This is a genomic window from Devosia oryzisoli, from assembly GCF_014837245.1.
In the GTDB taxonomy this organism is placed as follows: domain Bacteria; phylum Pseudomonadota; class Alphaproteobacteria; order Rhizobiales; family Devosiaceae; genus Devosia; species Devosia oryzisoli.
The window spans coordinates 399030-622124 of the sequence record NZ_JACYFU010000002.1 but is presented as its reverse complement, the minus strand read 5'-3'; the positions used below and the strand labels follow the sequence as shown (position 1 = coordinate 622124).

The 223095-nt window shown below is 64.3% G+C and carries 229 protein-coding genes, 3 tRNA genes, 1 other RNA gene, 3 pseudogenes and 2 riboswitches (2 of these 238 running past the window's edge); of the genes and pseudogenes, 130 read left to right on the top strand and 106 right to left on the bottom strand.

All coding sequences use genetic code 11. The features are described from left to right. Positions 1–918: the 5' portion of a 2'-deoxycytidine 5'-triphosphate deaminase gene (locus tag IC608_RS09700; RefSeq protein WP_191774889.1), read on the bottom strand. The gene continues 189 nt to the left of window position 1, outside the view; 918 of the gene's 1107 nt are visible here — the first part of the coding sequence; it begins with the start codon at positions 916–918; its stop codon lies beyond the left edge, outside the window. Positions 919–1100: 182 nt separating this feature from the next. Beyond that, a riboswitch (SAM riboswitch) is annotated at positions 1101–1176 on the top strand. A gap of 38 nt (positions 1177–1214) precedes the next feature. On the opposite strand from IC608_RS09700, the gene metZ reads away from it, so the two are divergent. Both metZ and IC608_RS09690 read left to right on the top strand, forming a co-directional pair. Continuing rightward, positions 1215–2423, top strand: a complete 1209-nt coding sequence (gene metZ, locus IC608_RS09695) for an O-succinylhomoserine sulfhydrylase (RefSeq protein ID WP_191774887.1) — start codon at positions 1215–1217, stop codon at positions 2421–2423. Positions 2424–2425: 2 nt separating this feature from the next. After that, complete coding sequence (locus IC608_RS09690) at positions 2426–3256, top strand: transporter substrate-binding domain-containing protein (RefSeq protein ID WP_191774885.1); 831 nt, start codon at positions 2426–2428, stop codon at positions 3254–3256. A gap of 9 nt (positions 3257–3265) precedes the next feature. On the opposite strand, the gene IC608_RS09685 is transcribed toward IC608_RS09690, so the two are convergent. Then, on the bottom strand, positions 3266–3679 hold the full coding sequence (locus IC608_RS09685; protein ID WP_191774883.1) for a tellurite resistance TerB family protein: 414 nt from the start codon (positions 3677–3679) through the stop codon (positions 3266–3268). A gap of 145 nt (positions 3680–3824) precedes the next feature. Here IC608_RS09685 and IC608_RS09680 point away from each other — a divergent pair, with 145 nt between their 5' ends. Further along, the gene (locus tag IC608_RS09680; protein WP_191774881.1) at positions 3825–5468 is read left to right on the top strand and encodes a lysine--tRNA ligase; all 1644 of its coding nucleotides are present in this window, start codon (positions 3825–3827) and stop codon (positions 5466–5468) included. A 58-nt stretch (positions 5469–5526) separates the two neighbouring features. On the opposite strand, the gene IC608_RS09675 is transcribed toward IC608_RS09680, so the two are convergent. Beyond that, the gene (locus tag IC608_RS09675) at positions 5527–6177 is read right to left on the bottom strand and encodes a S24 family peptidase (protein WP_191774879.1); all 651 of its coding nucleotides are present in this window, start codon (positions 6175–6177) and stop codon (positions 5527–5529) included. 123 nt (positions 6178–6300) lie between these two features. Between IC608_RS09675 and IC608_RS09670 the strand changes: the two genes are divergently transcribed. Together IC608_RS09670 and IC608_RS09665 are read left to right on the top strand one after the other, a co-directional pair. Continuing rightward, complete coding sequence (locus IC608_RS09670; protein ID WP_191774877.1) at positions 6301–6657, top strand: DUF952 domain-containing protein; 357 nt, start codon at positions 6301–6303, stop codon at positions 6655–6657. Next, complete coding sequence (locus tag IC608_RS09665; RefSeq protein WP_191774875.1) at positions 6654–7766, top strand: quinone-dependent dihydroorotate dehydrogenase; 1113 nt, start codon at positions 6654–6656, stop codon at positions 7764–7766. Before IC608_RS09670 ends, IC608_RS09665 begins: the two co-directional genes overlap by 4 nt. A 4-nt stretch (positions 7767–7770) precedes the next feature. Here IC608_RS09665 and IC608_RS09660 read toward each other — a convergent pair whose 3' ends face one another. From IC608_RS09660 to IC608_RS09650, 3 genes are all read right to left on the bottom strand, one after another. Beyond that, a complete protein-coding gene (locus tag IC608_RS09660) occupies positions 7771–9117 on the bottom strand; it encodes an MATE family efflux transporter (RefSeq protein ID WP_191774873.1) in 1347 nt (448 codons plus the stop codon). A gap of 64 nt (positions 9118–9181) precedes the next feature. Beyond that, a complete protein-coding gene (locus IC608_RS09655) occupies positions 9182–9853 on the bottom strand; it encodes a nucleoside/nucleotide kinase family protein (RefSeq protein ID WP_191774871.1) in 672 nt (223 codons plus the stop codon). Positions 9854–9856: 3 nt separating this feature from the next. Further along, positions 9857–10144 carry a DUF6460 domain-containing protein gene (locus IC608_RS09650; RefSeq protein WP_191774869.1) on the bottom strand — a complete coding sequence of 96 codons (288 nt, stop codon included), beginning with the start codon at positions 10142–10144 and terminating at the stop codon, positions 9857–9859. Between the two features lie 217 nt (positions 10145–10361). Here IC608_RS09650 and IC608_RS09645 point away from each other — a divergent pair, with 217 nt between their 5' ends. Then, entirely contained in the window at positions 10362–12866 is a 2505-nt protein-coding gene (locus IC608_RS09645; RefSeq protein WP_191774868.1) for a ligase-associated DNA damage response DEXH box helicase, read from the top strand. Positions 12867–12931: 65 nt separating this feature from the next. After that, positions 12932–13639 (top strand): ligase-associated DNA damage response endonuclease PdeM, encoded by a 708-nt coding sequence (gene pdeM / locus IC608_RS09640; RefSeq protein WP_191774867.1) that lies wholly within the window; start codon positions 12932–12934, stop codon positions 13637–13639. Positions 13640–13642: 3 nt separating this feature from the next. On the opposite strand, the gene IC608_RS09635 is transcribed toward pdeM, so the two are convergent. The 3 genes from IC608_RS09635 to IC608_RS09625 form a co-directional block, all read right to left on the bottom strand. After that, the gene (locus IC608_RS09635; RefSeq protein WP_191774866.1) at positions 13643–14404 is read right to left on the bottom strand and encodes a TIGR02186 family protein; all 762 of its coding nucleotides are present in this window, start codon (positions 14402–14404) and stop codon (positions 13643–13645) included. Next, a complete protein-coding gene (locus IC608_RS09630) occupies positions 14401–15327 on the bottom strand; it encodes a sulfite exporter TauE/SafE family protein (RefSeq protein ID WP_191774865.1) in 927 nt (308 codons plus the stop codon). Before IC608_RS09630 ends, IC608_RS09635 begins: the two co-directional genes overlap by 4 nt. A 147-nt stretch (positions 15328–15474) precedes the next feature. Next, entirely contained in the window at positions 15475–19146 is a 3672-nt protein-coding gene (locus IC608_RS09625; RefSeq protein WP_191774864.1) for a peptidoglycan-binding protein, read from the bottom strand. Positions 19147–19313: 167 nt separating this feature from the next. Between IC608_RS09625 and IC608_RS09620 the strand changes: the two genes are divergently transcribed. Further along, positions 19314–19979: a response regulator gene (locus tag IC608_RS09620; RefSeq protein ID WP_191774863.1), complete on the top strand. Its 666-nt coding sequence runs from the start codon at positions 19314–19316 to the stop codon at positions 19977–19979. Positions 19980–20019: 40 nt separating this feature from the next. Then, on the top strand, positions 20020–20418 hold the full coding sequence (locus IC608_RS09615; protein ID WP_191774861.1) for a VOC family protein: 399 nt from the start codon (positions 20020–20022) through the stop codon (positions 20416–20418). A gap of 61 nt (positions 20419–20479) precedes the next feature. Here IC608_RS09615 and IC608_RS09610 read toward each other — a convergent pair whose 3' ends face one another. Genes IC608_RS09610 through IC608_RS09600 form a run of 3 tightly spaced genes read right to left on the bottom strand, consistent with a single transcriptional unit; the run spans position 20480 to position 24202 of the window. Next, a complete protein-coding gene (locus tag IC608_RS09610; protein ID WP_191774859.1) occupies positions 20480–22009 on the bottom strand; it encodes a coiled-coil domain-containing protein in 1530 nt (509 codons plus the stop codon). Positions 22010–22013: 4 nt separating this feature from the next. Then, a complete protein-coding gene (locus IC608_RS09605) occupies positions 22014–22952 on the bottom strand; it encodes a DUF6384 family protein (protein ID WP_191774857.1) in 939 nt (312 codons plus the stop codon). 29 nt (positions 22953–22981) lie between these two features. Further along, a complete protein-coding gene (locus tag IC608_RS09600) occupies positions 22982–24202 on the bottom strand; it encodes a cell surface protein (protein WP_191774855.1) in 1221 nt (406 codons plus the stop codon). A 199-nt stretch (positions 24203–24401) separates the two neighbouring features. Between IC608_RS09600 and IC608_RS09595 the strand changes: the two genes are divergently transcribed. The 13 genes and pseudogenes from IC608_RS09595 to IC608_RS09540 all read left to right on the top strand — a co-directional run bounded on the left by IC608_RS09595 (position 24402) and on the right by IC608_RS09540 (position 37853). Beyond that, positions 24402–24899: an SRPBCC domain-containing protein gene (locus tag IC608_RS09595; protein ID WP_191774853.1), complete on the top strand. Its 498-nt coding sequence runs from the start codon at positions 24402–24404 to the stop codon at positions 24897–24899. Between the two features lie 96 nt (positions 24900–24995). Further along, a complete protein-coding gene (locus IC608_RS18315; RefSeq protein WP_282567965.1) occupies positions 24996–25118 on the top strand; it encodes a hypothetical protein in 123 nt (40 codons plus the stop codon). A 178-nt stretch (positions 25119–25296) separates the two neighbouring features. After that, positions 25297–26298, top strand: coding sequence for a BMP family lipoprotein (locus IC608_RS09590; protein WP_191774851.1), 1002 nt, complete (start codon positions 25297–25299; stop codon positions 26296–26298). 24 nt (positions 26299–26322) lie between these two features. Beyond that, positions 26323–27891: pseudogene (locus IC608_RS09585) on the top strand (ABC transporter ATP-binding protein); the annotation flags it as partial. Positions 27892–27983: 92 nt separating this feature from the next. After that, positions 27984–29078: an ABC transporter permease gene (locus IC608_RS09580; RefSeq protein WP_191774847.1), complete on the top strand. Its 1095-nt coding sequence runs from the start codon at positions 27984–27986 to the stop codon at positions 29076–29078. Continuing rightward, on the top strand, positions 29078–30049 hold the full coding sequence (locus IC608_RS09575; protein WP_191774845.1) for an ABC transporter permease: 972 nt from the start codon (positions 29078–29080) through the stop codon (positions 30047–30049). Before IC608_RS09580 ends, IC608_RS09575 begins: the two co-directional genes overlap by 1 nt. 29 nt (positions 30050–30078) lie before the next feature. After that, positions 30079–30486: a cytidine deaminase gene (locus tag IC608_RS09570; protein WP_191774843.1), complete on the top strand. Its 408-nt coding sequence runs from the start codon at positions 30079–30081 to the stop codon at positions 30484–30486. A 54-nt stretch (positions 30487–30540) separates the two neighbouring features. Then, a complete protein-coding gene (deoC, locus tag IC608_RS09565) occupies positions 30541–31530 on the top strand; it encodes a deoxyribose-phosphate aldolase (protein WP_191774841.1) in 990 nt (329 codons plus the stop codon). A 129-nt stretch (positions 31531–31659) separates the two neighbouring features. Beyond that, positions 31660–34038 (top strand): aldehyde dehydrogenase family protein, encoded by a 2379-nt coding sequence (locus IC608_RS09560; RefSeq protein WP_191775434.1) that lies wholly within the window; start codon positions 31660–31662, stop codon positions 34036–34038. A gap of 148 nt (positions 34039–34186) precedes the next feature. Then, the gene (gene deoA, locus IC608_RS09555) at positions 34187–35506 is read left to right on the top strand and encodes a thymidine phosphorylase (RefSeq protein ID WP_191774839.1); all 1320 of its coding nucleotides are present in this window, start codon (positions 34187–34189) and stop codon (positions 35504–35506) included. 129 nt (positions 35507–35635) lie between these two features. Then, complete coding sequence (locus tag IC608_RS09550; RefSeq protein WP_191774837.1) at positions 35636–36853, top strand: phosphopentomutase; 1218 nt, start codon at positions 35636–35638, stop codon at positions 36851–36853. 12 nt (positions 36854–36865) lie between these two features. Further along, positions 36866–37495 carry a uracil phosphoribosyltransferase gene (gene upp, locus IC608_RS09545; RefSeq protein ID WP_191774835.1) on the top strand — a complete coding sequence of 210 codons (630 nt, stop codon included), beginning with the start codon at positions 36866–36868 and terminating at the stop codon, positions 37493–37495. A gap of 121 nt (positions 37496–37616) precedes the next feature. Next, positions 37617–37853, top strand: a complete 237-nt coding sequence (locus IC608_RS09540; protein WP_191774833.1) for a hypothetical protein — start codon at positions 37617–37619, stop codon at positions 37851–37853. A gap of 6 nt (positions 37854–37859) precedes the next feature. Here the strand turns inward: IC608_RS09540 and IC608_RS09535 are convergent, their stop codons facing one another. The 4 genes from IC608_RS09535 to IC608_RS09520 all read right to left on the bottom strand — a co-directional run bounded on the left by IC608_RS09535 (position 37860) and on the right by IC608_RS09520 (position 40250). Further along, on the bottom strand, positions 37860–38480 hold the full coding sequence (locus IC608_RS09535; RefSeq protein ID WP_191774831.1) for an HAD family hydrolase: 621 nt from the start codon (positions 38478–38480) through the stop codon (positions 37860–37862). Between the two features lie 71 nt (positions 38481–38551). Next, entirely contained in the window at positions 38552–39115 is a 564-nt protein-coding gene (locus IC608_RS09530; RefSeq protein ID WP_191774829.1) for a TadE/TadG family type IV pilus assembly protein, read from the bottom strand. A gap of 8 nt (positions 39116–39123) precedes the next feature. After that, complete coding sequence (locus tag IC608_RS09525) at positions 39124–39645, bottom strand: TadE/TadG family type IV pilus assembly protein (RefSeq protein ID WP_191774827.1); 522 nt, start codon at positions 39643–39645, stop codon at positions 39124–39126. A 149-nt stretch (positions 39646–39794) separates the two neighbouring features. After that, on the bottom strand, positions 39795–40250 hold the full coding sequence (locus IC608_RS09520) for a pilus assembly protein N-terminal domain-containing protein (protein WP_191774825.1): 456 nt from the start codon (positions 40248–40250) through the stop codon (positions 39795–39797). Between the two features lie 381 nt (positions 40251–40631). Between IC608_RS09520 and IC608_RS09515 the strand changes: the two genes are divergently transcribed. From IC608_RS09515 to IC608_RS09480, 8 genes are all read left to right on the top strand, one after another. Next, a complete protein-coding gene (locus IC608_RS09515) occupies positions 40632–40823 on the top strand; it encodes a Flp family type IVb pilin (protein ID WP_191774823.1) in 192 nt (63 codons plus the stop codon). A gap of 116 nt (positions 40824–40939) precedes the next feature. Beyond that, positions 40940–41440, top strand: coding sequence for an A24 family peptidase (locus tag IC608_RS09510; protein ID WP_191774822.1), 501 nt, complete (start codon positions 40940–40942; stop codon positions 41438–41440). 195 nt (positions 41441–41635) lie between these two features. Then, a complete protein-coding gene (gene cpaB, locus IC608_RS09505) occupies positions 41636–42559 on the top strand; it encodes a Flp pilus assembly protein CpaB (protein ID WP_191774821.1) in 924 nt (307 codons plus the stop codon). 15 nt (positions 42560–42574) lie between these two features. Then, positions 42575–43978 carry a type II and III secretion system protein family protein gene (locus tag IC608_RS09500; RefSeq protein WP_191774820.1) on the top strand — a complete coding sequence of 468 codons (1404 nt, stop codon included), beginning with the start codon at positions 42575–42577 and terminating at the stop codon, positions 43976–43978. A 24-nt stretch (positions 43979–44002) separates the two neighbouring features. Next, entirely contained in the window at positions 44003–45277 is a 1275-nt protein-coding gene (locus IC608_RS09495) for a CpaE/TadZ family protein (protein ID WP_191774819.1), read from the top strand. Positions 45278–45313: 36 nt separating this feature from the next. Then, complete coding sequence (locus IC608_RS09490; RefSeq protein ID WP_191774818.1) at positions 45314–46816, top strand: TadA family conjugal transfer-associated ATPase; 1503 nt, start codon at positions 45314–45316, stop codon at positions 46814–46816. 3 nt (positions 46817–46819) lie between these two features. Beyond that, positions 46820–47797 (top strand): type II secretion system F family protein, encoded by a 978-nt coding sequence (locus IC608_RS09485; RefSeq protein ID WP_191774817.1) that lies wholly within the window; start codon positions 46820–46822, stop codon positions 47795–47797. A gap of 22 nt (positions 47798–47819) precedes the next feature. Next, positions 47820–48830, top strand: coding sequence for a type II secretion system F family protein (locus IC608_RS09480; protein ID WP_191774816.1), 1011 nt, complete (start codon positions 47820–47822; stop codon positions 48828–48830). Positions 48831–48841: 11 nt separating this feature from the next. Here IC608_RS09480 and IC608_RS09475 read toward each other — a convergent pair whose 3' ends face one another. Continuing rightward, complete coding sequence (locus tag IC608_RS09475; RefSeq protein WP_210316284.1) at positions 48842–49687, bottom strand: DUF1206 domain-containing protein; 846 nt, start codon at positions 49685–49687, stop codon at positions 48842–48844. 750 nt (positions 49688–50437) lie between these two features. Between IC608_RS09475 and IC608_RS09470 the strand changes: the two genes are divergently transcribed. From IC608_RS09470 to IC608_RS09455, 4 genes are all read left to right on the top strand, one after another. Beyond that, complete coding sequence (locus tag IC608_RS09470) at positions 50438–50680, top strand: PepSY domain-containing protein (protein WP_191774815.1); 243 nt, start codon at positions 50438–50440, stop codon at positions 50678–50680. Beyond that, the gene (locus IC608_RS09465) at positions 50680–51342 is read left to right on the top strand and encodes a response regulator transcription factor (protein ID WP_191774813.1); all 663 of its coding nucleotides are present in this window, start codon (positions 50680–50682) and stop codon (positions 51340–51342) included. The genes IC608_RS09470 and IC608_RS09465 overlap by 1 nt, the downstream gene beginning before the upstream one ends. Then, on the top strand, positions 51339–52676 hold the full coding sequence (locus IC608_RS09460) for a sensor histidine kinase (RefSeq protein WP_191774811.1): 1338 nt from the start codon (positions 51339–51341) through the stop codon (positions 52674–52676). The genes IC608_RS09465 and IC608_RS09460 overlap by 4 nt, the downstream gene beginning before the upstream one ends. A gap of 474 nt (positions 52677–53150) precedes the next feature. After that, positions 53151–54308 carry a FecR domain-containing protein gene (locus tag IC608_RS09455; RefSeq protein WP_210316283.1) on the top strand — a complete coding sequence of 386 codons (1158 nt, stop codon included), beginning with the start codon at positions 53151–53153 and terminating at the stop codon, positions 54306–54308. A 55-nt stretch (positions 54309–54363) separates the two neighbouring features. Here IC608_RS09455 and IC608_RS09450 read toward each other — a convergent pair whose 3' ends face one another. The 3 genes from IC608_RS09450 to IC608_RS09440 all read right to left on the bottom strand — a co-directional run bounded on the left by IC608_RS09450 (position 54364) and on the right by IC608_RS09440 (position 59626). After that, the gene (locus IC608_RS09450) at positions 54364–56670 is read right to left on the bottom strand and encodes a putative bifunctional diguanylate cyclase/phosphodiesterase (protein ID WP_191774807.1); all 2307 of its coding nucleotides are present in this window, start codon (positions 56668–56670) and stop codon (positions 54364–54366) included. A gap of 108 nt (positions 56671–56778) precedes the next feature. After that, positions 56779–57273, bottom strand: a complete 495-nt coding sequence (locus tag IC608_RS09445; protein WP_191774805.1) for a DUF305 domain-containing protein — start codon at positions 57271–57273, stop codon at positions 56779–56781. Positions 57274–57412: 139 nt separating this feature from the next. Then, entirely contained in the window at positions 57413–59626 is a 2214-nt protein-coding gene (locus IC608_RS09440; RefSeq protein ID WP_191774803.1) for a heavy metal translocating P-type ATPase, read from the bottom strand. 70 nt (positions 59627–59696) lie between these two features. Between IC608_RS09440 and IC608_RS09435 the strand changes: the two genes are divergently transcribed. Together IC608_RS09435 and IC608_RS09430 are read left to right on the top strand one after the other, a co-directional pair. Further along, the gene (locus IC608_RS09435) at positions 59697–60125 is read left to right on the top strand and encodes a MerR family transcriptional regulator (protein ID WP_191774801.1); all 429 of its coding nucleotides are present in this window, start codon (positions 59697–59699) and stop codon (positions 60123–60125) included. 418 nt (positions 60126–60543) lie between these two features. Then, positions 60544–61875 carry an Nramp family divalent metal transporter gene (locus tag IC608_RS09430; RefSeq protein WP_191774799.1) on the top strand — a complete coding sequence of 444 codons (1332 nt, stop codon included), beginning with the start codon at positions 60544–60546 and terminating at the stop codon, positions 61873–61875. 4 nt (positions 61876–61879) lie between these two features. On the opposite strand, the gene IC608_RS09425 is transcribed toward IC608_RS09430, so the two are convergent. Beyond that, positions 61880–62647 carry a tetratricopeptide repeat protein gene (locus IC608_RS09425; protein ID WP_191774797.1) on the bottom strand — a complete coding sequence of 256 codons (768 nt, stop codon included), beginning with the start codon at positions 62645–62647 and terminating at the stop codon, positions 61880–61882. 144 nt (positions 62648–62791) lie between these two features. Here IC608_RS09425 and IC608_RS09420 point away from each other — a divergent pair, with 144 nt between their 5' ends. Next, the gene (locus IC608_RS09420; RefSeq protein ID WP_191774795.1) at positions 62792–64138 is read left to right on the top strand and encodes a leucyl aminopeptidase family protein; all 1347 of its coding nucleotides are present in this window, start codon (positions 62792–62794) and stop codon (positions 64136–64138) included. A gap of 34 nt (positions 64139–64172) precedes the next feature. Here the strand turns inward: IC608_RS09420 and IC608_RS09415 are convergent, their stop codons facing one another. After that, positions 64173–65111, bottom strand: coding sequence for a 2-hydroxyacid dehydrogenase (locus IC608_RS09415; RefSeq protein ID WP_191774794.1), 939 nt, complete (start codon positions 65109–65111; stop codon positions 64173–64175). Positions 65112–65179: 68 nt separating this feature from the next. Beyond that, positions 65180–66034: a c-type cytochrome gene (locus IC608_RS09410; protein WP_191774792.1), complete on the bottom strand. Its 855-nt coding sequence runs from the start codon at positions 66032–66034 to the stop codon at positions 65180–65182. 444 nt (positions 66035–66478) lie between these two features. Between IC608_RS09410 and IC608_RS09405 the strand changes: the two genes are divergently transcribed. Then, positions 66479–67300, top strand: a complete 822-nt coding sequence (locus tag IC608_RS09405; protein ID WP_191774790.1) for a prephenate dehydratase — start codon at positions 66479–66481, stop codon at positions 67298–67300. A gap of 54 nt (positions 67301–67354) precedes the next feature. Here the strand turns inward: IC608_RS09405 and IC608_RS09400 are convergent, their stop codons facing one another. Further along, positions 67355–68002, bottom strand: coding sequence for a hypothetical protein (locus tag IC608_RS09400; protein ID WP_191774788.1), 648 nt, complete (start codon positions 68000–68002; stop codon positions 67355–67357). A 51-nt stretch (positions 68003–68053) separates the two neighbouring features. Then, positions 68054–68317: a hypothetical protein gene (locus tag IC608_RS09395; RefSeq protein WP_191774787.1), complete on the bottom strand. Its 264-nt coding sequence runs from the start codon at positions 68315–68317 to the stop codon at positions 68054–68056. Positions 68318–68537: 220 nt separating this feature from the next. On the opposite strand from IC608_RS09395, the gene dapD reads away from it, so the two are divergent. From dapD to IC608_RS09370, 5 genes are read left to right on the top strand one after another with little or no spacing between them, the layout of a single operon-like run. Then, the gene (gene dapD, locus IC608_RS09390; protein WP_191774786.1) at positions 68538–69380 is read left to right on the top strand and encodes a 2,3,4,5-tetrahydropyridine-2,6-dicarboxylate N-succinyltransferase; all 843 of its coding nucleotides are present in this window, start codon (positions 68538–68540) and stop codon (positions 69378–69380) included. Positions 69381–69385: 5 nt separating this feature from the next. After that, complete coding sequence (locus IC608_RS09385) at positions 69386–69877, top strand: DUF805 domain-containing protein (RefSeq protein WP_191774785.1); 492 nt, start codon at positions 69386–69388, stop codon at positions 69875–69877. Positions 69878–69889: 12 nt separating this feature from the next. After that, positions 69890–71044, top strand: a complete 1155-nt coding sequence (gene dapE / locus IC608_RS09380) for a succinyl-diaminopimelate desuccinylase (protein WP_191774784.1) — start codon at positions 69890–69892, stop codon at positions 71042–71044. Next, complete coding sequence (locus IC608_RS09375; RefSeq protein WP_191774783.1) at positions 71041–71586, top strand: hypothetical protein; 546 nt, start codon at positions 71041–71043, stop codon at positions 71584–71586. The genes dapE and IC608_RS09375 overlap by 4 nt, the downstream gene beginning before the upstream one ends. 14 nt (positions 71587–71600) lie before the next feature. Further along, positions 71601–72164: a hypothetical protein gene (locus IC608_RS09370; protein WP_191774782.1), complete on the top strand. Its 564-nt coding sequence runs from the start codon at positions 71601–71603 to the stop codon at positions 72162–72164. Here IC608_RS09370 and truA read toward each other — a convergent pair. From truA to def, 3 genes are all read right to left on the bottom strand, one after another. After that, complete coding sequence (gene truA, locus IC608_RS09365) at positions 72161–72898, bottom strand: tRNA pseudouridine(38-40) synthase TruA (protein WP_191774781.1); 738 nt, start codon at positions 72896–72898, stop codon at positions 72161–72163. The two genes, IC608_RS09370 and truA, sit on opposite strands and share 4 nt — an antisense overlap. Continuing rightward, complete coding sequence (gene fmt, locus IC608_RS09360; protein WP_191774780.1) at positions 72898–73821, bottom strand: methionyl-tRNA formyltransferase; 924 nt, start codon at positions 73819–73821, stop codon at positions 72898–72900. Before fmt ends, truA begins: the two co-directional genes overlap by 1 nt. Positions 73822–73959: 138 nt before the next feature. Further along, positions 73960–74475: a peptide deformylase gene (gene def / locus IC608_RS09355; RefSeq protein ID WP_191774778.1), complete on the bottom strand. Its 516-nt coding sequence runs from the start codon at positions 74473–74475 to the stop codon at positions 73960–73962. A 119-nt stretch (positions 74476–74594) separates the two neighbouring features. Here def and IC608_RS09350 point away from each other — a divergent pair, with 119 nt between their 5' ends. Further along, positions 74595–76010, top strand: coding sequence for a DNA recombination protein RmuC (locus IC608_RS09350; RefSeq protein WP_191774776.1), 1416 nt, complete (start codon positions 74595–74597; stop codon positions 76008–76010). Positions 76011–76012: 2 nt separating this feature from the next. Here IC608_RS09350 and IC608_RS09345 read toward each other — a convergent pair whose 3' ends face one another. After that, positions 76013–76225 carry an HVA1 family protein gene (locus tag IC608_RS09345; protein ID WP_191774774.1) on the bottom strand — a complete coding sequence of 71 codons (213 nt, stop codon included), beginning with the start codon at positions 76223–76225 and terminating at the stop codon, positions 76013–76015. 131 nt (positions 76226–76356) lie between these two features. Between IC608_RS09345 and IC608_RS09340 the strand changes: the two genes are divergently transcribed. After that, a complete protein-coding gene (locus IC608_RS09340) occupies positions 76357–76836 on the top strand; it encodes a hypothetical protein (protein WP_191774772.1) in 480 nt (159 codons plus the stop codon). Here the strand turns inward: IC608_RS09340 and recR are convergent. The 6 genes from recR to IC608_RS09310 form a co-directional block, all read right to left on the bottom strand. Next, positions 76833–77429, bottom strand: coding sequence for a recombination mediator RecR (recR, locus tag IC608_RS09335; RefSeq protein ID WP_191774770.1), 597 nt, complete (start codon positions 77427–77429; stop codon positions 76833–76835). The genes IC608_RS09340 and recR overlap by 4 nt on opposite strands. A gap of 109 nt (positions 77430–77538) precedes the next feature. After that, positions 77539–77862 carry a YbaB/EbfC family nucleoid-associated protein gene (locus IC608_RS09330; protein ID WP_191774769.1) on the bottom strand — a complete coding sequence of 108 codons (324 nt, stop codon included), beginning with the start codon at positions 77860–77862 and terminating at the stop codon, positions 77539–77541. After that, on the bottom strand, positions 77859–79604 hold the full coding sequence (locus IC608_RS09325) for a DNA polymerase III subunit gamma/tau (protein WP_191774767.1): 1746 nt from the start codon (positions 79602–79604) through the stop codon (positions 77859–77861). Before IC608_RS09325 ends, IC608_RS09330 begins: the two co-directional genes overlap by 4 nt. Before the next feature lie 128 nt (positions 79605–79732). Next, positions 79733–79830, bottom strand: an RNA gene (ffs, locus tag IC608_RS09320) — signal recognition particle sRNA small type. Positions 79831–79895: 65 nt separating this feature from the next. Next, positions 79896–80720, bottom strand: a complete 825-nt coding sequence (locus tag IC608_RS09315) for a metallophosphoesterase family protein (RefSeq protein ID WP_191774765.1) — start codon at positions 80718–80720, stop codon at positions 79896–79898. Beyond that, positions 80717–81643 (bottom strand): diacylglycerol/lipid kinase family protein, encoded by a 927-nt coding sequence (locus IC608_RS09310; protein WP_191774763.1) that lies wholly within the window; start codon positions 81641–81643, stop codon positions 80717–80719. Before IC608_RS09310 ends, IC608_RS09315 begins: the two co-directional genes overlap by 4 nt. An 80-nt stretch (positions 81644–81723) precedes the next feature. On the opposite strand from IC608_RS09310, the gene IC608_RS09305 reads away from it, so the two are divergent. Further along, a complete protein-coding gene (locus tag IC608_RS09305; RefSeq protein WP_191774761.1) occupies positions 81724–82452 on the top strand; it encodes a phosphatase PAP2 family protein in 729 nt (242 codons plus the stop codon). Positions 82453–82554: 102 nt separating this feature from the next. After that, positions 82555–83418, top strand: a complete 864-nt coding sequence (locus tag IC608_RS09300) for an LOG family protein (protein ID WP_191774759.1) — start codon at positions 82555–82557, stop codon at positions 83416–83418. 152 nt (positions 83419–83570) lie between these two features. Here IC608_RS09300 and IC608_RS09295 read toward each other — a convergent pair whose 3' ends face one another. Both IC608_RS09295 and IC608_RS09290 read right to left on the bottom strand, forming a co-directional pair. Then, entirely contained in the window at positions 83571–84497 is a 927-nt protein-coding gene (locus IC608_RS09295) for a pirin family protein (RefSeq protein WP_191774758.1), read from the bottom strand. An 81-nt stretch (positions 84498–84578) separates the two neighbouring features. Continuing rightward, positions 84579–86195: a hybrid sensor histidine kinase/response regulator gene (locus IC608_RS09290; RefSeq protein WP_191774756.1), complete on the bottom strand. Its 1617-nt coding sequence runs from the start codon at positions 86193–86195 to the stop codon at positions 84579–84581. A gap of 170 nt (positions 86196–86365) precedes the next feature. On the opposite strand from IC608_RS09290, the gene mscL reads away from it, so the two are divergent. Both mscL and IC608_RS18310 read left to right on the top strand, forming a co-directional pair. After that, positions 86366–86800, top strand: a complete 435-nt coding sequence (mscL, locus tag IC608_RS09285) for a large conductance mechanosensitive channel protein MscL (RefSeq protein ID WP_345890886.1) — start codon at positions 86366–86368, stop codon at positions 86798–86800. A 307-nt stretch (positions 86801–87107) separates the two neighbouring features. Further along, complete coding sequence (locus tag IC608_RS18310) at positions 87108–87737, top strand: response regulator transcription factor (RefSeq protein WP_282567963.1); 630 nt, start codon at positions 87108–87110, stop codon at positions 87735–87737. 141 nt (positions 87738–87878) lie between these two features. On the opposite strand, the gene hemA is transcribed toward IC608_RS18310, so the two are convergent. Continuing rightward, entirely contained in the window at positions 87879–89159 is a 1281-nt protein-coding gene (gene hemA, locus IC608_RS09275) for a 5-aminolevulinate synthase (RefSeq protein ID WP_191774752.1), read from the bottom strand. 286 nt (positions 89160–89445) lie between these two features. On the opposite strand from hemA, the gene IC608_RS09270 reads away from it, so the two are divergent. Then, positions 89446–90213: an SDR family NAD(P)-dependent oxidoreductase gene (locus IC608_RS09270; protein ID WP_191774750.1), complete on the top strand. Its 768-nt coding sequence runs from the start codon at positions 89446–89448 to the stop codon at positions 90211–90213. A 103-nt stretch (positions 90214–90316) separates the two neighbouring features. Beyond that, positions 90317–90982, top strand: a complete 666-nt coding sequence (locus tag IC608_RS09265; protein WP_191774748.1) for a YiaD family glycine zipper/OmpA-like lipoprotein — start codon at positions 90317–90319, stop codon at positions 90980–90982. A gap of 47 nt (positions 90983–91029) precedes the next feature. Here IC608_RS09265 and IC608_RS09260 read toward each other — a convergent pair whose 3' ends face one another. Together IC608_RS09260 and IC608_RS09255 are read right to left on the bottom strand one after the other, a co-directional pair. Next, positions 91030–91335 (bottom strand): hypothetical protein, encoded by a 306-nt coding sequence (locus tag IC608_RS09260; RefSeq protein WP_191774746.1) that lies wholly within the window; start codon positions 91333–91335, stop codon positions 91030–91032. After that, entirely contained in the window at positions 91335–91592 is a 258-nt protein-coding gene (locus IC608_RS09255; protein ID WP_191774744.1) for a hypothetical protein, read from the bottom strand. The genes IC608_RS09260 and IC608_RS09255 overlap by 1 nt, the downstream gene beginning before the upstream one ends. 173 nt (positions 91593–91765) lie before the next feature. Here IC608_RS09255 and IC608_RS09250 point away from each other — a divergent pair, with 173 nt between their 5' ends. From IC608_RS09250 to IC608_RS09240, 3 genes are all read left to right on the top strand, one after another. Further along, positions 91766–92155, top strand: a complete 390-nt coding sequence (locus IC608_RS09250; protein WP_191774742.1) for a PRC-barrel domain-containing protein — start codon at positions 91766–91768, stop codon at positions 92153–92155. 127 nt (positions 92156–92282) lie between these two features. Then, the gene (locus IC608_RS09245) at positions 92283–93194 is read left to right on the top strand and encodes an ROK family protein (protein WP_191774740.1); all 912 of its coding nucleotides are present in this window, start codon (positions 92283–92285) and stop codon (positions 93192–93194) included. After that, positions 93191–93919, top strand: a complete 729-nt coding sequence (locus tag IC608_RS09240) for a copper homeostasis protein CutC (RefSeq protein WP_191774738.1) — start codon at positions 93191–93193, stop codon at positions 93917–93919. Before IC608_RS09245 ends, IC608_RS09240 begins: the two co-directional genes overlap by 4 nt. Here the strand turns inward: IC608_RS09240 and IC608_RS09235 are convergent. From IC608_RS09235 to coxB, 3 genes are read right to left on the bottom strand one after another with little or no spacing between them, the layout of a single operon-like run. Beyond that, on the bottom strand, positions 93916–94227 hold the full coding sequence (locus tag IC608_RS09235) for a hypothetical protein (protein ID WP_191774737.1): 312 nt from the start codon (positions 94225–94227) through the stop codon (positions 93916–93918). The two genes, IC608_RS09240 and IC608_RS09235, sit on opposite strands and share 4 nt — an antisense overlap. After that, positions 94224–96731, bottom strand: coding sequence for a cytochrome c oxidase subunit I (ctaD, locus tag IC608_RS09230; protein ID WP_191774734.1), 2508 nt, complete (start codon positions 96729–96731; stop codon positions 94224–94226). Before ctaD ends, IC608_RS09235 begins: the two co-directional genes overlap by 4 nt. Continuing rightward, positions 96728–97375 carry a cytochrome c oxidase subunit II gene (gene coxB / locus IC608_RS09225; RefSeq protein ID WP_248306273.1) on the bottom strand — a complete coding sequence of 216 codons (648 nt, stop codon included), beginning with the start codon at positions 97373–97375 and terminating at the stop codon, positions 96728–96730. Before coxB ends, ctaD begins: the two co-directional genes overlap by 4 nt. A 126-nt stretch (positions 97376–97501) precedes the next feature. On the opposite strand from coxB, the gene IC608_RS09220 reads away from it, so the two are divergent. Beyond that, the gene (locus IC608_RS09220) at positions 97502–97969 is read left to right on the top strand and encodes a DUF2231 domain-containing protein (protein WP_191774732.1); all 468 of its coding nucleotides are present in this window, start codon (positions 97502–97504) and stop codon (positions 97967–97969) included. On the opposite strand, the gene IC608_RS09215 is transcribed toward IC608_RS09220, so the two are convergent. The 3 genes from IC608_RS09215 to IC608_RS09205 all read right to left on the bottom strand — a co-directional run bounded on the left by IC608_RS09215 (position 97950) and on the right by IC608_RS09205 (position 99532). After that, positions 97950–98450 carry a CopD family protein gene (locus tag IC608_RS09215; protein ID WP_191774730.1) on the bottom strand — a complete coding sequence of 167 codons (501 nt, stop codon included), beginning with the start codon at positions 98448–98450 and terminating at the stop codon, positions 97950–97952. The two genes, IC608_RS09220 and IC608_RS09215, sit on opposite strands and share 20 nt — an antisense overlap. After that, positions 98447–99196 (bottom strand): cytochrome c oxidase assembly protein, encoded by a 750-nt coding sequence (locus IC608_RS09210; protein WP_191774729.1) that lies wholly within the window; start codon positions 99194–99196, stop codon positions 98447–98449. Before IC608_RS09210 ends, IC608_RS09215 begins: the two co-directional genes overlap by 4 nt. A gap of 261 nt (positions 99197–99457) precedes the next feature. Beyond that, a tRNA-Thr gene (locus IC608_RS09205) sits at positions 99458–99532 on the bottom strand. 404 nt (positions 99533–99936) lie between these two features. On the opposite strand from IC608_RS09205, the gene murA reads away from it, so the two are divergent. From murA to IC608_RS09160, 10 genes and pseudogenes are all read left to right on the top strand, one after another. Next, positions 99937–101229, top strand: a complete 1293-nt coding sequence (gene murA / locus IC608_RS09200; RefSeq protein ID WP_191774728.1) for a UDP-N-acetylglucosamine 1-carboxyvinyltransferase — start codon at positions 99937–99939, stop codon at positions 101227–101229. Positions 101230–101487: 258 nt separating this feature from the next. Further along, complete coding sequence (locus tag IC608_RS09195; protein WP_191774727.1) at positions 101488–101919, top strand: DUF2948 family protein; 432 nt, start codon at positions 101488–101490, stop codon at positions 101917–101919. 4 nt (positions 101920–101923) lie between these two features. Next, positions 101924–103216, top strand: coding sequence for a histidinol dehydrogenase (gene hisD / locus IC608_RS09190; protein ID WP_191774726.1), 1293 nt, complete (start codon positions 101924–101926; stop codon positions 103214–103216). A 3-nt stretch (positions 103217–103219) separates the two neighbouring features. Beyond that, positions 103220–103693 (top strand): annotated as a pseudogene (locus tag IC608_RS18085) (UPF0262 family protein); the annotation flags it as partial. Between the two features lie 57 nt (positions 103694–103750). Further along, positions 103751–104179: an arsenate reductase ArsC gene (locus IC608_RS18080; RefSeq protein ID WP_345890885.1), complete on the top strand. Its 429-nt coding sequence runs from the start codon at positions 103751–103753 to the stop codon at positions 104177–104179. Positions 104180–104254: 75 nt separating this feature from the next. Further along, the gene (gene infA, locus IC608_RS09180) at positions 104255–104473 is read left to right on the top strand and encodes a translation initiation factor IF-1 (protein ID WP_046103343.1); all 219 of its coding nucleotides are present in this window, start codon (positions 104255–104257) and stop codon (positions 104471–104473) included. 4 nt (positions 104474–104477) lie between these two features. After that, positions 104478–105119: a Maf family nucleotide pyrophosphatase gene (locus IC608_RS09175; RefSeq protein ID WP_191774723.1), complete on the top strand. Its 642-nt coding sequence runs from the start codon at positions 104478–104480 to the stop codon at positions 105117–105119. Continuing rightward, the gene (gene yacG / locus IC608_RS09170) at positions 105119–105295 is read left to right on the top strand and encodes a DNA gyrase inhibitor YacG (RefSeq protein WP_191774721.1); all 177 of its coding nucleotides are present in this window, start codon (positions 105119–105121) and stop codon (positions 105293–105295) included. The genes IC608_RS09175 and yacG overlap by 1 nt, the downstream gene beginning before the upstream one ends. 109 nt (positions 105296–105404) lie before the next feature. Beyond that, positions 105405–105480 (top strand) — tRNA-Phe (locus IC608_RS09165). Between the two features lie 189 nt (positions 105481–105669). Further along, complete coding sequence (locus tag IC608_RS09160) at positions 105670–106443, top strand: DUF4145 domain-containing protein (RefSeq protein ID WP_210316282.1); 774 nt, start codon at positions 105670–105672, stop codon at positions 106441–106443. On the opposite strand, the gene IC608_RS09155 is transcribed toward IC608_RS09160, so the two are convergent. The 11 genes from IC608_RS09155 to IC608_RS09105 all read right to left on the bottom strand — a co-directional run bounded on the left by IC608_RS09155 (position 106440) and on the right by IC608_RS09105 (position 111428). After that, positions 106440–106826 (bottom strand): hypothetical protein, encoded by a 387-nt coding sequence (locus IC608_RS09155; RefSeq protein ID WP_191774719.1) that lies wholly within the window; start codon positions 106824–106826, stop codon positions 106440–106442. The genes IC608_RS09160 and IC608_RS09155 overlap by 4 nt on opposite strands. Then, positions 106826–107113 carry a hypothetical protein gene (locus IC608_RS09150; protein ID WP_191774717.1) on the bottom strand — a complete coding sequence of 96 codons (288 nt, stop codon included), beginning with the start codon at positions 107111–107113 and terminating at the stop codon, positions 106826–106828. Before IC608_RS09150 ends, IC608_RS09155 begins: the two co-directional genes overlap by 1 nt. 130 nt (positions 107114–107243) lie before the next feature. Continuing rightward, positions 107244–107498 (bottom strand): hypothetical protein, encoded by a 255-nt coding sequence (locus IC608_RS09145; RefSeq protein ID WP_191774715.1) that lies wholly within the window; start codon positions 107496–107498, stop codon positions 107244–107246. Beyond that, entirely contained in the window at positions 107495–108214 is a 720-nt protein-coding gene (locus IC608_RS09140) for an HK97 family phage prohead protease (RefSeq protein WP_191774713.1), read from the bottom strand. The genes IC608_RS09145 and IC608_RS09140 overlap by 4 nt, the downstream gene beginning before the upstream one ends. A gap of 4 nt (positions 108215–108218) precedes the next feature. Next, on the bottom strand, positions 108219–109271 hold the full coding sequence (locus IC608_RS09135; RefSeq protein ID WP_191774711.1) for a hypothetical protein: 1053 nt from the start codon (positions 109269–109271) through the stop codon (positions 108219–108221). Between the two features lie 66 nt (positions 109272–109337). Then, positions 109338–109544: a hypothetical protein gene (locus IC608_RS09130; protein WP_191774708.1), complete on the bottom strand. Its 207-nt coding sequence runs from the start codon at positions 109542–109544 to the stop codon at positions 109338–109340. Positions 109545–109722: 178 nt separating this feature from the next. Beyond that, the gene (locus IC608_RS09125; RefSeq protein WP_191774706.1) at positions 109723–109986 is read right to left on the bottom strand and encodes a hypothetical protein; all 264 of its coding nucleotides are present in this window, start codon (positions 109984–109986) and stop codon (positions 109723–109725) included. Next, positions 109983–110414, bottom strand: a complete 432-nt coding sequence (locus IC608_RS09120; RefSeq protein WP_191774705.1) for a DUF6074 family protein — start codon at positions 110412–110414, stop codon at positions 109983–109985. Before IC608_RS09120 ends, IC608_RS09125 begins: the two co-directional genes overlap by 4 nt. Continuing rightward, complete coding sequence (locus tag IC608_RS09115) at positions 110411–110968, bottom strand: helix-turn-helix domain-containing protein (protein ID WP_191774702.1); 558 nt, start codon at positions 110966–110968, stop codon at positions 110411–110413. The genes IC608_RS09120 and IC608_RS09115 overlap by 4 nt, the downstream gene beginning before the upstream one ends. 3 nt (positions 110969–110971) lie before the next feature. Continuing rightward, complete coding sequence (locus IC608_RS09110) at positions 110972–111235, bottom strand: hypothetical protein (protein WP_191774700.1); 264 nt, start codon at positions 111233–111235, stop codon at positions 110972–110974. After that, positions 111225–111428, bottom strand: coding sequence for a DNA-binding protein (locus tag IC608_RS09105; protein WP_191774699.1), 204 nt, complete (start codon positions 111426–111428; stop codon positions 111225–111227). The genes IC608_RS09110 and IC608_RS09105 overlap by 11 nt, the downstream gene beginning before the upstream one ends. On the opposite strand from IC608_RS09105, the gene IC608_RS09100 reads away from it, so the two are divergent. After that, positions 111427–111711, top strand: a complete 285-nt coding sequence (locus tag IC608_RS09100; RefSeq protein WP_191774697.1) for a hypothetical protein — start codon at positions 111427–111429, stop codon at positions 111709–111711. The genes IC608_RS09105 and IC608_RS09100 overlap by 2 nt on opposite strands. A gap of 138 nt (positions 111712–111849) precedes the next feature. On the opposite strand, the gene IC608_RS18570 is transcribed toward IC608_RS09100, so the two are convergent. Beyond that, a complete protein-coding gene (locus IC608_RS18570; protein ID WP_428054910.1) occupies positions 111850–112095 on the bottom strand; it encodes an Arc family DNA-binding protein in 246 nt (81 codons plus the stop codon). A gap of 63 nt (positions 112096–112158) precedes the next feature. Here IC608_RS18570 and IC608_RS09090 point away from each other — a divergent pair, with 63 nt between their 5' ends. From IC608_RS09090 to IC608_RS09070, 5 genes are all read left to right on the top strand, one after another. Next, positions 112159–112623, top strand: coding sequence for an Arc family DNA-binding protein (locus IC608_RS09090; RefSeq protein WP_210316280.1), 465 nt, complete (start codon positions 112159–112161; stop codon positions 112621–112623). Positions 112624–112685: 62 nt separating this feature from the next. Further along, positions 112686–113012 (top strand): Rap1a/Tai family immunity protein, encoded by a 327-nt coding sequence (locus IC608_RS18565; RefSeq protein ID WP_191774695.1) that lies wholly within the window; start codon positions 112686–112688, stop codon positions 113010–113012. Positions 113013–113053: 41 nt separating this feature from the next. Continuing rightward, positions 113054–113500, top strand: a complete 447-nt coding sequence (locus tag IC608_RS09080; protein ID WP_191774693.1) for a hypothetical protein — start codon at positions 113054–113056, stop codon at positions 113498–113500. After that, positions 113500–114732, top strand: a complete 1233-nt coding sequence (locus tag IC608_RS09075; protein ID WP_191774691.1) for a tyrosine-type recombinase/integrase — start codon at positions 113500–113502, stop codon at positions 114730–114732. Before IC608_RS09080 ends, IC608_RS09075 begins: the two co-directional genes overlap by 1 nt. After that, positions 114729–115646, top strand: a complete 918-nt coding sequence (locus IC608_RS09070; protein ID WP_345890873.1) for a DUF4238 domain-containing protein — start codon at positions 114729–114731, stop codon at positions 115644–115646. Before IC608_RS09075 ends, IC608_RS09070 begins: the two co-directional genes overlap by 4 nt. A gap of 159 nt (positions 115647–115805) precedes the next feature. Here the strand turns inward: IC608_RS09070 and IC608_RS09065 are convergent, their stop codons facing one another. Beyond that, entirely contained in the window at positions 115806–116498 is a 693-nt protein-coding gene (locus IC608_RS09065) for an HdeA/HdeB family chaperone (RefSeq protein WP_191774687.1), read from the bottom strand. A gap of 246 nt (positions 116499–116744) precedes the next feature. Further along, the gene (locus IC608_RS09060; RefSeq protein ID WP_191774685.1) at positions 116745–116915 is read right to left on the bottom strand and encodes a hypothetical protein; all 171 of its coding nucleotides are present in this window, start codon (positions 116913–116915) and stop codon (positions 116745–116747) included. A 181-nt stretch (positions 116916–117096) separates the two neighbouring features. Here IC608_RS09060 and IC608_RS09055 point away from each other — a divergent pair, with 181 nt between their 5' ends. Genes IC608_RS09055 through IC608_RS09045 form a run of 3 tightly spaced genes read left to right on the top strand, consistent with a single transcriptional unit; the run spans position 117097 to position 120077 of the window. Continuing rightward, the gene (locus tag IC608_RS09055) at positions 117097–118035 is read left to right on the top strand and encodes a Bug family tripartite tricarboxylate transporter substrate binding protein (RefSeq protein ID WP_191774683.1); all 939 of its coding nucleotides are present in this window, start codon (positions 117097–117099) and stop codon (positions 118033–118035) included. After that, entirely contained in the window at positions 118032–118514 is a 483-nt protein-coding gene (locus IC608_RS09050) for a tripartite tricarboxylate transporter TctB family protein (protein ID WP_191774681.1), read from the top strand. The genes IC608_RS09055 and IC608_RS09050 overlap by 4 nt, the downstream gene beginning before the upstream one ends. Positions 118515–118529: 15 nt before the next feature. Next, entirely contained in the window at positions 118530–120077 is a 1548-nt protein-coding gene (locus IC608_RS09045; RefSeq protein WP_191774679.1) for a tripartite tricarboxylate transporter permease, read from the top strand. A gap of 157 nt (positions 120078–120234) precedes the next feature. Here IC608_RS09045 and IC608_RS09040 read toward each other — a convergent pair whose 3' ends face one another. The 4 genes from IC608_RS09040 to IC608_RS09025 all read right to left on the bottom strand — a co-directional run bounded on the left by IC608_RS09040 (position 120235) and on the right by IC608_RS09025 (position 123957). Then, positions 120235–120405 (bottom strand): hypothetical protein, encoded by a 171-nt coding sequence (locus IC608_RS09040; RefSeq protein WP_191774677.1) that lies wholly within the window; start codon positions 120403–120405, stop codon positions 120235–120237. A 163-nt stretch (positions 120406–120568) separates the two neighbouring features. After that, on the bottom strand, positions 120569–123031 hold the full coding sequence (locus IC608_RS09035; RefSeq protein ID WP_191774675.1) for a sensor histidine kinase: 2463 nt from the start codon (positions 123029–123031) through the stop codon (positions 120569–120571). Positions 123032–123046: 15 nt separating this feature from the next. Continuing rightward, the gene (locus IC608_RS09030) at positions 123047–123718 is read right to left on the bottom strand and encodes a response regulator transcription factor (protein WP_191774673.1); all 672 of its coding nucleotides are present in this window, start codon (positions 123716–123718) and stop codon (positions 123047–123049) included. A gap of 71 nt (positions 123719–123789) precedes the next feature. Continuing rightward, complete coding sequence (locus tag IC608_RS09025) at positions 123790–123957, bottom strand: hypothetical protein (RefSeq protein WP_191774671.1); 168 nt, start codon at positions 123955–123957, stop codon at positions 123790–123792. 215 nt (positions 123958–124172) lie between these two features. Between IC608_RS09025 and uxaC the strand changes: the two genes are divergently transcribed. The 3 genes from uxaC (at position 124173) to IC608_RS09010 (ending at position 127157) form a co-directional block, all read left to right on the top strand. Next, the gene (gene uxaC / locus IC608_RS09020) at positions 124173–125591 is read left to right on the top strand and encodes a glucuronate isomerase (RefSeq protein ID WP_191774668.1); all 1419 of its coding nucleotides are present in this window, start codon (positions 124173–124175) and stop codon (positions 125589–125591) included. Positions 125592–125785: 194 nt separating this feature from the next. Beyond that, complete coding sequence (locus tag IC608_RS09015; RefSeq protein ID WP_191774666.1) at positions 125786–126634, top strand: aminoglycoside phosphotransferase family protein; 849 nt, start codon at positions 125786–125788, stop codon at positions 126632–126634. Next, the gene (locus IC608_RS09010; RefSeq protein WP_191774664.1) at positions 126621–127157 is read left to right on the top strand and encodes a CAP domain-containing protein; all 537 of its coding nucleotides are present in this window, start codon (positions 126621–126623) and stop codon (positions 127155–127157) included. Before IC608_RS09015 ends, IC608_RS09010 begins: the two co-directional genes overlap by 14 nt. Before the next feature lie 42 nt (positions 127158–127199). On the opposite strand, the gene IC608_RS09005 is transcribed toward IC608_RS09010, so the two are convergent. The 4 genes from IC608_RS09005 to IC608_RS08990 are packed head-to-tail and all read right to left on the bottom strand — an operon-like array spanning position 127200 to position 129749. Next, on the bottom strand, positions 127200–127937 hold the full coding sequence (locus tag IC608_RS09005; RefSeq protein WP_191774663.1) for a TlyA family rRNA (cytidine-2'-O)-methyltransferase: 738 nt from the start codon (positions 127935–127937) through the stop codon (positions 127200–127202). Next, entirely contained in the window at positions 127934–128533 is a 600-nt protein-coding gene (locus IC608_RS09000) for an SCO family protein (protein ID WP_191774661.1), read from the bottom strand. The genes IC608_RS09005 and IC608_RS09000 overlap by 4 nt, the downstream gene beginning before the upstream one ends. Before the next feature lie 8 nt (positions 128534–128541). Then, a complete protein-coding gene (locus tag IC608_RS08995) occupies positions 128542–128793 on the bottom strand; it encodes an exodeoxyribonuclease VII small subunit (protein ID WP_191774660.1) in 252 nt (83 codons plus the stop codon). 29 nt (positions 128794–128822) lie between these two features. Beyond that, positions 128823–129749, bottom strand: a complete 927-nt coding sequence (locus IC608_RS08990; RefSeq protein WP_191774658.1) for an arginase family protein — start codon at positions 129747–129749, stop codon at positions 128823–128825. A gap of 62 nt (positions 129750–129811) precedes the next feature. On the opposite strand from IC608_RS08990, the gene IC608_RS08985 reads away from it, so the two are divergent. Then, positions 129812–130750 carry an L-threonylcarbamoyladenylate synthase gene (locus IC608_RS08985; RefSeq protein ID WP_191774656.1) on the top strand — a complete coding sequence of 313 codons (939 nt, stop codon included), beginning with the start codon at positions 129812–129814 and terminating at the stop codon, positions 130748–130750. A gap of 13 nt (positions 130751–130763) precedes the next feature. Here IC608_RS08985 and IC608_RS08980 read toward each other — a convergent pair whose 3' ends face one another. After that, complete coding sequence (locus IC608_RS08980) at positions 130764–131720, bottom strand: DnaJ C-terminal domain-containing protein (protein WP_191774654.1); 957 nt, start codon at positions 131718–131720, stop codon at positions 130764–130766. A gap of 113 nt (positions 131721–131833) precedes the next feature. Between IC608_RS08980 and pdxH the strand changes: the two genes are divergently transcribed. Together pdxH and IC608_RS18450 are read left to right on the top strand one after the other, a co-directional pair. After that, positions 131834–132463, top strand: coding sequence for a pyridoxamine 5'-phosphate oxidase (gene pdxH, locus IC608_RS08975; protein ID WP_191774652.1), 630 nt, complete (start codon positions 131834–131836; stop codon positions 132461–132463). A gap of 77 nt (positions 132464–132540) precedes the next feature. Beyond that, complete coding sequence (locus tag IC608_RS18450) at positions 132541–133377, top strand: DUF1499 domain-containing protein (protein ID WP_191774650.1); 837 nt, start codon at positions 132541–132543, stop codon at positions 133375–133377. Positions 133378–133409: 32 nt separating this feature from the next. On the opposite strand, the gene glpK is transcribed toward IC608_RS18450, so the two are convergent. Beyond that, on the bottom strand, positions 133410–134900 hold the full coding sequence (gene glpK / locus IC608_RS08965; protein WP_191774648.1) for a glycerol kinase GlpK: 1491 nt from the start codon (positions 134898–134900) through the stop codon (positions 133410–133412). Between the two features lie 49 nt (positions 134901–134949). Further along, a complete protein-coding gene (glpD, locus tag IC608_RS08960; RefSeq protein WP_191774646.1) occupies positions 134950–136434 on the bottom strand; it encodes a glycerol-3-phosphate dehydrogenase in 1485 nt (494 codons plus the stop codon). A gap of 154 nt (positions 136435–136588) precedes the next feature. Here glpD and IC608_RS08955 point away from each other — a divergent pair, with 154 nt between their 5' ends. Both IC608_RS08955 and IC608_RS08950 read left to right on the top strand, forming a co-directional pair. Next, complete coding sequence (locus tag IC608_RS08955; RefSeq protein ID WP_191774644.1) at positions 136589–137524, top strand: AEC family transporter; 936 nt, start codon at positions 136589–136591, stop codon at positions 137522–137524. A 219-nt stretch (positions 137525–137743) separates the two neighbouring features. Then, positions 137744–138673, top strand: coding sequence for a 2-hydroxyacid dehydrogenase (locus tag IC608_RS08950; protein ID WP_191774642.1), 930 nt, complete (start codon positions 137744–137746; stop codon positions 138671–138673). Positions 138674–138732: 59 nt separating this feature from the next. Here IC608_RS08950 and IC608_RS08945 read toward each other — a convergent pair whose 3' ends face one another. Beyond that, a complete protein-coding gene (locus IC608_RS08945; protein WP_191774640.1) occupies positions 138733–139071 on the bottom strand; it encodes a cupin domain-containing protein in 339 nt (112 codons plus the stop codon). Positions 139072–139202: 131 nt separating this feature from the next. Here IC608_RS08945 and IC608_RS08940 point away from each other — a divergent pair, with 131 nt between their 5' ends. Continuing rightward, entirely contained in the window at positions 139203–140837 is a 1635-nt protein-coding gene (locus IC608_RS08940) for an alpha-glucosidase (RefSeq protein ID WP_191774638.1), read from the top strand. A gap of 25 nt (positions 140838–140862) precedes the next feature. Here IC608_RS08940 and IC608_RS08935 read toward each other — a convergent pair whose 3' ends face one another. Genes IC608_RS08935 through IC608_RS08925 form a run of 3 tightly spaced genes read right to left on the bottom strand, consistent with a single transcriptional unit; the run spans position 140863 to position 143492 of the window. Then, positions 140863–141168, bottom strand: a complete 306-nt coding sequence (locus IC608_RS08935) for a hypothetical protein (RefSeq protein ID WP_191774636.1) — start codon at positions 141166–141168, stop codon at positions 140863–140865. A 12-nt stretch (positions 141169–141180) separates the two neighbouring features. After that, positions 141181–142272, bottom strand: coding sequence for an AbrB family transcriptional regulator (locus IC608_RS08930; RefSeq protein ID WP_191774634.1), 1092 nt, complete (start codon positions 142270–142272; stop codon positions 141181–141183). 50 nt (positions 142273–142322) lie between these two features. Beyond that, positions 142323–143492 (bottom strand): M20 aminoacylase family protein, encoded by a 1170-nt coding sequence (locus tag IC608_RS08925; RefSeq protein ID WP_191774632.1) that lies wholly within the window; start codon positions 143490–143492, stop codon positions 142323–142325. A 200-nt stretch (positions 143493–143692) separates the two neighbouring features. On the opposite strand from IC608_RS08925, the gene IC608_RS08920 reads away from it, so the two are divergent. The 7 genes from IC608_RS08920 (at position 143693) to IC608_RS08890 (ending at position 150250) form a co-directional block, all read left to right on the top strand. Then, the gene (locus IC608_RS08920) at positions 143693–144451 is read left to right on the top strand and encodes an electron transfer flavoprotein subunit beta/FixA family protein (protein WP_191774631.1); all 759 of its coding nucleotides are present in this window, start codon (positions 143693–143695) and stop codon (positions 144449–144451) included. Next, the gene (locus IC608_RS08915; RefSeq protein ID WP_191774630.1) at positions 144451–145374 is read left to right on the top strand and encodes an electron transfer flavoprotein subunit alpha/FixB family protein; all 924 of its coding nucleotides are present in this window, start codon (positions 144451–144453) and stop codon (positions 145372–145374) included. Before IC608_RS08920 ends, IC608_RS08915 begins: the two co-directional genes overlap by 1 nt. 76 nt (positions 145375–145450) lie before the next feature. After that, the gene (locus IC608_RS08910) at positions 145451–146638 is read left to right on the top strand and encodes an amino acid aminotransferase (RefSeq protein WP_191774629.1); all 1188 of its coding nucleotides are present in this window, start codon (positions 145451–145453) and stop codon (positions 146636–146638) included. 79 nt (positions 146639–146717) lie between these two features. Further along, the gene (fsa, locus tag IC608_RS08905) at positions 146718–147371 is read left to right on the top strand and encodes a fructose-6-phosphate aldolase (RefSeq protein ID WP_191774628.1); all 654 of its coding nucleotides are present in this window, start codon (positions 146718–146720) and stop codon (positions 147369–147371) included. 114 nt (positions 147372–147485) lie between these two features. After that, positions 147486–148580 (top strand): Mrp/NBP35 family ATP-binding protein, encoded by a 1095-nt coding sequence (locus tag IC608_RS08900; RefSeq protein ID WP_191774626.1) that lies wholly within the window; start codon positions 147486–147488, stop codon positions 148578–148580. 71 nt (positions 148581–148651) lie between these two features. Further along, positions 148652–149971: a GH1 family beta-glucosidase gene (locus tag IC608_RS08895; protein WP_191774624.1), complete on the top strand. Its 1320-nt coding sequence runs from the start codon at positions 148652–148654 to the stop codon at positions 149969–149971. Between the two features lie 54 nt (positions 149972–150025). Next, complete coding sequence (locus tag IC608_RS08890; RefSeq protein ID WP_191774622.1) at positions 150026–150250, top strand: DUF3072 domain-containing protein; 225 nt, start codon at positions 150026–150028, stop codon at positions 150248–150250. Here IC608_RS08890 and IC608_RS08885 read toward each other — a convergent pair. From IC608_RS08885 to IC608_RS08865, 5 genes are all read right to left on the bottom strand, one after another. Beyond that, positions 150247–151797, bottom strand: coding sequence for a dipeptide ABC transporter ATP-binding protein (locus tag IC608_RS08885; protein ID WP_191774620.1), 1551 nt, complete (start codon positions 151795–151797; stop codon positions 150247–150249). The two genes, IC608_RS08890 and IC608_RS08885, sit on opposite strands and share 4 nt — an antisense overlap. Beyond that, on the bottom strand, positions 151784–152629 hold the full coding sequence (locus IC608_RS08880) for an ABC transporter permease (protein WP_191774618.1): 846 nt from the start codon (positions 152627–152629) through the stop codon (positions 151784–151786). The genes IC608_RS08885 and IC608_RS08880 overlap by 14 nt, the downstream gene beginning before the upstream one ends. Next, positions 152626–153579, bottom strand: coding sequence for an ABC transporter permease (locus IC608_RS08875; protein WP_191774616.1), 954 nt, complete (start codon positions 153577–153579; stop codon positions 152626–152628). The genes IC608_RS08880 and IC608_RS08875 overlap by 4 nt, the downstream gene beginning before the upstream one ends. 152 nt (positions 153580–153731) lie before the next feature. Continuing rightward, positions 153732–155210 carry an ABC transporter substrate-binding protein gene (locus IC608_RS08870; RefSeq protein WP_191774614.1) on the bottom strand — a complete coding sequence of 493 codons (1479 nt, stop codon included), beginning with the start codon at positions 155208–155210 and terminating at the stop codon, positions 153732–153734. 93 nt (positions 155211–155303) lie between these two features. Continuing rightward, positions 155304–157886: a sensor histidine kinase gene (locus IC608_RS08865; RefSeq protein ID WP_191774612.1), complete on the bottom strand. Its 2583-nt coding sequence runs from the start codon at positions 157884–157886 to the stop codon at positions 155304–155306. 306 nt (positions 157887–158192) lie between these two features. Here IC608_RS08865 and IC608_RS08860 point away from each other — a divergent pair. Further along, positions 158193–158269 (top strand) — tRNA-His (locus IC608_RS08860). A 17-nt stretch (positions 158270–158286) separates the two neighbouring features. Here IC608_RS08860 and IC608_RS08855 read toward each other — a convergent pair. Beyond that, positions 158287–160113: a vWA domain-containing protein gene (locus IC608_RS08855; RefSeq protein WP_191774610.1), complete on the bottom strand. Its 1827-nt coding sequence runs from the start codon at positions 160111–160113 to the stop codon at positions 158287–158289. A gap of 60 nt (positions 160114–160173) precedes the next feature. After that, positions 160174–160797 carry a L,D-transpeptidase gene (locus tag IC608_RS08850; protein ID WP_191774608.1) on the bottom strand — a complete coding sequence of 208 codons (624 nt, stop codon included), beginning with the start codon at positions 160795–160797 and terminating at the stop codon, positions 160174–160176. 459 nt (positions 160798–161256) lie between these two features. On the opposite strand from IC608_RS08850, the gene IC608_RS08845 reads away from it, so the two are divergent. The 5 genes from IC608_RS08845 (at position 161257) to IC608_RS08825 (ending at position 165222) form a co-directional block, all read left to right on the top strand. After that, complete coding sequence (locus IC608_RS08845; RefSeq protein ID WP_191774606.1) at positions 161257–161514, top strand: hypothetical protein; 258 nt, start codon at positions 161257–161259, stop codon at positions 161512–161514. Positions 161515–161617: 103 nt separating this feature from the next. After that, positions 161618–163114 carry a histidine--tRNA ligase gene (hisS, locus tag IC608_RS08840; RefSeq protein WP_191774604.1) on the top strand — a complete coding sequence of 499 codons (1497 nt, stop codon included), beginning with the start codon at positions 161618–161620 and terminating at the stop codon, positions 163112–163114. A 184-nt stretch (positions 163115–163298) separates the two neighbouring features. Continuing rightward, on the top strand, positions 163299–164363 hold the full coding sequence (locus tag IC608_RS08835) for an ATP phosphoribosyltransferase regulatory subunit (protein ID WP_191774602.1): 1065 nt from the start codon (positions 163299–163301) through the stop codon (positions 164361–164363). After that, complete coding sequence (gene hisG, locus IC608_RS08830; RefSeq protein WP_191774600.1) at positions 164360–165070, top strand: ATP phosphoribosyltransferase; 711 nt, start codon at positions 164360–164362, stop codon at positions 165068–165070. The genes IC608_RS08835 and hisG overlap by 4 nt, the downstream gene beginning before the upstream one ends. Continuing rightward, positions 165067–165222, top strand: coding sequence for a hypothetical protein (locus IC608_RS08825; RefSeq protein ID WP_210316279.1), 156 nt, complete (start codon positions 165067–165069; stop codon positions 165220–165222). Before hisG ends, IC608_RS08825 begins: the two co-directional genes overlap by 4 nt. Here the strand turns inward: IC608_RS08825 and IC608_RS08820 are convergent. Further along, a complete protein-coding gene (locus IC608_RS08820; RefSeq protein WP_191774596.1) occupies positions 165219–165608 on the bottom strand; it encodes a GtrA family protein in 390 nt (129 codons plus the stop codon). The two genes, IC608_RS08825 and IC608_RS08820, sit on opposite strands and share 4 nt — an antisense overlap. After that, entirely contained in the window at positions 165605–166558 is a 954-nt protein-coding gene (locus IC608_RS08815) for a glycosyltransferase (protein ID WP_345890872.1), read from the bottom strand. Before IC608_RS08815 ends, IC608_RS08820 begins: the two co-directional genes overlap by 4 nt. A 67-nt stretch (positions 166559–166625) precedes the next feature. Between IC608_RS08815 and IC608_RS08810 the strand changes: the two genes are divergently transcribed. Beyond that, on the top strand, positions 166626–167375 hold the full coding sequence (locus tag IC608_RS08810; protein ID WP_191774593.1) for a TSUP family transporter: 750 nt from the start codon (positions 166626–166628) through the stop codon (positions 167373–167375). On the opposite strand, the gene IC608_RS08805 is transcribed toward IC608_RS08810, so the two are convergent. The 3 genes from IC608_RS08805 to IC608_RS08795 all read right to left on the bottom strand — a co-directional run bounded on the left by IC608_RS08805 (position 167372) and on the right by IC608_RS08795 (position 169736). Further along, a complete protein-coding gene (locus IC608_RS08805; RefSeq protein WP_191774591.1) occupies positions 167372–167608 on the bottom strand; it encodes a BrnA antitoxin family protein in 237 nt (78 codons plus the stop codon). The genes IC608_RS08810 and IC608_RS08805 overlap by 4 nt on opposite strands. Positions 167609–167743: 135 nt before the next feature. Further along, positions 167744–169384, bottom strand: coding sequence for a chaperonin GroEL (gene groL, locus IC608_RS08800; protein ID WP_191774589.1), 1641 nt, complete (start codon positions 169382–169384; stop codon positions 167744–167746). Between the two features lie 61 nt (positions 169385–169445). Beyond that, positions 169446–169736, bottom strand: a complete 291-nt coding sequence (locus tag IC608_RS08795; RefSeq protein WP_191774587.1) for a co-chaperone GroES — start codon at positions 169734–169736, stop codon at positions 169446–169448. Positions 169737–169915: 179 nt separating this feature from the next. Between IC608_RS08795 and IC608_RS08790 the strand changes: the two genes are divergently transcribed. Genes IC608_RS08790 through IC608_RS08780 form a run of 3 tightly spaced genes read left to right on the top strand, consistent with a single transcriptional unit; the run spans position 169916 to position 171520 of the window. After that, positions 169916–170275 (top strand): DUF427 domain-containing protein, encoded by a 360-nt coding sequence (locus IC608_RS08790; protein ID WP_191774586.1) that lies wholly within the window; start codon positions 169916–169918, stop codon positions 170273–170275. A gap of 58 nt (positions 170276–170333) precedes the next feature. Continuing rightward, positions 170334–170525, top strand: a complete 192-nt coding sequence (locus IC608_RS08785) for a hypothetical protein (RefSeq protein ID WP_191774584.1) — start codon at positions 170334–170336, stop codon at positions 170523–170525. A 26-nt stretch (positions 170526–170551) separates the two neighbouring features. Next, the gene (locus IC608_RS08780) at positions 170552–171520 is read left to right on the top strand and encodes a DMT family transporter (RefSeq protein ID WP_345890871.1); all 969 of its coding nucleotides are present in this window, start codon (positions 170552–170554) and stop codon (positions 171518–171520) included. Here IC608_RS08780 and IC608_RS08775 read toward each other — a convergent pair. Together IC608_RS08775 and IC608_RS08770 are read right to left on the bottom strand one after the other, a co-directional pair. Then, positions 171517–172053, bottom strand: coding sequence for a dihydrofolate reductase family protein (locus IC608_RS08775; RefSeq protein ID WP_191774582.1), 537 nt, complete (start codon positions 172051–172053; stop codon positions 171517–171519). The genes IC608_RS08780 and IC608_RS08775 overlap by 4 nt on opposite strands. Before the next feature lie 66 nt (positions 172054–172119). Then, on the bottom strand, positions 172120–173550 hold the full coding sequence (locus tag IC608_RS08770; protein ID WP_191774580.1) for a sigma-54-dependent transcriptional regulator: 1431 nt from the start codon (positions 173548–173550) through the stop codon (positions 172120–172122). A 133-nt stretch (positions 173551–173683) separates the two neighbouring features. On the opposite strand from IC608_RS08770, the gene IC608_RS08765 reads away from it, so the two are divergent. The 10 genes from IC608_RS08765 to IC608_RS08720 all read left to right on the top strand — a co-directional run bounded on the left by IC608_RS08765 (position 173684) and on the right by IC608_RS08720 (position 185624). Beyond that, complete coding sequence (locus tag IC608_RS08765; RefSeq protein WP_191774579.1) at positions 173684–174892, top strand: ROK family transcriptional regulator; 1209 nt, start codon at positions 173684–173686, stop codon at positions 174890–174892. Between the two features lie 112 nt (positions 174893–175004). Then, positions 175005–176267, top strand: coding sequence for an EAL domain-containing protein (locus IC608_RS18445; protein ID WP_191774577.1), 1263 nt, complete (start codon positions 175005–175007; stop codon positions 176265–176267). An 89-nt stretch (positions 176268–176356) separates the two neighbouring features. Then, on the top strand, positions 176357–177223 hold the full coding sequence (locus tag IC608_RS08755) for a TIGR01459 family HAD-type hydrolase (RefSeq protein WP_191774575.1): 867 nt from the start codon (positions 176357–176359) through the stop codon (positions 177221–177223). Between the two features lie 34 nt (positions 177224–177257). Beyond that, a complete protein-coding gene (locus IC608_RS08750; RefSeq protein ID WP_210316278.1) occupies positions 177258–178229 on the top strand; it encodes a bifunctional riboflavin kinase/FAD synthetase in 972 nt (323 codons plus the stop codon). A gap of 108 nt (positions 178230–178337) precedes the next feature. Next, a complete protein-coding gene (ileS, locus tag IC608_RS08745; RefSeq protein WP_191774572.1) occupies positions 178338–181367 on the top strand; it encodes an isoleucine--tRNA ligase in 3030 nt (1009 codons plus the stop codon). A gap of 62 nt (positions 181368–181429) precedes the next feature. Next, a complete protein-coding gene (lspA, locus tag IC608_RS08740) occupies positions 181430–181999 on the top strand; it encodes a signal peptidase II (protein ID WP_345890870.1) in 570 nt (189 codons plus the stop codon). A gap of 90 nt (positions 182000–182089) precedes the next feature. Continuing rightward, positions 182090–182773: a hypothetical protein gene (locus IC608_RS08735; protein WP_191774570.1), complete on the top strand. Its 684-nt coding sequence runs from the start codon at positions 182090–182092 to the stop codon at positions 182771–182773. A gap of 120 nt (positions 182774–182893) precedes the next feature. Continuing rightward, positions 182894–184615: a pseudouridine synthase gene (locus IC608_RS08730; protein ID WP_191774568.1), complete on the top strand. Its 1722-nt coding sequence runs from the start codon at positions 182894–182896 to the stop codon at positions 184613–184615. A gap of 5 nt (positions 184616–184620) precedes the next feature. Then, complete coding sequence (gene rsmD / locus IC608_RS08725) at positions 184621–185175, top strand: 16S rRNA (guanine(966)-N(2))-methyltransferase RsmD (protein ID WP_191774566.1); 555 nt, start codon at positions 184621–184623, stop codon at positions 185173–185175. A 71-nt stretch (positions 185176–185246) separates the two neighbouring features. Continuing rightward, the gene (locus tag IC608_RS08720; RefSeq protein ID WP_191774565.1) at positions 185247–185624 is read left to right on the top strand and encodes a GFA family protein; all 378 of its coding nucleotides are present in this window, start codon (positions 185247–185249) and stop codon (positions 185622–185624) included. Positions 185625–185635: 11 nt separating this feature from the next. On the opposite strand, the gene IC608_RS08715 is transcribed toward IC608_RS08720, so the two are convergent. The 3 genes and pseudogenes from IC608_RS08715 to IC608_RS08705 form a co-directional block, all read right to left on the bottom strand. Then, positions 185636–186046, bottom strand: a complete 411-nt coding sequence (locus IC608_RS08715; RefSeq protein ID WP_191774562.1) for a Fur family transcriptional regulator — start codon at positions 186044–186046, stop codon at positions 185636–185638. After that, complete coding sequence (locus IC608_RS08710; RefSeq protein WP_191774560.1) at positions 186036–186854, bottom strand: metal ABC transporter permease; 819 nt, start codon at positions 186852–186854, stop codon at positions 186036–186038. The genes IC608_RS08715 and IC608_RS08710 overlap by 11 nt, the downstream gene beginning before the upstream one ends. Before the next feature lie 35 nt (positions 186855–186889). Next, positions 186890–187660: pseudogene (locus IC608_RS08705) on the bottom strand (ATP-binding cassette domain-containing protein); the annotation flags it as partial. 137 nt (positions 187661–187797) lie between these two features. Here IC608_RS08705 and IC608_RS08700 point away from each other — a divergent pair. Further along, entirely contained in the window at positions 187798–188706 is a 909-nt protein-coding gene (locus IC608_RS08700) for a zinc ABC transporter substrate-binding protein (protein WP_191774552.1), read from the top strand. Between the two features lie 21 nt (positions 188707–188727). On the opposite strand, the gene IC608_RS08695 is transcribed toward IC608_RS08700, so the two are convergent. Together IC608_RS08695 and IC608_RS08690 are read right to left on the bottom strand one after the other, a co-directional pair. After that, complete coding sequence (locus IC608_RS08695) at positions 188728–189084, bottom strand: DMT family protein (protein WP_191774550.1); 357 nt, start codon at positions 189082–189084, stop codon at positions 188728–188730. Between the two features lie 82 nt (positions 189085–189166). Next, a complete protein-coding gene (locus tag IC608_RS08690) occupies positions 189167–189421 on the bottom strand; it encodes a DUF2164 domain-containing protein (protein ID WP_191774549.1) in 255 nt (84 codons plus the stop codon). A gap of 101 nt (positions 189422–189522) precedes the next feature. On the opposite strand from IC608_RS08690, the gene IC608_RS08685 reads away from it, so the two are divergent. The 5 genes from IC608_RS08685 to cobO all read left to right on the top strand — a co-directional run bounded on the left by IC608_RS08685 (position 189523) and on the right by cobO (position 196939). Then, a complete protein-coding gene (locus IC608_RS08685; protein WP_191774548.1) occupies positions 189523–190179 on the top strand; it encodes a hypothetical protein in 657 nt (218 codons plus the stop codon). Between the two features lie 18 nt (positions 190180–190197). Then, positions 190198–190415: riboswitch (cobalamin riboswitch) on the top strand. Between the two features lie 136 nt (positions 190416–190551). Next, entirely contained in the window at positions 190552–191223 is a 672-nt protein-coding gene (locus IC608_RS08680; RefSeq protein ID WP_191774546.1) for an energy-coupling factor ABC transporter permease, read from the top strand. A gap of 73 nt (positions 191224–191296) precedes the next feature. Then, complete coding sequence (gene cobW, locus IC608_RS08675; RefSeq protein ID WP_191774544.1) at positions 191297–192343, top strand: cobalamin biosynthesis protein CobW; 1047 nt, start codon at positions 191297–191299, stop codon at positions 192341–192343. A 184-nt stretch (positions 192344–192527) separates the two neighbouring features. Next, a complete protein-coding gene (gene cobN, locus IC608_RS08670; RefSeq protein ID WP_191774542.1) occupies positions 192528–196298 on the top strand; it encodes a cobaltochelatase subunit CobN in 3771 nt (1256 codons plus the stop codon). 32 nt (positions 196299–196330) lie between these two features. Further along, positions 196331–196939, top strand: coding sequence for a cob(I)yrinic acid a,c-diamide adenosyltransferase (gene cobO / locus IC608_RS08665; RefSeq protein ID WP_191775420.1), 609 nt, complete (start codon positions 196331–196333; stop codon positions 196937–196939). Positions 196940–196951: 12 nt separating this feature from the next. Here the strand turns inward: cobO and IC608_RS08660 are convergent, their stop codons facing one another. Further along, positions 196952–197422, bottom strand: a complete 471-nt coding sequence (locus IC608_RS08660; RefSeq protein WP_191774540.1) for a hypothetical protein — start codon at positions 197420–197422, stop codon at positions 196952–196954. 43 nt (positions 197423–197465) lie between these two features. After that, positions 197466–198359: a cation diffusion facilitator family transporter gene (locus tag IC608_RS08655; protein WP_191774538.1), complete on the bottom strand. Its 894-nt coding sequence runs from the start codon at positions 198357–198359 to the stop codon at positions 197466–197468. A 279-nt stretch (positions 198360–198638) separates the two neighbouring features. Here IC608_RS08655 and IC608_RS08650 point away from each other — a divergent pair, with 279 nt between their 5' ends. After that, positions 198639–199103 (top strand): cobalamin biosynthesis protein, encoded by a 465-nt coding sequence (locus IC608_RS08650; RefSeq protein ID WP_191774537.1) that lies wholly within the window; start codon positions 198639–198641, stop codon positions 199101–199103. On the opposite strand, the gene IC608_RS08645 is transcribed toward IC608_RS08650, so the two are convergent. Continuing rightward, on the bottom strand, positions 199043–199792 hold the full coding sequence (locus IC608_RS08645) for a cobalt-precorrin-6A reductase (RefSeq protein ID WP_191774524.1): 750 nt from the start codon (positions 199790–199792) through the stop codon (positions 199043–199045). The two genes, IC608_RS08650 and IC608_RS08645, sit on opposite strands and share 61 nt — an antisense overlap. Positions 199793–199838: 46 nt before the next feature. Between IC608_RS08645 and cobA the strand changes: the two genes are divergently transcribed. The 4 genes from cobA (at position 199839) to cbiB (ending at position 204443) form a co-directional block, all read left to right on the top strand. Continuing rightward, positions 199839–200651, top strand: coding sequence for a uroporphyrinogen-III C-methyltransferase (gene cobA, locus IC608_RS08640; protein ID WP_191774522.1), 813 nt, complete (start codon positions 199839–199841; stop codon positions 200649–200651). Next, positions 200644–201939, top strand: a complete 1296-nt coding sequence (locus IC608_RS08635) for a cobyrinic acid a,c-diamide synthase CobB (protein WP_248306271.1) — start codon at positions 200644–200646, stop codon at positions 201937–201939. Before cobA ends, IC608_RS08635 begins: the two co-directional genes overlap by 8 nt. Positions 201940–202017: 78 nt before the next feature. Beyond that, a complete protein-coding gene (locus IC608_RS08630) occupies positions 202018–203481 on the top strand; it encodes a cobyric acid synthase (protein ID WP_345890869.1) in 1464 nt (487 codons plus the stop codon). Then, positions 203478–204443, top strand: a complete 966-nt coding sequence (cbiB, locus tag IC608_RS08625; protein WP_191774520.1) for an adenosylcobinamide-phosphate synthase CbiB — start codon at positions 203478–203480, stop codon at positions 204441–204443. The genes IC608_RS08630 and cbiB overlap by 4 nt, the downstream gene beginning before the upstream one ends. An 8-nt stretch (positions 204444–204451) precedes the next feature. Here cbiB and cobU read toward each other — a convergent pair whose 3' ends face one another. Beyond that, positions 204452–204982: a bifunctional adenosylcobinamide kinase/adenosylcobinamide-phosphate guanylyltransferase gene (gene cobU / locus IC608_RS08620; protein WP_191774519.1), complete on the bottom strand. Its 531-nt coding sequence runs from the start codon at positions 204980–204982 to the stop codon at positions 204452–204454. A 282-nt stretch (positions 204983–205264) separates the two neighbouring features. Between cobU and IC608_RS08615 the strand changes: the two genes are divergently transcribed. The 4 genes from IC608_RS08615 (at position 205265) to edd (ending at position 210334) form a co-directional block, all read left to right on the top strand. After that, positions 205265–206203, top strand: a complete 939-nt coding sequence (locus IC608_RS08615) for a BadF/BadG/BcrA/BcrD ATPase family protein (RefSeq protein ID WP_191774518.1) — start codon at positions 205265–205267, stop codon at positions 206201–206203. 14 nt (positions 206204–206217) lie between these two features. Next, positions 206218–207702 (top strand): glucose-6-phosphate dehydrogenase, encoded by a 1485-nt coding sequence (gene zwf, locus IC608_RS08610; protein WP_191774517.1) that lies wholly within the window; start codon positions 206218–206220, stop codon positions 207700–207702. Continuing rightward, the gene (gene pgl, locus IC608_RS08605; RefSeq protein ID WP_191774515.1) at positions 207699–208394 is read left to right on the top strand and encodes a 6-phosphogluconolactonase; all 696 of its coding nucleotides are present in this window, start codon (positions 207699–207701) and stop codon (positions 208392–208394) included. Before zwf ends, pgl begins: the two co-directional genes overlap by 4 nt. Before the next feature lie 125 nt (positions 208395–208519). Continuing rightward, on the top strand, positions 208520–210334 hold the full coding sequence (gene edd / locus IC608_RS08600; RefSeq protein ID WP_191774512.1) for a phosphogluconate dehydratase: 1815 nt from the start codon (positions 208520–208522) through the stop codon (positions 210332–210334). Positions 210335–210803: 469 nt separating this feature from the next. Here the strand turns inward: edd and IC608_RS08595 are convergent, their stop codons facing one another. Beyond that, a complete protein-coding gene (locus IC608_RS08595) occupies positions 210804–211970 on the bottom strand; it encodes a citrate synthase (RefSeq protein WP_191774511.1) in 1167 nt (388 codons plus the stop codon). A gap of 85 nt (positions 211971–212055) precedes the next feature. Here IC608_RS08595 and IC608_RS08590 point away from each other — a divergent pair, with 85 nt between their 5' ends. Then, positions 212056–213129 (top strand): citrate synthase, encoded by a 1074-nt coding sequence (locus tag IC608_RS08590; protein ID WP_191774510.1) that lies wholly within the window; start codon positions 212056–212058, stop codon positions 213127–213129. Between the two features lie 72 nt (positions 213130–213201). On the opposite strand, the gene IC608_RS08585 is transcribed toward IC608_RS08590, so the two are convergent. Both IC608_RS08585 and mutL read right to left on the bottom strand, forming a co-directional pair. Continuing rightward, positions 213202–213702, bottom strand: a complete 501-nt coding sequence (locus tag IC608_RS08585; protein WP_191774508.1) for a metallophosphoesterase family protein — start codon at positions 213700–213702, stop codon at positions 213202–213204. A gap of 29 nt (positions 213703–213731) precedes the next feature. Continuing rightward, positions 213732–215558: a DNA mismatch repair endonuclease MutL gene (gene mutL, locus IC608_RS08580; protein WP_191774506.1), complete on the bottom strand. Its 1827-nt coding sequence runs from the start codon at positions 215556–215558 to the stop codon at positions 213732–213734. Positions 215559–215645: 87 nt separating this feature from the next. Here mutL and IC608_RS08575 point away from each other — a divergent pair, with 87 nt between their 5' ends. Continuing rightward, a complete protein-coding gene (locus IC608_RS08575; RefSeq protein ID WP_191774505.1) occupies positions 215646–216098 on the top strand; it encodes a nucleoside deaminase in 453 nt (150 codons plus the stop codon). Here the strand turns inward: IC608_RS08575 and IC608_RS08570 are convergent. Further along, positions 216095–217075, bottom strand: coding sequence for a patatin-like phospholipase family protein (locus IC608_RS08570; RefSeq protein ID WP_191774504.1), 981 nt, complete (start codon positions 217073–217075; stop codon positions 216095–216097). The genes IC608_RS08575 and IC608_RS08570 overlap by 4 nt on opposite strands. A 40-nt stretch (positions 217076–217115) precedes the next feature. Next, positions 217116–218390 carry a phosphoribosylamine--glycine ligase gene (gene purD, locus IC608_RS08565; protein WP_191774502.1) on the bottom strand — a complete coding sequence of 425 codons (1275 nt, stop codon included), beginning with the start codon at positions 218388–218390 and terminating at the stop codon, positions 217116–217118. Positions 218391–218528: 138 nt separating this feature from the next. Between purD and IC608_RS08560 the strand changes: the two genes are divergently transcribed. Together IC608_RS08560 and IC608_RS08555 are read left to right on the top strand one after the other, a co-directional pair. Then, positions 218529–219056 (top strand): RNA polymerase sigma factor, encoded by a 528-nt coding sequence (locus IC608_RS08560; protein ID WP_191774500.1) that lies wholly within the window; start codon positions 218529–218531, stop codon positions 219054–219056. Between the two features lie 44 nt (positions 219057–219100). Further along, positions 219101–219640, top strand: a complete 540-nt coding sequence (locus IC608_RS08555; RefSeq protein ID WP_191774498.1) for a hypothetical protein — start codon at positions 219101–219103, stop codon at positions 219638–219640. Between the two features lie 40 nt (positions 219641–219680). On the opposite strand, the gene IC608_RS08550 is transcribed toward IC608_RS08555, so the two are convergent. Further along, positions 219681–221051 (bottom strand): glutamate--cysteine ligase, encoded by a 1371-nt coding sequence (locus tag IC608_RS08550; RefSeq protein WP_191774496.1) that lies wholly within the window; start codon positions 221049–221051, stop codon positions 219681–219683. 80 nt (positions 221052–221131) lie between these two features. Continuing rightward, positions 221132–221881 (bottom strand): 16S rRNA (uracil(1498)-N(3))-methyltransferase, encoded by a 750-nt coding sequence (locus IC608_RS08545; protein WP_191774494.1) that lies wholly within the window; start codon positions 221879–221881, stop codon positions 221132–221134. A 145-nt stretch (positions 221882–222026) separates the two neighbouring features. Here IC608_RS08545 and ubiA point away from each other — a divergent pair, with 145 nt between their 5' ends. Continuing rightward, a complete protein-coding gene (gene ubiA, locus IC608_RS08540; protein ID WP_191774492.1) occupies positions 222027–222953 on the top strand; it encodes a 4-hydroxybenzoate octaprenyltransferase in 927 nt (308 codons plus the stop codon). Positions 222954–223063: 110 nt separating this feature from the next. On the opposite strand, the gene IC608_RS08535 is transcribed toward ubiA, so the two are convergent. After that, on the bottom strand, positions 223064–223095 hold the final stretch of the coding sequence (locus IC608_RS08535) for a DUF6101 family protein (RefSeq protein ID WP_191774490.1). 484 nt of this gene lie beyond the right edge of the window; only the last 32 of its 516 coding nucleotides appear in the window; its start codon lies beyond the right edge, outside the window — the gene reads right to left on this strand; it ends in the stop codon at positions 223064–223066.

The following is a 223095-nucleotide window of genomic DNA, read 5'->3' as shown; positions in this document are numbered from 1 at the left end:
GCCCGTACCGCCGGCTGCCGAGTGGCCGAAGCCGGGGTCGAAGAACCCGGCATAATGCACGCGGAACTCGCCCACCAGCGGATCGAACGGCACCATCTCGGCCGCATGGGTGGGCGGCACGTGCACCGCCTCGAGGCTAACAAGGATATAGAACTCGTCCGGATCGAGAATAAGCTCGCCGCCGCCGCGATTGTGCAGCGGCTCCCAGAAGTCGAGCACATCGAGTGCGCCCTTCTTGTCCACGTCCACCACGGCCGTATGGCGCTTGGAGCGGAAACCGATGAGGCCGTTGCGCCCCTCGCCCAAGAGATCGATGGAGAGGGCGACGCCGTCGCCCACCGGTTGCTCGCCCCCGATCACCAGCGTGTCCGAGGCATGCAACGCCTTGTGCTGCTCCATGGAAAGGCGCGTGTCGCCATGGCGGAAGCGCATCTGGGAGAGGCGCGAGCCGGTCCGCACCAGAATGGGAAAGGTGCGGGGGCTGATTTCGAGGTAGAGGGGGCCGCTGTAGCCGGCCGGTAGCTGGTCGAAGCCGCGGGCCCGATCGCCGATGACGCGAGTAAAGACGTCGAGCCGGCCGGTCGAGCTTTTTGGGTTGGCCGAGGCGCTGACTTCGGCGGGAAGCGCCAGGCTTTCTTCCAGTGGCACGAGGTAGACGCAGCCGCGCTCCAGCACCGCGCCTTTGGTGAGGTCGATCTCGTGCAGCTTGAGCGCCTCGATCCGCTCCGCCACCGAATGGGACGGGCCGGGCAGAAAACTCGACCGCACGCGAAACGCCGTCTTGCCGAGCCTGAGGTCCAGACTGGCCGGCTGCACCTGGTCGTGGTCAAACGGCCGCCCCGTCAGGATCGCGCCGGACTGGTGCAGCGTGTCGATCAACCGCGCCGGAAAGACGCCTCTTGGCCAGCTCTCGGTCATTGCGTCCCCGTGTGAAGCGACCACGATATCGCCACCCGTCATTGCCCGGCTTGTCCGGGCAATCCATCGTCTCTTGTGCCAAGTCTGGATTGCCCGGACAAGCCGGGCAATGACGATTGGGGCCAGCCGATTGCGGTCATCCCCAACAACCTCCTTGATCGGAGAGGCATATTGCCTTTAGATCGCCAACCAGTGGTGATTTGGCCGGTCGCTTGCAGCCACTTAAAAAAAGTTGCTAAAGACCGTTTGGAACCGGCCGCCCCTTGCGAGCCGGTTTTTTGTTTGAAGGCGCAGCGATGTCCAGAGACGACAACCCCCTCCGCGACCCCAAGAACCTGTCTGCGGCGACGCAATTGGTGCATGGGGGGGGCAAGCGCACGGAGTTTCTCGAGACCAGCGAAGCGATCTTCCTCAACTCGGGCTATTCCTACCCAAGCTCCGAACATGCCGAACTGCTGTTCCAGAACAAGATTCCGGGCGGGCACAACTATTCGCGGTTTGCCAACCCGACCGTCGACATGTTCCAGGACCGCATGGCGCTGCTCGAAGGCGCAGAGGCCGGTCGAGCCTTCGCTTCGGGCATGGCGGCAGTCACCAATGCGGTGATGAGCCAGGTGCGGGCAGGCGACCACATCGTGGCAGCCCAAGCGCTGTTTGGTGGTTGCCGGTTTGTGGTGGAGGACTACGCGCCGCGCTTCGGTGTCGCCTCGACGCTGGTCGATGGACGCGACCCTGAAAACTTCGCCCGGGCCATGCTGCCCAACACCAAGGTGGTCTTCATCGAGACCCCCACCAATCCGACGCTGGAACTGGTCGACATCAAGGCCGTCGCCGAGATCGCCCATGCGCATGGGGCCAAGCTCATCGTCGACAATGTCTTTTCTACCGCGCTCTACCAAAAGCCGCTCGAACTGGGCGCCGACATCGTCACCTATTCGGCGACCAAGCATATCGACGGGCAGGGCCGGGTGCTCGGCGGCATTGTGCTCGGGTCGAAGGCGATCATCGAGGGCGATGTACATACCTTCCTGCGCCAGACTGGGGCGACCCTGAGCGCCTTCAACGCCTGGGTGCTGCTCAAGGGTCTCGAGACCTACGCCCTGCGGGTCGAGCGCATGACCGATAGCGCCGAAAAGATCGCAGCGGCGCTGTCCAGCCACCCCAAGATCGAGCGCGTGATTTATCCGCATGAGGCCAGCCACCCGCAATACGATCTGGCGAAGCGACAGATGACGCGCGGCTCCACCCTGCTGGCTCTGGACGTCAAGGGCGGGCAGGAGGGGGCCTTCGCCCTCTCGGATAACCTCGCGATCATCCTGATTTCCAATAATCTGGGCGATGCCAAGTCGCTCATCACGCATCCGCGCACCACGACGCATGCGCGCTTGACCGAAGAGGTGCGGCTTGCGACGGGTGTCACGCCGGGGCTGCTGCGCCTTTCGGTGGGGCTGGAAGACCCCGGCGATCTCATCGCCGATCTGATGTATGGGCTGGATCAGGTTTGAGCATGGTGCGCATCCGCCCCTTTGGCCGTGCTGCTCTCGCGCTGGTTGCCGCAGCGTTCCTCACCGTCCCCGCCTTCGCCCAGACGCTGCCCTATCATGCCGATCCGGACGCGCGCGAACTTCTCCCCAGCCCCAACCCGGTGCCGGCCATCCGCTTTCTGACGACGGCCGATTTTCCGCCCTTCAACTACCGTGACAGCGCCGGCAACCTCATCGGCTTCAACATCGACCTCGCCAAGGCAATCTGCACCGATGTCAATGTCGCCTGCACAATCCAGGCCTGGCCCTGGGACCAGGCGGCCAATGCGTTGGCCGACAGCCAGGGCGACGCGCTGATTGCGGGGCTCGCCATGACCGAGGAAACCGGAGAACGCTTCGACTTCTCCCAGACCTATCTTGCGCTGCCGGGCCGCTTCGTGGCGCGCGCGGACGACATCGCCGGCTTTCGCGTCAGTGCCCTCGCCGACGAGACCATCGCCGTGCGGACCGGAAGCGCGCACGAGGGCTTCATCAAGCGGTATTTTCCACGCGCCACGGTGAGCGGGTTCGACACCGAACTGGCAGCGCTCGATGCCGTCAAAGACGGGACGGCCGACGTCTATTTCGGCGATGCGATGCGCGCGGCATTCTGGCTCAACGATAACCTCGCCTGCTGCGGCTTTGCCGGCGACCCCTATTTCCGCCCCCACCTGTTCGGTCAGGGCCTGTCGATCGCGGTCGCCGCGGGCAAGGACAATGTCCGTCACGCCATTGACCGCGCCCTGGTGCGGCTCAAGGAAGACGGGACGCTGGACGAACTCTATCTGCGTTGGTTCCCCGTGGGGTTCTACTGACGCTGCGGTTCACTGCGGCAGGCGGCGGTGACGGGCGCGCGCGGCCACCTCGATGGCGGCCGTGGTGAGACGATCGAGATCGAGCTTGTCGCGCAACATCTCGAGATAGCGCAACTCTTCCTGCTCGAGATGCAGGTCCACTGCGGTAACTTCAACCGCGAGCGCATAGGCCGTGTCCTGCAGCTTCTTGGGCAGCACCGCGATGGCGTCTTCGATGAGAAAATCCAGCCCGTCGCCGCCGTTGAGCTTGTCGGCGCAGTCATTGACGACATCGGGCAGCCGCTCGATGTCGAAGCCCTCGAAGACGGGGAGGCGGCCGATCAGCGCCTTGATGCGGGTGAACTCGCGTTCCGTCATGTTGGTGTCGGAAGAGGCCGCAACGATCATCAACTGGATCAGGGCATCCTGGGTTTGGCTGGTCATGGCGCGGTCCGCTTTGCTCGTGGGTGATCAATAGCTAGGCCGCGTCGCGCCGGCGCGCAACCACCTGCGACGTTGACGACGGGGCCGCAAGAGTGCGACACACCGATGCTCTTCCTTCTCCTCCCCCCGAAAGGCCATCAGACCCGTGTCGCCCGCCGCTTTGCCCCCTTTGGACCCTGCCTTTTTCGAGCCCGCGCAGACCGCGCGCGCCTGGCCGTTCGAGGAAGCGCGCAAACTGATCAAGCGGCTGGACAAGTCGGGCAAGGGGGAGGCCTTGTTCGAGACTGGTTATGGTCCCTCCGGCCTGCCCCACATCGGCACGTTCGGCGAGGTGGCGCGCACCACCATGGTTCGCACGGCCTTTCGCCTGCTGACGCGCGACCAGGTGCCGACGCGGCTGCTGTGCTTTTCCGATGACATGGATGGCATGCGCAAGATTCCGGACACCGTCCCCTCCAAGGAGGCGATGGAGCCGCATCTGCAAAAGCCGCTGACCGCGGTGCCGGACCCCTGGACCAACGAGTATCCGAGCTTCGGCGAGCACAATAACGCCATGCTGCGGCGCTTCCTCGACACTTTCGGGTTCGACTACGAGTTTGCCAGCGCCACCCACTACTACAAGTCCGGCAAGTTCGACGACGTGCTGCTGCGCGCCGCCGAACGCTATGATGACATCATGGCGGTGATGCTGCCGACGCTGGGAGCCGAGCGGCAGGCGACCTATTCGCCCTTCCTGCCGATTTCGCCCATTTCCGGCCGCGTGCTCTACGTGCCGATGAAGGAAGTCAATGCCAAGGATGGCACGGTCACCTTCGAGGACGAGGACGGCCGCGACACCACCGTGCCGGTGACCGGCGGCAATGTGAAGCTGCAGTGGAAGCCCGATTTCGGCATGCGCTGGGCGGCGCTCGGCGTGGACTTCGAGATGTTCGGCAAGGACCACCAGACCAACCAGCACATCTACGACAAGATCTGCGCGATCCTTGGCGGCACGCCGCCCGAGCATTACGTCTATGAACTGTTCCTCGACGCCGAGGGGCAGAAGATTTCGAAGTCCAAGGGCAATGGCCTGACCATCGACGAGTGGCTGACCTACGCGCCGACCGAGAGCCTCGGGCTCTACATGTTCCAGAAGCCGCGCGTCGCCAAGCGCCTCCATTTCGACGTCATCCCGCGGGCCGTAGACGAATATGCGGCCCATGTCGCGTCCTATGAGAAGCAGGACGCGGCAGCGCGCCTGGAGAACCCGGCCTTTCACGTGCATTACGGCAACGTCCCCAAGATCGACATGCCGGTCACCTTTGCGCTGCTGCTCAATTTGGCGACTGCATCCAATCCGGAAACACCGGACGTCATGTGGGGGTACATTTCGGCCTATGCGCCCGGCGTTTCTGCCAAGACGCATCCGCATCTCGATGCGCTGGTCGGCTATGCGATGCGGTACTTCCGCGACTTCGTGAAGAAGTCCTATCGCGCACCGGACGATGTCGAGCGCGCAGCGCTCGAGGCGCTCTCGGACGCTTTTGCGGCGCTTCCGGCCGATGCCAACAACGAGACGATCCAGAACGCCGCGCTGGACGTGGCGCGCCACATCGAGCGCTACCAGGATCACAGCAAGAAGAGCCCGACCGGTGGCCCCGGCGTCTCGGGGGATTTCTTCCAGATGCTGTACCAGGTGCTGATCGGGCAGGAGAGGGGGCCGCGGTTCGGGTCCTTTGCGGCCCTTTACGGGATCGAGAACACGCGGGCGCTGATCGCCAGGGCACTGGCCGGACAACTGGCCGCCTGACGAGCGGCCGGGGCGCGGCGACCTCGCTGCCACTGGTTCGCTTAGCAGCGGGCCGTACTTACTGGCTGGCCCAGATGATGCGGGCCATCCACTCCACGTCCTCGATCTCGAGGGTTCTGGGCTCGTAGGCGGGATTGATCGAGTGCAACTCGATCTGCTTGGCGCTCTGGCGCGCCAGAATCTTGGCCATCACCTCGCCATCGCGCGTCTTGACCACCACCCGGTCTCCCCGCCGAACCTGTTCGGTCGGCGAAACGACGATGCGATCGCCTTCGCGATAGAGCGGCTCCATGCTGTCGCCGGTCACCTCGAGGGCATAGATGCCGCCATCGCTGGCGGTGGGCAGGGTGATCTCATCCCAGCCCTGTCCGACCGGAAAGCCAGCGCTATCGAAAAAGCCACCCGCCCCGGCCTGCGCGAGACCAAGCAGGGGGACTGTGCGCGCCGGAGGTTCGGCGAAGCCGGAATGGGTCTGAAAATAGCCGCCCGTTCCCTGAAGGAAGCTATCAAAGCTCTCTCCGGTCGCTTCGAGGATTTTTGCGATGCTCTCGGTAGAGGGCCAGCGCTCGCGGCCGTCCTTGCTGACGCGCTTGGACAGATTGAAGGCCGTCGCGTCAAGCCCGGCCAATCGCGCCAGCGCGGAGACGGATACGCCCTGTCGCCGGGCGAGCGCGTCGATACCGTCCCAGATGGTGCGATGTGAGAGCATGGCGCGCCCGAAAGGAAATTATTCTTGTTGGCGGAAAACAATCCTAAAATAGGCGGCGGCGCATCCCTTGTAAAGCCTCGGCGGAGGCTTTAGGGCCATGCTCGTCGTCAGCGAGACCAAGCCATGTCCGAACCTGCACTCATCTACAAGATCACTACGGCGGCCGCCTATGCCCCGGCACGAGCCGCCGGCGCTTTTGCCGGCATGCCGATCGATCTTGCGGACGGATACATGCACTTTTCGACGGCCGATCAGCTGCGCGACACGCTGCGCCTCCACTTCAAGGGGCAGTCCGGCCTGCTGATCCTGGCGGTCCGGGCAGGCGATCTCGGGGACGGATTGGTCTGGGAGCCCTCCCGTGGGGGCCAGTTGTTCCCTCACCTCTATGGCGGGCCGCTGCCGCTTTCGGCAGTCGAATGGGAAGCAGGCGTGGATGTCGGCCCGAACGGCGACTGTGACCTGCCGGAGGATGTGCGATGATCTTTTCCGCCCTTTCGCCGCTGCTGCGCAACCCGGGGCTCGCGGGCCTGACGCGGGACACCCTCTTGCGCATGGACCCGGAAACTGCGCATGGCGCCACCATCACCGCCCTGCGGCTCGGTCTTGCGCCGCAGCAGGAGCATCCCGACCCGCCCGAACTGGCGACGACGCTCTGCGGCCTGACGCTGGCCAACCCGATCGGCATGGCCGCTGGCTTCGACAAGAACGGCGAGGTTCCGCGCGCGCTGGCGCTGATGGGGTTCGGCATGGTCGAGATCGGCACCGTGACCCCGCGCCCGCAGGCGGGCAACCCCAAGCCGCGGCTGTTCCGGCTGCCCGGGGCGGACGGCGTGATCAACAGGATGGGCTTCAACAATGAAGGTCACGAGGCGGTCTTTGCGCGCCTCAAGGGGCTGCGTGTCCCGGCCGCTCTGGGGGTCAATATCGGCGCCAACAAGGAGAGCGAAGATTTCGTTGCTGACTATGTGGCGGGCGTCAGGCGCTTCGCCGATCTGGCCGACTACCTGAGCGTCAACATTTCTTCCCCCAATACACCCGGGCTGCGCAATCTTCAGGCTGACGAGGCGCTTCGGCGGCTGCTCGGCGAGGTGCTCGCGGCTCGCGCCAAGGCGAAGACACGGGTGCCGGTGCTGCTCAAGATCGCCCCTGATCTCGACGAGGCCGCGATGGACGCGATCGCGCAGGTCGTTCTCGCGACCGACCTCGATGGATTGATCGTGTCCAACAGCACGATTTCGCGCGAGGCCGTCGCCGGATTGGAACATGCAGATGAGATGGGCGGGCTCTCCGGCAAGCCGCTCTTTGCGCTCTCCACGCGGCGCCTCGCCCAGATGCGACAGCGGGTGGGCAGCCTGCCCATCATCGGGGTGGGGGGAATTCACTCGCCGCACACCGCGCTGGCCAAGATCGAAGCCGGGGCCGACGCCATCCAGCTCTATTCGGCGCTGGTGTTTGGCGGGCTGGACCTGCTCGACAGGCTGAAGCGCGGACTGATCGCCGGATTGCGGGCCTCTGGCAAGGCCAGGATTGCCGATCTTGTCGGCACGCGCACGGATGATTGGGCCGCCGGGCGAGGCGAGGTTTCGTGAGCCATCAGGCGGGGGCGAAGAGCGTCGCCTTGTTGCGCTCGAGCGCCCACCAGTAAATGCCGCCGCGGGCCAGGAACCAGCAATGCATGGCCGCCCAGAGGCCCCAATTGCCCCAGATGGGCGGCAGAAGGAGCGCGGCGGCCAGAAAGACGCCAAGCGAAAGGACCATGCCATTGCGCATTACCACGTTCTGCGTGGTGCCGATCAGAATGCCGTCGAACACGAAGGCCGGCATGAAGGTGAGGGCGCAAAGCGACGCGATCGGCAGGTAATCCAGGGCATAGGCGCGCACTTCGACGCTGGTGCTCATTGCGCCGATGAGCCAGGGACCGGCCAAGAGCCAGACGAGGCCCAGTCCGAGCGAAATCACCAGCCCCCACAGCATGGACAGGCCGTAGGTGCGCTCGAGAGCCGGCCGCCAATTGGCGCCGACGGCGCGGCCGCTCAATTGTTCGGCGGCCTGGGCGATGCCGTCGAGAAAGAAGCCGATGACCATGAGCAGGTTGAGCAGCACCGCGTTGGCGGCGAGCGGCACCTCGCCCATGCGCGAGCCCAGCGCGGCGAAGCCGGCATAGGCGCCCATCAGGGCCAGGGAGCGGATCATCAGGTCCCGGCTGAGGCCGAACATCCGGGCGATGGCCGTCCCGTCGCGCAGTTCGCCCGGTGCAATGGCCCGAAGGAGCGCGCCGGCGCCGCCGAAATGGCGCACGAGAATGACAATCCCGGCAAGGGCGGCCACAACCTGCCCCAAAAGGGTCCCGGCCGCGGCGCCGGCAACGCCCCAACCGAGGCCATAGACGAAGGCCACGCTGCTGACGATGTTGATGCCGTGCAGCAGCAATTGCAGCAGCATTCCCGTGCGTGCTGCCGCTCGCCCGTAGAACCACCCAAGAAGGCAGTAGTTGATCATGGAGAAGGGCGCCGACCAGATGCGCACAAAGAAGTAGCCGGCCAAGGCTTCCGCAACGCCGCCCTGAGGCGCCAGCAGAGCCTCCGAAACCCAGAGGATCGGCAGGGCGAGGATGATCATCCCGATGCCGATGATCAGGCCCAGGATGAGCGCGCGGCTCACATGCAGCAGCCCGTCGCGCGGGTCACGGGCACCGACCGACTGTGCGACCAGTCCGGCCGTGCCGATGCGCAGGAAATACGCCAGGGAAAAAAGGACGTCGAACACCAGCGCGCCGAGCACGAGGCCACCCAGCAGCGCTGCGTCACCCAGCCGCCCAACCACCGTGATATCCACCAGACCCACCATGGGCTCGGTGATGAAGGCAATCGAGGCGGGCAGGGCGATGGCCCAGACGTCCTTGTGACGAACTTCGAAGGGGTGTTGCGGACGGGCGCTCATGGGAGACTCGGAGAAAAAGAGGGTGCTCTTCTAGACCGGTTCACCCGCAGGCGATACTGCCTCCCTAGTGCTCCGTCACGAGGTCGATCACCACATCGGCGCGGTCCTTGGACGCGTCCACCAGGTCATAGTTCGGCAAGTCAGTGCGCTCGATATGGGCGCGATTCCGCTCCTCGGTGAACAGGCCCTCTTCGCCGTGCCGCTTCATCAGCCGGGCACGCACGGTCTCGCGCGGAACATGAATGAAGACCGAGTAGTCCAGCTCCGGCTTGACGCCCGCCCATGGGCCTTCGGTCAGGAGGAGATAGTTGCCCTCCACCACCAGCACCCGCACCTCTTCACCGACCGTGAAGGCATCGTCCACCGTGTCCTCGATCTTGCGGCTATAGCCCGGCCCGTTCACGCTCGTGCGGGCCCTCTTGAGGTGATGGAGGAAGCTGACAAAAGCCGCTCCCTCGAAGGTGTGGGGGGCGCCCTTGTAGTCGGTCTGCCCCATGGCCTCGAGCTTGGCGTGCTTCATGTGGAAGCCGTCCATCGGCACGAGCGCAGCGCTGCCGGGGTGGACAGCATTGATCATCGCCACCAATTCCGTCGCCAGGGTGGATTTCCCGGAGCCCGGCCCGCCCGCCAGCCCAATGGCAATCCGCTGGCCGTGTGCCGCGCTTTCCATCTCGAGGATATGCGGCACCAGCCGGGCAAGCGCCTCCTGCGGCGTCAGCCTGAGTGTCTCCGGCATGGCTCAGCGCGCCCGGGTCAGGCGCAGAAGGAGCCAGATCGGCACGACGACGGCGGCGCCCGTGGCGATGTAGATGCCCATCTGCCGCAGCATCCCCGACCCGTCACGCAGGAAATCGCGCACCGTGTCGAGCGCGCCGCGCACGAGATCGGCGGCGTCGAAGCCGAAGACCGTCATCACGAAGCCGACGAAGAGGGACATCAGCGCCAGCTTGACGAGGACCGCAACCGGGCTGCCGCCAATGAACCTCACGAGAGGGGAACGTGGTTCGGTGCGGTAGTCTTCTGTCATCGGTTCACTCCGTTTGGCAGGGTCGAGCCCATCATATAGGGTTCGCGATGATTTGCAGTAGGTTCGCGGTGTCAACTTTGGCGGCATTCCCCTCACCCGTCTCGACCCCCGGTCGATCCACACTTTCCCCGAGAGGGAGAGGAATGAGGGAAACCAAGTGCCGAAGGCACGGCCTTGTTCTTCGCCCACTCCGGGAGAAGTCGGCCCGCAGGGCCGGATGAGGGGAATCTTGGCCGAGGGCGGACGTCTCCCCACCATCATCACGGAGTGGTTCGCCGCACGCGGTTGGGCGCCGCGGCAGCACCAGCTCGACGTACTGCGCTCCTACGAGGCGGGGGCAAACCAGTTGCTGATTGCGCCGACCGGCGCGGGCAAGACACTGGCCGGCTTCCTGCCCACGCTGAGCGACCTCGTCGACGGCAAGTTTGAGGGGCTGCACACGCTCTACATCTCGCCGCTCAAGGCGCTGGCGGTGGACGTGCAGCGCAATCTCTCTGCGCCGATCGCCGAAATGCGGCTGCCCATCCGGGTTGAAGCGCGCACCGGCGACACTTCAGCGGCAAAACGGGCTCGCCAACGCACGCGGCCGCCGCAGGTCCTGCTGACGACCCCTGAACAGCTGGCCCTGCTGATCTCGCATCCCAAGGCCGAGCTGATGTTCGGCGCGCTGCAGCGCGTGGTGCTGGATGAATTGCATGCCCTGGTCACCTCCAAAAGGGGCGAGCTGCTTTCGCTCGGGCTGGCGAGACTGGCCGCGCTCTCACCCCGGCTGCAGATCACAGCGCTTTCGGCCACGGTGGCGCGCCCTGATCTGCTGCGCGACTGGATTGCCCAGCCCCTGCCGGACCGGGAGACCGAGCTTTTGCACATGAAGGGGGGCGCGCCGCCGGAACTGGCCATCCTGGAAACCGAAGAGCGCCTTCCCTGGGCCGGTCATTCGGCAGCTTATGCCCGGGCCGAGCTCTATGACATCATCAAGCGGCACAAGACGACCCTGCTCTTCGTCAATACCCGCTCGCAGGCGGAGATGCTGTTCCAGGGGCTCTGGGACATGAACGACGACATGCTGCCGATCGCCCTCCATCACGGGTCGCTCTCGGTGGAGCAGCGCCGCAAGGTGGAGGCGGCGATGGCGGACGGGCGTCTTAAAGCGGTGGTTTGCACCTCGACGCTCGACCTCGGCATCGACTGGGGCGATGTGGACCTCGTGGTGCAGGTCGGCGCACCCAAGGGCTCGTCGCGCATGTTGCAGCGTATCGGCCGCGCCAACCATCGGCTCGACGAGCCCTCCCGCGCGCTGCTGGTGCCCTCCAACCGCTTCGAGGTGCTCGAATGCGAGGCGGCGGTGGAGGCCGTGTCGGAAGGGCATCAGGACAGCGAGAACCCCCATGTCGGCGGCTATGACGTGCTCGCCCAGCACATTCTGGGCATGGCCTGCGCCGAGCCGTTCCTTGCCGATGACCTTTTTGCCGAGATCAGCCACGCCTGGCCCTATCGCGACCTACCGCGCCCGCAGTTCGATCGCATCCTCGATTTTGTCGCGACGGGGGGCTATGCCCTGCGCGCCTATGAGCGCTACGCGCGCCTGCGCCAGACCGACGATGGCCGCTGGCGCATCGCCAACCCGCAGGTCGCCCAGCAGTACCGGCTCAACATCGGCACCATCATCGAAGAGCCGATGCTGCGCGTGCGGCTGGTGCGCAGCCGGAGCGAGAAGAAGGGCCGGACCACCGGACCTATCGGTGCCGGCGGGCGGGTTCTGGGGGAGATGGAAGAGTCTTTCTTCGGGACCCTGACCCTGGGCGACACCTTCATTTTTGGCGGCGAGGTCGTGGCCTTCGAAGGCATCAAGGACAACGAGGCCTTCGTCTCGCGCGCCTATGCCAAGGACCCGAAAATCCCCTCCTACATGGGCGGCAAGTTTCCCCTTTCCACATACCTCGCCGAACGGGTGCGGCGGATCATGGATAGCCCGGGGGAGTGGAACAAGATGCCAGACCAGGTGAGCGACTGGCTTCGCCTGCAGCAGCAGGTTTCGGTCGTGCCGCGGCGCGACAGCCTGCTGGTGGAGACCTTTCCACGAGGCACGCAGCATTTCATGGTCTGCTATCCCTTCGAGGGGCGGCTGGCGCACCAGACGCTGGGGATGCTGCTGACCCGGCGCCTCGAGCGCATGCGGGCGCGTCCACTCGGCTTTGTCGCCTCCGAGTATTCCCTCGGCATCTGGGGGCTGGGCGATCTTTCCGCGCTGATCCGCACCGGCCGGCTATCGCTGGACGAGCTGTTTGCCGAGGATATGCTGGGGGACGATCTGGAAGACTGGCTGGACGAGTCGGCGCTGATGAAGCGCACCTTCCGCAACTGCGCCATCATTGCCGGGCTCATCGAGCGCCGCCATCCCGGCAAGGAAAAGACGGGGCGGCAGATCACCATGAGCTCGGACATCATCTATGACGTGCTCTACCAGCACGAGCCGGACCACATCCTGATCCAGGCCACCAGGCACGATGCGGCGCGCGGACTGCTCGACATCGAGCGGCTGGGGCAGATGCTGGCGCGCATCCGCTCGCACATCGTCCATAGGCCGCTCACGCAGATTTCACCGCTCGCCGTGCCGGTCATGCTCGATATCGGGCGCGAACCCATTTTCGGAGAGGGCCGCGAATCGGCTATGGCAGATGCTGCAGACGAACTCATTCGCGAGGCCATGGCCGGGAGGTAGCTTCCGGGGCCGGGCACTGGCGATGCCGGAGCAGGGGGCTTTCCGGGGCGGCGATGAACATCCATATGAGCAGCGCCGCCACCCCGACCTCATCCACGGAAACCGTCGTGCTGCGTTTTGCCGGACACAATTTCGAACCTCTGCCGTCCGGCGGTCTCTATTGGCACGCCCAGAAGACCCTGCTGGTCGCCGACCTTCACTTCGAGAAGATGGCCAGCTTCGCCCGCCGTGGGCAGATGCTGCCGCCCTACGATACCGGCATGACCCTCTCCCGCATCGAGGCTGATCTGCGGCGGACCGGCGCGCGGCGCATCATCTCTCTTGGCGACAGCTTCCATCGCGCAGACGCGAGCAGCCTTCTCTCCAGCGCCGACCGGATGCGGTTCGACGCCATCACGGACAGCGTCGAGTGCCTTTGGCTCTCCGGAAACCACGACCCTGCACCACATGCCATTGGTGGCACCTGTCTTCCCGAAATGGAGCTTGCAGGGTTGCTTCTGTCGCACGAGCCGAGGAGGGGGAGAACCGGGCTTGTCGCCGGGCATCTCCATCCCGCTGCGCGCATCGCGATGCCCGGCCGTTCCGCACGCAAGCCGTGCTTTGTGCATGACAACCGGCTGATGATCCTGCCCGCCTATGGCAGTTCGACCGGCGCGCTCAATATCCTCAGCGCTGCCTTTGCCGGGCTGTTTCACTGGCCGGCCCTCGAAGTGACGATGCTGGGGCGCGACAGGACCTATCCTGTTTCCGCCCGGCGGCTCGTCGCCGGCTGAGTCTCAGCGGCGGAACAGCACCCCACCCAGCCATCCCGTGGCAAGGGCCAGGACGACACAGGCAAAGCCGTAGGCCAGCGGGTACTGCGTCGCCGACTGGGCCAAGAAACGCTCGAAGCCGATTTTGCGAACCGCGAACCCTTCCGATTTGCGCGCGATGATCTCGCCATTCTTGAAGACATAGGTCTGGGCGATGTAGGGCCCAGGAGGCGCGTTGGACGGCAGGGTGAGCTGAGCCGAATAGAAGGTGTCGGAGAGAAAGTTGACGCCGTTCTCCTGTACGCCGAAAAGCCTTTCCTCACTCATCAGCCGGATGAGTTCGCGGCCGAAGACCATGGTCTGCCACCACCCGGATGTGTTGGGTGATAGGGCATATGCCTCGGGCAGGATCTTGTTGGTGGTAAGGGTCGTGACATCCGTAATGTCGCGCAGCCGCGCACTCGCCAGCACGTGCAAGTAGCTGGGAAACCCCTTGAAGGTGACCTGATCGGTATTGAGCCACATGCCCAGGATGCGCGTCTTTTCACGGGCCACCCGATCCTGCGTCGGCCCGACAATGGCGATCACGACCTGGAACGGTCCCTGGACGTAGCGCTGGTCCGAGCCGGCATCAGGCGCGATCGAGCCATAGAATGTCATGCGCTCCCCATCGAAACTGGAGGTGATTTCGATGGTGTCGTTGGAGAGCGAGGAGATCAGCCGCTCGGCCCGGGCCGGTGTGGCGGCGAGCAACAGGACGACAAGGAAAGCGAGCCAGCGCCTCATCTGGCGCCCCCGATGACCGTCATGCTGAATGGGTCGTCCGGCGTCAGCACCAGGCCGAGGCCGAAGCGGATCGCTACCGCCAGCACCAGCAGGGCCAGCAGCCCGCGCAATTGCTCGCCGCGCAAGTGCTTGCCGGCAGCCGCGCCGAACTGGGCACCCGCCGTACCGCCGACCATCAGGGAGAAGGCCAGGAGGATATCGACGCTCTGGCTCTGGATCGCGTGGAGGATGGTGGTTGCGGCCATCATCGCCACCACCTGCGCCAGCGAGGTACCGATGACCATGTTGCCCGGCACACGCAGCAGGTAGACCAGCGCCGGCACCATGATGAAGCCACCGCCGATGCCGAGGAGCGAGCCGACGAAGCCGATGAAGAGGCCGATGGCAAGGACCGGCAACACGCTGATGTAAAGCCGGCTCTTCTTGAACCGGACGCGCATGGGCAGGCCGTGCATCCAGGTATGCTGATTGGGCAGGCGCTCGCGCACCACGATGCCCTGCCGGTGCTTGAGCAGCGCCCGCACGGACTCCTGCAGCATCAGAATGCCGACCGAGCCGAGCAGCACCAGAAAGCCGATGGAGATGACGAAATCGAGCTGGCCGGCGTCACGCAGCAGGTCGAACGCCGCAACGCCCCCGAAGGCGCCCAGTATGCCCGAGATGACGAGATACATCGCCAGATGCAGGTCGACGCCGCCACGTCGGTAGTGGCTCAACGCGCCCGAGGTGGATGCTGCCACCACCTGGCCCGTCACCGACGCCACGGCCACTGAAGTCGGAACTCCGGAAAAGATCAGGAGGGGTGTGAGGAGGAACCCGCCGCCCACGCCGAACAGACCGGACAAAAAGCCGACCGCCCCTCCGATCCCGACGAGAAAGAAGAGGTTCACGGAAAGCTCGGCGATCGGCAGATAAATCTGCAAGATCCTCAGGTCCCGTTCAAAGATCACTGCCAGCCATTCTAGCGAATGGTCCGTCAACAAGAGGTCAAAGCTGCGAGCGCTGCATGCAGAAAAAGCAGCGGCCCGGACTTATTGTCCGGGCCGCATGGTGTCAAACCGGCATCAGCCTCACACAGGCTGGCTACCAAGCACGGCCAGAAGCCGGGGATTGATCTCGCCGCTCTCGCTCATGCCGGCGCCGCGCTCGAAGGCCTTGACGGCTTCAACGGTCTTGGGACCGACAAGACCATCACTGTCGCCGGCATCGAAGCCGAGCTTGTTGAGCGCCATCTGGACCCTCGCGACGACGTCCCTGTTCTCGATCGCCTTACCGGGATCGAAATCGGCCGACCAGGTGCCGATGGGCGCAAAGTTGGCGGCTAGGTCGATCTGCTGTGGCTTCCAGCCCGCGACTTCGTCGTTGATGCGATTGACGGCATCGGCCGTCAGCGACTTGGCGATGTCGTCCTTGGCCTGCGCCGCGTCCTTGTCGCCGGTCAGGGCGGCGATGGAGAACCACCTGTAGGAGGTTTCGAAATCCTGCTCGACGCCGAGGCCACGGGCATAAAGCATGCCCAGGTTGAACTGGCTGTCGAGCATGCCCCTGTCGGCAGCCTTCTCAAACCATTCTGCAGCGGTTTCGAACTGCTGCTCGCCCAACTGGCCACCGGCGTAGAGCGCGGCAAGGTTGTGCATGGCCATGCGGTTGCCGCCTTCGGCAGCGCGCTCGTACCACATCCGGGCCTTCTCCAGGTCCTTTTCGACGCCCGTACCCGCTTCGAAAAGGTTGCCCAGCCGGTATTGGGCAGGAACAAAGCCCATCTCTGCGGCACGCTCGTACCACGTCGCGGCAAGCTTGAGGTCCTGCTCGACGGCCTGGCCTTCGGTGTAGATGGCACCGATCTCGAACTGTGCCCGGGCATCGCCGTTCGCGGCCGCCTGGCGGAGGGCTTCAGGGCCCACCTTTTCCGGCGGTAGCTCGAAATGGCGCGGCGCCGGCTCCTGAGCGGCAACAGTGCCCGAAATCGAGCCTGTGCTCTCGGGAGCCTTGGCGTCTTCGGGCAGGGCAGGAACACGGAAATCGCTGCTGCGCAGCCCGTCGGCCATCAGGGCCGGCGGCATCGGCGTCAGGGTAGCCGTGTTCGTCGCGTTCATCACGCTCATGGCGCTCGGATTGATCGACTGCGTCGACGTCGGATCGACCGCGTCTGACAGCCTCTCGGTCTTGGGCTCGGTCGCGGGCGCGTCCATAATCGGTGTCGGAACTGCTGCCGCCTGGCGTTCGGTTGCGGCCGGTGCAGCCGCTTCCGGCGTCGCTGCAGGCGTCGGCACCTCATCGGCCGGAATCACGGCCTTGGACGTGGCGACAGGGCGTTGAGGCGGCGTGTTGGCGCGCTGCAGCACCAGGTTGAGCGCGAGCACGGAGACAGCGGCCAGCGTCGCAGCCAGCAGCAGCGGCCGGCGGTTGCGCGTCAGGAAGCCGGGGCGGTCCGCCATTGCCTCGGCCTTCTCGGCTTTTGCGCTGGCGCGAGCAGCCTCCCGCTCCTGTTTGGCGGCGGCACGTTTGTCCGCCTTGCTCTGCTTTGCGGGCTTCTCCTCTTCCCGGCTTTCCGGCGCCGGCCACTCCTCGCGGGCGTCGTCGGTCACCTGAGCTTCGGCGGGTGATGAGTCTGCCTCATCGGCCGGCTTGCCGTGGCGAACGCGCGACAGGGCCCGGGCCACCATGGTCCCGGAGGCCGCCTGCACTTCGTCCTGGCGGGCCCGCTGGGCGCGCCGCGCGGCGGCCACGAAGGTGCTGGTGTTGGCCTGCGCCTTGGGCGCCTCGACGGGCGGCTTGGCCGGCGCGGGGCTGGCAAAGGGATCGCTGTCCTGCGCGAAGCTGGACTGCGGGCGGGGTGGCCGCTCGATCTGCGAAGTGTCGATGGTAGGCTGCGCGAGGGGCCGGCTGGGCTCGGCGACACTCGCTGCGCGGGCGCTCAGCGCCGGAGCAGGCGCGGCATCGCGAAAGCCGCGATCGATCAGCGGCGCTTCCTCGGCCGGACTTGCGGGCATCGCGTCCTTCTTGTCGTCCAGCAGGCCTGCCAGAATGCTATCGAGACGGGCGCTGTTGTCACGCGCCGGCGTTGCGGCTTCCGGCGGGTGCTTGGCCTGTGGTGCGGGTGCGGGTGCTGCCGGGGCAGGGCGAGCCGCTTCCACCGACGCCGTCGGCAGCGTGGGGGCAGGCGCACCGCGGCGGTCCTGGCTGGTCGCCAGGCGGGCCTCAAGGCGCCGCAGGCGGTCGGCGGTATCCTTGCCCGCGGTGTTGAGGATGGCGGTCATGCGCTTTTCCAGCGCATCGATGCTGTCGGGGCCGATTTCAGCGGAGGTTACCGAGGCTGTCTTGGCGACAGCTGCGGAGGTCTTGTCCGCCACGAGATCGGCCAAAGTTTCGTAGTCGTATTCGGGCTGCTTGTCGCTGGACTTGATGAGGTCGCTGAGACGCTCCTCCATCGCCTTGAGGCTGTCCGGGTCGATGCCAGGCGCCTGTGCCGGCGCGTTGCGCTGCATGGCGTCGGTGGTGCGTTCGGCCACCATGGTCGCAACGGAGTCGAAATCGGGCTGTGCGCTGTTATAGAGCTTGGACAGCCCTTCGAGTTGCACGCTTGCCGCGTCCATGCGGGACATCAGGTCGTGCAACTGCGTTTCCACCACGCTGGTGTCCACCGGCACGATCTTGTCGCTGAGCGCCTCGATGCGGTCTTCGATCTGCGCGAAGCGCGGCTCCATCGAAACCAGAACGGCTTCGCGCAACGAGACCATGTCCTGGCGCAGGGCGGCGACGTCCTGATTGGTGGTGTCCGCGCTCTCCAGCGTCTCGGCGAGCGCTTCGATCCGCCGCACCAGGGCAGCCGGAGCACTTTGATCGGAAGTTATGGCCTGCGTGAACGAGGCCATTTCGCTGGTCAGCTTCTCGAAGTCGTTCGACGACATCGCGAAGTTGCGCTCGATGGCGTCGATGCGGTCGTACACATTGCGCACGCTTTCTTCGATGGACCGCACGACCGGCGTCAGCGCTGCAGCGGGCTCTGGCCGGGTGGCCCGCCGCTCTTCGCGCACGATTTCCCGCTCCATCTGCTCGGCCTGCAATTCGGCAAGCTTGCCGACCGTGGCCGACACGTCGTCGAGCCGCTGATTGATGGCTCCAAGATCCACCTTCGGGGCGTTCTCGATCATATCCCCAAGCGCGGCGATCTGCGCTTCGAGGCGCTTGACCTGCCCAGTCTCGCCGACGGCGCCGGCAAGCAGTTCCACCACCTGGGTCAACTGCTCGACCTGCTCGGCGACGTCCTTGACCTGCGCCTCGTTGTCGCGCTCGTTCCTCAAATGCCCTTCGAGTTGTTCGAGCCGCAGGCTCATGCCGCTGACCAGAGCGTTCAAATCCCTAAAATCGGGCATGTCGCTGGCGCGGCGCCCCATGACGGAAACGGGCGCCGGACCCTGCCGGCGGCGGATTTCGGCAATGGCCGCCGTCAGTTCGTCTTCTTCGTGCATGTCCTGAGCGTCGCGCTCCGAAAATCGGTCGACCGCCTGCTTTACGGAGCGCAGCGCTTCGCGCCGCCGCAGGGCGGGCTCAGGCGCCTCGACCTGATCACGAAGGTTGCGCACCCGCTGGCTAAGCGCGTAATTACCCGGATCAGGAGCAGCCGGTCCCGTATACCGGCTTTCGACCTTGTCGAGCAATGCGACGAGCTCGCCGCGCAGGGCCTGCCAGTCGCCGGTCGCAGGATCGGAGGTGTCCAGGGTGGAAAAAGCGCGGGCCATGGGGAGTCCCTGTTGCAGAGGCTGAGCTTCGGCGCAAAACGACGCAAAAGACGTGCCGGTTACTTTTGGGAAAACATGGTAAACAAGGGGTTAACGGGTGATTAACTTTGTGCCCGCTGGGAAAGATTTGAGAATCGGCAGAAATTACAGGAAGGAGCCGTCTCATCATGACGCGTAGGCGCATCATCATCGTGGACGACCATCCCCTGTTCCGCGCTGCACTTCGGCAGACGCTTGCGGGCGGCGATACGACCGTACTTGTTGAAGAAGCTGGCAATCTTGAGGGGCTTGCCGCCGCTCTTGATGCCGATCGAGATTGTGACCTGGTGCTGCTCGACCTCAATATGCCTGGGGTGCGCGGCTTTTCGGGTCTACTACTACTACGGGCGCAATATCCGGATATTCCCGTAATGATTATCTCGGCAGTAGAAGACGCGACCGTAGTACGCCGCGCTTTTGAGCTCGGGGCGGCCGGTTACCTGCATAAATCGGAAGGTCCCACCGAAATTCGCCGGGCTATCGAAACCGTCCTTTCCGGTGACGTCTTCGTGCCCGAAGGCATGGTGCTTGGCGGGGAAGACGAGCAGACAGCCTTGATGAAGCGGCTCTCGACGCTGACGCCGCAGCAGGTGCGCGTACTGATGATGCTGAGCGACGGGCTGATGAACAAGCAGATCGCCTACGAGCTTTCCATTTCCGAGGCCACGGTCAAGGCACACGTCTCGGCGATCCTGCAAAAGCTGGACGTCGACAGCCGTACCCAGGCGGTGATCGCTGCGGCTCGCATCGAGGACGGCCAATTCGAAGCGCTATTCTCCACGGGCGCTGAGTGAGGCCGCCCGAAGTCCTGTCCTTGTTTCGGGGGAACTGCTGATGAAGCCGGAAATCTCCATCATCACCATTGGCGTCGACGACCTCGAGCGGGCGTTCGCCTTCTACCGTGCCCTGTTCGACATCGGGGACGACCAGATCGGCCCGGGTGAAGATCATGTCGCCTTCTTCTTTGAAAACGGCATGTCGTTCGTCCTCTACCCGCGAGGCCAGATCGCCCATACCGCAGGCAAGAGTGAAGCCGTTGCCGGCACGCCCGGATTCGTCCTCAGCCACAGGGCGCCGGACGAGGCGTCAGTTGACGAGATCCTGGAGCGCGCGGTGGTCGCCGGCGGCGCGGTGATCACGGAAGGCACACAGTCCGAGTGGGGCTACTCGGCCTACTTCGAGGACAGCGAAGGCAATGTCTGGGAAGTGATGGCCACGCCGCCGATCAACTGAGTCCGGCCTTTCGCGCAGCGAAGGCCCGGCGGGCGGCCTCTACACGGCATAGACCGGCAGGTCAGAAGCCGCCGCCGGTCTTGAAGCCGCCAGAGGTTCGTGTGCCGCTCGATCCGGAGCGGGGGCGGGAAAACCCACCTCCGCCGCTGCCGCCGCCCCAGCCACCGCCGAACCCTCCGGGTCGAGGCGCGCGGGACGGACGGGAGCCGCCGCCTCCGAAACTGTTATCTGGCCAGTCCGACCCGCCTTTGCCCCAGGGGCTGGCATTGCGGCGCGTGCCTTTGTATCCGGCACCCCATTCGCTGCCGGGCGCCCAGTTCTGGCTCCGCTGCCACTGCTCCCAATAGCTGGCAGCCGTAATACCGCCGCGCAGGAAATCGTTGAGCAGGTCGCCCACCAGCCGGTCTTCCCCGAAGCTGGAGCGTGGGTCATCGAAGCGCTGCTTCTTGAACTCCCACTGGATGTCTTCGAGCTCCCGGCGGCGCGATGCGAGGGTCTTGAGCCGGTCACGCTGCTCCCGGCTCTCCTCGTCCTCCTCGCGCATGCGGGTGCGATTTTCGTCGATCTGGGCGACGATCGTATCGTCCTGGCCGGTGCGGGTCATGCGGGCGTCGGCGAGGAGCGACTGCATGTCTTCGCGCCCAAGCGTTGCGGCGAGGGCAGCGGTGGCATCCTCGAACGCCGGGTCGTGCCCTTCGGCCAGGGCCTGTAGAGATTTCGCTGCGCTGTCTCGCCTGTCCTCAACGGCGAGGATCTGGCGGTCCAGGTCTTCGATCTCGGTGGCAATGCTGGCCAGTGCCTCCCTGAGGGGCGCCCCACCGGCAGCATCGATATGGCTGCGCTCGAGCGCCGCCAGCTCGGCCTCGGCCGCCTGTACCCGCGCCTCCTGCTGCTCGGCATGCTCCCGCAGCCGCAGCGGAATTTCGTTGAGCATGGCAAAATTCGGCCGTGCCTTGTCGAACCGCACGAGGCGGGCGACGAGCCCATCGAGATAGCGGATGAGGTTGTTGGCGCGATAGGCGCTGGTGCCGTATCCACTCTCCCACAGGTACATGAACAGCGGATCCTGCCGATAGGGCCTGCCCTTTTCCTCACGATCCTGCTCGGCCTGTTCGGTCTTGTGCAGTGCTTCTTCAGCAACGGCATCCAGGTTTTCGGTGTCCCGGCGCTTGGCAGCAAAGACTGGATCTGCGGCAAGCGCGCCGGCCTGTTGGGAGGCCAGCGCTGCCAAGGCCGCCTGCTGCTCGGCCTGCCGCGCAAGCGCGCCATGGCGCTGTTCGACGAGCGCCGACCGTTCTGCGTCCAGCGCCTTGATGGTCTTTTCGGCGGCCGCCACGTCGCGCGCGTGGGTCTTGAGGACCTCCCGGGCGCGGCTTTCGGCAGCCGAGATCTGGCCATCAAGCTCCGCCTGGACGGAGGGATCAAGACGCAGTTGCGCCAGCTGCCGGAACAGCTCGGCCTCCGTCTCCTTCATCTTGCTCAAGCGCTCTGCCGCGCGGGCGAGGCGGCGGGAGATCTCATCTTCCTCGCGCCTTATGTCCCGCATCGCCTCTTCGAGGCTTTCGAGAGCCTGGGGGCCACGTATGCTCATGCCATCACCACCGGGTCACGGCGCCGCCGAGCACCGGCATCAGATATTCCACGTCCAGGAAGCCATCGGACTTGCGGCCCACCTCATTGGCCTGAATGATCCCGTCGTCGCGCTTGTCGGCAGCCACCGCGTTGTAGACGCTTTGCGGGACGCGCAGCCCCCACATCGACACGGTCTCGGTCTCACCGGTCTCTTCGTTCAGAATGGGAAGGTTGAGCCGGTTGCCGTCGGCGCCGATGGCTTCAACCACGATATAGTAGTTGGTCGCATCGGTGTTGATCTCGGGGAAGGTCCAGAAGCCGGACTGTACGCCGGAGCGATTGACCACCCGCAGGACGTATTCCTGCCGAAGCTGGTCGCGCAGGGCCGTGAGCTTTTCCACCGCGTCCTCGGCGCCGGCGCGGTTGCCTTCCTCGGCAAAAGCCTTGCCGCGGCTCCGCAAGGCCTCTGCTTCCGCCACGGCCTGCTGTACCTTGGTTTCGTCGTAGATGGTCTGGTAGAGCATGTCCATCTGGGCCGGCAGGCCCTGGGAGAGCTCGAGCCGCGCCTGCTCGGCCTGTCCTGCCTGCAGCGGCCGCCAGACCCCGAAATAGCCGACGAGCGCGACCAGAAGTACAACTGCGAGCGCCAGAACCGGGCGGCCCCAGCGCTTGCGGCTGACATAGAGGCGGGCGAGCGTCGTGCCGAAGCCGGCTGGCGGGGGATCGTAGGTGAAGCGGCTTTCGGCGAGTGCGTTGACGCCCTCGCGCAGGATGGCGTCGCTGACTTCGATGCCCTGCTGGGCGTAGATGGCCCGCAGCTTTTCGATGAGTTGCGCCTCGCGGGCCGCACCGTCGAGCTCGCGTGCGACAAGGTCCTGCCGATGGCGCAAGGTGTCCACGACATCCATGGCGAGCATCACATCGTCCAGCCTGGCGGACGGTTTGGTCGCGGCCTCACTCATGCTGCGCGTTCACTTCCGGGGCCCGGACCTCAGGACTTGCTCTCGAGAAGCAGGGCATTGCCTTCCGCGGCGAGCGTCGCCAGGCGCCGCTTGCCATCTTCCACGGCGTCGCGGATTTCGGCGGAGTTTTTGGTGGAAGCCACCCGCATCTCGTTGATGATGGTGCGGCTCTTTTCCTGGAAGTTGACGACGCTATCGACAAGCTTCTTGACCGCGTCAGCGCGGATCGTCGGCCCATAGCCGGCGCGGACCGCTTCCTCCTGCACCCGATCCCCGATTTCCGAGAGCGTTTCCAGACTCTTGGACATGCCTTCCTTCATGGCGTTGAGCGTTTCGGTGGACTCGTGCAGGCCGAACATGCCGGTGAATGACGCGGACAGCGCCGTCAGGACCGTCTCGTTGGTGGAGAAGAAGGAAATCGCCTGCTGGTAGACGCGCTCCTTGGCGTTTGTGGTCTGCATCAGGCGCGCCATGACCACCTCTGAGGTGTTGTAGGAGATCGTCAGGTTGTCCGAGAGATCCTTGGCGATCTGGTAGCGCTTTTCCTCGTTCTGCATGTCGCGCAGGCGTTCGTCTCGCGCCATCTCGAGGCGGGCGCGATCGGCCGGCACCGTTCCGGCGTAGGCGGCCAGTTCGTCGGCCGCCGACTGCAGGATCGACTTCTTCTCGGCCAGGCGTTGCTCTGCGGTTCCAAGCACCTCGAGGGCCATCACCTCCGCCTGCTTGAGGGCGCCGCGGAAATCGCGATAGGCCTCGAGGATGGTCTGCTCGCGGTCGATCTGGTCCTTGGTGTCGCGGCTGACGGCAAGGTAGGTGTCGCGAATCTTGTTGAAGCGTGTGGCAATGTCGCCGCGGCTGACCTTCATCCAGACGTTCGAGGCCCGCTCCAGGAGGTCGACGCGGTTGTCCTGCAACTGGTCGACCATGCCCTTGGCATCGTCGCGGATCGAATCGAATCCCTTCGTGATGTCCTCGTAGCGCTCGCCGATCCGCATCGCGGCCACCTGCTCGCGCACCACCTCATTGAAGGCGCTGGCCTGGCTGAGCGTGCGGCCGATCAGGATAACGCGCGTTTCGTCGAGCTCCGTGATCTGGCTCAAAAGGCCGGTGATCGGCTGCTCGCCCTGCGTTTCAGGCCACAGCCCCAACTGGCGGATCGCGTTAACCGCCTTATCCAGATATTGCAGCGGCTGGCCCGTGGGGACCGATGCCGTGGCGGTGGAAGGCGTAGCGGTGGGTTGGTCGGTCATCTGAAACTCCAGCTGGTCGATCGGCAGTCGGCGCGCGGCCTTCTCCCCTAGATTGCCCCTCATCCGCCCCCTGACAATTGCATCGTTTCGCAACGACAACTATTTAGTCGGCAATGGTGCGAAAAAGCCGCATTCGGTAGCTCTTGCGTATCCTTGTGTCGTTCGCGCCCCAGCGAGCCTGCTCAGGAAGGAAATGCCCGTGCAGTTTGGAGGTCGGTACCATATCGCAGCGCCGCGTCCGGCCGTGTGGGCGGCGCTCAACGACCCCGAAAAGCTCAAGGCGGCCATTCCCGGCTGCTCATACATTGCCTGGTCGGGACTGAACACGCTGGACCTCGAAATCAAGGTCAATCTCGGCGTCGTTCATCCCACCTTCAAGGGAGGGCTGGAACTCTCAGATATGAAGCCTGCCGAGCGATATACGCTCTCGGGACGCGGCAAGGGCGGGTTGATGGGTCTGGCCGAGGGGGCAGCCGATATCACCCTTGCCGATGCTGGCGATGAAACGCTCCTCAGCTTCCTGGCCCGTGGGGGAGCGTCGGGGCAAGTGATGAAGCTGGGCAGGGCCCTGATCGGCAATTCTGCACAGCGGATCATCGACGGGTTTTTCGAGCGGTTCGGCGCGGCCATCGGCGCCGAGGTAACGCCGCTCGGCCCGCCGGAGGAACTCGGCCAGCCTGTGGAAACCAACGGTTAACCCTGATCTTGCGGCGCAGACGCAGCGCCACAATCTGGCACCGAGCGGACCGGTAAAGACGAGGCCTTTGATTGGCCTTTGTTGAAAATTTGACCGATGTCCCTGCGCACCCGAGACACGCTTGCTCTTTTTGCCATCGCGGCCGCCGCGACCTTCTGGACCCTCGGGTTGGCTCCTGATCTCCACGCGCTCTTTGGCTGGGTCGCCGGGCGGCTCTAGGCAACGAAATCACCCACGACGCGGGTCGTTCTGCGCCGCGAAGATTTTGACCATTCGGATAAATTTCATGTCCCCCCTCTTGCGGCGGGCACCATTGCACGATTTTATCCCGAGCTAGCGCATGGAAGCTGACCTTCGGCCAGCCCGGGGCTCCGTGCGAGACAGGGAGACTCAATCAATGAAATTTTCGATCCTTACCAAGGCCATTGCCGGGGGCGTTGCCCTGAGTGCGCTTCTCGCCGGTGCGGCCCTGGCTGATCCTGCCATCATCTATGACGGTGGCGGCAAGTTCGACGCCTCCTTCAACGAGGCCGCCTATAACGGCGCCGAAATGTACAAGAAGGAAACCGGTGCGGGCTATGGCGAGCTGGAAATCTCCAGCGACGCGCAGCGCGAGCAGTTCCTGCGCCAGTTCGCCGAGCGCGGCTACTCGCCCATCATCACCCCGGGCTACAACTTCGTCACGGCTCTGGAATCCGTGGCCCCGGAATTCCCTGATACGCACTTCGTGATTCTCGATGCCGTCGTCGATCTGCCGAACGTGCGCTCGGTGCTGTTCAAGGAGCACGAAGGCTCCTACCTCGCCGGCATCATGGCGGCCATGAAGTCCGAAAGCGGCAAGATCGGCGTCGTTCCGGCGTTCAACCTTGACCTGCTCGAGGCCTTCGCCTGCGGCTACAAGCAGGGCGCCAAGTCGGTGAACGGCGACATCGAAGTCCTCGAGACCTATATCGGCTCCGGCTTTGACGCCTTCAACGACAAGCCCAAGGCTGTCGAAGTGGCCAAGTCGCAGCTCGATCAGGGCGTGGACGTGGTTTACCAGGTGGCCGGTGGCGCCGGTGCCGGCGTGCTCCAGGCCGCCGCCGACGCGGGCAAGTTCTCCATCGGCGTCGATTCCAACCAGAACCACCTCTATCCTGGCTCCGTCCTGACCTCGATGGTCAAGCGCGTCGACGTGGCGACGTACAACGCCATGATGGACGAAAAGAACGGCAACTGGTCCGGTGGCACCATCGTGCTGGGCCTGGCTGAAGACGGCGTGGGCGTAGCGTTCGATGAAAACAACGCATCCATCGTCACCGACGACATGAAGGCGGCTGTGGAGAAGGCCCGGCAGGACATCATCTCGGGCGCCGTGGAAGTCCATGACTACCGCACCGACCAATCCTGCCCTGCCTAATCGCGCCCAAGAGCTGATCGCCTGATGGCAAGCACAACATCCTCGCAGCGGCTGGAAACAGCCGCTGCTCAGGCCCCGGCGATCGAGCTGCGCGGCATCAACAAGCACTTTGGCGCCGTCCACGCCAACAAGGATATCGACCTCGTCGTCAAGCGCGGCACGGTGCACGGCATCGTGGGCGAAAACGGCGCCGGTAAATCGACGCTGATGTCGATCCTCTACGGCTTCTACTCCGCCGATTCCGGTGAAATCCTCGTGGACGGCCAGCGCCATGACATCACCGACTCCCGCCATGCCCTGGCCCTCGGCATCGGCATGGTGCACCAGCACTTCATGCTGGTCGAAAACTTCTCCGTCCTCGAGAACGTCGTTTTGGGCGCCGAGGATTCGCCGCTGCTCGGCAAGACCCTGAGCAAGGCGCGCGAACAGATGAAGGCGCTCGCCAGGGACTACGGGCTCGAGGTCAACCCCGATGCGCTGATCGAAGACCTGTCGGTCGGGCAGCAGCAGCGCGTGGAAATCCTCAAGGCGCTCTATCGCGGCGCCGAGATCCTCATTCTGGACGAGCCCACCGGCGTTCTGACGCCGGCCGAGGCCGATCACCTCTTCCGCATCCTCAAGACCCTGCGGGACGAGGGCAAGACCATCATTCTCATCACCCACAAGCTGCGCGAGATCATGGCGATCACCGATGAAGTGTCGGTCATGCGCCAGGGGGCCATGGTCGCCACCATGACCACTTCGGAAACGTCGCCGGCCGAACTCGCCGAAGCGATGGTGGGACGGCGGGTGCTGCTGCAGGTGGAAAAAGGTTCGGCCAAGCCGGCCGAGGTGCGCCTCGAGGTCAAGAACCTGGTCGTGGCGGACGATTTTGGCATTCCGCGCGTCAAGAGCGTGAGCTTTTCCGTTCGTGCCGGCGAAATCGTGGGCATTGCCGGCGTTTCGGGCAATGGGCAGAGCGAACTGCTCGAGGCCATTACCGGGATGCGTAACATCCGCGAGGGCGCCATCTTCCTTAACGGCAAGCCGCTTGCGCTGACCGGTGACGACGCAGCCGCCGATGCCCGCGCCGCCGGCATCGCCCACGTCCCGGAAGATCGCCACCGCATGGGCCTCGTGACCGGCTTCCAGGAATGGGAAAACGCCATCCTGGGCTACCAGGACAAATACGGCAGCGGCCCGGCGCTCGATATCGGCGGCGCCAAGGCCGCCGCGCGCGAGCACATCGGCAAGTTCGACATCCGCCCGCCCGACACTGAGCTCAAGACAGCCAACTTTTCGGGCGGCAACCAGCAGAAGATCGTTCTGGCCCGCGAGATGGAGCGGGACCCTGACGTGCTGGTCATCGGCCAGCCCACGCGCGGCGTCGACATCGGGGCGATCGAGTTCATCCACAACGAGATCATCCGCATGCGCGACGCCGGCAAGGCCGTGCTGCTGGTGTCGGTGGAACTGGACGAAGTGCGCTCCCTCTCGGACCGGATCATCGTCATGTTCGATGGGCACATCGTGGGTGAAGCAGACCCGGCCACGGCCGACGAGGGCGAACTGGGCCTGCTCATGGCCGGCGTCACGCACGACGGCAAGGCGGCCACCGTGGGCACGACGCCCGACGTGAAAACGGTCACCGAGCGGCGTCTGATGGAAATGAATCCACAGCAGATTTCCGACAAGGATGCCGAGCCATGAGCGCGCGCGCACCGCTTCCTCGCTGGGTCGACATTGCCCTGCTGCCGGTCCTGAACGTTGTCCTGGCCTTCCTCATCGGCGGGCTGATCGTGCTCGCCGTCGGGCAGAACCCGCTGCAGGCCGTGGGCGTCATGGTCTACGGCGCCTTCGGCTACGGCACCGGCGTGGGCTACACGCTCTATTACACCACCGACTTCATCTTTGCCGGCCTTGCCGTGTCGCTCGCCTATCACGCGGGGATGTTCAACATTGGTGGCGAGGGGCAGGCCTATCTCGGCGGCCTCGGCGTCATCCTTATTGCCTTGGCCCTCAACGGCCTCCATTGGACGGTGATGTTCCCGCTGATGATCGTCTTCGGCGCGCTGTTCGGGGCTTTCTGGGCGTTCATTCCGGGCTATCTGCAGGCCAAGCGCGGCAGCCACATCGTCATCACCACCATCCTCTTCAACTTCATCGCCACCTCGGTGATGAGCTATATCATCACTCGCATCCTCAAGCCCGAGGGCGTCAATTCCGACGAAAGCGCGCCCATCGAGGCCATTTCGCGCATCCCGCGGCTGGGCGAATTCTTCTCCTTCTTCGGGCGCTCGCCGGCCAATCTCTCGATCCTGGTCGCCATCGTGGCGCTGGTGTTCTGCTACTGGCTGATCTGGCATTCCAAATTCGGCTACGCCATGCGCGCCCTGGGCCACAACCCTGTGGCGGCCAGGTATGCCGGCATCTCCGGCACCAGAATGATCATCATCACCATGGCCATCTGCGGGGCTCTGGCCGGCATGGTCGCCGTCAACAATGTCGGCGGCGTGCAGGGCCGGCTGATCCTCAACTTCGTCAACGGCGCCGGCTTCGTCGGCATCGCGGTGGCCTTCATGGGCCGCGGCCACCCGATCGGGGTCGCGCTCTCGGCACTGCTGTTTGGCGCACTCTACCAGGGTGGGCAGGAACTGGCCTTCTCCATGCCCGGCATCACCAAGGAGATGATCGTGACCATCCAGGCGATGGTGATCCTCTTCACTGGTGCCATGGGCGACATGTTGCGCATTCCGCTGATGCGCCTGTTCGACCGGCGTGCCACGGCGGGGACCCCGTGATGCAGTATTACACCGACCTCATCCTCATCCTCGACTCCACCGTGCGCCTCGCTGTGCCGCTGCTGCTGGCGTGCCTGGCCGGGCTCTATTCGGAACGCGCTGGCATCGTCGATATCGGCCTTGAGGGCAAGCTGCTGGGCTCCGCGTTTGGCGCCGCCACAGTCGCGGCCGTCACCGGCTCGGCCTGGCTCGGTCTGCTCGCCGGCATTGGCGTCGCGCTCTGTTTCTCGGCGGTCCATGGCCTCGCCTCGATCAACCTCAAGGGTAACCAGACCATTTCCGGCGTCGCGCTCAACTTCCTGGCTGCCGGCCTCACCACCTTCCTGGGGCAGGCCTGGTTCCAGCGCGGTGGCATGACGCCGCAACTGGGCAACGACCAGCGCTTCACCCCGATCACGCTGCCTTTTGCCAATGAACTGGCCGACGTGCCGATCATCGGCGGGCTATATTCCGAGCTGATTTCGGGCCACAACATCCTGACCTACTTCGCCTTCATCGCGGTGCCACTCACGGCCTTCGTCCTGTTCAGCACGCGCTTCGGCCTCAGGCTGCGGGCCGTCGGCGAAAATCCCAAGGCGCTCGACACCGCCGGCATGTCGGTGACGCGGCTGCGCTACCAGGCGCTCATCATCACCGCGATCCTCGTGGGCATCGGCGGCACCTATCTGTCGGTCGCGCAATCGTCCGGGTTCAACAACAACATGTCCGCCGGGCGCGGCTACATTGCACTGGCCGCGCTGATCTTTGCCAAGTGGCGGCCGTGGCCCGCCCTTCTGGTGTGCCTACTGTTCGGCTTCCTCGATGCCTTGCAGTTCCGCCTCCAGGGCATAGACTTCCCGGTGATCGGCCAGGTACCGGTGCAGGCCATCCAGGTTCTGCCCTACCTGTTGACCATCATCCTGCTGGCCGGCTTCATCGGTCGGGCCGTCGCCCCCAAGGCCGCCGGCATACCCTATACCAAGGAGCGCTAGGCCCTTTTCGGCCAGCCAAGGACGACGCGATGCAGACCGAAACCGACAAGGCCTTGTTCGAGGCCGCCGAAGCCGTTCGCAAGAGGGCCTATGCGCCCTATTCGAAATTCCAGGTCGGCGCCGCCATTCTCGCCGATGACGGCAAGATCTATGCTGGCTGCAACGTCGAAAACGCCGCCTATCCCGTGGGCAATTGCGCCGAACCTAGCGCCATTGCCGCCATGCTCGCCGGTGGGGGCACGCGCATCCGGCGCATCTATGTGACCGGACCCGGAACGCTGCCGGTGACGCCCTGTGGCGGCTGCCGCCAGCGCATCCGCGAATTTGCCGATCTCGATGTCGAAGTCATCTCGCATGGGGTCGGCGGGGAGCCGCTGGTGCAGACGCTGGGCCAGTTGCTGCCGCACAGTTTCGGACCGGAATACCTGCCGTCGTAATTCGGGCTGCATTGCCCGCTAGGGGACGCCAAGCCGCGTCCCGGAGGAGGATCGATGAGTCTCAAGATCGTCGACAGCAAGACCACCGAACACGCGCACCGGCGCAATCCGGGCTTCCCGCTCGACCTTGATTGGGTTGGCCGCGTGCGCATGAACCGCTCGGCGCTCGAACGCCGCGCCGGCACCATCGGCGCGCGCCGTACCGTCAAGAAGGACTATCAGCTGGCCTGGCTGCTCAAGGCCATCACCCTGATCGACTTGACGACGTTGAACGCCGACGACACCGCCGGTCGTGTCGAACGCCTCTGCTCCAAGGCGCGCCATCCGTTGCGTCGCGACATCATCGAAAAGCTTGGTGTCGAAAACCTGCGCATCCTGCCCGGCGCCGTCTGCGTCTACCACACCTTCGTCAAGACCGCTGTCGCCGCACTTGAGGGCTCGGGTATCCCCGTTGCCGCCGTCTCCACGGCCTTCCCCCATGGCCTCGCGCCCGTCGAAACCAAGCTCAAGGAGATCGAGGCTTCGGTGAAGGATGGCGCCAAGGAAATCGACATCGTTATCGAACGCGGCATGGTGCTGCGCGGCGACTGGCAGGCGCTCTATGACCAGGTGAAGGCTTTCCGCAAGGCCTGCGGCGACGCGCATATCAAGACCATCCTGGGCACCGGGGAACTGGCGACGCAGACTAACATCGCCAAGGCCTCGCTCGTCTGCATGCTGGCCGGCGCCGACTTCATCAAGACCTCGACCGGCAAGGAAAAGGTCAACGCCAACCTCGTCACGTCCCTCACCATGATCCGCATGATCCGCTGGTTTGCCGAAGAGACCGGCATCGAGATCGGCTACAAGCCCGCCGGCGGCATCGCCACGGCAGGCGACGCGCTCAAATACATGGCGCTGATCAAGGAAGAGCTGGGCACCCACTGGCTGCAGCCGCACCTCTTCCGCTTCGGCGCGTCGAGCCTGCTGACCGACATCGAGCGCCAGCTCGAACACGGGCTGACGGGCCACTATGCCGCCGATTATCGCCAGCCGATGGTGTGAGGACCGCCGTCATCACCCGAACGGTCATCCCCGCGAAAGCGGGGACCCTCGTTTGGGGTTGGCGCAGCAAACAGAGGTTCCCGCTTTCGCGGGAATGACCCAGTGGGTGAACACACCCCGGAGGACCAGATGAACAAGATCGCGCAAATCTTCGACAGCCTCGATTATGGCCCGGCCCCGGAAGCCGCCGACCAGGCCAATGCCTGGCTCAACAGCCATGACCGTGTCTTTGGCCACTTCATCGACGGCGCCTGGACCGCGCCGGGGAAGACCTTTGCCTCGACCAATCCGGCCAGCAGCGAAAAACTGGCCGAGGTCACCGATGGCACCACCGAGGACGTCGATACGGCCGTCCGGGCCGCCCGTGCGGCGTTCCCAGGCTGGAGCGCGCTTTCGGGCTACGAGCGCGGCAAATTCCTCTATGCCATTGCGCGGATGATCCAGAAGCACAGCCGGCTCCTTGCCGTGCTCGAAACCATGGACAACGGCAAGCCAATCCGCGAGAGCCGCGACGCCGACATTCCGCTTGTGGCGCGCCACTTCTACCATCACGCCGGCTGGGCAACGCATCTGTCGAGCCAGTTCCCCGGCATGGTGCCCTATGGCGTCTGCGGCCAGATCATTCCGTGGAATTTCCCGCTGCTGATGCTGGCCTGGAAGATTGCGCCTGCGCTTGCCGCCGGCAATACCGTGGTCCTCAAACCCGCCGAGTTCACCTCGCTCACCGCGCTGCTCTTTGCTGAAATCTGCGAGCGCGTCGGGCTGCCCAAGGGCGTCGTCAACATCGTCACCGGCGAGGGCGAGACCGGGGCCGCCATCGTCAATCATCCGGACGTGGACAAGATCGCCTTCACGGGCTCGACCGAGGTGGGCAAGATCATCCGTGCCGCAACGGCTGGTTCGGGCAAGGGGCTCAGCCTCGAGCTTGGCGGAAAGTCGCCCTATATCGTCTTCGAAGATGCCGATCTCGACAGTGCCGTCGAAGGCCTCGTCGAAGCCATCTGGTTCAACCAGGGCCAGGTCTGCTGCGCCGGCTCGCGCCTTCTCGTCCAGGAAAGCATCGAGGAGCGGTTCATCGCCAAGGTGAAAACCCGAATGGCAAAACTGCGCGTGGGCGATCCGCTCGACAAATCCGTCGATATCGGCGCGCTCGTGGCGCCGGTGCAGGTCGAGCGCATTCGCGACCTCATGCAGCGCGGCATCGCCGAGGGCGCCGAGGTCTATGAACCCGATGGCCAGGTGCCCGCCACCGGGTGCTTCCTCAAGCCGGCGCTGGTCACCAACGTGTCGCCCGCGAACACACTCGTCGCCGAGGAAATCTTCGGCCCCGTCCTCGTCGCCATGAGCTTCCGCACGCCCGAAGAGGCGGTGGCACTGGCCAACAACACCCGCTATGGCCTCGCCGCCACCGTCTGGAGCGAGAACATCAACCTCGCCCTCGATATCGCGCCCAAGCTAAAGGCCGGTGTGGTGTGGATCAACGGCACCAACAATTTCGACGCCGCGGTCGGCTTCGGCGGCTACAAGGAAAGCGGCTTCGGCCGCGAAGGTGGCCGCGAAGGCATGGCGTCTTATCTGAAGCCCAGCTGGGAAAAGGACCTGCAGCCTGCCCCGGTGAGACCTCATGGTGAGCCTGTCGAACCACGAGGTCGGGCAAACCCGCTCGACGCCGGCCATCTCGACCAGACCGCCAAGATGTATATCGGCGGCAAGCAGGCCCGCCCCGACAGCGCCTATAACCGCCCCGTTGTCTCGCCCGACGGCACATCCGTTGGCGAAGTCGGTGAAGGCAACCGCAAGGACATCCGCAACGCCGTCGAAGCGGCCCGCGCCGCTTCGGGCTGGGGCACCACGGCTGCCCATACGCGGGCGCAGATCCTCTACTACCTTGCCGAGAACCTCGATTATCGTCGCACCGAATTTGCCGCGCGGATCAAGGCGCAGGCCGGCGAAGACGGCGATCGTGAGGTGGCCCTGTCGGTCGAGCGGCTCTTCGCCTTTGCCGGCTGGGCCGATAAATATGATGGCGCGGTGCACAACCCGCCCTTGCGCGCCGTAGCAGCCGCGATGATAGAGCCCTTGGGTGTCATCGGTATCGTCGCGCCACCCTCGCAGCCGCTTCTGGGATCGATCGCGCTCATCGCCCCGGCCCTGGCCATGGGCAATACCGTGGTTGTCGTGCCCTCGGACCGCTCGCCGCTCTCGATGACCGACTTCTACCAGGTGCTCGAAACCTCCGACGTGCCTTCCGGCGTCGTCAACATCGTTACCGGCGACAGCGTCACGCTGGCCAAGACCCTGGCCGAACACGACGGCGTGGACGGCATGTGGTTCGTTGGCCCGGCCGATGCCTCCGCCATGGTGGAGAAAGCCTCGGTGGGCAATCTCAAGCAGACCTGGACTAGCCGTGGCCTCGACTACGACCTCGCCGACCCGCGCTTTGGTGGCGACTATTTCCTCGGCAAGGCGACGCAGGTGAAAAACGTGTGGATCCCCTACGGGGCTTGAGAAACCGCCCTCGTGGTTCGAGGCTCGCGAAACCGCTCGCACCTCACCATGAGGGCTCCGAGAACTCGGCGCTTTCGTAAGCCCTCATGGTGAGGCGGGAGCGCAGCGACCCTCGAACCACGAGGGCGAGGCACGCGAGCACGTCAAAATGGTCTTCCTCCCGCAAGAAGTCATCCTCAAGAAACGCAATGGCGAGATCCTCGCCAAGGATGACATTGCCCACTTCATCGGCGGCTTTGCGAACGGCACGGTGTCCCAGGCGCAGGCCGCCGCCTTCGCCATGGCGGTCTATTTCCAGGACATGACCATGGACGAGCGGGTGGCGCTCACCCTCGCCATGCGCGATAGTGGCACCGTGCTCGATTGGTCCGATCTCGACGGGCCGGTGGCCGACAAGCATTCGACCGGCGGCGTCGGCGACAATGTGAGCCTGATGCTGGCGCCGATCCTGGCAGCGCTGGGCATCTATGTGCCGATGATTTCCGGCCGCGGCCTCGGGCACACCGGTGGTACGCTGGACAAGTTCGATGCCATTCCCGGCTACACCACCAGCCCCGACAATGCGCTGTTTCGCAAGGTCGTGCGTGAGGCTGGCTGCGCCATCATCGGCCAGACCGCCGATCTCGCCCCCGCCGACAAGATGCTCTACGCGATCCGCGATGTCACTGGCACGGTGGAATCCGTTCCGCTCATCACGGCCTCGATCCTATCCAAGAAGTTGGCTGCCGGGCTCGACGCCCTGATCCTCGACGTCAAGACCGGCTCGGGGGCCTTCATGCCGACGCTGGAAAAGTCGCGCGACCTGGCAAAGAGCCTCGTCGAGGTTGCCAACGGCGCAGGCCTCAGGACCGGCGCGCTCATCACCGACATGAACGAGCCGCTGGCCAGCGCGGCCGGAAACGGCCTCGAAGTCCGTAACGCCGTCGCGTTCCTCACCTGCGCCCACCAGGACCAGCGGTTGAGGCAAGTGACGCTGGGGCTGTGCGCCGAGCTCGTCATGATGACCGGCAAGGCAGCCACGCTGGACGAGGCCGATGCGGCCGTCGCGGGCGCGCTCGACTCCGGTCGTGCCGCCGAGCATTTCGCGCGGATGGTCACCGGCTTGGGTGGTCCCGCCGATTTCCTCGAACGCATGGACCAGCACCTGGCGCCTGCGCCCATCGTGCGCGACGTCTTCGCGACGGGGCAGGGGACGGTGTCGGCCATCGATACCCGTGGTGTCGGCATGACCGTTGTGGCGCTGGGCGGCGGCAGGGCCACCCCCACTGACCGCATCGACCACCGCGTTGGTTTCGACCGCCTCGCTGGCCTCGGCACCCCCGTCGATGCCACTACGCCCATCGCCCGCATCCATGCCGCCGACGAGGCCAGCGCGGCTGATGCCGAAGCCAGGTTGCGGGCCGCCTATAGTCTGGGAAAAGAAGTGCCGAACAATCCGTTGATCGCCGATCGGATTGCATCGCAATGACCCCGATCCTTTCGCCGCGTCATCACCCGGCTTGTCCGGGTGATCTATGCGATGGTGTTCAGTGCGCGGATGGATGGTTGCCCGGACCAGCCGGGCAATGACGATGAACAAAAAGATCAAGGAAAGCCCATGCCCCGTGCCATCATCTGCCTGCTCGATAGCGTCGGCATCGGCGGCGCGCCTGATGCCGATCACTATGGTGACCAGGGCGCCAACACGCTCGGCCACATCGCCGAGTGGGCCGCCTCGGGCAAGGCCGACCGCGAAGGCCTGCGCAGCGGACCGCTGATTGTGCCCAATCTCGACGCGATGGGCCTGGGGGCGGCAGTAAAACTGTCGACTGGCACGTTGCCGCCCGGCCTTTCCGACACTCCCAAGGGCGGATGCTTCGGCGTTGGACGTGAGGTTTCTCGGGGCAAGGACACTCCATCCGGCCACTGGGAGATTGCCGGCGTCCCGGTGCCCTTCGACTGGGGCTATTTTCCGCAATCCGAACCCGCCTTTCCTCCCGACCTGGTCGCGGCGCTGGTGAACCGCGCCGGTCTGCCCGGCATTCTTGGCAACAAGCACGCTTCGGGCACTGACATCATCGCCGCGCTCGGGGAGGAGCATATCCGCACCGGCAAGCCGATCTGCTACACTTCGATCGACAGCGTCTTCCAGATCGCGGCGCATGAAACCCATTTTGGCCTGGATCGGCTCTACGAGGTCTGCCGCATCGCCTTCGAGTTGACGGAGCCGTTGCGCATCGGCCGGGTCATCGCCCGCCCGTTCGTAGGCGAAGACCGCAACAGCTTCAGGCGCACCGGCAACCGGCGCGATTTTGCCATCGCGCCGCCCGAGCCGACGCTGCTCGACCGCAATGCCGCCGCCGGCCATCAGGTGTACGCCATCGGCAAGATTTCCGACATCTACGCCGGCTCCGGCGTCACCCACAAGATCAAGGGCACCGGCATCCCGCAGCTTTTCGACAAGACGCTCGATGCTCTGGAGATGGCCGCCGACCGTGCTTTCATCATGACCAATTTCGTCGATTTCGACAGCGAATACGGCCACCGCCGCGACGTTCCGGGCTATGCCGCGGCGCTGGAACTCTTCGACCGCCGTCTGCCCGAACTCATCGCCCGCCTGCGACACGACGATCTCCTGGTCATCACCGCCGACCATGGCAACGACCCGACGTGGCCGGGCACCGATCACACCCGCGAACAGGTGCCGATCCTTATCTTTTCCCCAGCCCTGCCGATGGGGGAGATTGGCATCCGCCCAACCTTCGCCGATATTGGCGAAACCATTGCCGCCTGGCTCGGCCTCGCGCCGGGCCGCCACGGTCAGTCCTTCCTGTAACGAGGTGGTCCCATGAGCAGCGTCACCGTCATCGATCACCCTCTGATCCAGCACAAGCTGACGATCATGCGCAACAAGGAGACTTCGATCGCCGGGTTCCGGCGTCTCCTGCGCGAGATCGCCCATCTCATGTGCTACGAGGTGACGCGGGATCTCGAGCTGGAGATGATCTCCATCGAGACGCCGATGGCGCAGATGCAGTCTCCGTCCATCAAGGGCAAGAAGCTGGTGTTCGCCTCGATCCTCCGCGCCGGCAATGGCCTGCTCGATGGCATGCTCGATCTCGTCCCCGCCGCGCGCGTCGCCCATATCGGCATCTATCGCGATCACGAGACGCTCGAGCCGGTGGAGTATTATTTCAAGGCGCCGTCCAATCTCGAGGACCGCCTGATCATCGTCGTCGACCCGATGCTGGCCACGGCGAATTCCGCCACCGCCGCCATCGACAAGCTCAAGGACCGCGGCGCCAACAATATCCGCTTCCTGTGCCTTCTCGCCGCGCCTGAAGGCATCAGCCGCTTCGAGGCCGCCCACCCCGACGTGCCCGTCTTCACCGCCTCGATCGATAGCCATCTCAACGAGAAGGGCTACATCATCCCCGGCCTTGGCGATGCGGGCGACCGGATGTACGGCACGAAATAGGATGGGTCAGAGAGGCCCCCAAGCGAGCTTTTCTGGCAGCACGGTCATAATGGGCATCGCATGAGGATGCGCATGAACCAACGCGGGGCTTATCGGTTTCTCCTTCCAAAGGAGACCCGCCATGACCTTCACACCACCCACTCAACGCTCCCCCAAGGGCGATCATAACCGCCGCCTCTCCCTGGGCATGGAGCCGGACGCCTTTTCTGCGGCAGCAGGCATCACCACCGCCCAGTTGCGCGAGTATGAGCGCACCGCGCCGGATCATGACTTTGATCTGGAGGTGGCGCGCCGGGTGGGGGAAGCCTTGGACCGCCTTGAAGCCAATCCCCCGCCGACCCAGGTCGTCGAGAACTGATCTGGCTTATTTTGCCTTCAGCGGCAGGCCGAGGTCGATCAGGTCCTGGCGCAGATGCACCGGGTCCTTGAAAAGGATTCCATTCATCCCGTACTTGCGAACCGCCACGATATTGGGCTCGCTGTCGTCGATAAATACGCAGGATTGCGGGGCCAGCGCGTAGCGCTCGCAGAACACGCGATAGATGCGCGGATCGGGCTTTACGAGACCCTCGAGGCCCGAGACGATCACGCCGTCGAACTTTTCGAGGAATGGCCATTCGCCCAGCCGCGTCATCCACTTCTCCCAGGAGAAGTTGGTGATGGCGAAGGTGGGAATGTCCTGTTCGACCAGCTCGTTATGTATGTCGATCGTGCCCTGGATGAACGGGCCGAAGGTCTCGGTCCAGCGCTCGTCAAACGCCTGGATTTCGCGCCAGTACTTGGGAAAGCGGGTCACCAGCTTGGCCACGCCTTCTGAATAGATCTCGCCCGCGTCGAATTCCAGGTTCCAGTCCGGCGTACAGATGTTCTGATGGAACCAGAGCGCTTCTTCCTCGGTCTCGAACAGCTTGCGGAACAGGTACATGGGGTTCCAGTCGACGAAAACGCCGCCCAGGTCGAATACGGGGATGATGGTGTCGTCCATTGCTCACATGTGCCGGTTCGAAGGTTGCGCGGCTTGTGACACGGCAAGCCCGACCTCGCAAGCGGTCGGCATCAGTCAAGGTCGATCGTGCCTTCGAAACGCGGCATGAAGAAGCCGGCGCGGCTTAGGGTTACGGCCTGGTCGAAGACGATGCCGTAGAGCGGCTTGTAGCTGTAGCTGGCTTCTGCCGCGATCACCATCTTGCCCTTGGCCACTGCGATCATGGGGGCGGGGAGGGGATAGGTCTGCCCTGGCGTATACTCGGTCGTCGTTGAGTAGGTGCCGTTCTGATACTGGCTCGTCCATTCCACCGACGTCGAGCCGTCCGGCGCCACGTTGACTGCTGTCACGACCTGCTTCACGCCGCTGGAGGAAAATGGCGTCATGATGCCGCTGGCCGCCTGGAAATAGTCCTTGAGCTGGTTCGTCGTCAGTACCTTGTCTGCCCGCGCCACCAGGTCCCCTACGGCGCCCGAGACAGACTGGATCTTGCGGTCCATGGTGATGAGGGAACTGGCTTCCATGGTGCCGACATAGACCAGCAGCATGATCGGCACGATCAGGGCGAACTCGACGGCGGCCGTGCCGGCCCTATCCCTAAGAGCCGAACCAAGGCCCGCGATTAGCTTGCGCACGCAGAGCCTCATGTGAAGGGTTCGTTCTGAAACACCGTCGCCGCACCGAGCAGACGCGTGCCGTTTGGCAGGTTGGCCATTCCGAAAGGCCCGATCTGCAGGAAGACGGGGTATTTGTAATAGACTTTGACCACCACGATGCTTTTGCCCACGCCGGGGGAGAAGCTTTGTGCTTCCGACCAGTCGCACGCGCTGGTTTCGCAGGTTGCCTCATCGATCGGAACGGTGATGGTGGCGGACTGGAAGTTGCTGATTTCGCTGACCTTGATGAACAAGCCAGAGCAATCGGGGAAAAGCCCGAACAGGCGCGAGCATACATCGGCCCGGAAGGCATCGATGGTGACGCCAGCGGCCTGGACCTGCCCCGTCCGGATGGTGCGTCCAGCGTCGTTGACAGCACTTTCCAGAACCTGCCCGGAGAGGAAGACAAGCGAGGTTTGGAGAATTGCGCCGATGATGGAGAAGAAGGGGAGTGCCAGCAGACCAAACTCGACCGCGGTCACGCCGCGCGTATTGCGCAGCAGCTCCACGAATTGCTTTCGGACGGGTCCCAGATGCAGTCTCACGGCCATCGCCTCGTTTCCGGGCCCAAGCCTATCGGGGAGGCCACTAACCGGGCGTTAGTGGTGCGGCAGGATCATGCGCTATCGCGAGGGAGGGTAAACAACCCCTTAAAGCATCAATTGGCCAGCGACTGCACCAGCTGTGACGAGGCAACCGCGTTGCCCGAGAAACTGTTATCATCGCCCATCATCACGACCGGCTGACAGGTGGGAGCGCAGGCCAGGGTGGTCCGGCTCTGGCCCTGATAGACCGTCATTGTCCCTGCCTGCATCTGCACGACTTCCAGCATGGTGTCGGCGATAGGTTCGCCGGCGCTGTTGAGCACGATGAGGTTGGTCTGGCCATAGCTCTTGCCGGTCAGGATCAGCGTCGTCGGGTCCTGTATGGTAACGTCGGCAATGCCGGGGTTGCCAACGATGACGGTTGCGGCTGGCGCACTGATGCGCAGCACGCGCGCCATGTTGACATTGACGTTGATGGGCGCCCCGCCGGCCTCCTGCGCCTTCACGGAGATCGAGGCAACCGGATTGGCCAGGGCAAGAGCGAGCACTGCGAGGGCAAGGCGGGACATGGCGGCATCCGAATCTGTACTGGTACGCTGCTCCTACATTCCCTCGGAAATGGTAAATTGTTGGCAAACGCGAAGACTGCTGCGTTCCGCTATGATGGTCTGACTTTTTCGACGCCCCCTGATCAGGTGAAGTAATCAAGCTGGAATTTGCTCATACTTTATTGTTGTGCGCTCGGCGCTCGGAGCGCCTGCTACGTCAGTAGAATTGTATCGGAAAAGTTAACTATCTGATTTCCATGCTCAAATTGCCGCAGCGGCCGGTCGCGGCAGGGTTTTGGATTAACTCTATCTCAACAAGTCGTGCGTAGCGTTTGTCCATGTTCAAGGTGTGACGTGTCCGACGTGCCGTCACTTTGAGGACGTGTAAAAAGGAGCCTGGGAATGAAGATTTTCGCACGTTTCGCGCAGGACGAGTCGGGCGCGACCGCAATCGAGTACGGCCTCATCGCCGCCCTCATCTCCGTTGGTATCATTCTGGCCGCAACCGCACTCGGTGGCAGCCTGGGTAACCTCTTCAACGGTATTTCTGGCAAGCTGGACACCACGGTTGGCGGCGCTGCACTGACCCCGTAACGGCAAAGTTGCTGAAGCAAGATCGGGAGAGGAAGGACACCCTTCCTCTCCCTTTTTTTGTTTCTTAACCGAGCGTCGCTATTATTGGGAGAGTTTGCTGCCCAGGAGGCTGCGTCATGTCCACCGTAGCCCTGTTTTTCTTTCCCTTCGCCATGGCCTTCGCCGCGTCATCTGACCTGCTGACCATGCGCATTTCCAACAAGCTGGTGCTGCTGCTTGCGGCCGGCTTCTTTCTGGTGGCGCTGGTGGTTGACCTTCCGACCCAGCAACTGGCGATGCATGTTCTCTGCGCCCTCGTGGTACTCGTCGTAGCCTTTTCCTTCTTTGCACTGGGCTGGATCGGCGGCGGCGATGCCAAGTTGGCGGCAGCGACCACTCTTTGGCTCGGCTTTGGTCTCACCTTGCCCTATCTGGTCTACACGGCACTGCTCGGTGGTGCCTTGACCATCGCCATTCTGCTACTGCGGCGCGTGCCGTTGACGCCCCTCATCGCCCGCTTCCGCTGGCTCGAGCGGCTGCATGACCGCAAGCAGGGCATTCCCTACGGCGTAGCGATGGCCGCCGCCGGTCTGCTCACCTACAGCAACTCCGCGATCTTCCAGCACCTGGCTGCCTGAGGTCGCCAAGGGTCTCACTGCGCGTTCCGAGAGCGGAGCCGAGGCGCCGCGGACGCGTCACAAATGCAAAATGCAAGTATTCATCACTCGTTAACGGAACCCGCAAAGTTCTGGTTAACTAAACTTTGACCCTTTGTCGCCATATTCCATGAGGTGGAATTGGGTCGACAAGACCCGCGGTATCCGGAGTGGGTCATGAGACCGGCGCGAATCATCCTTCTTATCGTAGCCCTCGTGGCGGGCGGTCTCGCTGCGTTTCTCGTGACGCGCGGCGGCAAGGCGCCGGCACCCCGGCAGGTGGTCACTGAGGTCGTGCCGGAGCAGAAGGAACAGATCCTCGTGGCCAAAGCGGCCATCGGCGTCGGCGAACGGCTGGCAGCAGACAAGCTCGAATGGCAGGACTGGCCCAAGGGCGCGCTGCGCCCCGAATACGTCACCAGCTCGGCCATGCCCGACGCGCCTGCCGAACTGACCGATGCCGTGGCGCGCTTCGAATTCTTTCCCGGTGAGCCGATCCGTGAGGCCAAGCTCGTCCGCTCGGACCAGGGATATCTCTCTGCAGTGCTCGCGCCCGGCATGCGTGGCGTGTCTGTTGGGGTTACCGCGGAATCCAGCGCCGGCGGCTTCGTCGTGCCGAATGATCACGTGGATGTTCTGCTCACCACCTCCACCGAAATGGGACAGCAGTCCGAAGTCATCTTGTCCAATGTGCGTATTCTAGCCATCGGCAAGCGTCTCGGCGAGTTGGGCGCGACTGGCGCCGCGGAAGGCGCCGACGGCTCGACCCCCACGCCCACAACCTTCGATAGCTCGACCATCGCAACGCTCGAACTTGGCCCGGCACAGGCGGAGACGCTCGTGAATGCCGCCACGCGGGGTCAGTTGAGCCTTACCTTGCGGTCGGTCGCCGACTTCAATCAACCGCAGACTGCTGGCGCGCCGGGAGCTTCGAGCCAGTCCGTCAGGGTCATCCGGTTTGGCAAGGAGCAGAGCGTGATGACCGGATCCACGACCTCCGGCTCCGTCGTGAACCAGCAGGCGGCCATCGACGCTGTCCCCACCGTCCAGCCGACGCCCGTCGCGACCGACGGCCAATTGCCCCCAGTGGTTCCCCAGTAGGGGATGGAGCAGATGATGAGCAGAGCCATGAGCTTCCCGTTTTCCCGCCTGCGTCGACCGCTCCTCGCCACGGCGCTGGCTGCGGTACTCGCGGGCGCGCCGGCCGCAGCGCAGGCGGCCGACATGCAGATGTCGGTAGCCAGTTCTGCCTATGGCGGAACGCGCAGCACCGAGCTTAACATCAACAAGTCGATGATCCTCGATCTGCCGGCGGGCGTCTCCGAGGTCGTGGTGTCCCAGCCAGCCATAGCGGCCGCCATCATGCGCACCCGCACCCGGGCCATCATCCAGGGCATCAGCAGCGGCAACACCAACATCATTTTCCTCGACGATGCGGGCCGCACGATCCAGGTGCTCGACCTGCGCGTGACATCCGCGCCCTCCCAGGTCGGCAACGCCCTCGAGTCGGCGCTGGCTCGTGTCATTCCCGGTTCGAATATTCGCGTCGAGTCCGTGACGTTGTCCGGCGAGACCAATCGTGTGGTCCTTACCGGTTCCGTCCTTTCCTCCGAAGACAGGGACCGGGCCGTCGCGGTGGCAACTCAGTTTGCCGGCTCGCCGGAAAACGTGGCCAGCATCATCGATGTCGTCGGCGCCCAGCAGGTCATGCTGCAGGTCACGGTGTCCGAGGTGAAGCGCGATGTGGCCAAGCAGTTCGGCATCAATCTTGGCGCGTCGTTCAGCGTCGGCACCACCACGCTGGGCTTCAACAATCAGCCCATGAACAACACCTTCACCCCGAGCGGTGTCGATGCCAGCTTCAATATCGGCAGTGTGGGTATCACCGCGGCGATCCGGGCGCTTGAAGCCCGCGGGGCGCTGCGCGTGCTGGCCCAGCCCACGCTGACGGCGATCTCCGGAGAAGAAGCCAATTTCCTCGCCGGTGGGGAACTGCCCTACAGCACCTACGACACCACCAAGAATACCCAGACCGTCATCTTCAAGCCCTATGGCGTGGAGTTGAAGTTCACGCCGGTGGTCAAGTCGAACGGCGTCATTTCGCTCAAGGTGGATACCTCGGTCTCCGAACCGCAGGCCGATTTCTCCATTACCAAGCGCCAGGCGGCGACGTCGGTCGAATTGGCCTCGGGCACGACGCTGGCCGTGGGCGGCCTGCTGCAGGAGACCTCGCGCCAGCAGATCAACCAGTTGCCGGTGCTGGGGAATATCCCGATCCTGGGGGCGCTGTTCCGCTCGCGCGATTACCAGAACGAGCAGACCGAGCTCGTGATCCTCGTCACGCCCTACCTCGTCAATCCCAGCCCGGCCAACACCATCGCCGTGCCCACGGACAACTCCACGATGGCGAGCGATGCCGAAACGATTTTCCTTGGCGCCATGGAGCGCAAGTATGGCGTGGCCAAGAGCGGCAACATGCGGGGCGGCTACAGCGGCTCTGTCGGTTTTGTGCTCGACTGACCGGTCCGGCAAGGAGTTTGTAGCATGAGTTTTCTGACGCCCGACCAGCCTGCCCGGACCGAAGAACCCGCAGCCGAGATTGCCTCGGGAGCGCGTCTGGTACCCCGCATCACCATCCAGGCGTTCTGCGAACACTCGCAGACGGCGCAGATGGTGGAAAGCGTGATGCACGACCGGCGCATGTCCAAGGTGGCGCTCACCACGCATAATGGCGGCATCGACGGCGCGGTGGAAACCTACAAGTCCAACCCGACGCCGAACCTCATTATCGTCGAAACCAGCCTGCCGCCCGAACAGGTCCCGCAGGCCTTGGGCCGGCTCGCCGAGGTGTGCGACGCAGCCACGCGGGTGGTGGTGCTGGGCCACGTCAACGACGTGCTGCTCTATCGCGAGCTCATCCGTTCGGGGATTTCCGAGTACATCGTGCTGCCCGCCACGGCCCAGACCCTGGTCAACGCCATCACCGAACTTTTCGCCAGCGAAAGCGCAGCGCCGATCGGGCGCACGATCGGCTTCGTTTCGGCCAAGGGTGGGGCAGGGGGCTCAACCGTCGCCCACAATGTCGCCTGGTCCATCGCGACGGTGTTGCGGCAGGATTGCCTCATCGTCGACCTCGACCTGCCCTTCGGCACCGTCGGCCTCAACTTCAACCAGGATCCGCCGCACGGCCTGGCGGACGCGCTGCTGGCCAACCAGAAGGTCGACCAGACCATGCTGGATCGCCTGATGAGCAAGGCGGCAAACCACATAAACCTGCTCACCGCACCCGCCGCGCTCGACCGCACCTGGGATTTCGAGGAGGGCGACTTCGAGCAGGTCATCGAGATCTGCCAGAAGAGCGTTCCAGTTGTAGTCCTCGACATCCCCCATGCCTGGAACGCCTGGACGCGGCGCACGCTGGCGGCGGTGGACGAGGTGGTGATCGTGGCCGAGCCTGACCTGGCCAATCTGCGCAATGCCAAGAACCTGGCGGACACTATCAAGGCCATGCGCCCCACCGAGCGCGGGCCCTCGCTGGTGCTCAACCGGGTCGGCGTGCCACGCCGGCCGGAAATCACCCCAGGCGAGTTCGCGACTTCGGTGGAATGTCAGCTGGTTGGCCAGATCGCATTCGACGCCGCGCTGTTCGGCACGGCGGCCAACAACGGGCAGATGATTGCCGAGGTGGCGGCCAACAACAAGGTCAACGACATCTACAAGGCCGTCGGCATGCATGTCACCGGACGCACGGCAGCGCACAGCGGCGGCAAGTCGGCAAGCCTGCTCAAGCTTCCGGCCCTGTTCAAGAAGAGGGCGTGAGGCCCTGGCGGCACGCAACGACTAAGGACGAAGAGCATGTTCGGCAAGCGAACCACTTTCGGAGGCAACACGCCCGGCCTGGCAGAGCCGCCAAGGCCGATCGCCAGCCCGCGAGCCGAACCGGTCGCCGCCCCCGCGCCCGCCAGCCAGCGCCGCACCAGCGATGCCGACGCCATGGCATCGCGCACGCGAACGACCGACGAGGTTCTTGACGTCCGCGCACCGGCCGACGCCCAGCGGGCGCGCGAATATTTCCAGACCAAGTCCGCCATCTTCAATGCGTTGATCGACAGCATCGATCTGTCGCAACTGGCCACCATGGACACCGTGGCCGCGCGCGAGGAGATCCGCGACATCGTCGCGGAGATTATCGCTCTCAAATCCATCGTCATGTCGATTTCGGAGCAGGAAGACCTGCTCGAGGACATCTGCAACGACGTGCTGGGATACGGGCCGCTCGAACCCCTCCTGGCGCGCGACGACATCGCCGATATCATGGTGAACGGCTCGCAGAAATGCTACATCGAAGTGGGCGGCAAGGTGCGGCTGACCAATGTGCGGTTCCGCGACGATGCGCACCTGATGAACGTCTGTCAGCGCATTGTGTCGCAGGTCGGCCGCCGCGTCGACGAAGGCTCCCCGATTTGCGACGCGCGCCTGCCCGATGGCTCCCGTGTGAACGTCATCGCACCGCCGCTCGCCATCGATGGTGCGGCCCTCACCATCCGTAAGTTCAAGAAGGACAAGCTGACCCTTCAGCAGCTGGTCAAATACAACTCCATCTCGCCCGAGGGCGCCGAAGTCCTGCGTATCCTTGGTCGCGTGCGCGCCAATGTGCTGATCTCGGGGGGCACCGGCTCGGGCAAGACGACCCTGCTCAACTGCCTCACCGCCTTCATCGAAAAGGACGAGCGCGTCATCACCTGCGAGGACTCCGCCGAACTCCAGCTCCAGCAGCCGCATGTGGTGCGTCTTGAAACGCGTCCGCCCAACCTCGAGGGCGAAGGCGAGATCACCATGCGCGATCTCATCAAGAACTGCCTGCGTATGCGCCCCGAACGCATTATCGTCGGCGAAGTGCGCGGACCGGAAAGCTTCGACCTGCTCCAGGCGATGAATACCGGCCACGACGGCTCGATGGGCACGCTGCACGCCAACTCGCCGCGCGAGGCGCTTTCCCGTCTCGAATCGATGATCACCATGGGCGGCTACTCGCTTCCCAGCCGCACGATCCGGGAAATGATCGTGTCCTCGATCGATGTGATCGTGCAGGCCGCGCGCCTGCGCGACGGCTCACGCCGGATTACGCACATCACCGAAGTCCTTGGCATGGAAGGCGATGTCATCGTGACGCAGGACATCTTCGTCTACGACATCCTGGGCGAGGACGCGAACGGCACCCTGATCGGCCGCCACCGCTCGACCGGCATCACCAAGCCGCAGTTCAACGAGCGCGCCCGCTACTTCAACGAGGAAGCCAACCTTGTTGAAGCGCTGGAAAAGGCGAACACCGAGCATCACGAAACCCTGGGGCTCTGATCCATGCTGACCACCGTTCTCCTCGTCGTGCTGGCCATGGTCACGGTGGGTGCAGCCGGCTTCGCCCTCGTTCCCTCGGCCATGGGCAGTTCACGCGCTCAGAAGCGGATGAAGGCATTCCAGGGCGACATTCGGGCCAATCGGCAAGAAGCCGACGCAAGCCGCACGCGCGATCAGCGCCGCAAGACGGTGCAGCAGGCGCTCAAGGCCCAGACCGACGAGCTCAACGCCAAAAAGCGGGTCACGCTGCCCGCCCTGCTGTTTCAGGCCGGCATGACGCTCACGCCGGCTGCCTACATCCGCAACAGCCTGATCCTGGGCGCGATACTGTTCGTCATTCTGCTCGTGACGCAGGTGCCGTTCTATTTTGCAGCCGTGATCGCCGCTGCCGGAGCCTATGTCCTGCCGCGCCTCTACGTCGGGCGCAGGCGTAAAAAGTATCAGGACCGGTTCCTCGACGAACTCCCGAACGCGGTGGAAGCCATCGTACGCGGCGTCAAAACCGGTCTGCCGCTCAACGACAGCATGCGCGTCGTGGCCAAGGACACCAAGGAACCGGTCAAATCCGAATTCGCCCGTGTCCTCGACCAGCAGAGCTTCGGGTTCTCCATGACGGAGGCCGTGCAGGTCCTGCTCGATCGCGTGCCGCTGCCCGAAGTCAATTTCTTCGTGGTGGTGATTTCGGTCCAGCAGCAATCGGGCGGTAACCTCAGTGAAGCGCTGGGAAACCTGGCCCGCGTGCTGCGCAACCGCAAGAAGATGAAACAGAAGGTGAAGGCGATGTCGTCCGAGGCCAAGGCGTCGGCCGGCATCATCGGATCGCTACCCATCGTTGTCTCGATCCTCGTATCGCTCGTCTCGCCGACCTACCTGCAACCCCTGATCGCGACGCCCATCGGCAATGTCTGCCTCGGCGTGGGGATCGTCATGATGCTCACCGGCATCTTCGTCATGAACCGCATGGTTCAGTTCGAAATCTAGTTTTCACGCCTGGGGGCCGCTCGTGCAAATCATCGACCTACTGACCCAACGTGATTTCCTGATCGCCGTGTTGGCCGCGGTGTCCGCCGCGGCGGCTGTCTTCACCTTCGGCACGTCGCTGATCGGCCGGCGCGACACCAAGGAGCGCATCCGGCGGGTCGCCCTGGAGCGCGATCGCATGCGGGCAGAGGAAATGGCGCGTCTGCGCGGCGGCAAGGCTGTTGATAGTCGTGCCAACATCCGCGGTGGCCGCGAAACTAAGAGTTACATGAAAGGGGTGGTCGAAAAATTCGATCTCAAGAAGGCCTTTCAGGACGACAGTACCGTCGACAAGCTGGCTACCGCCGGCTACCGCGGTCAGGGCCATCTGACGGCTTTCCTGTTCCAGCGCTTTGCGACCCCTATCGGCATCTTTCTTGTTGCTGCCGTCTATCTCCTGCTCCTCGCCCCGGGCGGCCGGCCTGCCTATCTCAATTTCACCTATGCCATCGGCGCCGGCCTCCTGGGAGCCTATTTGCCCCTGCTAATGCTCAAGAACGCGACGCAGAAACGGCAGGCTTCCATTCGCCGCTCCTGGCCCGATTGCCTTGACCTACTGCTGCTCTGCGTGGAAGCGGGCATGTCGATGGAGCACGCCTTCAAGCGGGTGGCGCGCGAAATCGGCTCCCAGAGCGCCGAACTGGCCGAGGAACTGACCCTGACCACTGCGGAACTGAGTTTCCTGGAAGACCGTACGCGGGCTTATGAAAACCTTGGTCGCCGTACCGGGCTCGACAATGTCAGGGCCGTCATGACAGCGCTGATCCAGGCCGATCGCTACGGCACGTCCGTGGGTCAGGCGCTGCGCGTGATGGCCGAGGAAGGGCGCGAGGCGCGCATGATGGAGGCCGAGAAGAAGGCCGCTTCGCTGCCGCCCAAGCTTACCGTGCCCCTGATCCTGTTCTTTCTGCCCGTGCTCTTCATCGTGATCCTGTCGCCAGCAATGATCAAGGTTTTCTCCGGTGGCGTTGCATCCACCATGTCGGGTGGTTGAGCGGCAGGGAGTCAGTGCCCGGCGAGGCTCCCCATCTTGTTTGCTGCCTGCTTGACGTCGCCGCTGTCGGGTGCGTCGACTTTGCGATACCGTCCCTCAATGCCGCTATAGACGCCAAAGGCAATGAGGCCGATGGCGGCAAGCCCGTAGAGGAATAGCCCGAACGGGAGTTGGCGGACCCAGGCGAGGCCGTCGGAGAGCCCACCGGCCTGCTCGGGGTTCACCGTCAGCGCTGCATAGATGAAGAAACCGCCAGAAATCGCCAGCAGGATACCGCGCGCGCTGAGGCCGAAAACGCAGATGGCGTTCAGTGCCGCTTCACCGTCCTGCGGCAGCTTTACCCGCTTGCGATACTGACCGGAAAATCCGCGCCAAACCTGAGCTCCGCCGCCTATGATCAGGCCGACGCCAACAGCCCCAACCAGCACTTGCCCGAACGGCTGCTGCATCAGCCAGGCACTGATGCTCTCCTCCCCGCCGGAACCCGATCCGGAGCCGCTCGAGGCCGAAATGGCGAGTGAACAGGCGGCAAAGGCGAGGGACAGGTTGGCAAGGCCGCTGATGAGGCTGCCGGCGCGCACCAAATAGCCCTTTGCGTCATTGTCGAGATGGTCGGCGTTGAGAAAGGCCTGGGCGAAGCGCCACAGCACATGCCCGACAAGCCCGATCGCGACGATGCCCAGGAGAATTTGCCCGAACGGTTGCCCGAGTAACGATGACAGCGCGTCCTTGGGGCTGTCCTGGCTGCTGGAGCCGCCCGACGCTGCCGCGGTCAAGGCAAGAGCACCCAATATGGCATAAACGGCGCCACGAGCAGTATAGCCCCAGCGCGCAAGCAGTTCGAACTTGTTGGACATCGCAATCCCTCAGACCATTGGCAAAGGCAACGTCTCTCCGCTGCCTCCGTTCCCCCGGTCTCTCCGGCATCCTTGCGGCGGTACAGTCCAAAAAAATTGCGGAGCCCAATCCGCAGCCGGTGCGGGGGGCGATGCCCGGCCAATCGGATTGAGCTCCGTAAAAGCTGACGCTGATCCAGCATGGGAAGGACGTCAACAATGCCACCTTAGCAGAGCGGTGCTGAGGGACCTGTGAGCCTGCGTGTAAGTGTTTTGTCAGCTTCCGATGCGTATAATTTGATCATGTTCAAGCGGTTCACAGTTCTGGTTTGCGTTCTCCCCTTGCTGGTCGCGCCCGCAGCCGCACAGGCGATTGGCGCTGGCAATGGCAACGGTTCTGCGGCGTCTGAGAACGCCGACCAGAACAATGGCAACGGTGGGAACGGGAACCACGGAGGCCAGGACAACGGGAACGGCAATCAAACTAGCCAGGGGAACGGGAACCAAGGGAACGGCAACCAGGGGAGCGGCAACGGGAACGCTGGGAGCAGTGGTGATGGCGACGGAGCGGGTACGGGTGCCAGCAACTCCGGCAATGGCCAGGGAAATGGCAATGCCAACGGGGGTAATGGCAATGGGGCCAATGGAGCAGCCGAGACTGTGTCCCCCGGTCGCGGGACGAGGTCGACGCCCGCGCCGGGCTCAGGCACAGGTGCTGTGGGCGGCCCCGTTCCCGCCGGTGGCTCCCGCGTGAGCCCCGGAGCAGGAGCCGTGCCGCGCCCCCGCGCCCTGACGCAGGATCAGGCCCTTGCTGCTGTGCAATCGGGCCACGCCACGCCGCTGGCAGAACTGGCCAACCAGATCGAGACCAGCAATAACGGCAGGGTGATTGATGCCGAACTCCTCAGCGTCAGGGGAATGCTGGTCTATGCCCTCAAGGTGCTGTCTGCCTCGGGCAAACTCGGCACACAGTACTACTATGCTCGCTCCGGCAGCTATATCGGGAGCGAGTGATGCGGGTCCTTATCGGTGAAGACGACGACCAGATTGCCCAGATGCTGGCGACAACGCTGGAAAAGGCAGGCTTCGGTGTCGAGCGAGAGAGCGATGGCGAAACCATCTGGTTTCGCGGGGATACCGAGAATTTCGATGCCGTGATCCTCGACCTTGGCCTGCCGCAGATGGACGGCCTCACCGTGCTTCGGCGTTGGCGCAAGGCGGGCCGACTGGTTCCCGTTCTCATCCTGACGGCCCGGGGCCAGTGGGAAGAGCGCGTCGAAGGTATCGAGGCCGGTGCAGACGACTATGTCGTCAAGCCGTTCCATGTCATGGAAATCCTGGCGCGGGTGCGCGCGCTTGTCCGTCGCGCCAGCGGCCTCGCCTCTTCCAAGGTCGAATTCGGCCCCTACCAGCTCGACATGCGGACCATGCAGGTCACGCGCGATGGTGTACCCGTGGATCTGACACCGCAGGAATTCCGGCTGGTCGCCTACCTGCTGCACAATCGGGGCAAGGTGGTCTCCCAGCTCGAAATCACCGAGCACATCTACAAGCAGGATTACGAGCGCGATTCCAACGCGGTTGAGGTTTTGGTCGCGCGGGTGCGCAAACGGTTGGGGGCGAACGTCATCAAGACGCGGCGTGGCTTCGGCTACATGCTGGGCGAAGGCCTTTGACCCTGCCTTCGCTGAAGCTGCGGCTGATGGGGCTTGCGGCGATCTGGGTCATCGTCTCGTTGCTGGCCGCCGCCTTCATCCTGCACTTCCTGTTCGTGGCCAATCTGGAGCGCACCGCGCACGAGGACATGGACGCGGCCATGACGCGCTTGGTCGCGCTGATCGACGCGCAATCGCCGGGGTCAAACCTCACGGCACCCCTGCCTGATCCGCGATACGACACGCCGCTGGGTGGCCGCTACTGGCAAATCACGACGCCGGACGGCGCGATCTTGGGGCGTTCTCGTTCGCTCTGGGACATGACTATTCCGGTCACGGGTGCCACGGAGCGCGAGATCAATCACTTCGCGGCCCCGCCCGAATGGCACATCATCTACATTATGCGGTCGATCGATATCGGCGGCCGCACCATCGCGGTCATGGTGGGCGAGGATCATCAGCCCATCCACGCGGCAGCCAATAAGTTCGCCTGGGACATCGGCTGGCTCTTCAGCCTTCTGGCACTGCTGATCCTGCTGGCCGCCTGGCTGCAACTGCGCCTGGGTCTGGCTCCGTTGGCGCGGTTACGCGAAGGTGTCGACGCGGTGCGCAAGGGGCAGAAGCCGCGGCTGATCGGGGAGATGCCGCGCGAAGTTCTGCCGCTCATCGACGAGGTGAATGCGCTTCTCGAGGAACGGGCAGCCAACACCGAAAAAGCCCGGCGCCGGGCGTCCGATCTGGCCCATGGTCTCAAGACGCCCCTAGCTGCCTTGCACGGCATCGCCTTGCGGGTGCGGGACAAGGGAAATGCGGCCGATGCCGACCTGATCGACGATCTGGCCTTCGAAATGTCCAAGCGGGTCGACTACCAGATGCGCGTCGCCGCGCTGCAGGTCAGAAACGCTGAGCACCGGGAGAGTACGTCACTCAATAGCGCCGTGATCCGCACCATCACCGTGCTAAAGAAAACGGGCCGGGGCGAGGGTCTTCATTGGATGGCAGACCTGCCGCAGGACTTTGAGGTGGATATCCACCGGCAGGACCTGATGGAACTGGTTGGCGTGCTGCTGGAGAACGCCACCAAATGGGCGGCTAGCCAGGTCATCGTGCGCAGCCACGGTACGGAAGAAGCTGTGCAACTGGAGATCGGTGACGACGGGGTTGGTATCGAAGAGGACAAACTGGCGGCGCTCGGGCGGCGCGGCGTACGGTTGGACGAGACCGCCCCCGGAACGGGACTGGGTCTTTCGATTGCCGCCGAAATCCTCGACATCAACGGCGGTACGATCGACTACGGACGATCCGAGGCGGGCGGCCTGCGCGTGACGGTTACGCTGCCGTTGACGAACCGCTAGTTGCCTCGAAAGCGTTGGCAGAAGACCGTGTAGTGTCCTGATCCGTGGCCGGAAACAACAGCGCCAGAGCGGCGGCGCTGCCAGCAAGTAGACAAATGCTGAAAATGACGAGGCTGAGCATAGCGTTTCTCCGTTCTTGGAGAAGGCAACGCGAACATGTCGCATTTGTTCAGTTAAAAAACGATATTCTACACATTACAAAAAGATTACACCGAGTATAATTCTTTATACATGAACCCGTGGGTTGCCGCCGATCCGGATAGTGCTCGGCTGCTGAGGAATAGAGGGCGCTGTTACAAGAATAACATCTGATAACGTCAGCATCGCCTGCAGAGTAATTTGTCCACCTTCTGTTAAGACTGCCAAGACGATTAACGACAGCACTTGCACACGTGATCAGTGGCAGAAAGGTTTGCGTAAGGTTTTGGATGTCCCTTGGAATGCGGGCGCGGATTTTGCTCGAGGGGATCCATAATGAAGTTTTTCGCTGCAACCACTCTGGCCGTCGGTCTTCTTGCATCAACGAGTCTTCACGCCGTCGCTGACGATTGGACGGCCATCAGCTTGCGCGGCATTGTCATGCAGTTCAACGGCGAGGAGTGGGTCAAGCTGGAGCGCGGTGCGGTCGTCTCCGACGCGCGGCACATCCGTACTCTGGCGAGCGGCAGGGTCGTGTTCCAGCGCGGGGAAGAACGCATTTCCGTCGCCGGCGATACCGATATCACCATCGAGGATGCTGCCGGTCATCGCAAGATGACGACCGTCAACCAGATGTTCGGCACCGTGACGATCGAGGCCGAGCGCCGCAATGTCCAGCATTTCTCGGTGCAGACGCCCGTTCTGGCGGCGGTCGTGAAAGGGACGCAGTTCACCGTGACCTACCGCGACGGCGTTGGCAAAGTGGCCGTCGACCGGGGGGTGGTGCAAGTCAATGACGACGTGCACGACGTCATCGCCGATGTCCGCCCCGGGCAATCAGGCAGCGTTTCTCAGTCTGAGGCGCTGAACGTTCGTGGCCCTGATGCGGCCCAGACGGTCTATGTCATAGACGGCGTGGCGGTGAACGCTGCGCACCGCGCGGTTCAGCTTGAGAAGGTGGAAGCCGAGCGCGAGGCTGCGGCCCAGACAGGATCGGGTCGCGGACACGGCAACTCGGGCGATAAAGGGCGCGGCGCTGAGGGGCGTGAACCCGGCAAGGGCGGCCCGGCCGGTCATGGGCCAGGTGACGATAAGGGCCATGGCCGCGGTCACGATCGACCCGGCGATGATGATCGCGGACCCGGTGGCAAGGGGCACGGCAACGAAAATGCTGGTCCCGGCAACAACAGCGGTGGTGGCAAGGACCACGGCGGCGGTGACAAGAGCGGTGGCGGCAGCGGTGACAAGGGGCGCGGCGACGATGATAACGGCCACGGCGGTAGCGGTGACAAAGGCGGCGGCGGCGGTGGTGACAAAGGCGGCGGCGGCGACAAGGGCGGCGGTGGCGGTGACAACGGCCACGGCGGCGGCGGTGATAAGGGTGGCGGCGGTGACAACGGCCACGGCGGCGGCGGTGATAAGGGTGGCGGCGGTGACAGCGACCACGGTGGTGGCGGCAAGGGCGAGGGCGGCGGCAAAGGTCGCGACAAGTAGGCCGTCTTAAGCTTGCAGAACATGAGGCGGGAACTGGGTTCCCGCCTTTTTTGCCTCAGAGATGTCCGACCGCTGGTACGGCCTCTCGCGTCATCAACGCGATGAACGCGTCGGGCGGGATCGGCCGGCTGAAGTAGTATCCCTGGCCGGTGTGGCAGCCGAGTTGCGCCAGCAACTCGGCTGTTGCTTCGTCTTCGACACCTTCTGCCACAATGTGCTTGTCGAGGCGCAGGGCCAGTTCGACGATGGCTGCGAGCAGGGCCGCCGATTGCTGTCCACTGTCCCGTCCGCGCACGAACTGCTGGTCGATCTTCAGCGTATCGAACGGCAGCTCCTGGAAATAGCTCAGTGAGGAATAGCCGGTACCGAAATCGTCGACGGCCAGCGCGATGCCGAGCTGACTGAGTGCTGTGAGCGTAGCGTTGACCGCAAGCGCGTTGGCCATGCGCGCGCCTTCCGTGATCTCCAGTTCGAGCCGGTGAGGCGGCAGGTCCGCATCGGCCAGGGCAGCCTTCGCCTCGGCCTCCATGTTCATGCGGTCGAACTGGATCGGCGAGACATTGACCGACACTTTGAGCGGCAACGGCCAGCCTGCTGCATCGCGGCAAGCCTGCCGCAAAACCCACGCCCCCAGGTCAACGATGAGGCCGGTTTCCTCAGCGAGGGGGATGAATTCGGCTGGCGAGATCATGCCCAGTTCCGGATGTTGCCACCGGACCAGCGCCTCGGCTCCCGTCAGACGGCGGCTGCGCAGATCCACCTGAGGTTGGTACGCCAGATGCAAATCCTGATTGTGAAGGGCGTCGCGCAAGTCACGCTCAAGGCGCCGCCGCCGCTCAAGCGCTTCCTGGTCGGCCACGATATAGCCCCGAACCCTGGCCCTCTCGGACCGTGCCCGCAACAATGCGGTCTCGGCTTGAACCAGAAGCGCCGAACGTACGAACGGGCCAGCGGCGTAGCCGGCGACGACATCGATGTACACGCTGTGGCCGGGCACGTGATAAACGCCACTCATGCTGTCGCTCAACATTTCCGCCCACAAGCGCAGCCCGCTTGCATCGCCCTTGTCAGGGCGTGCCGCCGCGAAGCTTTGTTCACCCACCAGCGCTGGCCCATTGCCGTTGAGCGAGGACAGCTTGTGCGCGAACTGCGTCAGCACCGCATCGGCGACGTCATGGCCCAGCGTCGCGCGCAACTCGTCCATGTGCAGCAACTGCAACACGACCAGTTCTTCGCTTGGCCCGGACGCGGCTGCGGAAACGAAGCCGTGCCGGGACAGCAGACCCGTTTGCGCATCGTGCGTGGCAAGAAATCCGAGGCGCTGCATGGCTTGGCGACGCCCCAGAAGCTGCGCGTAGCCATCGTCTGCGACCACCAGCGCGAAGAGCCCCACCAGCCCCAGATGCATGGCGGCAGTATCGACGAGCACGCCCCAGCGGCCATAGGCGTAGACAGCCAGCAATTCTCCCAGCAGCGCAGTCGCCAGCAGCACCGCTCCCGCCACCCGGATCGGCGGGCGCCCCAACGCCAGGATCACCAAGGCTAGCGCCGCCACCAATCCGAGCCCGGGAAGCCCTGAGAAGTCTCTAATGATCCGCCCTGTCCGCACCGTTTCGGCGGCCAGCGCCTGCACCAGCGGCCCCGAGATGATGCCGTAGCGCGGAACGTGGAAGAAATCCCGCAGCTCGATCGCGCTGGCCCCCACGATCACCTTCTTGCCGGCGAGCAGTTCCGGCGCCACATGGCCATCGAGCACGTCCGTGAAGCTGAAACGGGGGATGCCGGAGAGATCAAGGCTGTAGTCGATGGTCACCAGGTCCGGGAGCGTCGTGGTCGGCTGGCCCAGGCGAGCTGCCAGAGCTTCCATGGGTCCGCTGCCATCGCTGGCGGATTTGGGGACCCAGCGGGCGTGTCCCGCATTGCCATCAATCAGCACGTTGACCAGTACCGGATCGGCCCATTGGGTGAACTGGGGCAGGGGACGCGAGACCATGAGCCCGTCCGCGCCCGTATCCTGCACAAAGGCGGCCAGCACCGCAAAACCGCCCGCGCGCTCCAGGGCGGCGGCAAACGCGGCATCTTCCGCAGGCGTGCTGGAACTGGAAAAGTCGATGTCGAAAGCAACCTCGTCCGCTCCGGCGTCCATCAGCCGGTCCAGAACGCGTCCATAAAGGCTGCGGGGCCAGGGCCACGTGCCGACTTCAGCCAAGCTCTTGCTGTCGACTGCCACGAAAACGGTGTCGCCACTCACCGGCCGGCTGGTCATGCTCAAGCGCCAGTCCTGCAGCCCGTCGTCCAGCGACGCCAGCAGCCCCGTTCGCCCTAAGAGCAGGACGAGCCCCAACAGCAGAGCGACGCTCAACCATCTCGTGAGTTGACGCAAGGCACGTTCCCCTTTTGGGGCACTGTGCCACGGCCTCCGCTTCCGCAAGGTTAAGGCAGGCGGCAAATGTGGAGTTTGCTGTCTGTTCTACTCCGTCGGAACGCCAGGCGGGAGATCTGGCGCATTGGACGGGGGTGGATTGGCCTCGAGATCGGCGATCAAGGATTTCATCTCGCCGATCTCCCGCACCTGCGCCTCTATTATCCCGTCCGCCAGTTCGCGAACCCTTGGGTCCCGGATATGGGCCCGGGCGCTGGTCATGATGGCGATGGAGTGGTGCGGGATCATGGCCTTCATGTAGTCCACGTCACTCACCGTCTGCTGGCTGCGCACCAGCCACAAGGCCCCGGCGAAAACGACCACGGCACCGATCAGGATCGCCGCGTTCAGGGCCTTGTTCTTGTACATGCCCAACATGAAGAGGAGCATGATGACGGCCATTGCCGCGCCCATCACCAGCGCCATCCATGCTCGGGTCTGGCTCCAGAAGATGTGATCAAGAGCGTAGGTGTTGAGGTACATCAGCCCGAACATCACCACCGTTGAAGTGGCGATCATTGCGGCGAAGCGACCGTAGTGCATGACGTTCTCCCGTGACCCTGATGGATGGGGAACGCAGGGCAGTCTCAAAGTTTCCAAATTTACTCGTGTGACGCCAAAATTGTCTGCCGCCATAAAGGCTTACCACGGGGCAAAGTTGGTCTGGCGTAGCCTGAGGGCGCTAAGCCTCGCCGGTCGTTCCCCGCCACCCAAGGAGCCGCATTGCGTTAGCCGTCACCAATACGGTCGCCCCGGTGTCGGCCAGGATGGCGGGCCAGAGGCCGGTGATTCCGATGACCGTGGTAACAAGGAAAGCGGCCTTCAGCCCCAGAGCAATCGTGATGTTCTGGCTGATATTGGCCATGGTCGCGCGCGACAGGCGAACGAGGTTGGCCACGTCGAGGACTCGTCCGTGCAGCACGGCGGCGTCGGCTGTCTCGAGCGCCACGTCTGTGCCGCCGCCCATGGCAATTCCCACGTGCGCGGCTGCGAGCGCCGGGGCGTCGTTAATGCCGTCGCCCACCTTGGCGACGATGCGCCCCTCGTTCTTGAGGTTTCCCACGATGCGCTGTTTGTCCTGTGGCAACAAATCGGCGTGGACCGTGATGCCCAGGTCTACCCCAATGGCAGCGGCGGTGCGGCTGTTATCCCCGGTCAGCATCACCGTGTCGGCACCAAGTGCGCGCAGCGCTCCAAGCCCTGCCTTGGCATCGCTTCGGGGCTCATCACGCATGGCGAGGAGACCGACAGCCTTGCCATTGCGTACCAGCACGGAGACGGTCTTGCCTGCATCGTTCAGCGTGTCGATTTGAGCCAGCAGCGTCTGGTCGATACCCGCCTCTTCTGCCGCGGCCCTGGCTGAACCCAGAAAGAGAGATTGACCATCCACGATGCCGACGACGCCCTTGCCGCCGATGGCGCCAGCATTGTTCGCTCCGGCGAGAGTGATCGCCTTCTCTTCGGCTTTGGCGAGAATGGCGGTCGCCAGCGGGTGGCTCGATCCGACTTCCAGGGCAGCGGCCAGCGCCAGCACCTCATCTTCGTCGATTCCCACACCGATGACGTCCGTCACCTGCGGCCGTCCCACGGTTAGAGTCCCCGTCTTGTCTAGGGCCACCATGTCCACTTTGCCCAATTGCTCGAGGACGGCGCCGCCCTTCATGAGCAGACCGCGCCGGGCGCCGGCAGAGAGCGCCGCGGCGATGGCCGCCGGTGTTGAAATGACGAGCGCACAAGGGCAGCCGATCAGCAATACGGCGAGCCCCTTGTAGATCCACTCGCTCCAGCTCTGGCCGAGCAACAGGGGCGGCACGATGGCCAGCAGCGCCGCTACCACCATCACGCCGGGCGTATAGACGCGCGAAAAGCGGTCGATGAAGCGTTCCGTCGGTGCCTTGCTCTCCTGGGCCTCCTCTACCAGAGCGACGATGCGCGCAATGGTGTTATCGGCCGCCGCAGCGGTGACCCGGACACGCAGCGCGCCCTCGCCGTTGATCGTGCCGGCAAAGACCGAGTCTTCGGCAGTCTTGCGCTTGGGAACGGATTCTCCGCTCACCGGTGCTTCGTCGACAGCGCTTTCACCCGAAAGTACGGTGCCGTCCGCCGGCACACGGTCTCCAGGCCGCACGAGGATAACATCGCCGATGGCAAGCGCCTCCGCCGATACCTCGGATACCGTTCCCTGGGTCTCCCGCAGCGCTGTTCGCGGCACGAGATCGGCCAGCGCTTTGATGCTGGACCGGGCGCGACCCGTTGCCACGCCCTCCAGCAGTTCCCCGATGAGGAACAGCAGCACTACGACCGCGGCCTCTTCGGCGGCATTGATGAACACGGCACCGATGGCAGCGACCGTCATCAGGGTTTCGATGGAAAAGGGACTACCGTTGATGGCACCCATGAACGCCCGCCGCGCCACAGGGACCAGACCAACTGCCATGGCCGCAATGAACACCCATTGCTCGATGGAAGGCACCATCTTGCCCAGGACAACCGCCACGAGGACAGCTGCGCCGCAAATCAGCGTCAGCCGGGCTTTGGCCGTTTGCCACCACGGCCCCTCTTCCAGCTCATGATCATGTCCGTGCATGCCGCTGAGCGCGTGGTTTTCCTTGTGAGCCTCCTCTGCGCCTCTGGGCTCCTCCCGCGCCACGGTGTGCAGCTTGGTTTCGCCTCGGCCCGGCATCAGCGTGGCCCTATATCCAAGGCTGCTGACTTTCTCGGCTATGCGCTCAAGGTCGGCGGACCGATGCGTCACGGTCATCGCGCCGCCGACGACCGTGACGGATACATCCTCCACGTCGCTCATCCGCCTTACCGCCGTATCGACCTTTCGGGCGCAGCCGGCGCAGTCCATGCCTTCGACGCGAAAGCGGGCCGTTTCGATTTTAGCGGACATGACCTGGCGCTCCTTGAAATGTGGTCGACGAAGAGCCTACTTTCTCTAGCGACTAGAGGAGCAAGCCCAAATGCATCACGGAGTGGCGATTGGCAGAGTGTCGGAGATGAGTGGGGTCAAGGTGCCCACCATCCGCTACTATGAGCAGATCGGGCTGCTGCCCCCTGCGCCCAGAACTGAGGGCGGACGACGGACCTATGGTAGCGGCGACCTCGAAAGGATCACCTTCATCCGCCACTCTCGTGAACTCGGTTTTGAGATCGACGAGATCAAGACGCTGCTCGATCTCCAGGACACGCCGAACCGCTCCTGCGCCGAGGCCGACAGCATTGCCCGCTCACATCTTGCAGAAGTGAAAAAGAAGATCTCCAGCCTGACCGCGCTGCAAAACGAACTCGAACGGATGGTAGAGGGCTGCGCGCACGGGCGGGTGGAAACCTGCCGGGTCATTGAAAGTCTCGCCGACCACGGCCAGTGCCGCTATCACGGCGAACTCTGAACCAGCGGCCTCTTCGGTCGAACGAAAAGGCCTGGGCGATCGAGTGGCAGGGCACGGAGACGGCATGGCCACTGCCAGGAAAAACCGGGCCCCTTCTCATCGATCCGCTGCCGGCGGAGGTCCCCGCTGCCGGGGGGCAAATCCGTCAGCTTATTGCGATCAACACGATACCCGGCCGGTCCTGCAATGCTGAAATCCGTCTGGTCAACCCCGGTCTTGCGCGCATTGCCCTACAGCCCTGATGGCCGCGGCTTGCGGCATCGCGATCCGGATCGAGTAAGGGAGCAACGCGCCTGGTCGGTCCCACTCGCGGCGTTGGCGACAGCGCCGGATCAAGAGCGCTAATTTTTCTGTTGCAACCACACGCGCTTCCCTGCATTTTGCGAATGAGTTGCAAGAGCAGGTACAGCAGACCATTATGGGCGTTCAGGGGTGGCGGCAGAGCAGCGAGCAGATTTCCCTCACCGAAGTCTTTCGCAGCGTGGAGGTGCGCGGGCACAAGAATGCCTTTCGCCGGGCCCTGGCGTTCCTGGGGCCGGGCTATATGGTTGCCGTTGGGTACATGGACCCGGGCAACTGGGCCACGTCGCTCGCTGGGGGAGCGAGCTTCGGCTACACGCTGCTGTTCGTTGCCCTGCTCTCCAATCTGATGGCCATCGTCCTCCAGCACCTCTCCATCCGGCTTGCAGTGGGATCCGGCCGAGACCTCGCACAGGCCTGTCGTGATGCCTTCCCGCGTCCGGTAGGGCTGGTGCTCTGGGCGCTGGCCGAGATCGCGATCATCGCCACCGATATTGCCGAGGTGATCGGCACCGCCATCGGCCTCAACCTCATCTTCGGCATTCCGCTCGAGATCGGCGTCCTGATCACGGGTCTCGACGTGGCGCTGATCCTCTATCTGCAACGCCTTGGCTTTCGCTATCTGGAAGCCTTTGTGGTGGGGCTATTGGCCGTAATCGCCCTCTGCTTCGCTGCCCAACTTGTTCTCGCCGATCCGAATTGGGGAGACGTGGTCCGCGGCTTTGCACCGACCACCGACATCGTCACCAATCCGGACATGCTCTATCTTGCCCTGGGTATTTTGGGCGCGACAGTGATGCCGCACAATCTCTACCTGCACTCCGGGATCATGCAGACACGGAATTTCGGCGATACCTTGCCGGAGCGGCGCGAGGCCATGCGCTTTGCCACGATCGATTCGACCGTTGCCCTCTGCTTTGCGCTGTTGATCAACGCCTCTATCCTCATCCTGGCGGGCGCCGCGTTTTACACGACTGGCAACAGCCAGGTTGCTGAACTGGGCGAAGCCCATAGCCTGCTCGCGCCGCTTTTGGGCGCGGCGATTGCGCCGACGCTTTTCGGGGTGGCCCTAATCGCTTGTGGGCTCAACTCAACCATCACGGCGACCCTGGCCGGCCAAATCGTGATGGAAGGGTTCCTCCACATTCGCCTGCGACCCTGGATACGGCGTTTGCTCACCAGAGGGATAGCCATCATTCCGGCAGGGCTGGTGACCATATGGTTCGGTGCGCAGGGGACCGGGCAATTGCTGATCCTGACCCAGGTCATTCTCAGCCTGCAACTGTCCTTCGCCGTCTTCCCACTGGTGACGTTCACGGCGGACCGGCACAAGATGGGTCAGCTCGTTGCGCCGCGCTGGCTGGCCGGTCTCTCGGTGCTCATCGCCGTCGTCATTGCGCTGCTCAACATCAAGCTGCTCTATGACGTGGCGCTCGGCGGGCTGACATAAGAGGTCAGCCTTGGATGCGGTCCCACCGGTTCTGCTGCGTGAGGAGCGCACGGACGTAGGCCATATTGGCTTCGACCTCCTCGGGCGGCAGCTCGGCGGCGTAAAGAGCGCGCGCCTCGTCGAACCGGCCTTGCAAGCCCACGATGAGGGCGAGGTTCTGCCGTGTCTTGCTGCCTGCTCCGCGCATTTGCACCGCCCGCCGCAAATGTTGCTCGGCGGCAGGCAGTTCGTCAGTCATGGCGTAGCTGAGGCCGATATTGGTTTCGATGGACGCTTCACCCGGCGCCATCACCTGGGCCTGCGCGTAGGCGTTACGGGCCTCGGCGTTTCGTCCCATCTGGTCCAGCGTCGCGCCTTTGACCAGAAGTGCATTCCAATCCGGGGCATCGGGGCGAATGACGTTGTCGAGCACACCCAGCGACTGCTCGAACCGGCCCGAAGCCGTCAATGCCTTGGCATAGGCGATGGAAATGTCGATGTCGCCCGGATAGGCGGCCATCGCCTGCTCCAGCGCAGCACTGGCCTGTTGGGGCTGGCCTGCGGCACGCAGCGCGGCCGCATATTGGATCGCCACGGCCCGGTCTTTGGGGTTTGCCTTGTAGCGAGCAGTCAGCTGACCCAGAACCTGCTGCGTCTGGGCCGCCGGCATGCCCGAAAAATCCGTCGCACCCATCTGCCCGCGGTTTGAGGCGCAGGCGCTCAGAGCAAGGGCGGCAGCACCGGCCAACAACACGGCGCGCAGCGCCCTGATCGTGGTTTTGGAATGCAGCACGGCACGTCTCCGCTGAGCAGGGGCTCAATGCCACGAGAAGTAAATCATTAACCCTAACAGCCCGTTAAGCGCGGCGGCGGAGGCGTTGCGGCGCACCCGGGCAGGGCGTAGAAGACGTGGCAAGAATCTCCGGAGTGTTCCTTGATGACCTCGACCCTTGGCGTCACCCTTGTTTCCGAAAGCGGCCTGGCCGGCCTCGAATTGAGCCCGGCGCAGCGCAAATGGGTCGAGACATCCAGCTTCACCGGGCAGCGGGGGCGGCTCCTTGCACTGCCCGGAGAGGGCGGCAGCATAAGCGGCTACCTCTTCGGCATAGGCGCGCCGGCCGACCGGCCTCCGCTGGTGGCCGGGCTTGCTGCGGCCGCCTTGCCGGAAGGTCACTACAGTCTCTCGGGTGAACTCGGTGATCCGACCCTTGCCGCTATCGCCTTCCGCCTTGGCGCCTACCGCTTTGGCAAATACAAGAAGACCCAGCCGGGCCCTACTTGCGAAGTGCCGACCGGCGCCGATGCGGACGAGGTCGAGCGGCAGGTGGAGGCGGCCGTCCTTGCGCGCGACCTCATCAACACTCCGGCCAACGATCTTGGGCCCGATGCTCTGGAAACGGCGATCAAGACCTTCGCCGAAGCGCGCAACATGAGCTTTGCCGTCACGCGCGGCGAGGATCTGCTGCGCGACAACTTCCCCATGATCCATGCCGTCGGGCGCGCCAGTGCGCAGGCGCCGCGCCTGGTCGATCTCCGCTGGGGCGACGCCGCTGCGCCCAAGGTCACACTGGTGGGCAAAGGCGTGATCTTCGACACCGGGGGCCTCGACATCAAGACCGCCGCGGGCATGCTGCTGATGAAGAAGGACATGGGCGGCGCGGCCAATATCCTTGGCCTGGCTCACACCATCGTCTCGGCGAAACTGCCGGTTCGCCTCCGGGTGCTCATCCCCATCGTCGAGAACGCCATCTCGGCCACTGCCTTCCGTCCGGGCGACGTCCTTCCTTCGCGCAAGGGTCTCACGGTGGAAATCGGCAACACTGACGCGGAGGGACGCCTGATCCTGGCTGACGCGCTGGCCCTGGCCGATGAGGAGCGTCCGGACCTGATCATCGACATGGCGACCCTCACGGGCGCGGCACGGGTTGCCCTTGGCCCCGATCTCCCGGCCGCCTACAGCTCGGACGACGCCATCGGCCGCGAACTGGTGGCAGGGGCAGGGGGCGTGGAAGACCCGCTCTGGCTCATGCCGCTGTGGGCGCCCTACGAGGGCCTGTTGTCTTCCCGCATCGCCGACATCAACAACGCAGCGTCCGGCGGCCACGCGGGCTCGATAACGGCCGCCTTGTTCTTGAGAAAATTCGTGGCCAACGCCAAGGCGTGGGTCCATCTCGATATCATGGCCTGGGCGCCCGATGCCCGGCCGGGGCGCCCCGTTGGCGCGACAGACCAGGGTATCCGCGCCTGCTACGCCCTCATCCGCAAGCGCTACGGCACGAACTGACAGGGTGGGGCGGCCCAGTCTGCGGCCGCATCCGCTAATATCCGCGCGTCCGATCCACGACGTTGATCAACGGCTCGCCCTGTTCGTGCGCCTTGAGGATCGCAGAAAAATACCGCACACCGCTCGCTTCGCTGGAGATGGCGGCGATGTGGGGCGTGATGTAGCAGTTCTCGATGTCCCAGAGCGGGCTATCGGCGGGAAGAGGCTCTATCTCGAAGACATCGAGGCTGGCGGCGCCCAAGGTGCCGTCGCCCAGCGCCCGCACGATGTCGGCCTCTTTCTGATGGCCGCCCCGCGCTGCATTGACGATCACCGGGCCACCGGCAAGGCCACCACGCCGCAGCTTGCCGAACGTCTCGTAGTTGAGGATGCCCGTTGTCTCCGGCGTCAGCGGCAGGAGATTGACCAGGATATCGGTGCCGGAAAGGAAGGCGTCCAACTGGTCAGCGCCAATGAAATTTTCGACGCCCTCGACGCTCTTTGGCGTGCGGCTCCAGCTGCGCAGTGAAAACCCCAGGGGTCTCAGGCGTGCCGCCGCATCCTGCCCCAGCACTCCCATCCCCATGATGCCGACAGTGGTCTCCTGGGCCGCTGGCGGATAGACCTGAGCCCAGCGCCGGGCCTTCTGGTCAGCCTGGAAGCGGGAAAACTGCCTGTGGTGCATGGTGACATGAGCCACCACATAGTCGCTCATGCGCTGGCTGAGATCATCGTCCACGAAGCGCACCACAGGGACCTGGGGGAGCTTGGGGTGCTTGAGCAGCGCGTCCACCCCTGCGCCGAGCGAGAACACGGCCTTCAGGTTGTCGAGCCCGTCGAACGCGTTCGGCTTCGGCTTCCACACGAAGATGTAGCGAACGGCCTTCGGATCGTAGTCGTCGGTCTGACGCACCACCGGATATGGGGCAAGGGCCGTGGAGAACGCCTTGGCCCAACTCGCTTCATCGACATCGGACAGGTGCAGAAGAAACATTGTTACCCCCAAAAAGGAAAGAGCCGCACCCGGAGGCGCGGCCCTTGGCAAACTGTAGCGGGCCAGCCTTATTGCGGCGGCGTGGTCGAGGTAGTCGACGGCGTCACAGCACCGGCGTCACCGCCCGCGGCGGGAGTGCCGACGACGGGCGTTTCACTCTGTGTGGTTGTCGGGGTTTCGACAGTGGTGGTCGCCTCGGGGGCAACAGCACTGTCGGCGGGCGCGACGGCCGCCGGGCTAGTGCCGGCATCCACGGCATCTGCAGGCGCCGGCGCTTCCGGGGCCGCGTCATTGGCGGGGGCGGCCGCAGCATCATCTGCCGGTGCGGCTTCGCCGTCAGCCGGTGCAGCCTCGCCTTCAGCGGGCGCAGCCGCGTCAGGCTCGGGGAAGGGCTTTGGGTCGGCCGACAGGGTCTGCAGGTAGGCCAGGATGTCAGCGCGTTCCTCGGGGCTCTTAACGCCGGCAAAGGTCATCTTGGTGCCCGGGGCATAGTCCTTGGGGCTGGTCAGGAAGGCGTTGAGGTTCTCGTAGGTCCACACGTCGCCATTGGCGTTGTGCTCCTTGAGCGCGTCGGAATAGGCGAAGTCCGGCACCGAGCCTTCGGGGCGCATGACGACGTCGTAAAGATGCGGGCCGGTCTTGTTGGGCTCGCCCTCGCCGAAGTTGTGGCAGGACTGGCACTTGCGCACGGCCGAGGCACCGCGATCGGCGCTGGCGGCAGCGAGCAGCGTTCCCAAGGCAACTTCCGGAGCTGCTTCAACCGGCGCGCCGGCTTCGGCGACTTCGGGCTCGGGCAGGGCGTATCCGGGGCCCCGGTCCTCGATCGGGTGGTAGATGGCTTCGGCCAGAAAGCCGACACCCATCACGAACAACAGGGTGCCGAGGACGGCGCCTAGAATTTTGTTTAGCTCGAACGAATCCATGTGAAACTCTCTGCCGGTCCATCCCCAGTGGACGAATTCCAGGCCGGCCGCAATCTCGATTTGCCCTGCACAATAGGTAAATCGGCCTCAACCGGCCAGCCCGACGCGGGCGGAAGATAGTCGCTAGCCCCTTGGAGGGCAACAGGGCAATCCACCGGTGCGACACTTCGAGCCGTCCCGCAGGGGAAATCGCTCCGGTGGAGCGATTTGAGGCGAGAAGGCCATGAGAGCTATGCTTGAGTGGCACGGCCGCCCCGCAGGGGAAATCGCTCCGGTGGAGCGATTTTAGGCGAGAAGGCCATGAGAGCTATGCTCGAATGGCAGGAGTGTCCCGTAGGGTGGCAGCTCTGATGGCTCACTGAACGGCGCCGCGAGACCTCTGTCACATTGACACCGCCCCCCACCCGCGCCAAAACCGCGCCACCCTCACCGTGGACCAGACCCATGACCAAGAAGATTGCCTTCCAGGGCGAACCCGGCGCGTTCAGCCATGCAGCGGCCGCCAACGTGTTCCCGGGCGAGGAGGTCATGGGCTGCGTCACCTTCGAGGAAACGTTGGCCGCAGTTCAGTCCAGCCGCGCCGATTTCGCAGTCGTTCCGGTGGAAAACTCTCTTTATGGACGGATCACCGACATCCACCATCTGCTGCCCGAAAGCGGTCTCTTCATTGTTGGGGAAACGTATCTGCGCGTCGAGATGACGCTGCTCGGTGTTCCGGGGGCCAAGCTCGAGAACATCGAGGCGGTCCAATCCCTTTCGGTGGCTCTCGGCCAGTGCCGCAAGTTCATTTCGCAGCACGGTTTCCGCACCATCAACGCAGTCGATACGGCCGGATCGGCTCGCGAGATTGCCCAGAAGGGTGATCCTAATGTCGCCGCGATTGCGTCGCGCTTTGCCGGCGAAATCTATGGGCTGGACGTGCTGGCAGAGAACATCGAGGACGCCGACCACAACACCACCCGTTTCCTCGTCCTCTCGCCCACTGAGAAGCGGGCCGCAAACACGGGCAAGGTGAAAACCACCTTCATCTTCCGCGTGCGCAACGTGCCGGCGGCCCTTTACAAGGCCATGGGAGGGTTTGCGACCAATGGCGTCAACATGACCAAGTTGGAAAGCTACATGGTCGGCGGCGCTTTCACCGCCACTCAGTTCTACGCCGATATCGAGGGGCATCCCGACGACCAGAGCGTCCAGAACGCCTTCGAGGAACTCGGCTTCTTCACCGACCGGTTCCGTATTCTGGGCGTCTATCCCGCCGCCGACTAGGCCTCCCTGCGCAAGGTGCGAGGCCTGGGTCTGCCAGTCCGCCGGCACGCTCCATTAATGAGCAGCCAGCCGATCGGCGGCAGGAGCGGCTTTGGAGCGGATACTGGCTCGCGCTCTGGGGCCAAATCCGAGGGCGCTCAGGCCCCGCTGCTGTAGCGGGGTCAAGGCCGGCCAGACCAAGGCTCGGGCAGCAAGGCCCAGCGCGCCGAACTCCTGCTTGTGCGCACGGCTGCGGGTCTGGATCTCGAAAATACGTGGGTCGATCCGTTCTGGAAGCGTCGCCAGCAGGAAAAACATGGACGCCGCGTGGAGCGGGGACAGTTGCAGGTTCCGGTCGAAATGCAGCGCTGCCTCAAGCACGGCTGGATCATCCGACCTATCGATGCACCTGCGGATGACGTCGAGGCAGGTGCGCAGTTTCTGCCGCTCGGTGCAATCGTGCAAGGTGGCGCGAATAGTCATCTGATCGACCGCAACGCCGTTCAACACCCCACCGAGATCGTATCGGCCAGCGCATCTCTGGCAAATCCAGCGGCGCTCATCGGCGCGCTGGACCTCGTAACTGATCCGCTGCTGGTTCTTCCTGCAGAACTGGCAGGTGGTGCCGAAGGTAACGTCATCTTTCAGCTCCCAGCTGAAAGACCAGTCCTGCGGCCGGCCGATGGCTTCGTCCAATACGTAGCGGGTGCGCGAGGCGGGCATGGCTGTCTCCGGGTTCGGAAGCGGGGCGGCAATGATCGCCGCCCCAAGACCCTAGTCGACGCGCTTTTGATGGATGAGATCGCCCACGTTCTCGAACTCTTCCGGATAGGCCTCCACGATGTCCTTCGGATTGCCCGACGCGTAGCCATTGTCCCGGTCGCGCAGGTGCTGGAGCATGGCACCGGCATTGGTGAAACTCGTCCCATCCACCAGTTCGTAATGCTTGCCGCCACCCTTGTTGGTGCCGGGATCGGCGACGGCGGCGGACGTTGCCAAAAGCGCGGCCACCACGGCTACGGTTGCTGCTTTGATCATGAGAGCTCTCCTTGCGTTGAAGCTTCGATATCCAACCCGTACCATGCTTCGCCTGACAGCCCGGTGACATGACTGGACAGCTTCGCTCGTCAGCGCCAATTCGGCGAAGGTTCTGGGATGGCCGCCGTGATCCAAGGCGCTGCCACGCCGTCGCGCCACGCGCCCGTTGACACTGGGCTTGCCCCCGTTATGGTCCCGGCTACGTAAGAGAGGACCCTCCATGTCGCACGCCCAGCTCGCCCAGATCATCGACGCCGCCTTCGAAAACCGCGCCGAGGTCAATTTGGGGACCAAAGGGGAAGTGCGGGACGCGGTGAACGAGGCGCTCGATCTGCTCGACAGCGGAAAGGCGCGGGTGGCCGAAAAGGTCGATGGCGCCTGGCAGGTCAACCAGTGGCTCAAGCGCGCCGTGCTGCTGTCCTTCCGCCTCAACGACAACCAGCCCATAACCGGCGGGCCGCAGGGCTCCACCTGGTGGGACAAGGTGCCCACCAAGTTCGAAGGCTGGAGCGAGAATCACTGGCGCGACGCCGGCTTCCGCGCCGTGCCGGGCGCCATCGTGCGCAAGTCGGCCCATATCGCCAAAAACGTCATCCTCATGCCCAGCTTCGTCAATCTCGGCGCCTTCGTCGATGAAGGCACCATGGTCGATACCTGGGTCACGGTCGGCTCCTGCGCCCAGATCGGCAAGAATGTGCACCTCTCGGGTGGCGTCGGCATCGGTGGCGTGCTCGAGCCGCTGCAGGCCGGCCCCACCATCATCGAGGACAACTGCTTCATTGGCGCCCGCTCCGAGATCGTCGAGGGCGTCGTGGTCGGGGAAGGCTCCGTCATCTCCATGGGCGTCTTCATCGGCTCCTCCACAAAGGTGGTGAACCGCCATACCGGCGAAGTGCACATCGGCAAGGTGCCGCCCTATTCCGTCGTCGTCTCCGGCTCGCTCCCCGGCAAGCCGCTGCCCGACGGCACGCCGGGCCCGAACCTCTATTGCGCCGTCATCGTCAAGACCGTCGACGCCCAGACCCGCTCCAAGACTGGCATCAACGACCTCCTGCGCGATTGAGCGGAATGGCCAGCCTCCGGTTCCTGTTGCTCAGCTTTGCCGGTCGCATCGGCCGCGGCCGCTTCTGGCTCGGGGTGCTGCTGCTATTCCTGGCGACCGCAATCCTGTCCGCCCTCGCCCTCTGGCTCGGCTTCGGCATGACGGAGAGTCGTGACGGCTACTCTGTTATCAACGGCATCCGCACCGACTTCACCGGCTTCCGCGCCGCGCCTTCGCCGGTCGTCTCGTTCCTGATTTCGCTGCTGCTGGTCGGTCCCTGGCTCGCCATCGCCGTCAAGCGGCGGCACGATCGGGGGAGCGCCGGCTACGACGTCATGGCCTTCACCGCGCTCAATCTTCTCAGCCAGCTTTTTGCCCTCGTCGGCATCGGCGGCGGTATCATCAACGCGCTGGGCCTGGTCGTCTCCATCTGGGCGCTGGTGCTGCTGGTGCAACTGGGGTTCCTGGCTGGCACCCGCGGCGACAATGCCTATGGCCCCGATCCTCTGGCGCGCTGAACGGGACCATCCATGAGCCTCGACCCCAAAAACCTGCTGAGCCGCCTCATCGCCTGCCCTTCGGTCACGCCCGACGAGGCTGGGGCGCTCGATCTGCTCGCGACCGAACTTGAAGCCGTCGGCTTCGCCGTCACCCGCCTCCGCTTCGATGGCGATGGCTCCTACCCGGTCGACAATCTCTTCGCCACGCGAGGGCAGGGGGGGCGCCGCCTGCTGTTCGCCGGCCACACCGACGTCGTGCCGCCCGGCGATGTTGCCACCTGGACCACCGATCCGTTCACCCCGCGCGAAGCCGATGGCCGCGTTTTCGGTCGTGGCGCCGCTGACATGAAATCGGGCATCGCCGCCTTCGTCGCCGCCTGCGCCGCCATCCCGGCCGACGCCGGCACCATCCAACTCGCCATCACCAATGACGAGGAAGCCGACGCCATCAACGGCACGGAAAAGCTCGTGCGCTGGATGGCAGAGAAGGGCCACGGCTTCGATTTCGCCATCGTGGGCGAGCCAAGTTCCGCCGAAACTCTGGGCGACAGCATTAAGATCGGCCGCCGGGGCTCGTTCTCGGGCAAGGTCACCGTCACCGGCTCGCAGGGCCACGTCGCCTATCCCCACAAGGCCAACAACCCGTTGCCGGTGCTCGCCGCCATCGCCACCGCCCTCAGCAGCCGTCCGCTCGACGGCGGCAACGCCCACTTCCCCGCTAGCAATCTCGAGCTGACCAGCATCGACGTCGGCAATCCCGTGTCCAACGTCATCCCCGCCAGCGGCACCCTGCGCTTCAACATCCGCTACAATGACGGTTGGACGCCGCAGACGCTCGCCGCCCGGATCGAGGAGCGCATCGCCTCGGTCGACGCCCGCGGCACAATGGTGGCCTTCGATATCTCCGGCCGCCCCTCGCGCGCCTTCCTCTCGCCGCTCAGCGCCGATATCGAAACGCTGGGCGACGCCATCGAAGCGGTCACCGGCCGGCGCCCCAAGCATTCCACGGCCGGCGGCACCTCCGACGCCCGCTTCATCGCCGCCTATGGCCCCGTCGTCGAATTCGGCCTTGTCGGGACCACCATGCACAAGGCCGACGAATCGATCGCCCTCAGCGACCTGGAGGGCCTCACCGCCATCTACCGCACCTTCATTGAGCGCTATTTCGCCGGAGCGAACTCGTGAAATCCTTGAACCTGCTGCGCGAGGCGGTGGCGGGCTGGGTCGGCATCGTCCGGGGCGACCCCACCTGGGCCGACCATTTCCACCGCACCCCGGCCGGCCTCTCCTCGGCCATCGCGCTTTTTGCGGTGCTGGCGTTCCTTGCCATTGCCCTGGCCTCGCTCGGCGTCGGCGTGCCCGCGCTCTGGGGCTTTGTCGCCGCCATGCTGGTGCAGGCGCTCTCGCTCGTCGCCCTCTTCGCCGCCACTTACGGTACCCGGCTGGCCGTTCCGTCCGGCCGCCCGGTGCTCGATACGCTGGTGCCGGGCGTCTATGCCCTGATCTTCTATCTCGTGGCCGGCATCGCCCTCTCAATGTTCGGCGGACCGCTGCTGATCCTCCTCTGGCTGGGCCTTGTTATCCTGCTGTTCCGGCTCGGCCGCGCCGCCGCCGGCTGGCCGATCGGGGTTGCCGCGGCGTTTGCGGTTTTGACGCTGGTGCTTCTTGTGGGTATGCCTTTGATTCTCTACATGCTTACCGGCCCCGTGGCCGCGCCCGCCCCCTGAGACGAGACCGACCCTTGGCACAGCCGCAACAACCCTTCTTCGAAGAGCTCTCCAGCGCTGTCCGCGGCTGCTGGGCGCTGGTCGTCGGCCGGCGTGAGGCCTCGGCCTATTTCGATTTTTCCCAGCGCGGCCTCATCGGCAGTTTCATCGCGGTGCTGATCGCGATGCTGCTGGCGGGCTTCGGGCCCCTGCTGCTGGGCCTGCCCGTGCCGCAGGGCGCCGCCACGCAATCGATCCTGATCAACCTGGTCCTCTTTGCCGCCCAAGCTGGCATGGCCTATATCGTCTTGCGGCAGATGGGCCGGCAGGATGGCCTCGTGCCCTACCTCGTGGCGTCCAACTGGGTGACGCTGGTGTCGGCCGTCCTGCTGCTGATCTCGACCTTCTTCGGCCCGCTGGGCCTGTTCGTGCTGGCTGCCGTGGCGATCTTCGCGCTCCTGACCTTCGTCAATATCGGGCGCTTCATCGTCACCCTGTCGCCGCTGCAGATTGCGCTTCTGTTCGTGTCTCAGGCCGTCGGGGTTTTCCTGGCGCTGGCGGTGGTGGCCATCATGCTTCCGCCCCCACCGATGCCCTAATAGTCGACGCCGGTGAGGTAGAGCCCGCTGGCGGGTGCCATCGCCCCGCAGCGCCGCCGGTCAGCCGCATCGAGCGCGGCGCGGAAATCGGCCGGGCTCCACTTGCCTTCGCCCACGAGCTTGAGCGAGCCGACCATCGAGCGCACCTGATGATGCAGAAAACTGCGGGCGCTCGCAACGATCGAGATCACCTCGTTATCCCCGCTCACCTCGAACCGGTCCAAGGTGCGCAGGGGCGATTTGGCCTGGCACTCCGAGGAGCGGAACGTGGTGAAGTCGTGCAATCCCAGGATCGTCTGCGCCGCCATGTGCATGCGCGCCGCATCGAGCGGCTTGGGCACATGCCACACCTGGTTGCGCTCGAGCGCGGCCGGCGCCCGCCGGTTGAGAATGCGGTATTCGTAATGCCGCGCCGTCGCCGAAAACCGCGCCTCGAAATCCTGCCCCACCGCCTGGCATTCGACCACGACCACCGGATAGGACCGAAGGTGATAGTTGAGCGCCTCGCGCACCCGGAACGGATCCCAATCCTTGCCGAGGTCGAAATGCGCCACCTGGCCCAGCGCATGCACCCCAGCATCCGTCCGGCCGGCCGCCTGCGTCGTCACCGTCTCCCCGGAAAACCGCGCAATCGCCTCTTCCAGCGCCTGCTGAACGCTCATCCGCTCGCTCTGCCGCTGCCAGCCGCAGAACGGGGTTCCGTCATATTCGATGATGAGCTTGAAGCGTGCCATCAGGCAATCTGGTCGGGAAGCGGGCCTGCGCCCCGCAGGAACGTCGCGGCATCCATGACGCCCTTGCCCTCGCGCTGCACCTGCGTCAGCCGCACCGCGCCATCCGCACAGGCAATCGTCAGCCCCCCGGCGAGCAGCATGCCCGGGGCGGCCGACCCTTCGGCCAGCGTCGAGCGCAGCGCCTTGATCCGCACGCGCTTGCCGCCCAGCTCAAGCTCGAACCACGCCCCCGGAAAGGGCGAGAGCCCCCGTATGCGGTTGTGAACGTCCTGCGAGCTTTGAGAAAAATCGAGCCGGGCTTCGGCCTTCTCGATCTTGCTGGCATAGGTCGCGCCATCCTCCGGCTGCGGCGTGAATTCGAGGCTTCCCCGCTCCAGCGCCGCCAGCGCCCGGCCCATCAGGTCGGCGCCCAGCCGCATCATCTGGTCGTGCAGTTCGCCCGCCGTCATGTCCGGTCCGATAGGGATGATTTCGGTCGGTCCCATGGCCCCGGTATCGAGCCCTTCGTCCATCCGCATCACCACGAGCCCGGTTTGCCGGTCGCCGGCCATCACCGCCCGCTGGATCGGGGCGGCGCCGCGCCAGCGTGGCAACAGCGAACCATGGAGGTTAAGGCACCCCTGCTCGGGGGCATCGAGTATGGGCAGCGGCAGGATCAGGCCATACGCCACCACTACGCCGACCTCGGCACCCAGCGCGGCAAATTGCTGCTGCTCGGCTTCGCCCTTGAGCGAGCGCGGCGTGAATACGGGAATCCCGAAACGCTCCGCCGCCCCGTGCACCGGGCTCTTGCGCTCGCCCTGGCCCCGGCCGGCCGGCTTTGGCGCACGCGTATAGACCGCCACCACCTCGTGCCCGGCCGACACGATCTCGGTCAGCGTCGGCACGGAAAATTCCGGCGTCCCCATGAAAACAACGCGCATATCGCACCCTTGCTACGCTTCGATGCCCCCGCCATCGTCATTGCCCGGCTTGTCCGGGCAATCCACTCTGGGCATCGCATGGATCACCGGGACAAGCCCGGTGATGACGGAGGAGCGGATGGACCGGAACTCGCCGCGTTATCCCGCAGCGCGCTTGGCCGCCTTGTCGAACTTCTTGATCACGCGGTCGCGCTTCAAGCGGCTGAGATAGTCGATGTAGAGCACCCCATCGAGATGGTCGAGTTCGTGCTGGATGCAGACGGCCAGCTTGCCCTCGGCCTTCTTGGTCACTTCCTTGCCGTCGAGGTCGGTATACTTTACCGTCACCTCGTTCGGCCGCTCCACCTCGTAGTAGAGTTCGGGAATGGACAGGCACCCTTCCTCGGTCACCTGCATCTGCTCGCCGAAATGGATGATCTCGGGATTGATCATGACCAGCGGGTCGGGCGTCTCGCCTTCTCCGGCGAGATCCATCACCACGATGCGCTTCATCACCCCGATCTGCGTGGCAGCCAAGCCGATGCCCGGCGCATCGTACATGGTGTCCAGCAGATCCTTGGCCAGCGCCTTGATCTCCGCGTCAACCTCGATGATGGGGTCGGCGACGGCGCGCAGGCGGGCATCGGGAATAATCAGGATCGGGCGTACGGCCATGGGGGAAAGTCCGGCAGGAAAGGATTGTCCACTCGATATGGTATTTAACCGCGCCCGGTCAACCACAGGGCGTTTCCCGGAACATTCTGTGAACAGCCGAATCGGTCTAGAAGGGACACATGGACACTGTGCTCTTCACCATCGGAAACACCCCGATCACCCTGCCGTTGGCCCTTGCCGGCGCCTGTCTGGCGATGGTGCTGCTGCTCTCGATCGTGCTGATTGTCGTCACCCGGTCCGGGGCGTCGCGCGCTGCCGGGGCGGCGCAGGCCGCTGCCGACCAGTTGCGCGCCAACTTTCTCGAGCAGATCGCCGGGCGCGACCAGCGCATCCGCGAACTCGACGCGTCCCTTGCCGCCGAACGCGAACGGGGCGCGACGCAACTGTCCGGGGAGCGCGAACGGAGCGCCGAACTGCAGGCCGAACTGGCCGCCATGCGCACGCGGCTCGACGAGCAGGCGCGGCAGAACGAAATCAACCTCAAGCGCTTCCTCGAGGCGCGCCAGCAGATGACCGACGAGTTCAAGGCGATAGCCGGCGATGTCCTGCGCAGCCATAGCGAAACCTTCTCCAAGCAGAACCGCGAGCAGGTCGACGTGCTGCTCAAGCCGCTGCAGGAAAAGATCGGCGAGTTTCATCGCAATCTTCTCGAAGATCGCTCTGCCATGGGCGAACGCATCCGCGCGCTGGCCGAAAGCAATCTGCAGATCACCACCGAGGCGCAGAACCTCACCCGCGCGCTCAAGGGCAATTCCCAGACGCAGGGTGCCTGGGGCGAGATGATCCTCTCCACTATCCTCGAGCAGTCGGGCCTGCGCGAGGGCGAACAGTTCATCACCCAGCAGAGCCACACTGGCGAGGATGGCCAGCGCGTTCGCACCGACGTCGAAATCCGCATGCCCAACGGGGACGTGCTGGTGATCGATTCGAAGGTCTCGCTAACCGCCTTCGAAGCCTTCGTGAACTGCGAGGACGCCGACCGAGACCAGCACCTGCGCGCCCACATCGCCTCGGTGCGCGGTCACATCACCACCCTGGGCGACAAGACCTATCACCGTGCGGCCAGGTCCAGCCTCGATTACGTGATGATGTTCGTGCCCATCGAATCGGCACTGGCCACCGCCATCCAGAACGACGCCAAGCTGGTCGAATTCGGCATGAGCAAGGGCGTCATGCTGACGACGCCCACCACGCTGATGACGGTGCTGCGCACCATCCGCAATGTCTGGGACATCGAAAAGCGCCACCAGAACGCCGAGGAAATCGCCGAACGGGCGGGGCAGCTCTACGACAAGGTGGCTGGCTTCCTCGACACCATGGACAAGCTCGGCGGCCATCTCACCAAGGCACAGACCAGCTTCGAGGCGGCCAAGGGGCAGCTGACCTCGGGCCGCGGCAATGTGGTTCGACAGGTCGAGATGCTGCGCGATCTCGGCGCCAAGTCCAGCAAGTCCATCCCGGCAAACTGGGATGGGGGCAGCGACGAGCAGCCCAAGCTGCGCCTCGTCAACGAGGACCCCGGCGACCTCGCCTGAGCTCAGGCGGCGCTGAGTTCGCTGCGGCTCTTGAGGACCCTGTCGCCATCCTCCTGTTCGATCAGGTAGGCCGGCTCCTTGGTGCTGGCCTCGCGCTTGACCTCGGTCCCCTTGATGGTGCGCGTCACCGGCTCGGTGAACCGCTCCACGATCTTGCCCGAGGCGGTGCTGGCGCCCCACGTCCACGACACCTTCGAGCCCTTGCGGAACGCCATTCCCATCTCCATCGCGGTGCGAACACTGCGCTTGGAAATGACAGCGTCTTCACAATCGTTCCACCCCCTGAACCGCATCGCTTACTCTGCGTTGCTCAGGAGACCTTGAACGTGCAAACGGGAGCCGGACCATGGTTCAGCAACACGACAATTCCGACAGCATCATCTCCCAGGATGGGAGCTACGATGCCGTCGACCAGCCGGGGCTGTCCAATCCCTATAGCCAGAACGAGATCGATGACCTGCTCTATTCGAGCGAACGCTCGGTCGAGGACCGCATCCAGAGGCTCTCTGAAATCCGTGCAGAAATGCAGGCGCGCGCGAGTGGGGACTTTGGGGGTCAGGATGGCCGGGACATGCTGGCCGAAATCGATCGAGCCCTGGACGAGTTGCGCGGGGACTCACAGACCGCCGACAACAACGCCGAACTGGCACCGGAGGCGGTGATCGATCCGGACGATCACCTCGATACTCTGGCGCCGGATGACGTCGACGCGCGTTCAGCCTTGACCGGCGAGGACGAAGAGCTCTTCGCGGATGACGAGGATGGCCCTGTCGATGACGACAATGTCTGGCAGGGAAGTGAGGAGTTCCGTCACGACATGCACTAGAGAGCCGTGCGGGCCTTCAAGGCCTGGCTCAGAGTGCCCTCATCCAGGTAATCGAGCTCGCCCCCGACGGGAACGCCGTGGGCGAGTCTGGTGATCTTTATTCCCGTTCCTGCCAGCCTGTCGGTAATGTAGTGCGCGGTGGTCTGCCCCTCCACAGTGGCATTCATTGCCAGCACGATTTCGCCATAGGCAGGCGCTCGTTCGATCAGCCCATCCAAATGAAGATCATCGGGGCCGATGCCATCCAGTGGCGAGAGCACACCACCCAAAACATGGTATCGGACGTTCCCAACCCCCGCGCGCTCCAGCGCCCAAAGGTCCGCAACGTCTTCGACGACGATCAGGATGCCGCTCTCCCCCCGGCGAGGGTCCGCACAGATCGAACAGGGGCTGGCGGTGTCGACATTGCCGCAAACCTCGCAGGTGCGAACCGCGGCCACCGCGCGATCCAGCGCCGCCGAGAGCGGGATCATCAACTGTTCCTTGCGCTTGATCAGGTGCAGCACGGCGCGCCGGGCCGAGCGCGGGCCGAGCCCCGGCAGGCGTGCCAGAAGCTGGATCAATTGCTCAATCTCGGGTCCGCCGTTGGGCACGTCGTCACGCCTCGGGGTTCGCCAGGCTCACCATCGCGCTCGCACCATGGTTCGAAACTCACGAGCCTCCGTCGTGAGCCTGTCCGGGGAAGGGGCCATGGGATCGGCTTTAGAAGGGAAACTTCATGCCCGGCGGGATAGGCAGCCCGGCGGTGACTTCCGACATCTTGCGCTGCATTTCCGCCTCGCTCTTGCCACGGGCATCATTGTAGGCGGCGATAACGAGGTCCTCAAGCACGTCCACCTCGTCGGCCTTGACGAGGCTGGGATCGATCTTGAGACCACGCATCTCCCCCTTGCCGCTGAGCGACACGCGCACCATGCCCGCTGCGGAATTGCCCTCGACCACGAGTTCAGCAAGCTCGGCCTGCATGGCCTCCATCTTGCCCTTCATCTCGCTGGCGGCCTTCATCATGCCCATGATGTCTTTCATTCGTCGTCCTCTTCGCTCGGGGGCGGTGCAATTTCGGGGAGCGCAGCGTCATCGTCGCGCACCGTAACGTTGACAAGCTTGGCGCCGGGAAAGGCCTCCATGATGGCTTTCACCAGCGGGTCGTCGTGCGCGGCAGCGGCCTCGGCACGCTTTCGCTGCTCGGCCTCCTGGCGCAGGGTGAGCCCTTCAGGGGGCTTGGTGCTGACCATGACCAGCCAGCGTTCGCCCGTCCAGGTCTGGAGGCGCGCCGAAAGCGTCCCGATGATGTTGGGATCGGCCCCGTCCGCCAGGGCGACTTCGATGCGCCCCTGTTCGAACGACAGCGGTCGCATCTGCGATTCCAGCGCCAGCTTGACCAGCACATCGCGCTTGGCAGCAGCAAGGGAAATGAGGTCCTTGTAGCTGGCCACCGTCGCCAGCGCCGGCTGCACCACGGCTTGCGGCCGGGACGCCGGAACGGGCGGCGCAGCGTCGGGCACTGCGATGGGTCGCGGTGCTTCGGCCCGCATCGCCGACGCCCCACCGCCCGAACCGCCGCGGTGCGGCAGGGCCGGCGTCGCCGATCCAGAGGGCAACTGTCCCTGCTGCGTCAGCTTGCCGATGACCTCGTCCGGGCTGGGCAGGTCCGCCGCATAGGCGAGGCGGATCAGCGTCATTTCCGCCGCCTGCAGCGCATTGGCCGCGCGCGCAGTTTCCTCGTTGCCCTTGAAGAGAATTTGCCAGGCCCGGGTCAGCCCCCGCATCGGCAGGCGCTGCGCCAGGTCTGCGCCGCGGCTGCGCTCGTCGGGTGTGAGCGAAGCGTCGTCCGCCGCGGCCGGCACGATCTTTATGCGGGTAACGAGATGGGTGAACTCGGCAAGGTCGGCCAACAGCGTCTGCGGATCGGCGCCCAGGTCGTAAAGCTCGCGCAGCGCCGTCAACGCTTCTGCGATGCGGCCGGCCATGAGGTCTTCGAACAGGTCGATGACGCGCGCCCTGTCCCCGAGGCCCAGCATGGCCTTGACCGTCGCGGCGGTGACCGTGCCGCCCCCATGGGCAATCGCCTGGTCGAGCAGCGACAGGCTGTCGCGCGCCGAACCCTCGCCCGCGCGCACGATCATGGCCAGGGCGTCGGCCTCGAAATCAATGTTCTCGTGCCCCAGGATCGTCTCGAGATAGTCGCCCATCACGTCGGCCGGAATGCGCCTGAGGTCGAACCGCTGGCACCGCGAGAGGATGGTGATCGGCACCTTCCGGATCTCGGTGGTCGCGAAGATGAACTTCACGTAAGGCGGCGGCTCCTCGAGCGTCTTCAGCAGCCCATTGAAGGCCGCCGTCGAGAGCATGTGCACCTCGTCGATCACATAGACCTTGTAGGGTGCCGAAACCGGCCCGTACTTCACCGAATCGATGATCTCGCGGATGTCGTTGATGCCGGTATTGGACGCGGCATCCATCTCCACCACGTCCACGTGACGGCCTTCGATGATGGCGCGGCAATGCGTGCCTTCCACGGAAAGGTCGAGTGTCGGCCGGCGGCCGCTTTCGTTTTCGTAGTTGAAGGCGCGAGCCAAGATGCGCGCGGTAGTCGTCTTGCCCACACCCCGCACGCCGGTAAGGATGTAGGCGTGGTGTATCCGGTTCTGGGCAAAGGCATTGCCCAGCGTTTGCACCATTGCGTCTTGCCCCACGAGCGTGGAGAAGTCGCGCGGGCGATATTTGCGAGCCAGCACGACGTAGGGCGAGCTTTGAGTATCAGCCATGCTGCTCTCCCCTGAGGTGCCTGAAGATGAACGCTGCAGTCATGTCCGGATCATAGGACAAGGCGCTTTCGGCTGCAAAACACCTAGGCGGATTTGCTGCCCGAAACTGCGGATACGAACAGGAAATGAAAAAGGAGGCTGGCAACGACCCGTGAGGATCTCGTTGGGGCTGCTTCCTTCCGGACCTGACCCGGTTGGCGAGGAACACGTCCGCACCAACCTCCCGAGCGCTATATGCGGATTCTGTGGGCACGATGCAAGACCCAGGCGGGAGCGGCGGCACTGTTTTGGTCAGATGGGCTCGGTTGCCTTGTCGCGTGTGTACCAGCCATCGTCGCGCCATTCACGGACGGTGACAGTGATCATGTCACCAATGTCGATGAGATTGTAGGCATTGGGCTCCCCCCGCAGCCGCGTAGAGATGGCCGAAGAGGCCTGCGCGACAAGAATGGGAGCAACTGTGGATTTGCTGAGACCGCTCGGTTGCCCCTCTCGTCCCGCCGACCGCGGCTCGTGCTTCCGCACGTAAGAGAGGTGAAAGTGTCCGGAGAGCACAAGCCGCACACCAAGTTGCGAAAATGTCTCCAGGGCCTTGTCGGCGCGTTTCACCCGCTTGGTCTTCTGAACCATGGGCTCGGTGGGAAACAGCAGCGGATGGTGCGCCACAATCACGCGCACGGCATTTGTCGAGGCGTGGCTGAAGCGTTCCTCCAGGTCCTCGAGCTGACTGCGGGAAATGGTGCCATGGCCCCAGTTCCATTCAAGGCGCGCCCGGCGTGACGTGCGCATGCCGAGGAGCGCTACGCCTTCCATCTCCAGGAAAGGCTCCAGATTGTCAGCGATGTACCGCTTGTAGAGGCCGTAGGGATCGATGAAGCGGCGTAGGAAATTGACGGCCGGCACATCGTGGTTGCCCGGCACTGCAAAGACTGGCGCCTCCAGCTTGTCGAGGAACTCCCGCGCCTGCTCGAACTCGTCCTTGGTTCCCACCTGGGTGAAATCGCCGCTCGCCACGATGAGGTTCGGCTTCTGTGCGTTGATATCCCGTGCGAAGCCTCTGGCGAGTTCCGGATCGTGGTGCCCGAAATGGAGGTCGGAAATGTGGACGATCTTCATGCCGCCACCGCCGGGTCGGCTGCCTCCGCCGGGACGATGACCGAGAGGGCCTTGGGCCGCACGGTGAAATCCAGGGGGGTCTGCAACGTCATCACCTCCCCGTCCAGCATCACCTTGATGAGCGGTTTGTGCGAATCTATCCGCACAGTCCTGATGCTTTCCATCGAAAGAGCCTCGTAGTCGCGCCAGCGGCCGAGAAACATCCCCACGAGGAGCCGGAGGAAATCACGGGCCGTCAGGTGACGCAGGATGTAGAGGGTCAGCGTCCCCCGGTCGAGGCTCTTGCGCGAGAAGAATTTGCCCAAGCCCTCGTCGTAGGCGTTGCAGGCCACTGCCATCGCCTGAACGCGCTGCACGCGGCGTGGGCCGTTACTCGGCTCAATGGCGACGGCGATCCGTCTTGCCCGAGCCAGTCGGCGGAAGATGTAGCGCATAAAGGCAATCTTGGCGCCAGCCGTCTCCCGCCCCCGCAGGTGCTCGCGCCCCGCGGCAAGACCAGGGATAAGGCCGATGACCACCTTCTGCAGGAAGACGCGGCCATTGACCTCTGCAACGTCGATATTTTGGCTCGTGCCATGGGCCAGAGCGGCCACGGCGCCTGGGAGATCGAGCGGGACATGGAGGTCGCGGGCTACCGCGTTGAACGTGCCCAGGGGCAGAATGGCGAGATGCTTGCCAGTGCCCATCAAGGCTTCGGCAAGCGCTGTAGTCGTGCCGTCACCCCCGGCCGCCACGACAACCTGCGCTTCGCTGCGCACGGCCTCCGCAACGCGCTCCAGAAAGGGGCGGTCGGAATCGGCGTCGATGACGGGATAGAGACCGTGGGCGTTGAAGAGCTCACCAAGGGACTCGGCGGTGACACCGAGGGCATGGGCAGTGCCGGAATTGGCGTTGAGGATGACGTGGTAGCGCGTTTCGGTCATGGTTTGGTCCGGAGCGGCGGTTCGGCATAGGCAACGTCTGGACGCCGGAGACGTTGCTTGTGCAAAATCTGGAGCGTTTGATGTTCGACGAATTGCGTCAGTCTTCCCCCTACCGCCGAATTCTGGGCTTCGTGACCGGCGAAGCGTGGCTGCTGGCTTCAATCGCCGTGGCGAGCGGGCTCGTGCTTGCCTTCCTTTCGCTTGCCGACGAGGTGACGGAGGGCGAAACAAAGGCATTCGACACGGCAATTCTGATGATGTTTCGCGACCCCACCAACGTGGAACACCTCGTCGGGCCAATGTGGCTGCATGAAATGGCGCGCGATATCACGTCCCTGGGCAGCTTTTCGCTGCTTGGACTGATCGTGGTCGGCCTGTGCATCTATCTTGTTCTGTGTCGCCTGCGGGCGGAGGCCCTGCTGATCATCGTGTCCGTGCTGGGGGGAACGACCATAAGTACGCTCCTCAAGATGGGGTACAACCGCCCGCGGCCCGACCTTACGACAATGTCGCAGCAGTTCACCGCCAGCTTTCCCAGCGGTCACGCCATGCTTTCCGCCGTGACCTTTCTCACGGTTGGTGCCCTTCTGGCGCGCTTGGCGCCAACGCGTGTCCTGCGCATTTATTGCTACGTTCTGGCCATTCTGCTCACCCTGGTCGTCGGATCGAGCCGCGTCTACATGGGCGTGCACTATCCTAGCGACGTGCTGGCCGGTTGGTGCCTCGGCGCTGCATGGGCGCTTCTGTGCAGCGCAGTGGCCGCACGCCTGCAGCAGCGCGGAGAAATCCGCCAGGGCGGTAAGGCATGAGGGGAACGCCCACCGCGCTTGCCCAGTCCCAAGACTATCGGTATTGCCGCTGAGGCGTACACGCCCAACGCACTCTCCTGTACGCCCTGGGAGTAGGAATTCTTGGCTAGACGTAATCCGACACGGCTGCGCACCTCCAGCGAGGATATCGCTGCATCCAAAAAGGCGCCGCAGACCCCGCAGACGCAGAACCCGGCCTATCGACTGGCTTTCGCGGATGATGACTTCCTCACCTCCGAAGACACCCGCGGTATCCGGTTCCAGCTCGAATACCTCAAGCCCGAGTTTCGGCTGCGCGAGCATGGGATCACGTCAACGGTCGTCCTGTTCGGCGGCGCGCGTATCCCCGAGCCCGGCAAGCCGGCCTGGGCGGCCAAGAACGAAACGCAAAAGCGCAACCTCGAGCAGGCCTCGCGCTACTACGAGGAGGCCCGCCGGTTTGCGCAACTGGCCGCGCAGACGTCGGCAACCACGGACTTCAAGGAATACGTGGTGGTCACCGGGGGCGGACCGGGGGTGATGGAGGCCGGCAACCGGGGCGCTGCGGACATGGGCGCACCTTCGATCGCCTTCAACATTGTCCTGCCTCACGAGCAGGCACCCAATGTCTATGTCACCCCCGATCTCAGCTTCAACTTCCACTATTTTGCGACCCGCAAGATACATTTCCTCATCCGCGCGAAAGTGGTTGCCGTGTTTCCTGGCGGCTTCGGCACGCTCGACGAGTTCTTCGAGACTCTGACGCTGATCCAGACGGGCCGCATGGAACGTGTGCCGGTGCTGCTCTTCGGGGCGGACTTCTGGACCAAGGTGATCAATCTCGAGGCGCTGGCCGAGGCGGGGACCATCGCGCCTACCGATCCTGAACTCTTTACCGTGGTCGACACGGCCGAGGAGGGCTGGGCGGTGGTGCGCAAGTTCTACGGCCTCCCCGAAAGCCACGAACCCGACTGGCGCGGCGGCTGACGCTGCCCTTTGATCTGATCGGTTCCGGCCCCGCGGGCCGCCATCGAAGCAGCGAAGCTCTGCCGCTCTCGACGGCTGGAGCCGCATGCCTCGCGTCACTCCGGTGGCAACAAGGCCTGACGGACCCCGGACGGGTTCAGTCGAGCCAGCGCTCAATAGCTCTTTTCCGGCAACGGAATGAACTCGGCTTCGTCGGGCACGGGGCCGAACCGTGCCTGCTTCCAGTCTTCCTTGGCCTGTTCGATCCGCTCCCGGCTCGAGGACACGAAGTTCCACCAGATGTAGCGTGGGCCTTCAAGCGCGGTGCCGCCCAGGAACATCATCCGCACCGGTGTCAGGGCCGTCACGGTGATCCGATCGCCTGGGCGAAACACCAGGAGGCGCGGTCCTTCGAACGCCTCGCCTGCGATGGCTACGGTTCCGTCCACGACATAGATGGCGCGCTCCTCGTGGTCGGCATCGAGCGGTGCGCTGAGGCCGGGCGCAAGGTTGACCTCGACATAGAACCAGTCCGAGACCGTCTTGACGGGGGACGCCAAGCCGAAGGCTGACCCGGCGATGATGCGGGCCGAAATGCCTGTATCGGTTATGGTCGGGAGCATCTCCGAACCGAAGTGCTGAAAACTCGGGTCGATTTCCTCCTGACCCTGGGGCAGGGCGATCCAGCTCTGGAGGCCCAGCATGGTGTGCGGTGCTGATCGCTCTACCGCAGGTGTCCGCTCGGAGTGGGCGATGCCGCGACCGGCCGTCATGAGGTTCATGGCGCCGGGCTGGATGTCCTGCACATTTCCTTGGCTGTCGCGATGGGTGATGTGCCCGTCAAACAGGTAGGTAACCGTGGAGAGGCCGATATGGGGATGCGGAAGGACGTCCATGCCCTGTCCCGCCAGAAATTGCACCGGGCCGAACTGGTCGAAGAAGATAAAGGGCCCCACCATCTGACGCTTGCCATGCGGCAGGGCGCGTCGGACGGCAAAGCCACCGCCAAGATCGCGCGTCCGGGGGACGACCACCAGATCAAGTGCATCGCAGCTCTTGCTGTCGCCGGCGATGGGATCGAAATCGGGAAGCCAGGTCATCCGTCGCTCCTTGTGCGTCTCCCATCGCATACCATCGCTCTGGATGCGCCGAGCTGTCGAGGCGGCACACAACTGTGCCTGCTAGACGCGGCGCATCGCCGGTCGTCTGCTTTGGCTGGCCAGTCCGCTGATGGTGGCACGCAGGGCAGCGGGCTTCACTGGTTTGGTAACCACCGCAATGCCGCGGTCCTCGGCCAGCGCGCGCACGGCGGGGCTTCGGTCCGCCGTAACCAGGGCTGCTGGCAAGTGCCCTCCCAGATTGTGCCGGAGCCACTCGATCGCATCGAGGCCGGAGGTCTGATCCAGGTGGTAGTCCATCAGCACAAGGTCCGGGTACCAGCCTTCGAGCAGCCGCTCACGATCGATCTGCTTGAGCGAGAGGGCCGTGCGCACGTCGCACTCCCAATGGCCCAACAGGCCCTCCATCGCCTCAAGAATGGCACGCTCATTATCGACGCAGAGCACCTTGAGCCCCGCCACTCCGAAAGTGGCCTCTGTCGGCGGTACGATGGGGCGCTGCTGAAGCCGCGCCTGGCGCACCAGCGGCAGAAAAAGCGAAAAGCGTGACCCGACGCCTTCACGGCTGTCCAGTTCAAGTGCAAGGCCAAGGGCAGCCACGAGTCGCTGGACGATCGACAATCCCAGTCCCAAACCCTGGGCCATACGCGCGCCGCGTTCAAGGCGCGAGAATTCAGCGAACACCAGCCTGTGCTGATCGCGGTTGAAGCCGATGCCGGTATCGATGACGTCGAGGCGCAGCCTGGCGCCGCGGCGGCGCACGCCGACCAGGACCTTCCCACCTTCAGGGGTGTATTTGATGGCGTTCGAGACCAGGTTCTGCACGATGCGTCCGACCAGCGTCCGGTCGACCAATACGGTACTGCGGCTTGCCACGAGGCGCAGCGAGATCTGCTTCTCCCGCGCAAGGGGCGCGTACTCTACCTCGATCTTCTTGAGCAATTCCTGCACCAGGACCGGCGCTGGCGCGGGTTTAAGGGCTCCCGAATCGATGCGGGAAATGTCGAGGAGCGCCGACATAATGTCTTCAACCGCCGTCAGGGATGCCTCGATGGAATTGGCCAACTCGGCAAAAGCGGTCGACTTGGCTCGCTCGATGAGGGTGGACGTGTAGAGGCGGGCCGCGTTGAGCGGCTGGAGCAGGTCGTGGCTGGCGGCTGCAAGAAACCGCGTCTTGTCGTGGTTGGCGGCGTCCGCCTTGGCGCGCGCGATCTCTAGCTCCGAATTGACACGGCGCAACGCCGCTGTCCGTTCTTGGACCCGTCCCTCAAGGTTCTGGTTGACCCGCTCGAGTTCGCGTTCCGCCCGCACCCGGCTGGTCACATCGGCAAAGCTGACGACCAATCCGCCGTCCGGCAACCGGCTGGAATAGAACTCGAAAGTCTGTCCTGCATCGCCCCGCCTCTGGCTAAGACTAGTGGACTTTGCGGTCAGTTGATTCAACCGCGCGGCTGCGAGCTCGGTGGTGTCGCCCGGCCCCAGATCGCCACGTTCTGCTAGGAAGAGCGCCATATCGAACAGCGGGCAGCCGCGACGCGACAACTCCTCGGGCAGGCCGAGCAGCGTCACATAGCTTTTGTTGGCGCTGACCAGGCGAAGACCGGCGTCGAAGACGGCCAATCCCTGTGGGATATGGTCGATCGCATCGACGACAGCGGCACTGAGCTCAAGCGGGTGCAACGAAGGTGCCTTTGAACGCGGGCAGGTCTGCTCGTTTATCGGCTGCGGCAGGGGGCAGCGCAAGCTGTTCGATGGACCATTGCTTTTCGTTTCGAGCTCGGCAATCGTGCCCTTGGGCGCCGTCCGGAGGAGACGGCCGCCCGTTCCAGAGGAAGGGGCAAAACATGAGCGTGTTCAAAGAATTTCGAGACTTCGCAGTCAAGGGCAACATGATCGACCTGGCGATCGGCGTCATCATTGGCGCCGCGTTCGGGGCCATCGTGTCATCCATCGTCGATGACGTATTCATGCCGCTGATCGGCCTTTTGATCGGCGGCATAGACTTTTCGAACCTGTTCGTTGTGCTGTCCAATCCTGACAACGTCGCCGTTCCCTCGGTGGCTGCTGCCAAGGAGGCGGGCGTTGCAACCCTCAATATCGGCCTCTTTATCAATGCGGTAGTCAAATTCCTGATCATCGCCTTGGTGCTCTTCGCGGTGGTCAAAGGGATCAACGCGATGAAGCGGCAAGCCGCGAAAGAGCCTGTTCAGGCGACGCCGGCTCCCAGCCGGGAAGAAGTGCTCCTCACTGAGATTCGGGACGCGCTGCGAGCACAGCGCTCCTGAACTTTTCTTGGGGGTCAGGGTATCTAACACACTTGACACACGTCGAAAATCTAGGAATAAATTCGTACGGATACTGAGGTTTTTAGGACATTGGTCCTTTTCGTCAGGATAATAGTCTCTATGGTGGTGACATGAGTGGCGGCGTTGCGGAGTACGTAATCAAGCTTACGCAGTAGTAAGATCGACCCGTTAGTGGCCATAAGGCAATTTACTCGCGTCTGTTCACGAAATTGCGGGCGCTGCACATCTCCATTCGAAGACTATTTTAATCGATCGATCACGCTGATGCTTTGGGGGCTATGGCAGATTGAATACTGAACCCTATTTTCTTTCTCATGTTCATCGGGATCTTCTGGTCCATATCTGCGATGGCGATCTGCCCACTTGCGAGGTGTTGAGCGTGCTGTTCCGGGTCGAGGGCTTCCGCACCTCGTTCTCCAACAGCAGTGCCCAGTTCCTGGGCATGCTGGACCGGCGTCGGCCGGAGATCGCGATCATCAACCTACAGATTGGCGAAGAGAGCGGCATTCTTCTGCTGCGACGGCTAAAGGCTCTGCGTTCTGCGGCCATAGTGGTCATGTTAAGCGACGCACCGAACGTCGAATTGGCAATCACCGCCGTAAAGCTCGGCGCCCTGGACGTTCTGAGCAAGCCGGTGGACGGCGAGAATCTTCTTGATATCGTTCGTGAAGCTATCCGGGAGAACCACTCGGGTCTGCTGCCCCGGACTGAACGGCAGGGGCCGTCCGCCCCTTTCGCCCTGACGCCGCGGGAAACCGAGGTGTTGCAGTTGATTGCGACCGGCCAGGCCAACAAGGAGATCGCGCGCCAACTCGGAATCTCTCCGCGCACGGTGGAGGTGCATCGGGCGCGTATTATGCAAAAGCTCGGCGCTCGGAACACCGCTGATCTCGTCCGCATCGCTTTGACGGGATAGCCCGCGCAACGCAGTCCAGGGCTGCCGGAACTTGGGGCAGTCTCAGTGTCGCCTCTAAGCGCCTTGCCAAGGGCAGGGACTTTGGCGCAAAGGCCGGGTTTTCACCTGCGCACTAGAAAAGCTCGGCACCGGAAGGCGGAGCTAGCCTCCAAGACTGGGCAGCGTCAGGTCGCCGCTCGTCAGTTTGCTGGCTGTCAGTGCAGGATCGGCGACGTCGCGCGGCAACTCCAGACTTGTCCAGACGCTGACCAGGGCGTGTCGCAACTCGAAGACCATCTCGTCCGTGTGCAGCGGTGTCGGCGTGATGCGCAGGCGCTCCGTTCCCTTGGGGACGGTGGGATAGTTGATGGGCTGGATGTAGATATTGTGCTTGTCCATCAGCATATCGCTGGCGGCCTTGACCAGCCGGGCGTCCCCCACGATCAGCGGCACAATATGGGTCGGGGTGTCCATGACCGGCAGTCCGGCATCGGCGAGTATCGCCTTGGTCAGGCGCGCCTGACGCTGATGCATCTGCCGTTCCTGGCCATTGCCCTTGAGATGCTCTATTGATGCGCGCGCCGCCGCACAAAGAGCAGGCGGGAGCGCCGTGGTGAAAATGAATTCCGGAGCATAGGAGCGAACCGCGTCGATGATCGACCGGTTGGCGGTGATGTATCCGCCCATCACGCCAAAACCTTTGGCGAGCGTGCCCTCGATGATGTCGATGCGCTCCATCAGGCCCTCGCGCTCGGCAATGCCGCCGCCGCGCGGACCGTACATTCCGACGGCATGCACTTCATCGATATAAGTGAGGGCGCCGAATTCCTCGGCGAGATCACAGATTTCCTTGATCGGCGCAATGTCCCCATCCATCGAATAGACGGACTCAAAGGCAATCAGCTTGGGCCGCTTGCGGTCGATTTGGCTCAGGAGCTCGCGCAGATGCGCGACGTCGTTGTGGCGGAAGATTTTCTTTTCCATGCCGGACTGGCGCACGCCCTGGATCATGGACGCGTGGTTGAGCTGGTCCGAAAAGATCACGCAGTCAGGCAGCAGCCGGGCAATCGTGGAGATGGCGGCTTCGTTGGACACGAAACCCGAGGTGAACACCAGCGCCGCTTCCTTTCGGTGCAGATCGGCCAGCGAACGCTCAAGTTCCACGAGCGGCCGGTTCGTGCCCGAAATGTTGCGGGTGCCGCCGGCGCCGACACCCATGCTGCCGGCCGTTTCCTGCATGGCGCGGACAACCTTTTCGTGCTGCCCCATCCCCAAATAGTCATTGGAGCACCAGATGGTGATTTCGCGCGGATTGTCGGCATCGTCACGATAAAGCGCCCGGGGAAACCGGCCGGCTATTCTTTCGAGATCGGCAAACACGCGGTACCGCTTCTCCGCACGCAATGAATCCACTGCGTCCTCGAAAATTCCACGATAGTCCATGAGGCCGATCCTTCTGCGCCAGTTGCCGGGCGGCGGTCCCGGCGTGCGGTAGAGACTTATCTAGGCGCAGCGCGCTCGCCTTGACATAGGTCAATTCGACGCGCGCCAAGCGCTAACTCCTTGGTGCGCCACGACGCACTCCGCAAAGTTGAGAGCCATTCTAAGGTCTGAGCAAGGCTCTGCCAACCGGTTTGCCGAGAAAAGGCCTACTTCACCAAACTGCCCGCGCCTTGCCTCCGGCGGCGACCCTTTGTATCGATGGCGGCGATCAACAAGGTCGAGCCAGATGCTGTTTGCTTCCTATCCAAGCCTCAAGGACCGTCCCGTTGTCATTTCGGGTGGCGCAACAGGCATTGGCGAGGCCCTCGTTCGTGCGTTCGCAGCGCAGGGCGCTCGCGTGGGCTTTGTCGATATTGCCCAGGACGAAGGCGTGGCCCTTGCCGAGGAACTTGCGGGGGCGGGGCAACAGGTCCGCTTCACCCGCTGCGACGTGACGGACATCGCGGCCTATCAGAAAGCCATTGCCGGTTTCGCGGCCGCGCACGGCGATGCTCTCGTGCTGATCAACAATGCGGCAAACGACCAGAGGCACGATTGGGCCGAGGTTAGTTCCGATGATTGGGATGCGCGCTTCGCGGTCAATCTCAAGCACGCCTTCTTTGCTGCCCAGGCGGTCGCGCCGGGGATGAAACGGGCAGGCAAGGGCTCCATCATCACCTTCGGTTCGATCAGCTGGATGGTGCTGACGCCATCCATACCTCTTTACGAAACGGCCAAGGCGGCTGTGCATGGTCTCACCCGCGCCCTGGCGCGCGAGTTGGGCCGCTCCGGCATTCGCGCCAACTCCCTGGTGCCCGGCGCCGTCATTACGCAACGTCAGCTAGATCTTTGGCTGACCTCGGAAGACATGGCCGCAATTGAAGCGAACCAGGCCCTATCGGGCCACGTCATGCCGGAGGACTGCGCCCGCATGGCTCTCTTTCTTGCCGCAGACGATAGCGCGATGATCAGCGGCCAGCACTTTCTGGTCGATGGCGGCTGGGCCAATGCCTGACAGGACGCCGTTCATCTTGGATTCAGCATGATGGGGTAATCACGGTGCTGCCTTATTGAAGGGGCACCAAGCCGCTTCGTTCGAATCCTTCAGGGGGATACATATGAAATCCAAGGTTCTTGTCGCGCTTGCGGCGACGCTTGCGCTAAGCGCCTGCACCACCATCGATCCCTATACCGGCCAGGGGAAGCTCTCCAATACGGCTGGTGGCACGCTGCTGGGCGCTGGCGGCGGCGCGGTGGCCGGTGCCATCGTCGGTGCGGCGGTGGGCGGCGATCCGCGCGTCGGCGCATTGATCGGCGCCGGTGTTGGCGGGCTGAGCGGTGCGGCGATCGGCAACTACATGGATCAGCAGGAAGCCGAGTTGCGCGCCCAGTTGCAGGGGACCGGTGTCTCCGTGACGCGCGTGGGCGACCAGGTCATCCTCAACATGCCGTCCAGCATCACCTTCGCCACCGATTCCTCGACCGTGCAGCCGCAGTTCAACCAGACCCTGGTCTCCGTGGCCCTCGTTCTCAAGAAGTTCGACAAATCCATTGTCGACGTCTATGGCCATACCGATAGCCAGGGCGATGACGCCTACAACCTCGCCCTCAGCCAGCGCCGCGCGGTCGCTGTGGCCACTATTCTGGCCAACCAGGGCATCGACCAGCGCCGCTTCTACATCGAAGGCAAGGGTGAAACCGCCCCCATCGCTTCGAATGCCACCGAATCGGGTCGGGCTGAGAACCGCCGAGTGGAGATCCAGATCTCGCCCATTCGCGGCTGATCGCAGCACGACAAACCTTGAGGCGCGCCCCATGGGGTGCGCCTTTTCTATTGGGCGTTGGTTTGGTCGAGTTGCTGTTCGACCGGCGCAGAAGTGGGTGTCCCCGTCTGCATCTCGGTGCTCGGCGCACCGTTGAGCATCTGCAGGACGAACAGTACCGCGATGAGAATCGCAAGTGCGACCAGACCATAGAGCCACCAGTTGGTAGGGCCTGTTGCGCCGACACTGGGTTCGTGTTCGCCCGCCACCTTGATACCTGACCCGTCCGGCACGTCGATCTGGGACCCATTCTCGTCCACGAGGGTATCCACCTTCGCAACTTCGGGTGCTTGGATGTTACGAGGGGCGGCCATCAGTAATCTCCCTTGAGGACCGTTTCCGTGCCGACGCCGCTTTCGACGCCCTCCCGCACATAGGCGATGGCGTTGTCGACCTCTTCCGGCTCGAAGCCCAGATCGTCGGCGTTGACGTCCTTGCCGGTGACCTCCGCCTTGATCTGATGCAGGAGGTCGATCTTTTCGCGCGCGGTGAACAACGGGTGCTGGGCAACCTGCATCGGCGTGAGGTTGTCCCTCCCGCCCATGCGCTGCTTTAGGCTATCGAAGACCATTGAAGTTCTCCTGTGCTCTGGGGACGAAGCCCCTTTGGGAACTCAATGCGCGCCCGCGCCTGCAAGTTCCGCCTCGCGCCATGGCACCTCGCGGCAGATCACAATCATTGGACAGCGAAACTGAAGTGCCGGGGAGACGTTGGTCGTCACACCGTCAAGAAAAGGAGGTCGCAATGGCCTATGACGACGCACGCAATGCTAATCCGGACGTCACGGAGACGCACGACCTGATCGCCTCCGACAAGGTGGAAGGCACCAAGGTCTTTGATCTTTCGGGTGAGCAAATCGGCTCCATCGAGCGCATTCTGGTCGAAAAGCGCGGCGGCAAGGTGTCCTACGCCGTGCTCAGCTTTGGCGGCTTTCTCGGCATGGGCCAGGAGCACTATCCGCTTCCCTGGTCCAAGCTTGAATATGATGAGAGCCTGGGCGGCTATCGTGTCGATGTTTCGAAGGATCAGCTCGAAGGTGCTCCGCGTTACGAGCGCGAAAGCGATGATTTCTGGACGGCCGAGAACGGTCGCCGCGTATATGACTATTACGGCGTGACACCGTACTGGATCTGATCCGACATCCACGCGCGAGTATTGGTCGGCGTCTCCGTCAGGCGCCGGCCTTCTTTTGGCACCTATGCTCTTGCCGACCCACGTCCCTTTCCCTACCACCATGGAGTGACGAGAGGGGCCGGCGACGATGATGACCTGCTTTGATATCGGCGGCTCGACGATCAAGGCCGCGACAGCCGATCCTACACACCCGACGGACCTGGCGCCCCTAGGACGGGTGAAGACGCCACTCGACGATCTTGAGGCGTTCTGCACTGCGATCGAGCGGCAGGTGCTCGCCGGAGGCGCGTCTGCAAGCGCCCCGCTTGCCATCTCTGTCACCGGCGTCGTCGATCCAGTGTCGCAGGTGGTGACGTGCGCCAATATTCCCTGCATCGATGGTCTCGCTTTGGCGCCTCACCTGGAACATCGCCTGAGGAGGCTCGTATTCGTGGCGAACGATGCGGACTGCTTTGTCCTCGCCGAAGCTTTGGCCGGCGCAGGGCGGGGATATCGGGTGGTTTTCGGGGCGATCCTGGGCACCGGCGTTGGTGGCGGCATTGTCGTCGATGGCCGTCTGCACGCCGGAGCGGGGGGCTTGGCAGGAGAATGGGGGCACGGTCCCATCGCTGCGACATCGGTTGGCACCCCGCCCCTTTCCATTCCACGCCTATCGTGTGGCTGCGGTCAGGTGGGGTGTGTCGATACTATCGGAGGCGCAAGAGGGCTGGAACGCATCCACCTCCACATTTGGGGGAAGCACACCGCCAGCACCGAAATCATCGCGGGATGGCTTGCGGGCGGCGAGCAAGAGGCGCGTTCTGTAGAGGTGCAAATCGAGCTCATGGCAGATCCTCTGGCGCTGGTGGTGAACATCATCGGCCCCGATGTCATCCCCGTTGGCGGGGGCCTTGGCACGGTTCGGCCACTGGTCGAGCGCCTCGACCACGCTGTGCGGCAAAGAATCCTGCGCCGGCTTGATCGCCCGCTGGTGGTGCCCGCAGGCTTGCAGGGCGATCCCGGCCTCGTCGGCGCGGCTCTTCTGGCGAGGGTCACATGACGCGCCCGCTGCTCGAAATCTGCGTTGATGACGCGGACGGCCTGGGCGCAGCCATCGACGGTGGCGCCGATCGCATCGAGCTGTGCGCAGCGCTCGAATTGGGCGGCCTTACGCCATCGCCCGGCCTCGTGTCTCTAGCGGGAGCAGCGGGTGTCCCCTCACGCGCCATGATCCGCCATCGCCCCGGTGACTTCGTCTTCTCCCCTCTCGAAGCCGACGCGATGCTCGGCGACATCGACATGGCACTGGAGTCAGGACTTGGCGGCGTGGTCCTAGGGGCCAGCCTTGAAGATGGGCGCCTCGATCGGAGGCTTCTCGAGCGTCTCTGCGGCCGGGCGGGCGGTCTTGGGCGAACCTTGCACCGCGCCTTCGATCTTGTCCCGGATTTCCGCGATGCCGTTGAAATGGCGGTGGATTTGGGGTTCGACACCATCCTCACCTCAGGTGGCATGCCTACCTGCCTTGAGGGACTCGATAACCTCACCCGCGTCGTAGACTATGCCGCCGGGCGCATCACGATCATGCCCGGCTCCGGATTGGCGCCCCAGATCATAGGTGTCCTGCGGCGAACCCTGCCGCTCAGCGCCGTGCACGGATCGGCCTCTGTTCTTGCCGACCCCTCCAGTCCAGCCGCTGAACGCCTGGGGTTTTCCAGCCAAACCCGCAGGAGGACCAGCGCGAGGAACGTGGCAGCGCTGCGCGCAGCGCTGGATGCACCCAACTAGACGCAAGTGCTGGTGAAGGTAACCGGCAGAAACACCAGAACGCCGGCACCCAGGGCAGCCCGGTTGGCCCAGAGTGCGGCGACGCTGAGTGTCGCGGAAGCTTCGCCGTCCGACCGGAGCGGCCAGAAGGCGGGAACGGCCAATACGGCGACGAGGATGCCATAGGCCAGGATCAGCACGGCCCTGTGCGTCGGCCATCCATAGGCGCAGCCAAGGGCCTGCAGACCATATAGCGCGACAAAGCCGACGGACCAGACGGTAAAGCCGGCAACAAGGCTTATGAGCGCGATCTTGTCGCCCTGTCTCATGCGACAGCTCCTGCCGTATCCAGGACGGCGATCAAGGCCGCGCCCGCCACGGCCGTCGCCGCCGCAAAGCCGTTCCAAAGAGCCACGATCCTGGGGGCTGTCCCACGATTTTGCGACACATGCCCGCGAGCCAGCCGAAAAAGCGTGGCTCCCGAAAGCACTGCTCCGATCCCGGCATGCAGGGCACAATAGGCCAAGACGGCAAAGACGATGGCGATGCGGGCGTGTTGCGTGGGATCAGCCAGAAGGAAGGCGGTCGCGCCCAGCAAGACCATAGCCGCAATTTGTGCAGCCACTGTCATCCAGAGAGCGGGGCCCGGGGCTCGCCCACCACTGTTGTTGCGGTCCCCGACCAGTGCCGCAACCCCGCCCACCGCCGCAGCCCCGACGCCGGCCAGCAGCATCGCCCAAGAGACGGCGGTCTCTGGCGCCGAGCTCCAGTTCGGGGCGACCACAAGGAGGAACAGGCCGCCGAAGAGGAGCGAGCTGTAAAGTGTTGCATTCGTGACGAGCGCAGTCCGGCTAGCCAGAACCGTCACATTATTCGATGCCTCCGCATCGAGCGGCGCGCTTTGGCCGCGGCCGATTGGCAACGGTCCCTGGTCTGCCGTTTCCCCCAGGCTGCCCGGCCAGAGGAGAAACAGGCCCAGCGTGCCCAAGAGGGCCAACGGCGCAAGGGCATAGAGGCGGAACAGCAGGCAGAGGAAAAACGCCCCCGTTGCCAGCGCCGTCCAGAGCGGCAGGAGCGTGCGGCGCGGGAGGACGACGACATGCTCGACGGCGCCCGTCACCATGTCGACGGCCAGTGTTTCCTGCCTGTTCGCGCGCGCAAAGCCCAGGTATCCCTCACCTCCCGCGAGGCGAGACCCCAGCGCGGCGGGATCGATCTGATCGGCGCGGCTCTCGATGTGAGGTATGGACGCGAATGCGTAACTTGGCGGCGGCGTCGCCGTTGCCCATTCTAGGGTCTGCGCTTTCCAGGGGTCTCGGCCGAAGCGTTCGCCGAAGCGCAGTTGCATCAGGATGTCGGCCAGCACCATGGCAAAACCGATCGTCAGCACAAATCCACCGACCGACGAGAGGAGGTTGAGCCAGTCCCACCCCCAGTTGGACGGATAGCTCGAGATGCGCCGGGGCATGCCCATGAGCCCGGTCAGGTGCATCAGAAAAAAGGTCATGTTGAAGCCGATGAAGATCAGCCAGAATGCCGGCACCGACAACCGATAAACGCTTTGCCGCCCCGTGATGTGCGGCAGCCAATGGTAGAGCGCCGCGAGCATGGGGAACACGAAACCGCCCACCAGCACATAGTGAAGGTGCGCCACGACGAAATAACTATCATGGGCCTGGGTATTGAAGGGCACCATGGCCAGCATGACCCCGGTCATGCCGCCTATGACAAAGACGACGAAGAAGCCGATGACGTAAAGCATCGGGATATCCCAGCGGGGTCGACCCGAGGCCAGTGTGCCGATCCAGGCAAATATCTGCACCGCCGTCGGAATGGCCACGAGGGCGCTGGCGGCAGAGAAGAAGGCCAGCGCCATGTGCGGAATGCCCACCATGAACATGTGGTGCACCCAGAGCCCGAACGAGAGAAAGCCGAGCGCAACAATCGCGGCAATGATGGCGCGGTAGCCCAGGATCGGACGCTGCGCGAACACCGGAATGATGGTGGAGAGCGCTCCCGCCGCGGGCAGGAAAATGATGTACACCTCGGGATGGCCGAACAGCCAGAAAAGATGCTGCCAGAGCAAAGGGTCTCCGCCCCGCGTCGGGTCGAAGAATGGCAGGTTGAACGCCCGCTCGAGTTCGAGAAGGATTGATCCCAGGATCAGCGGTGGAAACCCGAGCACCATCATGCCCGACGTCACCAGCATGTACCAGGCGATGATTGGCATCCGGGTCAGGCTCATGCCAGGCGCACGCAGCTTGAGGATAGACACCAGGATTTCGATCGCGGCGGTGACGGCCGATATTTCGACGAAGGTGATGCCGAGCAACCAGACATCGGCATTGATGCCGGGCGAATATGGCCGGGAGGATAGCGGGGTATACATGAACCAGCCGCCGTTCGGCGCGGCGCCGAACAGCAGCGCCGCGATCAGGATCATGCCGCCGAAAAGGTAGCACCAGAACCCGTAGGCAGTCAGCCGGGGGAACGCCATGTCCCGCGCGCCCAGCATCTTGGGCAGCATGTAGATCGCGAAGCCCTCGAACATGGGGATGGCGAAAAGGAACATCATCACCACGCCATGCATGGTGAAGATCTGATTATAGAGCGCAGGCTCAAGGAAACCGCTCTCGGGCGTTGCCAGTTGCGCCCGGATCAGCATGGACAGCAGCCCGCCGATGGCGAAGAAGGTGAGGGCAAGCACCATGAAACGCTTTCCCAGCACCGTATGATTGACGCTCGAAAGCCTCCCCCACCCGGGCGGCGTCCTCCAGATGGCATCAAGCTCCTTGTGCAGCCTGACGGGCGAAACGACAGCCGGCTCGGTCATGGTGCGGCCCCCGCCATCATCGATTTGAACGTCTCCAGGTCATGCGCCTCCACCCGGAACTGCATTGTCTCGTGCCCCGGGCCGCAGAACTCGGCGCAGATGCCCCGGTAGATCCCCGGCTCATCGGCCTGCAGGCGAATTACGTTGCGGTGGCCAGGAATGGCATCGATCTTTCCGCCAAGTCGCGGCACCCAAAAGGCGTGGATCACGTCGGCGCTGGTCACCGCTATGTCGACAGGCTCGCCCGCCGGGATGTGCAGCGTCTCGCTTACCGGGAGCCCCGGCACGTCGGGATAGGAGAAGCGCCACGCCCACTGTTCTGCCCTCGCCTCGGCACGATAGGCGACCTCTCCCCTTGGCAGGAGTTGCTCCCCCAGAACGAGGGCTGTCCCTGTCAACAGCATGAGTATGGGGATGGGCAGGATCAGTCCGCCTCCTACGATCCATTGGCCAGCCGTCACCCCGGCCAGGCGGTGGGGCCGAAGGTAAGCCATTGTCAAAAGCGCCAGAACCAGGGCCGTCAACACTGCTGCGCCGGCAAGCATGACCCACCACAGGAGCGCAAGGTTAGCCGCTCGCGGCCCTGCCGGATCGAGCGCGGAAAGCTCTCCGGTGCAACCGGCCAGCAGGACCGGCGTTGCCAAGACGACAGCTGAACGCGCGAGGGGCCAGTGCCAATGTCGGACCAGACCAAGGATGCTGAAGACCAGGAGCTCCAGGCCGAGGAGGGGCACCAGCCCGAGGCGCGGCCGGATCACCCCAATCCCGTCATGCGTGCCGTGGCCGAAAAGGATATTGGCTCCGCCATCGCCGTGGCAGGTCATCCGGTTCACGCGATGCTGGTCCACTTCCCCATCGCTTTGGTCGTGAGCACGTTGGGCACCGATCTCTTCTACTGGTGGACCGGCGACACTTTCTGGCTCGAGGTTGGCACTTGGGCCGCCGCCTTCGCCTTCATCTTCGGGGTCGTGGCGGCCCTTGCCGGTACGCTGGAGCTGCTCGCCGTCCCGGGCATCCGCGTCCGTGTGGCCAGTTGGAACCACGCCGTGGCCGCCATGGTGCTCCTGGCCATCACGGCGGCCAATGCGGGTCTCAGGATCCATATGCCCGATCAGGTCTTGCCGTCCGGTCTCGCGCTCTCCCTGCTGAGCACGATGGCGGCGGGGTTCGCTGGCTGGCATGGAGGAAAGCTGGTGTTCGATCACGGCGTTGGCCTCATCATTTCCACCCGTCAATGACCGGCCTCGCGAAGTCCCCCAGCGCGCCAGGACGGAACATCCCCATCAGTTCGCTCGGTACGTCAAGGCGTGGCTTGCCGAGCACCAGCAACAGGATGGTGCCCACCACGAGCAGCGTCAGCGGCACCATCACGTGCAAGCGCCACCCAGGATAGGTTCCACCCGGCTCGAACAGGCGCAGGATCATCAGCCCTGCAAAGATATGGATCCCGGTCATGGCGGCCACCATCGCGAGCTTTGCCGCGAACCAGTTGCCGTAGGTTTCCTGCGCCAGAATGAGCGCAGTACCACTGCCGATTGCCACAAAGGCGGCCGGGGACGTTACGGCCACATAAAGAGATCGAGTGAACGCGTGGATGCGAAACAGCGGGTGCCCGGCCAGTTGCCCCCGTTGTGCGAAAAGGAAGGGCAGGGCGATTAGTCCCGCAGACCAGAGGGCAACCGCCCCTACATGCACAAATTTGAGCCATATGAGCATCATCGCGCTGGCTCGCCCTCGAGGCGCAGCACCGATACCAGTCGCCAAAGCACCACGAAGAGCAGGGGTATGTTCGCCGGTACCCACATGATGAGCCCGGCCAGTTGCTGGTCCTCAAGGGGGCTCATCCCGAAAGCCAGCGTCTGTCCGAAGTGCGGCCAGTAAATCGGCTCAGGGGCGAAGACCAGCAGCGCCCCGAGAAAGCCCATCTGCATGGCGCTGGCCAGAGCCGTAAGACTTGCAACCCCCGTTCGCGGGTTGCGCAGAATGCCGAGCCAGAGCCACACGGCAGAGCCGGACAAAGACGCCTGCATCGCCCAATAAAGCGCCGGATGCTCGAATGCGGATGCATAGGCGAGCGGCAGGTGCCAGAGCCAGAGCAGTGCTGTGGAAACGACCAGGGCGGGCAAGAGCGGCGCGCGCCTTCCCCAGTGCCGCGGCAGCGCCAGCACCACGAGCGGCGCCAGAATGACCATGAGGATCATGTGGTGCGTTACCCGCACCGAGAACAGCGCCACGGAAAGAGCGCAGACCGGGGACACGAACAGCACTACTGCCAAAAACCAAGCCAACGTCGCCCAAACGAGCCGAACGCGGTCTCCCCGCAGCAGCAGTCCGGCGGCCAACGCAGCGGCGGCGAGGACGGCAAGTAGCACTGGATCGAAATTCCACCGCCCCCAGATCGTGCTGGGGGTGGGAGGAAAGCCACAATAGCTGGAGGCGAACGAAAAGGCTGACGCTGTATCCATTCCCATCCTGGGCTCGAGCTTAAAGACCTGCGGGCAGCCTTTTGGATAGCCAACCATCCGCGATGCCACCAAATCGTCCCTATCGGCATGACAACGTTGCTGCCGCCAGCCTCATCACTACCGATCCCGGATCAGGCTTCTCCCGGTATCCCCGATAGCCAACTCCTCACCTCATCCCCAGTTCCAAAAAGCGTGCGACATGCGCCAGCATGGACCGAGCCGAGCTCAGTTGGGCAAGGGCAGATGAAAGAAGGGAAAAAATGGTGCTGCCGGTGAGGATTGAACTCACGGCCTCTCCCTTACCAAGGGAGTGCTCTACCACTGAGCTACGGCAGCAATTCGCGGGGCTCGGCGGACCGGCGTGGCGACGCGGGTCCTTTGCCATAGTGCCTCACTCGACGCAAGGCCAAAAAACCACTATCACCGCCTCGACGACTCGATGGCAAGGGTACCGATGGACAAGTCGGAACAGGCGCTGCAACGCGAGCAAAGATTGGCCGCAAAGCTGCGCGAGAACCTCAAGCGCCGGAAGACTCAGGCCCGGGCTCGCTCAGCCCGGCATGAGGATCCAGCCCCCGAAACGGACGCGGACAAGAAACCGTAAACCATTTTCGGGCGTATTGGAGACGTCACACATTCGCTGAGCGCGGCTGGTCTGGCTTACGTGGCAACGAAGACCTCGCTTACCTCCCCCCACAGGTAATGGGACCCCTTCCGGGCCCGACAAGAGGAAACTCTTCATGGATCGCATTCGACTGATCGGCGGCAACGAGCTTCGGGGTGAAATCCCCATCTCCGGCGCGAAGAACGCCGCCTTGCCGCTTATGATCGCCTCGCTGCTGACGGCCGAGCCGCTGGTGCTGACAAACGTGCCGCGCCTGGCCGATGTCAAGCAACTCGAACGCATCCTGGAGAATCACGGCGTGGACATCGCCGTGCATGGCCGTCGCCGGGGCGAGGCGGAGGGCGTCGGGCAGCGGATGACGTTCACCGCTGGAGAGATCGTCGACACCACGGCCCCCTATGAGCTTGTCTCGAAGATGCGGGCCAGTTTCTGGGTTATCGGGCCGCTTCTGGCACGCTGCCACGAGGCGCGCGTGTCGCTGCCTGGCGGCTGCGCCATCGGCACACGGCCGGTGGACCTGTTTCTTCATGGCCTCAAGGCACTTGGCGCGGAAATCGACATCGATGACGGCTACGTTGTCGCCCGCGCGCCCAAAGGTGGCCTCGTGGGTGCCACCGTACGGTTCCCCAAGGTCTCGGTTGGCGCGACGCATACCATCCTGATGGCGGCGACGCTTGCACGCGGCACGACCATCATCGAGAACGCAGCGCAGGAGCCCGAAATCAGCAACGTGGCCGAGTGTCTGGTCGCCATGGGGGCGCGCATCTCCGGCATCGGCACCCAGACGCTGACCATCGAGGGCGTGGAAAAGCTGCACGGCGCGACCGTGGAGGTCATCCCGGACCGCATCGAGACGGGCACTTTTGCCATGGCAGCGGCCATGACCGGAGGCGATGTTCTCTTGCGCGGTGCGCGGCCCGAACACCTGCAGGCTGCCCTAGACGTCCTGGAGAAGGCCGGTGTCGAGCTGACCACGGAGGCGCATGGGCTGCGCGTGCGGCGCAATGGCAATGGCATCCAGCCCGTCGATGTCGATACCGATCCGTTCCCCGGCTTTCCGACCGATCTGCAGGCCCAGTTCATGGCCCTGATGACCATGAGCACGGGAACAAGCCGCATTCGCGAAACCATCTTCGAGAACCGCTATATGCACGTGGCTGAACTCGCCCGCTTTGGCGCCGACATCGCGGTCGACGGCCAGGTGGCGACTGTCCGCGGCAAGCCCCAGCTGAAGGGGGCCCAGGTCATGGCTACCGATCTTCGGGCCTCGGTGTCGCTCGTCATTGCCGGCCTTGCGGCCAAAGGCGAGACTGTGGTCAACCGCATCTACCACCTCGACCGTGGCTTCGAGCGGCTGGAGGAGAAACTCTCTCGCTGTGGCGCTGAAATCGAACGCGTCGCCGGCTGAGGCGCAGCTCGAGGACCAAGGCCGCTCCGCTAGGGCGGCTTTGGTACACCGACTGGGCGCTTGGGTGGAGGCCTTCCCAACGGCACGCCTCTTTGCCCACTCCCTCCCGAGAGAACGAATCTGCAGGGCGCGGGACGGGCAGGGCGCTTCTGGAGATGCGCTCCCCGTGCAACACGACGCATTGCCCCCGCGTATCAAAACCTTGTAGATCGAACCCCTATTGCCGACATAGGCGGCATGAACAATGAGGGGCCTCTCATGACCGATCTCAAGCTTCTTGCGCTGGATGCTGAAGACCTAGAAGTCGTGTCCGCTCATGTGCAGGATGCCGTCGTGCGTGTGTCGGACATGGGCTACGCGCGGGGCGACCGGCGCTTCGCGCTTTTGATGAACCGGTTCGATTGGACAGCCGAACTGCCGCGGGGAAGAGGCCTGCGCAAGCGCGCAGCGATGCATTTCGATGCTGTGGAGGCTGTGCGCTACGCCGGGTTTGATCCTGCCTCGCCCGAAGGCGTGCTCGAATTGCTGAACATTCACTTCGAACCCTCGGAGGCGCCATCCGGCACGATTGAACTCCGTTTTGCCGGCGGCGGTACCGTCCGTCTTGCCGTCGACTATGTCGAAGCACGGCTGTCCGACCTGGGCGCCGCCTGGGCTGCCTCAGGCAAGCCGCAACACGCTCTGGACTAGGATCATGCCCATTCGTCTCGACAGCGCAGAGGCCGACTTCGAAACGCGCTTCACAGCCCTGCTTTCCGGCAAGCGTGAAGCAAGCCAGGATGTCGGCGACATCGTGGCCGCGATCATTGCTGACGTAAGAGAACGCGGCGACGCAGCGCTGGTGGAACTCACGAACCGCTTTGACCAGGCTGGGGTCTCGGCCGAAACCCTCCGGTTGACCCCCGAGAGCATCGCTCGGGGTGCCGCGTCCGTGCCGCAGACGGTACGCGCTGCATTGCAGACGGCGCATGATCGCATCCGCGCCCACCATGAAAAGCAAAAGCCGCAGGATCAGGTCTATACCGACGCGCTCGGTGTCATCCTCGGCTCGCGCTGGACCGCAGTGGACGCCGTCGGCATATACGTGCCGGGTGGCCTCGCGTCCTACCCCTCCTCGGTGTTGATGAATGCCGTTCCGGCCAAGGTCGCCGGGGTGTCGCGCATCGCCATGGTGGTGCCCACGCCCAAAGGCGAGATCAATCCGGCTATCCTGGCCGCGGCGCAGATCGCCGGGGTCACCGAAATCTATCGCGTCGGCGGCGCGCAGGCGGTGGCGGCCCTGGCCTATGGTACCCCGACCATCGCGCGGGTGGATAAGGTCGTGGGTCCGGGCAACGCTTTCGTTGCTGCCGCCAAGCGACAGGTATTCGGGCAGGTCGGTATCGACATGATCGCGGGCCCATCGGAAGTGCTTGTCATTGCCGATGCCTCGGCCAATCCCGCATGGGTCGCCGCTGATCTCATCGCGCAGGCCGAGCATGGTGGCGGCGCGCAATCCATTTTGATCACCACCGATCAGCGCCTCGCCGATGCCGTCGATCGCGAGGTTGATCGCCAGCTGGCGCTTCTCCCCAAGGAAGCACTGGCGCGCGAGGGCTGGGAGGAGTTCGGCGCCATCATCACAGTGGACAGCCTGGACACTGCCACCACCCTGGCCAACCGGATTGCTTCCGAGCACGTGGAACTGGCCGTGGATGACCCCCAGGCGCTGCTTTCCGCGATCCGGCACGCGGGCGCGATATTCCTTGGGCACCATACGCCGGAAGCGATCGGCGATTATGTCGGCGGCTCCAACCACGTCCTACCCACCGCGCGGTCAGCGCGCTTCGCGTCCGGCTTGGGTGTGCTCGATTTCATGAAGCGCACGTCGATCCTCGGCTGTGACCCATCGTCCCTGGCGGCTTTAGCCGAGGCGGCCGTCACTATTGCCAATGTCGAAGGCCTTGACGGGCACGGGCGATCCATTTCCATCCGGCTCAACCGGTGACGCATGGCCCGCGCCACGCCACCCAGTGAGAAGGATCGGCTGGTTACCGTCACGCTCGATCCCAACACCATCACCTCCATCAATCCCGACGAGGTGCATGAGTGGCGCATTGCCATCTACGATCTGCTCGAGGACAACTCCTTCCGACCCGCGAGGGTCAGCGCGGAGGGGCCCTTTGCTCTGCACGTCTCGATCATCGGGAATTCGATTCTGCTCGACGTGCGGGACCCGGAGACGTTCAAGCCGATCGCCGCGCATTATCTGTCGCTGACCCCGTTCCGCCGCCTCATCCGAGACTATTTCCGGATTCGCGATGCCTATTACGAGGCCATCCGATCTGCCCAGCCCTTCCAGATCGAAACCGTCGACATGGCGCGGCGCGGCATGCACAACGAGGCCGCCGAGCTTCTGCGCACCCGGCTCGAGAACAAGCTGATCATCGATCTCAACACCGCGCGCCGCCTGTTCACCCTCATCTGCGCCGTCCAGCCCTACGCCTCGCGCATCGACGAGGCGACCAGCAAGTTGCCCACAGTGCTGTTCGTCTGCTCGATGAATTCGGTGCGTTCGCCCATGGCCGCCGCCCTGGCCCGCAAGGCCTTTCCAGGGCGGATCATCGCGCGCTCGGTCGGGGTGAATGGTGGCAAGGCCGACAGTTTCGTACATGAGGTGATGGAGGAGGTGGGCGTTGATATGAGCGTGCATACGCCCCATATCTTGGACGAACTGGTTGCCAATCACTTCGATCTCGTTGTCACCCTTTCCGACGATGCTCCCGGCGCCGTGGCCCGCAAGGATCTCGAAGCAGGCGCTATCGAGCATTGGCAGGTCGAGGATCCCTCGATCGTGGAGGGCAATCGCGATCTTGTCAGCGAAGCCTATCGCAATCTGCGCGACACGTTGGAGCGTCGCGTGCGCGAGCGTTTGGAGCCGCTGGTTTCCGGTGGTTCACAAAGCCGCTGAATTGCAGTAGGTTCCGCGCGATTTTTCAGCCCCGGCGTGCCAGATACCTGAGCGCGGGGCTTCTCAGGAGACAGTATGGCCAAGGAAGAAGTGCTCGAATTTCCGGGCGTGGTGACGGAATTGCTTCCCAACGCGACCTTTCGGGTCAAGCTTGAAAACGATCACGAGATCATCGCCCACACCGCCGGCCGCATGCGCAAGAACCGCATCCGCGTCCTCGCCGGCGACAAGGTGCTGTGCGAAATGACCCCCTACGACCTGACCAAGGGTCGCATCACCTACCGTTTCAAGTAATCCCATGGCCGCCAGCCGTCCGGACCTTATTCTGGCCTCGGCTTCGCCGCGCCGGCTCGCCCTGCTCAACCAGATCGGTGTAGAACCCGAGCATCTGGTGCCGGCTCACGTCGATGAAACCCCGGAAAAAGGCGAATTGCCGCGCAAGCTTGCTGCGCGCCTCGCCGACCTCAAGGCCCTGACAGCCCAGCACAAGGCGCGCATCGCCGGCTTTGGCGCAAATGCCATGGTCCTGGGGGCAGATACGGTTGTCGCCGTAGGGCGGCGGGTCTTGCCCAAAGCCGAAACCATGGAAGAGGCCACCGACTGCCTGCGCATGCTGTCGGGTCGCACGCATCGGGTGTACACCGGCGTGACCCTGCTCACCGCTTCGGGAGCCAAGCGCCACCGGATGGTGGAGACGCGCATTCGCTTCAAGCGTCTCTCGACCAGGGAAATGGAAGCCTATCTTGCCAGCGCCGAGTGGCGGGACAAGGCGGGGGGGTATGCCATCCAGGGCATTGCCGGCGCGTTTGTGGTCAAGCTCGTCGGCTCCTATTCAGGTGTCGTCGGACTGCCGCTGCACGAAACCGCACAACTGCTGGCGGGTGAAGGCTACCCGGTTCACTTCAACTGGCTCAACCAGTCGAGCAGTTCGGGCGTCTGATGGTGCCTCTTCCCGGCAAGACCTGTCCGATTTGTGGCAAACCCGCAGACAGCCAGTACAAGCCCTTTTGTTCGAAGCGCTGCGCCGACATCGACCTGCATCGCTGGCTGACGGGTGGTTATGCAATCCCCGCTCGGGACCAGACACCCGATGAAGATGGGGATGGCGAGGAGTAATACGGCGCCGAAGGGAGGCCGGTTTTCCACACCGCCTTTTCCCGCTTGCGCGGCAAAAACCCATCCCCTATAAGGCCCGTGGCTCGCGGCCCAGCCGCATTCGCCCGATGCCCAGATAGCTCAGTTGGTAGAGCAGCGGATTGAAAATCCGCGTGTCGCTGGTTCGATTCCGGCTCTGGGCACCACAATTTTCTCAATAAAATCAGTGACTTGAACAAGCATCTCGGCTGAGTGTGCCGCGTTTCATGTCGCGCATGTTGCGTTCAGCTAAGTCATTGAGAATCCAGCAACGTCCGCTATCGTACGGCAGCGCCACGCGACAAGGGCGCGACATGAACGGCATGGCGCATAATGCCCCGAAGATGTGAGGACACATGGCCAACGACGCGCAATGGACTTGCCCTTTTTGCGGCTACCGCCAGATACTTTCCGCCGACAATATGAGCCGGTACGTCGATCCGCTCCGCATAGGTAAGACCGTTCACGGCACCGTCGGCTTGTGGCACACGGCAATCCGCTGCGTGAACGATGACTGCAATCTGGTAACCCTAGACGTGTCGCTCAACGCAGTGAGCTACGTGGGAGGCGCGGGGACTGGCTACAAAAGTACGGGAGAAATCGTGCGCGTGCGACTAGCCCCTCGCTCAAGTGCGAAGCCTCAGCCGGAGTACATCCCCTCCCCAATAAGGGAAGACTACGAGGAAGCTTGCCTAATACTGGCGGACAGCCCAAAGGCGTCGGCAACCCTCTCTCGCCGCGCTCTGCAGGGAATGCTCCACGACTTCTGTGGAATTGTGGAAAAGAACCTGTTTACAGAGATCACGACCTTAGAAGCCCGGCTCAAAGACGGTACCGCCCCAAAAGGCGTTGAAGAAGAGACTATCGCTGCCATTCATGCGATCCGGAAAATCGGCAACATCGGCGCGCACATGGAGTCCGACATCAACGTTATTGTCGATGTGGACGCCGGGGAAGCGCAGGCCTTGATCGACCTAATAGAAATGCTTTTTGACGAGTGGTATGTGGCGAGGCACACTCGACAAGAGAAACTGGCCCGAATTCTAAAGATTGACGGGGCGAAGCAGGCAGCCAGAAAATCACGGCCAGAAATGCCGGCCGCACTCCCGTCACCTGAAGAGCAAAACTAAGTCCGAGGGACCTGCCGGCGCTGACCAGGCCCGTCACGCCTGTCGAGCAGGCTCCCGTAGTATTGCGAGCTCCGCCACCGCATGCTTTGCAGTCCCGCCACGCTTGCCTTGACCACTGCTAGGTCAATGTCCGGTCGTAGCTCCCGACTTTCGGCCGCCAGCTCCCACATAGCCTCGACCCTGGCTGATGCCAGCAAGCGAGCCTCGGGCGGGTTGCCGGTATCGGCGGCATAGTCCGCCAGGCGCTTGACGTCGCCAATGCCCAGAACGCGATCGATGGCGGGTTTCACCACCCCCTCGATGCGCTCTCGGGGCTGCTGATCATGGATGCCGACACCACGGTAGGTTTCGAGAATGACGATTCGGTCTTCGGCTTGGGTCATCAGTTTGGCCTTCCTGATCTCTGCATGATTGCCAGGGCGCGGCGCGTCACCTCGTCCATGGGCGGTTCGTCGTCTGGTTGGGCTGGGGGCTGACCTGGCCGCCCCATCAGCGCCTTGGCGGCCTGGACGCGGGCGCCAGCGGGCGCTTCCTTGTCAGCGGCGATCTCTGCCAGGACAGCGCGCGGATCGATCTCGACCGGCTCCACCGGTGCCAGCTTGGGCGTCGGGGTTTTGGTAGGGGTTTTCTTGGGTCGCCCTGCCTTCATACCCGTTGGTTTGTATGGCATTTCAGATTCCGGTCGGGGTTTCGGTAGGGGTTTCCAATTTATTCCAACCGCGCGCGCAGATTCTGCGGATGAGGCCGCCGTGGGTCCGGAAAGCGAGGGGCTTCCAGACTTTCGCCCGCCCCGCCCCCCATCATTGCACCCGGTAGCTGGGCGCATCAGGCGCCAGGATGGCGCGGGCGATGTGATGGACGATCCACCGCAGTTCCGCCTGATCGGGTTTGCGCTGGTGGAAAATCATGAATTCGGCCACTGCTTCGGCGCTCACCTTGCCCATCAGGTCAAACTGTTCTGGCGTGAGGGCGTAGAGAATATTGCCGGGGCGCCCGGCTCGATCTTCGGCCGCCCCGGCTTGCGCGCCACCATGAGCAACATGGCGCGTGTTCATAGGCCCAGCCTCCGCTCAAGCTCCGCAATGCGTTCTCCCTGCCAGCGCATGTGCAGAGCCACGGTGAATTGCTGGTGCATCAGGAGCTCCATGGTCGCGGGCTGCTTTGTGCCGGCGCCGACCTTCTGTCGAAAGTCCGCCATCCTCTGTTCGACATAACCCGTCATGATCAGATCCCGGGTTTCAGGAGGAAGGTCGCGGGGGTACGCCACTCCACCATGAACAGGCGCCTCTGGCCGTTCGCCTTTCTCGTCGTAGAACTTCACGGCCGTGATGGTGGCGTCCTGGTTGGCCGGGACGCTGACTAGGGACAGCTCCAGCACCTCGACCCTCTTGAACCGGGCTCCGCCGCCTGGCAGGGCCTCTACGGCTCCGTCCAGGGCACGGAAGCCGATGGACACGGCGCGCACCACACCAGCGCGCACCGAATGCCATGCCTCGTCCACGCGGTCTCGGAACGTGCCGGCGTCGGTGACCTTCGGCAATTGGGCTGTAAACTTGACGCCTTCCTTGGTCGGCCGCTGGAAATTCACCGTGCCCACGGGCTGGTCATGGCGATGCATCCAAAGCAGCGGGGACGGGTTTTTGAACTTCACGCCCAACGGCTCGATAATGTCGCCCACACGGTCCACGCTGGGCGTCGTTGCCCAGCCCTCAATGGTGCGGGCTTCTTCGTCCACCGCCTTGACGGTCAAGAGGCTGTAGGCGCGGTCCATGATGTCAGCTCCCCGAGTATGCGCCGCCCCAGGTGGCGCCAGTGACAACGGCCGAGGCGCTATTCTCGAGGCGATGAACGCCGAACATGGCCACCGCCTTAAGCGCCACAGCTCCCGTCTGGAACATGCTGACTTGCGCAGCGCCGGCGCCGGTGATTGCGTTTTGCTGAAGCGCCGCGTCGAGCATTTCGACGGTGGCCTGGCCGCTGGCGTCGATGTCGATGTTTTCGCTCTGGCCTGCAAACCGAGATGCATCGAGCAGCGCTACCTTGCCAGCGCCGATGGAACTGGACGGCATGGCCGGAATGCCCTTGATGGTGCCACCGGTTGGGGTCAAGTCGGGGAAGGCGAAGCCGCCCGCCAAGTTGAGCACCATTGATGCCGCCCTCTGGATCGGAGGATCGATGGCCAGCACCAAGCGGCTTGCCGTGGTCGGCGCGACTGCGTCGAGCAGTGCTTTCAGGTCCGCTGCGATGCTATCGAGATCGCCACCGGTCGATGGAATGGCAGTCGTGTCACCGTCAATCGCATGGGCGAAGAACTCGGTGTCGACGGCCGCGCCAACAGCCAGGCGCAGCGCTCTGGTCAAGATCGCCTCGGCACTGCCCGCCTTGAGCAGTTCCCGGGTTACCACGGCGAGTGAGGCGGCTTTGATGGGCTCCAGATAGGTCCGATCGAAACCAGCGCTGGTGACGGGGATTGGCTGGCCTTCTCCCACGATCCAGCCGGTCGCCTGCATGGCAAGCATTTCGACCCAGGTGCGCAGTGGCAAGCGGACCATGCCGTCCGCCAAGAGGGCATAGAACACGCTGTCACGCTTCATCAGCTCGACAAAGGCGCCAACGATGACGCTCTGATCCACCAGCGCGGTTTCGTCCGTGCCAATGCCGCCAACGGCCGCCTTCAGAAACCGCTGCACGCGGTCCGAGGCCATGCTAGCAGCGATGGTTTGGGTATCGCCTTGGCCATCGGCCGCCAGGCCCTTCACGCGGGCGATCTGGGCAATGCCGGCACTATCGACGGAATAGCGATCCGCCACGCTCAAGAGGGCTTTCAATGCTGGTATCTCCGAATTGATGTTGGTCGAATCATGCCACGTTCGGAAAAGCCGTGGCGTTACGCGTCACACCTTGACCACCTGCCAGCCGTCGATTGCGCGCTCCAGCGCCCGGCGCAAGGTTTCCGGGTCGTCGGTGCCTGCGGGCGGCAAATGCCCGGCCTCAGACAGCACCGCCTCGACATGGGCCACGTCCACCTCGACTGTCATGACGCGCTTGCCCTGGCGCTGTCGCTGCCGATGCCGGCGCTGCCGTTCCGCTGAACTGGTCACCACCGCACCTCAGTGCTCGCTTCGTGACAAGTCTCCCCCTATGGGGGAGGGCCGAACTTTTGTGTTTGGATTTGATCTCAGTGCGAACGCAACTTGCCCACCGGTCCTGCCCGGTGGGCACTGGGAGTTTTCCCTTACCCCCCGCCTCATGCCGCACCTGCCAGTTCGGCCTTGGCCTTCATGACTGCGCCTCGGGTACGTCGACCCAATAGCCCGCTACGCCTTCCGCCATATCCTTTCGCACTGCCGAAAGGCACCTGATCAGCTCGTCCAGGTTGCTGGGCCCGTTGACGTAGACCGTGCCTTCCCCATCTCCGCCGCTGTCCTTTTGGGTCAGGAGCAACACCCCATCAGGAAGCAGCGAGATCTGGATCTGGTCTTGATGGACCACCGCAATGCGTGGCTGCGAAATGATCATCGAGGGGTCTGCTTTCGGTTTCATGCTGCACCTGGTCCGCTTTGTTGCTGGGAGAGCTGCCACGACACTGCGGCATGGAAATCATTGATCTGCTGCTGACACTCATCAGGCGTGGCACCGCGGCTGCGCATCTGGGCGAAGAGCGTGTTGACCGTGCTTGTCCAAAGATTCTGCCGGCCGCGCTCGGTCTTCCTCTCGTGGAGCAAGCTGCTGACCTTTTCGACCCGTGGCTGCCACAGGCGTGGAGCCCATACCTCGGTGGGGAACCGGAGAATGATTGTTCCGTCCCGGCCAAGGCGATGCTGCGCATCGGAAGGAAGAGGGTTTTTGTGCACGGGAGCCGGTGCAGGAAGGGCTTGCTTGCTACGGCGCTTTTTGGTGGCGCGCTGCGCAAGCCCTTCTCCCCCAGCATTGGCGAACAGGTCCAACTGCCGTTCGTCGGTGTCGATCATGACGCCCTCCGCTGCACAGGGGGTATGGTAGATCTATATGTGTCCCGCTGGAGGGACGCTAAATCGGCTGATTTCGGCTTTTCAGTCCCTGTGGCGTGACGCAAAGTCGATTTTCTGGCTTCGTTCACCGTTTGTGTCCCACCAGCGGGACTTAGTGTCCCACCAGCGGGACTTACGATTTTTCGATTTGACCTCGACATGAAGGTCTTAAGAGCCACCTGGCCGGTTCGATCATCGGGCAGTTCGGTGAGAAGCCATTCGGTCGCCCGGCGCCCATTCTGACGGAAAGCCCCCTTGGTTGCCGGCTCAATAAAGCCAGCATCATGAAGTTCCTTGATCGCTCGATTTGCGACGTTGCGGCCAACGTTGATGGCGTCGGCCGCCTCCCGCACGCCCAGCCCGATCATGCCGTTGTTTGAACCGTTGAAGCGGTCCCGGAGCTCGAAATAGACGGCACGGGCATTGGGTGAGAGTTCGCGCCACGATGGGGAACGAACCACCCAGCGCGGCAACATCACGAAAGGCGGCGACTTCTGTCGGCGTGTCCTGCCCATTCTCTACCTCGGCATATGGGTTGGGCAGCGCCAGGACAGGGCGAAGGGCTGCGCGGGGTTGGCGATGTAGGCTTCCACGCCTTCCGCCGCTTCACAGACTTCGCAGGGGCCGCGTTCGATCCTGCCATCACGCAAGGCGACGGCCACCGCAAGGCGGGCGCGCTCGGGGCTATAGGCAGGCCGCGAGGGCGTTCGCATGACACGAATACCTTCGGCCGGCGGCCAGAGGGTGCGATAGCGCCGGGGGCGGGCATGGCTATGCCGCATGGTCCGCCTCCCCTTCGAAATAAGCCCTCAGCCGAGTCAGGGACGCCACCCAGCGCCCATTGACCTTGCGGCCGGGGATTTCACCCCGGCTCAACATGTGCTTCGCCTGCCGCTCGCTGCGGCCGATAGCTTTGCCGATGGCGTCGGCGCCCCATACGAGGTCGAGGGATGGGGTTTGCTGGTCAGGCTGCATGGCTTGGCCCCTCGAGTTCGACAATGCTGATTTCGAGGTCCAGGCCGTTGCCAATGGCCCCGGTCTTGGTCCAGCCCAGCCACGGTTCACCGGTGCCGTCATCCTCTCGGTCGGGTTCACCATCGTCCTGGTCGAGCAGGTTGATAGCGGCCTCAATGAGGTCTTCGAGATAGCGACGCTCTATGGGGCTCATGCTGCCACCGCCTTCCGCTCAAACATGACGTATCGGGGCATCCCGTCTGTCACTTCGCCGGGGCAGACCATGCGCGAAACGGCGCAATGATCGATCGATGGGTCTATTGCCTGTGCGGCCCTTCTAAGGGCGATAACCGCCTCAATGAAACGCTGTTCGGCATCCTCTCGGCTTGCGTCTCTGAGCGCGCCGGTGCTATTCTCACAGGTGAGCATTGATCACATTCCTTCAACGGGGTTGGTCGGGTTCCTGGTCCGGAGCGATGCCAGTCGCTGCCGGACCATTTTCATTTTCGGCCGCCAGTGCACGGTCGAGGTAGTGGACGATCTCCGAATTCATTGACCGTCGATTTGCTTCCGCTCGCTCACGGATACGCTCCCGCATGTCAGGCGGGATGCGAATGTTCACTTGGGGATCACTACGCGCCAATTTGTTGCCTCTCCGTTCTTGGTAGCACGGTAGTAACCGTATCACCGTAATACGCTTGACCGCAAGAGGCGTGTACTACAGTGCTACTATCAGCATTGGAGAGATGATGTGGCCATAAAGACGGGGCGTGGCGCAGACCAATTTATGGTGCGTTTCCCGCCAGATATGCGAGACCTGATCCGTGATACGGCGGACGCCAACGGGCGCTCCATGAACACGGAGATTATCGATCGCCTCGCTCAAACCTTCTCCCAAGCTCAAGGCTGGTCCGCCGAAGACGTGATAAAGCGCTTGGTTCTGGCCATGGACGAAAGTGCATCGGATTCGGAGAGAGCAGCCGCAAAATACCAAGCTCTGACATTCTTGGCGCGCGCCCCTATTGAGGCGGCCAAAGCGGTGAAAGCTTGGGAGGAGCTTCGGCCGGCTGGTCACAAGAAACAAAGGCTCTCACCGCTGGAGCTTGCGGAGATCGAGACAGTAATCGAAGCCATGTTGAAGCCAGAGATGGAGACCATTGTTCGCTACCTGCGCAATTCAGGGTGGACTGTGGAGCCGCCTGAGGCCGACGAGTGAGCGTCCGCAAGCGCACCTGCATCGCACAGGTGCCCTCCCGCGCTACGCGCATACGCGTGCACATGCGCGAGGCCGTTGCTGCATTGGCGCTTGTCCTGGCCTTGGCCACACCGGCCTTTGCACAGAGCCGGATGACATTCATCAACGGAAACGAGCTGCACGAAATGTGCCAGGTTGATCGTGCGAGGTGCGAGGGCTTCATCTGGGGTGTGGCTGATGCGCTTGAGGCAACTGCATGGCCCTCACCGCGATCATGCCGGCCGAAATCGGTCATAGCTGACCAGGTGGTCGATCTCGCGATACAGGCCCTTGCCGGCAAACCAGCGGAGCGGCATCGCCCGGCATTCGACTTGATCGCGGATGAAGTGGTGGGGCTATGGCCGTGTTAGATTTCCTATGCAGTCCCCAATTTTGGGGAGAAGTCGTCAAAATGGCGATGCAGTTCTTGGGCGCAATAGCCGTGGCTTGGCTAGCCGTCCGCTGGGCGCTCGGTCGATATAAGTCCGAAAAGCTGTGGGAGCGCCGTACCGCCGCGCTGTTTGACCTGCTGACAGCGGTGGCGGAGGTGCAACGAGTGAATTCAGAGTGGCTGCTGCAGGAACTTGTAAGGCACGATTTCAACAGCACATACGCAGAGCGACTTTCTAGTGCGTACTGGAGTGCAAAGCAGCGCATAGACGAAGTAGCGTCAATCGCTGACATCTTGCTGCCCGAAGCGCGCGACGCAATTTCCGATTTGCGCGCGGTTCTCGACAGGGACGGAACGCCAGACGACCCCTATCAAGAACTGCTGGAGGAAAGGGACGTGGCACTGCTTAAGGCCCGCAAGAGCTTGATAGAAATTGGCCGGGCCCGTATCGGAAAGGTGACGCACTAATGTCGGTCCGCAAGCGCACCTGGACCAGTAGGGGGGTCGAGAAATCCGCCTGGGTGGTCGACTATGTCGATAGCCAGGGCAAGCGGCGCTTGAAGACCTTCGAGCGCAAAAAGGAAGCTGACCAGTTTTCAGCCACCGCCACGGTTGAGGTGCGCGAGGGTGTCCATGTCGCCGACTCGGCCAGCGCCACAGTCAACCAGGCCGGCCGCCTCTGGATTGCCGCAAAGAGCAGGGCAGGGCGGGAGCGCTCCACCGTCGACCAGTACCGGCAACACCTCGATCTGCATATCGGGCCCTTCCTCGGTGAAACCCGCCTCAATGCCCTGACACTGCCAGCGCTGCGCCAGTTCGAGGAACGGTTGCTGGACGAAGGCCGCTCGCCGGCCATGGTGCGCAAGGTGGTGGTTAGCCTCGGCTCGCTCATTGCCGATGCCCAGGAGCGCGGCCTTGTGGCGCGAAACGTGGTTCGGGAGATGAGGGGGCGACGCGGATCGTCTGACAGGCGGGCAGAGAAGCGAGCCAAGGGCAAGCTGCGGGTTGGGGCGGATATTCCGACACCGGCAGAGGTCAAAGCCATTGTAGGGGCTCTGCGGGGCCGTTGGCGCCCGGTGCTGCTGACAGCCATCTTCACCGGTCTCCGCGCCTCCGAGTTGCGCGGCCTGCGCTGGGAAGACGTCGACGTTGACCGGAAGGTGCTGCACGTTCGCCAGCGCGCCGACCGCTTCAATGACATTGGCCAGCCGAAATCAGAGGCAGGAGAGCGCGAAGTCCCGTTGCCGCCAATCGTGGTCAACACGCTACGCGAATGGCGCCTGGTGTGCCCCCGGCGCGATACCGGCCGCAAGGATGATGAAGGCCAGCCGATCAAGGAACTGGATCTGGTGTTTCCGAACGGCAAGGGGAAGGTCGAGAGCCTCGCCAACATGATCAACCGCGGCTTGTTGCCGGCCCAGATCCGCGCGGGGGTCACTGTGGGGACTGGCGAGGTCGATGCCGATGGCCAGTCGATCCTTGCCGCCCGCTACACCGGCATGCACGCCCTCCGACACTTCTATGCCTCCTGGTGCATCAATCGACCCCAGGATGGCGGTTTGGGCCTTCCGCCGAAGGTGGTGCAGGAGCGGCTCGGGCATGCCACGATCAACTTGACCATGGACACCTACTCACATCTATTTCCGCGTGGCGAGGACCAAGACGAGCTAGAAGCGGCTGAGAGGTCGCTTCTCGGGTGAGACATCACTACGTCCCAAAGCTGCTGATGCGCCGATGGCTGTTTACAACCGATAAGGGCCAGTTGCGGTTGCCAGCTTACTATTGGGACAGTTGCGCCAACACTCTCAAGATGTTTCCGGCTGGGCTCGATCAGATCGGCGCTGGCGACGGCTTGTTTGCCTTTCAGACGGATCACCCCAGCGGCCGGGATGCCATTGAAACCACCTTCTTCCGAGACGTCGACAACTCCGCCGCAAGGGTTGTATCGCGCATGTTGAACGAGCCAGGGGCAGGACTGTCACCGCAGCAGAAGCTTGAATTTTCTGGGTTTCTTTTTTCTCTCGACGCTCGCCGTCCTCGCAATGTTTCCGAACTCATCCGTTTGGCTACGGAGCACTACAGAGAGGGACTAAATCAGGATGCAGAGATCGTTGCCCAGTTGGCGGAGCTGGGCGAAAACGCAAAGCCCGCGGACGTATGGGAGCGACTTTCGGGGCATCCAATGGAAGACCAGGCCCTACTCTCGGTCCAGTCCATGACCATGAACAAGGAAATGGCGAACAATCTTGTCAGTTGGCCATGGATGGTTCGACGCGATCTGGATGCCCTGGTCCTCTCCGACCGGCCGCTGATCCGTCATTTTGCGGTCAACGATCCGAACACGCTATGGGCAATTCCACTTTCCCCGACCGTCGCCTGGTTCGGCTCCCCCAATGTAGATCTCCTTCGCCGGCTAGAGCGACTTCCGCCGAGAAGGCTCGTCAACATGATAAACGTCGACAGCGCCCACCAGTGCGACCGGTATGTGCTGAGCCGAGAGCCGAGGGAGAAACTAGGCTGGCTTGCTCGAAGGCTGAAAGATCCAACACGAAAGACAGGGCCAGAGATCATCGATGGGCTGTGGCGGAACAGTCGCAACAAGGATGCAACATAAGGTCTGAGGGTCCTTTAAAACATGGCTCCCGCGCGGATTGAAAATCCGCGTGTCGCTGGTTCGATTCCGGCTCTGGGCACCAGCTCTCCTCCTTCGACCTTCTCCTTCTGCGACGCGTACGCGGCAGAAAAAAGGGAGCGAAACCGCTCCCCTCTCCTGTTATTTCGATTTCGATCCCGAACTTGTGGTGTCGCTCGAGGTATCGGATCCGCCGGACGAAGACGACGCGCTGGTGTCGTTCGCATTCGTGCTGGACGAATCCGACGCGGAACCATCAGAAGAGGCGCCACCTTGCTTGCGGCTCTCCTCGTCGAGCAGGTCCGAAACGGAACGGTCCGGGCTCTGACCACACGCCAAAATCAGCTGCTCGACCGGAATCTCGAAGTAACCGGTGATCTTGCCCACCTGGGCGCTGCTGTCGCCGGCGGCGTGGTCAGTAGAGGAGGACGAGGCGCTGTCTGACCCGGTCGTTGCGCTGTCGCTTCCTGAAGCTTGACCGTCCGTTGTTGCGCTGTCGCTGTTGGTCGAGCTGCTGTCGGAAGTGGAGGCGCTGTCGGAAGTGGAGCTACTGGATTCGCTCGACACGTCATTGCCGCCAGCGTTGAGCTCAGTCGTTTCTCCGTTCATCACCTCGCCGGCCAAACCAGCCCGGTGGCCCTGCGAATAACCGCTGATGAAATAGAGCACGCCCGGGACAGTGGCCGTGTCCATGGTGCTGATCTGTGCGCAGGTTATCTTGTCCGGGGTCGAGTCACTCTGGCCGGCCGAGTTCTGGTCCTGGGCGGCGACAATAGCCGTGGATGCCAGCAGCATCCCAGCTGCTGCGGACAAAACGCTCGTTCTTCTTGTCATGGGTCTCTCCTCAGTTCTTGGCGCGCGGTGTGCGCGTCAAAAAACGGAAGGGTCCAGGCACAGTTCCGAAAGCGGACGATCGGGAGCGTTCGTCTCACCTGAGTTAGGGGTGATGAAACCGCACCGCCTCTCGTCGATCCCACCTGTTTGCCGATCGGGCGGTCTGCGGGCCTGCGGATGGTGTTTTGAGCAATTGGCAGGTATTGGCTGCCCTCACGTCACGAGACGAAGGCAATGAAAGCATCATCAATTTGACGTTGGTTCAGCCCCTGGCTCTGGCACGCTCGGTGCCAGGTTTTCATCGCTGGTCGGCCCCGTTCCGCCCGTAGGCGCTTGGTTGAGCGATGTGAAGGCAACGGCGGCGACAACAATCACGACCACGGCCACCACGACGGCCATCAGGGTGTTCTTGTTCATGCGGTTTTCCTCATGCTGTTCCTCCAACGTCCCTGAACCCATAGGTTCGTTGGGCGCGGCGGAGGGCGTTGGAGGCGGGCTACTGCTGTAGCTTTCTTTCCTTGACAGGACGGTGACAGGCTGACCGACTAGGGTCGGGCTTACGAACGTAACAGCGTTCGCCTTGTTTCCGGGAGGAATTATGAACAAGCTGCTTCTCGCCGCGCTGGTTTCCAGCGCAATTGCCGTGCCTGCCTATGCGGCCGATTACACCATCATGGCCCCCGCTGCCCCCGGCGGCGGCTGGGACCAGACTGCCCGCTCCATGCAGCAGGCCCTGACTGAGGAGGGGATTTCGAGCAATGTCCAGGTCACTAACGTTCCAGGTGCCGGTGGCACTATCGGGCTGGCGCAGTTCGCCACGCAGGAAAACGGCAACCCCAACGCCCTGATCGTCGGCGGCTACGTGATGGTCGGCGCCATTCTCACCAATGCTTCGCCGGTATCGCTGGAAAACGTCACACCGATCGCCCGCCTGATCGGCGAAAGCGACGTCATCGTCGTGCCTGCCAATTCCGAACTGCAGACCATGGATGACCTGGTTGCCAAGCTGAAGGCTGAGCCGGGCGCCGTGTCCTGGGCCGGTGGTTCGGCCGGTGGCGTGGACCACATCGCGGCCGGCCTCATCGCGAAGGCCGTGGGCGTCGATCCCACCCAGGTCAACTACATCGCCTATTCCGGTGGTGGCGAAGCCCTCGCTGCCGTCCTCGGTGGCCAGGTGACAGTCGGCATTTCCGGCTATGGCGAGTTCGAATCCCAGATCGCCGCCGGTGAACTGCGCGCCCTGGCGGTCACAGGCTCCGACCAAGTGGAGGGTATTCCCACGCTCAAGGAGTCAGGCGTCGACGTGAACGTCGAAAACTGGCGCATGGTCGCCGCAGCTCCCGGCATCACCGAGGAGCAGAAGGCGTCGATCACTGCCGATATCGAGAAGATGGCCAATTCCGACACCTGGAAGTCCATCCTCGAAACCAATGGCTGGACCGACATGTACATGGCCGGTGACGAATTCAAAGCCCAGCTTGAATCCGACATCGAGTCCACCACCGCCGTTCTTAAAGACGTCGGCCTGGTGCAATGAGCTCCGGCACCGACCTGCAGCGCCGCCCCGATGGGGCGGCGCTTGTCATTGCGCTGATCCTGCTGCTCATTTCGCTGGTGATCTTCTGGCAGACGAGCACCATGCGCCTGCCACCCCTGCAGGCACGCGTCGGGCCCCAGGTCTTCCCCTACGGCATCGCCGCGGGTCTTTTCCTTCTCTCCATCGGCACCGCCATTTCCGCCTGGCGCGGGAAGTTTCCAGCTCGTACGCGCGACAACTATGGACCCGTGGCGTGGGTGATCGCGGGTTTGCTGGGGCAGATTCTTCTGGTCTCCTGGGCTGGCTTTGCCCTGGGCTCTGGAGTGCTTGTGGCTTGCACCGCCAAGGCCTTTGGGCGCGGCCCGCTCTGGTTCACCTTCCTCTGCGGCACCGTCTTCGCCCTCGTCATCTGGTTCATCTTTGCCCGCGGACTGCAGCTCTCGCTGCCGACAGGCCCGCTTGAGCGCCTCCTTCCCTGATCGGGTAGAACGACCATGGACACATTCGGACTTCTGGCCAATGGCCTTGCCGCTGCGATGCAGTGGCAGAACCTCATCTACGCCTTCATCGGCGTGACGCTGGGTACTGCGGTCGGCGTGCTGCCGGGCATCGGGCCGGCATTGACCGTGGCGTTGCTCCTGCCGGTCACCTACCGGCTCGATCCGGCCGGTTCACTGATCATGTTTGCCGGCATCTATTACGGTGGCATGTATGGCGGCTCCACCACCTCCATCCTGCTCAACACCCCCGGCGAAAGCGCCTCCATCGTCACCGCGCTCGAAGGCAACAAGATGGCCCGCAAGGGCAGGGGCGGCCCGGCATTGGCGACCGCCGCCATCGGCTCGTTCGTGGCCGGTCTCATCGCCACCCTGGCCCTGGCGTTCGTCGCGCCCTGGGTGGTGCGTATCGCGATCGCCTTCGGCCCTGCCGATTATTTCGCCCTGATGGTTCTCGCGTTCATCACCGTCTCGGCTGCCTTTGGCGACAGCCCCCTCCGCGGTATCACCGCGCTCTTCATCGGCCTTGGCCTGGGGGTCATCGGTATCGACCTCCAGACTGGCCAGGCGCGACTGTCCTTCGGCATTCCTGATTTGCTTGATGGCATCGAGGTCACCACCCTCGCCGTGGCGCTGTTTGCCATCGGCGAGACCCTAGCCATCGCCGCCACCTCGGCCAACGTCAAGGACGAGGTCATCGCGGTCAAGGGCTCGATCTGGATGACCCTGGAGGACTGGAAGCGCTCGTGGCCTGCATGGCTGCGCGGCGGCTTCATCGGCTTCCCGATCGGCGCCATGCCGGCCGGCGGCGCGGAGATCGGCACCTTCTTCTCCTACGCCGCCGAACGCCGCCTCACCAAACATCCGGAAGAATTCGGGGAGGGCGCCATTGAGGGCGTGGCTGGTCCTGAAGCCGCAAATAACGCTTCTGCCGCCGGAACCCTGGTGCCGCTTCTGACCCTTGGTTTGCCCACCTCGGCCACCGCCGCCATCATGCTCGCTGGCTTCCAGCAGTTCGGCCTCCAACCCGGTCCGCTGCTGTTCACCAGCAATGCTTCGCTGGTCTGGGCGCTGATCGCCAGCCTGCTCGTGGCCAATTTCATGCTGCTGGTGCTCAACTTGCCGCTGATCGGGCTTTGGGTGCGCCTCTTGACCATCCCCAAGCCCTGGCTCTACTCGGGCATCCTGCTGTTCGCTACGCTTGGCACGCTGGGCGCCAATGGCGCCATGTCGGGCAGCCTAGGCCCGATCCGTTTCTCATTCGAGCTGATGATGCTGCTTGGGTTCGGCATTCTGGGTTACGTGCTGCGCCGCTTCGGCTATCCGATCGCACCCGTGGTGATCGGACTTATCCTGGGGCCGCTCGCCGAGCAGCAACTGCGGCGCGCGCTAGCGATCAGTCAAGGCGATCCGGTCGTTCTGGTCCATTCGCCCCTTGCGATTGGCCTTTATATCGTGGCCGCTGCCGCCGTACTGGTGCCGCTCTATTTACGCCTGCGCGGCAAGGGCGAGGTGCTACGCCAACTCGCCGCCGACGAGGACTAACAAAAGACGAGGCCCGGCCGCCAGGGAGGGACTGGCAGCCGGGCCTCTTAATCGGCATGGTTCGGTGCGAGGTCGCCGAGGGAGGGCAGCGCCCTCGACCGTGGAGCATCAGGCAGCGACAAGCGGCGTTGTCGCGCCGGATGCGAGCATGGTGCTCTTAACGGCCGATCGAGCGGAACGCGGTTGGGTCGATGCCCAGGTCGCGCAGATGCTTGGCCTTGGGCGCCCGTCCGCCTTCCACTGCCGACGACACGGCAACAGCGCTGCCGAAGACCGTGGCAAAAGTGTCGAGGGTCGCAAAGAACTTGTTCTTGCGCGGGGCGTTCATCGGTCAATCCTTTCGCTGGACCCGGGACAATTCCCGGCTCGCTTCCATGCACCCTAGATGGGGTCGAGCCTCCTCTCCCGGTAGGGTCTCTTTGGTCAGCCCAGCCATGCGCTGAGCGTAAATCTTCTCGTGATGGCACCGCCCAGTGCCCAAGAAGCATGGGCTATGGTTTTGGAGAGACGATTTCCTGCCAGGTGTCGACGAACCGTTGCCGGCGCAACTGATCAAGCGCGACGAGAAGACTTGGTCCGAGCGGGATTGGTTGGATCACCCCCCGGCCTCGCGCCGCGATGGCTTCCTGCGTCCATTGTCCTTGCGTCCCTGGAACGACTGATCCCAGCGCCGTCGGCCCGGCCGCGATCCTTTGGCCGTCTGGGGACAGGGCGAAGTCGATAAAGGCGTGCGCGAGGTCGACCCGTTCTGCATCGCGCGGGATAAGCATGGACCGGGTCAGCGCCAGCACGTAGTCGTCGGGCACCACGATTTCTATGTTGGCACCCTCCGCCTGGCGGGCAAAGGCGTATGAGCCGAGAACGTTGTACCCGAGGGCCAGAGACCCGTCGGCGACGCCATTGAGGATAGCCGGGCTCGATCCCGAGAAACGGGCGCCGACGCGGCCGAATGCCGTTGTCAGGCGCCAGAAGGTGGAAGAGATGGTCTGGTCCTGCGCCGCCAGAAGATAGCCCACGCCTGAGAGTCCAATGTCGTAGGTGGCGACCTTGCCCTGGAACCGCTCTCTTTGCGTTTCCAGCAACTCCGCCAGTTTCAGGTGCGTGCGGGGGACCTCGTCGGCGGAAAGTTCGTCGGGATTGTAGATGATGACGGCAGGCTCGAAGGTGAATCCGAAAACTTCGTTGCGCCAATGCGCCCAATCGGGCAGGGCGCTGACGAAGGGGCTCTCATAAGCCTGCGCATAGCCGTCGTTGGCGAGCTTGAGCTGCAGGTCCGATGCGGAACTGATGATGAGATCAGGGGGCGATCCGAGCGTTCCCTCGATATAGCCCTGGTAAAGCGGCAGCGAGTCGAGCTCCAGATAGTGGACGCCCACTTCAGGATGGAGGCGTTGGAACCCTGCAATGAACTCGGCGAACAGGGGTGTATCCGTCGTCCCGACGATCGATAGGGTCGTGGTCGCCGAGCCATCTGGCGCTGGATAAATGGTCTCCGCAGCCCGCGTGTCGGGAACCGTCGCGGCGAGAAGGGCGACGGCCGCGATACACGCGCTCACCATCGTCGCTCCGCGCTGGCTCCGGCCGCGCCGCAACGCGGGCAGAGTAATCTCGACGTTGAGGCCGCCGCCTTCCCGGTTCCGCAATGCCAGGTCCCCCCGGTGTCCCGCAACAACCCGCGCCACAATCGAAAGCCCAAGGCCTGATCCAGTCGTCACGCGGCCAGCATGGCCTCGCTTGAAGCGCTGCAGCACCGTCTCCTTTTCCTCTTCCGCGATCCCCGGCCCCCGGTCCCCAACGACAAGAACCACGCGGTCCGCCTCGCGCCGGCCGCTGATTTCAACGGAGCCTGCGGAATAGATGAGGGCGTTGTCGACCACGTTGCGTACCATTTCGCGCAAGGCCACCCTATCCCCCCTCACTTCGGCCGCCGCGACGTCCTTGGGCAAAGCCACGGCCATCCGGCCCGCTTGATCCGGGTCGAGCCGATGCCGGACCTCCTCAACAACCGAGCCTAGCGACAGGGTTTCGATTTCCTGGCTCTCGAGCCGGTGCGATATCGTAGCATCCATCAGGAGCTGGCTGACCAGTTGGCTTGCTTGCACTGCGCCCTGATGGATGCGGCTGATGCGTCGCCGCAAGGCCTCCGGGTCCTGCTCGTCCATCGCCACCTCCGCCTGGGCCCGCAGCGAGGCAAGGGGCGTACGCACCTCGTGCGCCGCCTCGGCGACGAGGCCGCTGACGCGATCCATCGCGTTTCGAAGCCGGGCCATGAAGCCGTTGAGCGCGGATACCAGGTGCCCCACCTCCTCAGGAACCGGGACGCTGAGCGGCGACAGGTCGTCCGGTGCCCGCGCCCGCAGCTCATGCTCCAGCTCCGTTAGCGGCGCGAAGGTGCGCGAAATGCCGAACCACACCAGTCCCACCGCCAGAATGGTCAACGCGATCACCGGAAGCACCGCGTTGGAGAGGATTTCGTTCGCCAAAGCCTCGCGCTGGTTCTGCGTCTCGGCAACATGAATGGTCACCCAGCCCGTGTCGCTGGCCGTTGAAATCAGTCGCCCGATGCTCGCCACCCGCACCAGTTCATCTCGATACTGGACATCGATGAACCGCGGCTCAGCGCTCGTGGTCTCGTCCATGGCCTCTGCCAGATCCGCATAGCCGGTGACAGTGCGCCCCTCGGGATCCTCGACGGCATAGAAGACGCGGTCCTGCCCGGAAAACATCGCAAAGGCCGCGAACGGCATTTCCACGAATACCGTCTCGTTCTCCACCTGCACGGCGCCTGCGATGGTGAGGGCCGATGCTGCAAGGAGCCGGTCGAAGGCACGGTCCGAAGCGCGCTCGGCATAATCCCGGATGAAGACGATGAGCACCACCGCCGCCAGCAGCAGGAGCATGACGGCCAGCGCCAGGATGCGCCGCCGAATCGAGAAGGAACGGGTGCCCGTCATCGGCCCTGGGCTCGCCTACTCATCGCTGGCCCGGATCACGTAGCCCACGCCGCGCACGGTGACGATGCCGATGCGCGCGCCCTCGAGCTTCTTGCGGAGCCGCGAAATGTGCAACTCGAGTGCGTTGATCGAGACGTTCTCGTCGAAATTGAACAGCTGGTTCATCAGCCGCTCCTTGGGCACCACTTTCCCCGCGTGAGTGACGAGTATTTCGAGCAGCCGGAACTCCCGCTTCCCCAGATCCAGCACCGACCCTCCAACACTCGCGTTGAGCCCCGCCAGGTCCAGTTCAAGATCCCCCACCGAAACCGTGCTGGAGGTTTGCCCGCCGGTTCGTCGGATCAGCGCCCGCAGGCGTGCTTCGAGTTCGCGCAAGTCAAACGGTTTGACCAAGTAGTCGTCGGCGCCAAGGTCGAGCAGGCTCACCTTGTCGTCGATTTCCGAGCGGGCCGTCATGACCAGGATCGGCGCGTTGAACTTGCGGCGCCTGAGGTCCGCGATCAGGCTGATGCCGTCGCGGTTGGGCAGCATGAGGTCGAGTGCAACCGCGTCGTAGCTCTCGGTCTGCGCCGCCCCGACCACCTCTCCGCCGTCTCGCACCCAGTCCACCGTGTGGCCGGCCTTGCGCAGCCGCTGCTCTATGGCCTCGCCCAGATCCTCATTGTCTTCCACCAGAAGAATGCGCATGCCAAGCCGGTCCCCCGGCCGGACCATAGCGCAACGACCGGTCGAGGGAAGATCAACTTTCGCCAGATCGGTCAGAGCATCTGCGTCAGCATCGCACCGGCGACGGCCACCATTCCCAAAGCCGCAAGTCCAGAGACGAGCGCCATGGTCTGCGCACGGTGCACATGCAGCGTTCGCCGTGCCGCCTTGCGCGCGCTTGTGACATGGGGAACGGGTCCGTGAAGATCGAGATTGGCCATGCGCGCCCTCCAGGTTTCCGGCTCGCGACGAGCCGGTTTGCTTTGGGCAATCGCCTTTGAGATGGTGCGTTCTCGCCCGTGTCGCAACCTACGACGGCCCAGGGTGGGGACGAATTCACAGCCGCGAACGCGGTTAATTTACATAAAAAGCCACAGACTTCCGATCTTGTATGGAAGACATTGAAGTGCTGCGGGGAACATGGCACAACCGCGCCATGACCCAGCCATCCCACCTTCACCCCGACCGCCTGTTTCCCGCCTCGGAACCGGCCCATTCCATCGCCCGGGACCTGTACCCAGCGGTGCGTGACCTGCCCATCGTGAGCCCGCACGGCCATACCGACCCGGCGTGGTTTGCCCAGAACCAGCGCTTTTCGAGCCCCACGGCGCTCTTCCTGACGCCCGATCACTACGTCCTGCGCATGCTCAAAAGCCGCGGCATCGACTATGACGCGCTTGGCATTCCGCGGAAGGACGGCAAGCCGGTGGAAGCCGACGGCCGCAAGGCCTGGCAGCTGTTTGCCGAAAACTACTATCTCTTCCAAGGCACCCCTTCGAAGACCTGGATCGACCACTCCCTGGAGGCCGTGTTTGGCATAAAAGAAGAGCTCTCCGGCGGGACCGCCGATAGCATCTACGCCGAAATCGATCGTCAACTGGCAACGCCAGAGCTTCTCCCGCGCGCCATTCTCGGACGCTTCAACGTCGAAGTGATTGCGACCACGGAGTTTGCGCTCGATCCGCTCACGCACCACCAGTCGATGGCGGAGCAGGGGCTGATCGGACAGGTGCGCACAACCTATCGGCCAGACGACGTCACCGATCCCAGCCGCCCCGCTATCATCGAAAACCTCAAGAGATTCGGTGAGGTCACGGGCGAGGACGTCACCAAATGGGACGGTCTCATCAACGCCCATCGCAAGCGCCGCGAGTACTTCCGGCGCTTCGGTGCCGTTGCCACCGATCACGGTGTCCCCACTGCCAATACCGCCGATCTGTCGGCGCCGGAAAAACAGGCCCTCCTCGACAAGGTGCTGGCTGACCGCCACGACGCCAACGATGCCGAACTGTTCCGCGCCCAGATGATGACGGAGATGGCGCTGCTTTCGGTGGAAGACGGCATGGTCATGCAAATCCATGCCGGATCCCGCCGCAACACCGATCCGCTCCTGATGGCCGAGCGCGGCCCGGACCTCGGCGCCGACATTCCCGGTCCCACCGACTATGTGGGCGGCATGCGGGCCCTGTTGTCGCGCTGCGGTAATGAGCCCAATCTTCGCCTCATCATGTTCGTGCTCGATGAAACCACCTATGCGCGGGAACTGGCGCCGATGGCGGGGTATTGGCCCAGTCTCATGATCGGGCCGCCCTGGTGGTTCCACGATAGTCCCCAGGGCATCCGGCGCTACCTCGATCAGGTCGTGGAGACGGCCGGCTTCTACAATCTCGCCGGCTTCAACGATGACACGCGGGCCCTTTTGTCCATTCCCGCACGGCATGATGTCTGGCGCCGCGAAGTCTGTGGCTTCCTCGGGCGCTGGGTGGGTGAAAACCGCCTCAGCAAATCGAGCGCCGAGGAAATCGCCAAGCACCTGAGCTACCAGGCGGCAAAAGACGCGTATCGCATCAAGTAGAGCCTCTTCTACCGAAGTGAGAATGCACGGGCCGCCGGCCTCCAACTCCCTCTCCTCGTGGGGAGGGCCGGGGCGGGGGTGGAAGCCATAACCATGCCCGCGGGTACCGGTTCGCCCAACTTTCTTCACCTTCGCCCGGCACCGCTCACGAGCATGTCGAATAAAACGACGCCTTCTGCTCTAATGGCGCCATGATGAATCAGTCTCCCGCCGAAACGGCGCTTAGTCGCGCCATGATCCGCTGGTCGCTCACCAAGTCTACGCCCGTGGCCGAGACGCCGCGCAGCTGGATTTTCCGTGTCGAACAGAACGGACGCAATTTCGCTGCGCTCAAGATCCTCAAGCCCGGTGCAAGCGAGGAAGAGGGCAGGGGGGCGCGGCTCCTCCAGTGGTATGAGGGCGACGGCGCCGCCACCGTCTTCGACCTGCATGGCGATACCATCTTCATGGAATGGCTCGACGGCGGCACCCTGGGCGAGCCGGCGCGAAACGGCCATGACGATGAAGCCACGGCCGCGCTCTGCACCGTGGTCGCCAATCTCCATCGCCATCGCGCCGACCCCCCACCAGGCCTGCAGCCGCTGCGCGAGCGCTTCCAGCCCTTGTTCGATACCGATGTGCGAGCCTGGCCACACACGGCGCGCGACCTTTATGCGCGCGCTGCCGGCATTGCGCTCAAACTCTTCGACAAGCCCACGCCCGAGGTACCCCTGCACGGCGACCTCCACCACGACAACATCCTCTCCTCCGATCGCGGCTGGCTGGCGATCGACCCCAAGGGCCTCTACGGCGATCCGCATTACGAGGTGGCCAACGCCTTCCGCAATCCGGCCGGGGCAGGCAAGCTGATGTCGGACCCGCGCCGCATCCGCAGCATGGCCGATGCCTTTTCGGCCCGGCTGGGGCTCGAGCGCAAGCGTATCCTTGGGTTTGCCGCCGCCCATGCCGGGCTCAGCGTCTGCTGGGACCTTGAGGCGGGCAACCCCATCACCGGCGACCTGGCCGTGCTCCCCAACCTCCTGAGCGCCTATGACCTTGCCTGACCTTCCTGCCGGCGATGCGGTGCCCGTCTTCACCCGCCGCGCCCTGCTCGTCCTCGGCACGAGCGCCATCCTTGCGGCCTGCTCGTCGACCATTCCGCCGCTGCCCGCCGCTACGGATAACCGCCCGGAAAGCCTGTCGCGGGATCAGATCCTTGCCGCCATCAACAAGGTACGCGCAGCCAACGGCGCACCGCCCTGGAGCTACAATCCCCGCCTCGAGGCCGCGGCCCGGTCCCAGGCCCGCCTGATGGCGAGCAAGGATACGCTGAGCCACGACCTCGGCGTGACCTTGCGCCAGCGCGTGACGGAGGTCGGCTATCTCGGCGCCGTGGGCGAAAATGTTGCCAAGGGCTACAAGACCCTCCCCGAGGTCATCCAAGGTTGGCTCGGATCGGCTGGCCACCGCAACACGCTGCTCTCGCCAAAGTTCGTGGAGTTCGGCCTCGCCACCGCCCGGACCAGTTCCGGCAAACTCTACTGGGGCCTGATCGCCGGCGGCAGCTTCGACGCTTGGCGCGCCTGACCGCACCACCACCTATCGGCGTGCGGAAGCGCAAACCCCTGATTATCGCTGCCGGCGGAACACCAGCACCGTCTCGCGGTTCCCATCTCCGCCGGCAATCGGGGAGGGCACCGTGGCGGCGAGAGCAAAACCCGCCTCTTCCACGAACCGCACGACGGCTGCCATGGCGGCCTCGCTCGCGGCACCATCCGACACAATCCCGCCCTTGCCGACAGACTCCCGCCCCACCTCGAACTGCGGCTTGAACAGCACGACGACATCGGCAGACGGCCCGCACAACGCCAGCGGCGCCGCGAGCACCTTTGTCACCGAAACAAAGCTGACGTCGGAAACCACTAGATCGATCGGGTCGGGGATCGTCTCGCGGTCGAGATCACGAGCATTGGTGCCTTCGAGGCTGATCACGCGTGGGTCGCCGCGAAGGCTTTCATGCAGTTGCCCATGCCCGACATCGACCGCGTAAACGCGCCCCGCGCCTCTCTCAAGCAGCACCTGGGTAAAACCGCCGGTGGACGAGCCGACGTCGAGGCAGACCATGCCCTCGACGCTGACATTGCCTGCATCCAGCCCGGCAATCAGCTTCAGCGCCGCGCGCGAAACATAGCCGGCCGCAGGGTCGTCCAGCGTCAGAATGTCCTCTTTGCCCACCATCTGATTTGGCTTTTTGGCGGGCACGCCATTGACTGAAACAGTACCGCGCAGAATGGCGTCGCGCGCCCGCGCCCGGCTCGGCAACAGCCCGCGGTGCTCCAGTGCCAGGTCGAGCCGGAACCGGCTCACCCCTCGACGAGCCGCTTGATCTTGGCCAGCGCCGTGTCGCTTGCCTCCTCATAGGCAATGGTGCCTTCGAACCGTCCGTCGGCGCCGATCAGGAAGGTGAGCGCCGTGTGGTTGACGAGGTAGTAGTCGGTGTCCACATCGCCCGCCTTTTCGGAAAAGACACCGAAAGCGTCCTTGGCCTTCTGCGTTTCCTCCGGCGTGCCGACGAGACCGATGATGGAGGGGTCGTACCCCTCCACATAGGACTTCACCATCTCCGGCGTGTCGCGCTCCGGGTCGACCGTGACGAAGATGATCCGCAGCTGCTCTGGCGTCAGACCGAGCTGCTGCCGCCATGCTGTCGTCTCAGCCAGCGTCGTGGGGCAGACATCAGGGCAAAAAGTATAGCCGAAAAAGACAAGGCTGGGCGTGCCGACAAGTTCGGCTTGCGTGAAGGTCCCGCCCTGGGTCGAGGTCAGCGCAAATTCCTGGCCCGTCACGCCCAGCGGCCTTTGCGGCGGCTTGAACATGAACAGCGCCGTGGCACCGATGGCCGCAATGGCCACCAGCACCCAGAGCACGATCCGGAAGTTGCGCAGGGCGCGATTGGTCGTCATGGATTGGTTCAGATGGAGTCGAGAGGTTCAGTGCCTGTGGCCCGCCCGTCGCGGCTGAGCGTGATCTTTTCGATCCGCGCTTCGGCCGTGCGCAACAGCATTTCGCAATGCGCCTTGAGAGCCTCGCCGCGTTCATAGATAGCGATCGACTCGGCCAGCGGAGCCCTGCCGCTCTCGAGCTTCTGCACGATGCCCTCGAGTTGTTCCAGCGCGGCCTCGAAGCTGAGGGATTTCACGTCGTCATGCGCTGTTTCGGCCATTGGTAGCCCTGTTCTTTCCTGGTGGTCGTTCAGCCGTGGAGCAGTGTTGCCACATGGTGGCTGGCCCCGCCGGCAAGGCCCTTGAGGTCATACCCACCTTCAAGCAGCGAAACAACACGGTCGGCGCACCGGCGGCCCGCAACCTCCATCAACTTCCCCGTGAGCCAGGTATAGTCCTCATCCACCCAGCGCAGCTGCGCCAACGGGTCGCGCTCATGGGCATCGAACCCGGCCGAGATCAGCAGAAGGTCGGGGGAGAAGTTGTCGAGGGCGGGAAGGATGATTTCGCGGTAAGCCCTCCGCATCTCCGCGCCGTCGCTGTCGGGCGGCAGGGGTACGTTGAGGATGTTGCCGACGCCGGTCTCGTTCGGTGCGCCGGTGCCGGGGTAAAGCGGCATCTGATGGCTTGATGCATAGAAGACGCTCGGCTCATCCTTGAAGATGTCCTGCGTGCCGTTGCCGTGGTGCACGTCGAAATCCACGATGGCGATCCGTTCAGCACCGTATTTGCGCTGCGCCTCCCGAGCTGTGATGGCGACCGTATTGATAAGACAAAACCCCATCGGCATTGCGATTTCCGCGTGGTGTCCCGGCGGCCGGATGGCGCAAAACGCATTGTCGGCCTCCCCAAGAAGCACCGCGTCGAGCGCAGCCAACGCCGCGCCAAGCCCTGTCGCCACTGCAGAGAGCGACCTGTGAGAGATGAATGTATCGCCGTCGATTTGCCCAATGCCTTCAGCCGGGCGCGCATCGCGCAGCCGCTGCATATAATTTCGATCATGAACAAGCTCGGCGAGCGTGACATCGGCGGATGGCGCCGTGCGTCGCATCAGGGAATCGAACCGTGCGTCGGCCAGGGCCTCCTCGACCGCACGAATCCGGTCGGGACGCTCGGGGTGGCCGCGCGGCGTAACATGGTCCTCGAAGTTCGGCTGACTGACGAGAAGCGTGCTCACGCGGGCAATCCTTATGGCTCAATCGTCTTGACGCGCCCGAGGCCTGTTGTCAAACAGCCTGCATGCGCACCCCCGATCACAATACCCTCCTCGCCGCGGCAGCTCGGCTGCGGTCCGGCCAGCTGCAGGCCTTCCCAACCGAAACCGTCTACGGTTTGGGGGCCGACGCCACCAACTCCGACGCAGTGCTCGCGATCTACGAGACCAAGGGGCGCCCGCGCTTCAATCCCCTGATCATCCACGTGCCTTCGCTGGAAATGGCGGAAACGCTGGCGGTGTTTTCCCCGCTGGCCCGCCGCCTTGCCCGCGCGTTCTGGCCTGGGCCGCTGAGCTTGGTGCTGCCGATGCGTGCCGGCCACGGCCTATCCGACATTGCTACGGCCGGGCTCAATACAGTCGCCCTGCGCGTTCCAAACCACCCCGCAGCGCTGGCGCTCTTGCGTGAAACGGGCCGGCCGCTGGCGGCGCCATCGGCCAATCCGTCCGGCAAGCTGTCTCCCACCACGGCCGAGCAGGTCGCCCTGGGCTTTAACGGCAAGGTTCATGTGCTTGACGGCGGCCCCTGCACCGCCGGGGTGGAATCCACCATTCTTTCTCTGGTCGATGAGCGACCTCTCCAGCTGCGGGCGGGCGCCTTGTCCCGTGATCGCATCGAGGCCTTTCTCGGGGTACCCGTGGAACAGGCGGCGGCGGGCAGCGCAGTCTCCGCCCCTGGCATGCTGCTCAGCCATTACGCGCCCAATGCACATATGCGCCTGGCAACACGGCCCCAGCCGGGGGAGGCCTGGTTGGCCTTCGGCGCGACGGAGCCGTTCGATGGCCTCATGCGCAACCTGTCGCCGGCAGGGGACCTCTATGAGGCCGCGCGCAATCTCTTTTCCATGCTGCACGAGCTGGACGCGTCAGGCGCAGCGGTCATTGCCGTCTCGCCCATTCCCGAAACCGGGCTTGGTGAGGCCATCAACGACCGCCTTCGCCGGGCCGCTGCGCCGCGCTCGTGAGCGTTGCGCCTATTTAGTCGCGGACCGAATATGGCTTCTGGTCGCGCATGAAGCGCGCCAGAGCCTCAAGGTCCGGATCGCCGCCCGGCGGCAGGACGACGCGCACATTGACGTAGAGATCCCCGTCACCGTAGAGCCCCTTGCCCTTGAGCCGGAGCGCCTTGGCGGTGTCCACGCCCGGCGGTAGCGTCAGTTCGACCGAACCGTCTAGTGTCGGTACGCGCACCTTCGCACCCAGCACCGCCTCGTAGAGTGTCACCGCAACGTCCGTTCGGATATCGTGGCCATCGCGACGGAACTGCTTCGATTTTTCGAAGCGCACCGTCACCAGCGCGTCACCCGCTTCGCCGAAGGGACTGGGAGAACCCTGTCCCTTGAGGCGGATCTGCTGGCCCTCCTCCACCTTGTCGGGCAGCTTGACGGACAGCATTTTGCCCGACGGCATCCGGACCGGAACCGATGCGCCCTTGTGCGCATCCTCAAGCGAGACGGCGATGGTGACCACGACGTCATCGCCCTTGCTGCCGCGCGTACCAGCGCTGGTTGCGCCGCCCACGAAAGGATCCCATTGGGCCCCACCTGGGCCCGCACCAGCGGTGCGGGCGCCGCCACGCGGCTGGCCGCCAAATCCGCTCATGAACTCCTTGAGGATGTCTTCGGCCGAAAATCCGCCGGCGGCCCCACCGGCCGTGCGGGGGCCCCGGCCGGCGCCGCCGAAGCCGCCATTGCCGAACCCGGCAAAGCGTGGGTTGCCATCGGCATCGATTTCGCCACGATCGAACTGACCCCGCTTCTCCTTGTCATTGAGCAGGTCGTAGGCGTGGGTTGCCTCGGCAAACTTGCCATGTGCCGAGGGGTCGTCGGGGTTCTGATCGGGGTGATACTTCTTGGCCAGCTTGCGATAGGCGGACTTGATGTCCTTCTCGCTTGCGGACCGGGACACCCCAAGCACGGTGTAAGGATCGCGCATTTGGTCCTATCTTTTCGGGTTGGGCGTTGCTCGCCCGACAATTCAGGTCCTATATGGCCACGCCCCACGGCCTTGTCCAGTTTGCCGGCGCGGCAATTGCGGGAAATATCAATATGCTGCAGACCTTGACCGAGCGCCTCTTCGACGACACGGATCGCACCGATCTTGATCCGTTCGCCTTGTTCGAAGAGTGGTTTGCGCTCGCCCAGGACAGCGAGCCCAATGATCCCCATGCCATGGCCATCGCTACCGCCGATGCCTCGGGTCTGCCGGATGTTCGGATGGTCCTGCTCAACCGGCGGGATGCACGAGGCTTTTGCTTCTTCACCAATTTCGAGAGCGCCAAGGGACAACAGCTGGCAGCCAATCCGCAGGCGGCGATGGTGATGCACTGGAAGTCCCTGCGCCGGCAGATCCGCATGCGCGGACCAGTCGAGGTCGTCTCGGCCTCGGAAGCGGAAGAGTATTTCCACTCTCGCGCCCGCGGCAGCCAGATTGCTTCAGCCGCTTCGGCGCAATCCCGCCCCCTCGAGAGCAGGTCGCTGCTCACGAGGCGGGTCGAAGACCTCACGGCGCAGTTGCGCGAGGGGGATGTGCCGCGGCCGCCTCACTGGTCAGGTTACAGGCTCCTCCCGCTCAGCATTGAGTTCTGGAAGGATGGACAATATCGCCTGCACGACCGCGTGCGCTTTACGCGCGACGGTGTCGACCAGCCCTGGTCGAGCCAGCGGCTCTATCCCTGAGAGGATCCAGGGCTCACCCACACACGTTGACGACCCGCCCGCATCTCTGGGCCACCACTTTGAGGAACGAGCGGCGCGTGCGCATCTTCATCAAGACCTCGCGATGGGCCATCTGGGCGCGGCGGCTGGGCAGCCTGTGCCTGCCCTTAGCCATCCTGCCGGTCTTGCTGCATCGCGAGCAGATGATCGATTCTGCGGCGTTCTTCGCCGTGGTCATCGTCGCGGCAGTGATAGCATGCATCACCGTTTGCGTGGCGCTTGTGGCCTTGGGCCGGCTCTGGTTCACCGGCGACCAGGGGTGGACACGCGCCATTCTCGGGCTGCTACTGGGTCTCCTGTGCCTTGCCCCGTTTGTCTACTATGCCAACCTGGCCATGCGCTATCCGCCCGTCACGGACATTGCCACCACCGACCGTCTCCAATTGCCGCTGCTGCTCGGGCCGGACACCTTGGACATGCCTCCCCCACGCCTTCTCACGGATGCACAGCGCCAGGCCGTCTTCCCTAATGTCGCCACGCGCACCTATCCGCTTGGGGTGGCCCAGCTGTTCGCCATCGTGGATGACATGGTCGCGGAGCAGGGGTGGGAGGTGCGCCTGCACCAGGCTCCCGAGGACACAACGGGCAGCGGCCGAATCAACGGGCGTATCGTGACGCTTCTAGGGTATCGCGAGGAAGCGGTCATTCGAGTCTCGCCCACGGACTCCGGCGCAGCAGTAGACATGCGCTCCGCCTCCATCAACGCCGTCACCGATTTCGGTTCGAACGGGCGACGCATCAGCGCCTTCCTGGTCGACCTCGATAATCGGGTCACCGATTTCCTGCGCGACAACCCCAATCTCGACCAGGCCATCGAAGCCGAAGAGCCAGCATCTGACGACCTGGCCCCCTCAGAGGATGGCAGCGCCAACTAAATTTCGCTGCACAGCCGGATTGCGCGAAGGGTTTAGACGCTGAGCGTCCGCCGGACGGAATCATCCCAGCCGGCTACCTTCCTCGCGCGTGTCTCGGCATCCATTTCGGGCTCAAAACGGCGGTCGCGCGACCAGCCCTTGGCAAATTCCGCCATCCCGGGCCAGACGCCCGCCTTCATTCCTGCCAGCCATGCTGCCCCGAGTGCCGTCGTCTCGAGAATTGTCGGGCGATCCACGGGAGCGTCCAAGACATCGGCAAGGAATTGCATGGTCCAATCCGAGGCGACCATGCCGCCATCGACGCGCAAGACGGTATTGCCATCGTGGCCGGCCCAGTCTTTTCGCATGGCCTCCAGCAGGTCGCGCGTCTGGTAGCAGACCGCTTCCAGAGCTGCCTTGGCGATTTCGGCCGGACCGGAATTGCGGGTAAGGCCGTAGATGGCGCCGCGCGCTTCGGCGTCCCACCAGGGCGCGCCGAGTCCGACGAAGGCGGGAACCATATAGACGTTCTGGCTCGGATCGGCCGACTGGGCGAGGGGGCCTGTTTCACTGGCGTGCTTGACGAGCTTGAGCCCATCGCGGATCCATTGCACCGCTGCCCCGGCCACAAAGATCGAGCCCTCCAGCGCAAACGAAGTTTCACCGTCAAGGCGGTAAGCGATCGTTGTCAGGAGGCGGTTTTGGGACCGCACGCGATCCTTGCCGGTGTTGAGCACGGCAAAGCACCCCGTGCCATAAGTCGATTTGACCATCCCCGGCTCGAAACACGCCTGCCCGATGACGGCCGCATGCTGATCGCCGGCCACGCCCAGAATGGGAATCGCGGCGCCGAACAGGCTCTCATCGGTCATGCCGAAATCGTCAGCGCAGTCCTTGACCTCGGGCAGGATCGCGGCGGGCACGTCGAGCAGGCCCAGCAACTCCTCGTCCCAGCGGTTCTCACCAATGTCGAACATCAACGTGCGCGCCGCGTTCGTTGCGTCCGTCACATGCCGCTGCCCGCCCGTCAGCCGCCAGATCAGAAAACTGTCCACCGTTCCAAAGAGGATTTGGCCTGTTTCCGCCCGGGCCCGGACCCCCTCCACATTGTCGAGTAGCCAGCGCACCTTGGTGCCTGAAAAATAGGGGTCGAGCAGCAGGCCTGTCCTGGCTGTGAATATTTCCTCGTGTCCGGCATTCCGGAGCTCTGCGCACAGGTCGGCCGTGCGCCGATCCTGCCAGACAATGGCGTTGTGGACAGGCTTGCCGCTCTCGCGGTCCCACATCACAACGGTTTCGCGCTGGTTGGTGATGCCGATGGCGGCGATAGCCCGCGCCTCAAGGCCTGCCTCCGACAAGGCCTTGCGGATCGACCAGACGACGCTGTCCCAGATGTCCTCCGGGTCGTGCTCGACCCAGCCGTCCCGCGGAAAGATCTGCCGGAATTCCTTCTGACCCACCCCCACGATGCGCCGCTCCGCATCGAACACGATTGCCCGGCTCGATGTGGTGCCTTGGTCGATGGCCAAAATGAAGCCGCTCATGAACCTCTCCTCTCCCGGAACTCTACCGGCTCCTTCGTCTAATGTGGCCTTAACGCCCTGCCAGATAGTGGTCGAGTTGGGCCGCCTCGTCCGCAGTCACGCGCAATCCCTGCTTTGTCCGCCGCCACAGGACATCCTCGGCTGTCCGCGCCCATTCTGTCTCGACCAGATAATCCACCTCGCGGGCATAAAGATCAGCGCCAAAATGCTCGCCGAGGTCTGCGACGCTCCTTGCCGTGCCGAGGAGCACACGAGCCTTCGTGCCATAGAGCCGCATCAGCCGCTTGAGCAGGGCCTGGGGCAGGTCCGGATAGTCCAGACCCAGCCGGCGCACCTGCGCGTCGAACTCCAGCGGACCGAAATCGCCGCCGGGCAGCGTGCTCTTCTTGGTCCAGGGTTGCCCCTTCTTGCCCAGAACCTCTTCGATCTTTTCCAGCACCGATTCGGCAAGCCGTCGCGACGTCGTCAGCTTGCCGCCAAAAACGTTGACCACTGCGCCCGACGCCGCATCACCATCGACCTTGAGCACATAGTCGCGTGTTGCCTCCTGTGCGGCACTCGCGCCATCATCAAACAGGGGCCGAACCCCCGAATAGGTCCACACGATCTGGTCCTTCGTCACCGGCTTGGCGAAATACTCGCTCGCCGCCGAAAGCAGGTAGTCCGTTTCCCCCGGCGATATCTTCACGTCCTTCGGATCCCCGTGATAGTCCCGGTCGGTCGTGCCGATGAGCGTAAAATCGTTCTCGTAGGGAATGGCGAAAATGATCCGTCCGTCGCCGTTCTGGAAGATATAGCAGCGGTCGTGGTCATAGAGCTTGTTGACCACGATATGACTGCCCTGAACCAGCCGGACATTGTGCGCGCCATTCTTGCCCATGACGCCGTTGATGACGCTGTCGACCCACGGTCCTGCCGCGTTGATGATCATCCGCGCCTGCACTGTCTGCCGCCCATCCTCGCCATCGAGCTCGATGGTCCAGCCGCCGTTCTCACGGCGAGCGGAAGTGACTTTGGTGCGCACGTGCACGCTCGCCCCCTTGTCGGCAGCGTCGCGGGCGTTGAGGACCACGAACCGCGCATCGTTGACCCAGCAGTCGGAATATTCGAACCCAAGGCGGTACCCGGGCTTGAGCGGCTTGCCCGTCACGTCCCGCGTCAGGTCCAGCGTCTTGGTCGGCGGAAGTAGCCGCCGCCCGCCCATATAGTCGTACATGGCTAGCCCCGTGCGCAGCACGAAGGCGGGGCGCAGCCCCTTATGGTGCGGCAAGACGAAGCGCAGCGGCCAGATGATGTGTGGCGCTGCTGACCAAAGAATTTCGCGCTCCGCCAGCGCCTCGTGCACGAGGCGGAACTCATAGTGTTCAAGATAGCGAAGCCCGCCATGGATGAGCTTGGTCGCGGCTGAACTGGTTCCGGACGCCAGGTCGTTCATTTCCGCAAGGGCTACGGAAAAGCCGCGGCCCACGGCATCGCGCGCCACGCTGACCCCGTTAATGCCGCCGCCGATTACAAAAATGTCCAGCACACGCACTCTCCGTCTCGGCTCCACGTCTTTCGCTTATACGACATTTGTTTTCGTTTTCGAAGCCAAAACTTTCGTTTTATTCTACCATACAAGATTGCGTTGACCTCCTCCGTAAGAGCCGTTAGGTGGCAGAGCACCGCACCCTCAGCCCCGCAGGGCCATGCTTTCCATCCTTTTCGTCATCGCGCCCATCTTCGGGTTGATTGCCCTGGGCTATAGCGCGGTGCGCTATCGTTTGTTTCCTGCCGAAGGGGTCAAGGCGCTCATCGCTTTCGTCAATAATTTCGCGACCCCGTGCCTGCTGTTCTATTCCATCTCGCACAGCGATTTTCGCGCCGCCTTCAACATCGGCATTATCGGCCCCTACTACTTCGGTGCCCTGATCTGCTTCGCTATCGGCATCGTGGTGGCGCGCAAGCTCTTTGGAAACCGGCCCGGCGAAAGCGTAGCGGTGGGCTTTTCCGGCACCTTCACCAACACGGTTCTGGTGGGCCTGCCACTGATGACCCGGGCTTACGGGCAGGAGGCCCTGCCGGTAGTCCTTTCGATCATCGGTCTGCACGGGGCCATCCTCCTGACGGCGGCTATGGTGACCATGGAACTGGTGCGGCGGGATGCACAGCCGCTGGCCAAGACCTTGTTCGTCGCGGGCCAGCGTGTCCTGTCCAACCCCCTGATCTGGGGAATCGCTGGCGGAATCATCGGATCGCTCCTGAACCTGCGGTTGATTGAACCGGTCGATGCCTTTTTCCAGATGATCGGGCAGGCGGTGGTGCCCGTAGCTCTCTTCGGCATCGGTGGCGCTCTGGTGGAGTTCAAGCTTTCGGATAACTGGAAGCAGGCGATGGTGGCGTCGCTCATCAAGCTCATCCTCCATCCGGCAATTGCCTATGTGCTGATGATCTGGGTGCTGCACGTACCCTTGGAAATCGCCCGGTACGGCATCCTGCTGTCGGCTATGCCGGCGGGCGTCAACATCTACGTCTTTGCCACCTATTACGACCGGGGCATCAGCGTCGCGACCAACACCATCCTGATCTCAACACTTCTGTCTGCTGTCACCATTTCGAGCTGGTTGTTCATTCTGAGCCTTTGACGCGACAGTGTGCCGGCCAGACCGGTAAACCGTCCCGATGCCGGTTTTCGGCGCCGGAGTGGGTTGCGCGCCGGGCTCCAGCCGTTAAGCTTCGCGCGCAATTGGCCAAACGCGCTGGCGTTTCCGCTCCGGCCCACCCCTGTCGCCCAGGCCAAGGGTAGGCAGGGAGAGTCTAGACATCTGCCGGCCACTGGCGCGACCTCCTCACGGACCTCATTCATGACCATCGAAATCCTCCAGACCCATCCGCTCCTCGCCTCCTGCGAGGCGGCGCTCGCCGAGCGCTACACGGTACACAAGCTGCACGAACAGTCTGACAAGGCCGCCTGGCTGGCGCAGAACGGCGCCCGCATCCGCGCCCATGCCGGTTCGGGCGTCCAGGCGGATCTTATGGACAAATTGCCCAAGCTGGAGATCATCGCCAGCTTCGGCGTCGGCTATGACAACATCGACACCGCTGCGGCCAAGGCCCGGAACATTCGCGTCACCAATACGCCCGATGTTCTCAACGACGCGGTGGCCGAACTGACCATAGGCCTCATGATCGCGCTGGCCCGCCGCATACCGCAGGCCGACCGGTTCGTCCGCGAGGGCAAGTGGCCGCATGGCAATTTCCCGCTCCTATCGGAGCTGACCGGCAAGACGGTTGGTATCCTTGGCCTTGGCCGCATCGGCAAGGAGATTGCCACCCGTGCCCAGGCCATGAAGATGCGCGTCGTCTACTGCGGACGCCACCGCCAGCCAACGGTCCCCTACACCTACTATGATGACCTTGAAACGATGTCCCGTGACAGCGACTGGCTTGTGGTCATCGCCCCTGGCGGCAAGGGCACTGAGGGCATTGTTTCGCGCAAGGTGCTAGAGGCGCTGGGGCCAAAGGGCATGCTGGTTAATGTCGCTCGCGGCACTCTGATCGATGAGGCGGCCATGGTTGAGATGCTTCAGTCAGGGACCCTGGGCGGCGCCGCGCTCGACGTCTTCGAGAAAGAGCCTAAAGTGCCCCAGGCCCTGCTTGGACTCGATAACGTCGTGCTCTCCCCTCACCAGGGCAGTGCTACGCATCAGACGCGTGACGCCATGGGGGCACTGCTGGTGGCCAACCTCGAAAAGCATTTTGCCGGGGAGCCCCTCATCAGCGCGGTGGTCTGACGATCGCCAGCTATCTCCCTGCATCCGGATGCGCGGACGACGATGACGGGGCGGCCGATCTATTCCAGATCGGTCTGCACCATCGTCCCCGCCGCATGGATGCACACGATCTCCAGCCGCTCCGGCCCCAGATTGATGAATTTGTGCGGCATGTTGGCCGGCGCGACGGCGATGTCGCCCGGCCCCAGCTCGAACGTTTCTTCGCCCGCCACCACCTGCGCCCGTCCGCGCTTGACTACCCAAGTTTCGGGGTAGGGATGGATATGTAGGGCCGGGCCTTCCCCAGGAGCATTGTCCACCAGGAAGAACGACACCGGGGTCCCGAACTGACCACCTTCAAATCGGATCGTCCGGCTCTTCGAGGGCGGCCGGTCTGCCGCGCGCAGGATGTGTACCATCGTGTCTCTCTCCTTCACGGCTGCGACGAACCATCGCCCCGCCATTCGACACGATGGATTAACAGCGCCCGGGGAACCGGGTAGCTTGCGCCGCGAATCCGGACCCGGCGACAGCCCGAGGAGCAGCAAGCATGAGTGAATGGTGGCGCGGCGGCGTGATCTATCAGGTCTATCCCCGCTCGTTTCAGGACAGCAATGGCGACGGCATCGGCGACCTGTCCGGCATCATCAACCGCCTCGACTATATTGCCAGCCTCGGCGTCGACTGCATTTGGCTCTCTCCATTCGCCAAGTCTCCGCAGGCCGACATGGGCTACGATGTCTCCGATTATACGGCAGTCGACCCGCTGTTTGGCTCGATGGAGGACTTCGACAGCCTCATCGCCAGTGCCCACGCCCGCGGTCTCAAGATCATCATCGATCAGGTGGTCAGCCACACCTCCGACCAGCACCCCTGGTTTCACGAAAGCTCCGTCAGTCGCGACAATGCCCGGGCCGATTGGTACGTGTGGGCCGATGCGCTTCCTGACGGCTCGCCCCCCAACAATTGGCTGTCTGTGTTCGGCGGCTCGGCCTGGGAATGGCACACGGCACGGAAACAGTACTACCTGCACAATTTCCTGATCAGCCAGCCGGACCTCAACTACCACAATCCCAAGGTGCAGGACGCCATTCTCGACGTCATGCGCTTCTGGCTGGATCGCGGGGTTGATGGGTTTCGGCTCGATACGGTCAACTACTATTTCCACGACGCACAGTTGCGGTCCAACCCGCCGCTCCTGCGGGACGAGGGCGAGCCGCTGGCGATCAATCCCTACGACATGCAGAGCCACAAATATTCCAAGAGCCAGCCGGAGAACATCGACTGGCTCAGGCGCGTGCGCAACCTGCTCGACGAATACCCCGGCGCCGCTGTGGTGGGCGAGGTAGGCGACGAGGAACAGGGCGTCGAACTCATGGCCGCCTACACCTCCGGCACAGATTTGCTGCAGATGTGTTATTCCTTCGACTTCCTGGGCAAGCAGTTCTCCGCCACGCACTTCCGCTCCAAGCTGGAAACCATGTTCAAGGTCGGCCCCAATGGCTGGCCGTGCTGGAGCTTTTCCAATCACGACGTGATCCGCCACGTGACACGCTGGGCGCCCCATGCCGTTTCCCGCATCGATCTTGCCAAGCAGGCGATCACGCTGCTGCTTACCCTGCGCGGCTCGGCCTGCATCTATCAGGGTGAGGAACTCGGGCTGCCCGAAACCGACATGCTGTTCGATGAATTGACTGATCCGCGCGGCATCCGTTTCTGGCCGGAGGACAAGGGCCGCGACGGCTGCCGCACCCCCATTCCCTGGGAAGCGCACATGCCTCATGGCGGCTTTACCACCGGGAAGCCATGGCTACCTCTCAAGCCCACGCAGGCAGCTCTCAGTGTCGAAGCGCAGGAAGCCGATCCGGACTCCGTGCTCTCATACTATCGCCAGGTTCTCGATTGGCGCCGGCATCACCCGGCTCTGCACGAGGGACAGATCGAGTTCTTCAATACCGCCGAACCGATACTGGCCTTCCGCCGCAGCGACGGCAACAAGGACCTCGTCTGCGTCTTCAACCTCTCCCCCGATCCGCGCGAGGTTCGCCTCTCCGGGGTGGAACTTGTGCTTGAGCCTGCAAGCCACGGAGCCACGCTCGCGGCCCAGACCCTCACCCTCGATCCCAATGGCTGCGCCGTGCTTCCGGCCCCGGCGGGGGAAAGCGGCGTGATCTACAAGGGCTGAAAATCCGCAGGCGGCGTGCCTGCGGCTATTGTAGGCGGGCGTAGCTATTGGGGTCGAAGTACTGCATTTCCTCGCCTCCGCCTGGCTTGCGGACGAAGGCGCGTATGCAGCCGTTCCAGCGCTCGACGCGGGTTGCCGCCACGCCAAGGCGCTGCAGTTGCATCAGGTCGAACTCGTTCCGGTCGTTCTCCGTCATGCGGCCCCCGAACGAGAAACCGAAGCTGAAGTTGAGCCCGGGCCGGCCGTCAGTGCAGTATTGAAGGGCCTGTACCGGCAGGGCGGGAACCGTGGCGAGGATGAGAGCGGCGGCCAGCACGCGACGTGGCATCATTGTTTCACTCCACTAGCGGGTCGAGGATGGCGGCAGATTGTGGCTCTCTTGCGCCCGCTGCGCCCGGCGCTGGACGAGCACGGCCACGGCAGGAATGGCAAAGCTGAGCATCAGGAGGCGGATGACGTGGTGCGCGGCGATGAACGCCGTGTCATAGCCGAGGGCGATACCCAGCGCTCCCATCCCTTCCAGCGCGCCGGGGGACAGCCCCAGCCAGATTTGCCCGAAGGGCATGTCTACGAACTGCGCGACGACGCCAGCCATCACCGTTACGACGCTCACCGCGACCATTGTGGCGACCAAGCCGCCCTTGGCCGCCGCAAGAAACTCGCGCCGGCTGATTCCAGCGAACCGCGAGCCGATCAGGGCGCCGGTCAAGACGAAGGTCATCGTTACCAGCGGCACGGGCATGGCTTCCGTGTAAAGCCCGCCCAGCTTTGCCGCAGTGGCCGCCGCCATCGACCCCAGGACCATTCCCGCGGGCACCTTGAATTTAAGGAACAGCGCCCCGACGGCAACGCATCCGGCGGCGAGCAGAACCAATTGCAGCGGCGAGAGGAAAGCGCTCGCCGCTGGTGGCGAGAAATGGGCGATGGGTAGGAAGGTAGCTCCTATCGGCACGGCTATGGTCAGCATCAAAATGCGGATCACCTGGATGATGACGATCTGCCGCGCATTGCCGATGCCGGTGGCGGCGATCCCGATGATGAATGACAGGTGTCCGGGAAACGAACTGAGGTAAGCGGTTCCGGGGTCGAGGCGGAACACCCGGCTCAGAACCCAACCGCTGATGGCGATGATGATGGCCAATTCAAGCGCCAGCGCAAGCAAGCTCAGGGGCCAGGTGGGAATGAGGCTGAGGCTGTCGGGCGCGACTGTTGCGCCCATGGACATGCCGACAAGAACGAAGGTGATGTCGCGCAGCCGGTCGGTCAGCATGACGGGGAGACCCCACATCGCCGCGAGCGTGACAGCAAGCGCGCCGCCCATCAGCCATCCCGCCGGCAGGTTCAGCGCCGTCGCCACAAGACCCCCGCCGGCCGCGATGCAGAGCGTCAGAACGGTTGCAAGAAACGGATGCAGGGGCGGGCTTGGGGATGGCATGTCCGTCGGGCTTTACCCGAGGTTGCACATCCTCCCAAGCGGAAAGTGCGCTAGCGCGCCGGCAATATCCGCTCTACCAGGCGCGCCCAGTAGCTCACGCCCACCGGAATCGCCTCGTCATTGAAGTCGTAGGTATTGGTGTGCAATTCCGAGGAGTCGCCGTTGCCGAGAAAGATGTAGGCGCCGGGACACTCGTTGAGCATGAACGAAAAATCTTCTCCGCCCATGGATGGGGGCGCGTCGCGATCCACCCGATCGTCGCCGACGATCTCCGCAGCCGTATCCGCGGCTGTCGTCACCTGCTCGGCACTGTTGATCGTGACCGGGTACCCACGCGCATAGCGCACCGTGGCCGAGGCCCCGAAACTGGCAGCGAATTGGGGCACAAATTCTCCCAGGCGGGCCTCGATGTAATCCTGCACCGCATTGTCGAGCGTCCGCACCGTGCCGGTGATGCTGGCCGTGCGCGAGATGACATTGTCCGCTTCACCGGCCTCGATCATGGTCACGCTCAGCACCGCGCTTGCCAGCGGGTCCAGGTTGCGTGACACGATGGTCTGGAGCGCACTGACCATTTGTGCTGCGACGATGATGGGGTCGATTGTCTGCTGCGGTCGCGCGGCATGGCCCCCCTGGCCCTCGATTTCGATGTAGAACCGGTCAGTTGCAGCCATGATGCCACCGGTCCGGATTCCGAAATGGCCCAGAGGCATGCCCGGCCAATTGTGCATGCCGTAAATCTCCTCCACGGCGAAGCGCTCAAACAGGCCGTCGTCCAGCATCACCTTGCCGCCGCCGCCTCCTTCTTCGGCCGGCTGAAAGACGAGCGCAACGCTTCCCTCAAAGTTGCGCGTTTCGGCCAGATAGCGGGCCGCGCCCAGCAGCATGGCGGTGTGTCCGTCGTGGCCGCAGGCATGCATTTTTCCAGCAACGGTCGAGGCGTAGGGTGCCCCGGTCTTTTCGGTCACCGGCAGCGCATCCATGTCGGCCCGCAGGCCAATCATGCGGCCGCCGGGGCCGGAGCGGCCATGGATCACGCCGACGACGCCGGTGCGACCGATACCGGTCACCACCTCGTCACAACCGAATGTCGTCAGTTTTTCGGCCACGAAGCCGGCAGTCCGGTGCACGTCGAAGAGCAGTTCGGGATGGGCATGCAGGTTCTGGCGCCAGGCGGCGATGTCATCTTGAAACTCTGCAATGCGATTAAGGACAGGCATGGGAACTCGAAAAAGACCAGGAACGGATGCCAATGTCTCTGCCCCGCGCATTGGCGTCAACACCGCTTGAGGGAGTGGCCGGCCGAAACTCTGCCAGCCTTTTCCAACATCGAACGGATATCTAGAGCGAATTTCTTTCCCCTTGCCTTGCCCGCCCAGCCCCTTTTTGCCATCAAGGCGCCAACCTGACGGAGCCGTTCATGAAAATCCTCGTCGCGGTCAAACGTGTGGTCGACCATAATGTCCGCATTCGTGTGCGGCCTGATGGATCGGGCGTGGAAACCACCGGCGTCCGCATGTCGATGAACCCGTTCTGCAAGCACGCCGTGGAAGCGGCCGTTCAACTGGTAGAAGGGGGCAGTGCCGGCGAGATCGTGGTCGTGTCGATCGGTCCGAAGGCCTCTACGGACGTTATTCTCACCGCCCTGGCCATGGGGGCGCATCGGGGCATCCTGCTCGAAGCGGACCAGGCGCTCGAAACTCTGACCATCGCCAAGCTCCTGGCGGCTGTGGTGGCCGAGGAGCAGCCTGACCTGGTGCTGCTGGGCAAGCAGGCCGTGGACGACGACAGCAACCACGTCGGACAGATGCTGGCGGCCCTGACGAAGCGCCCGCAAGCCACCTTTGCCTCGGCCATCACCGTGGATGGCGCAGAACTGGAAGTCACGCGGGAAGTCGATTACGGCCGCGAAACGATCCGCCTGCCGCTCCCGGCAGTTGTCACGGCCGATCTGCGCCTCAACACCCCGCGCAACACTGCGCTTCCGATGGTGATGAAGGCTCGCTCCAAGCCCCTGGCTGTTCGGTCCGCTGCCGAGCTGGGTGTCGATCTCGGGCCCCGCCTCACAATCGAAAAAGTCTCCCCGCCGCCCGAGCGCGTCGCCGGTCGCATGGTCGGGTCGGTCTCCGAACTTGCCGGCGTCATCGCCGCCGAAGTCAACGAGATGGAGGCGATCTGATGAGTGTGCTGCTTCTCGCGGAGCTGGACGGCGACGCCCTCTCCCCCTCGACCGCTCGGCTCGTTGCTGCGGCCTCCCTGCTCGGCCCCGTCGATGTTCTGGTTGCCGGTTCGGCATCGATAGCTCAGTCCGCCGCAACGATCGCCGGCGTGAACCGAGTGATCGTAGCTGGCGGCCCTCTCTTGGCCGACCGCCTCCAGGAACTGCTCGAACCTTTGGCAGCCCAGTACCAATACGTTGTCGCCGGTGCGACGACCTTGGGTAAGGACGTGATGCCTCGGCTGGCCGCCAGGCTCGACATTCAGCCGGTCACCGACATCGTCGCCATCGAGGGTCCGGGCCGCTTTGTGCGCCCGATCTACGCCGGCAACGCTTTGGAGACCGTCACCGATCCGCAGTCCCGGCATGTGCTGACGATCCGGGCTTCGGCCTTCCGGCCGGCCTCTGGCGGCGGTGAAGCTCCGGTCGAAATAATCGAACAGCCTTATGACTCTGCAGTACGGCTTATCGCTGCCCATCGCACGGAAAGCGACGTTCCCGATCTGTCGACGGCCCAGATTGTGGTCGGCGGCGGCGTTTCGGTCGGCTCGGTCGAAGGATTCAAGCTCATCGAGCGCCTGGGGCAGAGCCTCAATGCGGCGGTCGGGGCAACCCGTGCTGCCGTTGATGCCGGCTACGCCCCGAACGATTGGCAAATCGGACAGACTGGCAAGATCATCGCTCCCGATCTCTACGTCGCGGTCGGAATCTCGGGAGCGCTCCAGCACCTCGCCGGAATTCAGGGCGCAAAAAAGATCATTGCCATCAACTCCGATGCCGAAGCCCCCATCGTCAAGATCGCGGACGTGGCCTTGATCGGAGACCTGTTCGACATTGTTCCAAAGCTGACCGCGGAACTCGACGCACTGGGGCTAAAACGCTAGCCACATTCGCCCCTCCGCAATTGCAAAAATCCCCCAGCCGCCTATAAAGGCGGCGCCTTCCCACCGGACCTTCACTATGTTCGAAACCCTGACCAAGGCCCCTGGCGACAAGATCCTGGCGCTCATGGGCGAATATGCTGCCGATACCCGTTCTTCCAAGGTGGATCTTGGGGTCGGCGTCTATAAGGACGAGCAGGGGGTAACCCCGGTGATGTCGTCCGTTCGCAAGGCCGAAGAGCGTATCCTCGCGAACGAAAAGACGAAGACCTATCTTGGCATTGCCGGCAACAAGGGCTTCGGCGCGGCTGTGCTGGATCTGGTGCTGGGCAATAGCGGCGTCAACCGGTCCCGCATCCGCATTGCCCAGGCCCCAGGAGGGACTGGCTCCCTCTGGATTTTGATGCAGCTCATCAACCGGGCACGTCCGGGAGCAGCGGTTTACGTCTCCGACCCGACATGGGCGAACCACAATCCGATCGCCATCAATTCTGGCCTCAAGGTTGCCACCTACCCCTATTTCGATGCCGCAACCCGCGCGGTGAAATTCGACGCCATGCTGGCCGCTCTCGACCGGCTGACGACGGAGGATGTGGTCCTGCTGCACGGGTGCTGCCACAATCCGACCGGCGCCAATCTCACCCACGAGCAATGGGACAAGGTGGCACAGAGCCTGGTTCGAACCGGCGCGTTGCCCTTCATCGATCTGGCCTACCTTGGCTTCGGCGACGGCATTGAAGCGGACGCCTACGGCACGCGCAAAATTCTGTCTGCAGTCCCGGAGGCGCTGGTGGCCTTCTCGGGATCGAAGAATTTCGGGCTTTACCGCGAGCGTATCGGCGCGGCCATCCTGCTGGCGCGGTCGCCCGACGAGGCGGATGTAACCAACTCGCAGCTGCTCAACATCATCCGGGGCGCATACTCCCAGCCGCCGGACCATGGCGCAGAGATCATCCGCACTATCCTTGAGGACGCGAGCCTGCGGGCGGAGTGGGAAGCGGAGTTGGCGCAGATGCGCAACCGCATGATCGCGCTGCGAGAAAAGCTCGCTTCCGCCATCCGCGAGCGCTCCAACAGCACCGATTTCGACTTCGTCGCCGAGCACCGGGGCATGTTTTCGCTCCTCGGCCTGACGCCAGAGGCGGTGGAGCATCTCAAGGCCGAAAACGGGGTCTACATGACCTCGGACAGCCGCATCAACGTGGCTGGAATACCGGAAGAGCGCGTGGGAGACCTTGCCGACGCCTTTTTGGCCGCGGCGCGCTGACCTGCCCGCTTGCGGCGCCTTGCCGCCATGACTACATCTGGCTGTAACGGCTGGATTGGAACGATTTTAGGAGGGAACGATGAAGTTCTTCGTCGATACTGCAGATACCAAGGCCATCACCGAGCTGCACGAAGCCGGCCTCGTCGATGGCGTGACCACCAATCCGTCCCTGATCGCCAAATCCGGTCGCGACTTCAAGGAAGTCGTCAAGGAAATCTGCGCCATCACGCCCGGTCCGGTTTCGGCCGAAGTGGCGAGCCTCGAATATGACGGCATGGTCGCCGAGGGCGAAGTGCTCTCCAAGATCGCGTCCAACGTTGTCATCAAGCTGCCCCTGACGCTGGCAGGTCTCAAGGCGACCAAGCACTTCAAGGAAAAGGGCGTCAAGACCAACGTCACGCTCTGCTTTTCCGCCAACCAGGCACTGCTCGCGGCCAAGGCCGGGGCAACCTACATCTCGCCCTTCATCGGGCGCCTCGACGACATCAATCTCGATGGCATGGAACTGATCGAGAACATCCGGCAGATTTACGACAACTACCAGTTCGAGACGCAGATCTTGGCGGCCTCGATCCGCTCGGCCAACCACGTGACGCAGGCGGCTCTCGCCGGAGCCGACGTGGCGACCATCCCGCCCGACGTGATCAAGAAGCTCGCGGGCCACCCGCTGACGGACAAGGGCATCGAAGGCTTCCTCAAGGATTGGGCAGCCACGGGTCAGTCGATCCTCTAAGATGGGCGGCGGGGACCGGTCGGCTGAGCGCCTGGCCCTCCCCATGCAGTTCTGTTTCTCAGGCCTCGCCCTTCGATCCGCTCGGGGCGGGGCCTTCTTTTTGGGATGGTGACCATGGCCGACGCCGAACTGGCCGCTCAAATCAAGGCTGCCCTGTCAGCCGTCGAGGTGCCTGGAGGCGGCGATCTGGCCAGTTTTTCCGGGCTGTCGGAGATCATCGTCACCGCGAGTGCGGTGGCGTTCGCCATTGCTGTCAAGCCGGGCATGGAAGCCGCTTTCGGCCCAGTTCGAGTAGCGGCGCAAAGCGCGGCGCAGGCGGTGGCCACCGGACGAAAGGTCATGGTCTCCCTTACCGCCGACAAGGGAACTGCTACCGGCCAGGCGGCAGCGCATGGGCGTCCGGCTCCGGCACCACGCAGTCCCGTCGATGGGGTTCGCCACATCATTGCCGTTGGGTCGGGAAAGGGGGGCGTGGGCAAATCCACGACTGCCGTCAACCTAGCACTTGCGCTCAAGGCGCAGGGTCTTGCCGTGGGCGTGCTCGACGCTGATCTTTATGGTCCTTCTGTCCCGAAACTTCTGGGGATCGAGGGCAAACCGGCCGTTCGCGACGATGGCATTTTCTCGCCGCACGAGGCGCACGGCCTCAAGGTCATGTCCATTGGCTCGATGCTAAGTCCCGGCCAGGCGGTGGTCTGGCGTGGCCCCATGGCGACGTCCGGCCTGCGTCAGTTGCTGAGGGAGACCCACTGGGGCGGTCTCGACGTTCTCGTCATAGATTTGCCCCCTGGTACCGGCGACATCCATATCGCGCTGTTCCAGCAGGTGAGCGTCGACGGCGTGGTGATCGTTTCGACCCCGCAAGACCTTGCTCTGATCGATGCGCAAAAGGCGATCGACATGCTGCGTCGCATGGACGTCCCGCTCCTCGGTCTGATCGAGAACATGAGCTACTTCATCGCGCCCGACACCGGCAATCGTTACGACATCTTCGGCTCCGGCGGGGCTGAGCGAGCGGCAGCCATGCTGGGTCTCGATTTTCTCGGGGCCATTCCCCTTGTCATGTCCATTCGCGAGCACTCGGACCAAGGGGTGCCACCGGTGGTCGGTGAACCGGATGGCGCCGAGGCGAAGGCTTTTCGGGGCATTGCGGAACGTCTTCTTCTCAAGGCGCCCCAACTGCGGAACGGCGTGACAAAGCCAGCTTAAATCGATTGCATGATGTGACATGGTGAGGTATCCGGCTGCCCAAAGGGCGCGGTCCGCCCGGGGGAGGCGGCATGTTTTCGTTTGAGCGTCGACAGTTCGGTCCAGATTTCACCTTTGGCGTCGCCACCGCGGCCTACCAGATCGAAGGCGGACAGCGCGATGGTCGGGGTCCTTCCATCTGGGACAGCTTTTCCGCAACGCCCGGCAATGTCCATGGCGGTGATACCGGCCTTGCGGCATGCAACCACTACGAGCTCTGGCCGCAGGATCTCGATCTCATCCGGCAGGGTGGCTTCGATGCCTACCGGTTTTCGTTTTCCTGGCCCCGCATCATTCCGCAAGGAACAGGGGCTACGAACGCGGCGGGCCTCGATTTCTATGACCGGTTGATCGACGGCATGCTGGAGCGGGGCATCAAGCCCTATGCCACGCTCTACCATTGGGACTTGCCTTCGGCGCTGCAGGACCGCGGCGGATGGATGAATCGCGATATCGCCGGCTGGTTTGCTGACTATGCCAGCCTTGTCGCCAGCAAGTTCGGCGATCGCCTCGAAGCCATCGCAACCATCAACGAACCCTGGTGCGTTGCCTTCCTCAGCCACTATCTCGGCATCCATGCTCCGGGCTACCGCGACATGCGGGCCGCAGCGCGCGCCATGCACCACGTCCTGTTCGCCCACGGCACGGCCGTGGATGCGCTAAGGGGGGCCGGTGCGAAGAACCTCGGGATTGTGCTCAATCTCGAAAAATCCGAGCCGGCCACGGCAAGCGATGCCGACCGCAAAGCGTGCGACTTTGGCGATGCCCTGTTCAACCGCTGGTATCTGGGCGGCGTTCTCAAGGGCGAGTATCCAAAGGTGATCACGGACTGGTTGGGTTCACACCTTCCTGAGAACTATCAGGACGATATGGCGATCGTCTCCCGTCCGCTCGATTGGCTGGGCATCAACTATTATACGCGCGGGCTCTACAAGGCCCCCGACGAGCCTGGTCATCCAGTGACGCAGGTCAAGGGTGAGCTCGAGAAGACCGACATTGGCTGGGAAATCTATCCGCAAGGTCTGACGGATCTTCTCGTGCGGGTGTCGCGTGAGTACACGCCGCTGCCGCTTTACGTCACCGAGAACGGCATGGCCGAAGTGGAGGGCGACACAGACCCTCGTCGCGTCAGGTACTATGAGGATCACCTCAAGGCTGTTCTTGCGGCGCGTGATGCTGGCGCCGACGTGCGCGGCTATTTCGCCTGGTCTCTACTCGACAACTACGAGTGGGCCGAGGGCTATTCCAAGCGCTTTGGGCTCGTCCATGTCGATTATGAGACGCAGGAGCGCACGCCGAAGTCGAGCTACCGCGCTTTCCAGGGGCTACTGCACAACTCCCCTCAGGGATAGCGGAACCGGCGCGCCGAACAGAACATTGAGAGAACAACAGCAGGAGTTTTCTCGATGTCCACACACCCCAAGATCGACCCAGGCGCCCATTCCAATCTCGAAAAGGATCCCGCGGACTGGACCACGGGCGACGACCCGATGACGGACGCCCAGGCGTCCTATCTCAAGACGCTTTCAGAGCAGGCCCACAAGCCCGACCAGTTCGCCGATGACCTGAGCAAGGCCGAAGCGTCCAGAAGGATCGACGCGCTGCGTGACGACTTGGGTCTGGACACTTAAGCTGGATTTGGCAGACGCGCGTCGGCGAGGGCCCGTGTCATGGGATGGCGGGGCCTGGCGAACAAATCGTCGGGGCGGCCGCTTTCCACGATGCGTCCAGCCTCCATGACCATCGCCCGATCTGCGACGGCTGCAACAAGATCAAGGTCATGGCTGATGAGGAGATAGGTGAGGTGGTACTCCTCCTGCAGTCCGGCGAGCAGCGCGAGCACCTCACCGCGTATCGAGACGTCCAGCGCTGACACCGGCTCATCGAGCACGACGAGACTCGGGCGGGTGACGAGCGCCCGGGCTATGGCCAGGCGCTGGCGCTGCCCGCCGGAGAACTCATGCGGATAGCGCTCGAGCACTGCCACGTCCAAGCCCACCGCCTCTACGGCTTCTCGGACTCGGGCGGCCTTTTCGGTCGCAGACAGGGCCCGGAGGAGGTGCAGCGGTTCAGCGACGGACCGCTCGACGGTCATGCGCGGATCGAAGCTGGAGAAGGGGTCCTGGAACACCAGCGACATTTTTGCGCGAGTGATGGGCCTCATTTTTGCGGGGCTGACCGGCTCGCCATCCAGTGTCACCGTGCCGGAACTGGGCGCATCAAGGCCCACAAGCATGCGTGCCAGCGTGGTCTTGCCACAACCGGACGGCCCGACCAATGCCACGCACTCGCCCTTGCTCAAGCTGAACGACACATCGTCCACCGCCCGCAGCTTGACCGATCGCCCCCACATGCCGTGCCGATAGACCCGGCTGAGGTTTTCCACGTCCAGCACGCTTGCCCCTGCAGTGATCACAGCGGCGCGCCGGCGAGGAATTTTGCTGGCCGCCAGTAGGGCGCGGGTATAGCCGTCGCGGGGGCTGTTCAGGACCGCTTCCGTCGTGCCTTTTTCCACGATCGTGCCCTGCTGCATCACCGCGATATGGTCGCAGAGGGCCGCAACGACCTTGATGTCGTGGCTGATGAAGAGAAGCGTCATTCCACGTCGAGCACAAACAGTGTCGATGAGATCGATCACGGTGCGCTGCGTGATCACATCGAGCGCCGATGTCGGCTCGTCGGCTATCATCAGATCGGGTTCACCGGCCAGCGCGATCGCGATCATGACCCGTTGGCGTTGACCGCCGGAGAGTTGATGCGGGTAGCGCCGGCCGTGGGACGGATCCAACCCCACCTCCTGCAGCAGTTGGACTATCGCTCCCGCGCTCGCATCGCCGCGGGTCAGGGCAACAGATTCTTCGATCTGGTCGCCGACGCGCATGAGGGGGTTGAGGGCCGTCATCGGCTCCTGGAAGACCATGCCGATGCGTCGGCCGCGTAGCCTGGCCAGCGCAGCTTCATTCGCTGGCAGCGGCTGCCCATCGAACAGAATTTGTCCATCCACCCGCGCTCCTTCTGGCAGAAGTCCGGCCAGAGCCAGCGCCGTGAGGGACTTGCCCGATCCGCTCTCGCCGATGAGGCCAAACCGGTCACCATGGTCGATGGCAAGGCTGACCCCATCGACAGCAGGGACCTGACCGAAACTGATCCGGAGGTCCTTGATGTCAACCAGCGACATGGCCTAGCTCCTGCCGCCGCAGACGAGGATCGAGCGCATCGCGCAGGCCATCGCCGGCCATATTGAGCGCAATAACGATGACCACGATCGCCAAACCCGGCACGATGCTGAGCCAGGGATGGATCAGGAACAGGCTTTGCGCATCCCGCAGCATCAGGCCCAGGCTGGTCGCCGGTGGCTGTGTCCCCAGTCCGATATAGCTCAGGCCGGCCTCTGCGAGGATGCCCAGCGAAAGCTGAATGGTTCCCTGCACGATGATAAGGCTGCCGATATTGGGCAGGAGGTGCAGCCAGGCGATTGCGATCCGGTTTCTTCCCGCGAGGCGGGCGGCGGCCACGTAGTCCTGCCCGACCAGCGTCAAGGCGCCGCCTCGCGCCACGCGAGCGAAGACTGGAATGTTGAAGATGCCGATGGCGAAGATGGCGTTGCTCTCGCCAGGGCCGACCAGCGTGGCAATGAGGATTGCCACGATAACGGCAGGAAATGCGAAGGTCAGATCGGACACCCGCAGGACCAGCCATTCGACCCAGCCACCCCAAAGGGCCGCGGCGAGACCCATCGGTACGCCGATACCGATGCCGATGCCGGCCGCAAGGCCCGCGACTAGGAAGCTGGTCAATGTGCCGGACATGATCAGGGACAGCATGTCCCGCCCCAGATGATCGGTCCCTAGCCAATGCTGCGGACCGGAGCCCAGGAACCGCTCGGCCACCACGACCTGCTCGATGGGGTAGGGTGTCCAGACCAGCGACACGAGCCCGGCCAAGGCCAGCAGCAGGCTGATCCCTGCGCCGACAAGGAGCCTGGGGTGACCACGCAGAAGCGGAATCATCGACCGCTCTCCCGGCGCAGGCGTGGATCGACCAGGGCGTAGCCCAGATCAACGAGCAGCATGGTTGCCGAGACCACCACCACCAGCACCAGCGTAGCCCCCCGCACCAGGACCAGGTCACGTTCCGAGATGGCCGTGAAGATGAGGCGTCCCAGCCCGGGCAGATAGAAGACGTTCTCCACGATGATCGTACCCGCGATCAGGAACGCGAACTGCAGGCCGAGAATGGTCAGGACGGGCAGCAAGGCATTGCGCACCCCATGCCGCCACAGGGCCTGGTCGCGCGTCAGACCCTTGGCGCGGGCGGTGCGAATGAAATCCTGTTCAGCGACGTCGACAAGTGCGGTGCGCATCACGCGCGCCAGGATTGCCGCTTGTGGCAGCGCCAGGGCCATGCCTGGCAAAACCATGGCGCGTAGGGCCGCGCCTGCGTCTTCATCCCAAGGCGTGAAGCCCCCCGTTGGTAGCCACCGCAGCCCCACGGCGAAGATCAGCGTGAGCAGCATGCCGAACCAGAAATTGGGCACGGCGACGCCGGTCTGTGCCATCACCATCAGGGTGGTATCGGCGGCCTTGCCGCGACGCATGGCGGCGATGATGCCCATCGGCAGGCCAACCAGCATGGAGACCACCATGGCAAAGAGCGTCAGCGGAAGAGTGACCGCCATACGCTCCCAGATCAGCTCCGAGACCGGCGCCCGCTGCGTGCTGGAAAGCCCGAAGTCGCCACGCGCAACGCCCCAGACCCAGCTTAGAAAGCGCGACAGGGCCGGCGCATCCAGACCCATCTGCGTGCGCAGCGCGGCAACGGACGCATCGCTTGCATTGATGCCGAGGATGAACCGCGCAGGATCGCCCGGCAGAAGGTCGAGCAGCACGAAAATGATGGCCGCCGCGATGAGCAGGGTGGCGAGAAAGCCCAGGAACCGGCGCGCGATGTAGAGGGTCAAAAGCCACCCTCCGCGGGTTTGGGCCGCCTCGCCGCGAAGCCCGGGCTTGTCCCGGTCATCCGAAGTGCCGGGGCATTGACCACCCAGCAAAACGGGGTGGTGATGGGTGAGGACAGGAGAGCGGAACGACGGTTGGCGACGAGATGCCTCTTCTACTCGGCCCAGTGGATGTCGCGCAGCACGACGCCTTCAATCGGCGCGTTCTGCCACATGCCTTCCAGCTTGGCGTTCCAGACCCCGGTCTGGGCCAGTTCGAACAGATAGCCGTTGACGGCGTCCTTGGCGATGATCGTCTCGATCTTCTGGGCCAGCGTCTTGCGTTCGGCGTCATCGATCGTGGCATTGAGCTGCTCGTTCAGCGCCTGAACTTCTGGATTGTCGTAGCCGAAATAGTAGTTGGGATCAGCGTAGATGCCAATGTCGAAGGGCTCGACATGGCTGACGATCGTAAGGTCAAAGTCCTTGTTGGTCAGCACATCCTCGAGCCACTGGGCCCACTCCATGTTGATCAGTTCGAGCTTGATGCCGACCTTGGCGAATTCGCTGGCAATGATCTGACCGGAAAGCCGGGCATAGGCCACGGGCGGAAGCTTCAGCGTGGCACTGAACCCGTCCGGATACCCGGCCTCTGCAAGCAGAGCCTTGGCCGCTTCGGGATCGAAGGGGTAGGTGTCGGTGAGGTCGAGGTAATAAGGGTGATGGGGGGCGAAATGGGTGCCGATTGGCACGCCATAGCCGTAGGTCGCCCCGTCGATAATCTCCTGGCGGTTCAAGGCGTGCGCCATGGCCTGCCGCACCTTGAGATTATCGAAAGGCGACTTCTTGTTGTTCGTCGCGAGGATCGTCTCGCCCTCGGTGGAACCGACCAGAACCTTGAACTGCGGGTTGTTCTCAAACACCGGCAGGGCTTCGGCGGCGAAGTTGTTCGTGCCATCGATATCGCCGGCGAGAAGGGCGTTGGTCATGGTGGCGGTGTCGGAGATGAAGACGTAGGTCGCTTTGGTCAGCGCCGGTTTCTCACCCCAGTATGGCTCGTACCGCTCGAGCATGACGCGGCTCCCCCGGTTCCACTGCACAAAGGCGAAAGGGCCGGTTCCGATCGGCTGGGTCGCGTTGGTCTCGGCGCTTTCCGGCGCCACGATCACGGCATCGCCACGGCCCAGATTGAACAGGAACAGCCCGTCGGGGCGCGACAGCGTCATCTCCACGGTCAGTGGGTCGATGACCGAAACGGTACTGATCGGGGCATAAAGCGCCTTCTGCGCATTGACGCTGTCATCCGCCAGAATGCGGTCGAACGTGAACTTGACATCGTCTGCGTCGAAGGTGGAGCCATCGTGAAAGGTGACCCCGTCGTGCAGCTTGAAGGTGTATGTCAGCCCGTCATCGGAAACGGCCCAGCTCTCTGCCAGGTCAGGCTGCACCGCCCCCGTCTGGTCGATGCGAGTGAGGCCCTCGAAGACGTTCTGATAGACGACGATATCGATGGCTTCCGCGGCGCCCGCTGTCGGGTCAAGCGCCGGTGGTTCCAGCGCGACCCCGATGCGAATTTCGGTGGACTGCGCCAACGCAGTCCCCGCGCTCAGCACTAATGCGGCAACACCCATTGCCAGCGACTTGGAAAAGGTCATCTCGATCTCCTCGGGGCAAGAGGCGCGCGCGCCGTTTTGCCTCTATAGGGCAAAGAGCCGCAGGCGTGCACCACTGTTGAGAGTTTTTCGTGCCTAGTTTTGCTGCTCTTCCGAACGCTCGTTCTTGTGCTCGACAAGATCGGGCGGAATCTTGAGGGTGAACAGCATGCCTTCGCGCCCGGCCGGGTCGACCGACAGGGAAACTGCATTGACCGCGAGAAGCGAACGGGTAAGCGCCAGGCCGACGCTGGAGCGGACCGGGGCCAGAGCCTGGCCGGTCTTGTCGCTGCCGTCGCGGAACACCACGAAGCGCTCCGCCATGTCAACCGAGTGCAGTGAACTGTCCCGGACATGGACGGCGATGCCGCCATCGTCAAGTTTCTGCGCCGATATGACCACCGTACCGCCGGTGGGGGTCTGGTCGATGGCGCTGGCCAGCAGATTAAGCACCGCCTGGATCAGAGACGGCCGGTCCGCGGTGATCTTGGGCAACGTTTCGGAGATGGCGTTGCGGACGATCACGCGTGCGGCGTTGGCCTGGGCCCGGATACGCACGACGCATCCTTCGAGCAGACTGGTCAGATCCAGCATCGTCCGTTGCGGCAGGTACCGGCCCTCGCGCAGCCGGGTGTAGTCGTCCAGCTCATCGACGAGGGAAGCAATTTCATGCCCCGCGCGCAGGATGTCTTCGGCGTAGCTGCCATACCGCTCGTCCCCGAGGGGGCCATAAGTCTCGGCGCGCAACAGGTCGGAGAAGCCGATGATGGCGTTGAGCGGCCGACGCACGCCGCGGCTGATCCGCGCGAGCAGGGCAGGGTCGAACTCCTGCGTGGGATTGATCCGCGCCGGTGGCGTGGTGCGCGCGCGGACAAAGCCGAAGTACCCACTGAGCAGCCCGGCCTGCCCCAGGGCGAAGAGGATGATGTCGGCGCGCCCATCGCCTGAGCGGAGGGCCACCGCCGGGCGTTCGGTTTCGGCGAAGCGGGCGGGTCGTTCAAGAAACGCCTGTAGCGCCAGAACGTCTTCATCGCCCACGAGGCTTGCCAAGGTCCGTCCGGTTATGGGCTTGCCTGCCGTAAGCAGGTCTGCAGCTGCAGCATTGGCGGCGCTCACAGTCCCGCTGCGGCCGGCGACGACGAAACCTTCACCCCGGAGCTCGGCGTAACCCTCGGCAAAAGCGCGCACCGCCTCTTCGTGGCCGGTGCGCACTTCGGTAGCGCTGGCCGACAGCATGAGGGCCGGGCGGCCATGCCAGGAAATCGACTGCAGGCGGGCCGTCACCGGCACCAGCGTCCCATCTCGTTGCACCAGATGATTGACCGGTCCGGCATCCTGCCCTTCGGGTCCAGCAGCGGGAAACACCGCTGCCAGCCCCGCTCCGCGCAGGCTCTCGACCGAGTCATAGCCCACCATTTCCGTGATGGCCCTGTTGGCGAAGAGGATCTGCTGGTCGCGGAACACCAGGATGCCGAGTGGCAGGCGGTTGAGCACCAGCGTTTCGGCACCCAGATTGACCAGTGCTCCAGACGTCTGCGCCTCCGGTTGAGGCACGCTTGGCACCGGCGCCTGGAGGGGCGTCTGGGCTCGCTCACCGATCCTGTCGGTGAGAATGCGAGACAATTCGTCAAAGTTGTAGCGCGACACCCGCTCGACGCTCTCCCGGTCGTGCGTGTCTTCCGGTGGCGGCTCGACCGCATGGTCGGCCTTATCCGCTTCCGCAGGAAGGCTGGCATCGGCGCTGTCCTCGTGCGGCGTAAAGGCGCGCCCGGTCAGCCGGTAGAACACCTGGACCGCACTCTCGTTCTGCTGCGCGGCATCGCTGACGGCCGGCACGGCAGCCTCGCCAACCATTGGCGCTTCCTCAGCAGGTTCGATGGAAGCCGGCGCCACGGGAGCCCTGTCGTCGTCGGCACCGAGCGGGGTAAAGAGGTCCTCGTCTTGAAGCAGGCGATCGACCAGGTTGCTGAGCCTGCCCCTGCTGGCCGGTTCCGTCTTACGCTCCTGACGCACATCCTCCGAAGCGGCTGCAGCATCTTCCGCTTCGTCGAGAACGCGCTGCCAGTCCGCCGGGGCGTCGTTCCCATGAGGTTCGAAGGGTTGCAGCTCCGGATGCGCATCCGCATCCGTCTCGGCAGCCTCGGCCTGCCAGCTCTCGAGTTCGTCGGAGTAGGCCAGTCCGGCGTCCAGATCTTGCGGGGCTGGCAAGACAGGTTCAACTGGCTCGGGTCGCTGCTCTTCCGCCTTGGCCGGAAGGTCAATGCCCTCAGGTTCAGCTTGTGCATCCGCGCCCGCAGCAGCAGCGGCCTCAAGAATCTCATCGGCAATCGGATCGACGCCGACGATCAAGAGGGCCGTCTCGCCATCGTGCCAGGCAAGCGGCGTGGTGGCACAGGTGAGCGAAACAGGTTTTTCGCCCGCGAGAAACTGGATACGCGCCAAGCTTGAGCGGCCGATCGTGCCCAACCGGATGATGCGGGCAACCTGCCCCTTGATCGGGATCGCGAGGGGCGCGCGTTTCAGCCCGTGCTTTTTGAGCTTGGCCAGGAAAAGGCCCGCCGCGGCGTTGGACCACAGCAACTCGTGCCCATCCTGCGACCACAGCCAAGCCGGACGCGTGTCATCGGCATGCTGCAGCACGTCCCGGGCACTCGGCAATGTGGTCCACCGGTCATTCATGGACTGCCTTTGTTCTGGCGGGAACCCCTGTGCCAGAATGGGACAAGGTGCGAAGTTCCTTAAGTGTTCTTCAATATAATGCGCGCTGCGCTGAATCCACCCTCCGCAGCACAAGCGGAGGATGCTTTGGCCCGAATGGTTAAACCGCACGTCCTAAGGAATGGTCACGAGGCCACAGGCCAAATCATGGCGGGATGAAGAAAAAGCCAGTCTCTCCACAGGCGAAAAACGGCCTTGTCATCGCGGGCGTCTCGACCTATGTTCCGCCCGTTTTCGGGAGGGCGCATTCGCCACCCGTCACGATGTGCCGCCTTAGCTCAGTCGGTTAGAGCGCTAGATTGTGGATCTAGAGGTCCCCCGTTCGATCCGGGGAGGCGGTACCATTCCCCCCACCAGAGTGTCAGAGCGCCAGGCGAAGTTGCGTCAACTGGTTCGCGATCTGCGCGAACACGTCAACCAACTCGCTCGGGTTGTTCGGGAAAAAGTAGTAGCCGTCTCCGGACGAGCAGGACGTGAGCATGTCGCGGGTGGCCTGGCTGGGCGGGTTCAGGCCGATGGTGTAGACGCGAATGCCATCGGCCTTGGCGTTCGCACAGGTCTGGACCGTCTTCTGGTCCATTGTGACAGTCATGTCCGCCTTGCTGTTGTGGGCGCCGTACTCGTTCTCATTGCCGATAATGCCATCGGTATCTGGCAAGCGACCATCCTTGCGGAAGCCCCATGAGCCGTAGATGGCGGTGCCGTTCCAGGTGTCGCTGTAGCGTCGATAGTCGGGCTCGTTGAAGCCGTCCGTCATCAGGATCATGACCTTTGACACGGCGCCAGACGAGTAGGGCGCGGCCTGCGTCAGCGGCTCCGCATTGGATAGGGCATGGTAGCCCCACATGGCGCCCTGCTGGATATTGGTGCCGCCGTCGGCGTTCATCGTGTTGATCCGGTTGAGCACGGCCGTGTCGTCGCTGGTGAGAGGCAATATTTCAACATATGGGCAATTGGCGTTCGGACCCGAAGTACTCCGGTCTGAAACCGCAACACCGTTGTACTTGCATAGCCGCTCCTGCAGTTCGCGTTCCGTCAGCAGGCTGTAGGTCGTCGTGGTGGTCCGGGAGCTGCCGGACGTCGACGTGCTGGGGCCGCTCAAGGTGACGGGACTTGAGGGAATGCAGGATGTGCCAGGTGTCGTGGTCACCGATCCCACGACTTTTGTGTAGGAGGTGATGGTAGGCCCGCTGCAGCTGTAGCCGCCCCACCAGTAAGTGCAGTTGTTCTGGACGACCTTCTGCGTGCAGGTCTTCACCTGACATGTTCCGCCGGTGTCGCTGAGATAGCTGTTGTAGTTTCCGGTCGCCGTGTCGGGCGAGAACATCGGTATGAATTTTGTGGCAGCGGTGGTTGGTGGTGTGTCGTTGGTGTCGTAAGGCGCCTGCCGCGCTTCAACGCACCCCCGCCACGATGTCCCTGTCTGGGTGAAGAGGTTCTTGCGATCGACTGGGCCTGGGAACGCGTTGGTGCTGTCGTCGTCGTTGTCGAAGTTGAGCTTGGCGAGCGCGCCCTGCGCGGTCCAATCGAGCCAGGCGGCGTTGGCGAATTGAGTGCCGACATTCACCATGATGGTGAAGGGGACGATGCCGATCTTCACCTTGTCGAGCTTGGGTGTGCCGGACGCGACGTTGCAGTTGCTGTCCACTTTACCGTAGAAGATCGTCCGCGTGGCGCAGGCGGCAGCTTGCTTGAGGTAGGTCATGCGGCTGTAGCTGCCCATGGAGCCGGAGTTGTCGAGCACCATCGCAACCTCCAGCTCCAGCATCTTCCGCGTTGCTTCCGACTGCACGGCTGCGCTGAGCGTGTTCACGCCCACCAGGGACACGAACATGGTCGGGATGGTGAATTCGGCGCGCAGGTAGAGCGAGCCGTCCGCGATGTTGACCTCGATGTCGTCGACGCTGGCGTCCACCTCGGTATCGCCGATCCGCTCCAGCACGATCGCCTCGGCCTGCTGGCGCACGGTCTCGGCATTGAAGGTGGACTTGAAAATCTCCGGCTGAAGCGCCAGCGCGGCGGCGTCGAGTGCGGTCTGTGCGCGGCTTCGGGTCTGCTCGAGCGAGACATAATCCACCACCGCGCCGCCCATGGCGATGAGGACGATGGCCATGAGGCCGAAAAGGACGGCGAACACGCCGCGTTCATCGCGGGCGAAACGTCTCAGGACCGGGACAAGTCTCAGCATCGGCGCACCATCAAGCCACCGCTCCGGCAGCGTTCGCGCCACTTTCGGGCAAAATCCTTATTAAAGGACCACCACTTTGCTGTTGAGTTTCACGCGGCCGTAAAGATCGATGACATCCTCGTTGGTGAGGCGGATACAGCCTGACGAGACATTGCTGCCAATCGTCCAGGGCTCGTTGGTCCCGTGAATGCGATACAGGGTCGACCCAAGATAGAGCGCCCGGGCCCCCAGCGGATTATCCAGGCCGCCCTTCATGTGCGCCGGCAGGCCGGGCTGGCGTTGCCGCATCTCCGCGGGCGGTGTCCAGCCGGGCCATTCGGCCTTGCGGGTGACGCGGTGCGTGCCAGCCCACTCGAAGCCCGATCGTGCCACGCCAATGCCGTAACGCAGCGCCCGGCCTTCCCCCAGCACAAGATACAGAAAATGCGCCCGCGTATCGATGATGATGGTGCCGGCGCGCTGCTCGGTCCGGTACGCCACGACCTGACGGAGATAGACGGGGCTGACGACGCCGCTCGACTGAAGGGCCAGATGGTGACGCGGGCGGGTGTCCGCTACGGTCAGCCCTGGCGGAGGATTGAAGCGCCAGCCCGGCGCGAAATCCGTCTGCGCCTGTGCAGACGACAAGAGGCCAACCAAGGCAAGCCCGATGGTGGCGAAGAACTGGCCCACACGCTTTATCATCGACGTCCACTCTCGATTGTCCGGACATTCAATCTGCCGCAGAACCTGCAAACGCGATCTCAAGGCGCCTGGTTAGCAGCCGGTAAACGTCTGGCACTCGCAGAAGATGACCTCGCCGGTCTTGCGATCGGGAACCGGTGTTGCGCAGGGGCAACATGAGCATGGTGCTGCGACAATCTGTCATTTCTGCAGTTGTTCCTCACAAAGCCGTGAGTTAGGTGTGAGGCGTCCGCAACCCCCAGCATCAGGAGGCGCTACATGGCTGCACTGCTCAATCGCCAAACCTGGAGCTGCCCGCTTCATCGCAAGGCCGTATAGGACTCTTGCCGACGCGTTGAGGCCCTGAGGGCCCCGGACTTTTCTCCAACCCTGAGTTGCCCGAGCAAGCCGCATCGCGCCTTGTTCTGCGCTCTTTAACTCCAACCAGAGGCCGGACGCTTTTGGCGTTCGGACACCGCCATGTCGACTCACGCATTCGACGGGCGCAGCGTGGTGCTGCGTCTGGAATTTTCAATTGCTGACGCTGTTCACCAGCGGGGACTGTTCCCCGTTCTGGGCGCAGCACTCGCCGCCTGGTGGCAGCGGCCGCCTCGTCTAAGTCAGGTCCCGCAGAGCCTGCGTGCCGACCTCGGCCTGCCACCGCTCAATGAGACCGCCCATTGGCATACCGGCTCCTTGAGCCCGCCTGATCCCGAACGGTTGCGCTGGATCAGATGACGAACGCGGCAGCCGGCGTGTCCGGCTGCCTTTTCCCGCCTACCAATGTTGTTTCGCGCCCCCCTATGAGCTAGGAACGGCGCGACTTTGAGCAGGTTTCCCCATGGCCGAAAAAACCAAGCTGATCACGCCCCGTCTGCCGCGCGGCTTCGAAGACCGGACGCCCGGCGAAATCGCGGCCGTTGGAGCCATGATCGACAAGATCAAGCAGGTCTATGAGCGTTATGGCTTCGACCCGGTCGAAACCCCGCTCTTTGAATATACCGAGACGCTCGGCAAGTTCCTGCCCGATACCGACCGGCCCAACGCCGGCGTCTTCTCCCTGCAGGACGACGACGAGCAGTGGATGAGCCTGCGCTACGACCTCACTGCGCCGCTCGCCCGCTATTTCGCCGAACATTTCGAGACCCTGCCCAAGCCGTATCGCTCCTATCGGCAGGGCTATGTGTTCCGCAACGAAAAGCCCGGCCCCGGCCGCTTCCGCCAGTTCATGCAGTTCGATGCCGACACCGTCGGCGCACCGGGTCCGGAAGCGGACGCAGAAATGTGCATGATGATGGCCGACGTCATGGACGCCCTCGGCCTTGAGGGCCAGTACGTTGTGCGGGTCAATAACCGCAAGGTGCTGGATGGCGTGCTGGCTACCGCCGGAATTGTCTCCGAGGAGCAGAAGCTGACGGTGCTGCGGGCAATCGACAAGCTCGACAAGTTCGGATCCGATGGCGTTCGCCTGCTGCTCGGCGCTGGTCGAAAGGACGAAAGCGGCGACTTCACCAAAGGCGCGGGCCTGTCCGACCAACAGATCGACCCTATTCTCGCCTATGTCGACAGCGGCGTCCCGGCTCCCGGCGTCGAAAAGGGCAGCAATGCCCATGTCGTGGCCACGATCAACACCCTGGCGGGTCTGATCGGCGGCTCTGCAGCAGGTCTTGAGGGGGTGCAGGAACTGGCTTCCATTTTCGGCCTCGTCAGTGCCGCTGGTTTTGCCGGCCGCGTCGTCCTCGACCCCTCAGTCGTCCGCGGTCTCGAATATTACACCGGCCCGGTCTTTGAGATTGAACTCACCTTCAAGGTGCAGAACGAAAAGGGCCAGGACGTGGTCTTCGGTTCGGTCGGCGGTGGGGGCCGTTATGACGGCCTGGTATCCCGCTTCCGCCGCGAACCGGTGCCGGCGACTGGGTTTTCCATCGGCGTGTCGCGACTGGCAAATGCCCTGAAGCTCACTGGCAATCTTGGCGCCACCGAACCGCAGGGGCCGGTGGTTGTCCTCGTGATGGACAAGGATCAGACCGCTGGCTACCAGGCGATGGTATCCGAGCTGCGGAAAGCCGGTATCCGCGCCGAGATGTTCCTGGGGTCGACAAAGAACTTCGGCAAGCAGGTCGCCTATGCCGACAAGCGCAACTCGCCCATCGTCATCATCGAGGGCAGCCAGGAGCGCGAGCAGGGTATCCTGCAGGTCAAGGACCTGATCGCCGGCAAGCAGGCGGCCCAGGACATTACCGACAATGCCGAATGGAAAGCTGCCCGCCCCGGCCAGTTCGAAATCAAGCGCGAAGAGCTTGTCTCGGCCGTCCAGAAGCTCCTGAGCGAGCAATGATGCGCACCGTCCCGGTCACGCGCTCGGTTTTCGCCTCTCCCCTGAGGGGAGAGGTCGCCGCGAAGCGGCGGGTGAGGGGTTCAGTATTGCGGTCTTTCCGGGACAGTGAACCCCTCACCCCAACCCTCTCCCCTCAGGGGAGAGGGAGCTGGCTCTCAGCTTTTGTTGGGCGGGAGCAAGCTCCATGACCAACGCCGCCTATCGCCGCGCCCAGCTTGAATCCCTCGTTGAAGCCCAGGGCGGCTGTCGCGCCACGCCGCCGCTGCTGCTCAAGGCCGACCCCTATTTCGATCTGGCCGGAGAAGAGTTCGGCCGCCGCCTGCTGCTGACAACCGACGCGACCGGGGCCGAATATTGCCTGCGCCCCGATTTCACCCTGCCCATCGTGGCTGATTACATCGCCAACGGGGCAGGCATACCGGCGGCCTTTTCCTATCTGGGGCCCATCTTTCGCCAGCGTGACACCGGACCGGCCGAGTTCGAGCAGGCTGGCGTGGAACTTCTGGCGCAGCCCGATGGCGACATCGCGCTGGACCAGGTTCTCACCTTCGCCCGGGCCGCCCTTTCGATTTACGGCGTGGTGCCGCAAGTGCGGCTCGGTGGGGTAGGGCTGTTCGAGGCGCTTTTGGTGCAGGCGGATATGCCGGACGCCTGGCGCCCGCGCATTCGCCACCGTTTCGGCCATACCGAAGCGATGAGCCGGCTGCTGACGCGGCTTGAAGCTGCTCCCGACACCGCCGGAGCGGAGAATGCGCGGCTGGAGGATCTGGTGGAAGACATTACCGCCCGCATGGTTTCGGCGGGTCTCAGCCTCTCCGAGGGGCGGACGCCCGAGGAAATCGCGCGACGCTATCTTGAGCAGCAGACGCTCGATGCGGCGCAGGTGCCGCCCGCAACCCTGGCCCTGTTGCGCGACTACCTGGCCATCTCAGGCGATGTGCTGACGGCACTGCGCCAGATCGAGGAATTGGCCGACAAGCACCGCCTGATGCTTGGCGCGCCCTTGCGTACGCTGCGCCGCCACCTCGACCAGCTCGGCGAAGCCCGGGTCGTCTTCGATGCCAGCTTCTCCCCCAGGCTCGACTACTATACCGGCATCGTCTTTGAAATGCGGGGGGCGGGCGGTGCCGTGCTGGCCTCTGGTGGCCAATATGACCGCTTGCTCGAGCGGCTCGGCGCCACCGCTCCCATCGCTGCTTCCGGATGCGCGCTATGGGTGGACCGGCTTGAAGCGGAGGCGGCTCGATGACCACGCTCACTTTGGCGGTACCATCCAAGGGACGCCTCGAGGAACTGACCCGCGACTGGTTTGCCTCGCGTGGCCTCACCATCACGCGTCCGGGCGGGGCTCGCTCCTACCTCGGCGCCGTGGAAGGCGCGCCCGACATCACGGTGCGGTTTTTCCCGGCGTCCGAGATTGCGCGCGAACTGATCCGCGGCACGATCGACCTTGGTGTCACGGGGCTCGATCTGATCCACGAAACCAGCGAGCAAGGGCCGCAGTCGGTCTTGGCCGCAGGCGAACTGGACTTCGGCCATGCCGACGTGGTCGTCGCCGTGCCTGATGCGTGGATCGACGTGACGCACATGCACGACCTGGCCGACGTCGCCTCCGACTTCCGGTCCCGTCATGGGCGGTGGATGCGCATTGCGACCAAATACGTCACCATCACGCGACAGCATTTTGCCCGCGCCGGCATCGCCGAATATCGGATCGTGGAAAGCCTCGGAGCGACCGAGGCGGCCCCGGCGTCCGGGGTGGCCGATATCGTGGTCGACATCACTTCGACCGGCTCGACCCTCGCCGCCAACGGGCTGCGGGTCCTCGAAGATGGGGTGATGCTGAAAAGCCAAGCGTGCCTCTTCGCCGCACGCGCGGCCGTTACCGAAAACAAGCGCGACGCCTTTATTGCTCTCTTTGAGCAGATCGGGCTCCACGGCCGAATCCCATCGTGATGGATCCGGTCGAAACCGCCCTGATCGTGCTGCTCGTCCTGGCGGGAGTGGTCACCATCGTCTATGCCGGCCTGCGTCCGGTCCCGTCGTCCAAACCAGCCGTGGCTGATCCGGCCGAAGGCCAGCCGGCCGATCCTGGCAAGGCGCTCTAGCGCTGAATGCGAAACACCAGCCAGTTGGCAGCGGTGAGGTTCGTCCCAAGGCCAGCCAGGCTCCCGATGGCCAGGGCCAGGAGCAGGGTGACCTCGCCCCGCGGCAGCATTGCGACGACAAACCCGTAGCAAAGCCAGTTGACGGTCGCTCCGGGCAACATGGCGAGGCCATAGCGCGTAAATTCCGCTAGCCTGGCGGTGTCGCTGGCGCGATCGGCGAACGCAAAGCGCCGGTTGATGGACCAGGTGACGAGCAATGCGCCCAGAACCGAAACCAGCCGACCCGCGAAGGGCCCCAGGAAGGCCTGTGACAGCATCAGAAGCATGGCGTCCACAGCGAAGCCGATGGTGCCGGCACAGGCGAAGGGCAGGAAGCGCCGCGTCATGACGCGTCTGCCGCCCGGGGGCCGGCGATTTCGAGATAGCGCAGCCGCTTGGCTTCGGTGCGGCCCGTGACCACGCTGTCGAGGATCACCGCCGTCGCCGCCAGCACTAGGCTCGCGATCATGCCCAACCCAGCCAGTATGGCCGTGGGAAAGCGCGGCACGAGGCCCGTCTCGACATATTCCATGAAGATCGGAATGGCGAGGAGCAGGGCCACGATCGCCACGATGGTCGCCAGCGCGAGATAGAGCTGGCGCGGCCGTTCCCGCACGAAAAGCCGCACGATGGCTTCGGCGATCAGCAGGCCATCGCGCACCGTGCTGAGCTTGGAGCGGGAACCCTCGACGCGGCTGCCATAGGCGGTGGGCACCTCGCCAAAGGGGGCGCGCAGTTCCAGCGCATGGATGGTCAGTTCGGTTTCGATCTCGAACCCGCGCGAGAGCGAAGGGAAGGATTTGACGAAGCGCCGCGACAGCACCCGGTAGCCCGAGAGCATGTCCGTAAAGCCCGGACCGAACATGCGGCCGACCGTGCCCGTCAGGAGCCGATTGCCCAGTCTGTGGCCCGGCCGATATTCCCCGCCAGCCCCGACCGGGACGCGGGTGCCAACGACCATGTCCAGACCGTTGTCGAGAAGCTTGTCCACCATGCGGCGGCATTGCTGGGCTTCATAGGTGCCGTCGCCATCGGCCATGATGAAGATGTCCGCGTCCACATCCGCGAACAGCCGCCGCACCACATTGCCCTTGCCCCGCTGCGTCACCTGCCGCACCACCGCGCCGGCCGCCCGTGCGGCTTCTTCCGTGCCGTCGCTCGAGGCATTGTCGAAAACGAAGATCTGCGCCTCGGGCAGCGCCTGGCGAAAACTTGCGATCACCGAGGCAATCACCAATGCCTCGTTGTAGCACGGCAGGATCACGGCTACAGAATTGCCCCTGTATCGCTGTGTCACGCGTGGTCCTTTTCGATTCCCCTCCGCCGACACTAGCCGCGGAATAGTCGAAAAAGTGTAACGGCCAATGCTTGACCCCCTGACCCTCCTCGCCCTGGGCGGCGCCGGCATGCTGGCCGGCTTTGTGGACGCCATCGCCGGGGGCGGGGGCATGGTTGCCCTTCCGGCCCTTCTGTCCGCCGGCATTCCGCCCGTGGCGGCCCTGGCGACCAACAAGATGCAGGGGATCGTGGGAACCGCCATGGCGGCGCTGACCTACTGGCGGCGCGGCTACATCGACCTCAAGCGCCTGCTTCCTGCCGTGGCCATCACCTTCGTGGGGAGCCTCGCCGGCGCCTTGACCGTCAGCGCGCTTGATACATCCCTGCTCAAGGTGGCGGTGCCCGTCGCGCTGATCGGGATCGCGCTCTACTTCCTGTTCGCGCCAAAACTGTCGGATGCGGACAAGGCGGCGCGGCTGCCCTTTGCGGCCTTCGTTCCAGTGATGGGGTTCGCCTTCGGCTTTTATGACGGGGTTTTCGGCCCCGGAACGGGCTCGTTTTTCACCATCGGCTTCGTCCTGCTGTTCGGGCTGGGCCTCACGCGGGCGACCGGCAGCACCAAGGCGCTCAACCTCGTTTCCAACCTGGCAGCGCTGGTGATCTTCATCCCGCAGGGGCAGGTGCTCTGGCCAGTGGCGCTGGTCATGGCGCTGGGCCAGATCGTGGGCGGCTATATCGGCGCCCGCACCGGCATCCGCTACGGCGCCCGGGTCATCCGGCCGCTGGTGGTCGTGGTGTCGGTGGCGCTCGCCATCCGGCTCCTGGTCTGGGGCTAGGCCTTATCCAGCCCGGCAACGACGCGCAGCGCGGCGTTGATCCTGTCCTGCCAGCCGGGGCCATCGTCCTGAAAGTGCTGCAGCACCGCGCGGTCGAGCCGCAGCGAGACAAGTTCCTTGCCCTCCGGCGGGGCAGCGGACTGGCTCGGCTTTGGCGCGGGCGCCGGACTGGTCACCTTCTTGAAGGCGGCTTCGGCCGTGTCGCGGGCCGAGCCGCGATGGGGAGTGCGCATGGTGGTTCCTCCTGATTCGGTTAGAGAGTAGTGCGGGGCCAGGCAACAAAAAAGTCCCGGTGTTGCCACCGGGACTTTCCACGAAGATCGTGACTGGGAAGAAACGATCCTCGAAGCTTGTGTGCGCGGCGTGGATCAGAAATCCATGCCGCCCATGCCGCCCATGCCGCCGCCGCCCGGCATTGCCGGCGCTGCGTCCTTGGGAGCCTCGACGATCGTCGCCTCGGTGGTGATCAGCAGCGAGGCAACCGAAGCGGCGTCCTGCAGGGCGTGACGGACCACCTTGACCGGATCGATCACGCCGAGCGCAACCAGGTCACCATATTCGTCGGTGGCAGCGTTGTAGCCGAAGCTGGGAGCGCTGTTCTCGAGGATCTTGCCCACGACGACGGAGCCTTCGGCGCCGGCATTGTTGGCAATGGTGCGGACGGGCTCCTGCAGGGCGCGACGGACGATGGCGATACCAGCATCCTGGTCGGCATTGATGCCCTTGGCCTTGATGTTGGCCGAAGCACGGAGGAGGGCGACGCCACCACCGGCCACGATGCCTTCTTCAACGGCAGCGCGGGTTGCGTTGAGCGCGTCGTCGACGCGGTCCTTGCGTTCCTTGACTTCGACTTCCGTCGAGCCGCCGACGCGGATCACGGCAACGCCACCGGCGAGCTTGGCGAGACGTTCCTGCAGCTTTTCCTTGTCGTAGTCCGAGGTGGTTTCCTCGATCTGCGCCTTGATCTGGCCAACGCGGCCCTGGATGTCGTCGGTCGAGCCGGCGCCGTCCACGATGGTGGTGTTTTCCTTGGTGATTTCGACGCGCTTGGCCGTGCCGAGCATGTCGATGGTCACGTTCTCGAGCTTGATGCCGAGGTCTTCGGAGATCACCTGACCACCGGTCAGGATGGCGATGTCCTCGAGCATGGCCTTGCGGCGATCACCGAAGCCCGGAGCCTTGACGGCAGCAACCTTGAGGCCGCCACGCAGACGGTTGACGACGAGGGTCGCAAGGGCTTCGCCCTCGATGTCCTCGGCGATGATCAGCAGCGGACGCTGGGACTGAACGACGCTTTCCAGGATCGGCAGGATGGCCTGCAGGTTCGAGAGCTTCTTTTCGTGCAGCAGGATCACCGGGTCCTCGAGGACGGCGGTCATCTTTTCGGCGTTGGTCACGAAGTAGGGCGAGAGATAGCCGCGGTCGAACTGCATGCCTTCGACGACATCGAGTTCGGTCTCGGCGGTTTTGGCTTCCTCGACGGTGATGACACCCTCGTTGCCGACCTTCTGCATCGCCTCGGCGATCATGTCGCCGATTTCCTTCTCGCCATTGGCCGAGATGGTGCCGACCTGGGCAACTTCGGACGAGGAGGTGATCTTCTTGGACGAGCCCTTGAGCTGCTCGACGACTTCGGCGACGGCCAGGTCGATGCCGCGCTTGAGGTCCATCGGGTTGAAGCCGGCGGCGACGGCCTTGACGCCTTCGACGACGATGGCCTGGCCCAGAACGGTCGCAGTGGTGGTACCGTCACCGGCAACGTCGTTGGTCTTGGACGCGACCGAACGCAGCAGCTGCGCGCCCAGGTTCTCGAACTTGTCTTCGAGTTCGATTTCCTTGGCGACCGAGACGCCGTCCTTGGTGATGCGCGGGGCACCGAACGACTTTTCGATAACGACGTTACGACCCTTCGGGCCGAGCGTGACCTTCACCGCATTGGCGAGGATGTTGACGCCGCGCAGCATCTTTTCGCGGGCGTCGGTAGAGAACTTGACTTCCTTGGCGGCCATTTATGGCTCCTTGAGAATATCTGGTGAGGGGGAGGAAAGAAAAACGAACGCGAGAAGCGGCTTAGGCTTCGATCACGCCCATGATGTCGCTTTCCTTCATGATCAGCAGGTCTTCGCCATTCAGCTTGACCTCAGTGCCGCTCCACTTGCCGAAGAGCACCCGATCGCCGGCCTTGACGTCCAGCGCGTTGATCTTGCCGTTCTCGTCGCGGGCGCCGGGGCCCACGGAAACGATCACGCCCTCGGAGGGCTTTTCCTTGGCGGTATCGGGAATGATGATCCCGCCCTTGGTCTTTTCTTCACTGTCTACGCGACGGACGACCACGCGGTCGTGCAGGGGACGGAAGCTCATGATTGCTCCTTGTGGCATCTGTTCAATGCAATTTCGGCCCTCTTAGCACTCGAAAAAGGGGAGTGCTAACAGGATGGCCGGGATATAGGGACCGGGCTCGGGAGGAGTCAAGGGCGCGTGAACGGAGTTTTTGCTCGTGCGTTGTGCTTCACAGACAAAACGACGAAAGAGATGCCAATATGAGCCCAGTTCAAGACCATTCTGCGACCATCACGCCTGTCACGGGACGGGTGCACATCTTTTTCGACGATGCCGAGATTGCCAAAACCATTCGGGCCGTTCAGCTGGAGCGTCCGGGGCACCCTGTGCGTGTCTTCATGCCGCTCGAAGACATCCACCCGGGTATCCTTGAAGCCTCGGACACCACCAAGGACGACGAGGCGCTGGGGCAGGCTCACTTCTATACTGTCAAGACGCTGACCGCCGATGGTGTCGACGAAGCCTGGTACTACCCTTACGCCGAAGGACAGTTCGAGGCTATCCGAGACCTCATCACCTTTGGAGGCGATCGGGTGAAGCTGCAGATTTCGGACGTGTAGCGCGCGCGAGCGCTATTGCCTCTTCCTTCCGCCACTGCACTGCGGCATAAGGCGAGCCATGAGCGAACAATCCCAATACCAGATCAAATTGCGCCGCACGGGCGGCGTCGGCCCCAATGCCAACTGGCAGTGGACCATCCAGGATGCGAGCGGCAAGGTCGTCAAGACCGGTTCGGCCGTTGGCGAGGAGCACAAGGCCTTCGCCACCGCCCGGATCGCCAAGGAAAAGCTGGAAGCCGCCGGCCACTAGCGGGCGGGCAGGGGGAGAACCGACCGGTGAGGGGACGCGCTGCGCCAACCGCTGCCGTGCCCGCGGTCGGCCGGCAGGACAATCCCCTGCGGGGCATCACCCTGAAGGTCCTCTCGGTGTGCTTCTTCGTGGTGATGTCCACGTTGCTCAAAGCCACCGAGACCATCCCTGCCGGGCAGATGGTCTTCTTCCGGTCCTTCTTCGCCCTTGTTCCCGTCCTCGCCTGGCTGCTGTGGCAGAGACGGCTCGGCGATGCCATCCGCACCACCCGGCCTGTCGGGCACGTCATCCGCGGGCTCGTCGGCGTCGCCTCGATGAGTTGCGGGTTTTTCGCGCTGACCCGTCTCCCGCTGCCCGAGGCCACGGCGATCAGCTATGCCGCGCCGTTGCTGATCGTGGTGTTCTCGGCCGTGCTGCTGCATGAACGCGTGCATGTCTTCCGGTGGAGCGCCGTGCTGATCGGGATGGTCGGGGTGTTGATCATCCTCTGGCCGCGGCTGACCGTCTTTTCCGGCGGGCCGGCTCTTGCCGATGCCGAAGCGGTCGGAGCGTTGGCCGCCGTTTGCGCCGCGATCTTCTCCGCCTTCGCCATGCTGCAGGTGCGCGCCCTCGTTCAGACCGAGCGCAGCGAAACCATCGTCACCTATTTTTTCATCAGTGCCAGCATCCTCTCGCTGATGACCGCGCCCTGGGGCTGGGTGTGGCCGACGCCGGATCAAACCGCGCTGCTGATCGGCGCCGGCATTGCGGGCGGTATTGGGCAATTGCTGCTGACCTCGTGCTACCGCTATGCCGACATGTCGGTTATCGCGCCCTTCGAGTATGTTTCGCTGATCCTGACGATCGTCATCGGCTATGTGGTCTTTTCCGACATCCCCACCGGTCCGATGCTGATGGGTGCCGCGATCATCGTCGCGTCCGGGATCGCGGTGATTTTGCGGGAGCACATTCTGGGCCTCGACCGGTCGCGAGCCAAGCAAGCCAGTACGCCTTAGCCCCGCACGCGATAGGTCGACTGCACGAGACCCGATGGGAAAGCCCGGGTCTCCACGTGCTCGAGTGACAAGTCCTGCTCCAGCTTTCCGAATAGCGAGATGCCGTCTCCGATCAAGACCGGGATACGGCTGATCACCAGATCCTCGACAAGGCCCGCTCTGAGGAACGACTGGATCACAGCGCCGCCATCCACATAGACGCGGCGCCAGCCGCGGCCAGCAACCGCTGCCATTGCGTCCGCCGGCGTGGCCTCCATGATTTCCACCTTGTCGGCGATCTCCGCGGGCACGTCCGCCTGCTTGAGCGATCGGCTCAGCACCACGACCGGCCTGGAGTAGTACCAGGGCCGCATCTCCTTGATAGCGTCATAGGTTCCGCGCCCCATGACCACGCCGTCGACCCGCGCCATATGGGCCGCAAAGCCGTGGTCTTCGCCCGGGGTCGGGAAACCGGTCAGCCAGGCGATATCGTGGGTCTTGCGGGCGATGAACCCATCGAGGCTGGTTCCGATGAACACGTGGCCTGTCGTCATGCATCTTCCTCCCTGCGCCAGAAGGAAGGATGGATCGTCCGCGTGTCAGCGCGTGGCAGCAGGCGCTCAGCTGGCGACGGCCATTTCGGCCCAGCTCTGCCGCTTGCGGTAGATGGTGGACGGGCTGATTTGCAGAGCCGCTGCGGCCATGGAGATATTGCCGCCGAACGTCTCGATCGCGTCCTCGATGATGCGCTGCTCCTGCTGCCACATGGGCAGGACCTGCCGGCTGCGGTCCGGGCGAGGCGGTTCGACAGGGGAGGGGGCGGCGGCCTGCGATTCGATATCGGCGGCCATCAGCATGGTCGCATCGATTTCTTCGCCATCGAACATCACCACGATCCGGCGGATCAGGTTCTGCAGCTGGCGCACATTGCCCGGCCATTCCGCACCGGCCAGCACCTGTGCCGCATCGGCAGAAAAGCCGGCAAACTGCTTGTGCTCTTCGGCCGCATAGCGCGCGAGGAAATGACGGGCCAGGACCATGATGTCGGTGGGCCGTTGCCGCAGGGGTGGCAGATGGATCGGCAGCACGTGCAGCCGGTAGAACAGATCCTCCCGGAACAGCCGGTCGGCGATCATCTGCATGGGATTGCGATTGGTGGCGCAGATGACCCTGACGTCGACCTTGCGGGCGGCAACCTCACCGACGCGCGACACCATGCCGGTCTGGAGAAAGCGCAGGAGCTTGGACTGAAGGGAGAGGTCCATCTCCCCGATTTCGTCGAGAAAGAGCGTGCCGCCGTCGGCCAGTTCTGCTGCGCCCTTGCGGTCTTCGTGCGCACCGGTGAACGCTCCGCGCGTCACACCGAACAACTCGCTTTCCATGAGGTCGCGGGGAATGGCTGCGCAGTTGATGGCGACGAACCGCTTGTTCGATCGCGGCCCCTGCGCGTGCAACGCCTCGGCGCAGACGTCTTTTCCCGTGCCGCTTTCTCCGGTGATGAACACCGGCGCGGCGGAAGCCGCCACGCGCGAAATTTGCTCGTAGAGAAACTGCATGGCGCTTGAGGAGCCGACAAAGCCTGCAAAATCGGCCACTGCAGGCCCGGTGGCCGGCTCGGCTGCCAGGGCGCGCGAGCGCCCGTGCCGGTGGGCGAGTTCCCCGATCCGGGCAGCAAGGGCCTCGGGGGAGATGGGTTTGGAGACATAGTCATGCGCACCTGCGCGCATCGCCACGAGGGCGGTGCTCACGGAGGCGCCATCGGCAATGGCGAGAATGAGGGCGCCCTGGGCCAGTTTCACCAGCCGCAGAATCGCGTCCTCGATGCCCATGGCCAGGTCAGCCAGGCTCTCGAGGTCGGCGATGATGATATCGAATCGCTCGCGGCGCAGACGCTCGGCAGCGCTGCGGCCGCCCTCGACGACGACCACTTCGGGCGCAGTCAGCATGGCGCGACTCAGTGCGGCACCGGTCTGGCGGGCAGTCCGCTCCTCACGGTCGATCAGCAGAAGCTGCCCGCAAAGGACGGAATCGCTTGCTGGAAGTCTGGCCATGTGCGCTGCTGTCCGTTTCTTCGCCGGTTCGTGGTCCGTTTGCCACCCCGCAAGGAGGCCTGCGAATGGTGAGCGATTAGGGTAAATATTCCGTTCTTGCGGTCCTGCACCATTCCGGGCTTATGTCACCGCCATGCGACAGAAAGTGAATCAGGACGCCTTCCAGCCGATCGTCAAAGGTGTGGCTCAATCCGGTGTGCGGGTGGCCAACGAACGCGCGGTCATGACACTGCTGGCGGGCATTCCTGGCTGCTCCAACGCCGACATCGCGCGCATCACCGGGCTGGGACCTCAGACGACGGCGCGCATCCTGGCCGACCTCGAGGAGCGCAATCTCATCATTCGCGGAGAGGTGTTGCGTGGGCGGCGCGGCCAGCCGGCGACGCCTTATCGCCTCAACCCTACGGGCGCGTTCAGCCTCGGGATCGAGTTGGGCTGGCGGCATAGCGAAGTGGTTCTGTTCGCCATGTCGGGCGAAGTGCTTGCGAGCCGCCGTCGCGCCTATCCCTTTCCCGATCCGGCGACGATCGGCGCGGCGCTCCTGGAGGATGTCGCCATCCTGAGCTCCGGATTATCCGGCGAACAGCGCCAGCGGTTCATCGGCATCGGCCTGGCGACCCCCGGCACGTTCGGCCAGACATTGACGCGGATGGGGGCCACGGCGGACCAGATGCAGGCTTGGGCCGATCTCGACATGGCCGCTTACCTCGGCAGCAAGCTTGACCTGCCGGTTCACGAGGTCAACGACGGGAACGCCGCGGCCTGGGGTGAAATTGCCTTCCATGCCTCGCCCCGGCCAGCCGGCTTTGCCTATTTGCACGTGGGCACGTTCATCGGCGCAGGGCTCGTGGTGCAGGGCGTGCTCTGGGATGGCCCCACGGGAAATGCCGCCGACCTCGGATCGACCGTCGCCGTCGATAGCAACGGCAAGCCCACCTTTCCCCACCTCGCGGCCTCTGTTTTTGCGCTCTGCCAAAGGCTGGGAGCGGCCGGCATCAGGCCGGAAACGCCCGACCCCATGCAGTGGGACTGGCCCGCTCTCGAATCGGTGGTCGCGCCCTGGCTCGAAGACGCGGGGTATATCCTGGCGCAGACGGTCATGACCACGCGCGCCCTTGTCGAAGTGGACACGCTGGTCATTGGCGGCGACTTTCCGCACCCCATCCTTGCCCGGCTGATCGGCGCCATCCGCCAGAGCCTGCCGCTCTTGCCGCCGCTTGGGCATGGCCTGCCCGATATCAAGCCGGGGCAGTTGGGCCGCTCTGCCGCCGCCATCGGCGTGGCGCAGTTGGTGTTCTTCCACACCTTCTTCTCGCGCGCCTGGGAACTCTTCGAGTCCTGAACGGCGATTAGCGCGGGAGAGCGAAGCCCCGCCGCTTTTGCCGGCCCGGCGTCGATGCTATGACCAGACGAGCCGAATCCCCGGCGCATCGGAAGGGGCTCCAGGTCCGCCCGTGCAGGCACTCGTTTATTCCCTGATCGCACTCGCCTCCGTCGCCATGGGCGCACTGGCCTATTTTGCGCTCGTCTTCACGCCGGCCAATGCGGTCCTCGTGGCCGTGGTGTTCGGCTGCGCCAGCGTGGTGCTGATGGAACGACAATTGCGGGTACGCGCCGAAACCCGCCTCGAGCGTGCGATCGAGGAGCTGTCGCGGCTTCTGGCGACCGATGCGCAGGCCGGCCTGGTTCTCGGCCAGCGCATCAATGCGCTCACCGACCTCAAACCGGGTGAGCGGCTGGAAACGGTGGAAGCGGACATTTCCGTGCTCGGCACCGTCATTCGCCAGGTGGCAGAGGCGGTCGCGGACATGGAGGTGAAGGTCGAGAAAGCCGCCCAGGCGGCCGGTGGCTCCGACCGGCAGCCCAGCCGGTACGAGGTTTCGTATTCGCCCGCCTTCGATCGTGCCCCCCAGCACCTGCCCGAGCCGACAATCCCGCTGCCAATGCTCCGCAAGGCGCTGGCGGAAAACCGGCTGATCCATCACATCCAGCCCGTGGTGAAGCTGCCCCAGCGCCGGCCCGCCGGCTACGATCTCGTGCCGCGGCTCAAGCTCGAGGATGGCGATCTCGCCAACGCGCCGGACTTCATGCCGCGTCGTGGGGGCAGGGACGTCGTGGTGCAGATCGAGTCGAGTGGCCTTGTGGAGGCCGTCACGATCGGCCGCCGCGCTCGCGCGGGCGGTCAACAGGTGACCCTCTATATCCCTCTCTCCCGCGCGACCCTTTCGGACCCGCCGGCGCTGGAGCAATTGCTGGCCATCCTCGACGCCAATCGCGCCATTGCTTCCGGGCTGGTCTTCAAAGTCCCCGATGCCGAATGGCGTGGCATGACCACGCCAGAGCGGTCCACGGTTCAGGCCATCGCGCGCAAGGGCGCTGGATTTTCCCTCTCGGACATGGAGTCGCTTCGGATCGACGTGGCCGACCTCGCGGCGCTGGGCGTGCGATCGGTCCGGGTGGACGCGACGGCGTTTCTCTCCGCACCCGAGCGCTATACCGATTTCCACGTCACCGACATTGCGGCCTATCTCGCCCGCTTCGAGGTGGCACTGATGGCAACGGGAATTACCGGAGAGCGGCAGATCGTGGAATTCATCGACAGCGATATCCTGTTGGTTCAGGGGGATTACGTGGCCGCTCCCGGACCCGTCAGAAGCGATCTTGGTTTCGAACCCATGCGCTCGGTGGGCGCCCAACTGCGCCGAGCCGAGTCTTGAACTGATCCCTTCGGCTGGCCTTTTCTCTTGATCGGCCGGCCCAAACTGACGATAGAGCCACATCAGGCCCTCACCGCTGAAAGACCGCCATGTCTGCGCCCTTGCCAACCATTTCCGGTCTTTCCGATCTGTCGGGGCGCTATGACGCCGTGCTGAGCGATGTCTGGGGCGTTGTTCACAACGGCGTATCTGCCTTTCCCGAAGCGGTGGACGCGCTGCGCAAGTTCCGGCAGGCCGGAGGCCGGGCGGTGCTGATCACCAACGCGCCGCGCCCTTCGGGGCCGATCATCGCCATGCTCGATCGCCTGGGCGTGCCGCGCGACGCCTATGACGCGATCGTCTCGTCGGGCGATTGCACACGCTCCATGGTGGCAAAATATCGCGGTAAGGCGATCCACCATGTGGGCCCGCCCACCGCCGACGACGCTCTTTACGAAGGGCTCGACGTGCGGCGCAGCGGGCCCGAGGAAGCCGAGGCGGTCATCGTCACCGATCTCGACACCGATGATGATACGCCCGAAATGTATCGCGAACGCGCCAAGCTCTGGCTGTCTCGCAAACTGCCGATGATCTGCGCCAATCCCGACCGCGTGGTCGAGCACGGCGACAAGATCATCTATTGCGGGGGCGCACTGGGCGACCTCTATTCGGCCATGGGCGGCATGGTGCATATGGCCGGCAAGCCCTATCCGCCCATCTACGAGGAAGCCTATTATCTGGCCGAAAAGGCGGCCGGCGGCAGCATCGAGAAGTCGCGGGTTCTCGGGATTGGCGACAGCGTACGCACCGACGCTGCCGGGGCGGCGCAATTCGGCATCGACCTGCTGTTCATCACCGGCTCCATCCATGCCGCCGAACTCGACGCCTTCGGCAAACCCGATCCGCAGGCCATCGCCGACCTCGTGGCGCCCAGCCGTGCCCGCGTCGCCGGCTACCTGCCGCGCCTGTCGTGGTAGTGGGCTCGGCGCTGGAGGAGGGGAGGATCGTGGCGTGACCTTCACCCGCCTCTCCAACCTCGACCATTTCCCGCAGCATCTGCGCGGCGCCTTCGTTGCCATCGGCAATTTCGATGGTTTCCATCGGGGCCACCAGTCCATCCTTGCCGCCCTGCGCGAGGCGGCGCGGGACGCCGGCGCGCCGGCAATCGTGCTGACGTTCGAGCCGCACCCGCGGGACGTGTTCGCTCCGGCGCCCTTCATGTTCCGCCTGACGCAAGGCTCGGCCAAGGCGCAACTGGCCGAGGCGCTCGGCCTTGATGGCATCCTGGTCCTGCCGTTCGACAAGGCGTTTTCCCAGATCGAGGCGGAGACCTTCGTCGAGGAATTTCTCGTTGAGCGCATGCAGGTGCGCGGCGTCTTCATCGGCGCCGATTTCCACTTTGGCCGGCAGCGCCGCGGCACGCCACTGTTCCTGCAGGCAGAAGGGGAAAAGCGCGCCTTTGCCGTGACCATTCTCGATCTGATGGACGAAGGCGACGAGGTCATTTCCTCCTCGCGCATTCGCGCGGCCCTCTCCGAAGGCAGTGTCGCTGCAGCCAATCGACTGCTCGGCTACCACTGGTTCTTCGATGGGTGCGTCGTCAAGGGCGACCAGCGGGGCCGCGACCTCGGCTACCCGACGGCCAACACCCTGACGCCGACGGGCTTCCAGCTGGCGCAGGGGGTGTACGCCGTGCGGGCCCGCCTGGGCGACCGGCTGCTCGATGGCGTTGCCGCCTATGGCAAGCCGATGTTCGACAACCAGCGGCCGCCGTTCGAGACGCATCTGTTCGATTTTGACGAAGACATCTACGACCAGATCCTTCATGTGGCGCTGGTGGGCCACATCCGCGGCCAGGAAGTGTTCAACGGCCTGGACGAACTGATTGCCGCCATGGATCGCGATAGCCGGAAGGCGCGCGACATGATCGCCAAGGCCCGGCCGATCAGCGAGTTGGACCAGAAGCTGGGGTTCTTCCGGTAAGGGCCATTCCGCTCGAGGGGGAAAAGAGGAGGCGCAAATCACCCTTTGCCCCCGCTGCCCTTGCTTGCTACAACCCGCCGCAAAACTCCCTGAACCGATTGCCGACCCATGAACGACACCGCACAAGGCGCGACCGAAACCGATTATTCGTCGACGCTTTTCCTGCCGGAAACGAACTTCCCCATGCGCGCCGGGCTGCCCCAGCGTGAGCCGGACTGGCTCAAGCGCTGGGAAGACATGGACATTTACGCCCTGCAGCGCGAGCAAGCCAAGGACCGGCCGCTCTTTACCCTGCACGATGGCCCGCCCTACGCCAACGGCAACATCCATATCGGCCACGCGCTCAACAAGACCCTCAAGGACCTTGTGTCGCGCTCGATGCAGATGCTGGGCTACAATGCGGCTTATGTTCCGGGATGGGACTGCCACGGCCTGCCCATCGAGTGGAAGATCGAGGAGCAGTATCGCGCCAAGGGCAAGGACAAGAACGAGGTTCCGGTGGTGGAATTCCGCCAGGAATGCCGGACCTTCGCCGAGCAGTGGGTGGATATCCAGCGCGAGGAATTCAAGCGCCTCGGCGTGCTCGGCGAGTGGGACAACCCCTACCTCACCATGAGTTTCGACGCCGAAGCCCAAATCGCGCGCGAGCTGATGAAAGTCTCGATGTCCGGCCAGCTCTATCGCGGGTCCAAGCCCGTGATGTGGTCGGTGGTTGAACGCACTGCCCTCGCTGAAGCCGAGATCGAGTATCAGGACTATGAGAGCGATACGATCTGGGTGAAGTTTCCGGTCTCGCGCATCGCAGCTGTGGATGGCAGCGACACCGACGCGGTCATAGCGCATCGCGAGCATCTGACCGGTGCAAGTGTCGTCATCTGGACCACGACGCCCTGGACCATCCCCGCCAACCGGGCCATCTCGTTTTCGAGCCGCATCACCTACGGCCTGTTCGAGGTGACCGCCGCGCCCGCCGAAAACTGGGCCAAGGTCGGCGACAAGCTCATCATTGCCGACAAGCTGGCTGCCGAGGTGTTCGCCAAGGCCAAGGTCGAGGGCCACACCCGTCTGCAGGACGTGCCCGCTTCCGTGCTCGGCGCTCTGGCGGCGCATCATCCCCTGCGCGGCCTTGCGGGCGGATACGAATTTGACGTTCCCCTGCTCGATGGCGAACATGTCACGGATGATGCCGGCACCGGCTTCGTGCATACCGCGCCCGGTCACGGCCTCGACGACTTTGGCATCTGGATGGAATCGACCCGCCTGCTGCAGCAGCGCGGCATCGACCCTTCGATCCCCTATGTGGTCGACGACGGGGGCTTCTACACCAAGGATGCTCCGGGCTTCGAGGGGGCACGCGTCATCGACGACAACGGTAAAAAGGGCGACGCAAATCAGCGCGTCATCACCGCTCTGGCAGAGCGCGGCGCCATGGTCGCCCGCGGCCGCGTCAAGCACCAGTACCCCCATTCCTGGCGCTCCAAGAAGCCGGTGATCTACCGCAACACGCCGCAATGGTTCGTCTATATGGATCGGCCGATCGGGGCATCCCCCTCATCCGGCCCTGCGGGCCACCTTCTCCCCGAGGGGGAGAAGAATGCTCCCGCGCCCGCGAACACCTTGCGCACGCGTGCCCTCGCGGCCATCGACAAGACGCGCTTCTATCCGGCCACCGGCCAGAACCGCATCCGCGCCATGATTGCCGATCGGCCTGACTGGGTGCTGTCGCGCCAGCGCGCCTGGGGCGTGCCGATCACCGTTTTCGTCCACAAGGAAAGCGGCGAAATCCTCAAGGATGAGGCGGTGAACCACCGCATCGCCCAAAGCTTCGAGGAAGAAGGCGCCGACGCCTGGTACAAGCCCGGTGCGGCAGAGCGCTATCTGGGCGCGGACCGCAATCCCGACGACTACGAGATGGTGCGCGACGTGCTCGACGTCTGGTTCGATAGTGGCTCGACCCACGCCTTCGTGCTGCGCAACAAGCAGAAATGGCCGTATCTGAAGTTCCCGGCCTCGATGTATCTCGAAGGCTCGGACCAGCACCGCGGCTGGTTCCATTCCTCGCTGCTCGAAAGCTGCGCCACCAACGGCTACGCGCCCTATGATAGCGTTCTTACCCATGGCTTCACCATGGACGGCGAAGGCCGCAAGATGAGCAAGTCGCTGGGTAACGTCGTCGCCCCGCAGGAGATCATCAAGCAGTTCGGCGCCGATATCCTCCGGCTCTGGGTGGCCTCTTCCGACTATTCGGAGGATCTGCGGCTGGGCAAGGAAATCATCCAGACCACGGTCGACAGCTATCGCAAGCTGCGCAACACGCTGCGCTGGCTGCTCGGCAATCTGGCGCACTTCAAGGCCCACGATCTGGTCGACCCCGAGGACATGCCCGAGCTCGAGCGGCTGATGCTGCACCGGCTCGCCCAGCTCGATTCCGGCGTGCGCGCCGCCTACAAGGAATACGACTACCGCAAGGTGGTGACGCTGCTCACCAACTTCATGAATATCGAGCTCTCCGCGTTCTATTTCGATATCCGCAAGGACGCGCTCTATTGCGATCCGATCTCCTCAGTGCGCCGCCGCTCTGCACTGACGGTGCTCGATCATCTGTTTAACTGTCTGACGGCGTGGCTCGCACCCATCCTGGTGTTCACCATGGAAGAGTGCTGGCTTGAGCGGCATCCTGAGGACGGCTCGTCCGTGCACCTGCGCCTCTTCCCCGAGGTTCCGCCGAATTGGATCGACGACGGCCTGGCCCAGAAGTGGCAGTTGATCCGGGCCGTCCGTCGAGTGGTGACGGGGGCGCTGGAGATCGAGCGGCGGGAAAAGCGCATCGGCTCTTCGCTGGAGGCCGCTCCGCGCGTCTTCCTTGAGGATGCGCGCTACGCCGCGGCGCTCGATGGGCTCGACCTCGCCGACATCGCCATTACCTCCGCCATCAGTGTCGAGCAGGGTTCTGGCCCGGCCGACGCGTTCCGGCTCGAGGATGTTCCCGGCGTGGCCGTGGTGCCGGCGCTGGCCGAAGGGCGTCGCTGCGCCCGCTCGTGGAAGGTGTCGCCCGATGTGGGTTCGGATGCGGACTATCCCGATGTCACGGCACGCGACGCCCAGGCCTTGCGAGAACGAGCCGCTGCCGGCCTCTAAAGGGCAGTTTGGCCCGCATCCTTCCCTCATCTGGTGAGGGGAGGGTCACACAGGAACTTTTCGTGCAATCCCAGTCGCTCCGCAATCCAACCGTTCTGGCCTCCCTGATGGGCGCCGTCCTCGCCTTCGGGATCGACCGCGCCCAGAAGGGCTTCCATATCGCGGCCGAGTGCTTTGCCGTAGGGCAAGCGCTCTGCACGAGCTATCCCAGCTTCTACAATCCGATTTCCATGACGGGCTGGCGTGGTGGGGAGGTCGTGTCCGTCACGCCGTTCTTCGACTACGTGCTCGTCTGGAACACCGGCATCTCCTACGGCCTGCTCGACGGCCTGCCGGTGTGGTCGCTGGGCGTTGTCATGCTGGTGGCCGTGCTCGCCCTGGGGTGGTGGTGGGTGAAAAGCTCGACGCTGCTGGCCCGGCTGGGACTGGCGCTCTGCATAGGCGGGGCGCTGTCGAACGCCCTTGATCGCCTGATCTATGGCGCCGTCGCCGATTTCTTCCACTTCCACTGGGGCGCCTGGTCGTTCTACATCTTCAATATCGCCGATGTGGCAATCACGTTCGGGGTTATCCTGCTGCTGCTCGATATCCTCGGTCTCGGCCGGGCCCCGGCAACAAAAACAGCGGCCTGATGGCGGACAACACGTTGCTGCCAGAATCTGGTCTTAGGGCGCACAATGCGCTATAAGCGCGGCCGAAATCGTCAAGGATGGTTCATCTCCATGGGTTTGATTGCACAGCGCGCCGCAGTGTCGAAACTGGCTCTGGCCGCATTCGGTCTTCTGGCCGCGCTCTCGCTTTCGGCTTGCACGACAGTCGAAGGCACCAACGCCATGACCGATTTCGGGACGTTCGAGCGCGAGGTGATGAACACCACCGCGCGCGGCGTCGGTCTCATTCCCGGCGATGCTCCCAAGGAAGATCTGACGCAGGCGCGTGCGCCCCTCGTGCTGCCGCGCGACGCCAACAACCTGCCGGCTCCCAGCACGCAGGTCGCGGCGACGCAGTTGCCCGCCAACAGCGACCAGGTACGTGTGGATACGTCGCGGCTGAGCGAAGCCGACATCCAGCGCCTGCGCAACGCGCGCGTAGTCGATCTGCGCTCCATGGCTGGCCGGCCATTGACCGAGAGCGAGGCCAGGGCCCTGACCGCACGCATGACGGCGGCCGGCATGAACGTCAGCACATCGGGCAACCGGCCGCTGTATCTGCCGCCGGACGAGTATTTCACTCGCGTGGGCGACGCCAACCTCGTCTGCCGGGCGGCAAATGGCGACATCGTGCCGCTCAACGATGCCCGCTGCCCCGACGAAATCCGTCGTGCCCTGCGCAACCCTGGTCCAACTTCGGGCGCTCTGGTGAATAACCCTAATGCTCGACTGTCTGATACCGACGTCAAGCTCTAGACGACGCCACAGTTTTCTCTGCCGAAGAAGGCGGCCTTTCGGCCGCCTTCTTGTTCTCCGCGCCGCCCGCCCTGCGATCCCGCCGGGCATACCGGGTCCCGCATGTCAGAAAGTCCGCTCATGAGCGACACTCCAAAACAGCCTGAAGTCGCCGACCGCCTCGCCAAGGTCATTGCCCGCGCCGGTCTCTGCTCCCGTCGGGATGCCGAAGGCTGGATCAGCGACGGGCGGGTGTCCGTCAATGGCAAGAAGGTGTTGACGCCGGCCTTCAACGTCACCAGCCGCGACAAGATCGAGGTGGATGGCCTGCCCCTCGCTGCGCGCCAGGGCACGCGCGTCTGGCTCTACCACAAGCCGGCGGGTCTGGTGGTGACCGAAAAAGACCCCGAGGGACGTCCCACGATCTTTGAGGCGCTCGAGCAAAAGGGTCTTCCGCGTGTCCTGACGGTCGGGCGGCTGGACATCAATACCGAGGGGCTTCTGCTCCTCACCAATGATGGGGGGCTCAAGCGCGTCTTGGAGCTTCCCGCGACCGGCTGGCTGCGCCGCTACCGCGTGCGCGCCCACGGCACTGTCTCCCAGGCCCAGCTTGACCGGCTCAAGGAAGGCATCGAGGTCGAGGGGGTCAAATATGGACCGATCCAGGCGACCCTGGAGCGGGAGCAGGGCAGCAATGTCTGGCTGCTGCTCGGGCTGCGCGAGGGCAAAAACCGCGAGGTCAAGAATGTGCTCGGGGCTCTTGGGCTCGAGGTCAATCGGCTAATCCGCATTTCCTACGGTCCCTTCCAGCTCGGGGATCTGCCAGAGGGCGGCGTCGAGATGGTCAAGTCGCGCCTGTTGCGCGACCAATTGGGCAAGAAGCTTTCCGAGCAGGCCGGGGCGGATTTCGAAAGCGAGATGCCCGACACGCCGCCGCCCCGCGATGGTCGCCCGGTCCGTTCTCCCCGGGATCGCGACACCGGCTTCGCCCGTCGGCCAGCGCCCGTCGAGGGGCGCGGCGATCGCCCGGGCCCGCGGGGCGGTGACCGCTTCGATCAGCGTGATGCAAGGCCAGACCGCGGCAGCAGGAACCGTGAGGATGGGTTGCCCGTGCGGGCCCGCCGCGTCCATTTCGATGAAGATGGCCGCGCGCCCGAGGTCTTCACCGAAAAGCCCCAGGGGCGCGGACGCGGCGCCGAGCCGGCACGCGGCGCACCCCCGCGCGGGGCGCGCACGGACCATCAGGAGAGCCGCGGGAGCTTTGGCGATCGGCCACCGAGGCGCGATGGTGGCAAGCCCGCCCGTGGCGGATTTGGAGATCGCCCGGAGCGGAGTTTTGGGGACAAGCCGGCGCGCGGCGCGCGTCCTGAGCGCGGGTTTGCCGATCGCCCCAAGCGCAGTTTCGGCGACAAGCCCGCCCGCGGGGCGCGCCCGGAGCGCAGCTTCGAGGATCGTCCCAAGCGCGATTTCGGCGACCGGCCCAAGCGTGGCTTCGGCGATGCGGCGGCGCGCGGCCCACGGCCCGATCGCGGTGCGGATGAGCGTCCCAAGCGCGGCGGGAAGCCGGCCGACACGCGCAAGCCCTTTGCAAGGCGCGATGGCGATGCACCGCGAGGCGCCCGGCCCGAGGGTGGCAAGTCGTTCGGCAAGCCCTTCGCCAAGCCCGGCGGACCGCGTCCCCAGGGTGCTCGCCCCACTGGCGCTCGCCCGACCGGTGGCCGCCCAACTGCTGGCCGTCCTGCTGGTGCCCGCCCCACCGGCAGCCGGCCCACTGGTGCCCGCCCGACAGGTGGCCGGCCCACCGGGGGCCGCCCTCCCTCCGGACGTCCGGCAGGGCCTCGTAAACCCCGCAACGATCGTTGAGCCAGATGCGCATCGTTGCGGGAAAATTTCGGGGCAAGGCGCTGACGTCGCCTTCGGAGGGCGATATCCGCCCGACCTCGGACCGGGCGCGCGAGTCCATTTTCAACATTCTCGGCTCCCGGCTTGGACCGGTTCTCGAAGGCAAGCGGGTGCTTGATCTTTTCGCCGGCACCGGGGCGCTCGGGCTCGAGGCCTTGTCGCGCGGCGCTGCCCACGTCACGTTCGTTGAAACCGGTGCCGAGGCGCGAGGCCTGATCCGCGACCATATCGAAGCTTTCGGGGTCGCCGGCATCAGCAAGCTGCTGCGTCGCGATGCGACGGCCTTGGGCGCGCCGGGCACCTTTGGCCAGTTCGACCTCGTTTTCCTCGACCCGCCCTACCGTCAGGGGCTGGGCGAGAAGGCGCTGGCGGAAGTGGCGCGCCATGGCTGGCTTTCTCCCGGCGCCACGGTTGTCTGGGAAGAGGCCGCCGAGGCCGACATCACTGTGCCAGAGGGTTTTACGCTTGATGATGAACGGCGCTATGGCGCCGCCGCCGTGCGGTTCCTGACGTTCCCCTAAAAGCCTGAGCGGCGCTGCTGAACCTTCTTCCATGCCGTGGAGTTTCCCACCCACATTGGGGGACGTATTCCATGGCTGACGAGATCAGGACCGGTGGCTGCCTTTGCGGTGCCGTGCGCTACGAGGTGCGCGGGGAGCCGTTCAAATCAGGCCTCTGCCATTGCGCGGATTGCCGCAAGATCACCGGCAGCGCCTTTCTTGCCTATGCCGACTGGCGGGCTGACCAGTTCAGCTACGAGGGGCATGTGGAGACCTATGCCGGCCGCAGCTTTTGTCCCAGATGCGGCTCCCACACCTTCAACCTCAATGATGCCGGCGTCGAAATCCACCTCGGCACCCTGGATGACGCGCCCAGTGGCATTGCGCCGCAGGTGGAAGGCTGGTGCAAGCGGCGCGAGCCGTGGTTGCCGGCCATGCCGGGCCTGCCGATGTTCCCCGAGGATCCCTGAGGTCCGCTCGCTCAGGCGCCCAAACATGCGGCGCACCTGCCGCGGATTTCCATGGTCGTACGTCCGACCGTGAAGCCGGTGCTGCCGGCCCACGCCGCCAGGCGCTCCTCGATGACCGTGTCGGCGAATTCGTCCACCTTGCCGCAGCTTTCGCAGATGGCGAAGGCGATGAGGCCCTTGCGGTGGCAATGGGCGTCGGTACAGGCGACGAAGGCATTGAGCGATTCGAGACGATGCGCCAGGCCCCGTTCCACCAGCTTGTCGAGCGCGCGGTAGATCTGGAGGGGCGCCCGCAGCCCCTCGCTCCGGAGCTGGTCGAGGATGTCGTAGGCCGATAGGGGCGCGCCCGACCCGGTGAGGGCCCCCAGCACCAGCCCCTGATTGCGCGTCAGGTCCGCTGGAATGTCGCGGCTATGCCCCATGGTCCTGCCTCCTGCCAAACAGCCGCGCCGTGGGCACCGCCAGCGATACCAGGAAGATCGCAAGGGCCGCGACGACGATCGAGGGACCCGATGCGGTGTCCCAGGTTAGAGAGCCGAACAGCCCGGCGATTACCGCCACCGCGCCCAGGAACCCGGCAACCACGGCCATCATCTCCGGCGTGGCGCTCAGGCGCCGGGCCGTGGCGGCGGGAATGATCAGCAGCGAGGTGATCAGCAGGACCCCCACCAGCTTCATGGCGATGGCGATGACGCTGGCCATCAGCAGCATCAGGATGATGCGGCTCACTTCCGGGCGCAGCCCCTCAGCCTCGGCCAATTCCGGGCTCACCGTGGCCGCCAGCAATGGCCGCCAATTGATCGCCAACAGCGCGATAATGGCGATGCCGCCGCCATAGATGATGAAGATGTCCTGTTCCGAGACGGCAAGAATGTCGCCGAAGAGAAAGCCCATGAGGTCGATCCGCACCTGGGTCAGAAACCCTACCAGCACCAGGCCCACTGCCAGAGAGGAATGGCTCAATATGCCCAGAAGGGAATCGGTGGACAGGGTTGCCTGCCGCTGCAGCAGCAGCAGCGCGCCGGCCACCAGCGCGGCGACCAGAAACACACCCAGGGTCATGTTGATGGACAAGAGGATCGAGATGGCGACGCCCAACAGCGCCGAATGGGCCATGGTGTCGCCAAAATAAGCCATGCGCCGCCACACCACGAAACACCCCAGGGGACCCGTAACGGCGGCAAGCCCCGTACCGGCAATAATGGCGCGGGAGAAGAAGTCACCGAACATAAGCGAGAGGCTCCAACTGTCTGGTTCTATTGCGCATGGTGGTGCCCGGCGTGGCTGTGGGTGTGCTCGGCGCCGACAACGCAGCCGTCCTCGTGGTGTTCGTGATCGTGGTGATGCTCGTAGAGAGCCAGCGCCGATTCGGCCCGGTCGCCGAAGAGGTGCAGGTATTCCGGGCTGGACTTGACCGCGCTTGGCGTGCCGCGGCAACACACATGGCCATTCAGGCAGATGACGGTGTCGGTCTCGGCCATCACCACGTGCAGGTCGTGCGAGATCATCAGGATGCCGGCATTGGTGGCGTCGCGAATCTGCCGGATCAGCCGGTAAAGGGCGGCCTCGCCCGAAAAATCGACACCCTGCACCGGCTCGTCGAGGACCAGGAAATCGGGCTTCCTGATCATCGCGCGCGCGAACAGGACGCGCTGGAACTCGCCCCCCGAAAGCTCCTGGACCGCCGCCTTGCGCAGCCGGAGGGCGCCAACAGCCTCCAGCGCTTCCGTGATCTCCCGGGCGGAAAAGCGGCCGGTCAGCGTCATCAGACGCTCCACCGTCAGGGGCAGGGTCCAGTCGATGGCGAGCTTCTGCGGCACATAGCCGATCGTCAAACCGGGCCGTCGCGTTACGCGGCCGCTGGTGGGCTTGAGGACGCCCGTGGCCATTTTTGCGGTGGTCGATTTTCCCGAGCCGTTCGGACCGATCAGGGTCACGATCTCGCCGCGCCGGATGGCCAGGTCGACGCCCTCCACCAGCACGCGGCCACCGCGCCGCACGCCGGCGTTCTCGAGCGTGATCAGGGCGTCCTTCATTCCGGTGTCCTGCATCGGACCTGTTCCATCATGTGCTGTCCTCTTGACGAGTTTGATTACGTTATAGCATAACGCCGCGGCAAGTGTAATAAGATAACATATCAGCCCTGCTGCACCGATCCTGAAGAGGCCCGATCATGATCCGTCTTCTCCCGCTCGCCACTCTCGCCAGCCTGCTCCTGTCGAATGCCACCTGGGCGGCGCCCAATGTCGTGGCCTCGATCAAGCCGATCCACTCCCTGGTCGCGGCCGTCATGCAGGGGGTGGCCGAGCCGACCCTGATTGTCAAAGGTGCCGCCTCGCCGCACACCTATGCCCTGAGGCCGTCCGACGCCTCGGCCCTGGAAGCGGCAGACATCGTGTTCTGGACCGGCTCGAGCCTCGAATTGTTCCTCGCGGACGCTCTGGACACCTTGGCGCCGGACGCTACCAAGGTCGAACTCACCGAGGCGCCTGGTGTGGAACTGCTGGCGCCGCGCGAGAGCGGGGCGTTTGAAGTGGACACGGAAGACCATGGCCATGCCCATGGCGAGGAGATCGACCCTCACTTCTTCCTCGATCCCCAAAACGCCAAGCTCATGGTCAGCCACATCGCTGGCGTGCTGGCCGAGGCCGATCCGGACAATGCCGCCCGCTACCAAGCCAATGCCGAAACCGAGCGGTCGGCGCTCGATGCGCTAAGCGGCGACATTGCGGCGCGGCTCGAGACCGTCAAGGACAAGCCCTTTGTCGTCTTCCACGATGCCTACCAGTATTTCGAGAAGCGCTTTGATCTGGCCGTCGCGGGCAGCATCACGCTTTCGCCCGACGCCATGCCCGGCGCGGCAGGCATCGATGCGCTCCGCGCCAAGGTGAGCGAGCTCGGCGCCAGCTGCGTTTTCGCCGAGCCCAATTTCAAGCCCACGATCGTCGACGCGATCATCGAGGGAACCAGCGCCAAGGCCGGCGTGCTCGATCCTGAGGGTAGCACGCTCCCGGAGGGCGTCGAGCTCTACCCCACCCTCATGCGCGATCTGGCGAACAATATTGTCGATTGCCTGAGTTGACCGGGAGGCCCGTGGCCGGCGCTATTTGATCGGGCCCTTGAAGATGAAGAACGCTCCGAGCGCGATGAAGCCGAACCCGACGCCATGGTTCCAAGTGAGTTTTTCGCCAAGGTAGAACACCGCGAAGAGCGCAAAGACGCCGAGCGAGATGACTTCCTGGATGGTCTTGAGTTCGGCGGCCGAATAGACGGCGCTGCCGATGCGGTTGGCCGGCACCGCCAGCCAGTATTCGAAGAACGCCAGCCCCCAGCTGATCAGCACGATGACCCAGAGCACGCCGTTGTGTACCTTGAGGTGCCAGTACCAGGCGAAGGTCATGAACAGGTTCGACGCGATCAGCAGGCCGATCGGCGCAAGGGACGGGATATTGAAACCCATGGAGCACCCAAGAAGCAGAGCCGGAACGACCGGCCGCGTCTTCTAGCACTCCCGCTGCTTTTCGAAAGGGTGATTTCAGAGCTTACCGCAGGTGCTTGGTCGGCTGCTCGAGCGAAAAGATCTCATCGCTGACATCGTCGATCTTCTTGCGCACCAGGGCCTGCGCATCATAGAGGCCGCGATTGTAGAAATAGGCGCCCATCTTGTCCGCGAAAAACTGCATCAGCATTTCCGCCGGAATGGCCCCGATCGACTGGTCCAGCTCCTCCCGGAAATAGTCCTGGATGTCACCCACAATCGCCTTGGTTTCCTCGCGGCTGAAGGTGATGGGTTTCATGGGATAGGCCTCCTTTGCACGTGCCGTGATACGCTGAGTCGCCGATTGCCGGCCAACCTGGCTTGAGACACAATGCCGTTCTCGCCGGTCGGAGGCCACCTATGCTCGCCCGTTTCTTCGTTCCTGCATTTGCGGCTGTGCTGCTGCTGACTATGCCAGCTGCTGCCAAGGAAAAGACCAAGGCCAGCCAGGTCACCTGCGAGGGGGTCTTTGGCCCCGAAAGTTCCGAGGCGCTGGTCAAGCAGACCTTTGGCCCTGACAACGTGGTCACCGGCATGGTGGACGGCCCCGAGGGGATGCAGATGCTGGCCACCACGGTGTTCCCTGATGACCCGCAGCGAACCATGCGCTTTGGCTGGTGGGACGAAGATGCCCGGAGCGGCCTCTCCTATGTCGACCTTGCGCCGAGCCAGATTGCGCCCGGTGGCGTTCGCATCGGGCAGACGGTGGCTGAAGTGGAGGCTCTCAATGGCGCTCCCTTCACCATTGGCGGTTTCTGGTGGGACTACGGAGGGTACGCCAATATCGAGAACGGGAATCTGGCCCATACCGACGATAAAACCTGCTGGGTGTCGATCCGCTTCTCGCCCGCCGACGACTATTCTTCGGATATCGACGCCACCCCGGTTTCGGGTGAAGTGCAGGTGCCCTCGGGTGAAGCTCTGCTCGAAATGCTCGATGTTCGCGTTGCCGTTGTCAGCGTCTCCTGGCCTGCTCCCGAAGGGTACGGCGAGGATCACGGGCAACCCGCCGATTGACCGCGGCCAATGCCGGGCGTAACACTGGTCGTGGTTGGTTCCCTGCGTCCGCAACGACAAGGGGATCAAAAGGGAACATGGTGAGGCGTACCCATCAGGGACCGAATCCGTGGCTGCCCCCGCAACTGTAAGCGGTGAGTGTTCTCGATACGCCACTGATGCCCTTCCGGCATCGGGAAGGCCGGGAACGACGATGACCCGTGAGCCAGGAGACCTGCCAACCACCGGTTGATCACTCACTGTCGGTGGGACAGATGGAGGGCAAGATGATCACGCCATCAGGCTAGATCCGTATCGGGATCAGTCCCCCTGCGCCGTGCCGCGAAAGCCGCCTGCGCCCAGACCCCCTTACCCATTTTACGGATCGCAAAAATGCATATCGCGCCAGACCTGGTTTCCCCTGAAAAACTGCTCCTCGCCTACGGTACGGCTGCCGCCGCCGGCGCCATGACCGTCAAGTTTGCGCTGGACAGCGTCCGCGAACGCGGCGTCGTGTCTCTCTTCACCCGCGCCGGCCTCTCCACGGCCGCTGTCTTCTGCTTTTTCCAGGTGTTCCCGCACTATCCGGTGGGCGTGAGCGAAGTCCACCTGATCCTCGGCTCGACGCTGCTCTTGATCTTCGGCGCCGCACCGGCCGCCTTCGGCCTGGCGCTGGGTCTGCTGCTGCAGGGGCTGTTCTTTGCGCCGTTCGACCTGCCGCAGTTCTTTGCCAATGTGACGACCCTGATCGCGCCGCTGCTGGCCATCAAGTTCCTCGCCGACCGGATCATCCGGCGCGACACCGCCTATGTGGACCTGCGCTACAGCCAGGCCTTGGCGCTCTCGGCAACCTATCAGGGGGGCGTCGTGCTCTGGGTCGCGTTCTGGGCCCTCTACGGCCAGGGCTTTGCAGCCGGCAACATCGCCTCCGTTGCGAGCTTCGGCGGCGCCTACATGCTGGTCGTCCTGGCCGAGCCGCTGATCGACCTGGCGGTGCTGGCTGGCGCGAAGACCGTCCGGGGCCTGGCCAAGACCGGCCTCGTCACGCCCCGCCTCTTCGCCTGATCCCTGTACACTGAACCAACCGGCGCGCCTTCCCCTTTGGGGAGGGCCCGCAGCGCTTGGAGGACCCGTTTTCATGACGACCAAAATTCCGACCACCGTCATCACCGGCTTTCTCGGCGCCGGAAAGACCACGCTGGTGCGCCACATGCTGGCCCACGCGCCCAAGGGCAAGCGCATCGCGCTCATCATCAACGAGTTCGGCGATCTGGGCGTCGACAAGGATATTCTGGCCGGCTGTGGCGATGAGACTTGCCGCGAGGAGGACATGGTCGAACTGTCCAATGGCTGCATCTGCTGCACGGTGGCCGACGAGTTCATCCCGACCATGCAGGCGCTGCTCGCGCGCGAGGAAAAATTCGATCACATCGTGATCGAGACCTCGGGCCTCGCCCTGCCGCAGCCGCTGATCCGGGCGTTCAACTGGCCCGAAATCAAGGCGCAGGTGACTATTGATGGCGTGGTCACGGTGGCCGATGCCGCAGCCCTTGCGGAGGGCCGTTTCGCCTCCGATGAAGCCGCCGTCGATGTGCAACGCCGCCAGGACGAAATGCTGGACCACGAAACGCCGCTGGGCGAACTGTTCGAGGATCAACTCTCGGCGGCCGACATGGTGATCCTCAACAAGACCGACCTCGTGGATGCCCAGACGCTCGAGACTGTCGAGAAGAACATCCGGGCCGAACTGCGCCCCGGCGTCGGCATCGTCCGGGCTGCCAACGGTCATGTCGATGTTGCGGCGCTGCTCGGCATGGGCATGGAGTCCGAAGGCGACATCGCCAATCGGCCCAGCCATCATGAACTCCAGCATGGCGGGGAAACGCACGAGCATGACGATTTCGACAGTTTTTCGCTGACCCTGCCCAGCATCCAGGGCAAGGACCATCTGCTGGCGACGATCGAGCAGACCATCAAGACGCACGACGTGTTGCGCCTCAAGGGCTTTGCCGACGTTCCGGGCGCCGCCGCGCGCCTCGCCATCCAGGCGGTTGGCCCGCGGGTCACCGCCTATTTCGACCGCCCGTGGAAGCCGGGTGAAAGGCGCGAGACGGCCCTCGTCGTCATCGGCGAACAACCGCTGGATCGCGAAGCGATCACACAGAGCCTGCAGGCGGCGGCATAGTGCGCCCCGCGGCGCCTGGGCATCCACCGGCGCCCACCTCCCCCTGGACGGGGGAGGCCGGGAGGGGGTGTGCCACGCATTCGATTTGTAGGCCTCGCAACACCCCACCCCATCCCTCCCCGTCAAGGGGAGGGGGCCGCATCGCGGGCGCGGGGAAATCCAGTTTCGTCCCGAGACCTTTCTGATGCACCTGCTTTCTGCCCAGGCTGGCGCGATCCAGCAGGAGGGCGAGGCGATCGACCTTGCCCAGTCTCCCGGCGCGCATGTCTTTGCGTCGTCCGCCGACAGCGAACTGGCCATGCTCGCCGCCGCGGCGGACCGGGCAGGGGAAGAGGGACTGCGCCTGGCCAACACGCTGCGTCTGTCGAATAACCTGTCGGTGGATATGTGGCTCGAAAAGACCGTGGTGCACGCCCGGCTTGTCGTGCTCCGCCTCATCGGCGGCGCGGCCTACTTTCAGTATGGCGTCGACGAACTCACCGCCCTCTGCGCCAACCGCCGCATCCCGCTGATCCTGCTGCCCGGGGACGCTCACCCCGATCCCATTCTGCAGTCGCGCTCCACGGTCCACCCCGACGACTGGGCGGCGCTGCACCGCCTCTTCATCGCCGGCGGCCCGGAGAACGCGGACGCCATCCTCACCGCGTTTGAGACTCTCGCGGGCCCGGCGGAGACCGGTGTGGGGGTGCTTAGGGCGCTCGAGCCGCAGGCTTTTCCACGCTTCGGACTCTGGCACCCGCTGAAGGGGATGACCGAGGAGGCCGAACTCAGGGCGGTTCATCACGAAACGCTCGATCACGAGCGGCCCTGGAGCCACGTCCCCATCCTCTTTTACCGAGCCGCGCTCGAAGGTGCCGGCACGGCCACGCTAGAGGCGCTGATTTCCGGGCTCGAGCACTGCGGGCTGGCGCCGGTCCCGGTTGTCGTATCCTCGCTCAAGGATGCGGAGAACGTCCGCTTCGTGCAGCAGGTGCTAAAGACATTCCCGCCGTCTGCGATCTTCAATCTCACCGCCTTTGCGCTCGGTGTCGCTGATCTCGACGCGGCGAAGAACCCTTTCGCAGGCACCGATGCGCCAGTCATCCAACTGATCCAGTCCGGGCGCTCGGAGGCTCAGTGGCAGGCCGATCCGCAGGGGCTGTCGGCCAAGGACATGGCGATGTACCTCGTCATGCCGGAAGTCGATGGCCGCATCGGCGGGCTTCTGGTCGGCCACAAGGCGGATTCGGTCTGGCACCACCGGACCCAGTGCCCCCTCAGCGCCTATGGGCCCGACCACGGGGGCATCCGCCGTGCCGTCGACCTCGCCTTCAACTGGACCCGCCTCCGCGCCACACCCCGTGCCGACCGCCGCGTTGCCCTGATCCTCGCCAACTACCCCATTCGCGACGGGCGGCTCGCCAACGGCGTGGGTTACGACGCGCCGGAGAGCACCGTCCGCATGCTGATGGCGCTGGAGACGGCGGGGTATGGGCTGGCTCAAGGGGGGAGGGAGGCGATACCGATGGCCTTCGGCAGTGCCGACCTCATTGCCCTCCTGCAGTCGGGGCCGACCAACGCGCAGCCGCAGCGGGGGCAATCGGGTGCTGTCCTGCCGCTGGCGCGATACGCCGAACTCTTCGCCGCGTTGCCCGGGGAAATTCGTACCACCGTCACCGCGCGCTGGGGTGATCCGGCGACCGATCCGTTCGTGCGCGAGGACGCATTCCACCTGCCTGCCCACCGCCTGGGCAATATCGTGGTCATGCTCCAGCCGGCGCGCGGGTATCACCTCGACGAGACCGCAAGCTACCATGACCCGGCGCTGGTGCCGCCCCACGCCTATATCGCGGCCTATCTCTGGCTGCGGCACGAGTTCGATGCGCACGCCATGGTGCACAACGGCAAGCACGGGACGCTCGAATGGCTTCCGGGCAAGTCCGCAGCGCTGGACGCCGACTGCTATCCTGATGCCCTGTGGGCGCAGTTGCCTCACCTTTACCCCTTCATCGTCAACGACCCGGGGGAGGGGACGCAGGCCAAGCGGCGTGCCGGCGCCGTCATCATCGACCACCTCGTGCCCCCGCTCACCCGCGCCGAAACCTACGGGCCGCTCAAGGACCTCGAGGCGCTGCTCGACGAATATTACGCCGCCTCCGGCATGGATCGCCGCCGTATGGCCGATCTCAAGCGTCGCATTCTCGACTTTACCCGCGACAGCCGTCTCGACGCCGACATCGGCCTGCCAGAAGACGAAACCGCGGCCCTGATCAAGATCGACAACTTCCTGTGCGATCTCAAGGAAGCGCAGATCCGCGACGGCCTGCACGTCTTCGGCCAGTCTCCGACGGGTAGCCTCGAACGCGATCTCACGGTTGCCCTTGCCCGTGTGCCCCGCGGCGACAGCCCGGAGGAGGGTTCTCTCATCCGTGCCTTCGCCGACGACCTGAAACTCGGCTTCGATCCGCTGACCGCCAAGCTGGGCGAGCCCTGGACCGGACCGCAAATATCCGCACCTGCGGCGAAGGGGGGCGCGAGCCCCACGTGCAGAACCGCCGGCCAGATCGTCGAATACCTCGAATCCCTTGCCGCGGAACTCGTCGAGGGCAAGCTGGCGCCCGATCCGGCCTGGACCGCGACCCGCGCCGTTCTGGCCGCCGTCGACAGCCTCATTCGGCCGCGCCTGGCTGCTTCCGGTCCTGCCGAGATGCAGGCGTTCCTCGATGGTCTCGATGGCAAGTTCATCATCCCGGGCCCTTCCGGCGCCCCGTCGCGCGGCCGCCTCGATGTGCTGCCCACCGGCCGCAACTTCTTTTCGGTCGACGCGCGGGCCGTCCCTACACCAAGCGCGTGGGAACTGGGCCGGAAGTCTGCGGAAAGCCTGGTTTTGCGCCACCTTCAGGACCACGGGGTTCATCTTCGGGCGGTGGCGCTGTCGGTCTGGGGCACGGCAAACATGCGCACCGGGGGCGACGACATTGCCCAGGCGATGGCTCTGATCGGCATGCGCCCGACCTGGGACCCGGGCTCTCTCCGCGTCTCGGGGTACGAGATCATCCCGCTGGCCAGGCTCGGCCGCCCGCGGGTCGATGTCACCCTGCGCATTTCCGGGTTCTTCCGCGACGCCTTTCCGGCCCAGATCGCGCTGTTCGATCGGGCCGTGCGTGCTGTCGGTGCCCTGGACGAGCCGGAGGAAGATAATCCGATTGCCGCGCGCATGCGCGCCGAGGCCCTCGGCCTCATCGCCGCCGGCGCCTCGCAGGAGGAAGCGGCGGAGCAGGCCGGCGCCCGCATCTTCGGCTCCAAGCCGGGGGCCTACGGCGCCGGCCTCGGCCAACTCATCGACAACGGCAATTGGTCCGGCAAGGCCGACCTTGCAGCCCAGTTCCTCGATTGGGGCCAGTACGCCTATGGCGCCAAGGCCGCCGGCACGCCGATGCAGGATCGGTTCCGCGCCCGCCTGAGCGAGATCGAGGCAGTGGTGCACAATCAGGACAATCGCGAGCACGACCTGCTTGATAGCGACAATTACTATCAGTTCGAGGGTGGCCTCTCCGCCGCCGCCGAAATCCTCTCCGGCCACAAACCGGCCGCCTACCACAATGATCATTCCCGCCCGGAAACGCCGAAAATCCGAACGCTGGACGAAGAGATCAGCCACGTCATGCGCTCCCGCGTGGTTAATCCCAAGTGGATCGGCGGTATGATGCGCCACGGCTATCGCGGCGCCTTCGAAATCATCGCCACCGTCGATTTCATGTTCGCCTTTGCGGCCACCACCGGCGCGGTGAAGACCCATCACTTCGACCTGGCGTTCGATGCCTTCGTCGAAGATGACACGGTGCGCGAATGGCTGAGGGAGGCAAACCGCTTCGGCTATGACGAGCTGCTCGCCAAATTCAACGAAGCGCGCCAGCGCGGTCTCTGGTCCCCGCGCTCCAATTCCGCCTATGCTTTTCTCGAGGAGACTGCGTGATGACCGACAAGCCGGTGAAGAAGACCGACCTCATGACCGAGGCGGAGCGCGATGCCTACCACGCCGAGAAGATGAGGAAGAAGAAGGCGGCGCGCGACAAGATCCTCGCCACCAAGACTGAGGAGAAGGGCCTCCTCATCGTTCACACCGGCAAGGGCAAGGGCAAATCCACCGCCGCCTTCGGCATGGTGTTCCGCGCGCTCGGCAACGGCATGCGCGTGGGGGTGGTGCAGTTCGTCAAGGGCGTTTGGGACACCGGGGAGCGCACCGTGCTCGACAAGTTTCCCGATCAGGTCACCATCAACGCCATGGGCGAAGGCTTCACCTGGGATGTTGCCGACCGGCAGCGCGACCTCGCCGCCGCCCGCAACGCCTGGGACCAGGCCAAGGCGCTGATCGAGGACCCCGCTTATGACATGGTGCTGCTCGACGAGCTCAACATCTGCCTGCGCTACGATTACCTGCCGCTCGATGAGGTGGTGGACACCCTGCGCAACAAGCCCGAGGGCAAGCACGTCATCGTCACCGGCCGCAACGCCAAGGATGAACTGATCGAGATCGCCGACCTAGTCACGGAAATGACCGAGATCAAGCACCACTTCCGGGCCGGGGTGAAGGCGCAGAAGGGCATCGAATTTTAGCGGTCGGCCCTCTCAGCACCCTGTGGCATGGAGCGACGGCACCAGTTTCTCGATCACGGGGTCAACCGTCACCCGGTCGGCCTGCGAATACTCGAGCCGGAAAGCAGCGTAGGTGCCCGGCGCGCAGAGCGCGATCAGCCGCTGGTACAGCACCCGCCCGCCGCTGGTGCCGGACCAGCTTGCCCAGGTGGGCGTGCTCGCCTGATAGCTGATGCCCCAGCCCGCGGCCTCGTCCTGCCTGATGCTCCAACCGGCAAAGCCCGAAAAGTCAGGCTGTCCGGTAATAAACCCACCCCATACGGCAAGCTCTGTCGGGCGGCCGGCCGCCACGAAGCGCTGCCCGTCGCCATTGTCGCTCTCTCCTTGCCCCTCCAGCCCCTCGGGCACGGAGATCGCGTAGCCGAAGCGCGCATTCACGTAGGCTTCGCTGGCCCAGGTGGGCAGCGCGAGCAGGGCGATGGCGAGAGCGATGAGGAAGCGCATGTGACGAATCTGCCTGCTCCGCGTGGCGCATGCAAGCGCCTGATCAGACGACGACGATCCCGGAATGCTTCGCCTTGTTCTCCGGCTCGACATGAATGGTGATCTGCACGTCCTTGACCGCCTCGCGCAGCTTGGCCTCGATGCTGTCGCAGATGGCATGGGCGTCATCGACGCTCATGGCGCCAGGGACCACCAGATGGAAGTCGATGAAGGTCAGCTTGCCCGCCTGCCGCGTGCGGATGTCATGGGCTTCGATGGCGCCCTCGGCATTGGCCGAAATGACCTCCCGGATCAGCTTCTGGGTATCGACGGGCACGGCCACATCCATCAGTCCCCCGACGCTCTCGCGGATCACGCCCCAACCTGACCAGAGGATGTTGAGGGCGACGAGGGCGGCAAGGATCGCGTCGAGTTGCGCCCAGCCCGTCAGATAGACAAGGCCCAGCCCGGCCAGAACGCCGATGGTGGACACCACGTCCGTCATCAGGTGCCGGCCGTCGGCCTCGAGCGAAGGCGATCTGGCCTTGCGGCCCTGCGTCTTGAGCACGTTCGCCCAGACGAAGTTGATCACCGTCGCCGCCACGCTGATGGCGAGCCCCTCCATCGGCGCATTCGGCACGCGGGGCTCGAGAAACCCGTAGAAGGCCTCGCGCAGGATCAGGATCGCTGCCACGATAATCATGACGCCCACCACCACGGCCGAAAAATACTCGGCCTTGTGGTAGCCATAGGGCAGGGCCGCATCGGCGGGGCGGCGCGCCAATCGCACTGCCACCAGCGCGGTGATGGCGGTGACCACGTTGACGATGGATTCGAGGGCATCGGAGTAGAGCGCGACCGAACCGGTGAACCACCAGGCGGCCACCTTGAGGCCAAGCACGGCGATTCCGACAAAGAGGCTCGCCGTGGCGATGGTCAGTGTCCGGTCGGCGGTCATGAGGCTTGCTCCAAGGGCTGAGCGACGGCCTTAGCGGCTTCTGCGGCCGCGGGCAAGTCCTTGTATTTGCGAACGATTTTCAGAAGCATTTGGGTAGGTCGCGGCCGCGGGACAAGCCCTTGATTGACCAAGCTGTTCTCCCCTTCTAGAACGGACCCATTGCGCAGCGTTCCCGTGATGGAACTGAAACAGAGCCTGGTGCGGTCGACCAAAAGCGGGACCAAGTCCGGGGCTGCTCGGTTTTGAGTGATGCTGCCTCGTCGTTCAGCGAGGCTGGAAATGACCGTTTTGCCTTCCGGCCCCGAAGAGGGTCATGCGTCTGTTGCCGGCATCGTCGTGGGCCTGGGCGCCCGTGCCGCCGCCACCGCCGAAGAAGTCCTCGATCTGATCGATTGCTGCCTGGCCGAAGCGGGTGCCGATCGGGCTCGCATACTCGGCTGCGTGACGGCAGAGATACGCGCCCGGCATCCAGCCCTCAACGCGGCCGCGGCAGCGCTCAATGTCCCTTTGAGAGCCGTGGACGTCACGGCAGCACCGAACGATGTGCCCAATCCTTCAGAGCGGGTTTTTCGGGGCATTGGGGTGACCTCCGTGGCCGAGGCCGCCGCGCTCCGGTCTGGCCCCTTGCTGCTCGAAAAGCGGAAATCGGCTAACGCCACCTGTGCGCTGTCGCTGGCCCTCTATCAGGCGGAGAGCACGGTGAGCGCGGCCTCCACGCTCTCCACTTCGGGCGCCGACGCGTAATGGGGACGGGCCAGCATGATGGTTGTCACGCCCAGCGCGTTCGCCGCCTCGAGCTTGGCCGCGGTCTGCCCGCCCCCCGAATTCTTGGCGACGAGATGGGTGATGGCGCAATCGCGCATCAAGGCCAGTTCCTTAGCCAGGTCGTAGGGGGGCCTGCTGACCAGCAATCGCGCATGGTCGGGCAGGGTGAGAACGGGTTTTTCGATGACGCGGATCACGAAGCGGCAGTCGGATCGTTGGAGATAGGTTTGGAGGTCCGCGTGCCCGGTGGTCAGCAGCACGCTTGCACCCGCCGGCAACGCGGTGGCGGCCTCATCGGCACCGGCCACGTCGAGCCACACCGCATCCCGAGCCGGGGTCCAGGGCGGGCGCATCAGCCGCAGCAGCGGGACGCCGGTGCTTTGCGCGGCCTCGATAGCATTGCGCGATATCGCTGCGGCATAAGGATGGGTCGCATCCACCAGATGCGTGAAGCTGTTTTCTTGCAGGTACCGCGCCAATCCGGCTGCGCCGCCGAAGCCTCCCACCCTGACCGCGCCTGGAGGGTGGATGGGCGCCTGCGTCCGGCCCGCGAGCGAACTGGTCACGTCAAAGCCGAGGCCGATCAGCCCAGCGGCCAGGGATCGCGCCTCCGCCGTGCCGCCAAGAATAAGAATGGACTTTGGTTGCCCGGCCTGTCGCGTCACCATGCTGTTGCTTTAGGCCGATCCAAAACCTCGTCAAGGTGCCTGCGCCATGACTGACCGGCACTTTGCAGCCCTCGATGACGCGGACTTCCCCACCTTCGCTCCCGGAACGGTCTGGCTGGTCGGCGCTGGACCCGGAGGGCCGGGGCTCCTGACCCTGCTGGCCTATCGGGCCCTGGGTGAGGCCGATGTCGTGGTGCACGATGCGCTGGTATCACCCGCCATTCTCGATCTCGCGCCGGCCCATGTCGAACGCATCCATGCCGGCAAGCGCGGCGGCAAACCCTCGCCGAAGCAGGCCGACATCACCATCCGCCTCATCGACCTGGCGCGTGCGGGAAAGAAGGTGCTGCGCCTCAAGGGCGGCGACCCGTTCATGTTCGGCCGGGGTGGCGAAGAGGCGGGCGAGCTTTCCCGCGCCGGCATTCCGTTCCGCATCGTGCCCGGCATTTCCTCGGGCCTTGGGGGCCTCGCCTATGCGGGTCTGCCGGTGACCCACCGCGACACCAACCACACAGTGCTTTTTCTCACTGGACACGACGAGACCGGCACCGTGCCCAGCGCCGTCGACTGGCCCGCCGTCTCGGCCGCCGCGCCGGTGCTGGTCATGTTCATGGCGGTCAAGCACCTGCCGATCATTGCGGAGCGCCTGCGGGCTGCCGGCCGGCCGCAGCACGAGCCGGTGACGATCGTCAGCCACGCGGCCACGCCAGGCCAGTCGGTGATCGAGACCACCCTGGAGCGCGTGGCATTGCTTGAGGACGTGCCGACGCCGGCCATCATCGTCGTCGGGCCGGTCGATGCGCATCGGGCCAACCTGGACTGGTATCGGGCGGAGCTGCGGAGCCACGTCTTTGGCTAGGGGCCTCGTGATCGCGGCGCCGCGTTCGGGCTCTGGCAAGACCGTCATCACCTTTGGGCTCCTGGCTGCGCTGCGCCGGAAGGGACACATCGTTGCGCCGGCCAAAATCGGCCCCGACTTCATCGACCCGGTTTTTCTCGGGCGCGCCGCCGGGCGCGACGCGATCAACCTCGACCCCTGGGCCATGACGGCGGACCACCAGCGCGCCCTTGCCGCGCAACAGGCCGTTGGAGCCGACCTGCTTCTGGTCGAAGGCGTGATGGGGCTCTTCGATGCCGCCGCCGACGGCCACGGGTCGACGGCCGATCTGGCCGAGACACTGGGCCTGCCAGTGCTTTTCGTGGTGGACGCCGACCGCCAGAGCCAGTCAGTGGCGCCGCTCGTCGCCGGCTTTGCGCGCTGGCGCCCCGGCGTCGAGATCGCCGGCGTCATTCTCAACCGCGTCGCCACCGCGCGGCATGAGCGCATGCTGACGCGGGCTCTGGCGGCGACAGGTCTGCCGCTCCTCGGCGCCATGCCCAGGCGCCCGGAACTGGTTCTGCCCGAACGTCATCTCGGGCTCGTGCTGCCCGGCGAGATCGACGCCTTCTCCGCCTTTCTTGGTTCGGCTGGCCAGGCGGTGGAGGACTATCTTGATCTCAGCGCCATCACCGCACTGGCTCGGCCCTTGCCTGCGGCGCCGGAGACGCCGCCAGGCCTGCCGCCGCTCGGGCAGCGGATCGCCATTGCCCGCGACGACGCCTTCGCCTTTCTCTACCCTCATTTGCTCGACGGCTGGCGCGCCGCCGGTGCCGAGCTCTCCTTCTTTTCGCCGCTGGCCGATGAACCACCCGCCGCCGATGCGGACGCGGTGTTCCTGCCCGGCGGCTACCCGGAACTCCACGCCCCGATACTGGCCAATGCAAAGAGTTTCCAGTCGGGGCTCCGTGCCGCCCGGGACAAGAATGCGCTGATCTATGGCGAGTGCGGCGGGTTCATGGTGCTGGGACAGACGCTGGTCGACCGGGATGGGGCAGGCCATGACATGGCTGGCCTCCTGCCGCACACCACCCGCATCGACCGCCCGCGGCGCGTGCTGGGCTATCGTCGGCTCCTACACGAGGGCGCTCTGCCCTGGCCGGAAGGGCTCAACGGTCACGAATTCCACTATTCGTCGGCCAAGCAGCTCGGCCTGCCGCCCCTGTTCGAGGCGCTCGATGCGGAGGGCACCCGCCAGCCGCCCATGGGTGGGCGGCTCGGGCGCGTCATGGGGTCCTACGCTCATGTCATCTCTGCGGCTCAGGGCTAGCCTTGGTCGGGCGCCTGTGCTTGATGCGGTGGCGAGAACTGGCTTTCTTGGCCAGGTAGGCGTGAGCACACGAGACCCGTGACCAAAGCTCTGATGATCATGGGAACCGGGTCCGACGTCGGCAAGTCGCTGATCGTCGCCGGGCTTTGCCGGGCCCTGGCCAATCGCGGCCTGGCGGTCGCGCCCTTCAAGCCGCAGAACATGAGCAACAATGCCGCCGTCACCGTGGATGGCGGGGAGATCGGGCGCGCCCAGGCGCTGCAGGCCCGCGCCGCCCGCCGCCAACCCATCACGGCGATGAATCCCGTCTTGCTCAAGCCCGAAGGGGATACTGGCTCCCAAGTGGTGGTCCGTGGACGGCGCCGCGCGAGCCTCTCCGCGCGGCAGTACTGGTCCAGCCGGTCTCAACTGCTGCCAGAAGTTCTCGACGCCTTTCGTGAACTTTCGGGAACGGCAGACGTGGTGGTGGTGGAAGGGGCGGGCAGTGCCTCGGAGGTCAATCTGCGCGACGGCGATATCGCCAATTTCGGCTTTGCCCGCGCCGCCAATGTGCCGGTGGTCCTGGTGGGGGACATCCACCGCGGCGGCGTGATCGCGGCGCTGGTCGGAACGCTGGCCGTGATCGATCCGGAAGATGCCCAACTGGTGGGGGCCAGCCTGATCAACCGGTTCTTTGGCGACCCGGCTCTCTTCGACAGCGGCAAGGCGTTTCTCGAAACGCGCACCGGCCGGCCGTGCCTCGGGCCGGTTCCCCACTTTGCCGAGGCAGCGCGGCTTCCGGCGGAAGACGCACTGGCGCTCGACGCTGTTTCGGGTGGGAAGGGCGCATTTCACATCGTGGTGCCGCGCCTGCCGCGCATCGCCAATTTCGACGACCTCGACCCGCTGCGCGCCGAACCGGGCGTCACCCTCACGCTCGTGCCGCCGGGCCGGCCGCTGCCGCGTAACGCGGACCTGGTGATTCTCCCCGGCTCGAAAGCCACGCGCTCCGATCTGGCGGCCCTGCGCGCCAACGGCTGGGACATCGACATTCTCGCCCACCACCGCGCCGGCGGCACTATTCTCGGCATCTGCGGGGGGTACCAGATGCTGGGACGCACCATCGCCGATCCCGCCGGCCTCGAAGGCCTGCCGGGGACGAGCGAAGGCCTTGGCCTGCTCGACCTGAAAACCACTCTCCAGCCCACCAAGACGCTGCGCACGGAAAACGCCGTTCATCTGGCGAGCGGCCAGCCCGTCACCGGCTACCATATGCATATGGGGGACACGCTGGGGCCCGACCGCGCGCGCCCTTTTGCCCGCGTCGGGGGCGACGATGAGGGCGCCGTCAGCGCTAACGGCCGGGTGATGGGCACCTATCTGCATGGACTCTTTGCCAGCGACCTGTTTCGCCGGGCGTTTCTCGGCGATGCGGCCAGTCCAGACATCGCCTATGAGGACAGCATCGAGGCGACGCTTGACGCGCTCGCCGCCCATCTCGAAAAGCATGTCGACATCGATCGACTTCTCTCGCTTGCCGGCCCCGTGGATAATCGCGCATGACGGACCCACTGATCGCTCCTATCGCCCTCGTCGTTGAGCGCGCCTTTGGCTACCCCGACGGTCTCACGCGCCGGATCGGCCATCCGGTCATGTGGATCGGGAGCCTCATTGGGGCCGCTGAAACCCGCCTCAATACGCCTGACCGGACCCCGGCCCAGCGGCGGCTTGCGGGAGTGGTCGCCCTGGCGCTGGTGCTGCTTGCGGTGCTGATTGTCACCGTCGGCATCCGGACAATTCTCTCCTGGTTCCCCGGCGGATGGCTGCTGGAAATGCTGCTCGCCACCAGTCTTCTCGCGCAAAAGGAGCTGGGTCGCGCGGTGGAGGCGGTGTCGGAAGCCTTGCGCGCCTCCCTTGCCGCGGGCCGCGAAGCGGTGAGCCATATTGTTGGCCGCGATCCCAAGGCCCTGGACTCCGCCGGAGTGTCCCGTGCCGCCGTCGAAACCCTTGCCGAAAGCACCTCGGACGGGGTCGTGGCGCCGTGGTTCTGGCTGGTTCTGCTGGGACTTCCCGGCATCGCCCTCTACAAGGCCATCAACACCGCCGACTCCATGATCGGCCACCGGGACGAGCGCTACGCCGACTATGGCTGGTCGGCCGCCAAGCTCGACGATCTCGTCAACCTTGTCCCGGCGCGTCTTACCGCAGTTCTGGTGGTCATCGCCTGCTTCTTTACGCCCGGCGCCAGCCCCTCCAACGCATGGGCCGTGGCCCGCCGCGACGCTTCAAAGCACGAATCACCCAATGCCGGGTGGCCGGAAGCGGCCTTTGCCGGCGCGCTTGGCTTTACCCTGGGCGGTCCGCGCGCCTATGGTGGCATCGTGATTGATTTGCCGGCTTTCGGTTCGGGCAAGACGGCCCTCGGGCCGAGTGACGTTCTTCTCGCCCTCCACCTCTATCGCCGCACGCTCGATGTGCTGCTTGCGCTCAGCGCCTTGATCGCGCTCATGGTGCTGGCGGCCTGAAGCACCCTCTAGAGCGCCGGTGCGTCGCCTTTCAGCGTCAGGGGCAGGCCCGCTGCCACGAAGTAGACATCGTCGCAAATCTCAGCCAGCCGCTGGTGCGCGGACCCGGCCAGATCACGAAACGTGCGAGCCATGGCGTTGTCCGGCACGATCCCCAGGCCAACCTCGTTGGACACCAGCACGACCTTGGCCTGCCGGAATTCGGTCAGCGTGGCGTATAGGTCGCTCACTGCCGTAGCGACATCTTCATTGGCCATGAGGAGGTTGGTGATCCACAGCGTCAGGCAATCGACCAGAATCACATCGTGCTGAGCGCCTGCGCGGACGATGGTCTGGGACAGCGCGAGGGGTTCCTCGATGGTGGTGAACTCAACGCCGCGGCTGGCCTTGTGGGTCGAGACCCGGTCGCGCATCTCTCCGTCGAGGACGCTGGCCGTGGCCAGATAGGCCGGCCGCGCCCCGGCGTGCAGCGCCAGGCGTTCGGCAAAGGCCGTCTTGCCGGAGCGCGCTCCACCGAGCACCAATGTATGCCGTGTCATCTCCGATCCTTCTCGTGCGTCCGCCACGCGCGGGTTGACCGCTCAACAGTTTCCGCCCAACGGGCCGGGGGTGCAAGCCGTTCCCGGCGGCAAATCTTCCAGGGAGGAGACAGGAACATTGCGTCTGCCGGACCGAACGCTTTTGTGCTCTATGCTACTTTCGTCTTAGCAGCTTTCGCATTATGGTCCGCCGCGAATTGACACCCTAGGGTGGATCGGGGAAACAGCGGCTTAGAGCGCTGCGCGGTCCTTCCGATCCTGTCCATTACGGAGAAGCCATTCGTGCCTCGATATTATCTGGGCGTCGATGGGGGCGGCACCAACTGTCGCGTCCGCCTTGCCGACGAAAACCTCGAGACGTTGGCCGAGGTCAAGAATGGGCGCTCCAACCTCCAGATCGATGGCGGCGATCCTGCCTTTGCCGCCATCAGCGACGGCACCCGCGACGTCTTCAAGGCGGCGGGCATAGACTACGCAGAGACAGCCAACACCTATGCCTGCTTCGGCATGGCGGGCGGGCGCATGGATTCGGCCCGTGCTGCCTTTGCCGCGCGACCTTGGCCCTTCGCCGGCGTCAAGGTGTATGACGACATCGACATTGCGCACGCCGGTGCTCTCGGGGGCGGGGAGGGCGGCGTCGTCATCATCGGGACCGGCTCGGCAGCCATGTCGGTCGTGGGTGGCAAGCGCTATCAGGCGGGGGGCTGGGGGTTTCACATCGGAGACCAGATGTCGGGCGCCATTCTCGGGCGCGAACTGGCGCGCTACGCCGTCGAGGCCGAAGATGGCCTAGTGGAAGCCTCGCCCCTGACGCGGGCGGTGATCGCCCAGTTGGGCGGCTCCAACCAGGCCGTCATGACCTGGGCCTTCGCGACCGAGATGGAGCTCAAACTCCTCAGCCGCGACGGGTCTGAAGGATGCGACGACGCGCTTATCGGCCGCGCCCCGGGCGAATTCGGCAAGCTCATGCCGCTGATGTTTGACTACCTTGAACAATCCGATCCCGTGGCGCTCAAGATGCTCGAGATCGAGATGGGCTATATCGACACCTATGTGCGCTGGTTTCGCGGGCACGGTGCGAGCGTCATGGCCATTGTCGGCGGCCTGGGGCAGCGCCTCTTTCCGCAACTTCAGCAACGTTATGGCGACTACGTCGCTTTGCCCCAATACGAACCCCTGCATGGCGCAGTCATTCTCGCCCGGCAGAACTTCCCCGCCTGAAAAGGACTTGCCTCTTGTCCAGCCGTATTATTCCCGTCCAGCCATTCGACTACGTGGTGTTCGGCGCCACCGGCGACCTGACCAAGCGCAAGCTCATTCCGGCGCTCTATCATCGCTTCCTCGATGGCCAGTTCGACGAACAGAGCCGCGTCATCGGCGTGTCGCGCTCAAAGCTCAGCGACGCTGATTTCCAGCAGGCGGCGCGCGACGCGGTGACCCAGTTCGTGGAAAAGCAGTATCAGGAGAAGGACGTCGTCGATCGCTTCGTCAAGCTCTTCTCCTACATCGTCAACGACGTGACGGACGAGGCGGGTTGGGGCGACATCCGGAAGGCGCTGCGCGACGACCCCAAGGTGGTGCGTGCCTTTTACCTCGCCGTGGCGCCCGATCTCTTCGAACCCATCGCCGAGCAGCTGTCCAAGACCAAGGTTTATCGCCGCGATGCGCGCGTGGTCATCGAAAAACCCCTGGGGCACGACCTGGAATCCTCCAAGGAAATCAACGACGGCGTCGCCAAGATCTTCGAGGAAGACCAGGTTTACCGCATCGACCATTACCTGGGTAAGGAAACAGTCCAGAACCTTCTGGCGCTGCGCTTTGCCAACATGCTGTTCGAACCGATCTGGAATTCGGCGCATATCGACCACGTGCAACTGACCGTGGCCGAGAGCGTCGGTGCCGGTACCCGCGGCTATTACGACGAGAGCGGCGCGCTGCGCGACATGATCCAGAACCACATGCTGCAGCTGCTCTGCCTCGTGGCCATGGAGCCGCCGGCTTCGGACGATGCGAACGCCCTCCGGGACGAGAAGCTGAAGGTGCTGCGGGCCCTCAAGCCCATCGTCAATGGTGATGTGGCGCGCAACACCGTGCGCGGACAGTATCGTGGGGTCAAATCGGAAACGACGTCGGTTGCCAGCTACCAGGACGAGCTGCCCGAGAACAAGAAGGGCAGCCGGACCGAGACCTTCGTCGCGCTCAAGGCCGAAATCGAGAACTGGCGCTGGGCCGGCGTGCCGTTCTACCTGCGCACCGGCAAGCGCATGGCCGAACGCGTCTCGGAAATCTGCATCCAGTTCAAGCCCATCCCGCACTCCGTGTTCGATCACGCGGAAGGCGCCCCCAAGGCCAACAAGCTCATCATCCGCCTGCAGCCAAATGAGGGCGTCAAGCTGATGATGATGATCAAGGACCCCGGCCCGGGCGGCATGCGCCTGCGCGAGGTGCCGCTAAACCTCTCCTTCGCCGAGACGTTCGCCGAGCGCACGCCCGAAGCCTACGAGCGCCTCCTGATGGACGTGATCCGCGGCAGCCAGACCCTGTTCATGCGGCGCGACGAGCTCGAGGCCGCGTGGGCCTGGGTCGATCCGATCCGCGACGCCTGGGAGCGTTCGTCCGAGCCGCCGCAGACCTATACCGCCGGCACGTGGGGCCCCAGCGGCGCCATTGCCCTCATCGAACGCGACGGCCGCACCTGGTACGAGGGCACCGACCAGTGACCATCGACCGCCGCAGCTTTGCCGACAAGACGACGCTGGCCCGGGAACTGGCCGAGGCCGTGGCCGACCGCATTCGCAGCGCCATCGAGACGCGCGGCACGGCAGCGATTGCGGTCAGCGGCGGCTCGACCCCGGCGAAGTTCTTCCAGGCCCTGGGCAAGACCAAGGACATCGACTGGGCGCGCGTCGTCGTCACCCTCGTCGACGAGCGCTGGGTCGATGAAACCAACGACCGCTCGAACGCGCTGCTGGTCAACGAGAAGCTGCTGCAGGGCCCGGCGGCGGTGGCGCGGTTCTTCCCGCTGTACTCCGGTGGCGAGGAGCCTTCGGACGACGCCGTCGCCAAGACCAATCGCCTCCTCGGTGATCTGCCCAAACCCTTTGCCGCGGTCGTCCTCGGCATGGGCAATGACGGACACACGGCGAGCTTCTTCCCGGGTGGCGACACGCTCGATGCTGCTTTGTCCGAGGCCGGGCCCGCGCTGGCAATTCATGCGCCCGGCGCCGGCGAGGCGCGCATTACCTTGACCCTTCCCCGCCTGCTCGAGACCGACTCCCTCTTCCTGCATATCGAGGGCGACGAGAAGGCGCAGACGCTGGACCGCGCTCTTGCCGACGGTCCCGTCGCTGACATGCCCGTTCGGGCCGTGCTGCGCTCCGGCGCGCCGATTTCTGTTTACTGGTGTCCCTGAAGGCTCCCGGCGCGGTCCCCAATTGACCACGCCGGCCGCCTGATCCGCACCAGTCACCACTGCAAGGCCTTCCGCGCCAGCGGCCCTCTTCTGGCGCGTCCTTGCCAGCTATGGAGCCAAGTGCCATGTCCGTCCGTCAGGCCATCAAGGACGTTACCGATCGTATTGCGGCGCGCAGCCGCGACACGCGCCGCGACTATCTCGACCGCCTCGAATCTGCCCGCGCCACCGGCGTGCACCGCGCGGCGCTGTCCTGCGGCAACCTGGCCCACGGCTTTGCCGCTTGCTCTCCCTCCGAAAAGGCGGCCCTCGCGGGCGACAAGATCCCTAATCTCGGGATCGTCACCAGCTACAACGACATGCTGAGCGCCCACCAGCCCTACCAGTTCTACCCCGACATCATCAAAGCGGCGGCGCGCGAGATCGGCGCCACCGCACAGGTGGCCGGTGGGGTTCCGGCCATGTGCGACGGCGTCACCCAGGGCCAGCCCGGCATGGACCTCTCGCTGTTCTCGCGCGACGTCATCGCCATGGCGACCGCCATTTCGCTCTCGCACAACATGTTCGACGCCGCCGTCTATCTCGGCATCTGCGACAAGATCGTGCCCGGCCTGATGATCGGCGCGCTGACTTTCGGGCACCTGCCGGCCGTCTTCATCCCCGCCGGCCCAATGCCCTCGGGCATGCCCAACGACGAAAAGAGCAAGATCCGCCAGCTCTATATGGAGGGCAAGGTCGGCCGCGCGGAACTGCTGGAAGCCGAAAGCAAGTCTTACCACTCGCCCGGCACCTGCACCTTCTACGGCACTGCCAATTCCAACCAGATGCTTATGGAGATCATGGGCCTGCACCTGCCCGGCGCCAGCTTCGTCAATCCCGGCACACCGCTCCGCGATGCCCTGACGCGCGAGGCCACCCGCCGCGCGCTGTCGCTCACCGCCCAGGGCAACAACTACACGCCCATCGGCCACATCATCGATGAAAAGGCCATCGTCAACGGCCTCGTCGGCCTGCACGCCACCGGCGGCTCCACCAACCACACCATGCACCTCATCGCCATCGCTGCCGCGGCAGGCCTCCAGGTAACCTGGGACGACATGAGCGACCTGTCGGACGCCACCCCGCTTCTCGCCCGCGTCTATCCCAACGGCGTCGCCGACGTGAACCACTTCCACGCCGCAGGCGGCATGGGGTTCCTCGTCAAGGAATTGCTCGAAAGCGGTCATCTGCACGAAGACGTCAAGACGGTGTGGGGCTCGGGCCTTTCCAACTACGCCGTCGAAGCCAAGCTCATCGAGGACAAGCTGACCTTCGAGCCCGCTCCGGCCGAGAGTGCGCTGCCCAAGGTGCTGACCGGCGTCAAGGCGCCGTTCCAGCAGACGGGCGGCCTCAAGCTGCTCAAGGGCAATCTGGGCCGCTCGGTCATCAAGGTTTCCGCCGTCAAGCCCGAGCACCGCGTCATCGAGGCGCCCGCCCGCGTGTTCCATGGGCAGGAGGGCCTTCAGGCCGCGTTCAAGGCCGGCGAGTTGACCGGCGACATCATCGCCGTCGTCCGTTTTTCCGGCCCCAAGGCGCTGGGCATGCCTGAATTGCACAAGCTGACCCCGGCGCTCGGCGTCCTGCAAGATCGCGGCTTCAAGGTCGCGCTCCTCACCGATGGCCGCATGTCCGGCGCCTCGGGCAAGGTCCCCGCCGCGATCCACATGACGCCCGAGGCGGTCGATGGCGGGCCCATCAGCAAGATCCGCGACGGTGACATGATCCGCCTCGACGCCAATGAGGGCACGCTGACCTTCCTCGGCGACGAGAAGGAATTCTTCGCCCGCACCCCCGCCACCGAAGATTTGCGCCCCCAGCATTTCGGCATGGGCCGCGAACTCTTCGCGGGCTTCCGCAGCCTGGTTGGCGTCGCCGACCGGGGGGCGAGCGTTTTCAGCTAGAGCCGGGCACCTGCTAGAGCCGTCACCACCGGGCTTGTCCCGGTGGTCCATGGCACCGCGAGATGGATTGCCGGAACAAGTCCGGCAATGACGGCAATACATCGGCCGGCAGCTTAACCAGCCCTCCTGATCACCTCGCCGTCTCCACCTGCTCCAGCCCATGGAGATCTAGGCGGGCCACATTCTCTCCCCACCGTCACCACCGGGCCTGTCCCGGTGGTCCATAGCACCGCAGCTGGATTGCCGGAACAAGTCCGGCAATGACGGCAAAGCAGGGAGCTCAGCGAGCCCTAGATATCCGCTACCTGATCACCGCACTCCCTCAAACCGCTCCTAAAGCATAGAGGATACAGGCGGGGCTGCGTTCTCTCCTCACCGTCACCACCGGGCTCGTCGCGGTGGTCCATGGCGCCGCGAAATGGATTGCAGGAACAAGTCCGGCAATGACGGCAACACGTCCGTCGGGAGCTCAGTCGACTCCCACATAACGCGCCCGCGGCCGGATCAGCGCTCCTGTCTCCACCTGCTCCAGCGCATGGGCGATCCAGCCCACGCTGCGGGCCAGGGCAAAGATTTCCAGCGGGGCCTCGCTGGGTAAGTCGAAGGCCGCCGTCATCGCCGCCAGCGCAAAGTCGATATTGGGCTGTTCGCCCATCACCGCCTCGCCGGCCTTGGCAATGGCTGCAAAGAGCTCCGGCACCGGGAAGGAGGCCATCAACGCCGCCGCCCGCACGTCGCCATCGGGGTAGAGTCGATGACCGAAGCAGGGCAGGGGCTGGCCCAATTGCAGAGCCTCGCGCACCGCCTGTTCTGGCCCGTGCGCCTTGGCCGCCGCCACGAGCCCGGCCATGCTGTGGCTCGCCGTTCCATGCAACGGCCCCGAAAGCGCAGCGAGCCCCGCCATCACCGCAGCGGCCAGCGGCGCACCTGTTGAAGCCGCCACGCGCGCCGCAAAGGTCGATGCGTTGAGTTCGTGCTCAGCCAGCAATACCAGCGCCCGACGCAATGCATCCTCCGCTCCCGGCCGCCCCCAATGCCGGGCGAGCCGCCGATGCATCGGGTCGTCTCCCGGTCCGGCCAAGGCATGGGCAACTTGCCCGACCACGCGCTGCGCATCGGCGAGCAACACCGTGCGTGACCGTCCGACGGTCGGCATCTCGGTCGCCGCCAATTCCGCCACGAAACGATACGCTGAAACCAGGTCGGCACAGTCCGCCTCGGCTCCAGCGCCTCCGGACCCTCGATGACGAGGGGCCGAGGGTGAGGTGACGTCCCCGAACGCGACCGCCCCGTCCAAGCCCCAAAGCAGCGACGCCACCGTTTCCAGACTTTCCGTCTCAGACAGTGCAACCGCATCAACGCCGCGATAGACGAGCCGCCCCTCCGCGATCGTGGAGATAGCCGTTTCCAGCACCGGCTCACCCCAGGCGATGCTTTCGGCCGCCACGGCATTCGCGCCCCGGCGACCGCGACCCCGCGCCGCCAGCCGCTCCACGTCGTCCTGCCGGTAGAGGCTGCGCCGGGGGTCATCGGGATCAGGGCGCGCGGCGATGCGGCCCCGGCTCACATTGGCGTAGAGCGTCTGCGGCTTGGTTCGCAGCCGTGCCAGGGCTTCGTCGGCGGTCAGCCAGCTCATGCGCCCCTCACATTGATGATATTGATCAAGATTGACCTGGTGGTCGCTGCGCTCAACATAAGGCCAGGCTCAACGGAGAAGCAACATGTCTGGTCTTGATGATGTGATAGCGGCGGACACCAGCCTTTCGGAGGTCGACGGCCTCAACGGGCGCCTGGTGATCTGCGGCCGTACCCTCGATGATCTCGCGGGCCGCGTCAGCTATGAGGAACTCCTCGAGCTTCTCCTGTCTGGCCTGCTCGACCAGCCGGCAGAACATATCCGGGCGGCCCTGGGCGCCGCGCGCGTGCGCGCTTTTGCCGAACTCGCTCATCTCGATGACGGGTTGCTTGCCCTTTCGATAACGGGAGGATTGCGCGCCCTCATGGCCCGCCTGCCGGACGATGAGACGGCCGAGACGGCGCTGCTTCTCGCGGCCGCTCCAGCCGTGTTTGTTCCGGCGCTGGTCCGCCGCAAGGCGGGCCGTTCTGCCATCGCGCCTCTGGCCGCTTACGGCTATGCCGAAGACATGCTGGCCATGCTGACCGGCATGGCGCCCACGCGCGCGGCGACGCTGGCGCTGGACACATACCTCGTGACCGTGTCGGATCATGGCCTCAACGCCTCCACCTTTGCGGCCCGTGTCGTCGCCTCGACGCGGGCAGGCTATGCGTCAGCGGTGCTGGCCGCGCTGGGGGCGCTCAAGGGCCCGCTGCATGGTGGGGCGCCGGGGCCTGTGCTCGACATGCTCGACTCGGTCGGGACGCCCGACGACGCGGGGCGCTGGCTTACTGCTGAACTGGCCGGAGGGCGGCGTCTCATGGGGTTCGGTCACCGGATTTACCGCGTTCGCGACCCACGCGCCGATGCCCTCAAGGCGGCGCTGCGGCGCCTGGGCGATGCGGGTGGTCTTGACGCGGAACGCCTTGCCCTGGCGGAAGCCGTCGAGCGCGAGGCCCTGGCGCTTCTGCGCCAGAAAAAGCCCGATCGTCCTTTGGAGACCAATGTGGAGTTCTTCACCGCCCTGCTGCTCGAGGCGCTCGGTTTCCCGCGCGACGCCTTTACCGGCGTGTTCGCGGCTGGTCGCATCGGCGGCTGGCTGGCCCACGCCCACGAACAGATCGCGAACGGGCGGCTGATCCGCCCCCAGTCGCGCTATGTCGGTCCGAAGGCCGCCTGAACGGCCAAGGCGTTTCCTCTTCGTCTTCTCTTTGCGGGGAGAGGAGCGCTCCAGCGGGGACGTCCCGGCGTCTCAGTTTGTCCTGCGATGCCGGGCCAGAATCTCCTCCAGCCGCCGCGGGCGAAAGTCCTGGGCGTCGACGCCCACGTCATATTGCCGCGTCACGGGCTTGAGACGTCCATGCGAGTGCCCGTGGAGGTCGATCGATTTCTTGCCCATCTGGTTCCAGGTGCGGAACGGATAGTGGCAGAGGATGAAGAGCTGCCCGTCGATGCGCATCTCGGCATAGTGCTGCGTGCTCGCCCACCCGCGCGCCGCGAGCGTTGTTTCCGGATCGTTGTTGCCGATGATGAGGTGCTTGGTGCCCTGCAACTGGCCGAGCAGCCGCTCCACATCCTCCGTGCTGCCCTTGGCAAAATCCCCCAGGTGCCAGACCACGTCGTCCGGCCCAACGATCTCGTTCCACCAGCCGATCAGTGCCGCATCATGCGCTTCGAGGGTGGGGAAGGGCCGCCGGTCGATGCGCAACACCCGCGGGTCGGAAAAGTGCGTGTCGCTGGTAAAGTAGAGCATGCCCGGGTCCTGTGGCGGCCGGCCGCGGGCTATCGGCTGCGGCCGAACAGCCTTTCGATATCGGCCTTCTTGAGCTCAACGTAGGTGGGCCGGCCGTGGATGCACTGGCCCGAATGGGGGGTGGCCTCCATGTCGCGCAACAGCGCGTTCATCTCGTCCACGCGCAGACGCCGCCCCGAGCGGACCGAACCGTGGCAGGCCATGCGGGCGATGATTGCTTCCATGCGACCGGTCAGCGCCGCTGCGCTGTCCCATTCGGCCAGGCCGTCGGCGAGATCGCGCACCAGCCCTTCAATGTCGGAATGTCCCAGGAGGGCAGGGGTCTCGCGCACGGCAATGGCGCGCGGCCCGAAGCGGTCGAGATAGAGCCCGAATCGTTCCAGTTCCGGCGCCGCCTCTTCGAGCCGCCCGCAATCCTCCTCCGGCATCTCGACGATCACGGGAATAAGCTGCGCCTGGCTCGGGACCGGCCCCGCGGCCAGCTGCGCCTTGAAGCGCTCATAGACCAGCCGTTCATGCGCGGCGTGCTGGTCCACTAGCAGCAGGCCCTTGTCGCTCTGGGCGATGATGTAGTTGTCGAACATCTGCGCCCGCGCAGCGCCCAACGGGAAGTCCAGCAATTCCGGAGCGGCTTCGGCCATCTCCACCCGGGCGCTCGGTCGGGTGAAGCCAGCAAGCGCCTCGGCGCTGGGGCGCGCCGCCAGCGTGGCCGCGCCTGTCCAGGCGGAAAGACCGGTCCGGTACGACGCGGGCGCCTCGTCGAGTTGGTGTTCGCTGGCAGCCTGAACGGGTGCAGCCGGCGCCATTTCCGGGGCTGTGAAGGCGCCGAGCACGTCCTCGGCCACGCTGGTCGAAGCCTTGTAGCCCGCCTCGTGCAGCGCCATGCCGATGGCCCGGATCACGGCCCCGCGCACGCCACCACCATCGCGGAAGCGCAACTCGGCCTTGGCGGGGTGGACATTGACGTCGACCGCCGCCGGGTCGATGGCGAGGTAAAGCGCCACCACGGGAAACCGATCGCGGAAGGTGTAGTCGGCATAGGCGGCCCGCACCGCGCCCACCAGCACCTTGTCGCGCACCGAACGGCCGTTGACGAAGTAGAACTGGCTGAGAGAGTTGGCGCGGGTAAAGGTGGGCAGCCCGGCCAGACCCGCCACCACGACGCCATGCCGCGCCATGGCCAGAGGCACCGCGTTTTCGACGAAATCGGCGCCCATCACCTGGCCCAGCCGCGCGGCGAGCGCAGCTTCGCCAGTCACCGCGGGCCAGTTCGAGACCTGCCTGTCGGTGCCCTCGAGCACGAAATGCACCTGCGGATTGGCCATCGCCAGGCGCCGCATCACGTCGGTAATCGCCGCCGTTTCCGCCCGCGCGCTTTTGAGGAATTTGCGCCGCGCCGGCACCTGCGAGAAGAGGTCCCGCACCTCGATCACCGTGCCGCGATTCATCGCCTGCGGCATCGGCCCGCTGCGCCGGCCGTTATCCACCACCAGCACCAGCCCGCTCTCCGCCCCGGCCGGACGAGAGGCCACCGACAGGCGCGCTACCGAGCCGATGGAGGCCAAGGCCTCGCCGCGAAACCCCAGTGTGCGGATATCGTCGAGATCGTCGAGGGTCAGCTTGGAGGTGGCATGCCGCTCCACCGAGAGCAGCAGGTCGTCGCGATCCATGCCGCAGCCGTCGTCGGTGATGCGGATGAGATCCATGCCGCCACCGGCCGTCGCGACCGTGATCCGCCGCGCCCCCGCGTCGATGGAATTTTCCACCAGTTCCTTGACGACGCTGGCCGGCCGTTCCACCACCTCGCCGGCGGCGATCCGGTTGATCAGGTCTTCGGGAAGCTGGCGGATGGGCAAGGGCGATTCTCCTGGAGAGCCAGTATAGGATAGTGCCGCCGCTTCCACACCTTCCACTGCCCGGCAAAACCCCCTAAACCAGACTTCATGTCCCGCCCCCTCACCCCCATGGACCGCGCCTTCGCCCTGGCCGAAGAGGCCGCCGCCGACGGGGAAGCGCCGATCGGCGCCGTCATCATGGAGGGGGAGCGGGTGCTGGCCGCCGAGCGTAACCGGATGCAGGCGCTGCGCGACCCCACGGCGCATGCCGAGATGCTGGCCATCCGCGCGGCGCTCGCGGCCCGGGGCACAGGGCGCCTCGATGGCTGCGATCTCTACGTTACGCTCGAGCCCTGCGCCATGTGTGCCGGTGCCATTGCCCATACGCGGCTGCGGCGCGTTTATTTTGCCGCCGAGGACATCAAGGCCGGTGCCGTGGAAAACGGCATCCGCCTCTTCGACCAACCCACCTGCCACCATCGCCCCGAGGTCATCGGCGGCTTGTCCGCCGGCCGCTCGGAGGCACTGCTGTCGGGATTTTTCAGGACGTTGCGGACTTAGGCGCTCTCGCTGCCCACGGGCTGCACCTTGCCCTGAATATAGGCTTCCACTTTGTGCGCCAGGAGGCGCTTGAAGCGGTCCTTCTCGGGCTCGCAATGGATGAGGATTTCCCGCACCCGCCAGAACTCCATTGCCCCGAAATTGGCCACGTGCGGCCGGATGTAGATATCGGGGGGGTAGGCGGCCATCATGTGAGCCGTCAGCGCGTGCATCATGATCTGGGCCGAGCCGAACCACAGGTCCAGCGCCTTGTGGTCGGTCTTGGTGAGCGCGATGGATGGGTCCCCCACCACGTCGATGCCGATCAGGAAGTCGGTGTCGATGTCGGCCTGGTCGAGCGGCAGCGGATTGACGACGCCGCCGTCCACCAGCACGTGGTGGCCATGCACCACCGGCCGGAAGAGGCTTGGGATGGCGATAGAGCCGGCGATGGCCGGCCGCAGTGCGCCCGAATTGAACACCACCTGATGCCACGACTGGAAATCGGTGGCCACCACGTGGAGCGGGATCTTGAGATCCTTGAACTCGTCGGGGAAGCCGCTGGGGGTGAAGGCATCCACCATGCTGCCCGCATCGAGCTGCATGGAAATACCGTTTTTGAGCAGTCCGCCGATGCCGCGCACCTGGTGCGCCCACAGCTTGGCCGCGATGGCGCGCATGGTGCCCAGCACCTCGATGGAATGCTCGCGCAGTTCCTTGCCGGTCATGCCTGCCGCCCAGCCGGCGCCGATCAGCGCGCCGATCGAGGTGCCCGAGATGACTGCGGGCCTGAGCCCCAGCTCATCCATGGCCTCGATATAGGGAATGTGCGTGAGGCCACGCGCCGAGCCGCCGCCCAGTGCCACCCCGATCCGCGGTCCCCCGGCAATCTCCACCTTGCCTCGCTCCGTGCCCTTGGCGCGCAGCCGGTCCGCCAGCACCTTGCCGCGCAGTTGCAGCGGCGTCAGCGGGCGTTTGGCCGGCGCCTCGTCGAACACGCTCCGCAGCGAGGTTAACGCGGGGATGTTGAAGAAAGGTTCAGAGGCCTTCGCGTGCGATCTCGCGCCAGCCGATGTCTCGGCGGCAAAAGCCTTCTGGCCAAACAATCGCATCCACGCCCCTGTAAGCACGGTCCTGTGCCTCTTTTACCGTTGTCCCGAGCGCCGTGACGTTCAGAACGCGTCCCCCCGTGGCCAGTAAACGTGCCCGATCATGCTTCGTTCCGGCGTGAAATACCACGAGGTCGGCGCTATCCAGGCTATCGGCGCCCTTGATCTCCGATCCTTTCTCATAATGTCCGGGATAACCCTTCGCCGCCATGATCACCGTCAAGGCATAGGCCGGTTTCCAGCTTACCGTATGCCGCCCGAGCGAGCCGGTCGCCACGGCATGAAGCAGCGGCACGATATCGCTCTCCATGCGCAGCATCATCACCTGGCATTCGGGGTCGCCGAAGCGGGCATTGTATTCGACGAGCTTGGGGCCATCCGCCGTCAGCATCAGGCCGGCATAGAGCACACCGGCATAGGGGGTGCCGCGCTGGGCCATGCCGCGAACCGTGGGCTCGATGATCCGCGCCATGGCGTCGCGGTAGAGGGCCTCGGTCATCACCGGGGCCGGCGAATAGGCACCCATGCCGCCGGTATTCGGGCCGGTGTCGCCATCGAAGGCGCGCTTGTGGTCCTGCGCCGTCGTCAGAGGCAGGATAGCCTCGCCATCGGTCAGGACGAAGAGGCTCACCTCCTCGCCCTCCATGAACTCCTCGATCACCACGGCCGCGCCGGAGGCCCCAAAGGTGCCGGAAAAGCAGTCGATGATGGCTGCTTCGGCCTCTTCGACGCTGGTCGCGACGACCACGCCCTTGCCCGCGGCCAGCCCATCGGCCTTGATGACGATGGGCGCGCCCTGAGCATAAAGGTACTCCAGCGCCGCGGCTTCGTCTTCGAACCGGCCATAGGCGGCGGTGGGAATGTCGAACTCGTCGCAGAGGGCCTTGGTGAAGCTTTTTGAGCCTTCCAGCTGCCCGGCCGCCCTGGATGGGCAGAAGCAGGCGATCCCGGCGGCGCGGACATCGTCCCCAAGCCCCGCCACCACCTGCGCGTCGGGCCCGACGACGACGAAGTCGATGGCGTTCTCCCGCGCTGCTGCGATCACCGCCGCATGATCGGTGATATCGATCGGCAGATTGGTCGCCACCGTCTCGGTGCCGCCATTGCCGGGGGCGACATAGAGGGCGTCGACCAGCGGCGACTGCGCGATCTTCCAGGCCAGGGCATGTTCCCGTCCACCCGACCCGATCACCAGAACCCGCATGCCCACCTCCGAATTTTGCTGGCCGCGGTGATGCACCAGAGCGGACCGCGAGGCAACCCTCGGGGCAATTTGTAAGAAACCTGCGACCCCCGGGACTATTGACCCGGTAACGCGAAAAAAATCCGACGGGAAAGGCGCATGCCCGACCAAACCAAAATCGAGCGCCGCTATGCGGATATAGCGGCCGATCATGGCGGCATGATCGCGCGCATGGCCGCCGCCTATGAGCGCGAGCCGGCCGCCCGGCAGGACCTTGAACAGGACATTCACATGCACCTCTGGCGCAGTCTCGCCGTCTTTCGCGACCAGTGCAGCCCTGCGACCTGGACCTGGCGCGTGGCGCACAATGTCTGTGCCCGCCATGTCGAAATGGCAGCGCGCCGCCGTCCGGCCAACGGTTGGGTTGTGCTCGACGGCACCGATCTACCCGACAGCCGGGCAACGCCGGAGACAGTGACGGACGATCGCCTTACCCTCGAGCGCCTCTACGCCCTGATCGACCGCCTTCGCCCGGCGGACCGTCAGGTGGTGCTGCTCTACCTCGAAGACGTGGATGCGGCCGGCATCGCCGAGATCACCGGCCTTACGCCGGGCGCAGTCGCCACGCGCATCCACCGCATCAAGGCCCTTCTGGCCCGGGGCTTCGAAAAGGAGGCCCAGCCTTGACCCATACCCCCACTGACCCGAAGACCTTATGGAAGGAGCAGGCCTTGCCCGCCCAGACCCTGACCCCCGCAATGCTCGAAACGCGCGCGCGCCGACTTGATGATCGAATCCGCACGCGCAATCTCTGGGAATTTGTCGCTGGCGGCTTGGTGGTGGCCGCCTCGATCGCCATCGCCGCCCTCACGTTGCTCTCCAGCCCTTGGAACGCTCCGGCCCTGACCATTGCCGGCGGCTTCATCCTGCTCGGCCTCGGCGCGCTCGTCGCCATGTGGCAGTTGCGGCGGCGGACCTCCCCGCCTCGGATAGATGGGGCGGCCCCCACGCTGGGCCATTACCGAGCCGAACTCGTGCGCCAGCGCGACGCCCTTCGATCAGTCTTCCGCTGGTATATCGCGCCGTTCCTGCCCGGGTTCATCCTGATTTATGGCGCCACCCTGTTCGACGCCGGCGCACTCTGGTCTGTCCTGCTGCCGGCGCTTGCGACCTTGATCTTCCTGAGCTGGGTCGTCTACGCCAACCACCGCGCCGCCGCTTGCATCGACACGGAAATCGCCGATCTGGACCGCACCGCGCAAGAGACCTGACCCCGCCTCAGGCGGCACGGAGGAAAGGAACGCTCCCGCCCTACATCTCGGCTTCGCGGAAAATCGGCGTTACATCCTCGTTCCATTCGCCGTGGAACTTCTCGAGCCAGCGTTGCGCGGGGGACTTGCCGGTGCGGATCGTTGCTTCGAGGGGCGCGAGGTGGATGGTTTCGTCGCGGCCCTGGGCGTTGAGGCGGGCGCGGCGGACAAGGCCTGCTTCGGCGATGCCCACGGCCTGGGCGGCCACGTCGAAGATGGCCGAGCGGCCGAATGGGGTGGCAAGACCGAGCCGGGGGACCTCGCGGCGCAGATAATCACGCTCCTCTTCGGTCCACTCCTTGACGAGCTCCCAGGCCGCTTCGAGCGAAACCGGGTCATAAAGCAGCCCGGTCCAGAACGCCGACAGCGCCACCACATGGGCCTGGTCGCCCATGTCGGCGCCGCGCATCTCGAGGAACTGCTTGAGCCGGACCTCCGGGAACAACGTCGAAAGATGGTCTTCCCAGTCCTTGATCGTCGGCTTTTCGCCCGGCAATTGCGGCAGGTTGCCCTCGAGAAAGTCGCGGAAGCTCTCGCCCGCGACATTGACGTACTTCTTGTCGCGAATGACGAAGTACATCGGCACGTCGAGCGCATAGTCCGCGTATTGCTCAAAGCCGAAACCCTCGTCGAAGGCAAAAGGCAGCATGCCGGTGCGATCGTCGTCGGTGTTCAGCCAGATCTGGCTGCGGAAGCTGAGGTAGCCGGTGTCCCGGCCGTCGGCGAAGGGCGAATTGGCAAACAGCGCGGTCGCAACGGGCTGCAGGCTGAGCGCCACGCGCAGCTTGCGGACCATGTCGGCCTCGCTGGCGAAGTCGAGGTTCACCTGCACCGTGGCCGACCGATACATCATCGACGTGCCTAGCGTGCCGACCTGATCCATGTAGCGCGTCATGATCGCGTAGCGCGACTTCGGCATGGAGGCGATGGTCTTGACGGGCCACAGGGGAGTTACGCCGAGGCCCAGGAAGTGAATGTCGAGCGGCTTTGCCACGGCCTTGGCGACGCGCATGTGCTCGTCCATTTCCGCGGCGGTGCCGTGCAGATCCTCCATGGGCGCACCGGACAGTTCGAACTGCCCGCCGGGCTCCAGCGAAATGCCACCGGCGATTTCGTGGTTGCGCAGGCCGATGGGGTTGTCCCCGTCGTAGAACGGCACCCAGCCTGTTTCTTTCTCGATGCCGGCCAGCAAAGCGCGGATGCCGTTCTCGCCTTCATAGGCCACCGGGTGCAGCGGATTGGTGTGGAACACGTGCTTTTCGTGTTCGGTGCCGATGCGCCATTCGCTCTCGGGCCGGCAACCTCGCGCCATCGCCTCGATGAGGTCGGCCCGCGATTCGATTAGAGGCGAGGGGTGGTCGTCGCCGGCCATGGTGTCCTCTGGGTTGAGGGTGGTCTGAACTGCTTTTGGGGCGCGAACATAGCGAGCGCAAGGCGGAAAGCAATCGCGATTTATCGCCAATCGCCGATGGTCGCCTGGATGCAGGCTAGCGCAGCCACCGCCGCGGTATCGGCGCGGAGGATACGCGGCCCCAAACTGATGGGCACAACGTAGGGCTGGGCCCGAAGGTTCTCCCGCTCCTCCGGAGAAAAACCGCCCTCGGGTCCGATGAGCAACCCCACGCGCTGGCCTTCCAAAGCCTTGAGCGTCTCGATCGGTGAGGCCGATGCCTCCCCTTCGTCGGCAAAGATCAGCCGGCGGTCGCCGTGTTCAGCCGTCCAGCCGGCGAGCAGACGGCTCAACGTCGTCTCCGGCACAATGTGGGGGACGCTCAGGACCTCGCACTGTTCCGCCGCCTCGATGGCGTTCGCCGTCATGCGCTCGCCCTTGAGGCGGTGGACCTGCGTGTACTCGGTCATGATGGGCTGGATGAGGCCGGCCCCCATCTCCACCGCCTTCTGGATGACGTAGTCCAGACGCTCGGACTTGAGGGGCGCAAAGCCATACCAGAGGTCAGAAACGGGGGTTTGCGGCGCGATCTGCTCGACGACACGGAGGTGCACGGCCTTCTTGCTGTCGCCGATGAGGCGGCACAGCCACGCCCCGTCCCGGCCATTGAAGAGCACGACGTCGTCGCCCACGGACTTGCGCAGCACGGCCGCGAGGTAGAGCGACTGGTCCTTGCCCAGCGTCAGTTCGGCATCAGGAGCAAGTGCGGCTTGGACGAAGAGGCGCTGCAGGTGGGCGTAGCTACGGGGCATGGTGCGCGTGTACCGCGAAACGGGGCCGCACGAAAGCCGGCTTCGGCCTTTCCCGCCATGCTCCTGCAAGGCGAGGCCGGGCAGGGGGTGGCAAGGCTCGGCGCAGACCACTATGACTTCCCAAAACCTTCTACGCGGTGCCACCATGACCACTCCCTCCGGAACCGTCGCCGATGCCGGCCAGGACAACTGGCTCGACCGGTATGCGCCTGACCCGATCAAGCCCTATGGGCGCCTGGCCCGTTGGGACCGGCCGATCGGATTCTATCTGCTGTTCTGGCCCTGCGCCTGGGGAATCGGCCTGGCCGCCAACGCCAACCCGGCGATGGGGTTCGGATGGTGGGCCGCCATTTTGATGTTCGTGGGCGCCATCCTGATGCGCGGCGCCGGCTGCACCTTCAACGACGTCGTTGATCGCGACATCGACGCCCAGGTGGCGCGGACCCGCTCCCGGCCGATCCCGTCGGGACAAGTCACCACGAGACAGGCCTTCGCCTTCCTGATCGCCCAGGCCTTGCTCGCCGCCATCATTCTGGTCCAGTTCAACGCCTTCACCATCGCCGCCTGCATCGGATCGCTGGTGCTGGTCGCGATCTACCCCTTCATGAAGCGCATCACCTGGTGGCCCCAGCTCTTTCTCGGTCTCGCCTTTTCCTTTGGCGCGTTGGTCGGCTGGTCGAGCCAGACCGGGAGCCTCGACTGGCCGCCGATCCTTGCCTATGTCGGCACCATCCTCTGGGTCATCGGTTACGACACGATCTATGCGCTGCAGGACATCGAGGATGATGCCCTGGTGGGGGTAAAGTCCACCGCGCGCCTCTTCGGCCCCAATGTTCGTGCCGTCGTCGCGGTTCTCTACGCCGGGGCCTATGTCTTGTGGAATGCCGCCGCGCTGCTTGCCGGAACCGGCGTCATCTTCGCTACGCTGGCCCTGGGTGCAGCGGGCCTCCTCGCCTGGCAGTTGGGGACGCTGGACATCGAACGGCCGAAAAACCCGTTCCAGCGCTTCTACAACAACCACTATGTGGGGATGATCTTGACGCTGGCCCTGCTCGCGGACTGGGTGTGGTAGCAGGCTGGCGGCACATCCCTCAACGCAGGAACCGGGCGTGTCGCAAAAGCCAAAGGGGCCGACCGCACCACCGGTCGACCCTTCTGGACCTGCTTTGGAGGCAGAGGTAACTAGTTGAGTTCGGCGTTGCCGGGCTTGCGGC

Bases quoted from the DNA above. Each gene is read 5' to 3' on its own strand.
- IC608_RS08710 (WP_191774560.1), bottom strand. From the start codon at position 186,854: ATGTTCGGTGACTTCTTCTCCCGCGCCATTATTGCCGGTACGGGGCTT.
- cobW (WP_191774544.1), top strand. From the start codon at position 191,297: ATGACGACCAAAATTCCGACCACCGTCATCACCGGCTTTCTCGGCGCC.
- IC608_RS09455 (WP_210316283.1), top strand. From the start codon at position 53,151: ATGAAGTTTTTCGCTGCAACCACTCTGGCCGTCGGTCTTCTTGCATCA.
- hemA (WP_191774752.1), bottom strand. From the start codon at position 89,159: ATGGACTATCGTGGAATTTTCGAGGACGCAGTGGATTCATTGCGTGCG.
- IC608_RS09485 (WP_191774817.1), top strand. From the start codon at position 46,820: ATGCTGACCACCGTTCTCCTCGTCGTGCTGGCCATGGTCACGGTGGGT.
- cbiB (WP_191774520.1), top strand. From the start codon at position 203,478: ATGACGGACCCACTGATCGCTCCTATCGCCCTCGTCGTTGAGCGCGCC.
- IC608_RS09385 (WP_191774785.1), top strand. From the start codon at position 69,386: ATGGCCAGCCTCCGGTTCCTGTTGCTCAGCTTTGCCGGTCGCATCGGC.
- IC608_RS08880 (WP_191774618.1), bottom strand. From the start codon at position 152,629: ATGATTCCGCTTCTGCGTGGTCACCCCAGGCTCCTTGTCGGCGCAGGG.
- def (WP_191774778.1), bottom strand. From the start codon at position 74,475: ATGGCCGTACGCCCGATCCTGATTATTCCCGATGCCCGCCTGCGCGCC.
- IC608_RS08910 (WP_191774629.1), top strand. From the start codon at position 145,451: ATGTTCGAAACCCTGACCAAGGCCCCTGGCGACAAGATCCTGGCGCTC.
- IC608_RS09590 (WP_191774851.1), top strand. From the start codon at position 25,297: ATGAAATTTTCGATCCTTACCAAGGCCATTGCCGGGGGCGTTGCCCTG.
- IC608_RS09560 (WP_191775434.1), top strand. From the start codon at position 31,660: ATGAACAAGATCGCGCAAATCTTCGACAGCCTCGATTATGGCCCGGCC.
- IC608_RS09670 (WP_191774877.1), top strand. From the start codon at position 6,301: ATGTCCGAACCTGCACTCATCTACAAGATCACTACGGCGGCCGCCTAT.
- ctaD (WP_191774734.1), bottom strand. From the start codon at position 96,731: ATGACCGAGCCGGCTGTCGTTTCGCCCGTCAGGCTGCACAAGGAGCTT.
- IC608_RS08715 (WP_191774562.1), bottom strand. From the start codon at position 186,046: ATGGGGCATAGCCGCGACATTCCAGCGGACCTGACGCGCAATCAGGGG.
- IC608_RS09615 (WP_191774861.1), top strand. From the start codon at position 20,020: ATGAAGCCGGAAATCTCCATCATCACCATTGGCGTCGACGACCTCGAG.
- metZ (WP_191774887.1), top strand. From the start codon at position 1,215: ATGTCCAGAGACGACAACCCCCTCCGCGACCCCAAGAACCTGTCTGCG.
- IC608_RS09075 (WP_191774691.1), top strand. From the start codon at position 113,500: ATGTCGGTCCGCAAGCGCACCTGGACCAGTAGGGGGGTCGAGAAATCC.
- cpaB (WP_191774821.1), top strand. From the start codon at position 41,636: ATGAGACCGGCGCGAATCATCCTTCTTATCGTAGCCCTCGTGGCGGGC.
- IC608_RS09350 (WP_191774776.1), top strand. From the start codon at position 74,595: ATGGACACTGTGCTCTTCACCATCGGAAACACCCCGATCACCCTGCCG.
- IC608_RS08545 (WP_191774494.1), bottom strand. From the start codon at position 221,881: ATGCCCCGTAGCTACGCCCACCTGCAGCGCCTCTTCGTCCAAGCCGCA.
- IC608_RS09540 (WP_191774833.1), top strand. From the start codon at position 37,617: ATGACCTTCACACCACCCACTCAACGCTCCCCCAAGGGCGATCATAAC.
- IC608_RS08955 (WP_191774644.1), top strand. From the start codon at position 136,589: ATGCTTTCCATCCTTTTCGTCATCGCGCCCATCTTCGGGTTGATTGCC.
- IC608_RS08790 (WP_191774586.1), top strand. From the start codon at position 169,916: ATGAGCCCAGTTCAAGACCATTCTGCGACCATCACGCCTGTCACGGGA.
- IC608_RS08695 (WP_191774550.1), bottom strand. From the start codon at position 189,084: ATGGGTTTCAATATCCCGTCCCTTGCGCCGATCGGCCTGCTGATCGCG.
- ileS (WP_191774572.1), top strand. From the start codon at position 178,338: ATGAACGACACCGCACAAGGCGCGACCGAAACCGATTATTCGTCGACG.
- IC608_RS09115 (WP_191774702.1), bottom strand. From the start codon at position 110,968: ATGGGCAGGACACGCCGACAGAAGTCGCCGCCTTTCGTGATGTTGCCG.
- IC608_RS09315 (WP_191774765.1), bottom strand. From the start codon at position 80,720: ATGAAGATCGTCCACATTTCCGACCTCCATTTCGGGCACCACGATCCG.
- truA (WP_191774781.1), bottom strand. From the start codon at position 72,898: ATGGCACGCTTCAAGCTCATCATCGAATATGACGGAACCCCGTTCTGC.
- IC608_RS09570 (WP_191774843.1), top strand. From the start codon at position 30,079: ATGCAGACCGAAACCGACAAGGCCTTGTTCGAGGCCGCCGAAGCCGTT.
- IC608_RS09325 (WP_191774767.1), bottom strand. From the start codon at position 79,604: ATGGCTGATACTCAAAGCTCGCCCTACGTCGTGCTGGCTCGCAAATAT.
- pdxH (WP_191774652.1), top strand. From the start codon at position 131,834: ATGCTGCAGACCTTGACCGAGCGCCTCTTCGACGACACGGATCGCACC.
- IC608_RS09140 (WP_191774713.1), bottom strand. From the start codon at position 108,214: ATGGACCGCGCCTACAGCCTCTTGACCGTCAAGGCGGTGGACGAAGAA.
- IC608_RS08595 (WP_191774511.1), bottom strand. From the start codon at position 211,970: ATGAGCTGGCTGACCGCCGACGAAGCCCTGGCACGGCTGCGAACCAAG.
- IC608_RS09260 (WP_191774746.1), bottom strand. From the start codon at position 91,335: ATGGCCGCCCCTCGTAACATCCAAGCACCCGAAGTTGCGAAGGTGGAT.
- IC608_RS08890 (WP_191774622.1), top strand. From the start codon at position 150,026: ATGTCCACACACCCCAAGATCGACCCAGGCGCCCATTCCAATCTCGAA.
- IC608_RS09235 (WP_191774737.1), bottom strand. From the start codon at position 94,227: ATGAGACAGGGCGACAAGATCGCGCTCATAAGCCTTGTTGCCGGCTTT.
- IC608_RS08575 (WP_191774505.1), top strand. From the start codon at position 215,646: ATGTCCCGCCCCCTCACCCCCATGGACCGCGCCTTCGCCCTGGCCGAA.
- IC608_RS09265 (WP_191774748.1), top strand. From the start codon at position 90,317: ATGAAATCCAAGGTTCTTGTCGCGCTTGCGGCGACGCTTGCGCTAAGC.
- IC608_RS09340 (WP_191774772.1), top strand. From the start codon at position 76,357: ATGGTTCAGCAACACGACAATTCCGACAGCATCATCTCCCAGGATGGG.
- deoC (WP_191774841.1), top strand. From the start codon at position 30,541: ATGAGTCTCAAGATCGTCGACAGCAAGACCACCGAACACGCGCACCGG.
- IC608_RS09500 (WP_191774820.1), top strand. From the start codon at position 42,575: ATGAGCAGAGCCATGAGCTTCCCGTTTTCCCGCCTGCGTCGACCGCTC.
- IC608_RS09240 (WP_191774738.1), top strand. From the start codon at position 93,191: ATGACGCGCCCGCTGCTCGAAATCTGCGTTGATGACGCGGACGGCCTG.
- IC608_RS09175 (WP_191774723.1), top strand. From the start codon at position 104,478: ATGGCCGCCAGCCGTCCGGACCTTATTCTGGCCTCGGCTTCGCCGCGC.
- dapD (WP_191774786.1), top strand. From the start codon at position 68,538: ATGTCGCACGCCCAGCTCGCCCAGATCATCGACGCCGCCTTCGAAAAC.
- IC608_RS09580 (WP_191774847.1), top strand. From the start codon at position 27,984: ATGAGCGCGCGCGCACCGCTTCCTCGCTGGGTCGACATTGCCCTGCTG.
- IC608_RS08655 (WP_191774538.1), bottom strand. From the start codon at position 198,359: ATGACCGCCGACCGGACACTGACCATCGCCACGGCGAGCCTCTTTGTC.
- IC608_RS08660 (WP_191774540.1), bottom strand. From the start codon at position 197,422: ATGCGCTTCCTCATCGCTCTCGCCATCGCCCTGCTCGCGCTGCCCACC.
- IC608_RS09635 (WP_191774866.1), bottom strand. From the start codon at position 14,404: ATGAGGCGCTGGCTCGCTTTCCTTGTCGTCCTGTTGCTCGCCGCCACA.
- IC608_RS09430 (WP_191774799.1), top strand. From the start codon at position 60,544: ATGGGCGTTCAGGGGTGGCGGCAGAGCAGCGAGCAGATTTCCCTCACC.
- rsmD (WP_191774566.1), top strand. From the start codon at position 184,621: ATGCGCATCGTTGCGGGAAAATTTCGGGGCAAGGCGCTGACGTCGCCT.
- IC608_RS08850 (WP_191774608.1), bottom strand. From the start codon at position 160,797: ATGATAAAGCGTGTGGGCCAGTTCTTCGCCACCATCGGGCTTGCCTTG.
- IC608_RS18565 (WP_191774695.1), top strand. From the start codon at position 112,686: ATGCGCGAGGCCGTTGCTGCATTGGCGCTTGTCCTGGCCTTGGCCACA.
- IC608_RS08645 (WP_191774524.1), bottom strand. From the start codon at position 199,792: ATGGTGACGCGACAGGCCGGGCAACCAAAGTCCATTCTTATTCTTGGC.
- IC608_RS08985 (WP_191774656.1), top strand. From the start codon at position 129,812: ATGCGCACCCCCGATCACAATACCCTCCTCGCCGCGGCAGCTCGGCTG.
- IC608_RS09255 (WP_191774744.1), bottom strand. From the start codon at position 91,592: ATGGTCTTCGATAGCCTAAAGCAGCGCATGGGCGGGAGGGACAACCTC.
- IC608_RS09330 (WP_191774769.1), bottom strand. From the start codon at position 77,862: ATGAAAGACATCATGGGCATGATGAAGGCCGCCAGCGAGATGAAGGGC.
- hisG (WP_191774600.1), top strand. From the start codon at position 164,360: ATGACCACGCTCACTTTGGCGGTACCATCCAAGGGACGCCTCGAGGAA.
- IC608_RS09665 (WP_191774875.1), top strand. From the start codon at position 6,654: ATGATCTTTTCCGCCCTTTCGCCGCTGCTGCGCAACCCGGGGCTCGCG.
- IC608_RS08560 (WP_191774500.1), top strand. From the start codon at position 218,529: ATGCCCGACCAAACCAAAATCGAGCGCCGCTATGCGGATATAGCGGCC.
- IC608_RS08900 (WP_191774626.1), top strand. From the start codon at position 147,486: ATGGCCGACGCCGAACTGGCCGCTCAAATCAAGGCTGCCCTGTCAGCC.
- IC608_RS09010 (WP_191774664.1), top strand. From the start codon at position 126,621: ATGACCTTGCCTGACCTTCCTGCCGGCGATGCGGTGCCCGTCTTCACC.
- IC608_RS08805 (WP_191774591.1), bottom strand. From the start codon at position 167,608: ATGCGCACTCCCCATCGCGGCTCGGCCCGCGACACGGCCGAAGCCGCC.
- cobN (WP_191774542.1), top strand. From the start codon at position 192,528: ATGCACCTGCTTTCTGCCCAGGCTGGCGCGATCCAGCAGGAGGGCGAG.
- IC608_RS09295 (WP_191774758.1), bottom strand. From the start codon at position 84,497: ATGACCTGGCTTCCCGATTTCGATCCCATCGCCGGCGACAGCAAGAGC.
- IC608_RS09195 (WP_191774727.1), top strand. From the start codon at position 101,488: ATGACCGATCTCAAGCTTCTTGCGCTGGATGCTGAAGACCTAGAAGTC.
- uxaC (WP_191774668.1), top strand. From the start codon at position 124,173: ATGACCCAGCCATCCCACCTTCACCCCGACCGCCTGTTTCCCGCCTCG.
- IC608_RS08650 (WP_191774537.1), top strand. From the start codon at position 198,639: ATGACCGTTTTGCCTTCCGGCCCCGAAGAGGGTCATGCGTCTGTTGCC.
- IC608_RS09220 (WP_191774732.1), top strand. From the start codon at position 97,502: ATGCGTGCCGTGGCCGAAAAGGATATTGGCTCCGCCATCGCCGTGGCA.
- IC608_RS09125 (WP_191774706.1), bottom strand. From the start codon at position 109,986: ATGAAACCGAAAGCAGACCCCTCGATGATCATTTCGCAGCCACGCATT.
- IC608_RS08935 (WP_191774636.1), bottom strand. From the start codon at position 141,168: ATGATGCCACGTCGCGTGCTGGCCGCCGCTCTCATCCTCGCCACGGTT.
- IC608_RS09105 (WP_191774699.1), bottom strand. From the start codon at position 111,428: ATGCAGCCTGACCAGCAAACCCCATCCCTCGACCTCGTATGGGGCGCC.
- IC608_RS09420 (WP_191774795.1), top strand. From the start codon at position 62,792: ATGACCTCGACCCTTGGCGTCACCCTTGTTTCCGAAAGCGGCCTGGCC.
- IC608_RS09245 (WP_191774740.1), top strand. From the start codon at position 92,283: ATGATGACCTGCTTTGATATCGGCGGCTCGACGATCAAGGCCGCGACA.
- hisD (WP_191774726.1), top strand. From the start codon at position 101,924: ATGCCCATTCGTCTCGACAGCGCAGAGGCCGACTTCGAAACGCGCTTC.
- IC608_RS09690 (WP_191774885.1), top strand. From the start codon at position 2,426: ATGGTGCGCATCCGCCCCTTTGGCCGTGCTGCTCTCGCGCTGGTTGCC.
- IC608_RS08870 (WP_191774614.1), bottom strand. From the start codon at position 155,210: ATGACCTTTTCCAAGTCGCTGGCAATGGGTGTTGCCGCATTAGTGCTG.
- IC608_RS08835 (WP_191774602.1), top strand. From the start codon at position 163,299: ATGACCAACGCCGCCTATCGCCGCGCCCAGCTTGAATCCCTCGTTGAA.
- IC608_RS09015 (WP_191774666.1), top strand. From the start codon at position 125,786: ATGAATCAGTCTCCCGCCGAAACGGCGCTTAGTCGCGCCATGATCCGC.
- IC608_RS09405 (WP_191774790.1), top strand. From the start codon at position 66,479: ATGACCAAGAAGATTGCCTTCCAGGGCGAACCCGGCGCGTTCAGCCAT.
- purD (WP_191774502.1), bottom strand. From the start codon at position 218,390: ATGCGGGTTCTGGTGATCGGGTCGGGTGGACGGGAACATGCCCTGGCC.
- IC608_RS09120 (WP_191774705.1), bottom strand. From the start codon at position 110,414: ATGATCGACACCGACGAACGGCAGTTGGACCTGTTCGCCAATGCTGGG.
- upp (WP_191774835.1), top strand. From the start codon at position 36,866: ATGAGCAGCGTCACCGTCATCGATCACCCTCTGATCCAGCACAAGCTG.
- IC608_RS09465 (WP_191774813.1), top strand. From the start codon at position 50,680: ATGCGGGTCCTTATCGGTGAAGACGACGACCAGATTGCCCAGATGCTG.
- IC608_RS08925 (WP_191774632.1), bottom strand. From the start codon at position 143,492: ATGCCTGTCCTTAATCGCATTGCAGAGTTTCAAGATGACATCGCCGCC.
- IC608_RS09030 (WP_191774673.1), bottom strand. From the start codon at position 123,718: ATGCGCATTCTTCTGGTGGAAGACAATGAGGATCTGGGCGAGGCCATA.
- cobO (WP_191775420.1), top strand. From the start codon at position 196,331: ATGACCGAGGCGGAGCGCGATGCCTACCACGCCGAGAAGATGAGGAAG.
- IC608_RS09415 (WP_191774794.1), bottom strand. From the start codon at position 65,111: ATGTTTCTTCTGCACCTGTCCGATGTCGATGAAGCGAGTTGGGCCAAG.
- IC608_RS09080 (WP_191774693.1), top strand. From the start codon at position 113,054: ATGGCGATGCAGTTCTTGGGCGCAATAGCCGTGGCTTGGCTAGCCGTC.
- IC608_RS09575 (WP_191774845.1), top strand. From the start codon at position 29,078: ATGCAGTATTACACCGACCTCATCCTCATCCTCGACTCCACCGTGCGC.
- IC608_RS09210 (WP_191774729.1), bottom strand. From the start codon at position 99,196: ATGGATACAGCGTCAGCCTTTTCGTTCGCCTCCAGCTATTGTGGCTTT.
- IC608_RS08685 (WP_191774548.1), top strand. From the start codon at position 189,523: ATGCTCGCCCGTTTCTTCGTTCCTGCATTTGCGGCTGTGCTGCTGCTG.
- IC608_RS09150 (WP_191774717.1), bottom strand. From the start codon at position 107,113: ATGCCATACAAACCAACGGGTATGAAGGCAGGGCGACCCAAGAAAACC.
- IC608_RS08920 (WP_191774631.1), top strand. From the start codon at position 143,693: ATGAAAATCCTCGTCGCGGTCAAACGTGTGGTCGACCATAATGTCCGC.
- IC608_RS09065 (WP_191774687.1), bottom strand. From the start codon at position 116,498: ATGACAAGAAGAACGAGCGTTTTGTCCGCAGCAGCTGGGATGCTGCTG.
- IC608_RS09490 (WP_191774818.1), top strand. From the start codon at position 45,314: ATGTTCGGCAAGCGAACCACTTTCGGAGGCAACACGCCCGGCCTGGCA.
- IC608_RS09510 (WP_191774822.1), top strand. From the start codon at position 40,940: ATGTCCACCGTAGCCCTGTTTTTCTTTCCCTTCGCCATGGCCTTCGCC.
- IC608_RS08845 (WP_191774606.1), top strand. From the start codon at position 161,257: ATGTCGACTCACGCATTCGACGGGCGCAGCGTGGTGCTGCGTCTGGAA.
- groL (WP_191774589.1), bottom strand. From the start codon at position 169,384: ATGGCCGCCAAGGAAGTCAAGTTCTCTACCGACGCCCGCGAAAAGATG.
- IC608_RS09155 (WP_191774719.1), bottom strand. From the start codon at position 106,826: ATGACCCAAGCCGAAGACCGAATCGTCATTCTCGAAACCTACCGTGGT.
- IC608_RS09025 (WP_191774671.1), bottom strand. From the start codon at position 123,957: ATGGCCAATCTCGATCTTCACGGACCCGTTCCCCATGTCACAAGCGCG.
- glpK (WP_191774648.1), bottom strand. From the start codon at position 134,900: ATGAGCGGCTTCATTTTGGCCATCGACCAAGGCACCACATCGAGCCGG.
- IC608_RS08795 (WP_191774587.1), bottom strand. From the start codon at position 169,736: ATGAGCTTCCGTCCCCTGCACGACCGCGTGGTCGTCCGTCGCGTAGAC.
- IC608_RS08550 (WP_191774496.1), bottom strand. From the start codon at position 221,051: ATGGCCGGCGACGACCACCCCTCGCCTCTAATCGAATCGCGGGCCGAC.
- edd (WP_191774512.1), top strand. From the start codon at position 208,520: ATGTCCGTCCGTCAGGCCATCAAGGACGTTACCGATCGTATTGCGGCG.
- IC608_RS08720 (WP_191774565.1), top strand. From the start codon at position 185,247: ATGGCTGACGAGATCAGGACCGGTGGCTGCCTTTGCGGTGCCGTGCGC.
- IC608_RS09535 (WP_191774831.1), bottom strand. From the start codon at position 38,480: ATGGACGACACCATCATCCCCGTATTCGACCTGGGCGGCGTTTTCGTC.
- IC608_RS09310 (WP_191774763.1), bottom strand. From the start codon at position 81,643: ATGACCGAAACGCGCTACCACGTCATCCTCAACGCCAATTCCGGCACT.
- IC608_RS08945 (WP_191774640.1), bottom strand. From the start codon at position 139,071: ATGGTACACATCCTGCGCGCGGCAGACCGGCCGCCCTCGAAGAGCCGG.
- hisS (WP_191774604.1), top strand. From the start codon at position 161,618: ATGGCCGAAAAAACCAAGCTGATCACGCCCCGTCTGCCGCGCGGCTTC.
- IC608_RS08885 (WP_191774620.1), bottom strand. From the start codon at position 151,797: ATGTCGCTGGTTGACATCAAGGACCTCCGGATCAGTTTCGGTCAGGTC.
- IC608_RS09605 (WP_191774857.1), bottom strand. From the start codon at position 22,952: ATGAGTGAGGCCGCGACCAAACCGTCCGCCAGGCTGGACGATGTGATG.
- IC608_RS08980 (WP_191774654.1), bottom strand. From the start codon at position 131,720: ATGCGCGATCCTTACACCGTGCTTGGGGTGTCCCGGTCCGCAAGCGAG.
- cobU (WP_191774519.1), bottom strand. From the start codon at position 204,982: ATGACACGGCATACATTGGTGCTCGGTGGAGCGCGCTCCGGCAAGACG.
- IC608_RS08915 (WP_191774630.1), top strand. From the start codon at position 144,451: ATGAGTGTGCTGCTTCTCGCGGAGCTGGACGGCGACGCCCTCTCCCCC.
- deoA (WP_191774839.1), top strand. From the start codon at position 34,187: ATGGTCTTCCTCCCGCAAGAAGTCATCCTCAAGAAACGCAATGGCGAG.
- ubiA (WP_191774492.1), top strand. From the start codon at position 222,027: ATGACCACTCCCTCCGGAACCGTCGCCGATGCCGGCCAGGACAACTGG.
- IC608_RS08700 (WP_191774552.1), top strand. From the start codon at position 187,798: ATGATCCGTCTTCTCCCGCTCGCCACTCTCGCCAGCCTGCTCCTGTCG.
- IC608_RS08765 (WP_191774579.1), top strand. From the start codon at position 173,684: ATGCGACAGAAAGTGAATCAGGACGCCTTCCAGCCGATCGTCAAAGGT.
- IC608_RS09675 (WP_191774879.1), bottom strand. From the start codon at position 6,177: ATGCTCTCACATCGCACCATCTGGGACGGTATCGACGCGCTCGCCCGG.
- IC608_RS09345 (WP_191774774.1), bottom strand. From the start codon at position 76,225: ATGGCGTTCCGCAAGGGCTCGAAGGTGTCGTGGACGTGGGGCGCCAGC.
- IC608_RS09440 (WP_191774803.1), bottom strand. From the start codon at position 59,626: ATGTCCGCTAAAATCGAAACGGCCCGCTTTCGCGTCGAAGGCATGGAC.
- IC608_RS09620 (WP_191774863.1), top strand. From the start codon at position 19,314: ATGACGCGTAGGCGCATCATCATCGTGGACGACCATCCCCTGTTCCGC.
- IC608_RS08775 (WP_191774582.1), bottom strand. From the start codon at position 172,053: ATGACGACAGGCCACGTGTTCATCGGAACCAGCCTCGATGGGTTCATC.
- IC608_RS08810 (WP_191774593.1), top strand. From the start codon at position 166,626: ATGCTTGACCCCCTGACCCTCCTCGCCCTGGGCGGCGCCGGCATGCTG.
- IC608_RS09685 (WP_191774883.1), bottom strand. From the start codon at position 3,679: ATGACCAGCCAAACCCAGGATGCCCTGATCCAGTTGATGATCGTTGCG.
- IC608_RS08820 (WP_191774596.1), bottom strand. From the start codon at position 165,608: ATGACGCGGCGCTTCCTGCCCTTCGCCTGTGCCGGCACCATCGGCTTC.
- IC608_RS18315 (WP_282567965.1), top strand. From the start codon at position 24,996: ATGTCCCTGCGCACCCGAGACACGCTTGCTCTTTTTGCCATCGCGGCC.
- IC608_RS09395 (WP_191774787.1), bottom strand. From the start codon at position 68,317: ATGATCAAAGCAGCAACCGTAGCCGTGGTGGCCGCGCTTTTGGCAACG.
- IC608_RS09625 (WP_191774864.1), bottom strand. From the start codon at position 19,146: ATGGCCCGCGCTTTTTCCACCCTGGACACCTCCGATCCTGCGACCGGC.
- IC608_RS09410 (WP_191774792.1), bottom strand. From the start codon at position 66,034: ATGGATTCGTTCGAGCTAAACAAAATTCTAGGCGCCGTCCTCGGCACC.
- IC608_RS08755 (WP_191774575.1), top strand. From the start codon at position 176,357: ATGTCTGCGCCCTTGCCAACCATTTCCGGTCTTTCCGATCTGTCGGGG.
- IC608_RS09655 (WP_191774871.1), bottom strand. From the start codon at position 9,853: ATGCCGGAGACACTCAGGCTGACGCCGCAGGAGGCGCTTGCCCGGCTG.
- IC608_RS09215 (WP_191774730.1), bottom strand. From the start codon at position 98,450: ATGATGCTCATATGGCTCAAATTTGTGCATGTAGGGGCGGTTGCCCTC.
- IC608_RS08785 (WP_191774584.1), top strand. From the start codon at position 170,334: ATGAGCGAACAATCCCAATACCAGATCAAATTGCGCCGCACGGGCGGC.
- IC608_RS08930 (WP_191774634.1), bottom strand. From the start codon at position 142,272: ATGCCATCCCCAAGCCCGCCCCTGCATCCGTTTCTTGCAACCGTTCTG.
- dapE (WP_191774784.1), top strand. From the start codon at position 69,890: ATGAGCCTCGACCCCAAAAACCTGCTGAGCCGCCTCATCGCCTGCCCT.
- IC608_RS08690 (WP_191774549.1), bottom strand. From the start codon at position 189,421: ATGAAACCCATCACCTTCAGCCGCGAGGAAACCAAGGCGATTGTGGGT.
- IC608_RS09055 (WP_191774683.1), top strand. From the start codon at position 117,097: ATGAACAAGCTGCTTCTCGCCGCGCTGGTTTCCAGCGCAATTGCCGTG.
- IC608_RS08950 (WP_191774642.1), top strand. From the start codon at position 137,744: ATGACCATCGAAATCCTCCAGACCCATCCGCTCCTCGCCTCCTGCGAG.
- IC608_RS09110 (WP_191774700.1), bottom strand. From the start codon at position 111,235: ATGCGGCATAGCCATGCCCGCCCCCGGCGCTATCGCACCCTCTGGCCG.
- yacG (WP_191774721.1), top strand. From the start codon at position 105,119: ATGGTGCCTCTTCCCGGCAAGACCTGTCCGATTTGTGGCAAACCCGCA.
- pdeM (WP_191774867.1), top strand. From the start codon at position 12,932: ATGAGCAGCGCCGCCACCCCGACCTCATCCACGGAAACCGTCGTGCTG.
- IC608_RS09270 (WP_191774750.1), top strand. From the start codon at position 89,446: ATGCTGTTTGCTTCCTATCCAAGCCTCAAGGACCGTCCCGTTGTCATT.
- IC608_RS08770 (WP_191774580.1), bottom strand. From the start codon at position 173,550: ATGGCCAGACTTCCAGCAAGCGATTCCGTCCTTTGCGGGCAGCTTCTG.
- IC608_RS09305 (WP_191774761.1), top strand. From the start codon at position 81,724: ATGTTCGACGAATTGCGTCAGTCTTCCCCCTACCGCCGAATTCTGGGC.
- cobA (WP_191774522.1), top strand. From the start codon at position 199,839: ATGACTGACCGGCACTTTGCAGCCCTCGATGACGCGGACTTCCCCACC.
- IC608_RS09660 (WP_191774873.1), bottom strand. From the start codon at position 9,117: ATGAGCGCCCGTCCGCAACACCCCTTCGAAGTTCGTCACAAGGACGTC.
- IC608_RS09495 (WP_191774819.1), top strand. From the start codon at position 44,003: ATGAGTTTTCTGACGCCCGACCAGCCTGCCCGGACCGAAGAACCCGCA.
- IC608_RS09610 (WP_191774859.1), bottom strand. From the start codon at position 22,009: ATGAGCATACGTGGCCCCCAGGCTCTCGAAAGCCTCGAAGAGGCGATG.
- IC608_RS09250 (WP_191774742.1), top strand. From the start codon at position 91,766: ATGGCCTATGACGACGCACGCAATGCTAATCCGGACGTCACGGAGACG.
- IC608_RS09040 (WP_191774677.1), bottom strand. From the start codon at position 120,405: ATGAACGCCCCGCGCAAGAACAAGTTCTTTGCGACCCTCGACACTTTT.
- IC608_RS09650 (WP_191774869.1), bottom strand. From the start codon at position 10,144: ATGACAGAAGACTACCGCACCGAACCACGTTCCCCTCTCGTGAGGTTC.
- infA (WP_046103343.1), top strand. From the start codon at position 104,255: ATGGCCAAGGAAGAAGTGCTCGAATTTCCGGGCGTGGTGACGGAATTG.
- IC608_RS09145 (WP_191774715.1), bottom strand. From the start codon at position 107,498: ATGAACACGCGCCATGTTGCTCATGGTGGCGCGCAAGCCGGGGCGGCC.
- IC608_RS09035 (WP_191774675.1), bottom strand. From the start codon at position 123,031: ATGACGGGCACCCGTTCCTTCTCGATTCGGCGGCGCATCCTGGCGCTG.
- IC608_RS09515 (WP_191774823.1), top strand. From the start codon at position 40,632: ATGAAGATTTTCGCACGTTTCGCGCAGGACGAGTCGGGCGCGACCGCA.
- IC608_RS08585 (WP_191774508.1), bottom strand. From the start codon at position 213,702: ATGCTCTACTTTACCAGCGACACGCACTTTTCCGACCCGCGGGTGTTG.
- IC608_RS09645 (WP_191774868.1), top strand. From the start codon at position 10,362: ATGAGGGGAATCTTGGCCGAGGGCGGACGTCTCCCCACCATCATCACG.
- IC608_RS08590 (WP_191774510.1), top strand. From the start codon at position 212,056: ATGTCTGGTCTTGATGATGTGATAGCGGCGGACACCAGCCTTTCGGAG.
- IC608_RS08680 (WP_191774546.1), top strand. From the start codon at position 190,552: ATGCATATCGCGCCAGACCTGGTTTCCCCTGAAAAACTGCTCCTCGCC.
- murA (WP_191774728.1), top strand. From the start codon at position 99,937: ATGGATCGCATTCGACTGATCGGCGGCAACGAGCTTCGGGGTGAAATC.
- IC608_RS08940 (WP_191774638.1), top strand. From the start codon at position 139,203: ATGAGTGAATGGTGGCGCGGCGGCGTGATCTATCAGGTCTATCCCCGC.
- fsa (WP_191774628.1), top strand. From the start codon at position 146,718: ATGAAGTTCTTCGTCGATACTGCAGATACCAAGGCCATCACCGAGCTG.
- IC608_RS09550 (WP_191774837.1), top strand. From the start codon at position 35,636: ATGCCCCGTGCCATCATCTGCCTGCTCGATAGCGTCGGCATCGGCGGC.
- IC608_RS08895 (WP_191774624.1), top strand. From the start codon at position 148,652: ATGTTTTCGTTTGAGCGTCGACAGTTCGGTCCAGATTTCACCTTTGGC.
- IC608_RS09045 (WP_191774679.1), top strand. From the start codon at position 118,530: ATGGACACATTCGGACTTCTGGCCAATGGCCTTGCCGCTGCGATGCAG.
- IC608_RS09000 (WP_191774661.1), bottom strand. From the start codon at position 128,533: ATGACGACCAATCGCGCCCTGCGCAACTTCCGGATCGTGCTCTGGGTG.
- IC608_RS08730 (WP_191774568.1), top strand. From the start codon at position 182,894: ATGAGCGACACTCCAAAACAGCCTGAAGTCGCCGACCGCCTCGCCAAG.
- fmt (WP_191774780.1), bottom strand. From the start codon at position 73,821: ATGCGCGTTGTTTTCATGGGGACGCCGGAATTTTCCGTGCCGACGCTG.
- IC608_RS09100 (WP_191774697.1), top strand. From the start codon at position 111,427: ATGGCTTGGCCCCTCGAGTTCGACAATGCTGATTTCGAGGTCCAGGCC.
- IC608_RS09060 (WP_191774685.1), bottom strand. From the start codon at position 116,915: ATGAACAAGAACACCCTGATGGCCGTCGTGGTGGCCGTGGTCGTGATT.
- IC608_RS09475 (WP_210316284.1), bottom strand. From the start codon at position 49,687: ATGTCCAACAAGTTCGAACTGCTTGCGCGCTGGGGCTATACTGCTCGT.
- IC608_RS08865 (WP_191774612.1), bottom strand. From the start codon at position 157,886: ATGAATGACCGGTGGACCACATTGCCGAGTGCCCGGGACGTGCTGCAG.
- IC608_RS08995 (WP_191774660.1), bottom strand. From the start codon at position 128,793: ATGGCCGAAACAGCGCATGACGACGTGAAATCCCTCAGCTTCGAGGCC.
- IC608_RS09050 (WP_191774681.1), top strand. From the start codon at position 118,032: ATGAGCTCCGGCACCGACCTGCAGCGCCGCCCCGATGGGGCGGCGCTT.
- IC608_RS08855 (WP_191774610.1), bottom strand. From the start codon at position 160,113: ATGCTGAGACTTGTCCCGGTCCTGAGACGTTTCGCCCGCGATGAACGC.
- IC608_RS09600 (WP_191774855.1), bottom strand. From the start codon at position 24,202: ATGACCGACCAACCCACCGCTACGCCTTCCACCGCCACGGCATCGGTC.
- IC608_RS09160 (WP_210316282.1), top strand. From the start codon at position 105,670: ATGGCCAACGACGCGCAATGGACTTGCCCTTTTTGCGGCTACCGCCAG.
- IC608_RS09400 (WP_191774788.1), bottom strand. From the start codon at position 68,002: ATGCCCGCCTCGCGCACCCGCTACGTATTGGACGAAGCCATCGGCCGG.
- IC608_RS08735 (WP_191774570.1), top strand. From the start codon at position 182,090: ATGGGTTTGATTGCACAGCGCGCCGCAGTGTCGAAACTGGCTCTGGCC.
- IC608_RS09520 (WP_191774825.1), bottom strand. From the start codon at position 40,250: ATGTCCCGCCTTGCCCTCGCAGTGCTCGCTCTTGCCCTGGCCAATCCG.
- IC608_RS09445 (WP_191774805.1), bottom strand. From the start codon at position 57,273: ATGCACTACGGTCGCTTCGCCGCAATGATCGCCACTTCAACGGTGGTG.
- IC608_RS09435 (WP_191774801.1), top strand. From the start codon at position 59,697: ATGCATCACGGAGTGGCGATTGGCAGAGTGTCGGAGATGAGTGGGGTC.